The organism is Bradyrhizobium sp. 190 (assembly GCF_023073415.1).
GTDB lineage: Bacteria > Pseudomonadota > Alphaproteobacteria > Rhizobiales > Xanthobacteraceae > Bradyrhizobium.
Genome location: NZ_JADPJL010000023.1, coordinates 1 through 229163, shown reverse-complemented (window position 1 = coordinate 229163; position 229163 = coordinate 1). Strand labels below are relative to the sequence as shown.

Annotated in this window: 207 protein-coding genes, 1 tRNA gene, 5 pseudogenes and 1 riboswitch (1 of these 214 running past the window's edge); of the genes and pseudogenes, 106 read left to right on the top strand and 107 right to left on the bottom strand. The window is 62.3% G+C overall.

Annotation, left to right across the window (positions count from 1 at the left end; translation table 11 throughout):
* The 5 genes from IVB22_RS16015 to IVB22_RS15995 all read right to left on the bottom strand — a co-directional run.
* On the bottom strand, positions 1-445 hold the beginning of the coding sequence (locus IVB22_RS16015; protein ID WP_247518275.1) for a cytochrome P450. The gene continues 722 nt to the left of window position 1, outside the view; 445 of the gene's 1167 nt are visible here — the first part of the coding sequence; the start codon lies at positions 443-445; its stop codon lies off the left edge, out of view.
* Between the two features lie 118 nt (positions 446-563).
* The gene (locus IVB22_RS16010) at positions 564-1355 is read right to left on the bottom strand and encodes a helix-turn-helix transcriptional regulator (protein ID WP_247518274.1); all 792 of its coding nucleotides are present in this window, start codon (positions 1353-1355) and stop codon (positions 564-566) included.
* A gap of 113 nt (positions 1356-1468) precedes the next feature.
* Positions 1469-2683 carry an ABC transporter substrate-binding protein gene (locus tag IVB22_RS16005; protein ID WP_374207542.1) on the bottom strand — a complete coding sequence of 405 codons (1215 nt, stop codon included), beginning with the start codon at positions 2681-2683 and terminating at the stop codon, positions 1469-1471.
* A gap of 84 nt (positions 2684-2767) precedes the next feature.
* Entirely contained in the window at positions 2768-3091 is a 324-nt protein-coding gene (locus IVB22_RS16000; protein ID WP_247518273.1) for a 2Fe-2S iron-sulfur cluster-binding protein, read from the bottom strand.
* Between the two features lie 10 nt (positions 3092-3101).
* Positions 3102-4337, bottom strand: coding sequence for a cytochrome P450 (locus tag IVB22_RS15995; RefSeq protein ID WP_247518272.1), 1236 nt, complete (start codon positions 4335-4337; stop codon positions 3102-3104).
* A gap of 80 nt (positions 4338-4417) precedes the next feature.
* Here IVB22_RS15995 and IVB22_RS15990 point away from each other — a divergent pair, with 80 nt between their 5' ends.
* Positions 4418-4948: a MarR family winged helix-turn-helix transcriptional regulator gene (locus tag IVB22_RS15990; protein ID WP_247518271.1), complete on the top strand. Its 531-nt coding sequence runs from the start codon at positions 4418-4420 to the stop codon at positions 4946-4948.
* Positions 4949-5206: 258 nt separating this feature from the next.
* Here IVB22_RS15990 and IVB22_RS15985 read toward each other — a convergent pair whose 3' ends face one another.
* Positions 5207-6430 (bottom strand): ABC transporter substrate-binding protein, encoded by a 1224-nt coding sequence (locus IVB22_RS15985; RefSeq protein ID WP_374207541.1) that lies wholly within the window; start codon positions 6428-6430, stop codon positions 5207-5209.
* Positions 6431-6542: 112 nt separating this feature from the next.
* Here IVB22_RS15985 and IVB22_RS15980 point away from each other — a divergent pair, with 112 nt between their 5' ends.
* Entirely contained in the window at positions 6543-7058 is a 516-nt protein-coding gene (locus tag IVB22_RS15980) for a MarR family winged helix-turn-helix transcriptional regulator (protein WP_247518270.1), read from the top strand.
* Between the two features lie 11 nt (positions 7059-7069).
* Here IVB22_RS15980 and IVB22_RS15975 read toward each other — a convergent pair whose 3' ends face one another.
* Entirely contained in the window at positions 7070-8932 is a 1863-nt protein-coding gene (locus tag IVB22_RS15975) for a feruloyl-CoA synthase (RefSeq protein ID WP_247518269.1), read from the bottom strand.
* Between the two features lie 153 nt (positions 8933-9085).
* On the opposite strand from IVB22_RS15975, the gene IVB22_RS15970 reads away from it, so the two are divergent.
* Together IVB22_RS15970 and atzF are read left to right on the top strand one after the other, a co-directional pair.
* Positions 9086-9619 (top strand): MarR family winged helix-turn-helix transcriptional regulator, encoded by a 534-nt coding sequence (locus tag IVB22_RS15970; protein WP_374207540.1) that lies wholly within the window; start codon positions 9086-9088, stop codon positions 9617-9619.
* A gap of 211 nt (positions 9620-9830) precedes the next feature.
* Positions 9831-11639, top strand: coding sequence for an allophanate hydrolase (atzF, locus tag IVB22_RS15965; protein WP_247518267.1), 1809 nt, complete (start codon positions 9831-9833; stop codon positions 11637-11639).
* Positions 11640-11767: 128 nt separating this feature from the next.
* Here the strand turns inward: atzF and IVB22_RS15960 are convergent, their stop codons facing one another.
* From IVB22_RS15960 to ugpB, 10 genes are all read right to left on the bottom strand, one after another.
* Positions 11768-12472 carry a GntR family transcriptional regulator gene (locus tag IVB22_RS15960; RefSeq protein WP_247518266.1) on the bottom strand — a complete coding sequence of 235 codons (705 nt, stop codon included), beginning with the start codon at positions 12470-12472 and terminating at the stop codon, positions 11768-11770.
* Complete coding sequence (hpxZ, locus tag IVB22_RS15955; protein ID WP_247518265.1) at positions 12469-12882, bottom strand: oxalurate catabolism protein HpxZ; 414 nt, start codon at positions 12880-12882, stop codon at positions 12469-12471. The genes IVB22_RS15960 and hpxZ overlap by 4 nt, the downstream gene beginning before the upstream one ends.
* Before the next feature lie 2 nt (positions 12883-12884).
* Positions 12885-14282 (bottom strand): AtzE family amidohydrolase, encoded by a 1398-nt coding sequence (locus IVB22_RS15950; protein ID WP_247518264.1) that lies wholly within the window; start codon positions 14280-14282, stop codon positions 12885-12887.
* A gap of 7 nt (positions 14283-14289) precedes the next feature.
* Positions 14290-14472 carry a DUF4089 domain-containing protein gene (locus IVB22_RS15945; RefSeq protein ID WP_247518263.1) on the bottom strand — a complete coding sequence of 61 codons (183 nt, stop codon included), beginning with the start codon at positions 14470-14472 and terminating at the stop codon, positions 14290-14292.
* 11 nt (positions 14473-14483) lie between these two features.
* Positions 14484-16259 (bottom strand): ABC transporter ATP-binding protein, encoded by a 1776-nt coding sequence (locus IVB22_RS15940; protein ID WP_247518262.1) that lies wholly within the window; start codon positions 16257-16259, stop codon positions 14484-14486.
* A gap of 82 nt (positions 16260-16341) precedes the next feature.
* Complete coding sequence (locus IVB22_RS15935; protein WP_247518261.1) at positions 16342-17241, bottom strand: ABC transporter permease; 900 nt, start codon at positions 17239-17241, stop codon at positions 16342-16344.
* A gap of 9 nt (positions 17242-17250) precedes the next feature.
* Positions 17251-18264, bottom strand: coding sequence for an ABC transporter permease (locus IVB22_RS15930; protein WP_247518260.1), 1014 nt, complete (start codon positions 18262-18264; stop codon positions 17251-17253).
* A 12-nt stretch (positions 18265-18276) separates the two neighbouring features.
* Complete coding sequence (locus IVB22_RS15925) at positions 18277-19896, bottom strand: ABC transporter substrate-binding protein (RefSeq protein ID WP_247518259.1); 1620 nt, start codon at positions 19894-19896, stop codon at positions 18277-18279.
* A gap of 229 nt (positions 19897-20125) precedes the next feature.
* Complete coding sequence (locus tag IVB22_RS15920; RefSeq protein ID WP_247518258.1) at positions 20126-21076, bottom strand: phosphotransferase; 951 nt, start codon at positions 21074-21076, stop codon at positions 20126-20128.
* Between the two features lie 102 nt (positions 21077-21178).
* On the bottom strand, positions 21179-22555 hold the full coding sequence (gene ugpB, locus IVB22_RS15915; protein WP_247518257.1) for a sn-glycerol-3-phosphate ABC transporter substrate-binding protein UgpB: 1377 nt from the start codon (positions 22553-22555) through the stop codon (positions 21179-21181).
* Between the two features lie 331 nt (positions 22556-22886).
* On the opposite strand from ugpB, the gene IVB22_RS15910 reads away from it, so the two are divergent.
* From IVB22_RS15910 to IVB22_RS15885, 6 genes are all read left to right on the top strand, one after another.
* Complete coding sequence (locus IVB22_RS15910) at positions 22887-23066, top strand: hypothetical protein (RefSeq protein WP_247518256.1); 180 nt, start codon at positions 22887-22889, stop codon at positions 23064-23066.
* A gap of 95 nt (positions 23067-23161) precedes the next feature.
* The gene (locus IVB22_RS15905; RefSeq protein ID WP_374207546.1) at positions 23162-25156 is read left to right on the top strand and encodes an ATP-binding protein; all 1995 of its coding nucleotides are present in this window, start codon (positions 23162-23164) and stop codon (positions 25154-25156) included.
* Entirely contained in the window at positions 25126-26871 is a 1746-nt protein-coding gene (locus IVB22_RS15900; protein WP_247518255.1) for a DUF3369 domain-containing protein, read from the top strand. The genes IVB22_RS15905 and IVB22_RS15900 overlap by 31 nt, the downstream gene beginning before the upstream one ends.
* Positions 26868-27608, top strand: a complete 741-nt coding sequence (locus IVB22_RS15895) for a response regulator (RefSeq protein ID WP_247518254.1) — start codon at positions 26868-26870, stop codon at positions 27606-27608. Before IVB22_RS15900 ends, IVB22_RS15895 begins: the two co-directional genes overlap by 4 nt.
* 384 nt (positions 27609-27992) lie before the next feature.
* A complete protein-coding gene (locus IVB22_RS15890) occupies positions 27993-28604 on the top strand; it encodes a sigma-70 family RNA polymerase sigma factor (protein ID WP_247518253.1) in 612 nt (203 codons plus the stop codon).
* A 178-nt stretch (positions 28605-28782) separates the two neighbouring features.
* Positions 28783-28983: a hypothetical protein gene (locus tag IVB22_RS15885; protein ID WP_247518252.1), complete on the top strand. Its 201-nt coding sequence runs from the start codon at positions 28783-28785 to the stop codon at positions 28981-28983.
* A 182-nt stretch (positions 28984-29165) separates the two neighbouring features.
* On the opposite strand, the gene IVB22_RS15880 is transcribed toward IVB22_RS15885, so the two are convergent.
* A complete protein-coding gene (locus IVB22_RS15880; RefSeq protein ID WP_247518251.1) occupies positions 29166-29474 on the bottom strand; it encodes a hypothetical protein in 309 nt (102 codons plus the stop codon).
* A gap of 11 nt (positions 29475-29485) precedes the next feature.
* Between IVB22_RS15880 and IVB22_RS15875 the strand changes: the two genes are divergently transcribed.
* From IVB22_RS15875 to IVB22_RS15850, 6 genes are all read left to right on the top strand, one after another.
* Positions 29486-30163 carry a hypothetical protein gene (locus IVB22_RS15875; RefSeq protein WP_247518250.1) on the top strand — a complete coding sequence of 226 codons (678 nt, stop codon included), beginning with the start codon at positions 29486-29488 and terminating at the stop codon, positions 30161-30163.
* 165 nt (positions 30164-30328) lie between these two features.
* A complete protein-coding gene (locus tag IVB22_RS15870; RefSeq protein ID WP_247518249.1) occupies positions 30329-31738 on the top strand; it encodes a cytochrome ubiquinol oxidase subunit I in 1410 nt (469 codons plus the stop codon).
* Complete coding sequence (gene cydB / locus IVB22_RS15865; protein WP_249805220.1) at positions 31735-32742, top strand: cytochrome d ubiquinol oxidase subunit II; 1008 nt, start codon at positions 31735-31737, stop codon at positions 32740-32742. Before IVB22_RS15870 ends, cydB begins: the two co-directional genes overlap by 4 nt.
* Positions 32739-32870, top strand: coding sequence for a DUF2474 domain-containing protein (locus IVB22_RS15860; RefSeq protein ID WP_249805219.1), 132 nt, complete (start codon positions 32739-32741; stop codon positions 32868-32870). The genes cydB and IVB22_RS15860 overlap by 4 nt, the downstream gene beginning before the upstream one ends.
* Before the next feature lie 156 nt (positions 32871-33026).
* Positions 33027-33626 carry a L,D-transpeptidase gene (locus IVB22_RS15855; RefSeq protein ID WP_247518248.1) on the top strand — a complete coding sequence of 200 codons (600 nt, stop codon included), beginning with the start codon at positions 33027-33029 and terminating at the stop codon, positions 33624-33626.
* Positions 33627-33679: 53 nt separating this feature from the next.
* Entirely contained in the window at positions 33680-34720 is a 1041-nt protein-coding gene (locus tag IVB22_RS15850) for an amino acid ABC transporter substrate-binding protein (protein WP_247518247.1), read from the top strand.
* A gap of 261 nt (positions 34721-34981) precedes the next feature.
* Here IVB22_RS15850 and IVB22_RS15845 read toward each other — a convergent pair whose 3' ends face one another.
* Both IVB22_RS15845 and IVB22_RS15840 read right to left on the bottom strand, forming a co-directional pair.
* Positions 34982-36121 carry an acyl-CoA dehydrogenase family protein gene (locus IVB22_RS15845; protein WP_247518246.1) on the bottom strand — a complete coding sequence of 380 codons (1140 nt, stop codon included), beginning with the start codon at positions 36119-36121 and terminating at the stop codon, positions 34982-34984.
* A 169-nt stretch (positions 36122-36290) separates the two neighbouring features.
* Positions 36291-37475: an acyl-CoA dehydrogenase family protein gene (locus IVB22_RS15840; protein WP_247518245.1), complete on the bottom strand. Its 1185-nt coding sequence runs from the start codon at positions 37473-37475 to the stop codon at positions 36291-36293.
* Between the two features lie 160 nt (positions 37476-37635).
* On the opposite strand from IVB22_RS15840, the gene IVB22_RS15835 reads away from it, so the two are divergent.
* Both IVB22_RS15835 and IVB22_RS15830 read left to right on the top strand, forming a co-directional pair.
* Entirely contained in the window at positions 37636-38181 is a 546-nt protein-coding gene (locus tag IVB22_RS15835; RefSeq protein WP_247518244.1) for a carboxymuconolactone decarboxylase family protein, read from the top strand.
* Positions 38182-38373: 192 nt separating this feature from the next.
* Positions 38374-38868, top strand: coding sequence for a VOC family protein (locus tag IVB22_RS15830; RefSeq protein WP_247518243.1), 495 nt, complete (start codon positions 38374-38376; stop codon positions 38866-38868).
* Positions 38869-39103: 235 nt separating this feature from the next.
* Here IVB22_RS15830 and IVB22_RS15825 read toward each other — a convergent pair whose 3' ends face one another.
* The 3 genes from IVB22_RS15825 to IVB22_RS15815 all read right to left on the bottom strand — a co-directional run bounded on the left by IVB22_RS15825 (position 39104) and on the right by IVB22_RS15815 (position 42084).
* Positions 39104-40330 (bottom strand): MFS transporter, encoded by a 1227-nt coding sequence (locus tag IVB22_RS15825; protein WP_247518242.1) that lies wholly within the window; start codon positions 40328-40330, stop codon positions 39104-39106.
* A gap of 119 nt (positions 40331-40449) precedes the next feature.
* The gene (locus tag IVB22_RS15820; protein ID WP_247518241.1) at positions 40450-40812 is read right to left on the bottom strand and encodes a nuclear transport factor 2 family protein; all 363 of its coding nucleotides are present in this window, start codon (positions 40810-40812) and stop codon (positions 40450-40452) included.
* Positions 40813-40839: 27 nt separating this feature from the next.
* Complete coding sequence (locus IVB22_RS15815) at positions 40840-42084, bottom strand: MFS transporter (protein ID WP_247518240.1); 1245 nt, start codon at positions 42082-42084, stop codon at positions 40840-40842.
* Between the two features lie 212 nt (positions 42085-42296).
* On the opposite strand from IVB22_RS15815, the gene IVB22_RS15810 reads away from it, so the two are divergent.
* Positions 42297-44363, top strand: coding sequence for a prolyl oligopeptidase family protein (locus tag IVB22_RS15810; protein ID WP_247518239.1), 2067 nt, complete (start codon positions 42297-42299; stop codon positions 44361-44363).
* Between the two features lie 150 nt (positions 44364-44513).
* Here IVB22_RS15810 and IVB22_RS15805 read toward each other — a convergent pair whose 3' ends face one another.
* Positions 44514-45008, bottom strand: coding sequence for a type II toxin-antitoxin system HicB family antitoxin (locus tag IVB22_RS15805; protein WP_247518238.1), 495 nt, complete (start codon positions 45006-45008; stop codon positions 44514-44516).
* Between the two features lie 93 nt (positions 45009-45101).
* Between IVB22_RS15805 and IVB22_RS15800 the strand changes: the two genes are divergently transcribed.
* Positions 45102-45971 carry a protein-L-isoaspartate O-methyltransferase gene (locus tag IVB22_RS15800; protein WP_247518237.1) on the top strand — a complete coding sequence of 290 codons (870 nt, stop codon included), beginning with the start codon at positions 45102-45104 and terminating at the stop codon, positions 45969-45971.
* 14 nt (positions 45972-45985) lie between these two features.
* Here IVB22_RS15800 and IVB22_RS15795 read toward each other — a convergent pair whose 3' ends face one another.
* Positions 45986-46672 carry a DUF938 domain-containing protein gene (locus IVB22_RS15795; RefSeq protein WP_247518236.1) on the bottom strand — a complete coding sequence of 229 codons (687 nt, stop codon included), beginning with the start codon at positions 46670-46672 and terminating at the stop codon, positions 45986-45988.
* Positions 46673-46718: 46 nt separating this feature from the next.
* Complete coding sequence (locus IVB22_RS15790) at positions 46719-47084, bottom strand: helix-turn-helix transcriptional regulator (RefSeq protein ID WP_247518235.1); 366 nt, start codon at positions 47082-47084, stop codon at positions 46719-46721.
* 130 nt (positions 47085-47214) lie between these two features.
* Here IVB22_RS15790 and soxC point away from each other — a divergent pair, with 130 nt between their 5' ends.
* The 10 genes from soxC (at position 47215) to IVB22_RS15740 (ending at position 55281) form a co-directional block, all read left to right on the top strand.
* Positions 47215-48546 (top strand): sulfite dehydrogenase, encoded by a 1332-nt coding sequence (soxC, locus tag IVB22_RS15785; protein WP_374207539.1) that lies wholly within the window; start codon positions 47215-47217, stop codon positions 48544-48546.
* Complete coding sequence (locus IVB22_RS15780) at positions 48530-49201, top strand: c-type cytochrome (RefSeq protein ID WP_374207538.1); 672 nt, start codon at positions 48530-48532, stop codon at positions 49199-49201. Before soxC ends, IVB22_RS15780 begins: the two co-directional genes overlap by 17 nt.
* A gap of 46 nt (positions 49202-49247) precedes the next feature.
* Positions 49248-49589 carry a sulfur oxidation c-type cytochrome SoxX gene (gene soxX, locus IVB22_RS15775; RefSeq protein ID WP_247518329.1) on the top strand — a complete coding sequence of 114 codons (342 nt, stop codon included), beginning with the start codon at positions 49248-49250 and terminating at the stop codon, positions 49587-49589.
* A 60-nt stretch (positions 49590-49649) separates the two neighbouring features.
* Positions 49650-50138 carry a thiosulfate oxidation carrier protein SoxY gene (soxY, locus tag IVB22_RS15770; protein ID WP_247518234.1) on the top strand — a complete coding sequence of 163 codons (489 nt, stop codon included), beginning with the start codon at positions 49650-49652 and terminating at the stop codon, positions 50136-50138.
* 109 nt (positions 50139-50247) lie between these two features.
* Positions 50248-50559: a thiosulfate oxidation carrier complex protein SoxZ gene (soxZ, locus tag IVB22_RS15765; protein WP_247518233.1), complete on the top strand. Its 312-nt coding sequence runs from the start codon at positions 50248-50250 to the stop codon at positions 50557-50559.
* On the top strand, positions 50556-51422 hold the full coding sequence (gene soxA, locus IVB22_RS15760) for a sulfur oxidation c-type cytochrome SoxA (protein ID WP_247518232.1): 867 nt from the start codon (positions 50556-50558) through the stop codon (positions 51420-51422). Before soxZ ends, soxA begins: the two co-directional genes overlap by 4 nt.
* A gap of 8 nt (positions 51423-51430) precedes the next feature.
* Positions 51431-51736 (top strand): hypothetical protein, encoded by a 306-nt coding sequence (locus IVB22_RS15755; protein WP_247518328.1) that lies wholly within the window; start codon positions 51431-51433, stop codon positions 51734-51736.
* A gap of 84 nt (positions 51737-51820) precedes the next feature.
* Positions 51821-53575, top strand: coding sequence for a thiosulfohydrolase SoxB (gene soxB, locus IVB22_RS15750; protein ID WP_247518231.1), 1755 nt, complete (start codon positions 51821-51823; stop codon positions 53573-53575).
* Positions 53572-54033: a hypothetical protein gene (locus tag IVB22_RS15745; RefSeq protein ID WP_247518230.1), complete on the top strand. Its 462-nt coding sequence runs from the start codon at positions 53572-53574 to the stop codon at positions 54031-54033. The genes soxB and IVB22_RS15745 overlap by 4 nt, the downstream gene beginning before the upstream one ends.
* Positions 54034-54240: 207 nt before the next feature.
* Positions 54241-55281, top strand: coding sequence for an MBL fold metallo-hydrolase (locus tag IVB22_RS15740; protein ID WP_247518229.1), 1041 nt, complete (start codon positions 54241-54243; stop codon positions 55279-55281).
* A gap of 104 nt (positions 55282-55385) precedes the next feature.
* On the opposite strand, the gene IVB22_RS15735 is transcribed toward IVB22_RS15740, so the two are convergent.
* The 3 genes from IVB22_RS15735 to IVB22_RS15725 are packed head-to-tail and all read right to left on the bottom strand — an operon-like array spanning position 55386 to position 58038.
* Positions 55386-56216, bottom strand: a complete 831-nt coding sequence (locus IVB22_RS15735) for an ABC transporter substrate-binding protein (RefSeq protein WP_247518228.1) — start codon at positions 56214-56216, stop codon at positions 55386-55388.
* Entirely contained in the window at positions 56216-56998 is a 783-nt protein-coding gene (locus IVB22_RS15730; RefSeq protein ID WP_247518227.1) for an ABC transporter ATP-binding protein, read from the bottom strand. Before IVB22_RS15730 ends, IVB22_RS15735 begins: the two co-directional genes overlap by 1 nt.
* Positions 56995-58038, bottom strand: coding sequence for an iron ABC transporter permease (locus tag IVB22_RS15725; RefSeq protein WP_247518226.1), 1044 nt, complete (start codon positions 58036-58038; stop codon positions 56995-56997). The genes IVB22_RS15730 and IVB22_RS15725 overlap by 4 nt, the downstream gene beginning before the upstream one ends.
* Before the next feature lie 146 nt (positions 58039-58184).
* Positions 58185-58384: riboswitch (cobalamin riboswitch) on the top strand.
* A 112-nt stretch (positions 58385-58496) separates the two neighbouring features.
* Between IVB22_RS15725 and IVB22_RS15720 the strand changes: the two genes are divergently transcribed.
* The 4 genes from IVB22_RS15720 to IVB22_RS15705 all read left to right on the top strand — a co-directional run bounded on the left by IVB22_RS15720 (position 58497) and on the right by IVB22_RS15705 (position 62555).
* A complete protein-coding gene (locus tag IVB22_RS15720) occupies positions 58497-60773 on the top strand; it encodes a TonB-dependent receptor (RefSeq protein ID WP_247518225.1) in 2277 nt (758 codons plus the stop codon).
* A gap of 126 nt (positions 60774-60899) precedes the next feature.
* Entirely contained in the window at positions 60900-61904 is a 1005-nt protein-coding gene (locus IVB22_RS15715; protein ID WP_247518224.1) for a hypothetical protein, read from the top strand.
* A 114-nt stretch (positions 61905-62018) separates the two neighbouring features.
* Complete coding sequence (locus IVB22_RS15710; RefSeq protein ID WP_247518223.1) at positions 62019-62258, top strand: transcriptional regulator; 240 nt, start codon at positions 62019-62021, stop codon at positions 62256-62258.
* A gap of 6 nt (positions 62259-62264) precedes the next feature.
* Complete coding sequence (locus IVB22_RS15705) at positions 62265-62555, top strand: hypothetical protein (RefSeq protein ID WP_214490349.1); 291 nt, start codon at positions 62265-62267, stop codon at positions 62553-62555.
* 118 nt (positions 62556-62673) lie between these two features.
* On the opposite strand, the gene IVB22_RS15700 is transcribed toward IVB22_RS15705, so the two are convergent.
* Entirely contained in the window at positions 62674-63072 is a 399-nt protein-coding gene (locus tag IVB22_RS15700) for a hypothetical protein (protein WP_247518222.1), read from the bottom strand.
* Between the two features lie 10 nt (positions 63073-63082).
* On the opposite strand from IVB22_RS15700, the gene IVB22_RS15695 reads away from it, so the two are divergent.
* From IVB22_RS15695 to IVB22_RS15685, 3 genes are all read left to right on the top strand, one after another.
* Complete coding sequence (locus tag IVB22_RS15695; RefSeq protein WP_247518221.1) at positions 63083-63247, top strand: hypothetical protein; 165 nt, start codon at positions 63083-63085, stop codon at positions 63245-63247.
* 377 nt (positions 63248-63624) lie between these two features.
* Complete coding sequence (locus IVB22_RS15690; RefSeq protein ID WP_247518220.1) at positions 63625-64839, top strand: MFS transporter; 1215 nt, start codon at positions 63625-63627, stop codon at positions 64837-64839.
* A gap of 97 nt (positions 64840-64936) precedes the next feature.
* Positions 64937-66679 carry an amidohydrolase family protein gene (locus IVB22_RS15685; protein ID WP_247518219.1) on the top strand — a complete coding sequence of 581 codons (1743 nt, stop codon included), beginning with the start codon at positions 64937-64939 and terminating at the stop codon, positions 66677-66679.
* Between the two features lie 204 nt (positions 66680-66883).
* On the opposite strand, the gene IVB22_RS15680 is transcribed toward IVB22_RS15685, so the two are convergent.
* Positions 66884-68158, bottom strand: coding sequence for an MFS transporter (locus tag IVB22_RS15680; RefSeq protein WP_247518218.1), 1275 nt, complete (start codon positions 68156-68158; stop codon positions 66884-66886).
* 261 nt (positions 68159-68419) lie between these two features.
* Here IVB22_RS15680 and IVB22_RS15675 point away from each other — a divergent pair, with 261 nt between their 5' ends.
* The 3 genes from IVB22_RS15675 to IVB22_RS15665 are packed head-to-tail and all read left to right on the top strand — an operon-like array spanning position 68420 to position 72628.
* The gene (locus tag IVB22_RS15675; protein WP_247518327.1) at positions 68420-69094 is read left to right on the top strand and encodes an ABC transporter ATP-binding protein; all 675 of its coding nucleotides are present in this window, start codon (positions 68420-68422) and stop codon (positions 69092-69094) included.
* On the top strand, positions 69091-71553 hold the full coding sequence (locus tag IVB22_RS15670; protein WP_247518217.1) for an ABC transporter permease: 2463 nt from the start codon (positions 69091-69093) through the stop codon (positions 71551-71553). The genes IVB22_RS15675 and IVB22_RS15670 overlap by 4 nt, the downstream gene beginning before the upstream one ends.
* Positions 71543-72628 carry a lipocalin-like domain-containing protein gene (locus IVB22_RS15665; protein ID WP_247518216.1) on the top strand — a complete coding sequence of 362 codons (1086 nt, stop codon included), beginning with the start codon at positions 71543-71545 and terminating at the stop codon, positions 72626-72628. The genes IVB22_RS15670 and IVB22_RS15665 overlap by 11 nt, the downstream gene beginning before the upstream one ends.
* Positions 72629-72838: 210 nt before the next feature.
* Here the strand turns inward: IVB22_RS15665 and IVB22_RS15660 are convergent, their stop codons facing one another.
* The 3 genes from IVB22_RS15660 to IVB22_RS15650 all read right to left on the bottom strand — a co-directional run bounded on the left by IVB22_RS15660 (position 72839) and on the right by IVB22_RS15650 (position 78467).
* Positions 72839-74032, bottom strand: a complete 1194-nt coding sequence (locus IVB22_RS15660) for an ABC transporter substrate-binding protein (RefSeq protein WP_247518215.1) — start codon at positions 74030-74032, stop codon at positions 72839-72841.
* Between the two features lie 155 nt (positions 74033-74187).
* Positions 74188-77340 carry an efflux RND transporter permease subunit gene (locus IVB22_RS15655; protein WP_247518214.1) on the bottom strand — a complete coding sequence of 1051 codons (3153 nt, stop codon included), beginning with the start codon at positions 77338-77340 and terminating at the stop codon, positions 74188-74190.
* A complete protein-coding gene (locus IVB22_RS15650; protein ID WP_374207545.1) occupies positions 77337-78467 on the bottom strand; it encodes an efflux RND transporter periplasmic adaptor subunit in 1131 nt (376 codons plus the stop codon). The genes IVB22_RS15655 and IVB22_RS15650 overlap by 4 nt, the downstream gene beginning before the upstream one ends.
* Positions 78468-78992: 525 nt before the next feature.
* Between IVB22_RS15650 and IVB22_RS15645 the strand changes: the two genes are divergently transcribed.
* From IVB22_RS15645 to IVB22_RS15615, 7 genes are all read left to right on the top strand, one after another.
* Positions 78993-80147 carry an iron-containing alcohol dehydrogenase gene (locus IVB22_RS15645; protein ID WP_247518213.1) on the top strand — a complete coding sequence of 385 codons (1155 nt, stop codon included), beginning with the start codon at positions 78993-78995 and terminating at the stop codon, positions 80145-80147.
* 16 nt (positions 80148-80163) lie between these two features.
* A complete protein-coding gene (locus IVB22_RS15640) occupies positions 80164-81714 on the top strand; it encodes an AMP-binding protein (protein ID WP_247518212.1) in 1551 nt (516 codons plus the stop codon).
* Positions 81715-81949: 235 nt separating this feature from the next.
* The gene (locus tag IVB22_RS15635) at positions 81950-83545 is read left to right on the top strand and encodes an ABC transporter substrate-binding protein (protein ID WP_247518211.1); all 1596 of its coding nucleotides are present in this window, start codon (positions 81950-81952) and stop codon (positions 83543-83545) included.
* A gap of 144 nt (positions 83546-83689) precedes the next feature.
* Positions 83690-84637, top strand: a complete 948-nt coding sequence (locus IVB22_RS15630) for an ABC transporter permease (RefSeq protein WP_247518210.1) — start codon at positions 83690-83692, stop codon at positions 84635-84637.
* 4 nt (positions 84638-84641) lie between these two features.
* Positions 84642-85535 carry an ABC transporter permease gene (locus tag IVB22_RS15625; protein WP_247518209.1) on the top strand — a complete coding sequence of 298 codons (894 nt, stop codon included), beginning with the start codon at positions 84642-84644 and terminating at the stop codon, positions 85533-85535.
* Positions 85535-86548 (top strand): ABC transporter ATP-binding protein, encoded by a 1014-nt coding sequence (locus tag IVB22_RS15620; protein WP_247518208.1) that lies wholly within the window; start codon positions 85535-85537, stop codon positions 86546-86548. Before IVB22_RS15625 ends, IVB22_RS15620 begins: the two co-directional genes overlap by 1 nt.
* On the top strand, positions 86545-87537 hold the full coding sequence (locus tag IVB22_RS15615; RefSeq protein ID WP_247518207.1) for an ABC transporter ATP-binding protein: 993 nt from the start codon (positions 86545-86547) through the stop codon (positions 87535-87537). Before IVB22_RS15620 ends, IVB22_RS15615 begins: the two co-directional genes overlap by 4 nt.
* Positions 87538-87633: 96 nt before the next feature.
* Here the strand turns inward: IVB22_RS15615 and IVB22_RS15610 are convergent, their stop codons facing one another.
* The 7 genes from IVB22_RS15610 to IVB22_RS15580 form a co-directional block, all read right to left on the bottom strand.
* Entirely contained in the window at positions 87634-89613 is a 1980-nt protein-coding gene (locus IVB22_RS15610) for an acetyl-CoA carboxylase biotin carboxylase subunit (RefSeq protein WP_374207537.1), read from the bottom strand.
* Positions 89610-91226, bottom strand: a complete 1617-nt coding sequence (locus IVB22_RS15605) for an acyl-CoA carboxylase subunit beta (RefSeq protein WP_247518206.1) — start codon at positions 91224-91226, stop codon at positions 89610-89612. The genes IVB22_RS15610 and IVB22_RS15605 overlap by 4 nt, the downstream gene beginning before the upstream one ends.
* 52 nt (positions 91227-91278) lie before the next feature.
* Positions 91279-92145, bottom strand: a complete 867-nt coding sequence (locus tag IVB22_RS15600; protein ID WP_247518205.1) for a 3-keto-5-aminohexanoate cleavage protein — start codon at positions 92143-92145, stop codon at positions 91279-91281.
* A gap of 66 nt (positions 92146-92211) precedes the next feature.
* Entirely contained in the window at positions 92212-93033 is an 822-nt protein-coding gene (locus IVB22_RS15595) for a helix-turn-helix domain-containing protein (protein WP_247518204.1), read from the bottom strand.
* 88 nt (positions 93034-93121) lie between these two features.
* Positions 93122-93778, bottom strand: a complete 657-nt coding sequence (locus tag IVB22_RS15590) for a glutathione S-transferase family protein (RefSeq protein WP_247518203.1) — start codon at positions 93776-93778, stop codon at positions 93122-93124.
* A 32-nt stretch (positions 93779-93810) separates the two neighbouring features.
* Complete coding sequence (locus IVB22_RS15585) at positions 93811-94965, bottom strand: acyl-CoA dehydrogenase family protein (RefSeq protein ID WP_247518202.1); 1155 nt, start codon at positions 94963-94965, stop codon at positions 93811-93813.
* A 158-nt stretch (positions 94966-95123) separates the two neighbouring features.
* Complete coding sequence (locus tag IVB22_RS15580) at positions 95124-96278, bottom strand: acyl-CoA dehydrogenase family protein (protein WP_247518201.1); 1155 nt, start codon at positions 96276-96278, stop codon at positions 95124-95126.
* A 213-nt stretch (positions 96279-96491) separates the two neighbouring features.
* Between IVB22_RS15580 and IVB22_RS15575 the strand changes: the two genes are divergently transcribed.
* Together IVB22_RS15575 and IVB22_RS15570 are read left to right on the top strand one after the other, a co-directional pair.
* Positions 96492-97703, top strand: a complete 1212-nt coding sequence (locus IVB22_RS15575; RefSeq protein ID WP_247518200.1) for an ABC transporter substrate-binding protein — start codon at positions 96492-96494, stop codon at positions 97701-97703.
* 81 nt (positions 97704-97784) lie between these two features.
* Positions 97785-99338, top strand: a complete 1554-nt coding sequence (locus tag IVB22_RS15570; RefSeq protein WP_247518199.1) for a long-chain fatty acid--CoA ligase — start codon at positions 97785-97787, stop codon at positions 99336-99338.
* Between the two features lie 115 nt (positions 99339-99453).
* Here IVB22_RS15570 and IVB22_RS15565 read toward each other — a convergent pair whose 3' ends face one another.
* Both IVB22_RS15565 and IVB22_RS15560 read right to left on the bottom strand, forming a co-directional pair.
* Positions 99454-99663, bottom strand: a complete 210-nt coding sequence (locus tag IVB22_RS15565; protein ID WP_057841312.1) for a cold-shock protein — start codon at positions 99661-99663, stop codon at positions 99454-99456.
* Between the two features lie 281 nt (positions 99664-99944).
* A complete protein-coding gene (locus tag IVB22_RS15560) occupies positions 99945-100712 on the bottom strand; it encodes a helix-turn-helix transcriptional regulator (RefSeq protein ID WP_247518198.1) in 768 nt (255 codons plus the stop codon).
* Between the two features lie 188 nt (positions 100713-100900).
* On the opposite strand from IVB22_RS15560, the gene IVB22_RS15555 reads away from it, so the two are divergent.
* The 3 genes from IVB22_RS15555 to IVB22_RS15545 all read left to right on the top strand — a co-directional run bounded on the left by IVB22_RS15555 (position 100901) and on the right by IVB22_RS15545 (position 106387).
* A complete protein-coding gene (locus tag IVB22_RS15555) occupies positions 100901-103186 on the top strand; it encodes a marine proteobacterial sortase target protein (protein WP_247518197.1) in 2286 nt (761 codons plus the stop codon).
* A gap of 228 nt (positions 103187-103414) precedes the next feature.
* Positions 103415-103993, top strand: coding sequence for a class GN sortase (locus IVB22_RS15550; RefSeq protein WP_247518196.1), 579 nt, complete (start codon positions 103415-103417; stop codon positions 103991-103993).
* A gap of 171 nt (positions 103994-104164) precedes the next feature.
* Complete coding sequence (locus IVB22_RS15545) at positions 104165-106387, top strand: acetate--CoA ligase family protein (protein WP_247518195.1); 2223 nt, start codon at positions 104165-104167, stop codon at positions 106385-106387.
* Between the two features lie 144 nt (positions 106388-106531).
* Here IVB22_RS15545 and IVB22_RS15540 read toward each other — a convergent pair whose 3' ends face one another.
* Positions 106532-107305 carry a trypsin-like serine protease gene (locus IVB22_RS15540; RefSeq protein WP_247518194.1) on the bottom strand — a complete coding sequence of 258 codons (774 nt, stop codon included), beginning with the start codon at positions 107303-107305 and terminating at the stop codon, positions 106532-106534.
* A gap of 110 nt (positions 107306-107415) precedes the next feature.
* On the opposite strand from IVB22_RS15540, the gene IVB22_RS15535 reads away from it, so the two are divergent.
* The 4 genes from IVB22_RS15535 (at position 107416) to recQ (ending at position 112343) form a co-directional block, all read left to right on the top strand.
* Entirely contained in the window at positions 107416-108048 is a 633-nt protein-coding gene (locus IVB22_RS15535) for an HAD-IA family hydrolase (protein WP_247518193.1), read from the top strand.
* 107 nt (positions 108049-108155) lie between these two features.
* Positions 108156-109103 carry a MoxR family ATPase gene (locus tag IVB22_RS15530; RefSeq protein ID WP_247518192.1) on the top strand — a complete coding sequence of 316 codons (948 nt, stop codon included), beginning with the start codon at positions 108156-108158 and terminating at the stop codon, positions 109101-109103.
* A gap of 7 nt (positions 109104-109110) precedes the next feature.
* Positions 109111-110487 carry a VWA domain-containing protein gene (locus IVB22_RS15525; RefSeq protein WP_247518191.1) on the top strand — a complete coding sequence of 459 codons (1377 nt, stop codon included), beginning with the start codon at positions 109111-109113 and terminating at the stop codon, positions 110485-110487.
* Entirely contained in the window at positions 110487-112343 is a 1857-nt protein-coding gene (gene recQ / locus IVB22_RS15520; RefSeq protein ID WP_247518190.1) for a DNA helicase RecQ, read from the top strand. Before IVB22_RS15525 ends, recQ begins: the two co-directional genes overlap by 1 nt.
* A gap of 132 nt (positions 112344-112475) precedes the next feature.
* Here the strand turns inward: recQ and IVB22_RS15515 are convergent, their stop codons facing one another.
* Complete coding sequence (locus IVB22_RS15515) at positions 112476-113489, bottom strand: 1-aminocyclopropane-1-carboxylate deaminase (protein ID WP_247518189.1); 1014 nt, start codon at positions 113487-113489, stop codon at positions 112476-112478.
* A gap of 160 nt (positions 113490-113649) precedes the next feature.
* Here IVB22_RS15515 and IVB22_RS15510 point away from each other — a divergent pair, with 160 nt between their 5' ends.
* Both IVB22_RS15510 and IVB22_RS15505 read left to right on the top strand, forming a co-directional pair.
* A complete protein-coding gene (locus IVB22_RS15510; protein ID WP_247518188.1) occupies positions 113650-114114 on the top strand; it encodes an Lrp/AsnC family transcriptional regulator in 465 nt (154 codons plus the stop codon).
* An 83-nt stretch (positions 114115-114197) separates the two neighbouring features.
* Positions 114198-114791 (top strand): hypothetical protein, encoded by a 594-nt coding sequence (locus IVB22_RS15505; protein ID WP_247518187.1) that lies wholly within the window; start codon positions 114198-114200, stop codon positions 114789-114791.
* Between the two features lie 164 nt (positions 114792-114955).
* Here the strand turns inward: IVB22_RS15505 and IVB22_RS15500 are convergent, their stop codons facing one another.
* Together IVB22_RS15500 and IVB22_RS15495 are read right to left on the bottom strand one after the other, a co-directional pair.
* The gene (locus tag IVB22_RS15500; protein ID WP_247518186.1) at positions 114956-115225 is read right to left on the bottom strand and encodes a hypothetical protein; all 270 of its coding nucleotides are present in this window, start codon (positions 115223-115225) and stop codon (positions 114956-114958) included.
* A gap of 18 nt (positions 115226-115243) precedes the next feature.
* Positions 115244-115441, bottom strand: coding sequence for a hypothetical protein (locus IVB22_RS15495; RefSeq protein ID WP_247518185.1), 198 nt, complete (start codon positions 115439-115441; stop codon positions 115244-115246).
* A gap of 257 nt (positions 115442-115698) precedes the next feature.
* Between IVB22_RS15495 and IVB22_RS15490 the strand changes: the two genes are divergently transcribed.
* Positions 115699-116007 carry a hypothetical protein gene (locus tag IVB22_RS15490; RefSeq protein ID WP_247518184.1) on the top strand — a complete coding sequence of 103 codons (309 nt, stop codon included), beginning with the start codon at positions 115699-115701 and terminating at the stop codon, positions 116005-116007.
* A 278-nt stretch (positions 116008-116285) separates the two neighbouring features.
* On the opposite strand, the gene IVB22_RS15485 is transcribed toward IVB22_RS15490, so the two are convergent.
* Positions 116286-117542: a S1C family serine protease gene (locus tag IVB22_RS15485; protein WP_247518183.1), complete on the bottom strand. Its 1257-nt coding sequence runs from the start codon at positions 117540-117542 to the stop codon at positions 116286-116288.
* Positions 117543-117895: 353 nt separating this feature from the next.
* On the opposite strand from IVB22_RS15485, the gene IVB22_RS15480 reads away from it, so the two are divergent.
* Positions 117896-118876 (top strand): tripartite tricarboxylate transporter substrate binding protein, encoded by a 981-nt coding sequence (locus tag IVB22_RS15480; RefSeq protein ID WP_247518182.1) that lies wholly within the window; start codon positions 117896-117898, stop codon positions 118874-118876.
* 61 nt (positions 118877-118937) lie between these two features.
* Here IVB22_RS15480 and IVB22_RS15475 read toward each other — a convergent pair whose 3' ends face one another.
* Both IVB22_RS15475 and IVB22_RS15470 read right to left on the bottom strand, forming a co-directional pair.
* Complete coding sequence (locus IVB22_RS15475) at positions 118938-119807, bottom strand: tetratricopeptide repeat protein (protein ID WP_247518181.1); 870 nt, start codon at positions 119805-119807, stop codon at positions 118938-118940.
* Positions 119808-119903: 96 nt separating this feature from the next.
* Complete coding sequence (locus tag IVB22_RS15470; RefSeq protein WP_247518180.1) at positions 119904-120551, bottom strand: FecR domain-containing protein; 648 nt, start codon at positions 120549-120551, stop codon at positions 119904-119906.
* 282 nt (positions 120552-120833) lie between these two features.
* On the opposite strand from IVB22_RS15470, the gene IVB22_RS15465 reads away from it, so the two are divergent.
* A complete protein-coding gene (locus IVB22_RS15465) occupies positions 120834-123416 on the top strand; it encodes a VCBS domain-containing protein (RefSeq protein WP_247518179.1) in 2583 nt (860 codons plus the stop codon).
* 50 nt (positions 123417-123466) lie between these two features.
* Here the strand turns inward: IVB22_RS15465 and IVB22_RS15460 are convergent, their stop codons facing one another.
* Positions 123467-124429, bottom strand: coding sequence for a tripartite tricarboxylate transporter substrate binding protein (locus IVB22_RS15460; protein ID WP_247518178.1), 963 nt, complete (start codon positions 124427-124429; stop codon positions 123467-123469).
* Between the two features lie 248 nt (positions 124430-124677).
* Between IVB22_RS15460 and IVB22_RS15455 the strand changes: the two genes are divergently transcribed.
* From IVB22_RS15455 to IVB22_RS15430, 6 genes and pseudogenes are all read left to right on the top strand, one after another.
* A complete protein-coding gene (locus IVB22_RS15455) occupies positions 124678-125592 on the top strand; it encodes a 2-dehydro-3-deoxygalactonokinase (RefSeq protein WP_247518177.1) in 915 nt (304 codons plus the stop codon).
* 12 nt (positions 125593-125604) lie between these two features.
* On the top strand, positions 125605-126243 hold the full coding sequence (locus IVB22_RS15450; RefSeq protein WP_247518176.1) for a 2-dehydro-3-deoxy-6-phosphogalactonate aldolase: 639 nt from the start codon (positions 125605-125607) through the stop codon (positions 126241-126243).
* Positions 126244-126574: 331 nt separating this feature from the next.
* On the top strand, positions 126575-127138 hold the full coding sequence (locus IVB22_RS15445; protein ID WP_247518175.1) for a hypothetical protein: 564 nt from the start codon (positions 126575-126577) through the stop codon (positions 127136-127138).
* A 350-nt stretch (positions 127139-127488) separates the two neighbouring features.
* Entirely contained in the window at positions 127489-128166 is a 678-nt protein-coding gene (locus IVB22_RS15440; RefSeq protein ID WP_247518324.1) for a nitroreductase, read from the top strand.
* A 165-nt stretch (positions 128167-128331) separates the two neighbouring features.
* Entirely contained in the window at positions 128332-129414 is a 1083-nt protein-coding gene (locus IVB22_RS15435) for a murein L,D-transpeptidase family protein (protein ID WP_247518174.1), read from the top strand.
* Between the two features lie 236 nt (positions 129415-129650).
* Positions 129651-130016, top strand: a pseudogene (locus IVB22_RS15430) (nitroreductase family protein); the annotation flags it as partial.
* Between the two features lie 505 nt (positions 130017-130521).
* Here IVB22_RS15430 and IVB22_RS15425 read toward each other — a convergent pair.
* Both IVB22_RS15425 and IVB22_RS15420 read right to left on the bottom strand, forming a co-directional pair.
* Complete coding sequence (locus IVB22_RS15425; protein WP_247518173.1) at positions 130522-130707, bottom strand: hypothetical protein; 186 nt, start codon at positions 130705-130707, stop codon at positions 130522-130524.
* The gene (locus tag IVB22_RS15420; RefSeq protein ID WP_247518172.1) at positions 130704-130895 is read right to left on the bottom strand and encodes a hypothetical protein; all 192 of its coding nucleotides are present in this window, start codon (positions 130893-130895) and stop codon (positions 130704-130706) included. Before IVB22_RS15420 ends, IVB22_RS15425 begins: the two co-directional genes overlap by 4 nt.
* Positions 130896-131119: 224 nt before the next feature.
* Here IVB22_RS15420 and IVB22_RS41395 point away from each other — a divergent pair, with 224 nt between their 5' ends.
* From IVB22_RS41395 to IVB22_RS15410, 3 genes and pseudogenes are all read left to right on the top strand, one after another.
* The gene (locus IVB22_RS41395; protein ID WP_256467421.1) at positions 131120-131245 is read left to right on the top strand and encodes a hypothetical protein; all 126 of its coding nucleotides are present in this window, start codon (positions 131120-131122) and stop codon (positions 131243-131245) included.
* 394 nt (positions 131246-131639) lie between these two features.
* Positions 131640-132470 (top strand): hypothetical protein, encoded by an 831-nt coding sequence (locus IVB22_RS15415; protein ID WP_247518171.1) that lies wholly within the window; start codon positions 131640-131642, stop codon positions 132468-132470.
* A 585-nt stretch (positions 132471-133055) separates the two neighbouring features.
* Positions 133056-133403, top strand: a pseudogene (locus IVB22_RS15410) (helix-turn-helix domain-containing protein); the annotation flags it as partial.
* A 68-nt stretch (positions 133404-133471) separates the two neighbouring features.
* Here the strand turns inward: IVB22_RS15410 and IVB22_RS15405 are convergent.
* The 3 genes from IVB22_RS15405 to IVB22_RS15395 all read right to left on the bottom strand — a co-directional run bounded on the left by IVB22_RS15405 (position 133472) and on the right by IVB22_RS15395 (position 135470).
* A complete protein-coding gene (locus tag IVB22_RS15405; RefSeq protein ID WP_057834369.1) occupies positions 133472-133678 on the bottom strand; it encodes a hypothetical protein in 207 nt (68 codons plus the stop codon).
* A gap of 270 nt (positions 133679-133948) precedes the next feature.
* Entirely contained in the window at positions 133949-134431 is a 483-nt protein-coding gene (locus tag IVB22_RS15400; protein WP_247518170.1) for a hypothetical protein, read from the bottom strand.
* 832 nt (positions 134432-135263) lie between these two features.
* Positions 135264-135470, bottom strand: coding sequence for a hypothetical protein (locus IVB22_RS15395; RefSeq protein ID WP_247518169.1), 207 nt, complete (start codon positions 135468-135470; stop codon positions 135264-135266).
* A gap of 406 nt (positions 135471-135876) precedes the next feature.
* Here IVB22_RS15395 and IVB22_RS15390 point away from each other — a divergent pair, with 406 nt between their 5' ends.
* Positions 135877-137937 (top strand): bifunctional diguanylate cyclase/phosphodiesterase, encoded by a 2061-nt coding sequence (locus IVB22_RS15390; protein WP_247518168.1) that lies wholly within the window; start codon positions 135877-135879, stop codon positions 137935-137937.
* Between the two features lie 854 nt (positions 137938-138791).
* Here the strand turns inward: IVB22_RS15390 and IVB22_RS15385 are convergent.
* The 5 genes from IVB22_RS15385 to IVB22_RS15365 form a co-directional block, all read right to left on the bottom strand.
* Entirely contained in the window at positions 138792-138968 is a 177-nt protein-coding gene (locus IVB22_RS15385; RefSeq protein WP_247518167.1) for a hypothetical protein, read from the bottom strand.
* A gap of 397 nt (positions 138969-139365) precedes the next feature.
* Entirely contained in the window at positions 139366-140502 is a 1137-nt protein-coding gene (locus tag IVB22_RS15380; RefSeq protein WP_247518166.1) for a PAS domain-containing sensor histidine kinase, read from the bottom strand.
* Between the two features lie 16 nt (positions 140503-140518).
* On the bottom strand, positions 140519-141307 hold the full coding sequence (locus tag IVB22_RS15375) for an alpha/beta hydrolase (protein WP_308200409.1): 789 nt from the start codon (positions 141305-141307) through the stop codon (positions 140519-140521).
* Positions 141308-141669: 362 nt separating this feature from the next.
* The gene (locus IVB22_RS15370; RefSeq protein ID WP_247518164.1) at positions 141670-142149 is read right to left on the bottom strand and encodes a response regulator; all 480 of its coding nucleotides are present in this window, start codon (positions 142147-142149) and stop codon (positions 141670-141672) included.
* Entirely contained in the window at positions 142146-144863 is a 2718-nt protein-coding gene (locus IVB22_RS15365; protein WP_247518163.1) for a PAS domain S-box protein, read from the bottom strand. The genes IVB22_RS15370 and IVB22_RS15365 overlap by 4 nt, the downstream gene beginning before the upstream one ends.
* A 790-nt stretch (positions 144864-145653) precedes the next feature.
* Between IVB22_RS15365 and IVB22_RS41930 the strand changes: the two are divergent.
* Both IVB22_RS41930 and IVB22_RS15360 read left to right on the top strand, forming a co-directional pair.
* Positions 145654-145878 (top strand): annotated as a pseudogene (locus tag IVB22_RS41930) (hypothetical protein); the annotation flags it as partial.
* Between the two features lie 394 nt (positions 145879-146272).
* Complete coding sequence (locus IVB22_RS15360; RefSeq protein WP_247518162.1) at positions 146273-147550, top strand: sodium:proton antiporter; 1278 nt, start codon at positions 146273-146275, stop codon at positions 147548-147550.
* 28 nt (positions 147551-147578) lie between these two features.
* On the opposite strand, the gene IVB22_RS15355 is transcribed toward IVB22_RS15360, so the two are convergent.
* From IVB22_RS15355 to IVB22_RS15345, 3 genes are all read right to left on the bottom strand, one after another.
* Entirely contained in the window at positions 147579-148892 is a 1314-nt protein-coding gene (locus IVB22_RS15355; protein WP_247518161.1) for a DUF2254 domain-containing protein, read from the bottom strand.
* An 84-nt stretch (positions 148893-148976) separates the two neighbouring features.
* Positions 148977-149516 carry a DUF421 domain-containing protein gene (locus tag IVB22_RS15350; protein WP_247518160.1) on the bottom strand — a complete coding sequence of 180 codons (540 nt, stop codon included), beginning with the start codon at positions 149514-149516 and terminating at the stop codon, positions 148977-148979.
* A 602-nt stretch (positions 149517-150118) separates the two neighbouring features.
* Positions 150119-150568 (bottom strand): DUF2892 domain-containing protein, encoded by a 450-nt coding sequence (locus IVB22_RS15345; protein ID WP_247518159.1) that lies wholly within the window; start codon positions 150566-150568, stop codon positions 150119-150121.
* 87 nt (positions 150569-150655) lie between these two features.
* Between IVB22_RS15345 and IVB22_RS15340 the strand changes: the two genes are divergently transcribed.
* From IVB22_RS15340 to IVB22_RS15295, 10 genes and pseudogenes are all read left to right on the top strand, one after another.
* Positions 150656-151171, top strand: coding sequence for a DUF2243 domain-containing protein (locus IVB22_RS15340; RefSeq protein ID WP_247518158.1), 516 nt, complete (start codon positions 150656-150658; stop codon positions 151169-151171).
* A 235-nt stretch (positions 151172-151406) separates the two neighbouring features.
* A complete protein-coding gene (locus IVB22_RS15335; protein ID WP_374207536.1) occupies positions 151407-152012 on the top strand; it encodes a DUF305 domain-containing protein in 606 nt (201 codons plus the stop codon).
* Positions 152013-152035: 23 nt separating this feature from the next.
* Complete coding sequence (locus IVB22_RS15330) at positions 152036-152476, top strand: hypothetical protein (RefSeq protein ID WP_247518157.1); 441 nt, start codon at positions 152036-152038, stop codon at positions 152474-152476.
* Positions 152477-152509: 33 nt separating this feature from the next.
* Entirely contained in the window at positions 152510-152818 is a 309-nt protein-coding gene (locus IVB22_RS15325; protein WP_247518156.1) for a hypothetical protein, read from the top strand.
* A 496-nt stretch (positions 152819-153314) separates the two neighbouring features.
* Positions 153315-153854 (top strand): YeeE/YedE thiosulfate transporter family protein, encoded by a 540-nt coding sequence (locus IVB22_RS15320; protein WP_247518155.1) that lies wholly within the window; start codon positions 153315-153317, stop codon positions 153852-153854.
* Positions 153847-154392 (top strand): YeeE/YedE thiosulfate transporter family protein, encoded by a 546-nt coding sequence (locus IVB22_RS15315; protein ID WP_247518154.1) that lies wholly within the window; start codon positions 153847-153849, stop codon positions 154390-154392. The genes IVB22_RS15320 and IVB22_RS15315 overlap by 8 nt, the downstream gene beginning before the upstream one ends.
* A gap of 13 nt (positions 154393-154405) precedes the next feature.
* A complete protein-coding gene (locus tag IVB22_RS15310) occupies positions 154406-155806 on the top strand; it encodes an MBL fold metallo-hydrolase (RefSeq protein WP_247518153.1) in 1401 nt (466 codons plus the stop codon).
* A complete protein-coding gene (locus IVB22_RS15305) occupies positions 155803-156408 on the top strand; it encodes a YeeE/YedE thiosulfate transporter family protein (protein ID WP_247518152.1) in 606 nt (201 codons plus the stop codon). The genes IVB22_RS15310 and IVB22_RS15305 overlap by 4 nt, the downstream gene beginning before the upstream one ends.
* Before the next feature lie 3 nt (positions 156409-156411).
* Positions 156412-157005 (top strand): YeeE/YedE thiosulfate transporter family protein, encoded by a 594-nt coding sequence (locus IVB22_RS15300; protein ID WP_247518151.1) that lies wholly within the window; start codon positions 156412-156414, stop codon positions 157003-157005.
* A 199-nt stretch (positions 157006-157204) separates the two neighbouring features.
* A pseudogene (locus IVB22_RS15295) lies at positions 157205-157550 on the top strand (strawberry notch-like NTP hydrolase domain-containing protein); the annotation flags it as partial.
* Positions 157551-157774: 224 nt separating this feature from the next.
* On the opposite strand, the gene IVB22_RS15290 reads toward IVB22_RS15295, so the two are convergent.
* From IVB22_RS15290 to IVB22_RS15260, 7 genes are all read right to left on the bottom strand, one after another.
* Complete coding sequence (locus IVB22_RS15290; protein WP_247518150.1) at positions 157775-158845, bottom strand: transporter; 1071 nt, start codon at positions 158843-158845, stop codon at positions 157775-157777.
* Between the two features lie 52 nt (positions 158846-158897).
* Positions 158898-159365 (bottom strand): cysteine rich repeat-containing protein, encoded by a 468-nt coding sequence (locus IVB22_RS15285; RefSeq protein ID WP_247518149.1) that lies wholly within the window; start codon positions 159363-159365, stop codon positions 158898-158900.
* Between the two features lie 83 nt (positions 159366-159448).
* On the bottom strand, positions 159449-159931 hold the full coding sequence (locus IVB22_RS15280) for a DUF992 domain-containing protein (protein WP_247518148.1): 483 nt from the start codon (positions 159929-159931) through the stop codon (positions 159449-159451).
* A 90-nt stretch (positions 159932-160021) separates the two neighbouring features.
* Positions 160022-161131 (bottom strand): HlyD family secretion protein, encoded by a 1110-nt coding sequence (locus IVB22_RS15275; protein ID WP_247518147.1) that lies wholly within the window; start codon positions 161129-161131, stop codon positions 160022-160024.
* A gap of 57 nt (positions 161132-161188) precedes the next feature.
* Entirely contained in the window at positions 161189-161545 is a 357-nt protein-coding gene (locus IVB22_RS15270) for an HdeA/HdeB family chaperone (RefSeq protein WP_247518146.1), read from the bottom strand.
* Positions 161546-161629: 84 nt separating this feature from the next.
* Positions 161630-161938 carry a hypothetical protein gene (locus IVB22_RS15265; RefSeq protein WP_374207535.1) on the bottom strand — a complete coding sequence of 103 codons (309 nt, stop codon included), beginning with the start codon at positions 161936-161938 and terminating at the stop codon, positions 161630-161632.
* Positions 161935-162654, bottom strand: a complete 720-nt coding sequence (locus tag IVB22_RS15260) for a DUF2092 domain-containing protein (RefSeq protein WP_247518145.1) — start codon at positions 162652-162654, stop codon at positions 161935-161937. The genes IVB22_RS15265 and IVB22_RS15260 overlap by 4 nt, the downstream gene beginning before the upstream one ends.
* Between IVB22_RS15260 and IVB22_RS15255 the strand changes: the two genes are divergently transcribed.
* Entirely contained in the window at positions 162653-162832 is a 180-nt protein-coding gene (locus IVB22_RS15255; RefSeq protein ID WP_247518144.1) for a hypothetical protein, read from the top strand. The two genes, IVB22_RS15260 and IVB22_RS15255, sit on opposite strands and share 2 nt — an antisense overlap.
* A 34-nt stretch (positions 162833-162866) precedes the next feature.
* Here IVB22_RS15255 and IVB22_RS15250 read toward each other — a convergent pair whose 3' ends face one another.
* The 6 genes from IVB22_RS15250 to IVB22_RS15225 form a co-directional block, all read right to left on the bottom strand.
* Positions 162867-164483: a DUF1254 domain-containing protein gene (locus IVB22_RS15250; RefSeq protein ID WP_247518143.1), complete on the bottom strand. Its 1617-nt coding sequence runs from the start codon at positions 164481-164483 to the stop codon at positions 162867-162869.
* Between the two features lie 38 nt (positions 164484-164521).
* A complete protein-coding gene (locus IVB22_RS15245; RefSeq protein ID WP_247518142.1) occupies positions 164522-165217 on the bottom strand; it encodes a hypothetical protein in 696 nt (231 codons plus the stop codon).
* Between the two features lie 175 nt (positions 165218-165392).
* Positions 165393-166475 (bottom strand): helix-turn-helix transcriptional regulator, encoded by a 1083-nt coding sequence (locus tag IVB22_RS15240; RefSeq protein ID WP_247518141.1) that lies wholly within the window; start codon positions 166473-166475, stop codon positions 165393-165395.
* A gap of 559 nt (positions 166476-167034) precedes the next feature.
* Positions 167035-167919, bottom strand: coding sequence for a formylglycine-generating enzyme family protein (locus IVB22_RS15235; RefSeq protein WP_247518140.1), 885 nt, complete (start codon positions 167917-167919; stop codon positions 167035-167037).
* A 290-nt stretch (positions 167920-168209) separates the two neighbouring features.
* Positions 168210-168563, bottom strand: coding sequence for a hypothetical protein (locus tag IVB22_RS15230; RefSeq protein ID WP_247518139.1), 354 nt, complete (start codon positions 168561-168563; stop codon positions 168210-168212).
* Between the two features lie 89 nt (positions 168564-168652).
* Positions 168653-171115 carry an arylsulfatase gene (locus tag IVB22_RS15225; RefSeq protein WP_247518138.1) on the bottom strand — a complete coding sequence of 821 codons (2463 nt, stop codon included), beginning with the start codon at positions 171113-171115 and terminating at the stop codon, positions 168653-168655.
* Positions 171116-171526: 411 nt separating this feature from the next.
* Here IVB22_RS15225 and IVB22_RS41925 point away from each other — a divergent pair, with 411 nt between their 5' ends.
* A complete protein-coding gene (locus tag IVB22_RS41925; protein WP_374207534.1) occupies positions 171527-171922 on the top strand; it encodes a cysteine rich repeat-containing protein in 396 nt (131 codons plus the stop codon).
* A 70-nt stretch (positions 171923-171992) separates the two neighbouring features.
* Here IVB22_RS41925 and IVB22_RS15220 read toward each other — a convergent pair whose 3' ends face one another.
* The 8 genes from IVB22_RS15220 to IVB22_RS15185 all read right to left on the bottom strand — a co-directional run bounded on the left by IVB22_RS15220 (position 171993) and on the right by IVB22_RS15185 (position 180323).
* On the bottom strand, positions 171993-172184 hold the full coding sequence (locus IVB22_RS15220; RefSeq protein ID WP_247518137.1) for a hypothetical protein: 192 nt from the start codon (positions 172182-172184) through the stop codon (positions 171993-171995).
* 17 nt (positions 172185-172201) lie between these two features.
* The gene (locus IVB22_RS15215; protein ID WP_247518136.1) at positions 172202-175339 is read right to left on the bottom strand and encodes an efflux RND transporter permease subunit; all 3138 of its coding nucleotides are present in this window, start codon (positions 175337-175339) and stop codon (positions 172202-172204) included.
* A 397-nt stretch (positions 175340-175736) separates the two neighbouring features.
* Positions 175737-176939, bottom strand: a complete 1203-nt coding sequence (locus IVB22_RS15210; RefSeq protein WP_247518135.1) for a multidrug effflux MFS transporter — start codon at positions 176937-176939, stop codon at positions 175737-175739.
* 156 nt (positions 176940-177095) lie between these two features.
* Entirely contained in the window at positions 177096-177959 is an 864-nt protein-coding gene (locus IVB22_RS15205) for a class I SAM-dependent methyltransferase (protein ID WP_247518134.1), read from the bottom strand.
* A 44-nt stretch (positions 177960-178003) separates the two neighbouring features.
* Positions 178004-178462 (bottom strand): nuclear transport factor 2 family protein, encoded by a 459-nt coding sequence (locus IVB22_RS15200; protein WP_135170401.1) that lies wholly within the window; start codon positions 178460-178462, stop codon positions 178004-178006.
* A 139-nt stretch (positions 178463-178601) separates the two neighbouring features.
* Positions 178602-179075: an isoprenylcysteine carboxylmethyltransferase family protein gene (locus IVB22_RS15195; protein WP_247518133.1), complete on the bottom strand. Its 474-nt coding sequence runs from the start codon at positions 179073-179075 to the stop codon at positions 178602-178604.
* Between the two features lie 21 nt (positions 179076-179096).
* On the bottom strand, positions 179097-179993 hold the full coding sequence (locus IVB22_RS15190; protein ID WP_247518321.1) for an NAD(P)/FAD-dependent oxidoreductase: 897 nt from the start codon (positions 179991-179993) through the stop codon (positions 179097-179099).
* A gap of 132 nt (positions 179994-180125) precedes the next feature.
* Complete coding sequence (locus IVB22_RS15185; protein WP_247307396.1) at positions 180126-180323, bottom strand: hypothetical protein; 198 nt, start codon at positions 180321-180323, stop codon at positions 180126-180128.
* A gap of 47 nt (positions 180324-180370) precedes the next feature.
* Between IVB22_RS15185 and IVB22_RS15180 the strand changes: the two genes are divergently transcribed.
* On the top strand, positions 180371-181036 hold the full coding sequence (locus IVB22_RS15180; protein WP_247307393.1) for a TetR/AcrR family transcriptional regulator: 666 nt from the start codon (positions 180371-180373) through the stop codon (positions 181034-181036).
* On the opposite strand, the gene IVB22_RS15175 is transcribed toward IVB22_RS15180, so the two are convergent.
* From IVB22_RS15175 to IVB22_RS15160, 4 genes and pseudogenes are all read right to left on the bottom strand, one after another.
* The gene (locus IVB22_RS15175; protein WP_247307389.1) at positions 181025-181309 is read right to left on the bottom strand and encodes a hypothetical protein; all 285 of its coding nucleotides are present in this window, start codon (positions 181307-181309) and stop codon (positions 181025-181027) included. The genes IVB22_RS15180 and IVB22_RS15175 overlap by 12 nt on opposite strands.
* Positions 181310-181725: 416 nt before the next feature.
* Positions 181726-181902, bottom strand: a pseudogene (locus IVB22_RS15170) (helix-turn-helix domain-containing protein); the annotation flags it as partial.
* A 15-nt stretch (positions 181903-181917) separates the two neighbouring features.
* Positions 181918-185028: an efflux RND transporter permease subunit gene (locus IVB22_RS15165; RefSeq protein ID WP_247518132.1), complete on the bottom strand. Its 3111-nt coding sequence runs from the start codon at positions 185026-185028 to the stop codon at positions 181918-181920.
* Positions 185028-186137, bottom strand: a complete 1110-nt coding sequence (locus IVB22_RS15160; protein ID WP_247518131.1) for an efflux RND transporter periplasmic adaptor subunit — start codon at positions 186135-186137, stop codon at positions 185028-185030. Before IVB22_RS15160 ends, IVB22_RS15165 begins: the two co-directional genes overlap by 1 nt.
* A 214-nt stretch (positions 186138-186351) precedes the next feature.
* Here IVB22_RS15160 and IVB22_RS15155 point away from each other — a divergent pair, with 214 nt between their 5' ends.
* The 3 genes from IVB22_RS15155 to fabF all read left to right on the top strand — a co-directional run bounded on the left by IVB22_RS15155 (position 186352) and on the right by fabF (position 189164).
* Complete coding sequence (locus tag IVB22_RS15155; protein WP_247307369.1) at positions 186352-186930, top strand: TetR/AcrR family transcriptional regulator; 579 nt, start codon at positions 186352-186354, stop codon at positions 186928-186930.
* Positions 186931-186961: 31 nt separating this feature from the next.
* Entirely contained in the window at positions 186962-187813 is an 852-nt protein-coding gene (locus IVB22_RS15150; protein ID WP_247307367.1) for an alpha/beta fold hydrolase, read from the top strand.
* Between the two features lie 88 nt (positions 187814-187901).
* Entirely contained in the window at positions 187902-189164 is a 1263-nt protein-coding gene (gene fabF, locus IVB22_RS15145; protein ID WP_247307411.1) for a beta-ketoacyl-ACP synthase II, read from the top strand.
* 119 nt (positions 189165-189283) lie between these two features.
* Here the strand turns inward: fabF and IVB22_RS15140 are convergent.
* Positions 189284-189373, bottom strand: a tRNA-Ser gene (locus IVB22_RS15140).
* A gap of 197 nt (positions 189374-189570) precedes the next feature.
* On the opposite strand from IVB22_RS15140, the gene IVB22_RS15135 reads away from it, so the two are divergent.
* Entirely contained in the window at positions 189571-189918 is a 348-nt protein-coding gene (locus IVB22_RS15135; RefSeq protein WP_374207544.1) for a hypothetical protein, read from the top strand.
* 9 nt (positions 189919-189927) lie between these two features.
* Here IVB22_RS15135 and IVB22_RS15130 read toward each other — a convergent pair whose 3' ends face one another.
* The 3 genes from IVB22_RS15130 to IVB22_RS15120 form a co-directional block, all read right to left on the bottom strand.
* Positions 189928-191388: a trehalose-6-phosphate synthase gene (locus IVB22_RS15130; protein ID WP_247518130.1), complete on the bottom strand. Its 1461-nt coding sequence runs from the start codon at positions 191386-191388 to the stop codon at positions 189928-189930.
* A 197-nt stretch (positions 191389-191585) separates the two neighbouring features.
* The gene (otsB, locus tag IVB22_RS15125) at positions 191586-192422 is read right to left on the bottom strand and encodes a trehalose-phosphatase (protein WP_247518129.1); all 837 of its coding nucleotides are present in this window, start codon (positions 192420-192422) and stop codon (positions 191586-191588) included.
* 6 nt (positions 192423-192428) lie between these two features.
* On the bottom strand, positions 192429-193898 hold the full coding sequence (locus IVB22_RS15120) for an MFS transporter (protein WP_247518128.1): 1470 nt from the start codon (positions 193896-193898) through the stop codon (positions 192429-192431).
* A 427-nt stretch (positions 193899-194325) separates the two neighbouring features.
* Here IVB22_RS15120 and IVB22_RS15115 point away from each other — a divergent pair, with 427 nt between their 5' ends.
* Positions 194326-194679, top strand: coding sequence for a DUF3175 domain-containing protein (locus tag IVB22_RS15115; protein WP_247518127.1), 354 nt, complete (start codon positions 194326-194328; stop codon positions 194677-194679).
* A 142-nt stretch (positions 194680-194821) separates the two neighbouring features.
* Here IVB22_RS15115 and IVB22_RS15110 read toward each other — a convergent pair whose 3' ends face one another.
* Positions 194822-196792 carry a methyl-accepting chemotaxis protein gene (locus IVB22_RS15110; protein ID WP_247518319.1) on the bottom strand — a complete coding sequence of 657 codons (1971 nt, stop codon included), beginning with the start codon at positions 196790-196792 and terminating at the stop codon, positions 194822-194824.
* A 503-nt stretch (positions 196793-197295) separates the two neighbouring features.
* Here IVB22_RS15110 and IVB22_RS15105 point away from each other — a divergent pair.
* From IVB22_RS15105 to IVB22_RS15090, 4 genes are all read left to right on the top strand, one after another.
* Entirely contained in the window at positions 197296-197781 is a 486-nt protein-coding gene (locus IVB22_RS15105; RefSeq protein WP_247518126.1) for a (2Fe-2S)-binding protein, read from the top strand.
* An 86-nt stretch (positions 197782-197867) separates the two neighbouring features.
* Positions 197868-200207 carry a xanthine dehydrogenase family protein molybdopterin-binding subunit gene (locus IVB22_RS15100; RefSeq protein WP_247518125.1) on the top strand — a complete coding sequence of 780 codons (2340 nt, stop codon included), beginning with the start codon at positions 197868-197870 and terminating at the stop codon, positions 200205-200207.
* Between the two features lie 16 nt (positions 200208-200223).
* The gene (locus tag IVB22_RS15095; RefSeq protein ID WP_247518124.1) at positions 200224-201024 is read left to right on the top strand and encodes a xanthine dehydrogenase family protein subunit M; all 801 of its coding nucleotides are present in this window, start codon (positions 200224-200226) and stop codon (positions 201022-201024) included.
* Between the two features lie 173 nt (positions 201025-201197).
* Entirely contained in the window at positions 201198-202304 is a 1107-nt protein-coding gene (locus tag IVB22_RS15090; RefSeq protein ID WP_247518123.1) for a CaiB/BaiF CoA-transferase family protein, read from the top strand.
* 108 nt (positions 202305-202412) lie between these two features.
* Here IVB22_RS15090 and hppD read toward each other — a convergent pair whose 3' ends face one another.
* A complete protein-coding gene (gene hppD, locus IVB22_RS15085; RefSeq protein ID WP_247518122.1) occupies positions 202413-203531 on the bottom strand; it encodes a 4-hydroxyphenylpyruvate dioxygenase in 1119 nt (372 codons plus the stop codon).
* 123 nt (positions 203532-203654) lie between these two features.
* Here hppD and IVB22_RS15080 point away from each other — a divergent pair, with 123 nt between their 5' ends.
* Positions 203655-204122: an Lrp/AsnC family transcriptional regulator gene (locus IVB22_RS15080; protein ID WP_247518121.1), complete on the top strand. Its 468-nt coding sequence runs from the start codon at positions 203655-203657 to the stop codon at positions 204120-204122.
* 84 nt (positions 204123-204206) lie between these two features.
* Positions 204207-204518, top strand: coding sequence for a DUF1272 domain-containing protein (locus IVB22_RS15075; RefSeq protein ID WP_247518120.1), 312 nt, complete (start codon positions 204207-204209; stop codon positions 204516-204518).
* A 134-nt stretch (positions 204519-204652) separates the two neighbouring features.
* Here the strand turns inward: IVB22_RS15075 and fahA are convergent, their stop codons facing one another.
* From fahA to IVB22_RS15050, 5 genes are all read right to left on the bottom strand, one after another.
* Positions 204653-205924, bottom strand: coding sequence for a fumarylacetoacetase (gene fahA / locus IVB22_RS15070; protein WP_247518119.1), 1272 nt, complete (start codon positions 205922-205924; stop codon positions 204653-204655).
* A 221-nt stretch (positions 205925-206145) separates the two neighbouring features.
* Positions 206146-207492, bottom strand: a complete 1347-nt coding sequence (gene hmgA, locus IVB22_RS15065; RefSeq protein ID WP_247518118.1) for a homogentisate 1,2-dioxygenase — start codon at positions 207490-207492, stop codon at positions 206146-206148.
* Positions 207493-207494: 2 nt separating this feature from the next.
* Positions 207495-208448: an MBL fold metallo-hydrolase gene (locus IVB22_RS15060; RefSeq protein ID WP_247518117.1), complete on the bottom strand. Its 954-nt coding sequence runs from the start codon at positions 208446-208448 to the stop codon at positions 207495-207497.
* A gap of 33 nt (positions 208449-208481) precedes the next feature.
* Complete coding sequence (locus IVB22_RS15055) at positions 208482-208709, bottom strand: DUF2783 domain-containing protein (protein WP_247518116.1); 228 nt, start codon at positions 208707-208709, stop codon at positions 208482-208484.
* 9 nt (positions 208710-208718) lie between these two features.
* Entirely contained in the window at positions 208719-210332 is a 1614-nt protein-coding gene (locus IVB22_RS15050) for an FAD-dependent oxidoreductase (RefSeq protein WP_247518115.1), read from the bottom strand.
* A gap of 142 nt (positions 210333-210474) precedes the next feature.
* Between IVB22_RS15050 and IVB22_RS15045 the strand changes: the two genes are divergently transcribed.
* Entirely contained in the window at positions 210475-210984 is a 510-nt protein-coding gene (locus IVB22_RS15045) for a MarR family winged helix-turn-helix transcriptional regulator (RefSeq protein WP_374207543.1), read from the top strand.
* Positions 210985-210989: 5 nt separating this feature from the next.
* Here the strand turns inward: IVB22_RS15045 and IVB22_RS15040 are convergent, their stop codons facing one another.
* Genes IVB22_RS15040 through IVB22_RS15030 form a run of 3 tightly spaced genes read right to left on the bottom strand, consistent with a single transcriptional unit; the run spans position 210990 to position 213064 of the window.
* Positions 210990-211334, bottom strand: a complete 345-nt coding sequence (locus tag IVB22_RS15040; RefSeq protein ID WP_247518113.1) for a RidA family protein — start codon at positions 211332-211334, stop codon at positions 210990-210992.
* Between the two features lie 18 nt (positions 211335-211352).
* A complete protein-coding gene (locus IVB22_RS15035) occupies positions 211353-212243 on the bottom strand; it encodes an NAD(P)-dependent oxidoreductase (protein ID WP_247518112.1) in 891 nt (296 codons plus the stop codon).
* A gap of 14 nt (positions 212244-212257) precedes the next feature.
* Positions 212258-213064 (bottom strand): N-acyl homoserine lactonase family protein, encoded by an 807-nt coding sequence (locus IVB22_RS15030; protein WP_247518111.1) that lies wholly within the window; start codon positions 213062-213064, stop codon positions 212258-212260.
* 519 nt (positions 213065-213583) lie between these two features.
* Between IVB22_RS15030 and IVB22_RS15025 the strand changes: the two genes are divergently transcribed.
* From IVB22_RS15025 to IVB22_RS15010, 4 genes are all read left to right on the top strand, one after another.
* Positions 213584-215059, top strand: coding sequence for a caspase family protein (locus tag IVB22_RS15025; RefSeq protein WP_247518110.1), 1476 nt, complete (start codon positions 213584-213586; stop codon positions 215057-215059).
* A 149-nt stretch (positions 215060-215208) separates the two neighbouring features.
* Positions 215209-215886 (top strand): OmpA family protein, encoded by a 678-nt coding sequence (locus IVB22_RS15020; RefSeq protein WP_247518109.1) that lies wholly within the window; start codon positions 215209-215211, stop codon positions 215884-215886.
* Between the two features lie 172 nt (positions 215887-216058).
* The gene (locus tag IVB22_RS15015; RefSeq protein ID WP_247518108.1) at positions 216059-216982 is read left to right on the top strand and encodes an efflux RND transporter periplasmic adaptor subunit; all 924 of its coding nucleotides are present in this window, start codon (positions 216059-216061) and stop codon (positions 216980-216982) included.
* A complete protein-coding gene (locus IVB22_RS15010) occupies positions 216982-220140 on the top strand; it encodes an efflux RND transporter permease subunit (RefSeq protein WP_247518107.1) in 3159 nt (1052 codons plus the stop codon). The genes IVB22_RS15015 and IVB22_RS15010 overlap by 1 nt, the downstream gene beginning before the upstream one ends.
* A gap of 34 nt (positions 220141-220174) precedes the next feature.
* On the opposite strand, the gene IVB22_RS41920 is transcribed toward IVB22_RS15010, so the two are convergent.
* The 3 genes from IVB22_RS41920 to IVB22_RS15000 are packed head-to-tail and all read right to left on the bottom strand — an operon-like array spanning position 220175 to position 221404.
* A complete protein-coding gene (locus tag IVB22_RS41920; RefSeq protein WP_374207533.1) occupies positions 220175-220459 on the bottom strand; it encodes a type II toxin-antitoxin system RelE/ParE family toxin in 285 nt (94 codons plus the stop codon).
* Positions 220456-220683, bottom strand: coding sequence for a hypothetical protein (locus tag IVB22_RS15005; protein ID WP_247518106.1), 228 nt, complete (start codon positions 220681-220683; stop codon positions 220456-220458). Before IVB22_RS15005 ends, IVB22_RS41920 begins: the two co-directional genes overlap by 4 nt.
* 46 nt (positions 220684-220729) lie before the next feature.
* Complete coding sequence (locus IVB22_RS15000) at positions 220730-221404, bottom strand: Crp/Fnr family transcriptional regulator (RefSeq protein WP_247518318.1); 675 nt, start codon at positions 221402-221404, stop codon at positions 220730-220732.
* Between the two features lie 223 nt (positions 221405-221627).
* Between IVB22_RS15000 and IVB22_RS14995 the strand changes: the two genes are divergently transcribed.
* Both IVB22_RS14995 and IVB22_RS14990 read left to right on the top strand, forming a co-directional pair.
* Positions 221628-223721 carry an AsmA family protein gene (locus IVB22_RS14995; RefSeq protein ID WP_247518105.1) on the top strand — a complete coding sequence of 698 codons (2094 nt, stop codon included), beginning with the start codon at positions 221628-221630 and terminating at the stop codon, positions 223719-223721.
* Between the two features lie 263 nt (positions 223722-223984).
* A complete protein-coding gene (locus tag IVB22_RS14990) occupies positions 223985-226444 on the top strand; it encodes an adenylate/guanylate cyclase domain-containing protein (RefSeq protein WP_247518104.1) in 2460 nt (819 codons plus the stop codon).
* A gap of 145 nt (positions 226445-226589) precedes the next feature.
* On the opposite strand, the gene IVB22_RS14985 is transcribed toward IVB22_RS14990, so the two are convergent.
* Complete coding sequence (locus IVB22_RS14985; RefSeq protein WP_247518103.1) at positions 226590-226856, bottom strand: DUF1127 domain-containing protein; 267 nt, start codon at positions 226854-226856, stop codon at positions 226590-226592.
* A gap of 697 nt (positions 226857-227553) precedes the next feature.
* Between IVB22_RS14985 and IVB22_RS14980 the strand changes: the two genes are divergently transcribed.
* Both IVB22_RS14980 and IVB22_RS14975 read left to right on the top strand, forming a co-directional pair.
* Positions 227554-228444, top strand: a complete 891-nt coding sequence (locus tag IVB22_RS14980; RefSeq protein WP_247518102.1) for an efflux RND transporter periplasmic adaptor subunit — start codon at positions 227554-227556, stop codon at positions 228442-228444.
* A 155-nt stretch (positions 228445-228599) separates the two neighbouring features.
* A complete protein-coding gene (locus tag IVB22_RS14975) occupies positions 228600-228881 on the top strand; it encodes a GIY-YIG nuclease family protein (RefSeq protein WP_057848341.1) in 282 nt (93 codons plus the stop codon).
* The last annotated feature ends 282 nt before the right edge of the window (positions 228882-229163 follow it).

The following is a 229163-nucleotide window of genomic DNA, read 5'->3' as shown; positions in this document are numbered from 1 at the left end:
GCATGTTGGTCAGCCCCGTGAGCGACTTGAGGCACTCCGCCGAGAACGGCAAAGCGAAATCCTTTACGAGGTCGGCGGCGCCTCCCGGCTCCAGCGTGTCGATGATGCGATCGGCATGCGCCTGGAACTGCGCGGTCCAGTGCGATTTCACGGTCCTGGGCGAGATCGCGGGAAAGATGGCCTTGCGCTCGACCATGTGCGCATCGCCATCCTTGCGCATCATGTTGTGGCCCATCAGCCTGTTCATCAAGCCCTCGGGCTGGTGCGAGCTGAACACGTCGATCTGCTTCTCCGACACGAAGATATCGTCCCGGCTGCAGAGCAGCGTGCTGCCGAGCTGCGGCACAAACGCGATCGGCGCGTCCCTCCGCAGCGTTGCAAGCCTTGGGTAGGGATCCTGCCAGAATGCAGCAAGTTCGATATCGATGCGGGGCGCTGTGCTCACGATCGGCCTCCGGGTTCGGCAAGGCCGGATGCTAGCTCCGCAAGGAGAAGCCGTCTGTCCCTACAGCTTGGGACAAACTGGTCTGACGCGCCTGCCGCTGATAACGGAGGCTTCTGCCTCAGTTCATGCTGCGTGCCGCGAGCAGACGCAGCGCGATCGCAAACAGTTCGTTCTGAGAGGAAATGCCGAGCTTCTCATAGGCGCGCTTGCGATAGGTCAGGGTCGATTGCAGGCCGATGTCGAGATCGGCGGAGATCGCTTCCGAACTGAGGCCGGAAACGATGCGCAGGCACACCTGCTTCTCGCGGCCGGTCAGGCGCGCGAACGGCTCGCTGGAAGCAAACAGGGTTTCGAGCATGCGGACCGGATCGTCCTGCGACGCCGGCTGGTGCTGGAAATGACGCGCCACCGCGGCGCTGACAGCCGGTGCAACCGCCCGCAAGCGCTCGACCTCGTCGCCGGCGAAACGTCCCTGCGATGTGGTTCGGTAGAAGTTGACATAGAAGCAGATCTGCCCGACCCAGATCGCGACCGCCAATTTGTCGACGATCCCGGAATCCTCAAAGAAGATCTTGCGGTACTTGCCGCCGTACATGCGGCGGGCGAAGGCCGGCAGCACGACCGGCCTGTCGATGGCCTGCTCCCGGAAGATTGCATCCCGGTTCGGATCGGCGAAGTGAAAATGGTCCGAGTAGGCAGCGCCGAGTTCGGCGCCGATCGGAATGTTACCGATGTTTAGCAGGCAGCGCGCAGAGCGTTCGCTCGCGAACGAAAATACCATGCAGTGACCAACATCCGCCACCCGGCGTAGCGTTGCGATCAAGGATTGCGCAAATTCAGGCCGGCCGATCGCCAGCACCGCAGGCGTGATATCGCTCGTCACGGGAGGCGCAAGAGCCGCACCAGTCATGATTTCCTCCTGTGTAACCCTTCCGCTTTCAGGCCACACTACCCCGTGTGGCCTGCTTCGCGGAAGCTGTGCCGGGCTCGTTCCCCTGCCCGGCCCCGGAGGTCGGCCCTGCCTCACTTCACCAGCGAACAGCCGCCATCAGCGAGCGGGCGGAACGCCTGATCGGCCGGGATGGTCGAGACCAGCTTGTAGTAATCGTAAGGATATTTCGACTCTTCCGGCTTCTTCACCTCGAACAGGTACATCGGGTGAATGACGCGGCCGTCCTGGCGGATGGTGACATCGCCGAACAGCTTGTCCTTGCCCTTGAACTTCTTCATCTGCGGCACCGCATCCTTGGCGTGGTCACTGCCGGTCGCCGCCACCGCGTTGAGATAGGCCAGCGTGGAAGCATAGACGCCGGCCTGGTTGCCGCTCGGCATCTTGCCGTTCACGCCCGGCCGCGCCGCGAAGCGTTTGGCAAACGCGCGGGTGTCGTCATCCATGTCCCAATAGAACGCCTCGAACAGTTGCAGGCCCTGGCCGACCTTCAATCCCATGCCGTGGACGTCGTTGATGAACAGCAGGAACGCCACCATGGTCTGGCCGCTTTGCTGAAGACCGAACTCGGCCGCCTGCTTCACCGCGTTGACGGTGTCGCCACCGGCATTGGCGAGCCCGATCACCTTGGCCTTGGAGGCCTGCGCTTGCAGCAACAGCGAAGCAAAATCCGGCGTGTTGAGTGGATGCTTGGCCGAGCCCAGCACCTTGCCGCCGTGCTTCTCGATGTAGTTGGTAGCTTCGGCCTCGATGCCCTGGCCAAGCGCGAAATTCACCGTGATGAAGTACCATTCCTTGCCGCCGCGTGCCATCATCGCCGCCGCCGTGGAGTTGCCGGTCGCCCAGGCATCGTTGACCCACTGGATGGTGTTCGGCGAACAGGCCTTGCCGGTCAGGTCTGAACTGGCGGTCGATGACGCCAGGAACGTCATGCGGCTATCGCGCAGCAGCGAATTGATGGTGAGGCCGACGGCGGAATTCGGCACGTCGACCACGGCATCGACGCCGTCCACATCGAGCCATTTGCGCACGATCGCCGAACCCACGTCGGCCTTGTTCTGGTGATCGGCGTAGACGATTTCGACCTTGATACCCTTGCCGCCGCCGTTGAAATCCTCCGCCGCCATCCGCGCGGCTTCCACCGAGCCCATGCCGTTGGTGTCCTGGAAGATCCCGGAGATATCGTTGAGCACGCCGACGCGGACGACGCTGTCGGAAATATCCGCGCGCGCCGCGCCCGACATCGCGCATGACAAGGCAAGCGCCAAACCTAACCTGTAAACCTTCATTGTTCTCTCCCTTGGAATTTGATTCTTGGTTTCCCGGGCTTCGCCGGGTTTGACTTCACTGTGCGATATCGGGCGATGACGCCGTCACAATTGCCGGTCCGGCAGGTTGAGGACCAAACCATCGAGATCGGCGGCGAACTTGATCTGGCAGGACAGGCGGCTGTTGGGTAGCCGATCAGCCGCAGCGCCATCCAGCAGCGCGTCCTCATCGTCGCTCATGGCCGGCAGGCGGGCGAGCCAGGCCTCATCGACATAGACATGGCAAGTGGCGCACATGGCGTTGCCGCCGCATTCCGCCAAGATTCCGTTGATGTCCTGCCGCGTCGCGGCCTGCATGGCGCTTTCGCCCTCGCTCGCCTCGATGGGCTGCCGGCGTCCGTCGGAATGGATGAAGGTGATGCTTGGCATGCGCGGTCCGTCAGGCCGGAGAAATCGTAATGGGCAGGCTTTCGAGGCCGCGCAGCGTGTTGTTGTAGCGGCGCTTCACCGGGCCGGTGATCTGGATGCTTGCAACCTTGCGTGCTATTGCCGCCAGCATCACCTCGCCTTCGACGCGCGCCAGGAGCTGGCCGACGCACATATGGATGCCCGAGCCGAACCCGACATGGCCGGAGGTGCGGCGGGTCACATCGTAGCTGTCAGGGTTTTCCCAGCGCCGTGGATCGCGGTTGGCGGCGCCGAGGAACATCAGCACCTTCTCGCCTTCACCGATGCGATGGCCGGCGAGTTCGACTTCCCGCGTCGTGGTGCGGAAGAAGGTCTGCACCGGGCTTTCGTAGCGGATCGCCTCCTCGAACGCATTGCGCGCCAGGGTCGGATCACTGCGCAGCCGCGCGAGCTGATCGGGAAAGCGCGCCAGGCAATAGACCGCGGCGCCGATGCCGTTGACTGTTGTGTCGAGCCCGGCCGAAAGCAGCGAGCGCACCAATAGCGGCGCCTCTTCCGGCGTGATGTCGCCCGCATCGGCGCGGGCATGGACACAGGCGCCAAAGCCGCCAGGGGCGAGGTTTTCGCGCTGGCACTGCGCGGCGACATAGGCCTGATGCGGCGCCGAGCGTTCGATCGCCTCCTGACGCAACTGGTTCGGCGGCCCGAAGGAGTTGAAGACGAGACTGGCATAGGGCAGCAGGTTCTCGCGCCCCTCCTGCTTCAGGCCCATCGCATCGGGGAACACCGAGAGCGGATAGGCCTCCGCGAGATCGGCAACCGCGTCGAAACTGCCGCGCGCCAGCAACTCGTCGACCTTGGCGGCGGCCATCGCCGTGAAATGTTCGCGGACCCCTTTCATCGCCGTCGGCGACAGCACCTGGGCGAGCACCGTGCGCGTCCTGGTATGCGCCGGCGGATCTGCCTCAAGAATGATGCTTTGCGGACGCCACGGCTTTTCCTTGGCGAAATCGCTCAGGCCCACGCCGCGGCTCGAACAGAACGTCAGGGGATCGTTGAGGACGGCATGCACCTCCGCATAGCGTGCCACGCCGTAGACGCCCCATTTGTCGAGCCATACCAGCGGCCCGGCCTCGCGGAGGGTGTCGTGGATCGCGTGCGGATCCTCGAAAAACTCGTTCGAGAACGGGTCCACGTCCAGGCTTGGCACACCGGCCGGTGCGCCCCGCTCCGGGGTTACAGAATCTGTGCGGGAGGTCGCGCTCATGTGGGTCTCCTGCATAATGTTCTTGCAGAGTGGTGTGCGCAGTCTCTATGTCTGGAACGCTGGAGCGGCTTCGGAAGAGCATGAGCAGGAACAGACAGGCGCGCGCCCCCCGCGCGGGCACGGCAGGCAGGAGCGGACGCGCCGAACAGGTGCTCGACCTCGACCGCTACGTCCCGGCGCTCATCACCTTCATTGCCAACAAATTGTCGCGCAGCGCGACCGTCGTTTACCAGAAGCGCTTTGGGGTCAACGTCACGGAATGGCGGATCCTGTCGCTGCTCGCAATCGAGCCGGAAATTTCGGCGGCGCGCATCTGCCACGTCATCGGTTTCGACAAGGGACCGGTCAGCCGAACACTGGCCGGCATGGAGGAGCGCGGGCTGGTCAGCATCAGGGCCGACCGGCAGGATGGACGCACCCATTCGATCTCGCTGACCGCGAAGGGCTTTACCACCCACGACCAGGTCATCGCGGTCGCGCTCGAGCGCGAACGCCGCCTCCTCTCGTGCCTGAGCAAGCCGGAACGCGAGACCTTGATCGGGCTGCTGCTGCGGGTTCACGGCAATCTCGATGCCGTAAAAGGCGCGGGCGAAGTCGACACCCGGGACTAAGCGGAACGCGCTGGCCGCGCCGCGCTGAACGATGCTGCCGCCATCGCGCTGCGCACGCCCTACCGCACTGTGTCGTGGCGATCCGACACGCCCAAACATCCGTTTCTCCCTGCGCAGCCCGGCAATCTCTGTGCTCTGCGAGAGGCCGCTTGTTGAAAACAGGCTCTCACAAATTAGTTGCCTTGGCAACATAAACGACAAGCCTCGAAGGTCGATTTTCGGCCGCGGCCGGTTCCTGCCGGCCGCGGCCCGATCAGATCATTTCTTGACCAGCGGGCAATTACCTTCGCTCTCGGGACGAAACGCCTGATCGCCCGGAATTGTAGCCACGACCTTCAACAGGTCCCACTTCGAACTGGACTCCTCGGGCTTCTTTACCTCAAGCAGATAGAACGGGTGAATCTTACGCCCGTCGCTGCGGATGGTTCCCTTGCCGAACAGCGGATCGTCGGTCGGCATCGCCTTCATCGCCGCGACCACGGCCTTGCCGTCGGCGGCGCCGCCGGCCTTGTCGACGGCCTTCAGGTAATGCAGCACGGATGCGTAGACACCGGCCTGCATGTCGTTGGGATAATTGTTCTGCGGATGACGTTGGGCAAAGCGCTTGGCGAAGGCGCGCGTGCCGTCGTTCAAATCCCAATAGAATGGATTCATGATCTGCGCGCCCTGCGCCGCCTTCAGGCCGAGCGCGGGAATGCCGTTCATGCCGAGAATCAGCCCGACCAGCTTCTGCTTCCGGGTCAATCCAAATTCCGCCGCCTGCTTGATCGAGGTGATGGTGTCGTCGCCAGCATTCGCCACGCCGACGATATCGGCGCCCGAGGCCTGCGCCTGCAGCAGGAAGGAGGCGTAGTCGGCGGTGCCGAGCGGATGGCGCACGGCGCCGAGCACTTCGCCGCCGGATGCCTTCACGGCTTCCATGGCCTGCTTTTCGAGATCGTGACCGAACGCATAATCGGCGGTGAGGAAGAACCATTTCTTGCCACCCTGCGCCACCACCGCCTTGCCGAGACCGCGCCCGTAAGCGTAGGTGTCATAGGTCCAGTGCACGGTATTGGGCGTGCATTTTTCGCCGGTCAGCAGCGCCGTTCCGGCGCCGGAACCGATGAATACCTTGTTCTTCTGCTCGGAGATGGCGGCAACCGCGAGCGCGATTGCCGAGTTCGGCAGGTCGAAGATCGCGTCGACGCTTTCGTTTTCATACCAGCGCCGCGCGATGCCAACACCGATATCAGGCTTGTTCTGGTGATCGGCGGAGACGACCTCCACCGGCTTGCCGGCGGCCTTGCCGCCGTAATCCTCGACCGCCATCTGGGCCGCGATCGCCGAACCGACACCCTGGTAGGTCGCAAACACGCCGGACTGGTCGTTCAGCACGCCGATGCGGACGCGATCCTGGGCATAGGCTTGGCTTTGGGCCGCGCCGGCAAACATGCCGCCGAGCGCGGCAACGAGCATTCCTGTGCGAAAAAACTGTCGCATGCATTCCCTCCTGTATGGAAAAGGCGGCCTTCGCGACCACTTCGAAATTGCTTATAACTTATAAGTATTTTGAGGATTGTCAATTCACGTGATGGCGTGCGAGCTATTGCCCATGGGAAGAATCGCCAAAGCTTCGACGCGCAAGGGTAACGGGGCGGCCAAGACGGCCGAGCCGGATGCGGACCGGGAACTCGATCTCACCGCGCTACAGCAGACCCCGGGTTTCATGATCCGGATCCTGCAGTTGCAGAATTTCGAGGCGTTTTATCCGTATTTCGAATCGCTAAAGCTCTCGCCGCTCGAATACGCCATCCTCGTCGCGGTGCGTGACAACAAGACGGTGACGCAGAGCGAGCTGGCCGCCGTGCTGAAAATGCAACTGCCCAACCTGGTAAAAATCCTGTCGCGGATGGAGGAGACCGGAATTCTCAAGCGTAAGCGGTCCACGCGGGACAAGCGGGCGGTCGAGCTCAGCCTGAGCGCGGCAGGCGAGAGGCGCGCCGACGAGGCCAGCCGGCTGGGCCAGAGTTTCAATGCGCAGACGCTTTCCGCGCTCAGCAAGCCCGAGCAAACAGCCTTTCTGCAGATGCTGGTGCGGCTGGTCGAAGCGCACAAGAACGGATTTTGAGGCGCAGGGTCTCAGCCGGCGCAACCGATCCATTCGGCCGACGAATCGTCGTCCAGCGTTGCTACCGCGCCCGCGCGCCGCGTCAGCACCGCGCGCTGGTTGATGTAGCCCTTGTCGGTGATCTCGCCGCCGTCGACGGAGGCGATCTCGGCCAGCAGCAGCGCCCGCGTCGCATGGCCGGACGAATTGCCGCTCTGCGCCTTCAGCTTTGCAACGCCTTGCGCGATCGTGTTGCGAACCTTGTCGTGGCCAATCACGTCTTTCACATCGGCACTGTCTGATAGACCGGCATGCGCCCGGCAGGCCGCGATGTTCGGAAACACCAGGAAGCGGACTTCGTCGCTGCCGTGGCCGGTGACCACGATATCCTGAGCCAGCGGCGCCAGCGCTGCGATACCCGCCACGCGCAAGGAGCCGACATTGACCCAGGTGCCGGAATTGAGCTTGAAATCCTCAGCGACGCGGCCGTCGAAAAACAGCCCGAGTTCGGGACGCGCCGGATCGGCGAAGGTCACGGCGTCGCCGATCAAATAGAAGCCTTCGGCATCGAACGCCTGCGCCGTCAGTTCCGGCGCCTTCCAGTAGCCGGGCGTGACGTTCGGGCCGCGCACGCGCACCTCCATTTTGTCGCCCGACGGCACCAGCTTCAGTTCAGTCCCCGGGATCGGCACGCCGATATTGCCGGAGCGCTTTGCCTGGAAGTGGCAATCGGTGGCGAGCGGCGACGTCTCCGTCGAACCCCAGGCCGACACCATCGGCAGCGCTCGGCCGACCGTCTTGATCGAGAGTTCTTCCAGCGCATCCCAGAGATTCTGCGGTAGCGCAGCGCCGGCGTAGAAGGCGAATTTCACCTCGTTGAAGAATTTCTTGCGCAACTCATCATCGCCGCGCAGCGCTGCGATCAGCATGTCAAAACCGCGCGGCACGTTGAAATAGACCGTCGGCATCACGCTGCGCAGATTGGAAAGCGACGTCGCAAACAGCCCCGGCGCCGGCTTGCCGCCGTCGACATAGAGCGTGCCGCCATTGCGTAGCACCAGATTGAAATTGTGGTTAGCGCCGAAGGTATGGCTCCACGGCAGCCAGTCGAGGATCACAAGATCATCGTCGCTGTCTTCGAGGAACGACCAAGTCTGCGCCTTGGCCTGCTGGCTCGAGGTCAGCATACGCTGGGTGTTGATCACGGCCTTCGGCGTGCCGGTCGAGCCTGACGTGAACAGGAACTTTGCGATCGTGTCGGGCGTGATCGCGGCGAAAGCTCTCCCAACGTCAGGCGTTTCCGGCGTGGCCGCGATGTTGCGAAACGAGATGGCGCCGGCGTCCCCGGCGCTGCCGCTGACGATCGTGGCCGAATGCAGCGGCTGGATCGCCGACAGCGCCGCAGCAAACGGTTTTGTACCGGAAACATAGATCGCGCCGGGCCCGAGCAGTTCGACCATGCTCCTGAGCTTGTCGAAGTCTCTGGACATCAGCGAATAGGCCGGCGAGATCGCGGCCGACGGTACGCCGACGTGCTGGGCCGCGAGCGCGAACAGCGCATGCTCGACGCTGTTGTCGGACAAGATCACCAGCGGCCGCTCGGCGCTCAGCCCTTGCGCGAGGATCCAGGCGGCTGCCGAACGCACCTGTTGCAAGGCGTCCCTGTACGTGACGGTCGACCACGGCGCATCGGTGCTGGCGCGATCGGCGACAAAGATCCGGTCCGGCGCCTGCCGCGCCCAATGCTCCAGCCAGTCGCCGATGCAACGCGCACCCGGCTGAAGCGGCACGGTCGACTTGACCAGAATGCTGCCGTCGGCGCGGCGGTCGGCGACAATCGCAGGGATCGCGAACAGACTGCGTGAATTGTCACCGCTTGCGGCGGCGAAGGTCATGGTTTCCTCCTGTCCCGGCTGTTTCAGGGTTGCCGCGCATCATGCCGGCTTGCAGCCTCAGACGGGCCGCTTGTCCCTAATGTTGAGCACAACAATTGTTGTCGTCAACAACAATCTTTCCCTTCGGCCTGCGAAGCGCTAGAAGGAGAGGCGATGGCGGGAAACAGTCAAATGCCCAGAACGGCCAAATCGCGCGCCAGCGCGCAACTGCGTTCCGGCCGCAAGCAGGCCGGAAACGGCAGATCACAAAGCGACGTCATGGATGACGAGATCGCCCTCGACGCGCTGGCCGGCCATGCCGGCTATGCGGTGCGGCGCTTCCAGATCTGGATTTTTCAGGATTTTATTCGCACGCTCGGCGCCGTCGATATACGCCCGACGCAGTATTCGGTGATGACGGTGATCGGCGCCAATCCCGGCCTGAGCCAGATGGCGGTCGCCAAGCGGCTCGGAATCGAGCGCGCCAGGCTGGTGCACCTGCTGGACAGCCTCGAACAGCGCGGACTGGTCAGCCGCCTCAGATCGGCCACCGACCGGCGCTCCCACGCCTTGCATCTGACCGCGCGCGGCAGGACCGCGCTGGCGCAGTTCCGGCGGCTCGCCGCCGAACATGAGCGCCATGTGGCCGATAAAATCGGCAAGGAAAACCGGGAGCGGCTGCTGCAAATCCTTGCCGCGTTCACCTGATTGAGGCTGTCGCCTCCGCCTTAGGTCTTTCCGCCTATATTTTAGGCAACCGCGCGACCGCGCAGGCTCACAGCGCAAGCATGCTCGTGTCCTAAATAACTGATATTACGTACCTATCGTTTAGGGCCGACTCCATCCAGCGATTGTACACAATGGCACATCGCTTGCTTCGTTCGGACGGTAACCTTTGCTCGCTGGAGTTTTGTCCGCCATGGGGTCTGACGTGCCTGAAACCGTTGCCGCCATCGTCGCCGCGCACCGCGCCGCGACCATGACCCCGGCGCAAACCGTCGCGCGCAGCTATCAGCGCATCCGCGACCACAACGATCCGGCCGTGTTCATCAGCCTGCGCGACGAGAAGGATGCGCTGGCGGAAGCGGAAAGCCTGACGAAAAAAGATGCTGCGCAGCTTCCGCTCTACGGTGTCCCGGTCGCCGTAAAAGACAATATCGACGCGCAGGGCCTGCCGACCACGGCGGCCTGCCCGGCTTTCTCCTATTCGCCCGCGCAGGATTCGACGGCCGTTGCAAGACTGCGCGCGGCCGGCGCCATCATCATCGGCAAGACCAATCTCGACCAGTTCGCGACCGGCCTGGTCGGCGTCCGCTCGCCCTACGGCATTCCGGTCAATCCGGTCCGTAGCGATCTCGTTCCGGGCGGATCGAGTTCCGGATCGGCGGTCGCGGTTTCCGCCGGCCTCGTGCCGCTGGCGCTCGGCACCGACACGGCAGGAAGCGGCCGCGTGCCGGCGATGCTCAACAACATCGTTGGATTGAAGCCGAGCCTCGGGCTGATTTCCAACGCCGGTTTGGTGCCGGCATGCCGGACGCTGGACTGCATTTCGGTGTTCTCGCTCACCGTCGATGATGCGATGACAGCGCTAACGGTCATGGCCGGCGCCGATGGCGCCGATCCGTATTCGCGCGACCGGCCCATGGAAAAAATGCCGACGTTTCCGGGCCAGCTCAAGCTCGGCGTGCCGCGCAACGGCCAATTGATCTTCTTCGGCGACCGCGCCGCGGAGAAAGCCTATGGCGAGGCGCTCGCGCGCTGGGCATCGCTCGGCGCCACGCTGGTCGAATTCGATCTGGAGCCGTTTTATGAGACCGCGCGGCTGCTCTACGAGGGCCCGTGGGTCGCCGAACGATACCTTGTCATCCGCGATCTTCTTGCCTCGTCGCCGGATTCGATTCATCCGGTGACGCGCGAGATCACGGCCGCCGGCGCAGGGCTGACCGCTGCGGACACCTTCGCCTCGCTCTATAGGCTGCAGGCGCTGCGCCGCGTTGCCGAGCGCAGCATCGCCAATTTCGACGCGATGGTGCTGCCAACGGCGCCGACCGCCTATTCGACCGCGCAGGTGCTGGCCAATCCGGTCGAGCTCAACAGCCGGCTCGGCACCTACACCAACTTTGTGAATCTGCTCGACCTCTGCGGGCTTGCCTTGCCGGCCGCGATGCGGCCCGACGGCATTCCGTTCGGCATCACGCTATTGGCGCCCGCCGGCTATGACGCCAAGCTCGCCAGCATCGGGCGGGTGTTTCACGCCGATACCAAACTGAAGATGGGAGCCAAGGGCCTGACGCAGCCCGTGCTCGCTCCGTTACCGGCGGCGGTCGTCGGCGACGAAATCACCATCGCCGTGGTCGGCGCGCATCTCTCCGGCATGGCGCTCAACGGCGAACTGCAGATGCTCGGCGCACGCCTGATCGAGGCGACCACGACGACGCCGGACTACAAGCTCTATGCGCTCGACACCACGCCGCCGAAGCCCGGCATGCTGCGCGTCGACGCGGGCGCGGGACATTCGATCAAGCTGGAGCTATGGGCGCTGTCGGCGGCCGCCTTCGGCAAATTCGTCGCCGCGATTCCACCACCGCTCGGGATCGGCACGATACGGCTTGCCGATGGAAGGGGCGTGAAGGGCTTTATGGTGGAGCCCGTGGCGGTCGGGGGCGCGCGCGATATTTCCGCTTTCGGCGGCTGGCGCGCGTTCATGGCGGAGAAGGCGGGGGTTTAGCCGTCGCTTCGTAGGGTGGGCAAAGCGAAGCGTGCCCACCATCAAGAAGCGCGTTCGCTGATAGGTGGTGGGCACGTCGCTAACGCTCCTTTGCCCACCCTACGGTCCTTGCGCAAGCGGCGAAAGGCCTACACCGACACCGCGTAAAGTTCATACTCCCCGCGCACCAGTTCGATATGTGCACGCATCGCGGCCGCAGCACCCGCCTTGTCGCCGCGCATGATCGCGACCACGACGCGGTCGTGCTCGGCATGCGATTTCGCCAGCCGCCCGAGGTTGCGGAACTGGGCGCGGCGGAACGGCTGCACCCGCACGCGCGTCGCCAGCGTCATCTCGGCGATATAGCCGTTCTGCGAGCCGGCATAGATCGCATTGTGAAAGCGCTCGTTGACTTCGTGAAAACGTTCGGGATTGCCGGCATGGCTCAGCACCCGCAATTCCTCGTGGATCGCTTCCAGCTTCTGGCGATCCGCCGCCGGCATCCGTTCGGCGGCGAGCCCGGCGCACAGCGCTTCCAGCTCGGCCATCGCCTCGAACATCTCCGTCAAGCGGTCGAGCGAGGGCTGCGCCACGACGGCGCCGCGGTGCGCACGCGCCTCGACCAGCCCGCTCGCCACCAATTGACGCAAGGCCTCGCGCACCGGCGTGCGCGACACTGAAAAGCGCCGCGCGATGTCGGTCTCGTCGAGCGCCGATCCCGGCGGCAGCACGCCGCGCACGATCTCGTCGGCGAGCTGCAGCCGCAGTTCCTCCGCACGCGTGACCTTGTCCCGCAACGACGAAGGGCGGTCGACGCGGCGAACCGTGGTTTCCGGCAGATCATCCAGACTCATGCCTTTTGATCCGTTTGCTTGGAAGATTCGGGCTCATCTATAATGCTGACGTGCGCCGCGACGATCTTCCAACCTTCGGGAAACCGCACCCAGGTTTGCATCTGCCGCCCTACCCTGCCCGGTGCGCCGTCGCGATAGAATAGCGTCGAGGCGACCGCGGTATCCCGCCCATAGGTCGTGATCACGGTCTTGTCGGTCCGACGCATCAGCCCGACCGGCGAGCGCGCGGCGCGGAACGCCATGATCGCATCGTAGCCGTAGAGATTCTCGGCGATGCCATAACGCAGCGTACAGGGATCATTGCGGAACAGCTCGTCGAGCACCGCGACGTCGTTCGACACCAACGCCTTTTCGTAGCGCGCGAACTGCGCGGTGACTTCGGCAAGCACGTCCGGAAGATCGATCTCCATCGCTATAGTCCCCTCGGCTGTGGCGCGGCGGCGACGCCCATGCGTTCCAGCGCATGCGCAACGCGTAGCGCGATATCCTCCCGCCAGGGCGCGGCGATGATCTGCACGCCGATCGGCATCGGCTCCAGCGGCACCGGCACCGCGACCACCGGCAGACCAATGAACGAAATCGGCTGGGTGTGGATGCCAATGTTGGCGCGCACCGGCAGTTCGACGCCATCGAGCACGAAGTTTACCTGCCCCAGCTTCGGGGCAATGCAGGGTGTTGCCGGCGCAATGATTACGTCGACCGACTTGAACAGCTCCAGTACCTTTGCGCGGTACCAACGCCGGAATTTCTGCGCGCGATCGACCAGCGGCGCCGGGACCATCGCGCCCGCAATCAGGCGATCGCGCACGGCCGGATCGAAATCGTTCGGGCGTTTGCGCAGGCGATCGAGATGCAGCGAGGCACCTTCGGTCGTCGTGATCACGTAAGCCGCGGCGCGGGCGCGCGCAGCTTCGGGAATTTCGACGATCTTGGTCGCGTTCAGCGCCTTGGTGACGCGCGCCACGGCCTCGACCGCTTCGGGAAAGACGTTCTTCTGGAAATAACCGCCGGCCACCGCGACCCGTAGACCGGAGATATCTTCGGCCAGCAGCGGCGCGACCGGTTCGATCGGCCGTGCCGTGCAGGCAGCGTCGTCAGCGTCAGGCCCCTGCATGGCGTCATAGGCCAGCGCGAGATCGCCGATATTGCGCGCGAACGGGCCGAGATGATCGAGGCTGGCGACAAACGGAAACGACCGCGCCCGCGACAGCCGGCCGTAGGTCGGCTTCAGGCCAAACACGCCGCAGAACGACGACGGCACCCGGATCGAGCCGTTCGTGTCGGATCCCAACGCGATCGGAACGAGCGCACCGCCGACCGCACTGCCCGAGCCACCGGAGGAGCCGCCGGTCATCCGCGTCGGATCGTGCGGATTGCGCGACGGGCCGTCATGCACATTCTCGCCGGTGAAATCGTAGGCGTATTCGCCCATGTTGAGCGCACCGACCAGCACGGCGCCGGCCGCCTCCATGCGCTCGATCAGCGTGGCGTCGCGCGATGAGGCTGCGAGATCGCGGTTGATCTTCGATCCGGCGCGGGTGGAAAGACCTTTTACATCGAACAGGTTCTTCACTGCGAACGGCACGCCGGCGAGCGGACCGACCTTCTGACCGGCGGCGATCCCGGCATCGATCGCTTTGGCCGTGGCGCGGGCGCGATCGGCGGTGATGTCGGTGAAGGAGTTCAGGACGGAATCGTGTTTGGCGATCCGCGCCAAGGCGGCCTCGGTCGCGTCAAGCGCGGACAGCTTGCGGTCCGTTACGGCTTGCGCGATTTGCTGGGCTGACAGCCCGTCGGTGTTTATGGTCATGGCGCTATCAGGCTGTGTAGACACTGGCCGGCTCGGTTTCATCCGGCAGCGGGAATTCATCGACCAGCCGCGCCAGCCTCAGCGACACTTCGAGATTCGCCCGCACCGCGGGCCGCCAGGCGTCCTCGACCGGCAGGGCCAGCGCCTTGGATACGGCGTTGATGTAATCATCCAGGGGTTCCGCGGCCATTTCACTCCCACTCAGCTTTCTTGATGAGCTGGCAACGGCGGATGCGGGATCGCCGTCAGCAATTCCTTTGTATAGGCGTCCTGCGGATCGCCGAGCACGCGTTCGGACGAGCCTTGCTCGACGATTCGCCCCGCACGCATCACGATGACACGATCGCACAGCAAACGCACCACGTTCAGATCATGCGACACAAACAAATAGCTCATGCCCATCGATTGCTTGAGATCCTGCAGCAGATTGAGCACGACCGCCTGCACGGAGACGTCGAGCGCCGCTGTGGGCTCGTCGAGGATCACGAGCTTTGGATGCAGCGCTATCGCCCGCGCGATGCCGACGCGGGCTTTCTGGCCGCCGGATAATTGATGCGGAAAGCGATCGAGCAGGTCGACGGGCAGGCCGACCAGGCCGGCAAGCTTCTCGCAGCGGGCGCGCAGCGCGTCGCGCCCCCTGATATCGCCGAGTTGCAGAAGCGGATCGGCGATGGCGCGCGCGGCGGTGAAGCGCGGGTTGAGGCTGTCGGTCGGATCCTGGAACACCATCTGGATGCTCTTGCGCAGCGGCAGCCGCGCAAAGGCCTGCGGCAGGATGGCGCCGATCTCCTCGCCGTCGAACATGATGCGGCCGGAGGTCTGGTCCAGAAGCCGCATCACCATCATCGACGTCGTGGACTTGCCGCAGCCGGATTCACCGACCAGACCGACGCTCTCGCCGTGACCGACGGTGAAGCTGATGCCGTCAACCGCGCGGAACACTTCCGCCTCGACCGGCGGCTTGCGGGAGAACAGCTTGCCTAGCACAGCGGTCGCGCCCTGCCGGGGATATTCCTTGACGAGTTTTTCGACGAGGAGAAGCGGTTTTGCATTCTCGTCACCCCCGGGCTTGACCCGGGGGTTCATCGCACTTGAGGAAGAGTCTTGCGAGGAAGGATGGATGGCCGGGTCAAGCCCGGCCATGACGGAGGTCTCCTCCTCCGGCAGCAAATCCCGCAACGACACGCCGACCCTCGGCGTCGCGCGCATCAGTTTCTTGGTGTAGGCGTGCTCGGGCCTGGCAAAAATATCCGCCGACTTCGCGGTCTCCACCACCCGACCCTTTTCCATCACCACCACGCGGTCGCAATAGGCCGCGGCAAGGCCGAGATCGTGCGTGATGAGGATCGTCGACATGTGCCGGCGCTTCGTGAGTTCGACGATCAGATCCATCACCGCCTTCTGGGTGGTGACGTCGAGGCCGGTCGTCGGCTCATCCGCGATGAGAAGCTGCGGATTGCAGGCCAGCGCCAAGGCGATCACGACGCGCTGGCACATGCCGCCGGAGAGTTCGAACGGATAGGCGTGATAGCGCTCGCGGGGACGCGCGATCTTGACCTGCTCCAGCGCCTCGATCGCCTTTTCGCCGCGATCGCTGGCCGCGCTCTGCACATGCTGCCGCAGCACGTCCTCGATCTGGTCGCCGACTTTCCGGATCGGATTGAGCGCCGCGCGCGGATTCTGGAAGATCATCGAGATTTCGCGGCCACGGAGATCGCGCATCTGGTTTTCGGTCGCGGCCTTGACGTCAATGCCGGAAAACATCACCGAGCCCTCGGCGATCCTGCCGGCGCGGTCGAGGATGCGCATCACGGCATATGAAGTCACCGACTTGCCGGAGCCGGACTCGCCGACGATGCCGAGCGTCTCGCCCTTGCCGACGGCGATGTTGACGTGCTGCACGGCTTTCACGATGCCGCGCCGCGTCGTGAATTCGACGGTGAGGTCGCTGACGTCGAGTAGAGGCTGGGCCGTCATGATGGTCCCCGCAAAAATCTCGAAAACAACCCCATGCAAAGTAGAACGGTCAGCACTCCTGTCGCATTTCCGAGCCCCGCCATCACGTCCTCCGCTGCGGATCGACGATGTCGCGCAGGCCGTCGCCGAGCAGATTGAAGCAGAACACCGCGATCATCAGCGCAAGGCCCGGGAACAGCGCAATCCACCATTCGCCTGAGACCATGAAGGTAGCACCCTCCGCGACCATGATGCCCCATTCCGCCGTCGGCGGCCGGACGCCGAGCCCGATGAAGGAAAGTCCGGCGGCGTTGAGGATCGCATAGCCCATGGTCAGCGACATCTGCACGATCATGATCGGCATGATGTTGGGCAGGATGTGCACCAGCAGAATCCGCATCTCGCCATTGCCCGACAGCCGCGCCGCCTGCACGAAGCCGGCATTGCGCCGGACATTGGCCTCGGCGCGCGCGACGCGGGCATAAAGCGGAAAGTTCACGATCGCGGTGGCGATGATGATGTTCTGCACGGTGTTGCCCAGCGCTGCGACAATACCCATGGCCAGCACGAACAGCGGAAACGCCATGATGGTGTCGGCGATGCGCCCGACGATACGATCGGTCCAGCCGCCGAAATAGCCAGCGGCGATGCCGGCCAGTCCGCCCATCAGGAACACCAGCGCCACGGAGGCGACCGCGATGAAGGTATCGAGGCGTGTGGCCACGATGACGCGGCTGAAGATATCGCGGCCCAGCTGATCGGTGCCGAACCAGTGCGCCGCCGACGGCGGCTTCAGCGCGGAGGCGGTATCGCTGGCGAGGGGATCATAGGGCACGATGTAGGGGCCGAAGACCGCAGCGAACAGGATGACGACCAAAAGGCCAAAGGCGAACGCCGTGACGCGGTTCTCACCGAGCACATAGCGGGTGTGCTCGAAGATCGCTGATAGTCCCGAGGTACGCGCGGGACTGACGGGTTCAGCGGCAGGCGCAACGCTACTCATGTTCCAACCTCACCCTTCAAGCCGCACGCGGGGATCGATCACGCCGTAGAGAATGTCGATGACCAGATTGAGCAGCACGTACATGACCGCCATGGTCAGCACAAAACCCTGCACCGGCGCGAAGTCCGACGAGATCAGCGCTTCCACCGCGTAGGAGCCGATGCCGGGCCAGGCGAAAACTTTCTCGACCAGCACATTGGCCCCAAGCAGGAACGAGAACACCATGCTGAGCGTGGTAATCACCGGCAGCATGGCGTTGCGAAACGCGTAGGTGACGATCACGGTCGACGGCGACAGCCCGCTGGCGCGCGCGGTGCGGACAAAGTCGGACGCCAGCACCGCCAGCATCGAGGCCCGCGTCATGCGCGCGATCGGCGCCAGCGAGAAGATCGCTAGCGTCGCTGCCGGCAGGATCAACTGGCTCAGCGCGGAACGAAACGTTTCTAAATCGCGCGCGATCAGGGCGTCGATCAGATAGAGGCCGGTCACACTCGGCGGCGCGCTGTAGAACACGTCGAGCCGGCCGAGCGGCGCCGGCGACCAGCCGAGCCTGAAATAGAAGACGTAAACCAGCACCAATCCCGTGAAGAACACCGGCAGCGACACGCCGGCGGTCGTGGTGATGCGACAGAGATGGTCAATCCAGGAGCCCGGGCGGGTCGCCGCCAGCACGCCGAGCGGGATCGCGATCATGACCGAAACGACGAGACCAAGCAGCGTCAGTTCGGCGGACGCCGGCAGGCGGTTGCGGATTTCGGTGGCGACCGGCTGGCCTGTTGTAAGCGAGTTGCCGAAATCGCCATGTGCGAGATCGTTGGTGTAGCGGAAGAACTGCTCGATCAGCGGCTTGTCGAAGCCGAGCTTCTTGCGGATCTGCTCGATGGCTTCCTTGCTCGCCGCGGGCCCGGCGAAATAGGCGGCGGGATCGCCGGGCAGCGCGCGCGTCAGCAGGAACGTGACGATCACGACCCCGATCAGCGACGGGATCGCAAACATCAGCCGCTTGCCGATCATGGTCAGCATGACGCTTGCCTCTTACGCTTTCACCAGCGTGCGGTAATCGAGCCTGCGGTGGAACCAGTACTGATAGCCCGAGACGTTCTTCTGCATCGCGACGTTGACGTAGGGCTGATACAGCGGAATGCGCGGGATGTCCTTGAAGGCGAGGTCGACAAAACCCTTTACGTCGGTATCGTATTTGGCGGTGTTGCCGATCGCGGCGGCGTCGACGGCGCCGTGGATGTATTCGTCCATCGCCTTCGACTGATAGCTCATGGTGTTGAAGATCGAATTCTTGCCGTCGTAGCACCAGATGAAGAAGTACTCGGGATAATCGAGCCAGCCGGAGAATACGTTGGTGTAGAGCGGCAGCACCTTCTTGTTGAGCTCGGTGCGCCAATTGGCGCCGGGAATCTTGTTGATGGTGGTCTTGATGCCGATCTGCGCGAGGCTCTCCTGTACCAGAATGCAAAGCGGCTCGTTGACGCCGGCGAAGCCGAGGTCGAACGACAGCGTGGTCTCGAAGCCGTTGGGATGGCCGGCTTCCGCCAGCAATGCCTTGGCCTTTGCTATGTCCGTGACGTATTTCGTCGGCTGCGGCCACGCCACCTCGGTGGCCTTGTCGGCCGCGGCGCCGAACATCGGCTTGGCCAGGCCGAACAGCACCGCATCCATGATCTTCTGGTAGGGGATCGCACAGGCCACCGCCTCGCGAACCTTGGGATTGTCGAACGGCGGGATCTTGACGTTCATGCCGATGTACTGGACGCCATTGGAATACGGCACTGAGACGATGTTGAGCTTGCCGCTGTCCTTCAACTCGACGAAATCCTTGTTCGGCAGATCGTAGGAGATATCGGCGTCGCCGCGTTCGAGCAGCGCGCGGCGGTTGCCCGCCTGGGGCACCATGCGCCAGATCACACGCTTGACCTTCGGCAAGGGACCACCGGCCCATGCGTCGTTACGCTCCATGATGACTTCGGTGCCGGCGGTCCATTTCGTCACCTTGTAGGCGCCGGAGCCCGCGGTCTGCTGCTTGGTGTATTCGAGACCCCAGGGATCCTTCTCGCTGGCGTTCTTCTTCACCAGTTCGGAATTGACGACGCAGGGCACGATCACCGCGAGATCGGGCAGCGTCAGCCGGTCCTTCTTGGCGAAATCGATCCGCACCGTGCTGTCGTCGACGACGACGAACTGTTCAGTCTTGGTCAGGGAGCCCGCGCCCATCTGGAACGTCGGAAAACCGCCGACGCTCACCGCGCGATCGAGCGACCACTTGACGTCCTTCGCCGTCACCGGCGCGCCGTCGTGGAATTTGGCGTTCTTCTTCAGCTTGAAGGTGACCGACATGTCGCCGACATTCATGTCCTCGGCGAGCTCGGGCTTGAACTTGTCGCGGTCGTAATACGGCACGCCGCCGGGACCGCTTTTCATTTCATGGCTGATCAGGCGGTCATAGCAATTCCACGACACTTCATAGCCGGGCACGTTGGTGCCGACGCCGTGAATGTCGAGATTGTTGGGGCCGCTTTCGGAAACGATCAGCAGCGTCTCCGACCGCGCATCAGCCTTGGCGGCGGACCAGATTGCTGGGGCGGGCACCATCGCGCCCGCGGCAACTCCAGTGACGGATTTGAGGAAATCGCGACGCTTCATGGGTGATGCTCCAAACGCCTGAGGGAAAACGGCTTTGGAACTGAGATCGCAAGGTTTGTGCCAACCGTTAAAGAAAGCTTTCTTTCGCACCAACCGATTGATTTAGCTTGCCAATAGAGACCGGCCGGGGCGTCGGCCGGGTTGCGACATCCTGACGGATTGCATACAAAGAGGCATATTTGCTCAATAAATATGCAGAAATTCTGGGCGCTCTATTGCTGTGCGGCACTCAGATCGGCCAGAGCAAATCCTGCAATTCGAACAGGTCGCCGGCCCGCTCTTGCCAGCCCTCGATGCAGATTTTCCTGACGGGATCGCTGGCACGATGCAGGAGCATCAGCGCCATCAGCCGTCGCTTCAGGTTGGGAGTGATATCTCCATCCGAATAGCCAAATCCATCAAACAGGCTCCGGACCCGCCGCGGCATGCCGGCGGTCATGAAGGCGCTCGGGCCCAGCAGATCGTATTCGCCCCACCCAGTCATCACGTCGCCGAAGTCGATCAGGCCCGCGAGATGCCAACCATCGCCATCGCGCCTCAACAGGAAATTCTCCGGAATATATTCACCGGTCAGGATCACCGGCGGCTTGTCGAGCGGAATGAGCGCCGCCGCATCGCGCAGCAGTTCGTCCAGCCCTCGCAAGAATTTCTGCGGCAATCCGAGGCGCTCGTGCCGGGCGCGGCATCCCGCGATTTGCCCGCGCATGAAGGTGCCCCAGTCCGGTTCGATCCGGGCCAATGCGCCAATCGGCGCGCGCTGCACCTCGGCAATCGTCTCGCCGATTTCCGCGAGGACGCGCTCCTTTTCCTCTTCCGGCAGCGACGGCCACGCTTGCTCGCCCAGAATGCCCGGCAGCCGCGTGATGACGAGATACGACCATCCGTCGCGCTCGCCTTCGACGACGATTTCGGGGATCGCGATCCGAAGCTGTCCGCGAAGTTGGGCGACCGAGCCACGTTCCGAGACGAATTGGGAACGAAGAAAGGGCGGGAAGATCTTCAGGATGAGTTTTTCATCGAGCGCCATGACGATGTTGGTGCCGGTGGCGAAGACGTGCGGGGCCGCGCACGCCAGGCCGTGGCTGCGGGCGATATCGAGCGCGATCGGCAGCCATTGCGCCGGATCGGCGCGCCAGGTGCGGAAGGGCTCGTAATCTGTGAATAGCGGGAAGGACCGCACCATTGCCTCAGTATGTAGCCCGGATGTAGCGAGCGAAATCCGGGATCGGTGCTGCAAGATGAATCCCCGGGTTGCGCTACGCTTCACCCGGGCTACACAAAACTACCGGTCCGGATTCGCCCGCTCGAACTGGCGCAGCAGGCGATTGCCGCGTTCGACGGCGAGGTCGAGGGCTGCCTGTGCGGACTGCTTGCCGCTGAAAACCTGCTCGAGTTCTTCGTCGATCACGCTGCGGATCAGCACAAAGGACCCAAGCCGGATTCCTTTCGAGTTCTCGGTCGGCGGCTTCAAGGTCAACTGCTCTATGCCGATCGCAGCACCAGGATTGCGATCGTAGAAGCCCTGCGCGCGGGTGAGGTCGGAGGCGGCGCGGGTGATCGGCAGATAGCCGGTGTTCTGGTGCCAGGCGGCCTGAACGTTGGGCTTCGAGAGATAGGCGAAGAACCGCGCGACGCCAGTGTATTCGCCGCGCGGTCGGTCGCGCAGCACCCATAGCGTGGCGCCGCCGATGATAGAGTTTTGCGGGGCGCCGGCGATTTCCGGCCGGTGCGGGATCATGCCGTAGCCGACCTCGAATTTCGAATTGGCCTTGATGTCCGCGCGCGTCCCGGACGAGCCGATGAAGATGGCACATTCGCCCTTCTGAAAGCGCGGCTCGGCCGATTGCCCGCGGCCGCTATAGTCGAAAACTTTCGTCGCCTGCCATTCCGCGAGTTGCGCGATGTGCCGCACCACGTCCGGATTGTTGAAGCTCAATTCCGCATCGAGCCCAGCGAAGCCGTTGGCCCGGGTTGCCAGCGGCAGATTGTGGAATGCGGAAAAATTCTCGACATGGACCCAGGAAGGCCAGGATGTGGTGAGCCCGCAAGGCGAGCCGGCCGCGCGCAGGCGCTTTGCGGCTGCGCCGACCTCGGCCCAGGTCTTCGGCGCCACCTCCGGATCGAGGCCCGCGGCGCGGAACAGATCCTTGTTGTAATAGAGGATCGGCGTCGAGACATTGAACGGGAACGACAGCATGTTGCCGGCGACATCGGAATAATAACCGGTCACGGCCGGCAGATACGCCTCCGGCGAGAACGGTTCCGACTGATCGCGCATCAATTCGAACACCGGATAGATCGCGCCCTTCGCCGCCATCATGGTAGCGGTCGCGACCTCGTTGACCTGAACGATGGCGGGCTGGCTTCGCGAGCGGAATGCAAAGATCGCCGCCGTCACCGTCTCGGTGTAATTGCCCTTGTAGGTCGGTACGATCCGGTAGTCCGACTGCGACGCATTGAAATCGGCCGCCAGCTTTTCAAGCTGCTTGCCGAGCTCCCCCGACATCGCGTGCCACCACATGATCTCGGTGGCGGCCTGCGCCGGAGACGCAAGCGCCGTGGCGGCGAGCGCTGCGAATTGCAAGAATCTCAAGGCCAATTTCACTGGTGATTTCCTGCTTTGCCGCGCCGGCGATGTACCTGTTCGCTGCGCCCTCATAAATCCCTCAGGCCGCGGTTTCAATCCGCCCGGCATCGCCGCAGTGCACAACACAACTGAAAATTGCGCAGAATTATCACGATTACCCGTAGCAAGCCACTTGCCAGCCCAGCCTTCAATGGTCAAGCATCGGTAAATTCTGCTAAAAATGCGTTGAACCTTTTCTCCCCGCCCGCAGACTCCATCTCTAAGGGGATTGTTGCCTGTGTATCGCCGCGCCGACCTTTCGCGGACCTTTCGTGCTTGTTGTTGCGCTGTTGGTTACGGCGGTCTCAACGGGCGTTTTTACGCGCGAGTTTCGTATGCCCGATCCCCAGAACGCGAGTTTCGTATGCCCGATCCCCAGAACGAGAGGCATCCGATCGACGCGTTCCATTCCCGCCGGCTCGGCGCGGAAAAGGAACCCCTCGGACATATCAAGACCGGCGCGGCCGATCTCAACCGTACCATCGTTGCATTGATCAGGGCGACGACGCCGGTATTGATCTGGCGCCTTCGTAGAGTGGAGTGAATTTGATCGGTGCATCGCAACAGCAGCGAACAGCGGAACGGCCGGCGAGCTTCGCCGCGCGCGGCCGTTTTCGCGTCGTGCAGTGGCTGCGCGCGGTGCCGATCCGCTGGCGCATCCTGTCGATCGCGGGATTGAACTCCGCCGTCGTCGTGGTACTCGCCGTATTGATCTGGAACGGCGCCAAGGTGCTGGGTTCGGCCTGGGACGACGTCCGGCAGGTGCGCGAGTCCGACAAGATCCTGGCGCTCCTGGAAAGCGAAACCAGCCGGCTGCAGAACCTGATCCATCGTTACATCAACCAGCCGAGCCCCGAACTGTTCGCCGAGATCCTGCTGTTGCGCGAAGCGGTGCTCGGCACTCTCACTACGCGCGCCGCGAACGACAAGATGCTGTCGGGGGCGGTCGAGCGGCTCGAACACGTCACCGACCGTTTCCTCAACGGCTTTGGCGAATTGCGCGCCGTGCAGGCCACCATCACCAAGACCTATGAGCAGCAGGTGCTGGGTCCGGCCCGGGAAATGGCCGGGCTGTATTCGATCATCGAGGGTGCAACCGGGCATCGCGACGCGCAGATCTGGCCGGCGCTCGGAAGGTCCCGCGAGGCGTTTACGGCCATGCTGGTCGCCGCCAACGCCTATTATCTGTCGCCCGCCTCGGCCTCCGCCGAGGACGCCCGCAGGAATACCGAGACGATCGAGAAGACCATCCCCGTTATGGCTGAACTCGCCGACAACGACCTGCAGCGCATGGCGCTGACGCGGCTGAAGGCGCGGACGGTGGCGTTGCGCGATGGGATGACCAAGCTGACCGAGCAGCTCGCGATCCGGACCGAGCTCTTGCGCAACACCATCGATGCCAGCCAGGCCGAGGCCATCAGCGTCATCGACGAGTTGTCGGTCAAGATGCGCCAGCGCGAGCAGAAAGCGCAGGAGACGTTCGACAAGACGCTGTCGGGCATCTCGCGCCGGGTGCTGTCGATCGCCGTGATGTTCCTCGGCATCATCCTGTCCGCCGGCGTCCTGATCGCGCTCTCGATCCGCCTGCCGCTGCAACAGATCCTGGCGGCCATGCATGCGATCACCTCGGGCAATTACGATCGCCGCGTGCAGGGCACCACCGCCAGGGACGAGGTCGGCGCCATGGCGCGCGCGGTGGACGTATTCCGCGAAAACGCCATCGCCAAGCGCAAGACCGAGGACGAACTGCGCGCGTCGAAGGAAAAGGCCGAAAGCGCGCTGCTCGAGCTCAACACCGCGCAGCAGAACCTGATCGACGCCGAACGGCTGGCGGCGCTCGGCGGGCTGGTCGCCGGCGTCGCCCATGAGGTGAACAACCCGATCGGCATCAGCCTGACGGTGGCGTCGAGTTTTGCGCGTCGCGCCGACATGTTCGAGCAGGAACTGCGGACGGGGCCGCTACGCCGCTCCAAGCTCGACGACTTCGTCAAGTCCTCGCGCGACGCAGCAGGGCAACTGGTGGCGAACCTGCATCGCGCCGGCGAACTGATCCAGTCGTTCAAGCAGGTAGCGGTGGATCGCTCGCACGCCGAGCGCCGGCAATTCAACCTCAGCGAGGCCACCGATCAGATCGTCGCCAGCCTGAAGCCGGTGCTGAAGAAGGCCGCGATCACACTGTCGGTGGACGTGCCGGAAGGGCTTTTCATCGACGGCTACCCCGGCTCCTACGGCCAGATATTAACCAATCTTTTCCTCAACGCCGCCAACCATGCCTTTGCCGACGGCAGGTCCGGGGCGATCACGATCTCGGCGCGGGCACGCGGCAGCGACGATGTGGAGATCATTTTTGCCGACAACGGGGCCGGAATGACGCCGGACGTGCAGCGGCAGGCGTTTGACCCCTTCTTTACGACGCGCCGCAACCAAGGCGGCACCGGGCTGGGCTTGCATATCGTCTATAATCTTGTCACTCAACAGCTCGGCGGCCGGATGATGCTGGAGTCAAGGCTGGGACAAGGCACTACATTCCGCATTATCATGCCTAAAGTCGCCCGGGGCGAACCCACGATTACAGACCAGACAGCAGCCGACGGAACTCCTCAATGGCCGAACAGGACGATGTCCTCCACCTGATCGACGATACCGGGACCGTTCCGGAGGACTCGTCCGCGCGCAAATGGAAGATCGCCGTCATCGACGACGATGCCGCGGTGCACGAAGGCACCCGCTTTGCGCTGAGCGACTACAATCTCCATGGCGCGACGCTGGAAATCCTGTCGGCCTATTCCGCGGCCGAAGGCCGCACCTTGATGCGCAACAATCCCGACGTCGCGGCCGTGCTGCTCGACGTCATCATGGAAACCGACGTCGCAGGCCTTGACCTCGTCGAATACATCCGCAACGAGCTCAAGAACGAAACCGTCCGCATCATCCTGCGTACCGGCCAGCCGGGACAAGCGCCCGAGCGCCGCGTCATCGTCCAGTACGACATCAACGACTACAAGGCCAAGACGGAGCTCACGGCCGACAAGCTGTTCACCTCGCTGACGGCAGCGCTGCGCAGCTATCAGCAGCTCGAGCGCATGGTGCAGACCAGGCGCGGACTTGAAATCATCATCGACGCCGCCTCGACGCTGTACGACTTCAAGTCGATGCAGCGCCTCGCGGAAGGCGTGCTGACGCAGCTCGCCTCGTTGCTCAATGTCGACTGCGCCGGCATCCTGGTGTTGCGCGACGACGGCACCGCAGGGAGCGAATTCTCGGTGCTGGCGGGGTCGGGCTGCTACAGCCGCTTCATCGGGACGACAAGCTCCAAGGCGCTCGATCCGGATTTGCGGCAGATGGTGGAAGCCGCCTTCCAGCGCCGCAAGAACGAGTTCGCCGACCACCGCAGCGTGCTCTACCTGCGCACCGGCTCTGGCCGCGAGGTGGTAGTGCTGCTGCAGGCCGAGCGCCAGCTTTCCGACACCGACCGCGCGCTGGTCGAGATTTTCTCGAGCCGGCTGTCGATCGCGTTCGACAACGTCATCCTCTACCGGCAACTGCACGAGGCCAATACCCAGCTCGAGGACCGCGTCGCCCAGCGCACCCGTGCGCTGATGCAGGCCAACCGACGGCTGTCGGCGCAGTGGCTGCGGCTGCAGCGCGCCAACGGCTTCAAGAACGAGATTCTCGGCACCGTCGCGCACGATTTGAAGAATCCGCTCGGCGTGATCCTGGGCCGCACCGAAATGCTGACGGAATTGATCGGCGCCGGCTCACCCAAGGAGAACGTCACCGCCCAGGTCGAGCATATCAGGGACGCCACCAAGCGCCTGACCTCGATGGTCGATCACCTGATTTCGGATGCGATGGCGGACGCCTTCGACATCACCATCCGCCGCGAACCGGTCGACGTCGCAGCGCTCGTTTCCGAGGTCGCCGATTCCAACCTGCCCTCGGCGGTCAACAAGCAGCAGGCCATCTCGGTTTCCGCCCCGCCGAATGTCGTCACCATGTGCGATGCCGACCGGATCCGCGAGGCGATCGACAACCTCTTCAGCAACGCCATCAAATACTCGCCGATCGGCGGCAAGATCACGGTCGCCGTCACCCATGAGGGCGGCGACACGGTGATCCGCATCGCCGACCAGGGCGCCGGCCTTTCGCCGGAAGATCTCGGCCGGCTGTTCGGCCGGTTCCAGCGGCTCTCGGCCAAGCCGACGGCCGGGGAAAGCTCGACCGGCCTCGGCCTGTCGATCGTCAAGCGTATCATCGACATGCATGGCGGCCATGTGACCGCGGAAAGCGCCGGCCCCGGACAGGGATCGACATTTACCGTTACACTGCCAGCGACAGAGACGACATGACCCAGAGCCCGCACATCTTCATTGTCGACGACGAGCCGCCGGCCCGCGAGATGGTCGGTGATTACCTCAAGATGCACGGTTTCAACGTCACGCTGTGCGACGGCGGAAAAAGCCTGCGCCGCGAGATCGAGACCAACGTGCCCGACCTCGTCGTGCTCGACCTCAACATGCCCGAGGAAGACGGGCTTTCGATCATTCGCGACCTCAAGAGCCGCATCAACGTTCCCGTCATCATGCTGACGGCGACGGCGAGCCCGATCGACCGCGTCGTCGGCCTCGAACTCGGCGCCGACGACTACATCGCAAAGCCCTGCGAGCTGCGCGAACTGATGGCGCGCATCCGCTCGGTGCTTCGCCGCAGCACGCCGGCCAAGGCGGCTGCCGCGCCGGAGGCTGCGGCCGCAAAGACCGAGAAGGAGCAGCTGGTGCGGTTCGGCACCAAATGGCTCGACCTCGAAGCCCAGGCGCTGCGCGACGACGAAGGCAACGAGCATCCGCTGACGGCGTCCGAATTCGGCCTGTTGAAGGTGTTCGCCGCGAACCCGAAGCGCGTGTTGTCGCGCGAGCGGCTGCTGGAGCTTGCCAATGCGCGCGACGCTGAAGCGTTCGACCGCGCGGTTGATCTGCGCATCATGCGCATCCGGCGCAAGATCGAGATCGACCCGACCAAGCCCGCCGTGATCCGCACGATCAGAGGCGGCGGGTATTTGTTCTCGCCGACAGGCGAGAAGGGTTAGATTCAGCACACCGTCGTCGTCCCCGCGAACGCGCCGACCCATACTCCGCGGCACGCGTATTGACACGCTGCGGTAGACGTCCTTTCCAGACAACAACGCCCTGTGGTTATGGGTCCCTGCGCCCCGTGCGCAATTGCGCACTAGGCAGGGACGACGATGGGTTTGCGCCTGTGCGGAACCAATCCGGGTCCGAAATCTTCCAATTTTCCGCATATTGAAATTACTGGCATTTTAGCTCCGAATGTTTCGTCGCAGGCCCCGCGACGAAACAATTCTCTCCTGCACGAAACCATTTTCCCCCTTTGGAGCAGACATCCCGAAACCGAGCCTAATTAACAATTCTCCCAACGAAACGCCTGTTGGCGTCGGAATTGGGAGCCTGTCATGTCGAACGTCATCGCCATCAACGCCGCAGCCAAGAAGTCGATTGCCGCCGCCCGCGCGACATCAGACGAGATGCTGCTGCAGAGTATTGCCAAGGGCGACCGCACGGCGATGCATGTGCTTTATTCCCGCCATAACGTCCGGGTTTACCGCTTCGTGCTGCGCATGGTGCGCGATACCACGATGGCGGAAGACCTCGTCAGCCAGGTGTTCCTCGACGTGTGGCGGACCGCCAGCCAGTTCGAGGGCCGCTCGCAGGTTTCGACCTGGCTGCTGTCGATTGCCCGCTTCAAGGCGCTGACCGCGCTTCGCCAGCGCAAGCATGAAGACATCGAGCAGGAAGACGTGCTGGAGATCGCCGATGAGGCCGACACGCCGGAAGCCTCGCTCGACCGCAGCAACACCAGCGCGATCCTGCGCGCCTGCGTCGCCAAGCTGTCGCCGGCCCATCGCGAGATCATCAATCTGGTCTACTACCACGAGAAGTCGGTGGAAGAGGCCGGCGCGATCATCGGTATTCCCCAGAGCACGGTGAAGACCCGGATGTTCTATGCCCGCAAACAATTGGCCGAGTTGCTTAAGGGCGCCGGCGTGGGCAGCCTCGCTGCATAAAACGTAGCTGTTTCAGTTGGTTAGATTGGTATCGGGGACGGAAAAACGGGTCGATTTCGACGGGCAAAGATTACCTCCGACGAAACAAATGAAACAATCGTCGACATCACCCGGAAAAACTCAGCCCCTATACCGATCATCACCAACTTAAACGCCAACGCCGAACAGGAGAGCGAACATGCTGAAGCCGTCCTTCCGCCTTTTCATCGTCCCGCTCGGCGCCGTCGCGACACTGGCCACCCTGTCGGCCCAGAACGTACAGCCCCGCGTCCACCGCGACACCGGTTCGACGTTCGTGCGTGAACAGGTGGTGGATTGCGGCACCAAGAGTCCCAAGGAGATCTGCGTGATCTCCTACGACAGCGAGACCCCCCGCTGAATTTCTAGCCTTCCAAGCTCTAGACCTCCCAAGTAACCTCCAACGACCCGGCCGGGATGCCCCCCAGCCGGGTCGCTCTGTTTTTGGGGGATGCGCAGTGACACCTTGAGGACGGTTGCTGAACGCCGCGACCTGAGTAACTCCGGTGCGTTACCGCCCGCGCCCTTTGCCGCTTGACGTGACTACGCCGATCGTGATGTTTGCCGCCGAAAATGGATGCTGCGGCAAACGAGAATGAAGTCAGGCTGCGCAAGGGCACGTCGCTCAATGAGCGGCTCGTTCTCGCGGGCATTGCCGTCATTTTGTGCTTGATCGCCCTGCCCGGCCTCGCTCACCTTGCAAGCGACCAATGGCTCGGCATCGCCGCCCTCTTTGCGTTGCTGTTCGGGTGTCTTCTGCTGGGCGCGGCCCTCTTTGATCGCAACGTCGTCTGGATCATTACGCCAGGCGAAATCCTGATCGGCGAACAGCGTCCATTCGGGAAGTTGCACCGAAGATTGTCATGGATAACGAAATATCCAGGATACGTCTGCGAAAGAGCATCGGCAAATCAGTGGAGTTCACCCTCGTAGTCGAAATCGAATCGGGGGATACGCTCGCCTCACCTCCGCTGCCTGATATCACCCAGGTGCAAAAAACCACTTTGCAGATTGCCTGGCTGCTTCAGTTGCCAGCGCCCGAATTAGCCGAGAACCCGTTCGACGCCGCCAATCCCGGGATACGACTAGGTAAGCCGATCAGTTCCAAACGCGTCCGGGCATACAGGGCTCTTCTCGTGCTGCTCGTCTGCTCGCTGAGCCTTCCGTTCATCTATGCGCTCTGGAGCGGCAAATTGTCCGCCCTTGGAATCGCCGTCTGGTCTCTCAGCGCGATCATGGCCTTCGTGCTGATCAGATATCTCTATCGGACCAGTGCATTCTGGATTGTCCACGATGGCGTCATCAGGTTTGAACGGCTGTCGTTAATGGGTACGACAGAGGCGGACACGGTCGGCGGTGACGATGTCGAGCGCATCGATGTCGAAAGCGGCGGCCGGAAGGGCAGCCACTACGTAATCGCGATCCGGCTCCGCACCGGGCGAAAGATTCGCAGTCCAGTGCTGGTCGGCAAGGACCAAGCCCGTGCGGTGCAGGCCGAGATCGTCCGCAGACTGGGACTGAATCCATCTGGTGCCGGATAGGCCTGCACACCTGTTCCGCGCGGTACGCATGCATACACGCAGGTATAGTGTAATCGTCGCATCGGGCGTGGTAAGATAAACACCTGGTTCGGACGCAATTTTCGAAAACTGTAGTTCCGTTTTTCGAAGAAGATCGCGCCGACGAAACTGCGACAGGTGGTGCCGATGTTCGAAGGCTGGGATGCGGTCGTATTGGCCCGGGCGCAGTTTGCTTTCACGATGTCGTTCCACATCATATTCCCCGCTTTCTCGATCGGGCTCGCCAGCTATCTCGCCGTGCTCGAAGCGCTGTGGCTGTGGACCGGGCGCGAGGTCTACATCAACCTGTTCAACTACTGGCTAAAAATCTTTGCCGTCGCCTTCGGCATGGGCGTGGTGTCGGGTATCGTGATGTCCTACCAGTTCGGCACCAACTGGTCGGCATTTTCAGACAAGGTCGGACCGGTGATCGGCCCGCTGATGGCCTATGAGGTTTTGACCGCCTTCTTCCTCGAGGCAGGTTTCCTCGGCGTGATGCTGTTTGGCCTGAAGCGTGTCGGTCCAAAACTGCATTTTCTGGCGACGCTGATGGTCGCGATCGGCACGCTGATTTCGGCGTTCTGGATTCTGTCAGCCAATTCCTGGATGCAGACGCCGGCCGGCCATGCCGTCAATGCGGACGGGCAGTTCATCGCCGCCGACTGGCTGAAAGTGATCTTCAACCCGTCATTCCCCTACCGCCTCGTGCACATGGTGCTGGCGGCGTACCTGACCACCGCGCTGGTGGTCGGCGCGGTCGGCGCATATCACCTGCTCCGCGACCGCCACCTCGCCGGCCCGCGCGTGATGTTCTCGATGGCGATGTGGATGGCCACTTTGGTGGCACCGCTCCAGATCATCGCGGGCGATCAGCACGGGCTCAACACGCTGGAGCATCAGCCCGTGAAGATCATGGCGATGGAGGGTCACTTCCATAGCCACAAGGACGGCGCGCCCCTGATCCTGTTCGGCCTGCCCAACCAGGCCGCCGGCAGGGTCGACTATGCGATCGAAGTGCCGAAGCTGGGTTCGCTGATCCTCAAACACTCACCCGACGCACCGATGGCCGGCCTCGACACGGTGCCGCGCGAAAACTGGCCGCCGGTGGCGATCACATTCTGGTCGTTCCGGATCATGGTCGGGATGGGATTACTCATGCTGGCGCTCGGCCTGTTCAGCCTGTTGATGCGCGTGCGTGGCGCGCTGTACGATTCGCGACTGCTGCACATGTTTGCGGTCGCGATGGGGCCTGCGGGATTCGTTGCCGTGCTCGCGGGCTGGATTACCACCGAGGTGGGACGCCAGCCATTCACGGTTTACGGACTATTGCGGACGGTTGACTCGGCCTCGCCGCTGGCGGCACCCGCGGTCGCCTCCTCGCTGATCGCCTTCGTCATCGTCTATTTCATCGTGTTCACAGCCGGCATGGTCTACCTGTTCCGCCTGATGGCGGCGCCGCCGCATCCGGGCGAACAGGGGCCGTCGTCCGAGGCCCCGACCCGCACCGCCGGCATTACTCCCGCCGCGGGCGCCGTTGCCGAGGGAGCCGCCCGATGATCCCGATCGACCTTCCGACCATCTGGGCCTTCATCATCGCCTTTGCCGTGTTCGTCTATGTCGTGATGGACGGCTTCGATCTCGGCCTCGGCATCCTGTTTCCGCTCTTCCCCGAGAAACGGGATCGCGACGTCATCATGAACAGCGTCGCCCCGGTCTGGGACGGCAACGAAACCTGGCTCGTGCTCGGCGGCGGCGGCCTGATGGCCGCGTTCCCGCTAGCCTATGCGGTGTTGATGCCGGCGCTCTACACGCCGATGATCGTGATGCTGCTTGGCCTGGTGTTTCGCGGCGTCGCCTTCGAATTCCGCTGGCGCACGACAAAGGAACGGAACAGGTGGGACGTCGCCTTTTTCGGCGGCTCGCTGCTGGCGACGCTTGCGCAAGGCATTGCGCTCGGCGCCATCCTGCAAGGCGTGCATGTCGAGGGACGTCAGTATGCCGGCGGCTGGTGGGACTGGCTGACGCCGTTCAGCATCCTGACCGGCGTGTCGCTGGTGATCGGCTATTCGCTGCTGGGAGCGACATGGCTGGTCATGAAGACGGAAGGCGAATTGCGCGACCGCGCCTATCATCTGAGCTGGGTCCTGCTGCTGTCGATGCTCGGCGCGATCGGCGCGGTCAGCATCGCAACGCCCTTCCTTCATGTGCAGTACACGCAGCGCTGGTTCGCCTGGCCGAACATCCTGCTGACGGCGCCGGTGCCGGTCGCGGTGGCCGCGATCACAGTTTTTTTGCTGCGCAGCCTCGCCAACAAATACGACTACCAGCCGTTCTTTCTGACGCTGGCGCTGTTCGCACTGTCCTATGCCGGGCTCGGCATCAGCATGTATCCCTACATCGTGCCGCAGAGCATCACGATCTGGCAGGCGGCGGCGCCGGAGAACAGCCAGATCTTCATGCTGTTCGGCGTCGCCGTGCTGATCCCGCTGATCCTCGGCTATACCGCCTGGGCCTATTGGGTGTTTCGCGGCAAGGTCAAACCTGAGAGCGGCTATCATTGACCCAAATCAAGCCAGACCAGCGCCCGCTGACACAGCGTCTGCTGTGGTTCGTCGCGCTTTGGCTCGGCGGCGTCGGCACCGTGACGCTGATTTCGTTTTGCCTGAGGCTGTGGATCGCGCCGAAATAGGCCTGGCCGCAATATCCCATGAATTGGGCAATTGACGGAAACAGAAGACATTTCAGTCACCTATCTGCCTCATTCGCCCTAAACTTGCCATCAAGCTGGCCCTGAGATTTGATGGTTCCGCTGATTTGGCCAGCGCGCCCCGAGGAGAGCTCTGCGATGACAAAATTTCGGCACCTGATCTGGGCGATGATCGCTGCAAGCGGTCTGGTTCTTTCGGCCCCGCAGAGCCAGGCGCAGACGCGGCAGCCCGACGTCGGCGACCAGCCGGGGCTGCTTCCCGATGCGTCCGTCGAGCTCGATCCTCAATTCAGGAAGACGGCGGTGCTCTATCGCACCAACGAGGCGCCGGGCACCATCATCGTCGTCACCGCCGAGCGTCATCTCTACCTAATCCAGGGCAACGGCCGCGCGCTGCGCTATGGCATCGGCGTCGGCCGTGAAGGATTTCAATGGCAGGGCCTGGTCAACATCACGCGCAAGGCGGAGTGGCCGGACTGGACGCCGCCGCCGGAGATGATCGCGCGCCAGCCCTATCTGCCGCGCTTCATGGCCGGCGGCCCCGGCAACCCGCTCGGCGCCCGCGCGATGTATCTCGGCACCACCATCTACCGCATCCACGGCACCAATCGGCCCGACACCATCGGCACCGCCGTCTCTTCCGGCTGCTTCCGCCTGGTCAACGCCGACGTCGCCGATCTCTACGAGCGTGTGCCCGTGGGCACCAAGGTAATCATCCGGCAAAAGCCGGAACTGTAATTACAACGCGGTTCCTCCAGCCGATCCATTTCCCTGAAATTGTGAGTTAGAAAATGCTACGGACATTTCGAGGCGGCCTCGTGATCGGGCTGGCGGCCGCAATCGCGGTCGCGGCTATCGCAATCACCTATGAGCGTTACGACACCAAGACGCTGAAGCGGACCATCCGCCGCGGCGACGTGCTGTGCGGCGTCAACAAGGGCCTGCCCGGGTTCTCGATCCCCGACGACAAGGGTGACTGGACCGGCTTCGACGTGGATTTCTGCCGCGCAGTGGCCTCGGCGATCTTCGACGACCCCAAGAAGGCGAAATTCGTGGCCCTCGACGCCAACGAACGCTTCAAAGAGCTGCAGAGCCGCAAGGTCGACATTCTCTCCCGCAACACGACCTGGAGCATGTCGCGCGAGAGCAACTTCGCGCTCTATTTCCCGGCGGTGGCCTATTATGACGGCCAGGGATTCATGCTGCCGCGCTCGCGCAACATCGATTCTGCACTCGACCTCAACAACAGCAAGGTCTGCGTGCAGGAGGGGACGACGACGGTGCTCAACGTCGCCGACCATTTCCGCGCCAACAACATGAAATATACCGAGGTCAAGTTTTCCAAGCTGGAAGACGTACTCAAGGCCTATGAATCCGGCAAGTGCGACACCTTCACAGCGGACGTCTCCCAGCTCTACGCACTCCGGTTGAACCTTATCCAGCCGAGCGACCATGTCATCCTGCCCGACGTCATCTCCAAGGAGCCGCTCGCGCCCGTGGTGCGCCAGCGCGACGACGACTGGATGATGATCGTGAAGTGGACGCTGTATGCCATGATCAACGCCGAGGAACTCGGCATCACCTCGAAGAACATCGACGAGGCGATGAAGTCGAAGAAACCCGATGTGATGCGGCTGGTCGGCACCGAGGGCGCCTACGGCGAAGACCTCGGCCTGAGCAAGGACTGGGCCGCCCGCATCATCCGCCATGTCGGCAATTACGGCGAGGTCTACGAGCGCAATGTCGGCGAAGGATCGAAGCTGAAGATCCCGCGCGGCCTGAATTCGCTCTGGAGCAATGGCGGCATCCAGTACGCGCCGCCGATCAGGTGACGACCGAAAAGGTCGTCATTCCGGGATGGTCCGAAGGACCAGACCTCAGATGCGCAATTGCGCATCGGGCCGCGGCGTACTGGATCACCCGCCCCTTGAGGGGGCGGGTCGGCTCGCATGGAGCAAAGCGCAATGCGAGACGGGGTGGGGTGAAAGTCTCTCCACTCAGGCACTGTCAGATGTGGAGAGACCTTCACCCCACCTCGGTTCGCATTTCATGCGAACCGATCCTCCCCCTCCAGGGGAGGATAGAAACCAAGATCAATAACTCTTCATCCGCGCCAACTGATCGGCGTGATAATTGCTGTCCCCAAACAACTCCTGGCAGACCCGCGCGCGCTTCATGAAGAAGCCGATGTCGAACTGGTCGGTCATGCCCATGCCGCCGTGCATCTGGACGCCCTCCTGCACCGCCAGCGTGGCGGTGGTCCCCGCGCGTGCCTTTGCGACTGCGACCGCCGCGCTCGCGTGCTCGAAATCGCCGTCCAGCGTCTGCAGCGCCTTCAACACTGCAGCCCGGGTGATCTCGATATCGATGTAGAGCTGGGCTGCGCGGTGCTGCAGCGCCTGGAATTCGCCGATCAGCTTGCCGAACTGCTTGCGCTCCTTCAGATAGGTGACGGTGCGGCCGAATACCTCTTCGCTCAAGCCCACCATTTCGGAGGCCACCGCGCCGCGGCCGATATTGAGCAAGCCTTCCAGCAGCGCCCCGCCCTGGTCGACCTCGCCGAGCACATGATCCGCGTCGACCTCGACATTGGCGAATTCGATTCTGGCGGCGTTATGCGCATCGACCATCACGGTGCGTTCGACCGCGATGCCCTTGACCTTGGGATCGACCAGGAACAGCGTCAGTCCGTTGCGCTCGCCGGCCGCGCCGCCGGTGCGGCCAGCGACGATCAGGAGATCGGCGGTGTGACCATCGACTACGAGGGCCTTGGCGCCGCTCAGCTTGAACCCGTTGCCAGAGCGCACCGCCTGCAAATTGGTCTGCAGCGGGCGATGCTTGGTGCCTTCATCGACCGCGAGCGCGGCCAGCAGCGAGCCGTCCGCAATCTTCGGCAGATGCGCCGATTTCTGTACTTCGCTGCCACCGCGCGATAACGCGGAGGCCGCCAGCACCGCAGTCGACAAGAACGTCGACGGCATCAACGTGCGGCCGATTTCCTCCATGACCACGCCGGCCTCGACGCAGCCGAGTCCAGAGCCGCCGAAGTTCTCCGGCACCAGCAGCCCGGAAAAGCCCATCTCGGCAAACGCTTTCCAGAGGTCGCGGGAAAATCCCGTGGCATCCTTGCTGTCGCGCAAGCTGCGCAGGTGCGCCACCGGCGCCTTGTCGCTGATAAGGCCGCGCGCGCTGTCGCGCAGCATGGATTGTTCTTCGGTGAGGACGAGTGCCATTGGACAGATATCCGCTTCAGAGGTGAATTAGGTTACTTCGTCGTCCCTGCGAACGCAGGGACCCATACGCCGCGGCCTATCGAGTATGAATGGTGCTAGCGTCACAATACTCAGACAGCGGTGGTTATGGGTCCCTGCTTTCGCAGGGACGACGAGAGAGGTTGGGCGCTCACGCCCCCGGCAGATCGAGGATGCGCTTGGCGACAATGCCGAGCATCACCTCGCTGGTACCGCCTTCGATCGAATTGGCCTTGGTGCGCAGCCAGGCGCGCGGGCGGGCGCCGCCCCTTGAGCGTTCGCTTTCCCATTCCAGCGCTTCGATGCCGCCGGCCGACATCAGGATTTCGTGGCGGCGCTTGTTGAGCTCGGTGCCGTAGTATTTCATCGCCGAGGAAAACGCCGGATGCGACTGCCCGGCTTTGGCGAGATCCACCGCGCGTTCGGCCGCCGCGCCAAGTGCCGCCTCGTCGATTTCGAAGGTCGAGATCTGGCTGCGCAGCATCGCATCTTCCAGCCGGCCCTGCTCGTCGGCGCCGATGGAATCGGCTGCGACCTGGCCGAGCGGCCGGCCGACGCCGCGCTCGCCCATCCCCGAGATCATCGCGCGCTCATGCTGCAGCAGATATTTCGCAACATCCCAGCCGCGGTTGACGGTGCCCACCACATGCGATTTTGGCACGCGCACATTGTCAAAGAAGGTTTCGCAGAACGGCGAATAGCCAGAGATCAAAAGGATCGGCTTGGTCGACACGCCCTTCGAAGCCATGTCGAACAGGATAAAACTGATGCCGTCGTGCTTCTTCGCCGTCGGATCGGTCCGCACCAGGCAGAAGATCCAGTCCGCGTAGTTCGCGTATGACGTCCAGATCTTCTGGCCGTTGATGACGTAATCGTCGCCGTCGCTCTCGGCGCGGGTTTGCAGCGAGGCGAGGTCCGATCCGGCATTCGGCTCGGAATAGCCCTGGCACCAGCGGATCAGGCCCGCGGCGATTTTTGGCAGATGCTCCTTCTTCTGCGCCTCGTTGCCGTACTTCAACAGCGCCGGCCCGAGCATCCAGATGCCGAAGCTGGACAACGGCGAGCGAGCCCCCATCGCCGCCATCTCCTCGCGCAGCACCTTGTGCTCTGCGGGCGCGAGTCCTCCGCCGCCATATTCCTTCGGCCAATCCGGCACGGTCCAGCCCTTGTCGCGCATCCGCTCGAACCAGACGCGCTGCGGCTCGGACGAGAATTTTGCGTTACGGCCGCCCCAATAGGTGTCGTTCTCCGAGGTCATCGGACGCCGCATCTCCGGCGGGCAATTGGCCTCCAGCCAGGCGCGGGTTTCATGGCGGAATGTTTCCAGATCGGACATATCGGCGTTTCCATGTGGGATGTTGGAGATGACCTTAGCCCTCGCGTTGCGGAATTCAATATATGTCTGACGTCAGCCCATGCCGCGCCGGCGGTGGTCATGACGCCCGATCGGGTGTATGCGCAAAGCCGTAACGATTGAAAAACAAGAGGAAACGGGCATGCGCCTGAAATTGCTTTCGCCTGGCGAAATGAGCGCCGAACAAAAAGAAACCTACGACGAAGCGATATCCGGCAAGCGCGGCGCCCCGCCGGCGCCGATGATGGCCTGGCTCAACAGCCCGGACATGGCGCGGCACGCCACGCGGCTTGGTGAGCAACTTCGGTTTAACACGATTTTTCCGGCAAAGCTTTCGGAGATCGCGATCCTCGTCACTGCGCGGCACTGGACCTCGCATTACGAGTGGTTCGCGCATAAGCGTCTGGCGCTGAAGGGCGGCATGGACCCGAAGATCATCGAGGACATCCGCGACCGTCGCACGCCTGTGTTCGACGACCCAAAGGGCCAGATGATCTACGACCTCGCCAAGTCGCTGCATGAGGGCAAGGGCGTGTCGCAGGCGCTGTATGATGAGGCCGTGAAGGTGCTCACCGAACGCGGGATTGTGGAAGTGATCGGGTTGTGCGGCTACTACACGATGGTGTCGATGACGCTGAACACGTTTGAGTTCGGACTGCCGGATGGAGAGGTGTCCGATCTTGCGTGATCGCAGGCGGTGACTACGTGTCCCGGACGCGGTGCAGCGCTCTCCCGGCGATGCGAAGCATCGTCCGGTGCGCTGCTCCGCAGAGCCGGGACCCATGCCGGCCGCACCCAATATGGGCCCCGGCCTAGCAGCGCATCGCTAGCGCGCTGCGCAGCATCCGGGGCACGGATACTTTACAACGCGGAGATAGACATGCCCCAGAACCCACCCATCATCGCCGGCACCCGGATCGGGCATGTCCATCTCAAGGTCGCCGATCTCGAGCGCGCGCTGGGGTTCTACTGCGGCGTGCTCGGCTTCGAGGTGATGCAGTGCATGGGCTCCGGGGCCGCGTTCATTTCGGCCGGCGGCTATCACCATCACATCGGCCTCAACACCTGGGAAAGCAAAGGCGGCCATCCGCCGCCGCCGGGCACCACCGGGCTGTTTCACACCGCCATCCTCTATCCCACGCGCCCGGCGCTGGCGGATGCGCTGTATCGCGTGATCGAGGCCGGCATCGAGCTTGATGGCGCCAGCGATCACGGCGTCAGCGAGGCGCTCTATTTGCGCGATCCCGACCAGAACGGCGTCGAGCTCTACCGCGACCGGCCGAAGGAGGAGTGGCCCCGCGCGTCGGACGGCTCGCTGGCGATGTTTACGAAACGGCTGGATCTGGAGGATTTGCTGCGGGCTCGGGAGAGTTGATCCTCACGGTCCTTATCCTCCCCTGGAGGGGGAGGATCGACGCGCGCGAAGCGGGCGGCGAGGTGGGGTGATCTCTCAACACGGGCACTGTCGGATGTGGAGCGACCGTCACCCCACCTCGGTTCGCATTCCATGCGAACCGATCCTCCCCCTCCAGGGGAGGATAAGATCGTCGCCAGCCCCGATACTGCTGCGAGTCTCCATACCGGTCCCGTGTCGCTTCGCTCCATCCGGGCTACGCTTTCTTTGCACGCCCGCGAATCATGACCAGCACGGCCGCCGTCAGCTCCACCGCGATACAGCCATAGAACGGCAGCGTATAGCTCCCCGACAGATCGTGCAGCAGGCCGACCACGCCGGGCCCAAACGCGTAGGTGATCTGGTTGATCGCCGTAATCAGGCTGACCAGCACGCCGAATGAACGCGGGTCGAATTCGCGTTGCACGATCAGCGCCGGCAGCGTGATCAGATTTCCGACCGAGAAACCAAACAGCGCACAGGCGGCGATCAGCGCGTAATCATGATGGACGTTGATGACGATGAGTAGCGCGACCGCTTGGCTGACAAAGGAGAGCGAGGACGCCAGCCGCTGGTTCATCCGGTCGATCACGAAGGAAAACAGCACGCGGCCGACCACCGCCATCGCCGTCAATAGCGCCATCGCAATTGCCGCCTGCTGCCGCCCGATCACCGAATCCAGAAACGCGATCAGATGCACGATGAATCCGACCTGCGCGAACAGCACCAGCGCGAACGCCGCTGATACCGAGAGGAAGCCGATATCGCGAAAGGCGCGCGCGCGAATTTGCGTCGGCGACGGCGCATCCGCGGCCTCGACATCGCCTGCGTCCGAATGAACCGGCGGCCGCCCGACGGACAGCAGGATCACCGGAACCATCACCGCGACCATCGCCACGGCGGATGCAGTCATCGCGCCAGCAAAGCCGAAATAACCAATGGCCATGATCAGCAGTGGCACGCCGACGATGCCGCCGAAACTTGCGCCGTTCAGCGCCAGGCTGATCGCCATGCCGCGCTTGCTGTCGAACCAGAGGCCCAGCACGTTGGTGATGATGCCGAGGCTGGTGCCGGCCCAACCGAAGGCGAGCACGGCGTTGGCCAGGTAAAGCTGCCAGGGTTCCTGCACCTGACCGATCGAGATCGCGGCCGCCGCCATCGCCAACGTTCCCGCGATCAGGCAATTGCGCGGACCGAACGCCTTGATGGCTTCGCTGACGAACGCGACCAGTGCGGCGCCGAACAGATAGAAGAACGTGGTGCCGGACGAGATCAGCGAAGCCGGCCAGCCGTGCAGCCGCTGCAGTTCGGCGACATAGACGCTCTGGCCATAGAAGCCCAGCCCCCAGCCGAACGTCGCCAGCAGGAAACAAACGACAACGATGCGCCAGCCATCGTAGCGGATCGAGGTTTCGTCCAGAGGGGTGTAGTTGCGAGCGTCCAAAAGATGCCTCTTCGTTTCTGCCGCGTCATTGCCGCGCTTGCCCGGCACATGTCGGCAACAGTTCACAAAGCTACAAGGACCATCAATTCGACGCGCACCGAACTGTCAGCAGGTGGCAGCTAGGCCGCCGGCTTCGACGGATCGTAGAAGAACCGTTCGCGAAACACCCGGTCGCCGCGCCATTCCTGCAGCGCGACCTCGTCGAACCGGCCGGTCTTGCCGGAATGGTAGACGAATTCGAACACCCAGTTGATTGCGACGCGATCACCCTCGACGACCGAGGCGACGCAAGTCGACGTCACGCTCTTGACCCGTTCCAGCACCGCGCGCTCATGCGCCACGAGGAGATCGCGGCCGACCCGCGGCGGAGCGGCATTCTCCTGCATGCTGGCGTCCTCGGTGTAATAGCGCTCGATCGCCCCGGCATGATCGCCGGAGACGACGGCTGCAATGAACTCATCAAGACGGGCGCGCGTCGGCATGAAGCCTCCTGCAATTAAAATTGAAGATCAGATACCCGGACCGGGAATCTCGTTGACCGTCTGCAATTTCGCGCGGCGCTTTGCGAATGACGCCAACGACAGAACCACTAGGCCCAGCAGCACCGGCGGGAACACCACCATGTTTACCATCGACCAGCCGTAATGCGCCAGCAACTGACCGGACGAGAACGATCCCAGCGCCATCATCCCGAACACCAGGAAATCGTTGAAGGCCTGCACCTTGTTGCGTTCCTGCGGCCGATGCGTTTCCAGCACCAGCGCGGAAGCGCCGATGAAGGCAAAGTTCCAACCGACGCCGAGCACGATCAGCGTCGCCCAGAAATGCATCGCGGTAATGCCGGCAAGGCCGATGCCTGCCGCTGCCGCCTCCAGCAGCAAGCCGAGCGCAACGATTTTCGGCGCGCCGAAGCGCGCGATCAGCGAGCCCGTGAAGAAGCTCGGCCCGTACATCGCGACGATGTGCCACTGAATGCCGAAATTTGAATCGCTGACGGTCAGCCCGCACATCTTCATGGCAAGCGGTGCCGAGGTCATCACCAGATTCATCATGGGGTACGCAATCACTCCGCACAGCGCCGCCGCAATGAAGCGCGGCTGCCGCGCGATCTCGAACAGCGGCCGGCCGCCATGCATATCTGACGGCGCGGGTCTTGGCGCATCGACGCCCCACAGCACCGCCATCGCCACCAGCGCGACAAACGCCTGCACCACGAAGCTGAAGGCAAACAGGTAAGGCGGCCAGATGTCCATCGTCCATTGCACGAGCTGCGGACCGAGCACGCCGGCGAACACGCCGCCCGCCATCACCCATGACACAGCCTTCGGCCGAAACGCGGTGCTGGCGCCGTCGGCGGCGGCAAAACGATAGGACTGCGCGACCGCGCCGTAGAGACCGCCGAGAAACGTCGCGCCGCAGAACAGCCAGAACGAAGCATACAGGACGGCGATTGCGGCGAGCGCGCCGGTCAGCACGCCGCAGAAGGTGCCGATGATGAAGGCGATGCGGCGGCCATAAGCCCGCGAGATCGCGCCGGTCGGCAGCGTGCCGGCGGCGAGCCCCAGCACATACATCGAGAGCGGCACGGTGGCGAGCGAGATGGTCGGCGCCAGCGTCGCGCCGACGATGGAGCCGGTGGCGAAAATCACCGCTGAATTGGCCCCGGTCAACGCCTGCGCCGCCGCCAGGCGCAGCACATTGGCGCGCGCCCGGGCGTCGTTGGCGACCTCTTCGGTGGCTGTCGTATCCAGCATCGGCATTCCCGCCCGGCAGGCCCCGGGCAGGGAGCCTCATCAATTCATTGCGAGGCACTATGAAGATGTGAGGGGACGCGATCAACCGGCGCAAACGGGCGCACGCCATGCGAGGAGCGCACATTGGACAGCGCGCGGACAACAGCCTACATCGAGGTCGCCCCGATCATGCCTATTGCGGTACAAGCGACCGGTGTTTCTGGAGTTCAAGCATGGCAATCGACGACAGGCCGACCATCGCCGCGCCCGACGATGATCCCTATCTCTGGCTCGAGGAAATCGAAGGCGAACGCGCGCTGGACTTCGTCGGCCGGCAAAGCCGGCTGACGCTGGAAAGCTTTGGCGGCCGCCAATTCGAGACGGATCGCGATACGCTTGCGGCGATCTATGACCGAAGCGACAACATTCCCTATGTCGCGCGCCACGGCGGGCTGGTCTACAATCTCTGGAAGGATGCCAAAAATCCGCGCGGCCTCTGGCGGCGCACGACGCTTGCAGACTTTCGCAACGCGGAGCCGGACTGGGAGACGCTGCTGGACGTCGACCGCCTCGCCACCGAAGAGGACAGGGATTGGCTGCTCCACTGGACGCAGCCGCTGCCGGGAAACTCGCGCGTGATCGTAGGCCTTTCGAAAGGCGGCAGCGATGCGGTGACGCTGCGCGAATTCGATCTGGACACCAAAACTTTCGTTGCCGACGGTTTCACTTTGCCGGAAGCCAAGAGCGGGATCGAATGGGTCGACGCCGACACGCTCCTGCTGTCGAGCGCCCTTGGCGAGGGCATGGCGACAACATCCGGCTATGCGAGAACCGTCCGGCTGTGGCGTCGCGGCGAACCCGTGGAACGAGCGCCGGTGCTATTCGAAGTGCCGGCCGACCGGATGGCCGCGTACTGCAGCGTCGATGACACCGGCCCAACACCGCGGATGTGGTTCATCGATCGGATCGACTTCTTCCATCAAAATATCTGGCTCGGCACCGAGGCCGGTCCACACACGAAACTCGGCTTGCCGACCGACATCTGGCTGGAAGCACATCAGGACTGGCTGGTCGTGAAACTGCGTGGAGCCTGGACGGTCGCTGGCAACACCTATGCGCCGGACAGCGTGCTCGGCATCTCGCTCTCGGCCTTCCTGGCCGGCGACCGCAACTTCACCATCGTGTTCGAACCGGCGCTACGGCGGGCGTTACAGGGCTTTTTCTGGACGGCCGGCAAACTTGTATTGTCGATCCTTGACGAGTTGCGCCCGGTGTTCGAAATCTGCACGCCGTCAGCAAGCGGCTGGACGCGCGCGAGACTGCAGGGCCTTCCCGAAATCGGCGTGGTCGATGTCTGGCGCCTCGACCGTCACGAAGCCGAGAGCAACGGCGACCTGCTCGCCAACGTGCAGGACCCGTTGACGCCGCCCTCGCTGCTGCTGATCGAGGGAGTCGCCAGCCCCGCTTTATTGAAGCAGGCGCCGAAGACCTTTTTCGCCGACGGACTCGTCGTCACCAGCCGTGAGGCGATTTCGGTAGACGGCGAGCGCATTCCCTATGTGCAGACCGGTCCCGCCACCGAGACCGGCGATGCACCGGTCTATATGAGCGCCTATGGCGGCTTCGGCCTTGCCGTGAAGCCATATTACGATTCCGCACTCGGCAAGCTCTGGCTGGAGCGCGGGGGCACCACGGTGCAGGCCAATATCCGCGGCGGCGGCGAGTTCGGCACGCGCTGGCATGATGCCGGCCGTTACGCCGGAAAACGGCTGGCGCATGATGATTTCGCGGCGGTTGCCGCGGACCTCGTGAAGCGCGGCGTGACCCGCGCCGACAGGATTGCCGCCGAAGGCGGATCGAACGGCGGCATCCTGATCACCAACATGCTGGTGCGCTACCCCGAAAGATTCGGCGCGCTGTTCTGCACGATTCCGCTGATCGACATGCGCCGCTACACAAAGCTGCTCGCGGGCGCGAGCTGGATCGCGGAATATGGCGATCCCGACAAGCCCGCGGAGTGGGAGTGGCTGAAAACTTATTCCGCCTATCACACCGCAACGCCGGGCCAGAACTACCCGCCGATCCTGATCGCCACCACGCGCCGCGACGACCGCGTGCATCCCGGCCACGCCCGCAAGATGGCGGCCAAGCTGCAGGCGATGGGATATGAGGCCTGGTTCTACGAGCCGGCAGCCGGTGGTCACGGCTATGGCAAGGACAATCGCGAGCGCGCCGGGTTCATCGCGCTGGGATACGCGTTTCTCAGAGAGAAAATCGGCTGGACAGATGGCACCGTGTAGCTGACTTGCGCCGGTGTGAGGGTGGGCAAAGGCGCTTGCGCCGTGCCCGCCATCACACTCTGCTCGGAATGGTGGGCACGCTTCGCTTTGCCCACCCTACAACGATGCTACGCGTATTACGCTCCGATTCCGCCGCACGAAAACGTCCTTTCACGGCCGCTTCTTGCCTGGTCTCTTTTCGGCTCGCACCGCACCGGTCTTGTGAACCTTTGAGCGAGGATCAACGACGCCGGTGTGCGGGAAGCCCGGACTCCAATCAAGCGCAATCGTGGCGGCGAAGCCGAAGAAGCTGGAGCGGCTCATGCCGAGTTCCGTCGCGCGCTTGTCGATCCGCGCAATCAGGCTCTTCGGCAAATAGACGTTCACCCGCTCGGACGGATCCGGCGGATCGACCCCGACAATGAAATAGGCGACGACGTCGGCGCCCTTGGGCAACACGATCTGCTCGATCGGCGTCGCCGCCGGCAGCGGCCTGCCCTGCTCGGCCATTCCGTCCACCGCTCGCGCCAGCGCACCCTCCGCTTTCTCGATCGCCTCTTCCTGCGACCGCCCGCCGGCAACGCAGCCCGGGAAATCGGGAAACCACGCGCCGAGCGCACCGCGCGGACCGCGCTCCAGCACTGCCGGATAAAGCCGCTTCTTCAATCTGGCCTCCCCACGACTGTTATGCTATTTAACACACACGATTGTGTGTCAAATCACACATGAATGATTAGCATAGGCCATGATGGAGGCAAAATGGACACGCAGGCCGAACTCCGCATCGTCCGCGCCGCATACGCCAAGCAGGTACTTGCCGCCGCAGTGGTCGACGATACACGCCTCGCTCAGGCCTTTGCCGCCATCCCCCGCGAGGACTTTCTCGGCCCAGGTCCGTGGCTGGTGCGACGGTGGTTACGCAACTATGCGTCGACACCCGACGCCGACCCTGTCTATCTCTATATCGACGACGTGGTCGCGCTCGTGCCCGAGCGTGGCGTCAATAACGGGCAACCGTCGCTGCACGCCCTTCTCATCCATCAGGCCTTGCCCGCGGTCGGCGAGCATGTGGTGCATGTTGGAACTGGCGCGGGCTATTACACCGCTATCCTCGCTCATCTCGTCGGGCCATCAGGGCGGGTAACGGGGATCGAATATGATGCGAGCCTCGCCGCGCTTGCCAGAGCCAACCTGGCGTCCTATGCGAATGTCGAAGTGATTGAAGGCGACGGCACGCAGGTGCCATTCGAGGCCGCCGATGTCATCTATGTCAATGCCGGCTGCACGCGGCCAGCGACACGCTGGCTCGATGGTCTTGCCGATGGTGGCCGCCTGATCATGCCGATGACGTCGGATCAGGGATTTGGCGGCGTCGCGCCGGAGCGCATGGCGAGTGCCGGCGCGGTATTCCGAATTGAGCGAAGAGCCGCGAACTACCTTGCACAATGGATATCGCCAGTTGCGATCTTCCCCTGCGCCGGCAGCCGCGACGAGGCGTCCGAACGAGCGCTTGCCGAAGCCTTTACCGGTGGTGGCTGGCAGAAGATCACACGGTTGTATCGAGACGAGGACGTTCCCGACGAGCGCTGCTGGCTTCGCGGACCAGGATGGTGCCTCGCCTATCATTGAGGTGCGGAAAGGCGCTACGCCGACGCGTCCGATCGCGCGAAGACCAAAATCATGTTGTTGGCGGGCATCTCCGCGGCTTCGATCAGTGCGAGACCCACGCCCGCGGCGAGCTTTTCGAGATCGGCGATGTCGCGCACGCCCCATTCGACATCCTGCTCGCGCAGGCTGGTGTCGAACACGGCGTTGCTCATCGCGGTGTGCTTGCCCTCGCGCTTGAACGGGCCGTAGAGAAACAAGCGCCCGTCTGCGCGCAGATATCGCCCCGCGCCAGCGAACAGGCCCTCGGCGACGCGCCATGGCGCGATGTGGATCACGTTGGCGCAAAACACCGCCAGCAATTCCGCCGGACCGCCGCCGTCATGCATCGCCGGACACCATGCGGGATCGGTGAGATCGATCCGCAGCGGCGGACGAATGTTCGGCAAGACGGCATGCGCGCGCCACGCTTCGATGCTCTTCAGGTGCCGCTCGTTGAGATCGCTCGGCCACCAGGTGACGTCGGGGGTGTGTTTTGCAAAATGAACGACATGCTGGCCGGTGCCGCTGCCGGCCTCTACGACGTCTCCCGCTTTGCCAACGAGGAATTTTTGCAGCATCGCCCAGATCGGCGCATGGTTGCGATGAAACGCCGCCGCATCGAGCCGGCCGTCCGGTTCGACCGGCCGGCCATCCTTGCCGAACTCCACTACATACTCGGCCACTACCGCCTCGCCTGAAAATCGTTGTGGGTCTGAAACGCCGAAGGCGTCACTTCAGTTCGCCGCAATAAATCTCTTTCAGCACCTGCAGCAGGCGCAATGCACGCTCATCGGCCACGCGATAATGCAGCGTCTGCGACGTCCGCCGGAATTCGACCAGGCCATCGGCGCGCAATTTCGCCAGATGCTGCGACAAAGCGGACTGGCTCAGCTTGACGATGCCGACGAGTTCCCCGACCGTCATCTCGCCGCGCACGGCCAGAAAGCAGAGGATCAGCAAACGCTTTTCGTTGGCGAGCATTTTGAGCAGTTGCGCGGCTTCGCCCGCCTGCTTCGCCAGCTTCTTCAGCGCTGCCGCATCGTTGGCATCGGGCGCGGATTGTGTCTCTTTGGCTGCCGCCGCGGCTGCTCTCATAGGTCAAATCCGGAGTGGTTTTCCGTGCCTGCGAAGCACAGATATCATACTACCGCCCAAGCCTTTCTTTAGCATTGACTAAATTAGCAAATGCCGATACCGGTTCAAAAAAGCAAGAAATAATGCGGCGATGTGGCCGCGAGGGGAAGAAAACGTGCGGCATAACCCGTTACGCAGCAAAGCTATTCCCTCCGAGCTTGCTAGCTCGGACGCGCCTTTGGGGCGACGCGGCTTTCTCACCCTCGGCGCGGCGCTGACCGGCAGTCTTGCCCTAGGCGCCAAACCCGCCATGGCCGACCCCGTGCAGGAATCTCCTCCTGCGGACGCCCCCTGGTCGCAATCGATCGGCGCGGGCGTCGTCGACCGGCCTTATGGCCGGCCCGCGGATACCGAAGCCTCCGTCATCCGGCGCAACGTCCCCTGGCTCACCGCCAGCGCGGAATCGTCCGTGAGCTTTTCGCCGCTGCAGGACCTGCACGGCATCATCACGCCGAACGGACTGTTCTTCGAGCGCCACCATGCGGGACGGCCCGACATCGATCCGGCGCAGCACAAGCTGATGATCCACGGGCTGGTCGAGCGCCCGCTGCTGCTCACCATGAAGGACATCCTGCGCTTTCCATCGATATCGCGCATCCATTTCATCGAATGCCCGGCCAATGGCGGCATGAACTGGCGCGCCGCGCAGATGAACTCGCTGCAGTTCAGCCACGGCATGGTCAGTTGCGCCGAATGGACCGGCGTCCGGCTGTCGACGCTGCTGGAAGAAGTCGGCATCAAAAAAGAAGCGAAGTGGGTGATGGTCGAAGGCGCCGACGGCGCGCATATGAACCGCAGCCTGCCGCTCGACAAATGTCTCGACGATTGCCTTGTGGTCTATGCGCAGAACGGCGAGGCGCTGCGCCCCGAACAGGGCTATCCGCTGCGGCTGGTGGTGCCGGGCTGGGAAGGCAACGTCAACATCAAATGGCTGCGCCGGATCAAGCTCGGCGACAAGCCATGGCACTCGCGCGAGGAAACCTCGAAATACACCGACCTGATGCCTGATGGCACCTCGCGCGGCTTCACCTGGCTGATCGATGCCAAATCGGTCATCACCTTTCCCTGCCCGGAAAAGCCGCTCGATGGGCCGGGCCTCTATGAAATCAGGGGGCTGGCGTGGACCGGCAACGGCAAGGTCAGGCGCGTCGATGTCTCGATGGACGGCGGCGTCAACTGGCAGACCGCGCGGCTGCACGAGCCGGTGCTGTCGAAAGCGCTGACGAAATTCACACTACCCTGGCGCTGGGACGGCCGCCCGGCGCTGGTCGCATCCCGCGTCATCGACGAAACCGGTTACGTGCAACCGACAATTGCGGAGCTGCGAAAGCAGCGCGGCTCGAACTCGGTCTACCACAACAATTCTATCCAGACCTGGCAGGTCAAATCAGACGGAAGCGTCTTCAATGTACAGCTCGCGTAAGATTTGCCTGCCGATCATGGCCATCGTGCTTGCGGCCGGAAGCCTCGCAGGCGCGGCGGAGCCCGGCTCGTTCGGTTACGGCAGCGCGGCGACGCCGGCGCAGATCGCCGGATGGGACATCGACGTGCGCGGCCAGGACGGAGCGGGCCTGCCGCCGGGCAAGGGCACGGTCGACAGGGGCGCCGACGTCTATGCCGAGCAATGCGCCGCCTGTCACGGAACCTTCGGCGAAGGCGAAGGCCGCTTTCCCAAGCTGGTGGGCGGCGTCGGATCGCTCCGGGACGAGCGCCCGGAGCCAACGGTCGGCAGCTACTGGCCGTTTGCCCCGACCCTGTGGGACTATATTAACCGCGCCATGCCGATGGCCGCGCCGCACACATTGTCAGCGGATGACGTTTATGCTTTGACCGCCTATATTCTGAGCCTGAACGACCTCGTTCCCCATGAATTCGTTGCCGATCGCAACAGCTTGCCGAAAGTCAAAATGCGCAATCGCGACAATTTCATCTGGACCGACCCGCGACCCGATACGATGGCCAAGCCCTGCACGAACGCTTGCGTCAACGCCGCCGATGTCAGGATATCGTCGACGGCCGAAGGCAGGAATCTCACGCCACGCACGACCGGACCGCTTGATACCATGCAACCGAAATAGAAATACGGAAACGCCTGTGACCGACCATTCACTGACGAAACCCGCAATGCTCCCGGCGTTCGCGCTGGCGCTTGTGATCGGCGCTTTCCTGTCGACAGGCACGGCGCATGCGCAGTCCGCCGCGGCCGAAGGCCAGAAGCTCGCCTTCGATCGCAGCAAGGGCAATTGCCTGACCTGCCATGTCATCAAGGGCGGCAACCTTCCAGGCTCCATCGGACCGGAACTGATCGACATCAAGAGCAAGTATCCCAATCGCGCGGATCTCGTTGCGATCGTTCACGATGAAACCGAGCGCAATCCCCTGACCGTGATGCCGCCATTCGGACGAAACCGGATTCTGACTCCAAAGGAAATCGAAGCGGTCGTTGATTTCCTGCAAACGCTGTGAAGCAAGACCAAGAGATTTAAGGCTGTGACGTGCGCGCGCACGCTTTAGGAGACGATGGACATGACTGACGTCGGATTTTCGGCCACGCGGCGGCTGATCCTGCAGGGTGCAGGCGCGGTCGCGCTCATAGGCCTCGGCAATCCACTGTTTGGCCTGACGCCGGCGCTCGCCGCGGCCAACGACAAATACCCGGAAGAGGCGTTCAAGGCGAAGAGCGAAGCCGATGCGATCAAGGCGCTCTACGGCAAGACGGCGGAGCCTTCGGACAAGGTCAAGATGGACGCGCCCGAAATCGCGGAGAACGGCGCCGTGGTTCCGATTTCGGTGACGACGACGCTGGCGGACGTGACCTCGATCTCGTTCCTGGTCAGTGAGAATCCGGTCGCACTGGTGGCGTCCTACAGGATTCCGGCAGGCACGCTTCCAAACGTCGCCAACCGCATCAAGATGGCGCGGACCAGCAACGTGATCGTGGTCGTGGAAGCCGGCGGCAAGCTTTACAGCGCCAACAAGGAAGTGAAAGTCACCGTCGGCGGTTGCGGCGGCTAACGGGCAGCGCGCATGATCCGGGAATGTAGACACCGGTTTTTCCTCGCGACAAACGCGGAACGCGTTTGCGCGGAGATCATGTGCCAAGGAACAGGCTAGGAGAATTCAGATGGCATCGACCATTCGCGTGCGCGCCACTTCGAGCGGCGAGACCACCGAGGTGCAGGCACTGATCCAGCACCCGATGGATTCCGGCTTCATCAAGGACGCCAAGGGCGAGATCATTCCGCCACACTTCATCCAGCAACTGACGTTCGAGTATGGCGGCAAGAATGTGTTCACGGCCGATTGGGGCGGCGGCGTCTCCAAGGATCCCTACGTCAAGTTCGCCTTCAAGGGCGGCAAGAAGGGCGACGAGCTGAAGATCAGCTGGGTCGACAACAAGGGCGCGACCGACACCACCACGGCGAAGATCCAATGAAGCTGCGATCCGCGATTTATCTGGCTTCCGCCGCGCTTGCATTCGCGGCGCTGACGCTTGCGAGCAGCTTGCCCTCAGGCGCATCTGACAAGGTCGATCCCGTCGCCGACGCCAAGGCGTTCCAGAAATTCTTCACCGACAAATTTCCGAAGGTGAAGTTCGAAGATTTCGTCAACGGCCCCTATTCTATGAACGAGGACCTGCACCGGCAGTGGCAGGAGAAGGAGCAATTCCCGCCTTACGAGTTCTCGCTCGAAATGGGCAAGGAGATGTTTTCCAAGCCGTTCAAGAACGGCAAGAGCTATGAGGATTGCTTCCCCAACAAGGGCATCGGCATCCGCCAGAACTACCCTTACTTCGACGAGAAGGAAGGCAAGGTCATCACGCTCGAATTGGCTTTGAACCGCTGCCGCGAGGCCAATGGCGAACCGCCGTATTCCTATGTGAAGGACGAAATGGCGGCGCTGACCGCCTATATGGCCTTCACCTCGCGCGGCAAGCCGATGGACATCAAGATCCCGGATGATCCGCGCGCGCTCGCGGCCTACGAGAACGGCAAGGAGTATTTCTACACGCGGCGCGGCCAGCTCAATTTCTCCTGCGCCACCTGCCACGTGCAAAGCCCGGGCGAGCGCATCCGCGCCGAAGTCCTGGCGCCCGCGCTCGGCATCGTCAACGCGATGCCGATCTACCGCTCGGAGTGGAGCGGTATGGGAACCACCAGCCGGCGCTTCACCACCTGCAACAGCCAGATCCGTGGCGTGCCGCTCAGCCCGCAGGACGATGAATATCGCAACGTCGAATATTATTTGTCTTATGTCAGCAACGGGCTACCGATTTCGGGTCCGGGAGCGCGGCCATGAGGAACATGATGCAGAAATTCGCATTGATTCTGGCGCTGCTGGCCGCGGGCGCTGCGTCCGCGCTCGCCGCGGGTTCCGAGGACGAGTTCAAGGCGGCTTACGCCGCCGCTGAAGCCGCCAACAAGGAAGCCGGCAAGCTTCGCAACCAATGGACCACCACGGCGTCGACGCTGGCGGCGGCGAAGAAGTCGGCCGATGCCGGCGATTTCGACAAGGCCACCTCGTCCGCCAAGGAAGCCGAGGCGCTGGCCAAGGCTTCGATCTTCCAGGCCACCAGCGAGAAGACCCGCTGGAAGGAAATGGAGATTCGCTAGAGCATGATCCGGAAAAGTGGAAGCCGGTTTTCCGCCAAGATTATGCTCAACAATTAAGAGCCATTACGACGCGCGGAGACCCGCATGACCATCCGCCGCCGCGATTTCCTGACGCTAGCGGGCGCCGCCACCCTGACGGGTGGCCTGCCGCGGCTCCGCGCGCAGGCCGCCGATAATAACGCGGGCGTTTACGATCTCGAGCGCTTCGGCAATGCGCGCATCCTGCACATCACCGATACCCATGCGCAGCTTCGGCCGGTGTTTTTCCGGGAGCCGAGCGTCAATCTCGGCGTCGGGCCGATGCGCGGCAACCCGCCGCACCTTGTTGGGCGGGCCTTCCTCGACCGCTTCGGCATCCGGCCCGACAGTGCCGATGCCTATGCTTTCACCTGCATCGAGTTCGAGAAAGCTGCCGGCCGCTTCGGCAAGCTCGGCGGCTTCGCGCATCTGAAGACATTGGTCGACCGGATGCGCAGCGAGGCCGGCGCAGGGCGCGCGTTGCTGCTCGACGGCGGCGACCTCTGGCAGGGCACCGGCCTTTCCAACACGCTGCAGGGCGCCGACATGGTCGACGCCGCCAACCTGCTCGGCATTGAGGCGATGACCGGCCATTGGGAATTCACCTACGGCGAGAAGGCGCTGCGCGCCAACCTCGAACGCTTCAAGGGCGAATTTCTGGCGCAGAACGTCTTCCTCACGGAAGAAGCCGCCTTCAACGACGCCAAGGCGTTCGATCCGGCTTCGGGACGCGTCTTCAAGCCGTCCATCATCAAGGAAATCAGCGGGTATCGCATCGCCGTGATCGGGCAGGCGTTCCCCTATGTGCCGATCGCGCACCCGAAGCGTTTCACGCCGGACTGGAAGTTCGGCATCCGCGACGAGGAGCTGCAAAAGCTCGTCGATACGCATCGCAACACCGACAAGGTCGATGCCGTCATCCTGCTCTCGCATAACGGCATGGATGTCGACCTCAAGCTCGCCAGCCGCGTCACCGGCATCGACGTCATTCTCGGCGGCCATACCCACGACGCCGTGCCGCAGCCGATCGCCGTAACCAACGCAAGCGGCGTCACGCTCGTCACCAATGCCGGTTCGAACGGCAAGTTTCTGGCGGTGCTCGATCTCGACGTCGGCAAGGGCAAGGTCAGCAATGTACGCTACCGGCTGCTCCCGGTGTTTTCGGAGTTGCTGAAGCCCGATACCGCCATGCAGGCGCTGATCGACAAGATACGCGCGCCGCATGCGGCGGCGCTGGACGAAAAGATTGCCGCCGCCGACCGCCTGCTCTATCGCCGCGGCAATTTCAGCGGCACGATGGATCAACTGATCTGCGACGCGCTGCGCGGCGAATTGAATGCCGAGATCGCGCTGTCGCCGGGTTTTCGCTGGGGCACCACCGCGCTGGCGGGCCAGCCACTGACGATGGAGGACGTGATGGCGCAGACCGCCGTCACCTATCCGGAGACCTACGTCCAGACCATGACCGGCGGCCAGATCAAGGACGTGCTGGAAGACATCTGCGACAATCTCTTCAACGCCGATCCCTATTACCAGCAGGGCGGCGACATGGTCCGCGTCGGCGGCCTCGCCTACACCTGCAGTCCGAACGAGAGCGTGGGCAAGCGGATTTCCGAACTGAAGCTCGACAACGGTCATGCGCTGCAAGCCGGCAAGAGCTACAAGGTGGCGGGGTGGGCCTCGGTCAACGAGCAGAGCGGCGCGCCGGTCTGGGACGTGGTCGCCAGGCATCTCCGCTCCGGCAAGCCGCCCAACCGGTCGCTGCCTGGCGTCACGCTGAAAGGCGTCGAGGACAATCCGGGCATTGCGGGACAGGGATGAGCGGTTTTTCGACATTCATTCGCACCGTGGCCGCGGCGCTTCTGATCGCAGCCGCCGCGCCCGAAGCCCGCGCCCAGCAGGCGCCGCTGCAGGACAAGCCGTTTGCCGAGCACAAGGTCGTGCTGCAGCTCTCCGACAACGACCCGCGCAAGCAGGGCCTCGTGCTCAGCGTCGCCAGCAATTTGATGAAGCACTACGATCCCGACAAGGTCGCGATCGAGGTCGTCGCGTTCGGTCCCGGCATCGAGCTGCTGCGCCCGGAAAATCCCAACCGCAAGATGGTCGAGAGCCTGGTGGTGCAGGGCGCGCGTTTCGACATCTGCCTCAACACCGTCGATACGCTCGAACGCGAGGCCGGCAAGCGGCCGGAATTCATATCAGCGGCAACGCCGGTGCAGGTCGGTGTCGCTCAAATACTATTTTTGACCGAGAACGGCTACACATTGGTGAGGCCATGACCGCTCACACCGTCATTGCGAGCGAGCAGGCCGCGAATGCGGCCCCCTCCCGTCATTGCGAGCGAAGCGAAGCAATCCATCTATCCCTGCGCGAAAGCTGGATTGCTTCGTCGCTAACGCTCCTCGCAATGACGTGAAGAGCAGGGCTGGAGCTACGTCCGGCCATAATGTGATAGACTTGAGAAGCAACATCCGGCAGCAGCGGTCATGATCTTCCGTCAGCTCTTCGACAGCGTTTCGGGCACCTACAGTTACCTGCTGGCGAGCCGCGCCGGCGGCGAGGCGTTGATCCTCGACCCCGTGCTGGAGAAGGCCGACCGTTATTGCCAGCTCCTGCGCGAGCTCGATTTGCGGCTGGTGAAGGCGGTCGACACCCATCTGCACGCCGACCACGTCACGGGCCTCGGCGAACTGCGCGACCGCACCCAGTGCATCACCATCATGGGCGAGCAGAGCAAGGCTGACGTGGTGTCGATGCGGGTTTCCGACGGCGACAAGGTGATGATCGAGGGCCTGAGCCTCGACGTCATGTACACGCCCGGCCACACCGACGATTCCTATTCTTACTTGATGGGCGACCGCGTCTTCACCGGCGATACGCTTCTGATCCGCGGCACCGGCCGCACTGACTTTCAGAACGGCTCTTCGCGCGCACAATATGAATCGATCTTCAACCGGCTGCTGAAACTGCCTGACGAAACCATGGTGTTCCCCGCCCACGACTACAAGGGCGACACGGTTTCCACCATCGGCGAGGAGCGGCGTTACAATCCGCGTCTTCAAGTACGCTCGGTCGACGAATATATCGAGCTGATGGCCAACCTGAAGCTGCCGAACCCGAAGATGATGGACGTTGCCGTGCCCGCCAACATGCATGTCGGCCTGCATCAGGAGGAGCTTGCCAAGCAGGGGCTAGCGCTAAGCGCCCGCGACGCGATCAACCGTCTCGGCCGGCCCGACATCCTGCTGGTCGATTTGCGCGAAACCAGCGAGCGCGCCAAACACGGCACGATCTCGGGCGCGCTGCATGCGCCCTACCCCGGCATCGCGGAGAGCCTGAAGCCCGGCGGCATGCTGCGCGAAGTAGCCGCCGCCACCGGCCGCCGCGTCGTGTTCTTCTGCGCCTTCGGTGAACGCTCCGCTATGGCGGTGACCGCCGCGAAGAACGCGGGGCTGGCAAATACGGCGCATATCGAGGGCGGGATTGATGCCTGGAAGAAGATCGGCGGCCCGGTGGTTCAGGGGTGAAGACCGTAGGGTGGGCAAAGGCGCTCTTGCGCCGTGCCCACCATCTATCAACGGATTGCCGCTAGATGGTGGGCACGCTTCGCTTTGCCCACCCTACGAAAGCATCACCGCCCCACGCGCTTCACCTCTGCCGTCAGCGCGTCGAGCGCATCCGCCAGCATCACGCCGCCGCACTCGGTCATGCGTTCCGGAATCACGATGCGCTTTTCCGGTGGGTAGAAGCGCTCCAGTGCCGGATGCAGCAGAAATGCCTGGCCGTCGTCCCTCGCATAATCGCCGGCCTGCGAAACCACGATGAAGTCCGGCCGCAGATTCACGATCGCCTCCAGCGAGGCAAATCCGCCGAAGCTGAAACCGAGATCGCCGGCCGCACTGCGCAAGCCGGTTTCGGCCAGCAGCGAACCGACAAAACTGTCGCTGCCCGCCACCCAGCCGCGCCGCGACAACGGCAGCACGCGATAGTGCCGCTCCGAGACCGCGCGGCGGGCGCGCGCCAGCGCCGCATCCAGCCGCGCGATTTCAGCAGCAGCACGATCGGGGTGTCCGGTGATGTCGCCGGCCTCGCGGATCTGCTGCCGCGCTTCGTCGAGGGTTCGCGGCACGGCGAGTTCGGCAAGACGAAGCCCCTTGGCCTTCAACAGCTCCCGCGTCGAGCGCTTGTCGAACGCGCTGGCGACGACGATGTCGGGCTTGATGAGCAGCACGTCCTCGGCTCCTCCTGATAACACCGGATAGCGGCTGATGTCGCCCGCCTGGGATTGCCAGCCGTCCCGCGAAAATCGGCTCAATCCCAGAATCTGTTCGGGGTCGGCAAGCGTCAGCAGCAATTGATCGGTGCAGACGTTCATCGACACAAGGCGCGGCAGGGTGGCCGCCGACGCACCGACGCACGAAAGCGCGAGCATCACGAACAGAAGTGCCAGCCGCCGTCGCATCAGATATCCGCCCACGGCACAATCACCGCCTCGTGCTGGAATTCCGCGCGATAGGCCGAGATCCGGAACACATCCGCCATCACCTGCTCGGACAGCGCCTCTGCCGGCGCGCCCTGCGACACCAGGCGGCCTTCACGCAGCACCAGCACATGGTCGGCAAACCGCGCCGCCAGGCCCAGATCATGCGTCACGACAATAACGAGCACACCCTTGTCGGCGGTCGCGCGCAAATTCTTCATGACGTCGATCTGGTGCCGCGGGTCGAGCGAGGCGGTCGGCTCGTCGGCGAGGATGACCGGCGCCTCCACCGCCAGCGCGCGGGCCAGCGCGACGCGGCTACGCTCGCCGCCGGACAGTTCCGTGACGCGGCGATCGCTGAACTCCATCACATCGACCGCATGCATCGCGCGCAGCACCGCCTCGGCATCCCTGGGCGACAGGCGCGCCGGATCGGTGGCGCCATGCGGATAGCGACCGAGCGCCACGATATCGCGCGCCGGCAGCGGCCAATGCACGACATGTCCCTGCGGCAAATAGCCAAAGCGTTTTGCCCTTTCGCGCAGCGGCAACGAAGCCAGCGTATGGCCGCCGATCTCGATCTCGCCCTCGGACGGGATCAATCCCGCCAGCGCCCGCAACAGCGTGGTCTTGCCGGCGCCGTTCGGCCCGACCAGCGCCACCAGATGCCCCGCTGACAGCGCCAGCGAAACGTCTTTCAGCACGACGCGGCCGGCCAGCGTTACGCCAAGTCCCCTTGCCGTCAGCAGAGCTTGCTCGCTCATGCGACACCTCCGCCCAGCGCGCGGCGTTCGCGCATGATCAAATAGAGGAAGAACGGCACGCCGATGATCGAGGTCAGCACACCGACCTTGATGTCTGACGTCGAGGGGATGATGCGCACCGCGATATCGGCCGCCAGCAAAAGCGCTGAGCCGGCGAGCGCGCTCGGCACCAAAAGCCGCCCCGGATCATGCCCAATCAGCGGTCGCATCAGATGCGGCGCGACCAGGCCGATGAAACCGATGGTGCCGGTCACGGCGACTGCGCCGCCGATGCCGAGCGCTACGCCCGAAATGACGAACAGCCGCAGCCGGCCGACATCGACACCGAGACTCTGCGCGGTTTCTTCGCCCAAGCTCAGCGCGCGAAACGCATGGCGCTGGCTGAACAGCATGATCGCGCCGGCAATGATGAAGGGAAACGCCAGCATGACATGCTGAAAGCTGCGGTCCTCCAGCGAGCCGAGCAGCCAGAACGTGATCTCCAGCACCACGAAGGGGTTGCTGGAGAGGTTCATCACCAGCGCGGTGGCAGCTCCCGCAAAGCTCGAAATCGCAAGCCCCGACAGGATGAGGATCAGCAGACCGGCATTGCGGCCGGCGATGGTCAGCAGCACGAATACGGAAGCGAACGCCGCAATGATCGCCGCGACCGGCAGCGCATAAGAGTGTACGTCAGCCAGCCCCAGCGCGATCACCAGTACCGCGCCGAACGCGGCCGATTGCGGGGCGCCGAACAGCTCGGGCGAGGCCAGCGGATTGCGCAAAAGGCCCTGCAGCGACGCGCCAGACAGACCGAGAATGGCGCCGATCGCCAGTGCCAGCAGCGTTCGCGGCAGGCGGATTTCCCGCACGATCACCTGCGCCACGTCCCTGCCGCTGCCGAACAGCGCTTCCGCCACCGAAAGCGGCGACAGCCGCACGGGACCAATGCCGAGCGAGATCAGCACCAGCAGCCCAACGAGAACGGCAAGCGCCGCGGTCGCGCCGATCCGCCGGCGCGCGGCATCCTCGTTGGTCACGGTTACGGCCTCAACACTCATCGATCGTCCTAAAGCAGTTTTACCCGCCCCGGTACAGGAGCTCAGGCAATGAGCAGGCAGCAGAGCTCATGCGGCAAAAATAGCGCACTCGTCCAGTGAGGATCGCGAGCGCGCCCAAGGCGGATTGACTCGGACTTTGACAAACTTCTACCATAGTTCCCGACGGTTCCCGTTTTGGGGATCAAAAGGGAATGCGGTGCGGGGAAACTCCCCAATTCCGCGGCTGCCCCCGCAACTGTAAGCGGCGAATCCTTCGTCATAGGCCACTGGGAATCTCGGTCCTGGGAAGGCGACGAAGGGTGACGACCCGCGAGCCAGGAGACCTGCCGTCAGCCGTGGTCACACGCGAAGATGTCGGTCGGGGAGTACAGGCATTAGCTTCACCTAAGCTGCTCAAAGCACATGGTGAGACTTGGTTCGCTGTGACGTGCCACTGACGTCATACCGAGGTCTCGACCATGTCTTCCACCACCGCCACGCGGCAGCGCCGCTTCTGGCTCACCAGCAGTTTCCTGGTACCCATCGTATCGCTCGGCATTTCCGGCGCAGAGGCGCAGCAGGCCCAATCCGAGCAATTGCCGCCGATCGAGGTAATCTCGCCCACCGACCCGAACCGAACCCGCGCAAAACCGACTTACGATGAAGGATCGACCTCGCGCCGTGTCGTGCCGGCAGCTGCGCCGTCGACCGGCACGCGGCCCGCGGCCGGGCCCGGCTCGAACGTCGCATCGGAAAGCGCCTCGCAAAGCGCCGGCGGAAGCGGCGGCCGGCAGTTCTCCGGCATTGTCGGTGCGTCGGCGACCGTTATTACCGCCGAAGAGATTGCACATTCGCCGGCCCAAACCGTGCAGGAGATCATCGCGCAGGTGCCGGGCGTGCAGTTGCAGTCTCTCTTTGGCGGCGTGAACGGCGCCAAGACGTCGGTCGACCTGCGCGGGTTTGGCGCTTTCGCGACCTCAAACACCCTGGTGCTCATCAACGGCCGAAGGCTCAACGACATCGACATGGCCGGCGTCGATCTCTCGACCATTCCGCGCGATTCGATCGAGCGCATCGAAATCACGCGCGGCAACAGCGGCGCGGTGCTCTACGGTGACAATGCGGTCGGCGGCGTTATCAATATTGTCCTGAAGAACGGCGTCGGCGGCCCACCCGTTGCGATGCGCGCAGAGGCCGGTGTCGGCTCCTTCAATCAGCGCATGGCCTCGGTTTCGACTGCGCTGAATTCGGGACCATGGTCGACGTCGTTCTATGGCAACGCCATCAAGTCCGACGGCTATCGCGAAAATAATGCGCTCGACCAGCGCAACGGGGTCGGCAATATCAATTACACCACTCCCGACCTCAAGGCCTTCCTGACGGTGACCGGCGACGACCAGAAGCTCGGTTTTCCGGGCGGTCGCATCGTCGATCCCTCGATAGGCGTCAACGAACTGGTCACGAACCGCCGGGGCGCCGCCACGCCGTTCGATTACGGCAATCAGCAGGGCGCCAGCGCCACCGCCGGCTTCACCAAAACGCTGTGGAACGGCGCCGAGCTCATCGTCGACGGCGGCGTGCGGAAAAAGGATACGCAAAGCGGGTTCTTCGGCACGGTACCGTTTGCGTCGCCGCTTCCGAGCTTTTCCTCCACCTATAACGACGCATCATTGTTGACCTGGTCGATCACGCCGAGATTGAGCGTCAAGAACTCGATCTTCGGGATTCCCTCACAGATCCTGACCGGCATCGATTATTACGACGCGACGTTCCAGCAGGATCGCGGCGCGTTCAAGGGCCTTGCGCCGACCCACATCTACGATCTGTCGCAACAGACGGTGGCCGGCTACTGGCAGCACACCGTAGGCCTGTTGCCGACGACTGATTTCTCCTATGGTGCCAGGATTCAAAACACCAGCCTGAGCGCCCGGGATCGGTTCGACGCCAACGCGCCCGGTTGCGCCATGTTCTTTAATTGCAGCGCTCAGGCCTCCCCGCTCGACAGCAACGAGACGCAATACGCCTTGCACGTCGGGCTCGAGCACCGGCTCAACAACACATTCTCGGTGTTTGGCCGCGCCGCGCGCGCGTTCCGTACTCCGACCGTCGATGAACGCGTCTCCAGCGGCCCTTTCTTCGTTCCGGGGACCTTTCAGTTGAAAACCCAGACCTCACACGACGTCGAAGGTGGCTTTCGCGTCAAGGCCGGCGCATTCCAGATGCAATCGAGCATCTACAACATGGACCTCGAGAACGAGATCCATTTCATCCCGGCGCTGTTTTTCAACGTGAACCTCGATCCAACCCGCCGCTACGGCTCGGAGACCAGCGCTTCGCTGCGCGTCAGCGACACCGTGACGCTCCGCGGCGGCATGGCCTATACGCGCGCTGTCTTTCGCGAAGGGCCGTTCGCAGGCGACGACGTCCCGCTGGTATCCCGCTATACAGCCATGGGCGGCGTGACTTGGAATATCTGGCAGAACTACCTGGTGTTCGACGCCACCGTACGTGCCTGGAGCGAGCGCTTCATGGACAACGACCAAGCCAACACCCAGCGACCCATTCCGGCCAGTGCTACCGCCGATCTGAAACTTAGCGGACAGTACGAGCGCTTCTTCTGGTCGCTGAGCGTGAACAACCTGTTCGATGCGCTGTACTACGACTACGCCATCGCCAGTTCGTTCACACCCGGCCGCTTCTCGGCCTATCCGCTGCCAGGAAGGACCTACATGGTGAAGGTCGGCGCGACGTTCTGACCGGAGCGGCCGGTTTGGCTTCCCGCCGGACCGGCTTGTCCTGACCTGACCAGACGGTATTCTCCTTTGGCATTGCCAGGGAGAATGTCCTTTCATGCCTGAACCACTTCCATTCCGCAGGCGGCGATGAGCGCCGCAGCCATCGATCTCCTGCAGCGGGAAATATCCAATCCCGATACGCAATGGAGCCTCGGCACCTTCGGCGCCATCGCCGAATTTTCGCGCGACCGCGACGAGACAGTACGCCTCGTCCAGTCGGCTGAAGTCGTTTCGGCCGTGACACCGCGTGGCGGTATCGCCCTCAAACCGCATGCTGCCATCCGCGCCTTCGCGTCGGAGGGCATCACCAAAACCGGGTGGAATCAAAGGGTCGCACTTTGCCTACCAACGCATGATTGCGCCATGAACCAGCGCGTTGCGCTGACCGAGATCGGCCCCGATCATCATGCACCGCGGGAGGAAGATCGGGATTCCGTTCTGTTCGATCTCGGCCTTGGCGGGCTGCAGGCGGATTTCTGCGTCCGCATCAGCGATCACGTCCTCGCCGCGCGATTGCGTGAGCACACCGGCCGCGCCGTATTCGAACCCGGCAATCCCGCCATGGCCATGATCCTCGTGGCCAATCCGCACCGTGTCTTCATCAGCCGGCTCGGCCGCATCGAGGTCTATCAGCCGATCCCGCCGCCGTCGGGCAAGAGCCCGGAGGGCCCCCACACCCATGTGCTGCCGAGGCTTTTGAAAAGTGGCCGCACCCATCCTGCCACCGAGCCGGTCCCTGAAGGTCTCGTTCCCTGCGCCCATCTCTATCCGCCGCATCCGGCGCGGGACGGCCTGGGTGAGGCCCGGCCGTTCGACGCCACGCACCATCATGCCTTTCAGGCGATGATGGCCACGTGCGGCGATCCCGTGGCACTTGCGGCCAAGCGGCGGGTGGTCGATGCGGTGTTGGCCGGCGAGCCGCCCATGGCGGTGGCCGGTGACCGCCATGGCCGGATCAGCGTCCGCATTGCGTTGCGGCAGATGAAGTCGCAGGGACATGCGTCAGCGGCGCTGACCGCCTGGCTTGCGAGCTTCGATTCTGCGGCCCCAGACGAGGCCGACGACGAAGCGGCCCTTCATCAGGAGGGCTGATTTGACAAGAAAGTGCGCCTTTTTCGACCGAAAATAACATCCTCTGCGCCCGGATCCGTGGTAAACCGCCCCAAAACCGCTCGACGATATCTGTCGTGATTTCAGAGGTATGACATGGACGATGAGCCGAAGAGCGCCGCGGAACTGAAAGAAATCAGGCTGAATCGCAAGCGCACCCAGGAAGTCGAAGGCATCAAGGCGATGGCCGAGATCGCGGCCGCCGACATCGCGATCCGAAAGCGGACCGAGAAGTTGCGCGCGCTCCGTCTGGCAAAGGAAGCGGCCGACCGTGAAAACCCGCCGGAACCTGTGGTCAAAAGCAAGGCCAAGACCAAGGCTGCGAAAAGAGGCTGACCCGAAATGACGAAAGAAGATCGTGATCGCGCCCAGGCCCGCGCCGACAAGGTGGCAAGGGCCGCCCAGGACGCGAGATCCGGCAAGGCCGAACGCGACGCCAGCGCCAAGGCTGTGCTCGACAATATGGCGAAGCTGAAGGCGTTGCGCCTCGCGCGCGAGGCAGCCGAGCCGCAACGTGCTCCCGCCGCGAAGGCCGCAAAGAAGGCGCCCGCCGGTGCCAAGCGGTCGAACGAGAAGCCGGTGGCCCTGTCCGACTGGCTGGCGAGCCAGCAGAACGGCGGACGGCGAACCTGAGGCAGGACTCTTAGGTAGGACTCTTGCGGGTGTCTCGTCATACCCAGGCTAAAGCGCGAAGACGCGCTTCGCGCTTTTGCCCGGCCGTGACGAAAAGTAACGTCGGATATCCGCAGCGTTACGCCGGCCCCGGCCAATCGATCATCGAACGCGTCTTGTTCTCGGCATCGTAGACCTGAACCTGAAGCATCTGAAATCGGTTCTTCAAGGCCATGCCCGCCTCTTCGGCGGCCTCAACCGTGTCGTGATGCGATTTGAAATGACCATCCACCACCAGCGAGTAACCGGTGGTCGGCGCCTTGTCGGCGCGGATGGTTTTGCGCGGCTGCGGTTCGTCCGCCGCAGGGCGGGGCTTCTTCATGCTGGCTCCGTGTGAAGGCCCTTTTGGACTGAACGCCGCAAAAAGGGCAGGAAAGTTCTTGTGGTCAGCGCTAACATGCCGGCCAAACCCAATCAGATTGAGATCATGCCGATACTCCGAATCGGCATGCAGCGCAAACGCCGATTGATCCGGCAAAAGGCATCACATGGGCGGAACCGGCAGGAAGAACGAGCCTCCCGCGCCTCCGAAGCAAGGCGACGACAAGCCGAAAAAACCGGAGCGTGCGCCGATCGAGGATGACGACTACGAGGACGGCGACTTCACCACGCCGAAGCGCGACCGCCACGGCAATGATGATGAGCCGTTGTAGCGGCTGGTACTTCGTAGGATGGGCAAAGCGTAAGCGTGCCCACCATTCAGGATCGCGGTCTAGGATAGATGGTGGGCACGGCGCAAGAGCGCCTTTGCCCACCCTACGACTCACGCGCCAAACCTCTCCGCTTCGATCACACGAATGCTCTTCAAATCGAGCAGATGCGCACCGAAACCGCTACGCGCGAGTTTGATCGCTGAAAACCAGCATATCGGATCATTGCCGCGCCGGACCGCTTTTGTCTTCCGATTCAATGCGTGTCCCTGCGCTCCGCCGGGGCAGCTATGCAACGGCATTCATGGACAAATAACGGCTGGACGATATTTTCGCCCGTGCCCAGCCGGGCCGTAAGAGACACGGGATTTTGAGCTGACATGGTCGACATTCTGGCCGCACCGCGACAAGCTAAAGCGGATACTTCGCTGCGCACGCTCGCTGCGATTTCGGTCGCCCATTGGGTCAGCCATTTCCATCTCTTCGTGCTGCCGATGCTGTTTCCGTTCCTTAAAGAACAACTCGGCGTCGGCTATATCGAGCTCGGTTTCGCGCTGACCGTATTCGGCGTCGTCTCCGGCCTGACGCAGGCGCCGATCGGCTATCTCGCCGACCATATCGGCGCGCGAAAAGTCCTGCTGATCGGCCTCACCATCGGCGGCCTCGCGCTGATCATGCTCGGCCTGCACCTGAGCTACGTTTCGCTGATCGTCTGCGCCGCACTGCTCGGCCTTGCCAACAGCGTCTATCACCCGTGCAACTATGCGATCCTGTCGACGCATATGGACGAAGCGCGGATGGGCCGGGCGTTTTCGATCCACACCTTTGCAGGCTTCCTGGGTGGCGCGGTGGCGCCAGCGATCATGGCCGCGCTGGTGGCAACCGTCGGCGGGCTCGGCGCGCTGATCGTGGCCGGCGCTGTCGGCCCCGTTGTGGCGCTGCTATTGATCGCGGTCAGAATTCCCGATGCGAGTTCAGCCGATCGCAACACCGATGGCACGCTGGCACCGCAGCAGAGCATCGTCACACCGGCCATCATCGTGCTGACGATCTTCTTCATGCTGCTCGGCCTGTCCAATGCCGGCATCAGCAATTTTGGCGTCGTCGCGCTGATGAGCGGCTATGGCGTGACATTCTCCGCCGCCAATATCGCGCTCACCGCCTTTCTCGGCGCCAGCGCGGCCGGCGTGCTGGCCGGCGGCTATCTCGCGGACCGTACCCAGCGGCACGGCAATGTCGCCGCAGCGTGCTTTGCGATCAACGCCGTCATCATATCAGTCATTGCGACGATCAACCTGCCGCCGGCCGTGCTGACCGTCGCGATGGGGCTGGCCGGATTCCTCGGCGGCGTCATCGCGCCCTCGCGCGACATGCTGGTCCGCAACGCCGCACCGGCAGGCGCAGCGGGCCGCGCGTTCGGCATCGTCTCCACCGGCTTCAATTTCAGCGGCATCCTCAGCCCGCTATTGTTCGGCTGGATCATGGATCAGAGCCTGCCGCACTGGGTGTTCGGCGCGTCCGTCGCTTTCATGGTCCTGACCGTGCTGCTGGCGCTGGTCACCGACCGCAAGCCGGCGGAACCCATCAAGGCGTAGACGCCGGTGACGCATTCCTGAGCCTCATCGGCGGCGGTTGACAGCATCTGACAGCGTCGGATGATGCGCCAACAAAACCAGAACCGGGATGGAAGCCATGACCTCGACCCCCGACTTCGTGATCCGCGGCGGCACCGTTGCCGATGGCAAGGGTGGCGAATTGTTCGAAGCCGATGTGGCAATATCCGGCGGTCGCATCACCGAAGTCGGCAAGGTTGCAGCGAAGGGCAAGGAAGAGATCGACGCCAAGGGCAGACTGGTCACGCCGGGCTTTGTCGACGTCCACACCCACTATGACGGCCAGGTCACCTGGAGCCAGGACATCACGCCCTCCTCGCAGAACGGCGTCACTACCGCGATCATGGGCAATTGCGGCGTCGGTTTCGCACCGTGCCGCCCAGCCGACCATGTCAGGCTGATCCAGTTGATGGAAGGCGTGGAAGATATCCCCGAGCCGGTGCTGAGCGCCGGCATTCCCTGGGCCTGGGAAAGCTTTCCGGATTACATGGAGTGGCTGTCGAAGCGAAGCTTCGACATGGATATCGGCGCGCAACTGCCACACGCCGCGCTGCGCGTCTACGTGATGGGCGAACGCGGCGCGCGGCGCGATCCGTCCACGCCCGAAGACAACAAGGCGATGGCAGCTTTGGCTGCCGATGCCGTGCGATCAGGCGCGCTCGGCTTTTCGACGTCGCGCACGCTCAACCACCGCACCTCGACCGGCGATTTTACACCCACTCTAAAGGCCGGCGAGGATGAGCTGACCGCGATTGCGGCGGCGATGCATGCGCAAGGCCGCAGCGTCTTTCAGTTCGTGCTCGATCTCTCCGGTATCGACGAAGACCTGCCGATGATGCTGCGGGTGGCGGAGAACACCAAGATCCCGGTCTCGTTCTCGATCACGCAGAACGACAAGGCGCCGCAGCGCTGGCGCCAGACGTTCGACACGATCAGAGACGCTTCCGCGCGCGGCCTGTCGATCACCGCGCAGATCGCCGCCCGCCCGGTCGGGCTGATGCTCGGGCTGGAGTTGTCGCGCAACCCGTTCCAGACCCATCCGAGCTACCAGGCGATCGCGCATCTGCCCCTCACCGAGCGGCTCGCGCGCCTGCGCCAGCCGGACGTACGGAAAGCCATCCTGAGCGAGCACGCCACCGCGACCGACGATCCGCTGTTCTTCCGGCCGAACTACGACAAGATGTACCTGCTCGGCAATCCGCCGGATTACGAACAGCCGCCAGAAAATACGCTGGGCGCGCAAGCGAAGCGCCAGGGCCGGCAGCCGGAAGAACTCGCCTATGACGCGATGCTGACGGACGAAGGCCGCGGCATGCTTTATGTGCCGTTCCTCAACTATGCCGACGGCAATCTCGATGCGACGCGAGAGATGCTGCGCGATCCCAATGCCGTGCCGGGGCTCTCCGACGGCGGCGCGCATTGCGGCATCATCTGCGACGCCAGCTTCCCGACCTATCTCCTTACACACTGGACGCGCGACCGCACCCGCGGCGAAAAACTCTCGATCCCCTTCGTGATCGCGGCGCAATCGCGCAAGACCGCACTCTCGGTCGGCCTCTACGATCGCGGCGTGATCGCCCCCGGCTTCAAGGCCGACGTCAACGTGATCGACTACGACCGGCTGCATCTGCATCCGCCGAAGGTGCATTACGATCTCCCCGTAGGCGGCCGCCGCCTGATGCAACAGGTCGACGGCTATGAGGCCACCATCGTCTCCGGCGTGGTGACGCAGCGCGGCGGCAAGGCCACCGGCGCCCGCCCGGGCAAACTGGTGCGCGGCGCGCAGGGGAGCAAGCCGCAGTTCGATGCGGCGGCGAGTTGAGCTTCATCCTCCCCTGGAGGGGGAGGATCGGTTCGCATGAAATGCGAACCGAGGTGGGGTGACGGTCTCTCAACGTCCAACAGTCTCCGAGTTGAGAGACCGTCACCCCGCCCCGTCTCACATTGCGCTGCGCTCCATGTGAGCCGACCGCCCCCTCAAGGGGCGGGTGAAGCGTCGCTTCGCTCCTACGCGTAACTCGCGGATTCACGCGAATTTCGGTTGCACCGCCGCTTGCGCCATCAGCCTTGCGCGCTCCGTATTCGGCCACAGCAGCAGCAGCCCGAGCAGGCCCGACGCGACCATCACCACCGCATTGATGGTGAAACCGGTCATGTAACCGTCGAGCGGCACCGCCGCATTCTGGATCACGGCGCCCATCACGAACGGCGCGATCATGCCTGCCAGCGTGTAGATCGCGCCGTAGATCGCGATCACGGCGCCGCGCTGCCGCACCGGCGTGAATTCGCCGAGCATCGGCGGGCAGACCACGTAGATCGAGCCGCAGAGTCCGGAGCCGACCACGAGGAACGCGATCTGCCATCCCGCGCCGTTGACATACGGCAGCACGGCGAGGATCAACCCGCCAACGATCAGCGGCACCGAGCCGAGCACGCCACGAGCGCCCCGCGTCGTGTATCCGCGCGTCAGCATCACCTGCGAAATCCATCCGGTCAGCAGCACGATGGTTGCCCCGAACACCCAGGGCAGCACCGATATCCAACCCGCATCTTTTTGCGAGAAGCCGAGCCCCTTGACGATGAAGGGCGTAAACCATGTCAACCCGAGCGATAGCGCCCAATAGGCGCCGAAGGTGGCGGCAACGCAGCCGATGAATGTTCGCGAGGTCAGGAGCTGGAAATAGGGAACGCGCGGATCGGCTGCGGCCATCGCGACCGTCTGCACCAACGGCCCCTCCTTGCCCATCACCAGCCACGCCACGACCCACATCAGGCCGACCACGCCGAGCGCGCCGAAGGCGTAGTGCCAGCTATGATTGACGATGATCCAGTTCAGCGCCGGCACCGCCAGGATCACGCCGAAAGCCGAGCCCTGCGAGAGAATGGCGGTCGGCAGCGTTCGCTTCTCGTCGGGAAACCACTTGTAGAGCGCGTGCGCCGCCACCGCAAATGCCGGTCCCTCGCCGGCGCCGAGGATGATGCGGCAGATCAGCAGCGTGGTGAAACTGACGGTGCCAACCATCGGAAACTGCGCCACCGACCAGATCACCGCCATCGCGAGCAGCACCCAGCGGGTGTCGATGCGGTTGACAATGAAGCCGACGACGATGGCCGAGATCGAAAACAGGAAGAAGAACGAGGAGCCGAGCAGGCCGAACTGTTCCGGCGAGAGTTTCAGTTCGTCCATGATCGGCGCGCCGGCAAGGCCGACCACGATCTTATCGGCAAAGTTCACCAGCATGAACAGGAACAGCAGGAAGGTAATCTTCCAGGCGCCCTTCGGCGTCGGTTGCGCGGTCATGGCTGGTTTCCCCGTTTACCTTTGCTGGCTCTGTAGGATCGGCCGGTTCCAATGCTACAAGGGGGGTCGCGGACAAGGCAACCGTGATTTTCCGCGAGCGCCCGCTTGCGCAACTGCTGGCTGCTGCGGCAGGCGCGCGTTACAACCGGATCACGATCACGTCGCGGCGCGATTGAAGCCGTGATCCGGGGCGCCCGCCCTGATATGTTGCATGCCATCACGTCAGGGGATTTTCATGGTCAGATCGGTCCATCGTCGCGCATGACCAACGGCAATTCCAACGTGCTTCATGTGGCCGGCCTGACGAAGAGCTACCGCACGGCCGGCGAAGAGGTCGCGGTGCTGCGCGGGGTGAACCTGACGGTCGCCGCGGGCGAGAGCGTCGCGCTGACGGGTGAATCCGGCAGTGGCAAGAGCACACTCTTGCATCTGATCGCAGGCCTCGATGCCGCCGATGGCGGCGAGATCAAGCTGGCCGATGCACAGGTCTGCGAACTCAGCGATGCCGGGCGCGCGGAATTGCGCCGCGACCGGCTCGGCCTGGTGTTTCAGCAATTCAACCTGATTCCGAGTCTCACGGTGGAAGACAACCTCGTTTTCCAATCGCGCATCGCCGGCCGTCACGACGCGGCCTGGCACCGCGAACTGGTGGAGCGGCTCGGGCTCGGCAATTTCCTCAAACGCTATCCCGAACAATTGTCCGGCGGCCAGCAGCAACGCGTCGCAATCGGGCGGGCACTGGCCGTAAAGCCGCTGCTGCTGCTTGCAGACGAGCCGACCGGCAATCTCGACGAGGACACCGCGGACGAGGTGCTGGCGCTGGCGCGCGATCTGGTGACGCGCAGCGGCTGCGGTTTTCTGATGGTGACCCACAGCGAAAGGCTCGCCGCCACGCTCGACCGGCGGGTGAACCTCCATGCCGGGGTGATCGCGTGAAACGCGCACTGTGGACGCTGGCTGTATTGCTGAGCCATTGGCGGCGGCATCCGATGCAGCTTGCGACCTTGCTGATCGGACTGATCTCGGCGACCGCGCTGTGGAGCGGCGTGCAGGCGCTCAATCAGCAGGCGCGCACATCCTACGATCGCGCCGCCGCCACGTTCGGCGGGACGCGCACCGCCATGCTGGCCGCCAACAACGGCGGAAGCGTTCCGCAAAAACTCTTCGTCGACTTGCGCCGCGCCGGCTGGCCGGTCTCGCCGATGGTCGAAGGCCGGGTGCAGATCGAGGGACGGTCGTTCCGGCTATTGGGTATCGAACCGGTGACGCTGCCCGCGGAAGTCGGCAACGCGCCTGCGGTCGGCAAGGCCGATCTGCAAGCCTTCATGACGCCGCCGGGCGCGATGCTGGTCGCGCCCGAAACGCTTTCCGATCTCAAACTCGCGGAGGGCGCCCGCCCAGAGGCCAATGGCGGCGCGTTGCTGCCGCCGCTTCGCGTGCAGCCGAACCTGGTGCCCGGCGTTCTGGTCGTCGATATCGGCATCGCGCAGAGCCTGCTGAAAATGCCGGATCAGCTCTCGCGCCTTCTGATCGGCAAGACGACGGGCAGGCACGCACCACTTGAAAGCATTGCCGGCGACAGGCTTCGCCTGATCGAACCGGATGCGGAGACCGACCTTGAACGCCTTACCGACAGTTTTCACCTGAACCTGACCGCGTTCGGTTTTCTGTCGTTCTTTGTCGGGCTCTTTATCGTCAATTCGGCAATCGGGCTAGCCTTCGAACAACGGCTGCCGGTGCTGCGCACCTTGCGCGCCTGCGGCGTCTCGGCGCGGATGCTCAACGGCGTGCTGGTGCTTGAGCTGGTGTCGCTGGCGCTGATCGCAGGGCTGATGGGTCTCGTGTGCGGTTACTTCATCGCCGGCGCGTTGCTGCCCGATGTCGCCGCCTCCCTGCGCGGGCTCTATGGCGCGCAGATTCCGGGACACCTGACGCTCAAGCCGCAATGGTGGATCGCGGGTGTCGCCATCAGCATAACAGGTGCGCTCGCTGCCGCCGCCGCCAGCCTGACCAAGGCGCTGCGGCTGCCGCTGCTCGCCACCGCGCAGCCTTTCGCCTGGCAACAGGCGCAGCGGCGCTGGCTGACCTACCAGAGCGCGCTGGCGCTCGCAGCGTTCGCCGCCGCGGCATGCTTTCTCTGGTTCGGCGATTCCCTCATTTCAGGCTTTGCCGTGCTCGCGGCGCTGATGCTCGGCGCGGCGCTGATCCTGCCGATGTTTCTGGAATTCATGCTGTCGCTTGGTCAGCGCTATGCGCGAGCCCCGGTCAGCGTCTGGTTCTGGGCGGACAGCCGTCAGCAACTATCCGGGCTGTCGCTCGCCCTGATGGCGCTGTTGCTCGCGCTATCAGTCAATGTCGGCGTCTCCACCATGGTCGAGAGTTTCAGCCGCACGTTTCTGGTCTGGCTCGACGGGCGGCTGGCGGCCGATGTCTATGTCAGCGCCGCCAACGACGCGCAGGCGGACGAGATCAAGGCGTGGCTGCGCGAGCGCCCCGAGGTCGAAGCGATCCTGCCCGGCGGCCGCGCCGATACGCAATTGGCGGGCGCTCCGATCGAGGTGCTGGGCCTGCCCGATCACGCCATTTATCGCGACAACTGGCCGCTGCTGCAGTCGGCTGAAAATGCGTGGATCAAGCTTCGTCCCGGCAATGCGGCCCTTGTCAGCGAACAACTGGCGCGGCGTCTGAATCTTTCCGTCGGTGACCGCATCGAGGTGCCCGCGTCGGGCGGAAACTGGGCACTCGACGTGGTCGGCATCTATGCCGATTACGGTAACCCCAAGGGCCAGATCGCGGTGAACTTCGCCGCGCTGGCGCGGCGCTTTCCGGAAATTCCGCTGACGCGCATGGGATTGCGGGTCGCCCCGCCAAAGATACCGGCGTTGATCTCGGCACTGCAGGAAAAGTTCGCGCTTGGCGACCGCAATGTCGCCGATCAGGCGACGATGAAGGCGGAATCGACACGGATCTTCAACCGCACCTTTGCGGTGACCGCGGCGCTGAACGCCTTCACGCTCGGCGTTGCCGGCGTCGCGCTGTTGACGAGCCTGCTCACGCTTGCCAATTCCCGGCTGCCGCAACTGGCGCCGCTATGGGCGATCGGCATCACGCGGCGGCGGCTCGCGGTCATCGAACTTCTCAAGACGATGTCGGTGGCGCTGATCACCACCATCTTCGCGCTTCCGCTCGGTCTGTTGGTCGCGTGGTGTCTGCTCGCGGTCGTCAACGTCAAGGCGTTCGGCTGGCGGCTGCCGTTTCACGTCTTCCCGACGCAATTGCTGTGGCTCACAGGCGTCGCGATGGCGGCCGCCCTCGCCGCGGCCGCGCTCCCCGTCATCCGGCTGGCGCGCATGCAGCCGGCGAGCCTGATCAGGATTTTTGCCAATGAACGGTAGCGGCCCGATCACCCGCCGCGGCTTCGTCGGCGGCGCGCTTCTCGCGGGGCTCAGTGGCAAGGCGCTCGCGCAGGGTTTTGCGGGGCTTGGTGAAAGCGCGGATGGATTTGCGGCGGTCGTACCCGGCAGGACATTCGCATTTCCCGCCGACCACGGGCCACATCCGGAATTTCGCATCGAGTGGTGGTATGTGACGGCCAATCTCGCCGATGCCAATGGCGTTGCCTACGGCGCCCAATGGACGCTGTTTCGCCAGGCGATCGCGCCGGGCGGGCCGCAGGAAGGCTGGGCGAACCAGCAGATATGGATGGGCCATGCCGCCGTCACGCGCGCCGATACCCATCGCGTCGGCCAGACATTTGCGCGCGGCGGCGTTGGCCAGGCTGGCGTGGAGGCCGAGCCGTTTCATGCCTGGATCGACGCGTGGGAGATGCGCGGACTAGTACCAGTGAATGGCGAAAATGTTGCACCGCTTGAGCTGAAGGCATCGGGCGCCGATTTCAGCTACGCGCTACGCCTCGACGCAGTTCGTCCGCTCGTGCTGCAGGGGGACGGCGGCTACAGCCGCAAATCGCTGCGCGAGCAGGCCTCCTATTATTACAGCCAGCCGCATTATACGGCGAAGGGCATCGTCACCATCGACGACAGGCCTGTCGACGTCACCGGGATGGCCTGGCTCGATCGCGAGTGGAGCAGCCAGCCACTGGCCTCCGATCAAAGCGGATGGGACTGGCTCTCGCTGCATTTCAATTCCGGCGACAAGTTGATGCTGTACCGCATGCGCCAGACCGACGGCCAGCATTACGGCTCCGGCAAATGGATCGCGCCCGACGGCACGGCCGAGACGTTCGGCTCCGAGGAGATCGCCATGACGCCCCTGACTGTCACTGTTATCGAGGGACGAAAGATCCCGACGGCATGGCGCATCGCGATTGCGAAAATGGCGCTCGCGATCGAATGCAGGGCGCTCAATCCGAGAAGCTGGATGGGCACCAGCCTTCCCTATTGGGAAGGCCCGATCCGCTTTGCAGGCAGCCATACGGGAGTGGGCTATCTGGAAATGACGGGCTATTAGCGGCCCAGACACAAAATATCGAAAACAACCCCATGCAAAGTAGAATGGGCCCCGGTTCGTCGTCCCTGCGAAAGCAGGGACCCATACGCCGCGGCTGATCGACGAAGACTCGTAGGGTGGGCAAAGGAGCGAAGCGACGTGCCCCACCATCCATCAGCGAACGAGCTGCGAGATGGTGGGCACGCTTCGCTTTGCCCACCCTACGGCTTTTTACTTCACCAGCGGGCAGCCGGAATCCTTGGCCGCCGGGAACGCCTTGTCGCCGGGCACGACAGCAAGCTGCTTGTAGTAATCCCACGGCTTCTTCGATTCAGACGGCTTCTTGACCTCGAACAGATAGAGGTCGTGCACCATGCGGCCGTTTTCCAGCACCTTGCCGCCTTGCGCGAAGTCGTCGTCCACCGGAAGCTCTTTCAGCTTCTTGGCGACCGCCTCGGTGTCCTTCGTGCCTGCCGCCTTGACCGCCTTCAGATATTGTAGCGTCGCCGAATAGGTGCCGGCCTGGATCATGTTCGGCATGCGGCCGGTACGCTTGAAAAAGCGTTCGGCGAGATTGCGGCTCCTGGGGTCGCGGTCCCAGTAGTAGCCTTCCGTCAGCACCAGGCCTTGCGCGGCCTCGAGCCCGAGGCCGTGGACTTCGGCGAGCGTCAGCAGCAGGCCGGCAAGTTTCTGGCCGCTTTTGACGATGCCGAATTCAGCCGCCTGCTTGATCGAGTTTGTGGTGTCGAGGCCGGCATTGGCGAGGCCGATGATCTTGGCTTTCGAGCTCTGCGCCTGCAGCAGGAACGACGAAAAATCCGCCGTGTTCAGGGGAATGCGGACCGCGCCGAGCACCTTGCCGCCCTTGGCCTTGACGTAGTCGCCTGTGTCCTTTTCCAGCGCATGGCCGAACGCGTAGTCCGCGGTCATGAAGAACCAGCTATCGCCACCGGATTCCACCAGCGCGCCGCCGGTGCCGAACGCCAACGCGTGGGTATCGTAGGCCCAGTGAAATCCATAGGGTTGGCAGGCGTCGCCGCTGAGGCGCGAGGTTGCCGCGCCTACGACGATGTCGATTTTCTTCATCTGCTTCGACAGATCGTGAATCGCGAGCGCGACCGACGAGGTCGTCAGTTCGGTGATCATGTCGACGCCTTCGACCTCATACCAGCGCCGTGCAATGGCGGAGGCGAGGTCCGGCTTGTTCTGGTGATCGGCGGAGACGATTTCGATCTTGTGGCCCAGCACTTCGCCGCCGAAATCCTCGATCGCCATCTTGGCGGCCTCGAAGGACCATTTGCCGCCGTAATCGGCGTAGACCCCGGATTGATCGTTCAGAATACCGATCTTGACGCCCTGCGCCGATGCCGGCGCGGCGAGCAAAAGACCACCCACCGCAACGGCGGCCAACAATCCCGACTTCATTTTTTTCTCCCGGAATTTTTTGTCAGAGGAACCTGGCAACACTAGTCAATAACCCCGCACCTGCCCATCCATTTCGGATCAGCCAAAAGTATGGGGAACTTCTGAGGCGGGCGTGTGCCAACGCCTCATCTGTCATTCCGGCGATTGATGACAGTTCACGCCGCGGCCGGCTTCTTGCCCTTCCCGTCCGCTAGGTTGCGGACGATGACGTAGAAGATCGGCGTGAAGATCAGGCCGAACAGCGTGACGCCGATCATACCGAAGAACACCGCGACGCCGACCGCTTGACGCATCTCCGACCCCGAACCCGAGGAAATCACCAGCGGCAGCACGCCGAGGATGAAGGCAAACGACGTCATCAGGATCGGCCGCAACCGCAGCCGGCAGGCTTCGATGACAGCGTCCAGCCGCGCCTTACCTTCGAGTTCGATGTCGCGCGCGAACTCGACGATCAGAATAGCGTTCTTTGCCGCCAGCCCCACCAACACCACGAATCCGATCTGGGTCAGGATGTTGACGTCCTGTCCCATGATCCGCACGCCAATGGTGGCGGCAAACAGGCACATCGGCACGATCAGGATGACCGCGAACGGCAGGCTCCAGCTGCCATATTGCGCCGCCAGCACCAGATAGACGAACAGCACGCAGATTGGGAACACGAGGAGGCCGGCTTGGCCGCCGGTCACCTGCTGATAGGACAAATCCGTCCACTCAAAGCCGAAGCCGGTCGGCAGCGTCTCCTCGGCGAGCTTCTTCATGGTGTCGATGGCAGTCGCCGAACTGGTGCCCGGCAGCGTGTCGCCCTGCAGCTCGGAAGCTGGATAGAGATTGTAGCGTGCGACGCGGTCGGGGCCGGAGGTATCCTTGAAGTCCACGACGCTGCCGAGCATCACCATGTCGCCGGCCGCGTTGCGGGTGCGCAGGCGCGAGAGATCGGTGCTCTCTTTCCGGAACGGCAGATCGGCCTGTGCCGTGACGCGGTAGGTGCGCCCGAACAGGTTGAAGTCGTTGACATAAGTCGATCCGAAATAGGTCTGGATCGCCTCATTGATGTTCGCGATCGGCACGCCGAGCTTCTGCGCCTTCACGCGGTCGATATCGACGAACAATTGCGGCGTGTTGGCGGTAAACGGCGAGAACACCTGGGTCAACCCGGGCGCCTTGCGCGCAGCGCCGACCAGTTCGTCGGTCGCAGCCGCCAGCAGTTCAGGGCCGCGGCTCTGACGATCCTGGATACGCATGGTGAAGCCGCCGCCGGTACCGATGCCGGGCACCGCCGGCGGCGGAATGACGATGATGAACGCGCCCTGGATGCTCGCAAGCCGCTTGCGCAGCTCACCGGCAATTGCGTCGGCCGACAGTCCCTTCTTGTGGCGAACCTCCGGATCTTCGAACACGGGGAATAACGCCGCGGCGTTGCTCGCTTGCGTGCGGGTTGCGCCCGAGAAGCCCGCAAACGCCGCGACCCGGACGATGCCGGGCGTATCGAGCGCTCTTTTCTCGACCTCCCTGACTATTTCGGTCGTCCGCGCCAAAGAGGCCGCGCCCGGCAGCTGCACGGAGACGATGACATAGCCGCGATCCTGCGCCGGAATGAAGCCCTGCGGTGTGGTGACGAGCAGCCATCCGGCGCCGCCGATCAGCGCCACGTAGACCAATAACATCACCACCGAATGCCAAATCACGAAATCGGCGGCGCGGGCGTAGCCATGCGCGAGCCGGTCGAAGCCGCGATTGAACACGCCGGTAAAGGCATCCCAGCCGCGTGCGATGAAGTTCCAGCGCGCCGGAGGCCGCTTGTCCGCATGCGGCTGCAGGATCATCGAGGCCAGCGCCGGTGAAAGCGTCAGCGAGCAGAAGCAGGAAATCGCGGTCGCAACCGCAATGGTGACGGCAAACTGCTGAAAGAACTGACCGGAGATGCCGCCGAGGAATGCCGTCGGCACGAACACCGCGCACAACACCAGCGCAATCGAAACCAGCGCGCTGCCGACCTCTTCCATGGTACGGAGCGCCGCATCGCGGCGGCTCATGCCGTGCTCGAGATGGCGCTCGACGTTTTCGACCACCACGATCGCGTCATCGACGACGATGCCGACCGCGAGCACCAGGCCGAACAAGGTCAAATTGTTGATCGAGAAGCCAAGTGCGGCCATCACCGCAAAGGTGCCGACCAGCGACACCGGAATCGCGATGATAGGAATGATGGCCGGGCGCCAGCCCTGCAGGAACACCAGCACCACGATCACGACCAGCGCCATCGCTTCGTAGATCGACTTGATCAGCTCGCTGACGGACTGCGCAATGAATTCGGTCGGGTTGTAACCGATATTGTAGTCAAGCCCCTGCGGAAAGCTCGCTTTCAGCCTCTCCATCGTGTCCGAAATGCCCTTGGCGGTCGCCAGCGCGTTCGAGCCCGGCCGCTGGGTCACCACCATGCCGACGGCAGATTTCCGTAGCAGGAAGCTGTTGGTCGAGTAGGCCAGCGCGCCGAGCTCGATCCGCGCGACGTCGCGCAGCCGCACGATACGCCCGTCGGTACCGGCCTTGACCACGATCTCCTCGAACTGTTTGGGATCCTTCAATCGGCCGGTGAAGGTAAGATTCGGCGAAAAGGCGCGGTCGGCAATCGGCGGTTCGGCGATCTGGCCACCCGCGATCTGCACGTTCTGCGACCGGATCGCCGCAACCACCTCGCCCGCCGTCAGGCCCAGCGTGGAGATCTTGTCGGGATCGAGCCACAGCCGCATCGAATAGTCGCGTGCGCCGAAGATCTGGATGTCGCCGACGCCGTCGAGCCGCTCCAGCTGGTCGCGGACCCGCAGCAGCGCGTAGTTACTGATGTAGAGCTGGTCGAACGTGTCGTCCGGCGACAGCATGAACACGACCATCAGGATGTCGGGGCTGTTCTTGCGGGTGACGACGCCGCCGCGCTGCACTTCTTCGGGCAGCCGCGGCTGCGCAATCGCGACGCGGTTCTGGACCAGCACCTGCGCCTGGTCGAGATCGGTCCCGAGCTTGAACGTAACGGTGATCGTCAACTGTCCATTCGAGGTCGCCTGGCTGTAGAGATACAGCATGTCCTCGACGCCGTTGATCTCCTGCTCGATCGGGGCGGCGACGGTGTCAGACACGGTTTGCGCAGAGGCGCCGGGATATTGCGTGGTGACCGTCACCGTCGGCGGAACCACTTGCGGATATTCCGCGACCGGCAGCGTGGTGTAGGCGATCGCGCCAACGATCATCAGCACGATCGACAGCACCATCGCCAGGATGGGCTGGTTGACGGAGAGGCGGCCCAGATTCATGTCTTGCCACCGGCCGGCTTGACCTCGGCGGTCTGCGGGGTGACTTTCGCACCCACGCGCGCTCGCTGCAGACCGTCGATGATGACGCGGTCCTCAGGCTTCAACCCCTCGCGGATCACGCGCAGGCCTTCGTCGAGCGGCCCAAGCGTCACCGGCTTCGCCTCGACCGTATTGTCGTCCTTGACCACAAAGACGATCTTGCGCGACTGGTCGGTCGCGACAGCCGTGTCCGGCAGCAGCAGGGCCTCATAGGGCGCACTGCCGATGATGCGGACGCGGCCGAACTGGCCGGGGAGGATCGAGAGATCCTTGTTCTGGATGACAGCGCGGCTGCGCAGTGTCCCGGTCGAGACGTCGAGGCGGTTGTCGAGGAAATCCATTTTGCCCTCATGCGAGGGCTTGGTTCCGCCGGTCAGCGTCACCTCGACCGGGTTCGGCGTGTCGCGCGAGCTCGGCCGCTTGCCTTCGGACCAGAGCCGGCTGTTTCGCAGGTAGGTCGCCTCGTCGACGTCGAAATAGATATAGATCGGATCGAGCGAGACGATCGAAGTGAGCAGCGTGGAGCCGCCATCGCTGCCCTGCACGAGATTGCCCGGCGTGACCAGATGGCGGCTGACGCGGCCCGTAATCGGCGCCATCACATGGCTGAATTCGATATTGAGCTTGGCGGCCTTGAGCGCGCCTTCGGCCTGCATCTCCGCGGCGCGCGCCGCCTGCAAGGTCTGGCGGCGCTGGTCGACGATGGAATCGGATACGGCCTGGGTCTGATTCAATGTCAGCGCACGGTCGAGTTCGCGCCTGGCAAGCTCCCCCCTCGCACGCGCGTCGGATAGCTGGCCGTCCGCCTGCTCGGCGACCGCCTCGAACGGACGGGCGTCGATCACATAAAGCAGGTCGCCCGCCCGCACGATGCTACCGTCGCGGAATTCGACTGATTTCACGAAGCCGCCGACGCGGGCGCGAACCTGGACTTCCTGGATCGCCTCGAAACGTCCGGTGAACTCATCCCAGTCGGTGACAGTACGCTTCACCGGCTGCGCGACCGTGACGGGCGGCGCCGCGGGAGCCGCTTGCTGCGGCGGCTTGTTGTCGCAAGCGGATAGCGCCAGTGCGAGCAGCGGGGTCAACCATTTGAGGCCACGGAGAGAGCGAATGTCGACCTCCGCCGGCAAAGCCGGACGTTTCAATTGCTCAGTTGCAGTCAAACCCCATCTCCCCTCTCGACATCCCTGATGGATGAAAGCCGCCGTGGAACTTGGCGGAGGCCACAGATGTGATCGGTTCCCAGTCTCGTCAAGAAGTCGCTGATATCAAGCACAATCGTTATGCAGCCGCGTAGCCAACGCGCTGCACCACGCAGATCTCCCGTTTTCCGCAGTGCGACGAGAACGGGACGGTCGCAACGAACCTCAGCTAATCGCCGGCTGATGACGAAAACGTGACGCGAAGGCGTCCTGCAGCGCCGTCGTAGGATGGGTGGAGCGAAGCGATACCCATCGCCCACAAACGCCGGAGTTGATGGGTATCGCTTCGCTCCACCCATCCTACAAGATCGTCCGAACGCACCTTCGGACATGACGTCGGGAATTTCCTCCGCTAACCTTGGCGCCAAGGCTCGCCACAAGGGCCAAAAATGTCCGGGGAGGACAGCCGTGCATAAAGGTCGTGTCGTATTCGGCGCGATGGATGAGGTCGTGTTCGGACGGCCGGCATCCGAGGCGATTGTCGAGCAGTTGGACCGGCTGGGCGCGCAACGCGCCTTCCTCATGGTCAGCGGCACGCTGAACCGCAAAACCGATGAAATCGAGAACATTCGCCGTGTGCTGGGGCCGCGCTGCGCCGGCACCTTCGACGCGATGCCGCCGCATACGCCGCGCGCGGCCGTCATTACCGCCAGCGAACAGGCCCGCGCCGCGAACGCCGACCTCATCGTTACCATCGGCGGCGGTTCGATCACCGACGGCGCCAAGGCGGTGCAGCTTTGCCTCGCCAACGATATCCGTACCCCCGATGACATCGACAGGATCAGAACCGGTCGCGGCGCTTCGCCACAGCTCACCCCGCCGACCGTGCGCCAGATCAGCGTGCCGACGACGATTGCCGGCGGCGAGTTCTCTTCCACGGCGGGCGTTACCAACGAGAGGACCAAAGTCAAGGAAGCGCTGCGCCATCCGCTGTTGATGCCGCGCGCTGTGATCCTCGATCCCTGGCTAAGCCAGCACACTCCGGAATGGCTGTGGCTGTCGACCGGCATCCGTGCCGTCGACCATTGTGTCGAGGGCATCTGCTCGCGCGAGGCACACCCTTACGGCGACGCCCAGGCGCTGAAGGGTCTGTCGATGCTGGCGCAGGCGCTGCCGCGGGTGAAGGCCGACGCCAAAGACCTCGACGCGCGGATGGAATGCCAGATCGGGACATGGCTTTCGACCGGGCCGCTGGCTTCCGGCGTGCCCATGGGCGCCAGCCACGGCATTGGCTACGTGCTCGGCGCAGAGTTCGGTGTGCCGCACGGCTACACCTCCTGCGTGATGCTGCCGTCGGTGATGCGCTGGAACAAATCCGCCAATGCCGAACGCCAGGCGCTGGTCGCAGCCGCGATGGGGCACCCGCACGAGGATGCAGGCGGCGTGCTCGACCGGTTCATTCGCGGCCTCGGCATGCCGCGCAGCCTGCGCGAGGTCAAAGTGGCCCCTGAACATTTCGACCGCATCGCGCAAGCTGCGATGGCAACGCCCTGGGTGCCGCGCAATCCGCGCAAGATCGAGGGACCGGCGCAGGTGCGCGAGATTCTGGATATGGCCGCGTAAGGAGACCAAAGCCAACATGTACACCGGCAAGCATGCTCATCTTCGTCCGCTTCAGCCTGCCTTCATCATGGCGTCATCAGGCGAGGCCGTGACCTATCGCGAACTGGACGCGCGCTGCAACCGGCTGGCGCATCTCCTTCGCAACCGCGGCCTGAAGCGGCTCGATCACTATTCGATCTTCATGGAGAACAACAGCCGCTATCTGGAATCCTGCGGTGCCGGCGAACGCTCGGGCCTCTATTACACCTGCGTGAATTCTTACCTGACCGCGAGCGAGCTCGCCTATATCCTGACCAACAGCCAGTCGCGCATCCTCATCACATCAAGGGAAAAACTTGATGTCGCGCGCGAGGCGTTGAAGGAATGCCCGCACGTGGAGCTTTGCATCGTTGCCGATGGTGGCGGCGAAAGCGACCGCATCGTTGGCCTGCAGGAAGTAACTGCTGATATGCCGCACACACCGATATCAGACGAGTGCGTCGGCACCGCGATGCTCTATTCCTCCGGCACCACCGGCCGGCCGAAGGGGATTCTGCGCCCGTTGCCGGAACTGCCGGCCGATCAGCAATTGCCGCTGTTCGATTTCCTGGTGAAGATCTGGCAGTACCGCGAGGGCATGATCTATTTGTCGCCGGCCCCGCTCTACCACTCGGCGCCGCAGGCCGCCGTCAACCTCACGATCAAGATGGGCGGCACCGCCATCATCATGGAACGGTTCGATCCCGAACAGTATCTCACACTGATTCCGAAATGGGGCGTCACCCACACCCAGCTTGTGCCCACGATGTTCTCGCGCATGCTGAAACTGCCGGAAGAGGTGCGAACGCGTTACGACTTGTCATCCCTTGAAATCGCGATCCACGCCGCCGCGCCCTGCCCTGCGGCTGTAAAGGACGACATCATCAAATGGTGGGGACCGATCATCCATGAATACTACGGCGCCACCGAAGGCCTCGGCTTCACCTCCTGCAACAGCACAGAATGGCTCGCCCATCGCGGCACCGTCGGCCGCGTGCTGCTCGGCGATCTGCATATACTCGACGAGAACATGCAGGCCTGCCCGGTCGGCACGTCGGGCACGGTGTGGTTTAAAACCGCAACCCCGTTCGAATACTTCAACGATCCTGCCAAGACCCGGGAGGCTCGCTCGGCCGACGGCAGCATGAGCACGGTCGGCGACGTCGGCTATGTCGACGATGACGGATTTCTTTACCTCACCGACCGCGCCACGTTCATGATCATCTCAGGCGGCGTCAACATTTATCCGCAGGAATGCGAGAACCTCTTGATCACCCATCCCAAGATTGCGGATGCGGCGGTGTTCGGCGTGCCCAATCCGGATCTCGGCGAGGAAGTGAAGGCGGTGGTGCAGCCGATGCCGGGAATTTCGCCGGGGCAGGAACTGGCCGATGAACTGATCGCTTTCTGCAGCCTGTCGCTGTCACGCCAGAAGGTGCCGCGCTCGATCGATTTCGAGGCTGAATTGCCGCGGCTTCCGACCGGCAAGCTTTACAAGCGCCTGTTGCGCGACCGCTATTGGGGCAACAAGACCTCACGGATCGTCTAGCAACATGGGTCATCTTCAGGTGAAGCCATGTGGCGAGTTGCGATGCAACGACCGCGCTGCAACGAAGCGGCGGGATTCCGGGATAGCCGGCAAATCATCGCAAGTTCCGCCACGCGGATTTTCGCTTAGTCCGAATTGCCAAGCCTCCCATTGGCTTGGCAGGTTGCCCCAACGCTGCGCCATGGTATCCTCGATACCAATCGGCCAATTGAGACCGAAAAATGTGGAGGGGATCATGCGGAGCGTGCAAGCGCTTGCCGTCGCAGCACTGTTGTTGCTTCCGGCTTTTGACGTTGCATCGGCGGGCGAGCCGAAACAGGGCGGCATCCTCAGGCTCTATCACCGCGACAGCCCGGGCAGTGCCTCGATCCACGAAGGCGCGACCTATTCGATCAACGTGCCCTTCATGCCGGTGTTCAACAACCTCGTCATGTTCAAGCAGGACGTGCCGCAGAACAGCGTCGAGTCGATCGTCCCCGATCTCGCCGAGAGTTGGGCTTGGAGCGGCGACAACAAGAAACTGACCTTCAAGCTGCGACAGGGCGTCAAATGGCATGACGGCAAGCCGTTTACGTCGGCCGACGTCAAATGCACCTTCGACATGCTGATGGGCAAGTCGCAGCAGAAATTCCGCCAGAACCCGCGCAAGTCCTGGTACGATCAGGTCAACGACGTGACCGTCAACGGCGATTTCGAAGCGTCATTCGAATTGAAGCGGCCGCAGCCGGCTTTGCTGTCGCTGCTCGCTTCGGGCTACACGCCGGTTTACCCCTGCCACGTCTCTCCGGCCGAAATGCGCACCAAGCCGATCGGCACCGGGCCGTTCAAGTTCGTCGAATTCAAGGCCAACGAATCGATCAAGCTGACCAAGAATGCCGATTACTGGAAGAAGGGCCTGCCGCATCTCGACGGCATCGAATTCACCATCATCACCAACCGCTCGACGGCGATTCTCGGACTTGTCTCCGGCAAATTCGACATGAGCTTCCCGACCGAGGTGTCGATCCCGCTGCTCAAGGAGGTCAAGTCGCAGGCGCCGAACGCGGTCTGCGTGGTCGAGCCGATCAATGTTTCGACCAACATCATCGTCAACTCGTCCTCTCCGCCGTTCGATAATCTCGATATCAGACGCGCCCTGGCGCTGGTGCTGGATCGCAAGGCGTTCGTCCAGATCATGTTCGAGGGACAGGCCGATATCGGCGGCACGATGCTGCCGGCACCGGGCGGCTTGTGGGCGATGCCGAAGGAAATGCTGGAATCGATCCCCGGCTACGGCCCCGACATCAACGCCAACCGGGAAGAGGCGCGCAAGCTGATGCAGAAGGCGGGCTACGGCCCTGACAAGCGCCTCGCCGTCAAGGTCGCCACGCGCAACATTCCGATTTATCGCGATCCCGCCGTGATCCTGATCGACCAGATGAAGAGCATCTATATCGACGGCGAACTCGACGTCGTCGATACCGCGCAATGGTTCCCGAAAGTCGCGCGCAAGGATTACACGCTCGGCCTCAACCTCACCGGCAACGCGGTCGATGATCCCGACCAGTCGTTCTACGAGAACTATTCCTGCGGGTCGGAGCGCAACTACACCAACTACTGCAACAGGGAGATCGAAAAGTTATTCGATCAGCAGTCGGCCGAGACCGACAAGGAGAAGCGAAAGAAGCTGGTGTGGGAAATCGACAAGAAGCTGCAGGAGGACGTGGCGCGCCCGATCATCTTCCACGGCCGTACCGGGACGTGCTGGCATCCTTATGTCAAGGGCGTCACCGTCATGGTGAACAGCTCCTATAACGGCTATCGTTACGAAGACCTCTGGATGGACAAGTAACCGTTCAGCCGCAAGCATCGCGTTTTCGAGCGAAGCGGGATGCGGTTCGCGTGAAGAAAACGCGTCAAAACAAAAAGAACTGGAGTTCGGTTCTGATTTAGTCAGAATCGAACGCTAGCCAGCCTGCCAGGGAGAAACCGCCAGGTGTTTGCTTATATCGTGCGACGCCTCGCATTGATGCTCGTGACCCTGGTCGGGATCTCGATCATCATCTTCGTGCTGCTGCGCGTCGTCCCCGGCAACATTGTCGACATCCTGTTCGACGCCGCCGGCTTCGTCGATCCCACCGACAAGGCCAACCTGGAAAAGGAACTTGGCCTCGACCAGCCGATTTACGTGCAGTATCTGAGCTGGATCGGCGGGCTGCTGCAGGGCGATCTCGGCTATTCCTACGTGTCGGAAAAGCCGGCGCTGCAGGAGATACTGCCGCGGATTCCGATCACCGCGCGGCTGGCAGCGCTTGCGTTGCTGTTCTCTGCTTCCATCGGCATTCCCTTGGGCGTGCTGAGCGCGGTCCATCAGGGCTCGCGGCTCGACTATACCTTGCGCGTCGTCAGCCTGAGCGGCCTGTCGCTGCCGTCCTTCTGGCTCGGCCTGTTGATCCTGATGGCGTCGGTCTCGCTGTTCGGCCACATGCCGATCTATAATCCGAACCCGGCAACCTGGACCGAAGCTTTCGCGATCTATGCCGTCCCGGCGATGGCGGTCGGTTTTCGCAGCGCCGCGCTGACCATGCGCATCACGCGCTCCTCGATGCTGGAAATCCTGCGGCAGGACTACATCCGCACCGCGCGCGCCAAGGGCGCGTCCGAGGCATCGGTCAATTATCGCCACGCGCTGAAGAACGCCATTCTCCCGGTCATTACCGTGATCGGCATCGAGGCGGCCTTCCTGATCGGCGGGCTGATCGTCACCGAAACCGTTTTCAATATTCCCGGCGTCGCCCGCTTCCTGGTCGAGGCGCTGCGCTGGCGCGATTACCCGATCGTCCAGAACCTCGTGATGCTGATCGCCGTGGTCGTGGTGGTCGCGAACTTCACCGTCGACATGCTGTACGCCGCGATCGACCCGCGCATCCGCTATGGGGACTAGCCGCTTGACCACGATTAATTTCGACAGCGAGTTAAGACGAGCCGGCGCCCATTCGACGCATGGCTGGCGCCGTCTGCTGTTTCTGGCTCAGCGCTATCTGCTCGGCACGATCGGCCTTGTCATCATGGTGATGTTCGTCTGGATGGCGATCTCGGCCGACCTGATCTGCCGCTACGATCCGCTCAGCGTCGATTCCGCGCAACGGCTGGCCTCACCCAGCGCGGCGCACTGGATGGGAACCGATTCATTCGGCCGCGATGTCTGGAGCCGGATCGTGCATGGCGCGCGGATCTCACTTGCGGTCGGCATCGGCGCCACCTTGCTGGGATCCTCGATCGGCGTCATCGTCGGCCTCGCATCGGGCTATCTCTCGGGCTGGGTCGACCTCCTGTTCCAGCGCATCACCGATATTCTGCAGGCCCTGCCCTTGCTGGTGCTGGCGCTGGTGATGACGGCAGCGCTCGGCCCGTCGCTGCCGAACGTGATCATCGCCATTGCGATCCCGCTGATCCCGACGGTCGCCCGTGTCATCCGCGCCAATACGCTGGCGCTGCGTGAGCTGCCCTTCGTCGAAGCTGCAAAATCGATCGGCATGAGCGAGACCCGCATTGCACTGCGCCACGTGCTGCCCAACACGCTGGCGCCGCTGATCGTGCTTGCGACCGCGCAACTCGGCTCCACCATCCTCACCGAAGCCTCGCTGTCGTTCCTCGGCCTCGGCATCCCCGAGCCCTATCCGTCCTGGGGACGCATGCTCTCGGAATCGGCGGCGGAATATGTCCGCACCGCGCCGTGGCTGGTGATCTTCCCCGGCGTCGCCATCAGCCTTGCAGTGTTCGGCACCAATCTGTTCGGCGACGCGTTGCGCGACATCCTCGACCCGAGGCAGCGCGGCTGATGACTGAGGCGCAGAAGGATGACACGGTTCTCGATGTGAAGAACCTGCAGACGGTGTTCTTCACCAACTCGGGACTGTTCCGCGCGGTCGACGACGTTTCGTTCAGCGTCCGCCGCGGCGAGACGCTGGCGATCGTCGGCGAATCCGGCTGCGGCAAGAGCGTGACCGCGCTGTCGGTGATGCGGCTGGTGCCGGACCCGCCGGGCCGGGTGGTCGGCGGCTCGGTGACGCTGGAAGGGGCCGATCTCCTTGGCCTCGACGAGGCCGAAATGCGCAAGATCCGTGGCAACCGGATCTCGATGATTTTTCAGGAGCCGATGACCTCGCTCAATCCCGTTATGCGGATCGGCGACCAGATCACCGAGGTGCTCCGCCTGCACCGGGAAATGACGTCCAAGGAAACGTGGGCAAAGGCGGTCGAGATGCTGCGGCTCGTACGTATCCCCGAGCCGGAACGCCGCGCGCTGGAATATCCGCATCAGCTTTCCGGCGGCATGCGGCAGCGCGCGATGATCGCGATGGCCTTGGCGTGCCGGCCGGCCTTGTTGATCGCGGACGAGCCGACCACCGCGCTCGACGTGACGATCCAGGCACAGATTCTCGCGCTGATCGTCGATCTGCAGAAGACGCTCGGCACCGGCCTGATCCTGATTACGCACGATCTCGGCGTCGTGGCGCAGACGGCGCAGCGCGTCATCGTCATGTATGCCGGCAAGAAGGTCGAGGAAGCGACCGTGGAAGACTTGTTCGCAAATCCGAAGCACCCCTATACGCGCGGGCTGATGGCCTCGATGCCTGCGGTGATTTCGTTCGGAGCAAAGACCGATGCGCGGCTGACCGAGATTCCCGGCATGGTGCCGTCTCTGACCAACTTGCCGCCGGGCTGCGCTTTTGCGCCGCGCTGCAGCCTCGCCATCGATCGCTGCCGCGCAGAATATCCGCCGCTGCAGGAAGTCGACGGCGATCATTTCGCGGCGTGCTGGCGGGCGGCTGAATTGGTGGGCGCGCCATGACCGATCAACGTCCCCTGCTCGAAGTCACCGACCTCGTCAAGCATTATGCGGTGCGCGGCGGCGTCCTGCGGCGGCGCGTCGGCACCGTGCATGCGGTGGACGGCGTCAGCTTTTCGGTCGGCAAGGGCGAGACGCTCGGGCTGGTCGGCGAGTCCGGCTGCGGCAAATCGACGGTCGCGCGCAGCGTGCTGCGGCTGGTGGAGCCGTCCAGCGGCGCCATCAAGCTCAACGGCACCGACATCACCGGCCTGAGCAAGGCCGAGATGCGGCCGCATCGGCGTTCGATGCAGATCGTGTTCCAGGATCCATTCGCCTCGCTCAATCCGCGCATGACGGCAGGTGATATCGTCGGCGAGCCGCTCAGCGTGCACGGTCTTGCAACCGGTCGGGCGCAACAGGAACGCGTCGCCGAACTGTTCGCGCAGGTGGGTCTGCGCTCCGACCAGATGAAGAACTATCCGCATCAGTTCTCCGGCGGACAGCGGCAGCGCATCTGCATTGCGCGCGCGCTGTCGCTCGGACCGAGTCTCATTGTGTGCGACGAGCCGGTATCGGCGCTCGACGTCTCGATCCAGGCGCAGGTGATCAACCTGCTGATCGATCTGCAACGCAAGAACGATTTTTCGTACCTGTTCATCGCCCATGATCTCGCCGTCGTCGCCCACATCAGCCACCGCGTCGCTGTGATGTATCTCGGGCGCATCGTCGAGATCGCCGATAAAAGCGAGTTGTTCGCCAACCCGCGCCATCCCTACACGCAGGCGCTGCTGGCCTCGGTCCCGATCGCCGATCCCAAGGCAAAACGTCTTGCGCCCATGGTCGACGGCGACGTCCCAAGCCCGATCAACCCGCCCTCGGGGTGCGCCTTCCACACCCGCTGTCGATATGTCATGGACCGCTGCAAGGTGGAGCGGCCGGCGCTGGTGGAGGCCGGCGAAGGACATCAGGTAGCGTGCTGGCTGAATGACGGAACGGGGCGGCCGGAGTAGAATCCGTAGGGTGGGCAAAGCGCAGCGTGCCCACCATCACGAGCGGAATGCCAAATGGTGGGCACGTCGCTACGCTCCTTTACCCACCCTACGAAGCTAGGCGACCGCCGCGATCTCCACGACGATCCTGCCCGTCGTCACCTGCTCGCCTTCTGCTACGTCGATAGCCGAAACCGTTCCGGCGACACCCGCCGTGTGCACATGCTCCATCTTCATCGCTTCCAGCGTCATCACAGGCTGGCCCGCCGCAACCTGCTCACCGGGTTTGACCAGCACGGCGACCACGCGACCGTTCATCGCCGCGCGCACCTTGCCGTCGCCGCCGGCGGCAGAGGCGGATTCCGGTGCTGCAAGCGTCAGGTCGCGGACCGCAATCGTGGCGCCGCGGTGCAGGATATACAGCCGGTCGCCATCGCGCAGGAATCTTGCCGATTCCATGATGCCATCCGTGCGGAAGCGGATCGCGTCGGGGCAGAGTTCGTCAATCTCGAAATGCTGTTCGCCGCCGTCAAGGCCCGCGACATAGCTCCCATCGCGCTCCCGCACGATATCCACCTCGCGCACGCCATGGCCAAGATCGATCCGCGTCGTCAGCGGAAACGTCGCAGCCAGGCTGCGGCCACCGCGCCACGCCGGCGCATGCGGATTGGTGACATAAAGCAACAGCGCCGCCAGCGCGGCGTCCGCATTGTCGTTCGCGCGAAATGCCAGCAATTCATCGCGGTGATTGCCGATGAAAGCCGTAGTCGCTTCGCCCCTGGCAAAGCCGGGATGGCGCAGACAGGAAATCAGAAATCCCTGATTGGTGGTGACGCCGAACGCGGCCGTCTGCTCCAGCCCACAGATCAGCCGGCCCCGCGCCTCGTTGCGATCGGCGCCATGGCCGATGATCTTGGCAATCATGGAATCGTAGAACGGCGGAATCTCGGAGCCGGATTGCAGCGCGTGCTCGACGCGAACACCATCCGGCATCTGCCACAGCGCCATCCGTCCCGACTGCGGCATGAAATCATGGCCGGCATCCTCGGAACACAGCCGCACCTCGATCGCATGGCCGGAGAATTTGATATCGTCCTGCCTGAGCCAGAGCGGCTCGCCCGCCGCGATGCGCAACTGCAGTTCGACCAAGTCCAGTCCGGTAATCGCCTCTGTGACGGGATGTTCGACCTGCAGGCGCGTGTTCATTTCCATGAAATAGAACTCGCCGCCCTCGTCGAGCAGGAATTCCAGCGTGCCCGCGCCCTCATAGCCGATCGATTTCACCGCAGCTACCGCAACCGCGCCCATGCGCGCTCGCAAATCCGGCGTCACCTTCGGCGACGGCGCTTCCTCGATCACTTTCTGATGCCGGCGCTGCACCGAACAATCACGCTCGCCGAGATGAATGGCGTTGCCATAGCGGTCGCCGAACACCTGGATTTCGATATGGCGCGGATTGACGATGGCCCGCTCCAGGATGACGGTGGGATCACCGAACGCGCCCTGCGCCTCCGACCTTGCGCTGCGCAGCGCGTCCGGGAACGCTGCAGCATCTGCGACCAACCGCATGCCGCGCCCGCCGCCACCCGCGACCGCCTTGATCATGACGGGAAAGCCGATCTTTTTTGCCTCCGCCAGCATCACGGCGTCGCTCTGGTCCGCGCCCTGATAGCCGGGCACGCAAGGCACGCCGGCCTTCTGCATGATGTCCTTGGCGCCGGCCTTGTTGCCCATCGCCCGGATCGACTCCGGCGACGGCCCGATGAACACCAGTCCGGCATCGCGGCAGGCCTGCGCGAAATCCTCGTTCTCGGCGAGAAAGCCATAGCCCGGATGAATCGCGCTGGCGCCGCTGGCCTTGGCGGCCGCGATGATCGCATCGATCCGCAAATAGGACTGCGCCGGCAGCGCCTCGCCGATCCGGACCGCCTGATCGGCTTCGCGGACATGCAGCGCGTCCCGGTCAGCATCGGAATAGACGGCGACCACGCCATAACCGAGCTGGCGCGCCGTGCGCATGATCCGCAGCGCGATCTCGCCGCGGTTGGCGACAAGGATCTTGAAGAACGGCGTCCGCTTCATTTCAATTCCGCTCATGGCCGCGCGACCGAGAATTGCATGCGCTGCGGCGTGCGGGCCTCGGCCTCACGGCAGATCGCCAGCACCTCGGAAAGCACGCTGCGGGTATCGCGCGGATCGATCACGCCGTCGTCGAGCACGCGCGCGCTGGTCGAGAACACGTCCATCTGGCCATCGAACACGCCCGTGATCTGCGCCTTCATGGCGTCGAGCTTCTCCTTTTCGATCGGCTTGCCGCGCCGCGCCGCTGCAGCCTCGGTCACGATCGCCATGGTTTCCGCCGCCTGCTCGCCGCCCATCACGGCGGTCTTGGCATTCGGCCAGGAGAAGCAGAAGCGCGGATGAAAGCCGCGCCCGCACATGCCGTAATTGCCGGCGCCAAAGGACGCGCCGCAATAGATCGTGATCTGCGGCACGGTGGCCGACGTCACCGCCTGGATCATCTTGGAGCCGTGCTTGATCATGCCGGCTTCCTCGTAGGCTTTGCCGACCATGTAGCCGGTGGTGTTGTTCATGTAGAGGATCGGCGTGCGCGACTGGCAGCAGGCCTGGATGAAATGCGTCGCCTTGTTGGCGCCGGGCACATCTAGCGGGCCGTTATTGGTGATGATCCCGATCGCCTGCCCCTCGATGCGGGCGTGGCCGCACACGGTTGCGGGACCGTAGTTGGCGCCGAACTCGGTGAAATCGGAATCGTCAATGAAGCGCGCGATGGCCTGACGCATGTCGACGGGACGCTTGTGATCCATCGGCATGATGCCGAGCAACTCCTCCGCATCGTAGCGCGGCGGCTTGAACGAAGCTTCCGCTGGCTTCGGCCGGTCCCATTCCAGGTTGGCCATGATGTCGCGCGCGATGCGGAGCGCGTCGCGATCGTCTTCGGCAAGATAATCGCCGAGGCCGGAAATCGAGGTGTGCATCTCAGCGCCGCCGAGTTCTTCCTCGGTCGCGATCTCTCCTGTCGCGGCCTTCAACAGCGGCGGCCCCGCGAGGAACGCGCGGGTTCGGCCGCGGACCATCACGATGTAGTCCGAAAGCCCCGTTTGATAGGCACCGCCGGCGGTAGAAGAGCCATGCGTCACGGTGACGACTGGCAACCCCGCCGCCGACAGCCGCGCCAAATTTCGAAAGATGTTGCCGCCGCGGATGAAATCCTCGACCCGGTAGCGCAGCAGGTTGGCGCCGGCGCTTTCGACCAGTTGCACGTAAGGCAGCTTGTTTTCCAGCGCCAGTTCCTGCACCCGCAGCGTCTTGTCGAGACCGTACGGCTGCAGTGCGCCGGCATCGATACCGGAATCGTTTGCACTGACCATGCAGCGGATGCCGGAGACGAAACCAATGCCGGCGATCGCCCCGCCACCGGGAATACTCTTGTCGGCGTCGGGCACATCGAACATGTAGCCGGCCAGCGTCGACAGTTCGAGGAATGGTGAACCGGGATCGAGCACCAGCGCCACGCGCTCGCGCGGCAGCAACTGCCCGCGCCTGTGGAACCGTTCCTTGGCCGCCGCGGACGCCGTCCGCGTGCGATCTTCAAGCGCGCGCATCCGCGCGATCAACGCCAGCATGCCGTCGCGATTGGCTTTGAAGGCAGGACTAGAGGGAACGATCGTCGACTCGAGAATGGCCATAATTTAACTCACTCCGCCATTCCGGCTCGCTTCGCGCCCCGGAATGACGACCTCAATGCCTTGTCCCAAAAATCTGCCGCGCTTCGGCGGGGCTCGCGATCTCGCGGCCCGCGCGCCGCGCGCAAGCGGCAATGGCCTCTATCAACTGCCCGTTCGAAGTCACCTTGGTACCGTCGCCGAGATAGAAAGTGTCCTCGAGTCCGGTGCGCAAATGTCCGCCGAGATCGGCGCAGCGCTGGTGCAGCGGCCAGATTTCGGCGCGGCCGATCGCGGTGACCTGCCAATGCGCTTCCGGCAGTTTCAGCTTCAACAGGATCGGCAGCAGGTCGGGATCGGCCGGCATGCCGGAGGCGACGCCCATCACGAAGTTATATTCGAGCGGGCCGGAATACATTCCGGTCTGCCGGTACATGCCGACGCAGCGCACGATGCCGACGTCGAAACATTCGAACTCCGGAATCGTGCCCGCTTCCTTCATGACGTCGAGATAGTCCTGCACCTTCTCGACGGCGTTATCGAACATCATCGGCGGCCAGGCCCAGGTGTTGTCGGACTTCACCTTCAGATAGTTCAGCGACCCGGCGTTGCAGGCCGCAATCTCGGGCATCGTCTCGCGCACGCAATCGAGCGCGCCCTGATACTTGGGCCCCGACGTGCCCGTGGTGTGGTTGATGATGACGCCGGGGCAGGCCTCGCGAATGGCCTGCTGAATTTCCTTGCTGACGCTGACGTCCCAGGACGGCAGATGCCCCTTGTTCGGCTCCTGCTGTCGCAGATGGACGTGCATGATGCTGGCGCCGGCGTCGAACGCGGCCTTGGCCTCGCGCGCCATCTGCTCCGGTGTAACAGGCACATTGTGCTGCTTCGGATCGGTCAGCACGCCGTTCAGCGCGCAGGTAATGACGGCCTTGTCGCCCATGGATCAACCTTCGAAAGCGGGACGCGAGGGATCGCGAAAACATCCAGCGCGATCATGCGTCCGGCATCAGCCGGCTTCTTGCGTCAACCCGCTATTGCGGGCGGCGGCATGGCGGTGGCTGTAGATCGCCAGATCGCGCGAACCCGAAAAGATCGCGCGCGGCTTCAAGCCATAGAAGCGGCGAATCGAGTGGCTGAAATGCGTGGAGTCGGGATAGCCGATATCCTGCGCGAGATGCGCAAGGTTGATGTCCTGGTTGGCGAAATGAAGCAGATGCCGCGCCCGCTTCCAGGCGCGGAACGAACGGAAGGAAATGCCGGTCTCTTCCTTGAACAAATGCAGGAAGCGCGACGGAGATAGGCCCGCCTCCGCGGCGCAGCTAGCCGCCGTCACCGGCTCGCCGGAGAATTTTCCGATCTGCAGAATCGCACGCGCCACGCGGGGATCGAGCACGCGCTGCGGCAATGCCTCGCCAAGGCAGAGAGAATCGAATTCGGCGCTGGAGAACGCGTCGCCGGCGTGATGCTCGCGCAGTTCGCGATAGGCGGCGCGGATGCGGCTGGTGAAAGATTCGCCTTCAGGGCCCGCGAGTCGTTTGGCGAGGTCTTCGAGCGCGCCGGGACGAACGCTCTCCGGTTCGATCACAACGCTGAGCACCGAACGATAGTCGCTGGCGATGGTGTGCCTGACGTTCGGCAACAGAGCGACCATCTCACCATGGGTTTCCCGGCCATCGGCGGTCGTGAGCCACAGCCCGCCCTCGATCGAGACATAGATGTTGAACGCGCCCGAGCAGCGTTGGCGCGGGCGGCCGAGCAGACCCGCGTAAAAAACGCGCTCCGGGGTGATCAGCATCAGATGGCCGGATTTTTGGCCGATGTCGTCCATGGTGCGTCCTCCTCGCGCGGCTCTTTGGCCGCTGCGACGGGGTCAACCATAGCGGAAATTCGGTGTCTGTCACCGACAGAAGGAGCCCTCAGGCGCGTACGCGCGGCGCCACATTCTGTTCAACACCGGCCTTGCGTTCCGCCGCCACCGCCCGCTTGTACCCGTCGCGTTCCTGCAACCGACCCCAATAGGCGGCGACGTTGGGGCCGAAATCCTTGGCGAGCCCGATATTGCCGGCGAGCCGCAACGCATAGCCGTTCACGATATCGGCTGCGGTGAATCGGCCGGCGCACAAGGTTTCGGCATTCGCGGTGGCTGCCTCAACGGCGCGCAGCCGGCCGAGGAACCATTTGGCATAATCGCCAGCCACTTGGGGGTTCCGCCGTTCTTCCGGTTCGAGCTGGCTGTACCTCAGCACCAGCGTTTGCGGAAAGGTCAGCGTGGCGTCGCTGAAATACATCCAGTTCAGGAAGGCGCCGTAGGCCGGATCGTCCTGCCCGACCACCAGCGGTGTCGGGCCGTATTTGGTGCCGAGGTAATAACAGATACCGGAGGACTCCGTCATTTTGGTCTCGCCGTCGATCATGAACGGAATGGTGCCGAGCGGATTGATCGCGAGATATTCCTTGGCGAACACACGCGGCGGGAACGGCAGCATTTTCAGCTCATAGGGCAAGCCCATCTCTTCGAGCATCCAGAGCGGACGGAACGAGCGTGCGCCGTCGCAGTGATAGAGCGTGATCATCAGGCGTTCCCTTCGTGACTTCCGATCGCTTCTTATTGGTTTTTGGGCAGCGTGCCCATCATCTTGCACAGCACCGTCAGCATCACCTCGTCGGCGCCGCCGCCGATCGAGGTCAGGCGGCTGTCGCGATAGGCCCGGCTCACCGGCGTCTCGTTCATGAATCCCATGCCGCCCCAGAACTGCAGGCAGGCATCGGTCAACTCGCGGCCCAGACGCCCCGCCTTGAGTTTGGCCATGGTGGCGAGCCGCGTCACGTCCTCGCCTGCAACCAGCGCCTCGGCGGCGCGGTAGATCAGCGCGCGCAGCAGTTCGACCTCGGTCTGCATCTCCGCGAGCTTGAAGTGGACGGTCTGGTTGTCGAGGATCGACTTTCCGAACGCTTTTCGGTTGCGGGTGTACTCGATCGTCTCGGCGATGATGAATTCATGCGCCTTGAGGCAGGCGGCTGCGCCCCACAGCCGCTCCTCCTGGAACTGCACCATCTGGTAGGTAAAGCCCTTGCCCTCCTCGCCGATGCGGTTGCGCTTCGGCACCCGGACATTGTCGAAGAAGATCTGCGCGGTATCGGACGAGCGCATGCCCATCTTGTCGAGCTTGCGCGCGACCTGCACGCCCTTGCTCTTCATGGGCACGCAGATCAGCGACTTGTTGCGATGGACCTGGTCGTCGCTGGTGTTGGCGAGCAGGCAGATCCAGTCGGCCTGCACGCCGTTGGTGATCCACATCTTGCCGCCATTGATGACGTAATCGTCGCCATCGGAGCGCGCATTGGTCTTGATCGAGGCGACGTCGGAGCCCGCGCCCGGCTCGGAGACACCGATGCAGGCCACAGCGTCGCCGGCAATGGCGGGCGCCAGAAACTCGTGCCGCACCTCGTCTGAACCGAACCGCGCCAGCGCGGGCGTTGCCATGTCGGTCTGCACCCCGATCGCCATCGGCACGCCGCCGCATGTGATGGCGCCGAGCTCCTCGGCCATCATCAGCGCGTAGGAGTAATCGAGCCCCTGGCCGCCGAATTCGACGGGCTTGTTGAGACCGAGGAAGCCGAGATCGCCGAGCTTCTTGAACAGTTCATGCGCCGGGAAGATATCGGCCTTCTCCCACTCATCAACGAACGGATTGATTTCGGCGGCGATGAACTTTTGCAGGATGCGGCGAGGTTCGTCGTGATCGGCGGTGAAGAGCATTTCTTGGCCAGGCTCCAATCGGTATTTCCACTTGCGTCATGGCCGGGCTTGTCCCGGCCATCCACGTCCTTCTTCCGGTGCCGCAAGGCGTGGATGCCCGGTCATCTAGCGCGAAGACGCGCTTCGCGCTTCTGCCCGGGCATGACAGAGAGAGAACGTCACAACCCCATCTGCCTCGAGGCGAGATCCTTCATGATCTCCTCGGTGCCGCCGCCGATGGCATTAACCTTCACCTCGCGGTAGATGCGCTCGACCTTGATGCCGCGCATGAAGCCGGCGCCGCCAAAAATCTGTACGGCCTCGGAGGCGCAGAACGCCATGGTCTGGGTCGCCTGGTTCTTCATCATGCAGATTTCAGCAACCGGGCTCTCGCCCTGCCCGAGCCGCCACGCCAGCATTTCCAGCATCGCCTGCGACGACGCGACCTTCTGCGCCATGTCGACCAGCTTGTGGCGGATCACCTGATGCTGCGCGATCGGCTTGCCAAAGGTCTTGCGCTCCTTGGCGTAGGCAATCGCCTCCTCGACGCAGACGCGAGCGTAAGCCGTGCAGCTCGCCGCCATGCCCATGCGCTCGCTGTTGAAATTGTGCATGATGATCTTGAAACCCTGACCCTCCTCGCCGATCAGGTTTGCCACCGGCACGCGGCACTCGTCGAAATGCAGGGTGGCGGTGTCCGACGCCCACCAGCCCATCTTCTTCAGTTTTGTGCGCGACAGGCCCGGCGTGTCGCCCTCGATCAGCAACAAACTGACGCCGCCCGGCCCCTCGCCGCCGGTCCGTACCGCAACCGTAAGATAATCGGCCCGCATGCCCGAGGTGATGAACGTCTTTTCGCCGCTGACGATATAATGGTCGCCGTCACGCCGCGCCTTGGTTCTGAGATTGGCGACGTCGGAGCCGCCGCTGGGCTCGGTGATCGCGAGCGCCGAAATCTTCTCGCCCGACAGCACCTGCGGCAGCACCCGCGCCTTGACTTCCGGCCTCGCGGCGCGCGCGATCGGCGGCGATCCGATGGTGTGGCTCATCAGGCTCGAACTGACGCCGCCCGCACCGGCGCGTGCCAGTTCCTGCGACGCCACGATTTTCATGAACTGGTCGGCAGCCACACCACCATATTCTTCCGGGAAACCGAGCCCGAGCAGCCCGATCTCGGAAGCTTTCCGATAAAGCTCGCGCGGAAACTCGCCGGCCTCGTCCCATTCATGAGCGTAAGGTTCGATCTCGCGCGCCACGAAGCGGCGCATCACATCGCGGAACGCTTCATGTTCCGCCGTATAGAACGGGCTTTGCACCTTTGTGCGCTCCAGCATGCTTTCCTCCCGAGGGATCACGATGCCCCGATTTGCCTCTCGCAAACTTGCGTTGAGCGGCTGGCATCATCTTGCAGGCGCGACATGCCGCGCCGACGAACCGACGCCTGCTGTGTCCAGCAACTGAACGCAAGACCGGTTGCCTGAGCATGCCCTAGCCTTGGTTCAAAACCAATAACAACATTGTCGGCCATTCGCCGGGGAGGATGAAGCATGATCCGATCGAGCAAGTTCGTCCCGGCCTTCTTTTCTGCGCTGCTCGCTCTGGGTGCAGCGACAACAGCCGCGGCCCAGCAACCCGGCATCACCGACACCGAGATCAAGTTCGGCAACATCATGCCGTATAGCGGCCCGGCGTCGGCGCTCAGCGTTACCGGCAAGACTTTCGCGGCCTATTTCGACCTGATCAACGAGAAAGGCGGCGTCAACGGCCGCAAGCTCAACATGATCTCGCTCGACGACGGTTTTTCGCCGCCGAAGACGGTCGAGGCGACGCGCCGATTGGTCGAGAATGACGGCGTCGCCTTCATGTTCGGAACCATGGGCACCGCCCCGAGTTCGGCGACCGCAAAATATCTCAACGGCGCCAAGGTGCCGCATCTGTTTCTGATCAGCTCCGCATCGAAATGGAACGATCCGGTCAACCAGCCCTGGCTGATGGCGCTGCCCTGGGCGCCCAATTATGTCGAGGAAGCCGGCATCGAAGTGCGCTTCGCCCGCGCCAAGAATCCCAATGCGCGCTTTGCGATCCTTTATCAGAACGACGACGCCGGAAAGGACTATCTGCGCGGCGTCAAGGAGGCGCTTGGGGCTGATGCCGACAAGGCGATCGCCATGGCTGCGAGTTTCGAAGTCGCCGATCCCACGGTGGATTCGCAGATCCTCACGCTCGCCAACACCAAGGCCGACGTCTTCCTGATCTACAGCGTAACGCCGCGTGCCTGCGCGCAAGCGATCCGAAAGGCGTACGAAACCGGCTGGCGTCCGATGCGTTTTATCTCGAGCGGCTGCGCCAACAAGGAAACGGTGATGGTGCCGGCAGGGCTCGAAGCCGCGACCGGTATCATGTCCGTCGGGGCGCTAAAGCCCTATTCGGCTGATACCACCGACGCGGACCTGGTCACCTACCGGGACTTCATGAAGGCGCGGCTGCCCAATATCGATCCGGCCAACCTGGCGGCGGGCTATGGCTATATGGTCGCGCAGGCGCTGGTCGTGGTGCTCACCCAGTGCAAGAACGACCTCAGCCGTCAAAACATCATGGCGCAGGCGGCCAACCTCAAGGGCGTAACGCTGCCGATGCTGATGCCCGGCGTGAAGCTCAACACCTCGCCGACGGACTACCGTCCGATCAAGGACGGCTATATGGTCGAGTTTCGCGACAACCAGTTCAACGTGATCAGTGAGCTGCTGCGCGGGTCGTGAGCGTTGACGCGACAAAACCAACAATGAGCCCGACGTAACCGGGATGCCCGGCAGGTGATCGGGCGGTTTTCGGGAGGAAGCATGTCGTCCATTCGCCATTACGACTGGATCGCGCATTTCGGCCGCCGCACGCCGGACAAGATCGCTGCCATCGACCTCGCCAGCGAACGCCGGCTTTCCTACGCACAGTTCGACACACGCATCTCGCGGCTTGCCACGCACCTGCGGGACACGCTCAAGGTCACGCGTGGCGACCGCGTCGCGGTGCTGGCGCTTAACACGACCGATACGCTCGAGGTGCAGTTCGCCTGCGGCCGGATCGGCGCGGTGTTCCTGCCATTGAACACGCGGCTTACCGTTCCCGAATTGCAGTTCATCGTCGGCGATTCCTCGCCGAAGGTGATGATCCACGACACGGATCTCGCCGAAGTCGCGCTGACGGTCGCAAAGCTCTGCAATGTCTCATCCGCGCTGTTGCTCGGCCCAGGCGGTTCTTATGAAGCAGCGATTGCAAGCTCAAAGCCTATCGACCGCTTTGAGAACGTCACGCATGACGACATCTCGACCATCATGTACACCTCGGGCACGACGGGTCAGCCCAAAGGCGCGATCATCACCCATGGCATGACGTTCTGGAATTGCGTCAACCTCGGCGGTCCCGCCTATGTCTCGCCGTCGACGGTGTTGCTCACCGTGCTGCCGCTGTTTCACACCGGCGGGCTCAATTGCTACACCAACCCGGTGCTGCATGCCGGCGGCACTGTTCTGATCATGCGCACGTTCGATCCCGGCCTGGCGCTGCAACTGATCAGCGACCCATCCTACGGCATTACCCAATTCTTCGGCGTGCCCGCGATCTACCAGTTCATGGCGCAGCATCCTTCATTCGCGACGTCCGATTTCAGCCGCCTCGTGATCGGCGGCGTCGGCGGCGCGCCGATGCCGGTACCGCTCCTGAAAGTGTGGGAAGAGTGCGGCGTCGCCCTGCAGCAGGGCTATGGCATGACCGAGACGTCTCCGGCCGTGCTGGCACTCGACCGCGAGGATGCCGCGCGCAAGGCCGGCTCGTCCGGCAAACCGGTGCTGCATACGGAAGTGCGGATCGTCCGTCCTGACGGAACCGATGCCGATGTCGGTGAACTCGGCGAGCTCTGGGTCAAGGGGCCGAACGTCACGCCGGGCTACTGGAACAGGCCGGACGCCAACCAATCGTCATTCACCGACGGCTGGCTGCACACCGGCGATGCCACCCGTGTCGACGAAGAAGGTTTCTACTACATCGTCGACCGCTGGAAGGACATGTACATTTCCGGCGGCGAGAACGTCTATCCGGCCGAGGTCGAGAGCGTGCTGCATCAGCTCACGGCAATCGCCGAAGCTGCCGTGATCGGTATCCCGAACGAGCAATGGGGTGAAGTCGGCATGGCGATCGTGGCGGTCAAGCCCGGCCAGACGTTGACGCCTGCGGAAATTCACGCGCACTGCGCGGCCAACCTGGCGCGGTTCAAATGTCCGCGGCTGATCGAGTTCGTCGACGCCCTGCCGCGCAACGCCACGGGGAAAATCCACAAGCCGACATTGCGAAAGAATTTCAGCGCGCCGAAGCCGACCGACAAAGCGGCCATTGCTTCATGATCCGCGCCGGCATGCGACAAACGAAAAGCCCGCCGGTTCATCGCCGGCGGGCTTTTGTATCAGAAGCCAATCAGAGGATCCCAGTACATCCGTGGTGATCCCGAATCGGCAACCTTTAATCGACGCGAAGGTTCTCGGCGCTGGTCTTGCCGCGCATCGGGTCCTTCTTCGCTTCGAACGAGATCTTCTGACCTTCGTTGAGCGAGCTCAGACCTGCGCGTTCAACGGCGCTGATGTGGACGAAAACGTCGGTGCTGCCATCATCGGGCTGAATGAAGCCAAAACCCTTGGTCGCGTTGAACCACTTAACTGTTCCGGTAGCCATGTAACTATCTCCAAGATGCGCGAAAGCGCTTTTGCCTGCACGACCTCCGTGCAGGCTTGATCCGATTTCAACGATGTCTTGGGGAGTGGGGCCGGTTTCGGCGCGGTCAACAAGGCAGAGCGGTAATTCGAATAAGAGCCATATAGTCTGTTTCGCCGGGAATGCAAGGCTGGAGCCTTTTCCGTTCCGATTGAATCGGAACGGGGCTCCAGATTCTTGATTTGACGCGTTTTCTTGACGCGAACCGGCCCCCACTTCGCTGGAAAACGCTCTGGAGGGCCTTATCGCGGCAGGAACAGCGCAAACGGCTCATCCGTCGTCCGGCGCAAATGCTGGCGATACTGCGCGTAGTTGGGGTCATCGGCCGAGACCCGGCCAAAGGTCGGGTTGGCGACCATCTTGATCGGCAGATAGGCGATTGGCGCCGCGATCGGCGTCAGCAGCGAGCCGCGGCCCGCCAGCAGCGTGGTGATGATGCCGTACATCTCGCCCGAAATCGCCAGCCGCGCCACCGTGATCAGGCGGTGCTGGCCGTGCCGGTTGGTGACGAGATAGATGTGGCCGGATTGATTGGGCACCGCCACTTCGCCGAACTGGGTGAAGGCCGCGTCCTGCCGCTCGCTCTCGTGAAACACCAGCGACGAGGCCATCGCGTCCCAGACGATCTCGGTGCGGTACGCGAAGATCGCGTCCTTGTCGCCGAACGAAGGACGCACCGTGACGTAGGTTCCCTCGATCCACGCTACGGCGCGGCGCGAATAGGCACCGAGACCATCGGGCGCAACATCGCCGTTCCCATTGAAAGCGGCAGGTACCGGCGCCTCCGGCGTCTTGCGCAGGGAAACACCGAGCGCCTGCTCGAGCCGCACCGTAGTGGCGAGCGTAAACGGGCGACGGCCGCCGAGCACCTTCTCCAATGTCGAAAGGCTGAGCTTGGCCTGCTCGGCCAGCGCTTGCCGCGAAATACGGCGGCGCGCTATTTCCTCACGGATCTGATCTGCCACCTGCCGGCTCTGCTCGGCGGAAAGCTGCTTGTCCGGCGCTGGCATCGTTACCCCTGGTTTCGCGGGGCCAGTCTAGCAGACGCACAATCCATCACAAACCTGCACAAAACCGTCCCGGCCGCGGCGGAGCGCGGTGGCGGGCGACCGAACAAGGCCGATCATTCCGCTCGCGCCAAATCGGTGAATTCCGCACCCTCTCACCACGGCGAAATCGCCGTTCGGGAGTGAGCGACATGACGACATGCGACGAAATTGAGGCCGACAAACGCAACGAACAGCCCAGCCTGACAAGGCTGGTGCTGTTCCTTGTGATGCAGGGCGTTGCCGTAATCCTGGTCGGATTTGCGGCATTATTCTTGAGCTTTGAGCCGGTGTGGTCGGCCGAACGTCTGTCGGCCAATTATCTCAAGCCGGGCGACGCGCGCTCAGGTTCGTTGCTCATCAAGAACGAGGAAGGTTACGCCGATGCGACGCGGCTCGGCGTCGATGTCGATCTCACCGTATCGGGGCCGACGGTCCGCGCCCGCGTCACACAGATCTTCCGCAACCCGACGAAAGACTGGGTCGAAGCAGTCTACGTCTATCCGCTGCCATCGGGCGGCGCGGTCGATACGCTGAAGATGGTGATCGGCGATCGCGTCGTGGTCGGCGACATCAAGGAGCGGCAGCAGGCAAAGATCATCTACGAACAGGCCAAGCAGAACGGGCAGAAGGCGGCGCTGACCGAACAGGAGCGGCCGAACATCTTCACCAACTCGGTCGCCAATATCGGTCCCGGCGAAACCGTGCTGGTGCAGATCGAGTATCAGGAGCCCGTCGCACAATCCGGCAACGAGTTCTCGCTGCGGGTGCCGATGGTGGTCGCGCCGCGCTACAATCCCGCACCCGTCGTGCAGAGCGTCGACTTCCGGCCCGACGGCGGCGGCTGGGGTTCGGCCAAATCCGATCCGGTGCCGGATCGCGACCGCATCTCGCCCGAAGTGCTCGACCCCACGACGAACGCGCCGGTCAATCCAACCCGCATCACCGTGCGGCTGCAGGCGGGCTTCCCGCTCGGCGAGGTCAAGAGCCATCATCATGCGATCAAGACCGAAAAGGCCGATGCCAGCACGAGCATCATTCGCCTTGCCGAAGGGCCGGTGCCGGCGGACCGCGATTTCGAGCTGACCTGGAAGCCGGTGGCCGAGAAGGCGCCGTCGGTCGGATTGTTCCGCGAACGCGTCGGCGATTCCGATTATCTGCTGGCCTTCGTGACGCCACCCTCGGTCGAACAGGCCCAGCAAAAGCCATTGCCGCGCGAGGTGATCTTCGTGATCGATAATTCCGGCTCGATGGGCGGCGTCTCGATCATCCAGGCCAAGGCGAGCCTCATCTACGCGCTCGGCCGCCTGCAGCCGAACGACCGTTTCAACGTGATCCGGTTCGATCACACCATGGATGTGCTGTTCCCGGCGGCCGTGCCGGCCGATCGGGAGCATATCGGCCGGGCCACCTCCTTCGTCGACGCACTGCATGCCAATGGCGGCACCGAAATGGTGCCGGCGATGCGCGCGGCGCTGTCCGACAATGCCGGCGATGCGAACTACGTCCGGCAGGTCGTATTCCTGACCGACGGCGCCATCGGCAACGAGCAGCAATTGTTCGAAACCATCAACGCGCTGCGTGGCCGCTCCCGCATCTTCATGGTCGGCATCGGCTCGGCCCCGAATACCCACTTGATGACGCGCGCCGCCGAACTCGGCCGCGGCACCTTCACCCACATCGGATCGGTCGAGCAGGTCGAGGAGCGCATGCGCGGCCTGTTCGCCAAGCTGGAGAATCCTGCGGTGACGAACCTGACGGCCAAATTCTCCGACGTCACCGCCGATATCACGCCCGTCGCGATCCCCGACGTCTATCGCGACGAGCCGCTGGTTCTGGCGGCAAAACTCGACAAGCTCGCGGGCTCGGTCGAGATCAAGGGCCGCATCGGCGACCGTCCCTGGGTCGTCACCCTTCCGCTGGCGGATGCGGCTGAAGGCAAGGGCCTGTCCAAACTATGGGCCCGCCGCAAGATCGCGGATGCGGAAGTCGCGCGCACCACGCGGCAGGCGAGCCCGGAAGATGCCGACAAGACCATTCTGGCGCTGGCGCTCGAGCATCAGCTCGTCACGCGGCTGACCAGCCTGGTCGCGGTCGACAAGACTCCGAGCCGTCCGGAAGGCGAGCCGCTCAAGGTCTCGGAACTGCCGATCAACCTGCCGGCCGGTTGGGACTTTGAAAAAGTGTTCGGCGAGCGCCCACGCGCCCCGGTGATGCCGACGGAACGGCGCGCGGAGACCGACGCGCGGGTTCAGGTCGCCGCGCTGAAGCGGGCACAGCCTGTCGTCACCCAGGCACCCAACACGGTCACGCTGCCGAGGACGGCGACTGACGCCGAACTGAAGATGATTGCTGGTGTGATCCTGCTCACGCTCAGCCTGATCCTGTTGGTGTTCAATCGACGTCAGTTCAATCGACGTCAGATGTCACTGCGTTGACGTCGACTGAAAGGAGGAGGTCTCCCCAACCTCCTCCTTTCCAGAGCGCGCGCGGCTCCGCCCGTCCCCCCAAGGCCGCGCGCGCCGCTTCTTCTCCAAAGCCGTCATTGCGAGCGCAGCGACTTGTCCGCCGTAGCCCGGAGAGCGAAGGCGGAAGCAATGCATCCCACCGCGAAAAGAAAGAATGGATTGCTTCGCTCCGCTCGCAATGACGGGAGAGCCAAAACAATGCCCCGCGTCGTCCTTCCCCTCCTTCTCGCCCTCGCGGGCCTGATCCTGTTCGGCCAGGGCGCCTACATCTATGCCAAGGCGCTGGTTGCACAGGTGCTGCTGGAACGAGCCTTTGAAAAAGCCATCGCCACCGGGCGCGAGACAAAGCCGTGGTCGTGGGCCGACACGTGGCCGGTTGCTCGTATTGAAGTGAAGCGGATCCACGCCCGCGCCATCGTGCTCGCAGGCAGCAGCGGCCAGGCGCTCGCCTTTGGCCCGGGTCATGTCGAACTCACGCCCGACGCCGGCGAACGCGGCGTCGCCGTCTATTCGGCGCATCGCGATACGCACTTCGCCTTCCTGAAGAACGTCGTCGTCGGTGACGAGATCAATGTGATGCGAAGCGACGGCAAACAATTCCATTACCGGGTGGATGCCACCTCGGTCGTGCGCTTCGATGCCTCCGGCATCGATCCGCTCGCCGGCGGGCATGAACTGGTGCTGTCGACCTGCTGGCCGTTCGACGCGCTGACGCAGGGGCCCGAGCGCTATCTTGTGCACGCCACGATGATCAGGGACGCGCCGGGTTCACGCTGAATTCTCCGCGAGCCGGGATATCGTGCGCGACGCGAATGGCGCTGCGCGCGCGGCGCGTGTTGCCACACTCGCCAAGTCCCAATAAAAAGGTCTCAATCATAAGAAGATCATGGCGCGGCGTTCGTGCTCGATCGCCACGGCCAAAGAAGACAACAGAGTCAAGGGATATCCATGGACGCTCAGGCAAGCACCGCATCGCATCAAGCCGAAAAATGGTCGCCTTCGCCTGACGCCAGCGACATCGTCAAAAGCATTCATGCGATGTTGCACCCGCGCAATATCGTACTGGTCGGCGCCACCGACAAGCCCGGCAACTATGCCGAGCGCATCTGGAACAATCTGATCAAGTACAAGTACGAAGGCGGGTTGTTCCCGGTCAACGCCAAGCGCGAAACGATCTGGGGCGTGCCCTGCTACAAGGATTTTGCCAGCCTCCCCGAAAAGCCCGATCACGTGCTGGTGCTGGTGCCGGCGCGTTTCGCGGTGCAGGTGATCCGCGACGCGGCGGCGGCCGGCGCGCGCTCCGCCACCATCGTCACCTCGGGCTTCAGCGAGTTGCAGGACGAGGACAGCCAGCGGCTGGCGCTCGAATTGAAGGAGGCGGTGCGCGAGACCGGCCTCGCCGTCACCGGCCCGAACTGTCTCGGCAATCTGAGCGCCGGCGAAAAGCTGTTCACCAACATCGACGACCGCATCGTCACCATGGAAGCAGGTCCTGTGGCGATCGCCGGCCAATCTGGCGCGATCGTCATGGCGATCCGCCAGACGCTGGAGGATCGCGGCGTCGGTGTCGGCTACATGGTCACGACCGGTAACGAGACCGGCCTCGAGACGCCGGACCTGATGGCCTATTTCGCCGCCGATCCCTCGATCCGCGTCATCGTGGTTTATCTCGAAGGCGTGCGAAATACGAAAGTGTTTCGCGAAGCCTGCAAGGCCGCCCGCGCCGCCGGCAAGCCGGTGATCGCACTCAAGCTCGGCGCCTCCGAGGGAGGCCGCGCCGCCGCGATGGCGCATACCGGCGCGCTTGCCGGCTCGATCGAAACCTTCGATGCGATCTCGACGCGCGAAGGCGTCATCCGCGTCCGCGGGCTCGACGAACTGATCGAGACCACCGAATGTTTCGTGCATGCCGAGCCGCCGAAGAGCAACCGGCTCGCCGCGGTATCGCTATCCGGCGGCAAGCGTGGCCTCCTGATCGACGCGTTCTATTCGGCCGGCCTGAATTTTGCGCCGCTCAGCCCGAATGCGACCGAACAACTGGCAAAGATGCTCGGTCCCGGCAGCATCGTCGGCAATCCCCTCGATGCCGGCTTTGCCGCGGTCGTGGACCCCTCGGTCTACATGAACTCGATCAAGATCATGATCGACGATCCCGACACCGACATCGTCATCATCGACGCCGAACTGCCGAAGGCGCCGCATGAATTGCGCGAACGCAATTTGCGCATCGTCAACGAAATGGCCGGCGCCGCCAGCAAGCCCGTGGTCTACATCAGCGCGATGTCGATCGGGTTTACCGAATTCACCAAGGCCTTGCGCAAATCGCTGCCGAATATCGCGGTCATGCAGGGCCTCGACCGGGCGGTCGGCGCGATCAAATCGCTGATCGAATATTCTTCCCTGCGCAAGGAAGTGCCCGACATCATATCGAGCTCGAAGGCTTCCGCGCGGGCGGTGCTGGAGAAGGCGCTCAAGAACGCCAATGGTGCCGCCGCGCTCGACGAGGTCGCATCGAAGAAGCTGCTCAAGGCCTACGGCATTCCCGTCTCAAAGGAAGAGATTGCACAGACCGCGGCGGAAGCGGTGAAAATCGCCAAGAAGATCGGCTTTCCTGTCGTGGCCAAAGTGGTCAGCGCCGACATCCTGCACAAATCCGACATCGGCGGCGTGGTGTTGAACCTCAACAGCGCCTCCGAAGTGAAAAAGGCGTTCAACGATATCACCACGCGGGTGAAGAAGCTGAAGGGCAAGCCGAAGCTCGAAGGCATTCTGATCGCGCAGCAGGTCAAGGCCGACCTTGAGCTCGTGGTCGGCGCCTCGCTCGACGCCGAGATGGGGCCGGTGGTGCTGTTCGGAACCGGCGGCGTCGATATCGAACTGATGAAGGACGTCGCGCTCGCCGGCGCCCCGCTGGACGAGGCCGAGGCGAAGCAGCTGATCGCCAAGACCAAGGCCGGCGTGAAGATGAAGGGCTATCGCGGCAAGCCGGCGCTGCACGAGCCTTCCGCCGTGAAGGCGCTCGTGGGCCTCTCCAATCTGATGGCGGATGCCGGCAACCGGATTGCGTCGATCGACGTGAATCCGTTTTTGATCAACAGCAAGGTCGGCGTCGCCGTCGACGGCCTGATCGTGCTGAACAACGCCGCTGCGAACAACGCGGCGAAGCATTAAGTGGCTGGCTCAGTGGTCATTGTCGTCCCTGCGAACGCAGGGACCCATAACCACCGTCATTAATTGTTACGAAGACAATTAGCTTCCGTCATCTTGCCGACGGGCCGCGGCGTATGGGTCCCTGCGTTCGCAGGGACGACGTAGTTACAACCCCGCGCCCCACTTCTGCGCCGTCTGCAGTATCCAGTCCCGATACAGCGTCAACGGCGTGACCCCGGTCATGCCGCCACAACCCGCCGAGCCGTTCGGCCCGGTCGACCAGCTCACCACGCCGACAATAACGGGGCCGCCTTGCTTGTCCTCGAAAACAGGCGCGCCGGAATCTCCGGTGCAGGCGCCGAGCCCCTCACGCGTGCCCTGCCCCACGGGATCGACCAGCCTGATCTGCAATGTCCCCGGCTTGCCGGTCGCGACCAGGCCGGCGACGCGGATGGTGCCGCCGCTCTTGCCGTCGCCGCGCACGGTCACGCCGATGCCGGCGATGGTGAAGCGGCCACCGACATTGATCGGGATGTTGGGCAATCCGAGCGTGGCCGGTGTCTTTCCTTTGGGTACCGCGGCCAATTGCAGCAACGCGACATCCGCCGTCGCGCGATGTCCCGACATCGCCTGCATGTTGAAACCGGGATGGATGGCGACCGCCCTGACGTCCTGCAGCGACGCCTGCCGGTCCGCGCCATATTCGACGATCTTGTAGTCCGCGCCTGATGGCACGCAATGCGCCGCGGTCAACACCAGCTTCGGCGCGATCAGCGCGCCGGTGCAAAAATTGCCGCGCGAGCCGACGATGGTAACGACCGAGCGGGCCACGCCTTCCGTCGACGGCGCACCGCCGCCGACGACGGCATGCGCGGGAACGGATAGCAGCAGGGCAAGGCCGGCAATATAGCTGGCGATCAGGCGAGGCAGGATGTTCATCGGCGCAGCAATAACCCGCGCTGCGCATGTCGCCAAGCGCCGGATCGCACTGGTTCCAGCTGATAATTCGTGTTAGCCGCTCGCCACACATCTATTTCAGGCAGGGCAAGATGATCGAGGCAGTGATCTGGGATTTCGGCGGCGTGCTGACCACCTCGCCGTTCGAGGCGTTTACGCGGTATGAGACCGAACGCGGGCTGCCCGCCGACATCATCCGGCGCACCAACGCGGCCAATCATCTGGAGAACGCCTGGGCGAAGTTCGAGCGCGCCGAGGTGGACATCGAAGCCTTCGACGAATTGTTCGCGGCCGAATCTCTGGCATTGGGCGCGGCGGTTCGCGGCAAGGACGTGCTGCCGCTGCTGTCGGGGGACCTGCGGCCCGAGATGGTCGAGGCGCTCAAGCGCGTGAAGGCAAAGTTCAAGACCGGCTGCATCACCAACAACCTTCCCGCCAACGCGATCGGCAGCCACAGCGGCCGCAAGCTCTATGTCGCCGAAGTGATGGCGCTGTTCGACCATGTCATCGAATCCGCGAAGATCGGCCTGCGCAAACCCGATCCACGCATCTACCGGATGATGGTCGAGACGCTGCAGGTCGAGCCCAAAAACTGCGTCTATCTCGACGACCTCGGCGTCAACCTCAAGCCGGCGCGCGAGATGGGCATGACCACGATCAAGGTGGTCAATGCGGCGCAGGCGATCACGGAACTGGAAGCCGCGACCGGACTTGCATTGCGCTAGGCGGAAATAGCGGATTTTACCGCCGCCTTATGACGAAACGGCGCTTGTTCTTTGCCGGGAACGCAGGCAGAACGTTCTGAAATCTATCGAATTCGGAGTTGAAACCCGTGGCTGATATCAGGCCGTCGGCCTCGATCGAGGCAGTGGAAAGCGGCCTTGCGGCGCAAGGCTATATTGCGAGCCGCCAGATCGCGACCGCGGTCTATCTGGCGCAGCAGATCGAAAAACCCATTCTGGTCGAAGGCCCCGCCGGCGTCGGCAAGACCGAGCTTGCGAAAGCGATCGCCGCCTGGCGCGGCATGAAGATGATCCGCCTGCAATGCTATGAAGGCCTCGACGAGGCCAAGGCGCTCTACGAGTGGAAATACGCCAAGCAGCTTCTGTACACGCAGATCCTGAAGGACAAGCTCGGCGAAGTGCTCGGCGGCGCGCCGACGCTGGAAGCGGCGCTCAATCAGCTTCACGATTTCGGCGACGTGTTCTTCTCCAAGGAGTTCGTTGAGCCGCGGCCGTTGCTGCAGGCGCTGGAGCAGCCCGCCGGCTGCGTATTGCTGATCGACGAAATCGACAAATCGGACGCGGAGTTCGAATCGCTGCTGCTCGAAATTCTCAGCGACTTCCAGGTGACCATCCCCGAACTCGGCACCGTTGTCGCCGTCGCAGCGCCGACCGTGATCCTGACTTCGAACAGCGAGCGCGATCTCGGCGACGCGCTGAAGCGGCGTTGCCTGCATCTGCATATCGGCTTCCCCGAACAGAGGCTGGAAGAGCGCATTGTCGAAAGCCGGGTGCCCGGCATTTCGCAGACGCTGCGCAAGCAGATGGTCGGCTTCATCCACGAAGTCCGCACGCTTGATCTCAAGAAGCTGCCGTCGGTCAGCGAAACCATCGACTGGGCGCGCGTGCTGGTGCTGCTGCAGGCGCCGGAGCTTGGCCACGAGGTGGTCAAGGATACGCTGAACGTTCTCCTGAAATATGAGGCGGACATCGAGGCCACCATGCCTCAGGTCTCCACCTTCATCGCCAAGGCCTCGCGTCAAAACGTCTTCGGGTGACGGGCGAATGAGAGAGAACCTGCATCGCTTCTTTCGTGCGGCGCGGGGCGCAGGCGTGAGGCTCTCGCCGGCCGAAAGCATCGACGCGATGCGGGCCGTCTCCAAGGTCGGCTTTACCGATCGCACGATCCTGCGCGACACTTTTCTGCTGACGCTTGCCAAGACGCAGGACGAGAAGAAGGCGCTCGGCGATTGCTTCGACCTGTTCTTCGATCAGCCCGAGCCACAATCTCCGCCCGAGGACGGCAAGGCCGAGGAGCAGGATCAGTCGGGGTCCAATTCAGCGTCCGATTCGCCTGGCGATTCAAGCGGCGGCGACGAGCAGGCCGACGGGCTCGGCCAACTCGCCCAGATGCTGCTGGCGCAGGACCGCAACCAGATTTCGGCGGCCATCGCCAACGCGGCGAGCGCAGCCTCGCTGTCCGACATCCGCTATTTCACGCAGCGCGGCATCTTCTCCGGCCGCATCCTCGATCAGATGGGCCTCGAGCGCCTGCGCGACGATCTCGATAATCTCACCGCCACCAACCCGGCGATGGCGGAGCGGCTGACAAATGCGCTGGATGGACTGCGGGGCACAGTTCGCGAAACGGTTTCCCAGGCGCTGATGCTCTACGGGCGCGAGGAGGCTGAAAACCTGCGCAACGACATCCTGCGCAACGCGCCGCTGTCGCGGATCGAGCCGCGGCAGGTCGAGCAGATGCGGCATCTCATTCGCCAGATCGCGCGCCGCCTGCGCGAGCGCTACTCCAAGCCGCGCAAGCGACAGCGCCGCGGCCATCTCGACGTGCGCCGCACCATCCGTCGCAACGCCGCCTGGGGCGGCGTGCCGTTCCTCACCGCCTGGAAACGGCGGCATCGCGACAAGCCGAAGATCATTGCAATCTGCGACGTCTCCGGCTCGGTGGCGCGGGTGTCCGATTTCTTCCTGCTGCTGATCCACAGCCTGCACGAGGTGGTGGACGACGTCCGTTCGTTTGCGTTCTCCGGGCACCTGATCGAAGTCAGCGACATCCTGGAATCCAAATCGCCCGAAGAGGCGATGGCCGAGATCATGTCCAAGGCAGGCTTCGGCTCGTCCGACTACGGCAACTCCTTTTCCGATTTCGAACACGGGTGGATGAGCGCGATTACGCCGCAAACCACCGTGATTGTGCTCGGCGACGCCCGCAGCAACAATCTCGATCCCCGCGCCGACATCCTTCGCCGCATCGCCGAGCGGTCGAAGCGGGTGGTCTGGCTCAATCCGGAGGGCCGCATGGCCTGGGGCTGGGGCGATTCCGAAATGCCGCGCTATTCGACCTTCTGCACCGTGGTCCGCCAATGCGCGACCGCGAAGCAGCTCGAACGCGCGGTATCGGATATCGTGGCGAGCTATCAGTAATGTCTTCTCCCGTAGCCCTTCATCGCGACGATGTTCCCGATGCGTTGTCCGTGCTGAACTCGGTGTTCGGCCTGCCGGCCTTTCGCGGCGCGCAGGAGGAAATCGTCAGGCACGTGACGGACGGCGGCAACTGCCTGGTGCTGATGCCGACCGGCGGCGGCAAGTCGCTGTGCTATCAACTGCCGTCCTTGTTGCGCGAAGGCTGCGGCATCGTGGTGTCGCCGCTGATCGCGCTGATGCGCGACCAGGTCGCGGGACTGCTGGAGGCCGGCGTCAACGCGGCGGTGTTGAACTCGACACTGTCGTTTGACGAAGCCTCGGAAGTCGAGCGGCGGCTGCTCGCCGGCGACCTCGACCTGCTCTACGTCGCGCCTGAACGGCTTCTGACGCCACGTTGCCTTGCCTTGCTCGGCCAAGCCAAAATCGCGCTGTTTGCGATCGACGAGGCGCATTGCGTGTCGCAATGGGGGCACGACTTTCGCCCCGAGTATATCGGACTGTCGGTGATCGCCGAACGCTTTCCCGACGTGCCGCGCATCGCGCTGACCGCGACCGCCGACGAGATGACGCGCAAGGAGATCATCGCCCGGCTCGGGCTTGCCGGTGCACCAAGCTTCGTCGCGAGTTTCGACCGCCCGAATATTCGTTATGAGATCATCGAAAAACAGAACGCCCCGGCCCAGCTCAAGGCTTTCATCAGTGAACGCCACGCGGGCGACGCCGGCATCGTCTATTGCCTGTCGCGCGCCAAGGTCGAGGACACCGCGGCAGCCCTGACCAGCGCCGGCATCCCGGCCCTGCCCTATCACGCCGGGCTTGACGCCGGCATTCGGGCCCGCAACCAGGATCGCTTTATCAACGAGGACGGCGTCGTCATCGTCGCCACCATCGCGTTCGGCATGGGGATCGACAAGCCGGATGTACGGTTCGTGGCGCATCTCGACCTGCCGAAAAGCATCGAGGCCTATTACCAGGAGACCGGACGCGCCGGGCGCGACGGAAAACCCTCCAGCGCCTGGATGGCCTATGGCCTGTCCGACATCGTGCAACAGCGCCGCATGATCGACGAATCCACCGGCTCCGACGCGTTCAAGCGCGTGTCGATCGGCAAGCTCGACGCGCTGGTTGCGCTGGCGGAAACCGCGGGCTGCCGGCGCGGCCGCCTGCTCGGTTATTTCGGCGAGGCCGTGCACGCAGGCAGTTGCGGCAATTGCGACAACTGCCTGTCGCCGCCGCAGCTTCGCGACGGCAAGGTCGCTGCGCAAAAACTGCTGTCCTGCGCCTACCGCACCGGGCAACGTTTCGGCGCCATGCACCTGATCGACGTGCTGGTCGGCCGCATGACCGAGCGCGTCACGCAATTCGGCCACGACAAGCTGTCCGTGTTCGGCATCGGCACTGATCTCAACGAGAAGCAATGGCGCGCCGTGATCCGCCAATTGGTCGCCATGGGCCATCTGCGGGCCGACAGCGAAGCCTTTGGCGCGCTGAAGCTGACGGAAAGCGCTCGCGGCGTCCTGAAAGGCGAGACCGAGGTGATGCTGCGCGAGGCGGCGCCCGGAACACGCATCCGCGCCAGCCGCGCCAAATCAAGGCGAGGCGACCTGGCACCGCGCGCCGATACCAAGCCTGCTGACGCCGGCCTGCAGGCAGCGCTGCGGGCATGGCGCTCCGACATCGCGCGCCAGCGCAGCGTGCCCGCCTATGTCGTGCTGCATGATTCCACCATCGACGGCATCGCCGCCGCACGACCTTCGACGCTCAACGAGCTCCGCAACATCCCTGGGATCGGCGACAAGAAGCTCGAACATTACGGCGACGAACTGCTCGCGCTGGTGCGGGCGGCGGACATCTAGAGCTTCGGGCCTGATTGAATCAGAATCGAAGCTCTAGATTCTTGTTTTGACGCGTTTTTCTTCACGCGAACCGACATCCACCCCCGGATCAAGTCCGAGGGCATGCTTCGCTCGAAAACGCTATGGCAGCCGTCATCCGTTGCGGAACGTGTAGGCGTATCCGTTGATCGCGGGCGCGCCGCCAAGATGGGCGTAGAGCACCTTCGATCCCTTCGGGAAATAGCCCTTGTTTACGAGGTCGATCATGCCCTGCATGGATTTTCCCTCGTAGACCGGATCGGTGATCATGCCTTCGAGGCGCGCGCAGAGCCGGATCGCCTCCTTGGTCTCCTCCGAGGGAACGCCATAGGCCGGATAGGCGTAGTCCTCGATCAGGACGACATCGTCCCCGACGAGTTCCTGGCCCAATTCAACGAGATCAGCGGTGTTGCGGGCGATGTCGAGCACCTGAGCCTTGGTCTGGGCGGGCGTAAAGGAAGCGTCGATGCCGATCACCTTGCGCGCGCGGCCGTCCTTGGCAAATCCCACCAGCATGCCGGCATGGGTCGAGCCGGTGACCGTGCAGACCACGATGTAATCGAAGGCGAAGCCGAGCTCCTTCTCCTGCGCCCTGACTTCTTCGGCGAAACCGACATAGCCGAGCCCGCCATACTTATGCACGGAGGCGCCCGCCGGGATCGCATAGGGCTTGCCGCCCTTGGCCTTCACATCCGCGATTGCCTCTTCCCAGCTTTGGCGGATACCGATGTCGAAACCTTCATCGACCAACCGCACATCGGCGCCCATCACCCGGCTGAGCAGGATATTGCCGACGCGGTCGTAGACCGCGTCCTCGTGCGGCACCCAGCTTTCCTGCACCAGGCGGCACTTCATGCCGATCTTGGCCGCGACGGCTGCGACCATGCGGGTGTGGTTGGACTGCACGCCGCCGATCGAGACCAGCGTGTCCGCATTGGAAGCGATCGCGTCCGGGATGATATATTCGAGCTTGCGCAACTTATTGCCGCCGAAGGCAAGCCCCGAATTGCAATCCTCCCGCTTGGCGTAGAGCTCGACCTTGCCGCCGAGATGCTGCGACAGCCGCTCCAGCTTTTCGATATGGGTGGGCCCGAAGGTGAGCGGATAGCGTTCGAATTTCTCCAGCATCGTCGTCCCCGTTGATGATCTGATGTCCGGGAAACGCCCTATCATCGAGCCTTGGAAAGGTGCTCTCGAATCCATCAAGCTACTTGCGCTAATATTGCGCCAGAATCGTATTGGATTATCTATTCGTCCGATAATATGCTTATCTCTGGAAGATTCTTTCATGGCCGGCAGACTCGACCGCATCGATCTTAAGATATTGCGTTTGCTGCAGAATAACGGCCGGCTGACCAATGCCGAGCTGGCCGAAACGGCCGGCGTCAGCGCCGCAACCTGTCACCGCCGCACCCAGCGCCTGTTCGACGAGGGCTATGTCGCCCAGGTCAGGGCGATGGTGGCGCCGCGCAAGGTCGGCAAGGGGGCGCTGGTCATGGTGGGCGTCGTGCTCGACCGCTCCACGCCGGAAAGCTTTGCCACCTTCGAGCGGGCAATCGCGCAACTGAAATTCGTGCTGGATTGCCATCTGGTGGCCGGCGATTTCGACTATTTCCTCAAGATCCGCGTCGGCGACATGGAGGATTTCAACCGCATCCATGGCGACCAATTGATCGCGCTGCCGGGCGTCCGCCAGACCCGAACGTTCTTCGTCATGAAGGAGGTGGTCGACAACGCGCCGCTCGATTTCTGACGGCGTTCGGCATCGCAACACCGGGCTACCTTGCCATTATGCTATTGCCGGAACCCTGCGAGACTCTGGTCACACAGCGCGCCATGTCCTATCAACCGGGCATGACCATGAAATTTTGCCGGCAGGCTTTCGCCCTTGCCATCATATTCATTGCAATGCCGGCCGGCGCCTCGGACGAACTTCAGCGGCAAGAGCCCGATACCGTCATCTTCGCGATGATGTCCGGCAAGTGCCGCACGCTCAAGGTCGCAGGACGGGATTTTGCCTGCCGGGCTGTTGCGTTCTACCAGACCGAGGAAGGCAGGGCGAATTTTACCGTGGCGCTCGACGATCCCGACGATGGCAGCCACATCATCACGTTCTCCGGCGACAACGGGCGAAGGCCGGAGGCCAATCTGTACGAATTGCCGATCGACCGGATGCTGCTGAAATCCAAGGACAGGCCGAAGGCCGATGGCCTGCCGGTGCCGTCAGTCGAATCGACCGCCGGCCTCTGCAAGCAGGTCGGCAACTTCGTGACGCTCGAACTTTCCAGCATCACCTGCACCGCTGTCGACAAGAACGGCAAGAAGTACGAACTGCAGTACCAGTCCGACGGCGCGCCGATGGCGGTGCGCCGCATCAAGCGGATGCGCGTCGGCAGCCCCGCGGTGTCGCCGTTCGACGATGTAAAATGAAAGCGTGGGGCGTGAAATGAAAGACCGCCGGCGGAAAACCGACGGCGGCCAGTGTCGATCCACGCAAGGCTCGCGACTGCGCGGACAAGTTCAGGCTAGCGTGAAAGTCCTCCTGGGGAGTGGAGGCCATCCGTCAAAGTCGAGCGATTGCCTTCACTCGGGATTTACCGTGAGCCGCTTCGCTCCCGCCCACTCCTCGTTGGCAGGATGGAGTTCGCAATATCAAACGCGACGGCCCATCGCGGCCGTTCTTCCTCCGCGCCGGGCACGTTGATCTGAACGCCGACGCCGTCGCTGATAGAATAGGATGCGGCCAGTGCGGCGGCCTCGAGGGCGGCGCCTCGCGAATCGTAGACGCCGCCAATCTTGACGTTGTCGGCAAATACCGACCAACCCAGCGGCGCCTTCACGATTTCGAACACTGATCGTTCCATTAGCTCACCTGTCTCGTTTTACCGGTATCGCTTCCGCCCCTCGCCTACGTGACGAATCCTGGCCATGGGAGCGCGGCGTTGGGACGTCGGCTTGTCGTCGGCGGCCTTCAGTCGCCAGTCGGAAGCCCGCAGCCCCGTCAACGAATTCAACGCCGGTGCAAGCGCGATTTCCTTCCGCACGGCATCGACAATTCGATCGAACTCAACTTCGCTCATCGCACGCTCCATTGCGCCGGGCCGGCATTCTGCCGCCAGGACGATAAGAGAGGGACCGCGCTGAGCACAGCTCGCCATGCAAGTTTGTTGTTTGAAGGCTCGACCGCGGTCGCTTCGATGGCAAAAAAAGGGTCGAAATCGGGAACGTCCAAACCGCGCCGCTCGAAACCGGTGGTCCCGATGACCCAGCGGCCGCCTCCCCTTGGCCCAACTTGCCCGATGCGTGCTAGATTCGGCCACGAATCAGGAGGGTTTGCATGCCGGTAGACAGTGACAGCGCCATTGCGTGGCACCGCGCCCAGCTCAAGAAGCTTCGCGAGACCTTGAAGAACATCGAGACCGCGAGGTTCACGGTGGGCGTGTCCACTCAGGCGAGCAGGACCGGCAAGACGCAGAAAGCGATTGCCGAGCTCGAGCAGAAAATCCGGCAGTCGCAGCACATCATCGCCGCCTATGAGCGACAGACCCGGCGGCCGCTTGCGACGGACCGGCGCAGCCTCGCCAGCGTGAGCTGGAGTAGCTGGAATGCCCAGGCCGCGCATAGCCGCGGCAGCAATTCGCGGTAAACGTTGGATGGACCAGGTGACCTGTCGCCCCTGCAAACACGGACGCAGGGGCCCATACGCCGCGGCCGATGTGAAGGGCACGCGGAAAGACGGCTTCGTCTCAGTAGCCTACAGTTCCGGTTGATTGGCGCAAAGCGTCAGCCGCCGTGCCTCATCGTGGGATCACGCGGTATGAGTCCCTGCAAACGTTCGCAGGGACGACTCGTGGGAGAAGACGAAAACCTATCACTTTCAGGCGGGGCCCGCGTCTAAACTAGCAGGCAGCACGGCCTCTGCCCCTAATTCCTTGCGGTCTCTTTTTCTTTCGCCTTGGCCTTGCAGGAAATCAGGAACGTGAACGCCCGCGCATTGCGCGCGATGTCGGCGGTCTTCAACTCGTCCTTGGCGTCGGAGATCTGATACGGCACCACGCTGTTATCGAGAAAGTCCCGCAGCGCCCCGGTCTTGATGGCGAAATTGATGTTCTCGGGAATGTTGCCCGTGGCCCTCACGAACTTGATGGCATTCAGTTTGGCCGCGACCACGCCGACCACGTCGCCGCTCGCGGCCAATAGCGGCCCGCCGCTGTTGCCGGGCTGAATGGCCGCGCTGATCTGCAGAAAGCGCGTGTCGTTCAGGATGCCGCTGAGCGAGCTCACGATCCCGGTCGTCACCGTGAAATCGGATGTCAGCAGCCCATGGAAGGGATAGCCGATCGCCACCACGCTGTCGCCGGACTGGATCGCCTTGTCCCTGATTTTGGCGACGTCCTTGAACGAGCCGGTGACCTGCAAAAGGGCAAGATCGTTGGTCTCGTCGCTGGACACCAGGCGCAGTTTGGCGGGCGCCTCGCCGGACGGATTGCCCTGGATGTCGCCGACGCAGCCCTGCACCACGTGCGCATTGGTCACGAGATGTCCATTCGCACTCACCAGGAAGCCGGTGCCCTTCTGGTCAAACAGTCTGTCGGGCTTGGCCGGCGCAGAGTCCGGCGCCGCCGCAGCGACCGCCTTGGCGGCGGGAAGTACCGAGAAATCGCCGGCACTGGCCACGCCCGATTGCCTGACCTTGGCCACGCAATGCGCTAAAATGGGCAGTAGCTGTCCGGTCTGATCGAGGCTGAACTGGAAGAGCTGCCCTTGCGTATAGGCCGTCATGCCCTTCGCCCTTCGGAACTGGGCGATGAGCGCGGAGTTGCTCGGCATGGGAACGCGAACCAGCTTGTCGCCAATCGGAACACCATGAACGTTGAACGGTTGCTGACCGTCGAATGTCAGGGTCAGCGGAAAGGCCTGCCCGGACGTCAGCGTCCAATTATCATGAGTGAATCCCAGGCCCCACCCACCGTTGCCATCGATCGTCACCATAAAATAGACGCCGCTGGCGTATCGGGCGCCTGCGGCACAGTGCGAAAAGGATCCGGTCTGGTCGTTGGTGTATGCGCCGCCCTTCCAGTTTCCGACGTTGATCGAACCGTAGGGCCCGCGCGCTTCCGCGTTCGAACCGGCAAACATCGCACCCAACAGAACAGCGACCGCAACAGCACGGTATTTCATACCTGGCCCCCACACACCCAAGGGTGAGCATATTAATCCTTGCAACCGGTGTCTAAGGGTTCTTTGATTGGGGGGTCGGAAGCTTCAGGGGCGGACCACCTTCATCCACCATTTGGCCACTTTGGGCAGGTTTGGATGACCGCGCGGATGCGCACGGAAGCGACCATACTTCCCGGTTGCCCTAGACTTATTGGGAAGGTCATTTTGGTGGATCATACGTGGCATCTTGCATACACTGAAGGCGCTCGCCGCCCCGTCCATTCCGAGCCATCACCCGGAAATCATGTGGCGATTAAGATGAAGGCTCCGCCAGCGCGCGGACCCAAACCCAGCAAAATCCCGGAGGAAACGCCGTGAAGTCAAGAGTTGTTCGGTACGCCCTGCTTACACTTATGGCGGGCATTTCCGTCATAACCAGCCAGGCCCAGGCCCAATCATGGCCGGACAAGCCGATCACCTTCATCGTGCCGTTCGCGGCCGGCGGCGGGACCGATGCCTTTGCCCGCCCGCTGGCGGCCCAGCTCGACACGCAGCTGGGTAAGCGCGTGCTGATCGAAAACCGCGCCGGCGCAGGCGGCACCGTTGGCGCATCGCTCGCGTCAAAGGCCGCGCCGGACGGCTACACCTTCTTCATGGGCGCGGCGCATCACGCCATCGCCCCCTCGCTCTATCCCAACCTCGACTACAATTTCGAGAAGGACTTTATTGCGGTGGCGCTGGTCGCGCGGCCGCCGCAGGTGGTGGTCGTCAATCCGGACAAGGTCGCCGCCAAGACCCTCGCCGAGTTCATCGCCTACGCCAAAGCCAATCCGGGCAAATTGAACTACGGCTCCGCCGGCGCCGGCACCACGCATCATCTTGCGGGCGAACTGTTCAAGATCCTGACCAAGACCAACATTCAGCACGTCCCCTATCGCGGGGCCGGTCCCGCGATGCAGGATCTCATCGCCGGCCACGTGCCTGTTGTCTTCGACGGGCTCGGCTCGTCGGCAGGGCCCGTCAGGGCCGGACAGTTGCGCGCGCTAGCCGTCGCCGCGCCGAAGCGCGTGCCGGCATTCCCCGATCTTCCGACCGCCGCGGAAGCGGGCCTGGCGGGATATGAGGTGTCGACCTGGTACGGCCTGTTCGCACCCAAGAACACGCCGCCGGCGATTGTCGAGCAGATGGTCAAGGAATTGCGGAAGGCCATGCAGACGCCTGCCATCAAGGAGGCCTGGGAGCGTAACGGCTCCGATGTCCCCGACGTCACAGGCCCCGCGTTCGCGAAAATGGTGTCCTCGGAAGTCGAGCGCTGGCGCAAGGTGGTCACCGAGGCGAATGTGAAGCTGGACTAGCCTGGCAGCTCAGGCGCGGCGGCATCGTTTCATGACGGGTTCGCCGCGCCAAGCTCGCTGACTAGTTGCTGCCGCGCACGCCGTAGCGCATGAAGTCGTCATCGATTCCGGCCTTGATGGTCTTTGCCGCGGAAATATCGGCATCGCCGCCAGCCTTGTCGCCGTTCTTGAGCCTGGCGAGTCCGCGCCCATAGAGCGCACTCGCCAGCTTCGGATCGACACGCAGCGCGGAACTGAAATCATCGATCGCCGCGTCAGCCCGTCCCATCTTCAGGTGGATCAGTCCACGCGAGTCATGCGTGGCGGCGTCGTTGGGCCACGACTGAAGCACCTTGCTGCAGTCTTCAAGCGCCGCCTGCAGCGAGCCGAGGATGGCCCGGGTCCAGCAGCGGCCGCTCAATGCAGCTTCCAGATTGGGCTCAAGGCGAATGGCCTCGTCATAGTCCCGCGCGGCGCGATCGTACTCGTTCTTTTTCAGGTAGACTCCGGCCCGGTTGACGAAAGCTCTGCCGTAGTTCGGGTTGAGCTTGATCGCTTCGTCCAGAGCTTTGAGGGCGAGGTCGTATTCGCCTTTCCTCAAGTAGGCCGCGCCGCGGTTGTTGAAGGCCTTTGCGAAAGTCGGATCGAGCTTGATCGATTGATCGAAATCCAGGAGAGCGCGATCAATGTCTCCCTTTGCCGTATTGGCATTGCCGCGATTGTTATAGGCAATCGCGCGCGCCCTCGGCGTACCCTGACCGGAATCGATGAACGCTGTGCAACCATTGATTCGGACTGCAAACGACGTGCGATCCGAACCGTTGCACAACGTGATGTTCTCGAGATAGTCGCTCTTCTTGGGACTCTGCGCGGCAGCCAGCGACCCCAACAGCACCAAGGCAAAAGCAGGCGCGAGCCGCTGAATGACGCGCCGGCTCGCACTGCATTTCATGTCAGGCTCTCCGTTCCCGACGCTGGCGAAGGGGCGACCGCCGATTTGAAATCCCGGACATGGTTGGCTGACGAGCCTCCCGCACCGCGAACGGAGCTAGCATCCGCGACAGATGTTCAGATTTGATTTTGGATAGGGCTTTTGCTCGGGTTGCTGTATCGCTGGTGCTCCGGGCTTTCGCGGGCCCCTGCTCTTACCTTCTTCAATGAGCGTCGAAAATCTGACTGTCCCGTCATCTGAAATTTCGACGCGTGGTGTCGTGCCTCGAATGCCCATGGTCGCAACTGGGGTATCGACCTTCATACCCCCGGTCTTCGCGACTTGGCCCGCGACAAAAGTGAAAGTGCCCTTGCTCAGACTGAACAAGGTCGAGTTGGACGCACTCTTTGGATCGTACACGAACTCGTCCAAAGCCATGCGCGCGTTGTTCGACAGATTGAAGGAGCTGCCATCGGTGAAGTTAATGCCGACCCGGCCGTCGGCGCCGGTTGCAACGATATCGCCCTGATAGACGAGATCGCCTACGTTCGCCTGACCAGCTTGACCTGAGGTGCTCGCCTGAACGACCACCGCATTCGCACGCTCAATCGTGACCGAGCCCGTGGCGACAACGACTTTTCCAATTGGTTTTGACACGACATCCTGAACGGCGGGCCTGACTTGCGCGTGGGCCGGCGCGACGAAAAAACCGGCTGTCGTCAGAACGACGCCTGTCATCAATGCGGCAATGGCATGCGTGCACATGATCCCCCCTTCCTGAGAAGATCTTGTCCGGGAGAGCGCTGAGGGGCTCTTTGAGCGCGACATTAGACCCGATGTCCGGGGAAGGCATCATCTGGCGTTCGCCTCGAAAGGATTACTCCTTTTGAGCCTAAAGCCTAACGCCCGTGGATTGGCTAACTTGAGGCAGGAACTCTCGGCTGCTGGCCGCCTGGGCTGGCAGCATCGCGATTCTTTGACCTCATGGGCTTGGCAGGGCCAACCCATGAAAAATCGCACGAGGTACGTGGCAGACGGGGTAGCGCCATGCTCGTCGGGTCCCATGCCGAGACTGGGGACGAACGTAAGGCCGCTGTGGCCCCGTCTCCCCGCATCGGCAACGTTCAGACCGCGGCCGGGTTCGGGCGCGCGACCTGCGCTGCCGCTCAAGACGCGACCGGTGGCTCTCGAAGCCGGCCTTATGCCGGCAGGTTCGGCATGCTGTGGCTCACGGCACTCGCCTTCGCGCTTGGGAAGCAGGCCCAGGCCGCCGATCCTGATGTCGCGATCCTGGACGACGGCAACATCGCATACAAGGACCTCGAACACGGAACATTCGAGCTGATCACCAAGGAGTTGGTCCCTCGACACTTCCTCGTTGAGGATCCTGGGCAGACCATCATCCTGCGGTCGCAGGGGTCCTCGGTCAGCGTCAGTCAGAGCACAAACTCCGCGGCGCGAATGGCCGAATTGCAGGCGGCCCAGCAGGAAACACTCGCCATCTTCGAAAAAGGATTGGGGTCGACGGGATCGAGCACGCCTCCTGCCCTCGATCAGCTACCGGTGCAACCGATCAATTTCATCCAGAGCGATGATTCTGCCCCCGAGCAGGATTTGCCTGCCTTGCCCGCGGTAATCCTCGCATCAGTCGAGGAGATGGTTGTCGGGAAAATACCGCCTCCACCGCCAACGCCGCCGACGCTGAATGCGATAGTTGGGCCGACTGAAATCGACACCACGGTCTTCGACCTCTTCACTGCGACAAGCGGCACTTTCCTTGCCAGCAGTCCCAACAGTAGCGCTGCACTGACCTTCGGCGTCAGCGGAGGAATCGTCGGCAGCACTGTCATCGAGGGCGTAACCTACGATGTGTCAAAGGCTGGTCCCTACGGCACGCTTTACGTCGATAGCAGGACCGGCGACTATACGTTCGTTCCGGACAATGACGCGATCAATGCGCTTGTTGAGCCGACCATCACCGATTTCATGATCACCGTATCCGATGGGACGCTTTCGGCCAGACAACCCTTTACGATCGCCATCAACGGCACCAACGACGCGGCCATCATCTCCGGCGCCACCAATGGCACGGCGATCGAAGCCAGCAGCGTCGCCAATACCGCGCTGGGCACACTGGGCACGCTGAGCGCCACCGGGAAGCTCACCAGCACCGACGTCGATGACGCGCCCAACACCTTCGCGGCGGTTGGCACACCGGCCGCGAGCGCGGGCGGCTTCGGCACCTTCACGATGACGGCGGCCGGCGTATGGACCTACGCGGTCAACGATGCCAACAGCGGGGTGCAGGCACTCAATGTCGGCGACAAGCTGACCGACTCCTTCACGGTGACCACGATCGACGGCACCTCCCAGGTGGTGACAGTCACCATCAACGGCGCCAACGACGCAGCGATCATTTCCGGCGCCATAACCGGTTCCGTGACCGAGGACGGCGGCACCAAGTACGACTCGCCGACCGCGGCCGGCACGCTCACCGCTACCGACGTCGACAACGCGCCCGGTTTTACGGCAGTCGATTGCCCGACGACCAGCGATGCCGGCATTGGCACCTTCACGATGACGGCGGACGGCGCGTGGATCTACAAGCTCGACGACAGCAATTGCACGGTGCAGGCGCTCAATGTCGGCGACACGCTGACCGACACTTTCAAGGTGACCTCCCTGGACGGCACCGCGCAGCTGGTGACGGTTACCATCAATGGCACCAACGACGCTGCCATCATTTGCGGAACCAAGGACGGCTCGGTCATCGAGGCTGGCGGCGCGGCCAATTCCGCATCTTGTAAGCCAACCGCGACCGGCGCGCTCACCGATACTGACGTTGACAACACTCCCAACACCTTTACGGCGGTCGACTCGCCGAAGCCGAGCACGGGCGGCTATGGCACCTTCACCATGACGACGGATGGCGTCTGGACCTACACGCTCGATGACACCAACTCCAAAGTGCAGGCTCTCAATGCCTGCGACAAGCTGACCGATTGCTTTACGGTGACCACCATCGACGGCACTCCGCAGGAGGTGAAGATCACCATCAACGGCACCAACGATGCCGCCGTTATTAGCGGCGCCACGACCGGCTCGGTAACCGAAGCTGGCGCTTGCACATACGGTACGCCGATCGCGACCGGCACGCTCACCGATACCGACGTCGACAACACGCCCAATACGTTCACGGCGGTCAACTGCCCGACAGCCAGCGACGGCGGCTATGGCAGCTTCACCATGACGAAAGATGGCGTCTGGACCTACAAGCTCGACAACGCCAATTGCGAAGTGCAGGCGCTCAACGACTGCGACACGCTGACCGACTGCTTTGAGGTGACCACCATCGACGGCACCGCACAGGTGGTGACAATCACCATCAACGGCGCCGACGACACGTTCCACTTCAAGGACAAGATGTCCGACCTCAAGACTTCGGACCTTGCAGAGGACATCCCGGCGTCGATCAATTCCGCCGAGAACGCTGCAGCAACCAGTGCACCGCCAGCGATTTCAGAGGCAGCCCAAACGATCGAGCTGTCTGCACAATGGCCCGAGACTTTCGTTTGGGACCAGCCGGGCAACGATGTCACTAACCGCGCGCCGCATGATCTGATCGTGTGACGGAGCTACGCCGGTTCCAGCGCAGCCGTTCCATTGCCGCACGAGACGCCCTACTTCGCTTCGCTCGCCTTGATCCCCGAGCTTTCAATGAGTTTCGCCACGCGAGGCAGGTCGGCGGCGAACAGGCGCGCGTGTGCCTCAGCCGTCAACTCGTTGTCAGGGAATGGCAAGGTTCCGAGCTGCTTCAGCTTCTCCAGAAGCTCTGGCTCAGCCAGCGCCGCGCGGAGCGCCGAGTTCAACGCATTGACGGTCTCCTTGGGCGTACCCTTCGCCACGTAGAGCCCATGCCACATCGAGTAGCTGACCTCGGGCATGCCGAGCTCGGCGGTGGTCGGCACGCCCTTCAACTGATCGAGACGTTGTGGCGACGTAATGGCGATGCCGTGAAGCGCTCCGGCCTGAATCTGCGGCAGCGCGTTGGTCACCTGATCCCACAGCAGGTCGATCTGCCCCGCCAGCAGATCGCCGATTGCGGGAGCTGATCCGCGATAAGCCACGACCGTCGGTTTGAAGCCGAGCACATTGCCCATCATCACGGCGCACAAATGACTGTTTGTCCCGAGACCACCATGCGCGAAGTTCGCCTTGTCACCCTGCGCCTTGATCCAGGCGACATGGTCCTTCGAACCCTCGCCGGGGATCGACTTGCGGCCGATCAGGACCATCGGCGCGTTGTTGACGAGGCCGACCGGCTCGAACGCCGTTTTCGTATCATACCGCAGGTTGGTGAACAGGCTGGGCGCGGCGAGCAGCGCGACATGGTTGATCAGGATTGTCGAACCGTCAGGCGCCGATCGGGCAACACGATCATTGGCCAGCGTACTGCCGCCTCCGACCACGTTCTCGACGATGACGGTCTGGCCGAGCGTTCGCGACATCCGCTCGCCAATGAGGCGAGCGACAGTATCCGTGCCACCGCCGGCCGCAAAAGGCACCACCAGCGTCACGGTCTTGGGGGACGATTGCGCATGGGCCTGCGGCGAAAGCGCCGCAATCAGGAGACCAAAGCCCATGAGGGCGCTTCTAAAAGGGAGATTGATCACGATGGCGTCCTCCAAAGTCTTTGTTTTTTGTTGTTATGCCGCATTTGTTGCGGACGTGCGCTCGTTGGCGAAGCCCGCAGCAGACAGCGTGGCACCGCATGACTTCGGATCATGCTGATTGCGCTTGCGCAAATCAATTACAAAGCGAGCGTAGCTCGCAGGCAGACCGGCGTGATACCATGTCCTTAGGGCGCGGATAGCATCGGGACGGAGTTGAAATGAGCCAGGCTGCATACGTCGCGGTCGATTGGGGCACGAGCAGTTTTCGGCTTTGGCTCGTCGACCGGGCCGGCAACGTTCTCGGGGAACGGCGCAGCCAAGAGGGCATGATGGCGGCAGCCAAGCTTGGCTTTCCGACCGTGCTGCAAGCTCACTTGGAAGCCGTCGGCGCCGCGCCTGGGCTGCCCGTTGTCGTCTGCGGTATGGCCGGTGCCCGGCAGGGGTGGGTTGAAGCCGGATACGTCGACACGCCGGCGCCGCTCGCATCGATCCTGAAGCATGCCGTCCCGGTGCCGGGACAGAACCGTGACATCCGCATCCTCCCGGGCATCGCACAACGCGACCCCAAGGCGCCGGATGTCATGCGCGGCGAGGAGACGCAGTTGCTCGGCGCATTGGGCGCGGACGCGGCCGACGATGCGATCGTCTGCATGCCGGGTACCCATTCGAAGTGGGTCAGGGCGAATGGAGGGATCGTCGAGCGCTTCGCCACGTTCATGACGGGAGAGCTGTTCGACGTCGTGTCGCGAGAGACGATCCTGTCCCACGCGGTGACCGGCGCCGATGAAGCGGAAGATACCGACGCATTCAAGTCGGCGGTCATTGCCGCGTTCGAGACGCCTGCCTTCGCTGCCAATCTGCTGTTCCAGGTGCGATCGGGCCAGCTCCTCTATGGCGGCACGCCATCCTCGGCACGCGAAAAAATATCCGGCACCCTGATTGGTCTCGAACTGGCGGCGGGGCTCGCCGGAGAAGTACCCAGCACCGGCATCACGCTGGTAGCGTCAGGGAGGCTCCAGGTGCTTTACCAGTTGGCGTTTGACACGGTGTCCGTTCCTGTCAGATCAATCGGTGCCGAGGATGCGGTCCGTCGTGGCCTTGCGATGGCCGCTAAGTCGATCTGGAACGCATAGAGGATCAGACGAATGAGCGTTGTCCCATTTCCCCCAATGAAGCGTCCGCTGGTCGCGATCCTGCGCGGGGTGAGGCCTGACGAAGCGGAGGATATCGTCAGCGTGCTGATCGACAGCGGCATGACGGCGATAGAGATCCCGCTCAACTCGCCGGATCCTTTCCGCTCCATCGAGATCGCCGTCAAGAAGGCCCCCGCCGGAATCCTGGTTGGTGCCGGCACCGTCCTGACGCTGGAGGCCGTCGAGCGGCTCCATGACGTTGGCGGCCGGCTCCTGGTAACACCCAACGTCGATCCCGAAATCATTGTCCGGGCCCGGGCGCGTGGCATGGTCACGATGCCCGGCGTCTTTACACCGACGGAAGCGCTGCTTGCCGCCAAGGCGGGAGCATCGAGCCTCAAGTTCTTTCCGGCGAGCGTGCTCGGCGCAGCCGGAATTACCGCGATCCGTGCCGTACTTCCCGCAGACCTGATGATCGCTGCCGTCGGTGGCGTCTCCGACAAGAATTTTGCGGACTACACGCGGGCCGGCGTTCTCGCGTTCGGCCTCGGCAGCAGCCTCTACAAACCCGGCATGACGGCCGCCGAAGTCGCTGCTCGCGCCAAGGCGACGATCGACGCGTACGACATGGCGATTCAACAGACGGGATAGGCCGCCGCCTCGGGCGCGCCGCGCCGAAGCGAATGAACGGCCCGAGACATAGGTGACATTTCGTACCGGACACATGGGTTACACTTTTCGCTTATTTGCAAGCGGGAGGTGTGGATGCCGTGGAAAGCGAGGTCGGCAGGGGCCGTTGCCCATCTCTCACCCTACCCGGTCGATGGCCCTACTCGTGGGAGCCATGATCCAGATCAACGCCGTGGCTCGGCCGCCGCCCAAGGAATTCGCGCTATAAGTTGCTCAATCCGTTTTCTGCGCTGGACGCTTCTCGGCCGGGTCGCCGCCGCTTCCTGTTCGGTGATTGGAGGGTATGTCACCAATGAAACACTGTCTCGCTGCTTTCGCAATCGTGGTCGCAGCAGCTGCGCACGCCAACGACGCCCTGGAAGCCAAGGTGCGGGCCTACGTTCCGGTCGTCTCTCTCGCCAAAGTATGTGATCTCAGGATCAATGACGCCACCTCGGGCGACCATCGCGCCATGCTCGAAGCGGTGAAATCCGACCCGAACGCCAACAAACTCGCCTACCGCGTGCATTACGAAACGCAGACGGCCTACATCAAGGCCCGCGACGGAGGTCAACGGGTCGCCTTCTGCAAGGATTTCATCGCAGCCAACAGCCAATACGCCAAGGCGCGCTTCACCGCCGTGGTCGAGGACCACATGAGCGACGTCAGCACTAGTGTGCAGAAAGCGATTGCCCACAACGTCTGCGGTGCGCCCCCCGTCAAGCTGTCCAAGGCCGACTGGAAACCGTACGCGCAAATCAAAAAGATGCTTCAGATCGAGCATAAGTTGGCCAAGGAAAACGCCGAGACGCACGGCTGGAACGTCACCGAGGAAACGACGGCGGTCACGGAACAGTTCTGCGCCGCGGTGCGGTGAGCCATGACAAACAGCAGAATGACGGGCCGTCGGTTCGACGCTCAGCGCCTTCCCGACGGTGCCGTCGCGCCCGGTCGCCACGGCTCCACCAAAATATCGAAAACAACCCCATGCAAAGTAGCCGGCGGCCGCCGCAACCGACGGTTTGGACCGAAAACTTGACACGTCGGGCAAATCAGCGGCACAATTTCATCATCCCGGAATTTGCTAAACCACTGCGTGCGCAATATTGCTGCGATCATGTTCCGCGTGGCTGGACCGTTGAGGACACGCCGCCGCCGCTTGCGCGAGGGTGCAGAAACCGCGAAAATCCGGGCTGTTTCAGAACTTATCGGGGGAATTCGGCACAGATGCAGTTTGATGACGTTATTCTCGGTCGCCGGAGTATCCGCGGTTACAAACCTGATCCAGTACCCAAAGCGCTGATTGCGGAAATCATTGGTTTGGCAATGCGCGCCCCGTCGTCGATGAACACCCAGCCCTGGAATTTCTACGTCATTTCAGGCGAACCGCTGGATCGGATTCGCGCCGGCAACACCGAGCGGATGGTGGCGGGCATTCCGCAGTCGCGCGAGTTCCGCACGGGTCAGGCCTTTGCAGGCAAGCACCGCGACCGGCAGGTCGGTGTCGCCAAGCAATTATTCTCCGCGATGGGAATCGAGCGCGACAACAAGGACAAGCGTCAGGACTGGGTGTTGCGCGGCTTCCGCCAATTCGACGCGCCCGTCTGTGTAATCATCACCTATGATCGCGTGCTCGACGGCAGCGACGACACGCCGTTCGATTGCGGCGCCGTGGCGACCGCACTCGTCAATGCCGCCTGGTCTCGCGGGCTCGGCGCGGTGATCAACAGCCAGGGCATCATGCAGTCCCCCGTGGTGCGCGAGCACGCAGGGATCGCCGACGATCAGGTCATCATGAAAAGCATCGCGCTGGGCTGGCCGGACGAGACGTTTCCGGCGAATGCGGTGGTGTCGGAGCGGAAGTCGGTCGAGGAAGCGACGGTGTTCATCGGGTTCGAGAAGTAGCGGCGCGCGGGCGGAAGGGCTGGAGGTACAACAGTGATCCGCGCCATGGTCCGACGTGCACTAGAGCGTTTTCCAGCGAAGTGGGTACCGGTTCGCGTCAAGAAAACGCGTCAAAACAGGAATCGAGAGCCCCGTTCCGATTCAATCGGAACGGGGAAGGCTCTCGTGCTGGCGGCGGCTTTTGCCGCTACCTTGATGCCGGTCACGTGCTTTGGCCAGAGCAGCAAGCCGTTGCCGGCCAAGGCAACACAGGAACTGCCCCCCGAGCTGCTCGCGCTGCTCGAACAGAAGAAGATGCCAAAATATTCGCCGATCGTTGTGCGTCTTTTCAAGGAAGAGGCGGAGCTCGAAGTCTGGAAACAGGACACGACCGGCCGTTTCCAGATCCTCAAGACCTATCCGATCTGTCGGTGGTCGGGCGATCTCGGGCCAAAATTGTACGAGGGCGACCGACAGGCTCCGGAAGGGTTTTATACAATTACACCTGAGTTGATGAACCCCAACTCCAACTTCTATCTTTCGATCAACCTCGGCTACCCCAACACGTTCGACAAGGCGAACAAGCGCAACGGCAGCTTCCTGATGATCCACGGCGACTGCTGGTCGAGCGGTTGCTATGCCATGACCGACGAACAGATCAGCGAGATCTATTCGCTGGCGCGCGACTCGCTCAGCGGCCGGCCGTCGTTCCAGGTCCAGGCCTATCCGTTCCGCCTGACGCCGGCGAATCTGGCGCGGCATCGAAATAGTCCCAACCTGCCCTTCTGGAAAATGCTCAAGATCGGCAACGATCATTTCGAGACGACGCAACGCGAACCGAGGGTGGATGTGTGCAACCGCCGCTATGTATTCGATGCGCAACCTCCCCCGAACTCGCCGCACCCTCTCGTGTTCAACGCGATCGAAAAATGTCCTCCCTTCGTCGTCAATCCGGAAATCGCGCGGCGGGCGCTGGAGAAGAGGCGCGCCGACGAGCGCGCGTACGCGCGATTGCTTGAAGACAACGTGCCAGCTGCCCCGATCTACAGCGGACTTGACGGCGGAATGAACAAGGCGTTCCTTGCACAATTTCCGGGCAGAGTGACGCTTGCGAAAGTAATGCCGTATGCATCCTACCTGCCGCAATTGCCCCCAATCCCTTGGATCGACAATGACGGCTCGTTGACCAGCAAATGGTTTGGTGTCTCGTTCTCCAAACCGATCGAGTGCAATCCGGCCCGTGCCGGCTTTCCGTGGAGCCGGTGCTAAGCTCTTGTCCGACGTCAGCGATGGGTCTTGGCTGTGCAAAAACGCGAAGACGCTCAATCGAGATAGAAGAAGTTATTCGTCCAAGACCGCCTTAGTCTCCCAACGCGCAAGCGGATTAAACTTAGAGGTCGCACTGGAAAATATCATTCTTCGCCGCGATTCGATTTTTGAGTTTTTACACAGCCAGGGTCATCAGCAGACCACGCTTGGCATCGACATTTCGTCGGCTCATCAGGATCAAGCGCGACAACAAGGACAAGCGCCAGGACTAGGCGCTGCGCGGCTTCCGCCAATTCGACGCGCCTGTATGCGTGATCGTGACCTATGACCGCGTGCTTGATGGCAGCGACGATACGCCCTTCGATTGCGGCGCTGTGGCGACCGCCCTGGTCAATGCCGCCTGGTCTCGCGGGCTGGGCGCCGTGATCAACAGCCAGGGCATCATGCAATCCCCCGTGGTGCGCGACCATGCGGGCATAGCCGACGATCAGTTCATCATGAAGAGCATCGCGCTGGGCTGGCCGGATGAAACGCTTCCGGCGAATGCGGTGGTGTCGGAGCGAAAGTCAGTCGAGGAAGCTACGGTGTTTGTCGGGTTCGAGAAGCAGGTGTGCGCCCGCGCGAGAGGCGCTATCCGGTATCGCGTCAGGCGAAACTTCTTCACCTATGATCGGAAGCTACATCGTGACAGCTTCAATGCATTGACGCGATCATGTTCCGCGCGGACGACAGCTCGTCGTCGGGGGCGTTACTCACAATGGTTTTGTGCAGTCCAGCACTGTCACCGTAACCCAATACACGATCCGTCTCCCTTGTACATTCCATCCGGAAATGGTGGCACCCGCTTGCCAATCAGTTCGTCAGCGCGCGCCGCGCACGGCCGTACTTGGCGTTACGCCGGATCGTGTGGCCGTTGATGCTGACGAACCTCGTCACGCAGGAAATGCCTCTTGACCCGTCGGGCAAATCAGGGGCATTTTACCAAAATCAGAAAAACCTGTGTAAGCCCGCGGCGAGAAATTGCCAGCGGGCTTTCTCATGTCCGCACCGCGTAGATCGCGAAGCCAGTGGCCACCAGCATCATGGCACCGAAGATGATGCCCTCGATCATGACGGCCTCACGCGCATAATCTCGCCGGCGCCGATCTGGACCCTGGTCGATCCGCGCGGGCTTGTGATTTCCACCATCAGGTCTTCGCCGAGGCGCTCGATGATCCGACGGCGGACCAAGGCCTCGTCGCCGGGCTCGAGCAGCGTGACCTGGACCTTGAGCACATCGCTGGCTGGCTTCACGCGGCGGCCACCTTCTGGCGATGCTCATCCATCAGCAGCGCGAGCGCAACGCGCGAACCCGCTTTGCCGCGTGCGAACGCGGCTGCGGGGCCCGGGCTCATCACCGGGGCCCCAACCATTTCAACAGTGACGTGCAGTTCAATGCTGAAGCCAGAACAGCCGGCGCGGCCGACGCGCTCGCAGGCCAAATCTCAGCGGCGCGTCATTGCGGCCACCCAAAGGGCATTCGCACCTGGTCGCAAGGAGCGGATGGCCGTGGCGAAGCGCGATCGCAAGGCGGCAAAGCCTGCACGCGATGCCCGGCCATAGGACTTGGGGAAGTGCAGGCCGCGCTGGATAAGCACGTGCCGGGCTGGCGCGAGCAACTGTCGCGTGGAGAATCCGTCGTCATCACAGTTGCGGCAGCCGCATCGTGATCTCGTACCTGGTTCTGGCGCGCGCCGCCATCATCGGTTGGGTCATTCTTTCGGTCGCGCCGTTCGAGATGCTGCACGACGCGATCGAGGCCGAGCTCGAGCGGCGGGGAGTCGAGCTGTGACCGACCCCGCTCCACAGATACAGGTCAGCTTCTGCATGTGCGGCGCCAAGCTGGGCGCAGCTGCAATGCACTGCGCTCTGCGAGTTGGTCACCGAGCCGGCGCCGGAGTATCGCGGCCCCAAGGTCGTCGGCAAGACCCATCTCGGCAGCATCGTCCGGCGCGATACGCCGGGCCGGATCGGGTGACGCCATGCTTGATCGCGTCATCGGACTCCGGCCGCTGATCATCACAAGAACTTGCAGCAGCTGCTCGACGTGAAGCAGCTGAACAGCGATCTCGAAGCTTCGGCAGGGATCGCGGCACAGCTGGCAGACACTGGCGTGCTCAAGAAGCCGAAGACATTGGACTGCCCCGGGCTCTGTTGGAGAATCCGGATTTCAAACAGGAGCTAGCATGACGACTTTGACGATTTCAGACGCAAGCGCTGTCGCCCTCGCGGACGGCAACGCCATTGAAGTGCAGGATGCAGGTGGCAACTCGTTGCTGGACATCACGTCGGACAGCAACAACGTCTATCTCCTCCTCAAGCCGCCGGTTGTGACGCCGCCGGCCACGCCTGCGATCTCGCTCACCTCGCAGGCCACTGGTTCGGCGTGGTTAGGAGCGGGTACGGTCCACGTTACGCTGCCTTCGGCGAACCAAGGGGATCTGCTCGTGGCCTTCGCATCGGCTGACGCCGTTTCGGGACAGGGCAATACACCCGCATCCGTCGATATTTTCCAGTCGACGCCCCGCCTTACGTGGACAAAGATCGGGAAAGTGAGCGCAGCGGTGTACCCGTCCCAAACTCTGGAAGCGTGGATCGCGAGAGCTCCCAGTGCGCTCACGAACTTCGCGGTCAGCGTCGACTTTAGCGGCAATGACGCCGCGGTTGTTTGGCTCGGTGCCTTCTCGCATGTCGATCAGACGACCCCATTGGAGAACGGCGCGTCGCCGTTCTTCTCGACGCAAGGTAGGCAAAGCAATGCAACGCCTGTCTTCCCCGTCCTGACGAGCATCCCGTGCTCGGCAACGGGGCTGATCTTGGCGGGCGATGCTAGCTCATACACCATCGCGTCGCCGTATGCTCCGTTCTCCTCGCTCGCCTCCGATCATGGGCAAGGGAGCAACGGCAGCTACCTCAACGTCGCGGACTACGCACCCGGTGCCGCGGCGACCTTCACTTCGATCTTCACCCCGACGACGGACTATGCGTCCGCTGCGATCGTTCTGAAGAACGGCTGATCCCCCCGGGGGCGCCGCGCTGACATGGCGCGCCACACATAGGGTTCACCCGAGGCCGATTGACCAACGGCCATTGCAGCGCCCCGGCGCGCAGAACGCGCGACCGGGGCTATTTCATGAGGATTCAGTGCAGTGCAGACATCACCGCTCACCGAAGGGATGGCTCACAAAGGCGTCGGCCCAGGCGCAACAACGCATCGTTGCGGTCGTCGTCCAGGTCTCGTCAAGGAAAATCAGCTGGCCGCCGAGGCGTCTGCGACGTTTCCCAACGCTCAGCGATGTCGGGACGACCCTGTTCGCCGGCACGCCTCAGCGGCAGTTGATCGCCAAACCATACACCAGCAGCTTTTTTGGGCCGCCCCGGCTCTCAAAGAGGCTCACAAGATCCGATCAGGTTTCGCGGTCTGCTTCTCGAAAGACGATTTCATCCATATCCGCAATTCCCAATGGCGACCGCGCACCAGATCGGTAGCCAGAAGCTGCAGGATAGCGCGTCGCACTCCGGTGAGCGGCCCGAGACATAGGTGACAAAACGTACCGGACACATGGGTTACACTTTCCGCTTTTGTTCTGCGGGAGGTGTGGATGCCGTGGAAAGCGAGTTCGGTGATGGAAGAACGCCTTCGCTTTGTCGCCCGCCTGCTGGACGGGGAGGCCATGACGGACGTCTGCCGGGAGTTCGGGGTATCCCGTAAGACCGGCTACAAGATTTTCGATCGCTACAGGGAGCAAGGATTGGCTGCCTTGAGCGATCGTTCCAGGCGACCGGTGCGCTATGCCAATCAGCTGCCGGAACAAATCGAGGGCCTGATTGTCCGCCTGAAGGCCGAGAAGCCGTACTGGGGCGCGCGCAAGATCCGCGAACTGCTGGTCCGGCGGCTCGATGGCGATGTCAGGATTCCCGCCAAAAGCACCATCCATGCGGTGCTCGATATGGTCACCCTGCGGATCAACTACCGCTTCGCCTGGGGCGCAGCCCGGTTGAACCTAGCACTGCGAAACTAGTCGATTGGCACGAGCCGTTCGTCCCACTGCGCCGCAAGGTTCTTGATCTGCTCGAAATTCAGGATCGCCGGTTCACCCTCGCGGACGATTGTTGTCCGCTTGCGTTCCTTGGGCAGCAACGTCATCGCGCGCAATACGGCCGCGCGCAGTTTCATCGAGCCGTGATCTGTCAGGGTAACGAACTCTTCGGGGTCAAGGGCCATGGGTCCACGCCTACACTACCGGCTGGCCCGCAAGCCAGCACACGCGCCCCGAATGCCCAACTCCCCAGATAATCCAACTTGGTTAATAGTCAGTTATCGTTCGGCTCTGTCATTCTGAATTGGCGCGCGCGGTACACCTTGAAACCTCGACCCATGCGCCGCCCGATCTCAAATGGTTGGCCTAAAGGAGGCGGCTGCCGTCAAGCTCACAGCAGAGGTGTTCGCTCGTGCCGCACCTGCCACAGTAGCAACCATGGCAGTCGCAATGGATCAGGCTACTGCCGCCAACCTGCCATCAGCATCCGGGTTTGCGCAAAGCAGACGCCTGCGAATGGCCTCTTCAACGAGCGCGAGCGCCTCCTTGGCTTGTCGTGCTTCGGCTTCAGCAACTTCGGCACGAAACTCTGCGGCCGTCAACTTATCCTTCTGAGCTTCAATACAGGACCGAGCTTGTTCCAGCGCTCGGCACGCATGTTGCAACTTACGTTCGGCGGTGACGATGAGTTCACGTTGTGCCCGTTCGGCGGCCTCCGCTCGCATTTCGGCAAGCCGCAATCCTTCTAAGGCGTTCGTGCAAAGTGACTGGGCACGGACTTCCGTCTCGCGGGCATGCTTCTCCATACCGCGGAAAACATCGGCCGCTTGATTTACCAGATCAAGGGCTGTTGCTCCCTTGTCTGGTGCCAGCGGGGAGGGAAAGCTCAGGGCGTCCTCATCCCCTACAACTGACGCTCTGGAATTACGCTGCGCCATGTAGTTCAAGCTCGTCGCGAACACACACGAGCAGCATCATGAATAGCTATGGTTAACGGATGGTTAAACAGTTGCATGCTGGAGGCGTCGCGACGGCGCCCGGCGGGGCAGTGGCACGCGAAGTCTATCAGCAACGTCGTTGAACGCGCTTTACGGACAGCCCCTCTGGAGGGGGAAAAAACTTCGACGTGAAGCATGCTTCTTGCGCTGCTCATCCGAGAAGGAATGGCGTCAACTCGCGAAGCCCAATCTGGAGGAATAGGGCCGAGGCCCTCGAGATGAAGTGCCCTGCCGAGCTCTATGCTCCGTTACCGATGTGTCCGGGCCGGACAGCTTGAGGCTGGCGGAGAGAGTGTCAGTCAATCCCCATTGAAAGATAAGGTATTTTGGGCCTTCTTAGGCTAAAAACCACCATTTGAGCTACGGCCGAAAACTGGCGTTTCGCCTCTAATCTTGTCATGAAATCATCGAGGCGCGTTCAAGTACCGGCCCAACCCTTCAATTCCCCGTCGGGAAAGAACAGCAGGGCTGGTTGGCGTTTGCCCTCCGAAGGCAAAGGTCACACGTTCGAATCGTGTCGGGTGCGCCATTTTTCCTTTATCTTACAGCGCGATATGCGCTACGAACCGAAATTCCGATTTTGTTTCATTCGAACAAGTACGCGATCGCTGAAAAATCGTTGTCGATTGCAGATACACTGCGTTCGGGACGCGAGGATCTCCCCCAGGGACCATCTTTGCAGATCGTGACTTGAAGTGAATGTCGGTATCGGTGGTTGCGTGCCCTCACAACCACGCTCCTTTCGAAGCCATACCCCTGTCCACGATGCCGTTTATTCAGCCGTGCTCGAAGCGCGATCGGTGCGAACGCACGCGCGTTCTTCTGCACGAATTCCCGAACGCTTATCCGGACCTATGCCGGTCAGCCTTTCGGCATTGCTGAACCGATCGTACCGGTTGTCCTGATGCAGGCCCGCCGTGGTCGCCACGTGCTCAACGACATACGGCGGCATTCCCAAGGCGGCGAGTTGCCCTTTCATGACAAAGATCTACGAGATCGTGCGACCAAGCGCGGCCGACAACTCGCGTGCAACCGGATTCATCGAGCAACGAGAGGTCCGGACGCTATCCGATCGCGACCACCAGCTGAGTGATACTGCGCCCACAGAAGGCGGACGAGCCGCAATCCGGGCCGGCCACGACTTGCGAAATGGCGGCGATGGGTGAGCCGGCTTCGACCTGGCTGGGTCCGACGAGGGAAGCGAAGTAACCGAGCTACGCCCCGAGCGGGGACGGTCCGACTCGCTTGCAGCGCAGCATTTCATCGATATTTGGCATTAACCTATGCGCAACTTTATAACCCGAATTTCGACTGCCATCATTCGGCGTTGAGAAGTTCCTCTTATAACCGTCTTGGTTGTTATTATTTCAGGACATGCGTCGAAAATGGCTCTCGCGGCGGCATTGATTTATTGGCTCATCATATCGCTTTGGCTGGCGGTACTGGCGACGGTAGGTGTGGCTTACGTTCGTAACCCCCGCACGTTCGGGGCGGTTCGGCTGCTGTTGGCGGTGCTGGTTATCGATACGATCCGTAACATCGCGGAGAATCTCTATTTCGGATTGTATTTCGGCGGGCAATATGGGCTTTTTTCGGTATCGATCGTTGAAGTGCTGGGCGACCCGCGCCTGCTGATCATTCCGAAGATCGTCAATGTGACCGCCGCATGCGCTGTCCTTGTTCTGATTGCCTTTCGATGGCTCCCGTTGGCATCCAGGGAGCGGCAGGAAGCAGAGGCAGAACTCAAGCAAGCGACCGACGCCTTGAGCAAGGAATCGGAAGAACGGCGGCGATTGTTTGAAACCTCTCTAGACCTGATCCTTGTCACCGACCGCCGAGGCGTCTTTACGCAGGTCAGTCCGAGTTCGCTTGCCACGATCGGCTACAGGCCTGAGGACATGATCGGCCGCACCGGGCGAAATTTCATTTTTGCTGATGATCTCGACAGCACCCGTCTTGAGATGAAGCTGGCGCGACAGGGCCGACAGACTCGCAATTTTCAATGCCGATATACTCACAAGAACGGAAGAGTCGTCCCTCTGGCTTGGTCGGGCGTCTGGTCCGAACCCGAACAGAGACACTTCTTCGTCGGCCGTGACATGACTGAACAGAAAGCCGCAGAGGAGACGCTGTGGCGGCTTGCGCACTTCGATCAGCTTACTGGACTCCCGAATCGGACCAGCCTGACAGCTGATTTGAATGCAATGCTTGATGAAAGCGCAGCGATTGGGTCAAAGCACGCGATCGCCATCATCGGTCTGGATGGATTTAAGGACATCAATGACACGCTCGGTCACTCGATCGGCGGCAGGTTGTTGCGGGAAGCTGCCGAGCGGATCGTCGCAGCCGATGATTCATGTCGGTCTTACCGATTGGGAGGCGATCAATTCGTCCTGCTCATGCGCAACTGCGGCAATCCGATTACTGGGAACGCGATAGCAGAAGAGAAGCTCAACAAGCTCGCGAGCCGATTTGAGATAGACGGGCATGAACTATTCGCCGCCGCAAGCGTTGGGCTCGCCATCGCTCCTGCCGACGGCTCCGACGCCGACACTCTGCTCGCGAATGCCGATCTGGCCCTGCACAGTGCAAAAGGTGCCGGTGGTCGGCGTATCAGGAATTTCGTTCCAACGCTTCGGGCCAAAGCCGAATCTCGTCGTGTCCTCGACAACGAGCTCCGTCGCGCATGGATCAACAAGGAATTTGTCCTTTATTTTCAGCCGCAGGTCCGCTCCGATGACGCCGCAATCGTTGGCGCGGAGGCCTTGCTCCGGTGGCAACATCCGACTCGTGGGGTGATAGCACCGGCGATCTTCATCGAGGCTCTTGCCGAGAGTGCGATATCGCTCGAGGTCGGACGGTGGATTTTGGCGTCGGCTTGTCGCAGCGCTGTCTCATGGCGTGAGAAGACACTTGGCAACTTGAGAGTCGCAGTAAACCTCTTTGCCGTCCACTTTCGGCAGGGAACGCTGCTTCAGGACGTCAAGGATGCTCTGCAAGACAGCGGATTGCCGCCGCAGGCTTTAGAACTCGAAATCACTGAAAACATTGCACTCTTCCAGGATGAAGCCCTGCTTTCACCTTTGAGAGAGCTCAGGACGATGGGGGTGAGCATTGCGTTCGATGATTTCGGGACGGGTTATGCTTCGTTGAGTTGCCTCACAAGTTATCCTTTGACGCGCATCAAAATCGATCGCAGTTTCGTGCAAAACGCATGTGCCAACTCTGCGCCGAAAGATTCTGCAATCGTTCGATCGATCATGGCGCTGGCACGAAATCTGAACCTCGACGTGACCGCCGAGGGCGTCGAAACGATCGCTCAAGCGACGTTTCTTCGATTGGAGAACTGTCAAGAATTACAGGGTTACTTGTTCTCGAAGCCACTGCCTGCCGAGGCATTCGAGGAATTGTTATCTCATCGTGAAGGGTATGCGCGAATTGCATGAGTCCTGTCTTTCTCAAGAGGCCCCAGCACCGAAGACGGCCTGATTCGGCCCGACTGGACTAGCACCGAACATACAGCTGCGGCGCTCGGTCGAGCTTGTCGAAAAACGCTTGAAAAGGCCGTATCGCGGAGCGGTGAGCCAGGAACTTATCTGATGCTGGCTGACGCGTCGGGTCAGTTATTCAAAGCAGGCAAGTACATCGCGACAGGAATACTGGGTACAGCACCGCAACATCGTTGATGCGGTAGAGCGGCGGGCACGACAATTCTTTCCACCCTCGAATATCTCCCAAGTTACAAGGACGAGTAGGCAGCGCGCCGGGAGCCATGAAACTCCTGAGTAATCGGCACGCCGGCCCGATAAGGTTATACATCCTGCCAAGCCACTCACACGTCCGCCGCTCTACACTACGTATCGCGTTACAAGCCTTCGTCTGTGCACCTAGGCCAAGAAGAGCTTCTACTTGATCAGGATCGCTAGGAATTCCGGCAGGAGAGCGAAAAAATGGCCTTCAGCTACGGCAGTCCGCTGGCTTGCCGGGACACCTGCACCGCGACCTTGTTGAGCGAGTATGTTTTTCGAGGGACCAGAGCCGCACCGAACACCCGCTGATGTTAATCATCGTTTCAATTTGGCCCCACCGCTCTCCAGTTCCGGCCGAAAGAATGCCCATGACGAAAGTTCGCGTATCCGCTTCAACATGCCCTGCTTGAGGCCGACCACGCGCATTTTGCGGGTTAAGTATTCCAAGTCGATCCTGCGCGAGCGTATTGCTGCTGGAGCGAAAGATTGTGCTCTCTTTCAACTTTGCAGAAGGCCACACTAGGTCTGAGGCACGTAGGACCGTAAAGAATTTATGCAGCTCGCTCCTGAGGTGCGACCTCGCCGTCAAGCCACTGCTGCTCCTCGGCGAGGGCGCGCCAAGCCTCCTCCATCCTCTTGTAGCGGTTCTTGGCGGGCTTGTTTACGGCCTGCTCTGCAAGTGTCGCGCAGTTCTCGGCGCGCTCAAGATAGTGCTGGGACTGCTTCATTCATTCCGACCTTCTAATGGATGTTTGACTCCTGCCATATCTCTTCAAACGCAATTGGGCTGGTCGGGGGAAGCAAGTGCATCTCCAGCTTGCCGTTCCAAGGCTCGTCCGGTCTGCCCAGGAGTGGGCCAGTTGGCCTGCTAGCGGGATCATCCAGCGGCTTTCGCGGGGCGTTTCTGGTCCATGCCCGGTAACTGCTCGGCGGGCCACTAAGTTCCTTTTCCCCGAATGGCATCATCCCGCCAGCTGCGCTTAAGCTTTTTGCATCGCACAAGCACCAGCATCTTCAGAGGAAAAGAGGACAAGGACAAGGAAGGGATCCTTTGGGGTCCGGCAAAAGCTCACCGTCACCCGGACTCGTTTACATCGATGCTGGAGACGTGCGCCCGTCCGTTATTTAGCCTGGCCTCAGCGACCCGTCGCCTTCGAGAGGCATCCGGAACGTGAACCGCGTCTCTCGCTCCGAAGAGGCGACATCAATCGTCCCGCCGTGGGCCTTCGCGATCTCCGCGGCTATGTAGAGACCAAGGCCGAGTCCTTCCGAGGGGCCGTGTGCGGCTCCGCGATAAAACGGCTGAAATAGCCGCTTCCGAGCTTCTGCGGGTATCGACGCTCCGCTATTGGCCACAAAAAGCTCGAAGACCCCGCTTTTGGTCATGGCACCGATACGCACCGGCCGGTCCCGCGCGCCGTGGCTGATCGCGTTGCCGAGCAGATTGGAAAATAGCTGTGCGATGCGGGCCGGATCGCAGAAGACAGGGGTCTCGAGCTCGAATTGCGTTTCGATACCACGGTCCGGATGGGCGGTGGCGAGTTCCGCGACTACGTGATCGAGCACCGGCTCGATTCCGGTGATCGACTTCGAAACCGAGATGCCTCCGCCCAAGCGGCCCCGCGCCAGATCCATTACGCTGTCGATCATCTTCGCCATGCGGCCGACGCTGCTTTGCATCATGGCTTCGAGCCTAAGGCCGTCCTCAGGCGTCTTGGCCTTCAGCATCAGCCGCGCCCCGGCCGCTATGGACGCGAGCGGATTGCGCAGATCGTGGCCCAGCACCGCGATGAACTGCTCGCGCAACTCCGCATTCTCCCGCTCCTGGCGCAGGCGTTCCTCGAGCGCGACCTTCAGTTCGTCGCTTTGCTTGCGGGCATCGATCAGATCGCGCTCATAGCGGCGTCGGTCGGCGGCGCGCAGCACGGTCAGCCTCGTGAACAGCAGGGCACCGGCGTCGTCCCTGCGTTCGCGCGCGTTAGCGATGGCGGGCAGCCGCTTCCCATCTTTGGTGAGGAGATCCAGCGCGAATTCGTCAAAGAAGCCCTGCATACGCAGGAGGGGCGACACATGGGTCTCAAAGAAGATCCGCCCGGCCATGTTGAGCAGCTCGCTGAGCCGCAAGCCGGGGAGATCGTCGGCGGCATACCCGGTCCACCCCGCGAGCGTCTTGTTGGCACGGTCTATGCGCCCGTCGGGTCGCAGCGACAGGTATCCGCAAGGCGCGTTTTCGTACAGGTCTTCGAAGTCGCTGTCGCCCATGAGGGAATTTATCACGTCAGACGAACTCGCGGATGGCGGTCACTACTTCCGCCGGAGCGCTCAGATTGGGACAGTGGCCGGTCGCCTTTAGCACGGTCATCTGGCTGCCGGGGATGTTGCGCTGGACGTAGGCGCCGACTTGCATCCCGGCGATGATGTCTTCGCTGCACTGGAGGATAAGGGTGCGCGCCTTAATCTTAGCCAGGTCCGCGCGGTTGTCGGAAAGGAATGTGACCCGGGCGAACTCTTTGGCGATCGCGGGATCGGTCTGGCAGAAACTGTTGGTCAGTTCCTCGCCGAGTTCGGGCCGGTCTGGATTACCCATGATGGCGGGCGCCATCTGGGCGGACCATCCCATGTGGTTCTCCTCCAAAAACGAGAGAAGTTCCTCGATTTGCTGGGCGCTGAAGCCGCCGACATAGTCGCCGTCATCTATGTAACGCGCAGACGGTCCCACCAGGACCAGGCTTTCGAACAGTTCAGGGTCTTTGATTGCAGCAAGCACGCCGATCATCGCGCTGACGGAATGCCCTACGAATACGGCGCCCTTCAGGCCGAGTGCGCGGCCGATCTCAACGACATCGTCGGCATAGCCGGCCAGCGTAGAATATTTCTGGCGGTCATATGCGCTGAGATCGGAGCGTCCCGCCCCGACATGGTCGAAGAGGACTGTGGTGAAATCTGCCTCAAAGGCAGGTGCCACGAAGCGCCACATGTTCTGGTCGCACCCGAAGCCATGAGCGAACATCATTGCCTGCTCGCCACTGCCACGGACCTGCACATTGTTTCTAAATTTGACTGCCACTCTGACGGACTCCCGCGCGTACATCGCGCATTCTCGATTTCAGAAAACATTATACCAAACGGGCGACGCATTGTTGCTTGCCGTTGCCGAAATTCAACCATGCCGTTGCTATGCCGCTTCCAAGCCGGCAGGGCACACTTCATCGATATGAACGCTCATTCCTACTAGCCTCGTTCCCACCACATTTTGCGCCGTCGTAAACTGCCATCGCACCCGCCTTATTGCAGTTGATTCGCACTAATGGTTATCGACGAGAGCGCGTTTACTATCCGGCTCCGCTGCCTGGGAAGTCCTAAACGCACCCCACTCGGCAATCTTCCGGGTCTCACGCAAATGCGCTTGTTGTGGTCGATCAGCTCGTATCAATTCGGTTTCGAGATGATTGTCCGAACCAGGCTTATAAGTGATACCATGGTGTAAGGCTTAGTCAGCCACCCTATGGGTCGGAACGGCTCGGCTCTTGCGCGCGTCTGATGATCGTCATTCGCCGTGGCGAAGACACACCGCAAGCCAAGATCGCGGAACAGGTCACCAGCGGCATCAATTCCGTCACGACGGCCGGCGAGACGAACGTCCATGATGACGAGGACTGGCCTGCGCTGATTTGCCATTTCAAGCGCTTCCTCAGCCGTAGCGGCGACCCCGGTGACGCTGAATCCGGCATCCGTCAAGGCACTTTCGGCCTCCATCGCGATCAGATAATCGTCTTCCACAATCAGGATGCCGCTGGCCTTACCGAGCTGCTCCGTCGGGTTCAGTCGTTCCGCTTCATTGCCTCCATTGCCCGAACGATCGAATGGTGCGGCAAAGGATGTATAGGCGAAATCCGGGTGAAGCATCATGCGCCTCTTCCTGCGGAGAAACGCAGGGTCGCGCGTGACGGCATTCTAGTTACCTCGAAATCGGCATGAAGCTGGCGGGCGAGACCAAGTACAAGTCGCAGGCCGGACGATGTGTTGCGGACGGCTGATAAATCATACCCATTGCCATCATCTTCGACATGAAGCTCGAATCGTCCGTCGCGCTCGGTCAATCCCACTCGAACGCTGCCGGTGTCCCCGTCCTTGGCACCATGCTTGGCTGCGTTAGTCAGGAGTTCGTTCAAAATCAAGGCGAGCGGCATGGCGATCTCGTTGAACAATATGCCGCTTGCCTGAGTTCGAACTATCTTCACGTCTGATGGCAAAGTTTGCTGCACCGTCTCGACGACGGCCCCTAGGAATTGGTCCGCGGAGAACTTGGCCGCGTCGGTCGTGCCGTAGAGCACGCGCTGCGCGGCCGCCATCGCTGCGATCCTTCCACTTGCCTCTTGCAGAACACGCCGCGCCTCCTCGCTCTTGGCGCTCCTCGCAGCGCCGAACAGCAGCGATTGCAGGACCTGCATGTTGTTCTTGGTACGATGATTGAGCTCATTGAGCAGGAGACGCTGTTGCGTTTCGGCCTGCTTCCGCTCGCTCAGATCCACCAGCATGTTAATGGCGCCGGTGATCTTTCCGGAAGCGTCGCGCAAAGGAGTTGGAAATGGTATGAACGGCACCCGCGTGCCGTCCGGTCGTTCCGCAACGGCTTCCGCACCGCGCACCGGCCGACCTTCCCTCAATGCGATCGCCATCGGGCATTGGTCGTGAGGCAGGAAGGTGCCGTCGGGATTATAGAGCTTCCAGGTCACGCACCATTCATCACTGCCGAGTGTCGGCGTTCGTCCAGCGAACTCGACGGCCGTCTGGTTGAAATAGGTGATCCTGCCTTCGGCGTCCGTGGTATATATTGCCGCCGGAATTGCTGCGAGCAATTCTTGCAGCCGCCGCTCGCTTTCCTGAAGGCTTGCCTCGGCAATCTTCCGCTTCGTGATATCACGCGCGATTTTCGAGACCCCGACGATGCGTCCCGCGCGATCGCGTATGGGAGATAAGGTAAGGGAGATGTCGATCAGGCTTCCGTCCTTGCGCCGACGAATAGTTTCAAAGTGATGGATACGTTCTCCGTTCCGGATCAGCGCCAGGATTCTCGGCTCCTCGTCTTGACGATCAGGCGGTATGAGCAGCGTAATCGGTTGGCCTATTACTTCATCCTGGTGATAGCCGAACAGTCGCACCGCGCCGTTGTTCCAGGTCTGTATGATTCCTTCCAGATCTTTGCTTATGATCGCATCGTCCGAAGATTGTACGATTGCGGCCAGTTGTCGGGTGTCGCGCTCGGCTGTCCGGCGCGCATCTTCCGCCGCTAGTCGTGACAGGCTGAAACCAAGAAGGCGCGCCAACGCAAGCGATACGTCGATTTCCGCCTCACTGAAACTGTGCGGGATCGAGTGATATGCCATGAACTTTCCGGTGAGGCGGCCATCCCGCAGAAGCGGTATGAAAGCAGCGGACCGGATACCTTCACGGATAATGGCTTGCTTCATTTCCTCGGGTAGCTCCGCGGCGGCGATATCTTCAACGCAGACGGAACGGGGGTCGGCTTCGTCCGGAGCCCACGGCGAGTGCCCTTCGACAGCGGACCGATAATCTTCAGAGAGGCTTCGCCACGCGGCAAACTTCATCACGCGGCTCTCGTCGAACAGCAGGATGGAGGCCCGCTCGCATCCCAGGGCCCGCGTGATGGCGGCGAGGGCAGCGTCATAAATCTCTTCAGCTGACCTGCAGTGCTGCAGCCTTTCCGAAAAAGCAAAAAGTGCAGCCTGTTCCTCCCTGCGCCGGGCGAGTTCTTCTTCGGTGCGCTTGCGGTCAGTAATGTCGTGCTGCACGCGAACAGCGTAAAGGAACCTGCCGGCGGCGTCTCGGACGCTGGACGAGGTCACGGACGCCCAAATGTAACCCCCGTCTTTGCAGTAGATGCGCTTTTCAATGGTATATCGATCCAACTCCCCTGCGAGCTGCCGGCGGAATTGCTCGCGATCGTCAGACACGTCCTCGGGAAGTGTCTCCTGAAATATGGTCCTTCCGACAAGTTCCGAAGCCGCATAGCCTGTTAACCGACACAATTGTTGGTTGATCCGGAGCATTCGCCCGTCCTGGTCGGCCTCCACGATACCCGCACCTACGTGCTCATAGGCGTCGGCAAGCCGCTCATCTCTCGCGCGCAGCCAGTCACCTCGGTGCGCATCTGGATCTTCCAGACGTCCTCCGCCGACGCGCTCGTGAAAGCAGTTGATCGCGCCCTCCACGTCACCATTCTGGTCAAGTATCGGTGCAATGTTCACAACGGCCCAAATGTGAGAGCCATCGGGTCTCTCCACCCGACCTTCCAGGCCACGGATAGGAATTCCGGTCCTCAGGACCTCGGCCATCGGCGTCAGTTCGCGGGAAATCGGTTTCCCGTCGAAAAAACGCTTGTACGATCCGCAAAAAAGTTCGGAATCACCGCCGAGACGTGGTGAGCGGCCCCACAATTCTGCCGCTCTTGAATTAAACCAGAGGATCCGGCCACGCGCGTCGCAAGCATAGATGGCAACGGGAAGCTGCTCAAGAAAAGCTGCCGATGGATCTTGCCAAATGAAGGGCGCGAGCGATTCGATGCGGTCCAGTTGAGACCCTGTGCCATTTTGGACGTTCATACGCCCATCTCCCTAAAGCCGATTGAGTGGTAAGATATTACCCCAAACGCGGCCGCAAGCCGCCACAAACGACTAAAGGTCCGCCGCCATGGAAAGTTCCATCATTAGCCAAGGAATTGTCCAGCGCCCTGCGCTTCAGCGATTTACTCTTTACGCTGCTTAGATTGCGATCTTTGATCGCATAGACTAGTTCTTAAATCTGAAATGGCGACGACTTACTTCGACGAATTGAGATCATTGCGAGTGAACTGAGAGCGCGCGAGTAGGTCGGAAGAGGCATAGCGCCGAGCTAGCTAGAGAAATTCGGAAGGGCTTTCGGACTGTGTAAGGTGCGAAACATGCATGGGTTGCAGTCGCCGCTTTCTCGATACAATACGGAAGAACAACGTTGGCAGCGATCGCATTTCTCTTCGCGGATGTCGTACCTACCTGTGGCAGCCTGGACCGCCGGGAGCTTGCGGCGCGCTCGACAGCACGACCGGATACACGCGAAATGCCATTATTCACAGCAGCCGTCTTGAGCCAGGCACCCAACTGATCAGCAAGCCACTTACTTTTGCCGGGCCGCTCGCGTTCGCGCAATTCTCGACGACATATAATCGCTTGTGCTGCGGCAGGAGATAATAGACCATGATCCAAGACCGTCGCATCGGATAATGAATCTTCCATGTCGTGACCGAAGCGCATCACCGATCTCAATCAAGCCATGCTCGACAGGACCATGACCAGGCAAGCTGCTGACACACGGATCGTGTGGCAATGGGCGATACGCTAACATTGCCCCTTCGAAGACCAACGATTCGATGTGGTATGCTGCCAGTTCGGCGTCACGTTCTTTCTGGACCGTATTGCTGGATACTGCGAGACCCTACGCATTCTACGTCCCGGCGACCGTTCCGCAACGTCTGGAACAGCATTTACCAAAACGACTTCGTCCGCGGTAACGGAGCAGCGGGCAACCTGTTCCGACAGGATCCACCTCCTATTTCTCGCGCACGCCACACGGCTATCATGACGTTGCCGCGATCGAAGCGGATTTGCGCGCCTTCCGGCTTCTTAGATGCAAATCGAAAATCTGGCGCGAAGGAGCGACGCGCCGAGCCCCCGTCACCCCGCCGTCGCTTATTGCCAAGGTACCCCGCTGCGGAACAAAATGGAAGGCGCGCGGTACGACCGCGCTGGAAGGCGTTTACCACATCTGCCACTGAAGCAATCGCGAACGACGACGGCGTCGGCGCTGTCTCCGGAAAGGTCCAGGCGCATGTCGTGCTGCAAGCCTCGATCGACAAGTTGAGTTGATTTGAAGAACCTCAGCCAGAGGGGTTTCGACCGCGTTACTCGCGCTCATGTTTGCGCAACAATAGTGCCGATAGAATCGATCGAGCACATCACGCAGCGAGGCCCGGCAGGTGCTGTCCTTTTTCGAACTATCCGCCGTTCTGTTGACGCTTTCGGCGGTGCTGGGTTGGGTCAATCACAAGTACCTGCCATTCCCTCATACGATTGGCCTCCTCATCATGAGCGTCGTCGTGTCGCTCATTCTCGTGGGAATCGATGCTGCGGTACCGGATAAGCACTTGTTCGACGCGCTCACGAGCGCACTGCTGCAGATCGATTTCAGCGCAGTGGTTATGCAGGGAATGCTGGCCTTCCTTCTCTTCGCCGGAGCGCTTCATGTCGATCTCGGACGGCTTCGGAGCCGGGCAGTTCCGGTCATCGTTCTCGCCACATTCGGCACGGCCGTTTCAACACTGATCGTAGGCATTGCCGTCTGGCAGGCGGCAGCGTTGCTTGGCCAGCCGCTGACCCTGGCTTGGGCGATGGTCTTCGGCGCGCTCATCAGCCCGACCGACCCGGTAGCTGTTCTCAGTACCCTCAAGAACATCAATGTCCCGCCCGGTCTTGAGGTTGAGATGCAGGGTGAATCGCTATTCAACGATGGCATCGGTATCGTCCTGTTCACGATCCTTCTCTTGTTCGCAACGGGCGAGGCCGGCGAGCGCACGACGATCGTCGCCATTGGTGAATTGCTTCTGGTCGAGGCCGGTGGCGGCCTGGTGCTCGGCATAGTCACCGGCTATCTCGCGTACCGGGCCATGCGCCTTATCGACGACTACGCCATCGAAGTGCTGATCTCATTGGCTCTGGTGACGGCCACATACGCCGTCGCCCAGCGGCTGCATGTCAGCGGGCCGCTTGCGGTTGTCGCCGCGGGCCTTCTTATCGGCCATCGCGGGCCTCAAGATGCGATGAGCGACCAGACACAGAGCTATGTCTTCGGACTGTGGACGTTGATCGACGAGATCCTCAACTCGGTCCTGTTTCTCCTGATCGGCCTCGAAGTATTGATCCTGAGTTTCACGCCGAACGCTTTGGTCATCGCAGCTGCAGCAATTCCGATCGTCGTTGCCGCACGGTTCATTTCCGTCGGTCTTCCCGCGCTCGTTTCGTGGTCAAGCCAGATTATGGCAATTCGCAACGTGCCCTTTCTTGCGTGGGCCGGTATCCGAGGCGGCATTTCCGTGGCGCTCGCTCTTTCCGTGCCCGACAGCCCTGCGAGGCCGGCAATTCTGGCCGCAACTTACGCGGTCGTCCTTTTCAGCATCATCATCCAGGGATCGACGCTCGGCTACGTCGCCAAGCGGACTGTGTTGCTAGGGGACGAGGACGAAGTCAAAAGATTCTAACCGCCGATCACTTTGGGTTCTGCGATGACTACGTCGCTGCCAGATGAGCGAGAGGACCACGATCTTTCATTGCTACAAAACCTCGATGCCGGTCCCGTATGTCGTGCAAATCAGCGGGCGATGTGATTTGCCGGCTGGCGTCGTCGAGCACGAGGTCGGCATGACGCTGGAGCGTTGCAACCCGCGAGGAATCTCGCTCGAAAGTGACCACGGCCGCGAGCACGTCCAGAATCCGTATCAAAACCGCGGTGCTGTTCGATCCGTTCTGTCGGATCATGTGAAACATCGCATCCAGAAGTCCATCATAGTCGACGCTCGGAACGACGAGCACCGGATGGCCCCGCTCGATCACCACGCCCGTGGGCAAATGCAACGGAACAAGGTCGCAGAGTGCCGCGCCAAGACGATCAATGACGCTGATCGCCGTCAAAGGGTCGTTAATGCCCGGCGACAACGCACGGACCGCCACTTCAACGAGCTGCCTCACGGCAAACTCAATGTCTGCCGAGCTACCGCGTTGAGGGCCGAGAGCGGTGGCGCTGCGGATTGCGTCTTCCGCACCTTCCACCTTGGGCTTCACGAATGCTATCGGCGCGCCCGGGAACACGTAACCGCCGGGCCTCACCAGCAACAACACGCTGGTACTATTTTCGACGGCCCACTTTGCCAAACCCGGTGCATCGAGCTGTTGAAGATACCCGCGCCGGCCATCGGCAGCAGGTTCTGCCGCGTCCCAGAAGCTTAACGCGGGCGGGTTGGGCTGCCGCTCTTTGACAGTGAGCCGCTGCATCGCCTTTCGAACATCATCGCTGACCAAGTCCACGACAGTATCGACGTTGATGCGGCCCGCCATATGGCCAACGAAGTATACGAGCGTGCCGACACACACAAAGGCCAGGATGATGCCGAATGTGAGAGAAAGATGGGGAACGAAAGCTCCCTCATCTTCAGACCGGACCGTCCGCAGCACCATGAGTGAATAGGAGAATGTTCCAAGGAACGCTCCCAGCGTGATTTGATTGCCGCGGTCCTTCGTGAAATTTCGAAGCAGCCGCGGCCCCATCTGACCGGCCGCTAAAGACAAGGCTGCAATGGTGATGGAAAAGACCGTTCCGGCAACGCCGATCGTCGAGGAGGCAACGGCACCGAGCAGGGTCCGCGCCCCCGTACTGCCGCCATTGTAGAGCCAAGCACTCGCAAGCAACCAAGCCGGAAGTATATTGCTGTCATCAATGTGGACGAAAGCAAGCGCGAGAATAATTCCGACGAAAGTCATCAATCCCGGAAGAACCCAGAAGGTCTCGCTCAATACCTCAACAGCTCTTCTGAGGCGCGCTTTCACGATACCGATACCTTCCTTCCAGGTTTAGGCTTTGAAATCGTCGGCCACTAATCCATCTTGGCCAAAATCTCTGCCTAATAGCACTCAGGTTAATGGCATGTCCGGTGCATCCTTGACTTTCTCCCTCAGCATACTCGATTGACGATCGAGTAGCGACACGTTCAGAGTCCCATCGCTCTCGAGGATTGGGGTCTCCACCTCCTCAATATGGTGACCTCCGCTGGCCCTGATGGCGCCGAGCGCTTCGCTCTCGGTGATACGCTCGCGCTTCATCGCCTCTCGGCACGCTTTGCCGTTTCGGACCAGAAGTGTTGGCTCGGCCCGCATGGCTCCAGCGAAGCTTGGCCAGCGCACGGAAGTGTACGTCACGAAGAACTGCATGAGGATAAGAAGAGCCAGCGCGACAGCACACTCTGCCAAAGCCACTGACTCTTGGAGTAGGATCGCAGACAATGTGGATCCCAGTGCGACGGTGACCACCAAATCGAACGCGTTCAGTTTTGCCAGGGTACGCTTTCCGGAAATCCGGAGGAAGACGATCAGCGTCGTGTAAGCGAGTATGCCTACGACGATCGTACGGACGATACCCTCCCAGTCTTGGAAGAAGATGCTCTGCCAATCCAAATCGCGTCTCCTCGAACGGTACGGTTCGCTGTGCGTCTGGTCCGTCAGTGGCGTCATGTTCCTGCACGAATCATCAACCGCGCACACGGAGAAAACGAACCTCACAGCCTCGATCTGAGATCAGTCATCAACGTCATCAACGTGTCGTATCCGCTCTGGAAGCAACACCCAATACCGGCCGCCGCGGGAACCACCGGGGCTCGCTTCCGAGCTTCCGCCAGAGCTCCCGAGGCCTCGTACGTGGGCTGCCTCGCGAGATGGCGTTCAGCAGGTTGGTTGTGGGTGGCTCTCAAGCATTTTTTGCCATCCATCGACGACCATCGGAGTTCGCCGACAGCGGACGCAATCTCGTCTAGTTCCGTTACTCATAAGTCCAGGCTCAACCACGCGGTTGCCTCACGGGACCGTCCACGACGGCCTGTTCCAAATCGCATGATCTGCGTCAAAGGGAACAACTGGAGGCCCTCCAATTTCTATCGTTATCGCAACAGCTACTACCGGCAAAGGCCGCCCGACCCCGGTCGCGGAAACTTCGTGCCGATCGGCAACGACGTACTTGGTGCTAAAGATGCGACTGTTGGAGAATGCCCGGACCAGCGCGGTCATGCTTCAGCTGCTCTTATTGCAGCCGAGGCCTTATCGGTTGCCCGCGCCACACTCTCGTAATCGCCTCGCAGCGCCTTGAGGGCGTGCCTTTCCTGCTCAATTTCGTACACGGTCCTGAATCTCATCCGCCGCAGGATCGGAACCGGCGGACACCAACCCTGAATGGCGTGCTGAAACAGAAAGGCCGTGACAAGGGCGGGTAGCGCTAGCCAGTACGGATGAGCGAAATATCCCAGCGCCACACCAGCGAAGACCAACACCGACGCATTCGCCTCGATCGCGCGTTCGATATCCCATTCCGCGTCAAGTCCTTTCAGACGGGTGGCAATGGAAGCAGGGTCGGAGGCAAGCTTTTGAACCCTAAGCTCGGTTTCACGCTTGATCCGTTCGTTGACACGCTCGACCGTATGGGTCGGGACGCGGTTCTTGGTGGACACAAGAGCCATGGAACTCTCCTTTACAATCAAACGTTCAGAGCCCACGGCCGGTTCCCAGGCATGGGCCCGTCCTCAACCGCTCTAACGGGCACCGCGATGTCGGATATTCCACCTGCAATGCAAGAACGCCGCTTTCCCGCCTCGGCCGGCATCCTGTTTGGTCTTGGCTTAGGTGGGTTTTTCGACGGGATCATCCTGCACCAACTCCTGCAATGGCATCACATGCTGAGCAGCTGGTATCCGGCAAACACCATCGAGAATCTCGAACTCAATACGCGGTGGGACGGCATCTTCCATAGCTCGACGTACTTGTTCGTCATCGCCGGATTGTTCATCCTCTGGCGCACTGCACACCGCCGCCACCTGTTCTGGTCGACCAAGCTGCTTGTTGGCACGATGCTTATTGGGTTCGGCGCGTTCAATGTGATTGAGGGCATCGTTGACCATCATCTTCTCGGCGTTCATCACGTGAATGAAACGGTGGAAGGACGCTATCGCATTTATTGGGATATCGGCTTCATCGTCTGGGGCGCCGCCATGTTGATTATTGGCTGGTATCTGCTCAGGCAGGGGCGGCGCGAGAGTGCGCCGGCAATGCGTGCCGGGAGATAAGGGATTTCTTAACGCATGTATTTGGGCTGCCTTCTCGGGCGCCCTCGTCTTGGCAACCGCGCCTATGTGGCGTCTGTCGGTATTCGGTTTCAATCCGACCCTTGATCAACTGCTACAACTCAGCATTTGCGGCGGTCCCATTCGCTAACTCGGCTTGGGCGTCCTTACTTTAGTCGGTCAAGAACACGTCGCACCATGCGTTAAGCAACGACAGTGCACGAAACAGGAGATCAAAATGAAGCACGGACAGAATGGGGACAATGGGCACAAGGGCCATGGCGGCATGAGCTATGGCCGGTTCGCCGCGATGATCGCGACGTCCACCGTCGTGATGTTTGGGTTGATGTATCTGAACACTTATGCCCTCAACCACGTCGAATACAGCCAGACTCGCACATGGATGGCGGTGGTGATGGGCGCCGCCATGGCAATCATCATGATCGGCTTCATGTGGGGCATGTATTCGAGCCGCCGCGTAAACATGGGCATTGTCGCCGGATCGATCGCGGTGTTCGCGGGCGCGCTGTGGCTGGTGCGCAGCCAGGAGACGGTCGATGACGTCAGCTATATGAAGGCGATGATTCCGCACCACTCGATTGCGATCATGACCAGCGAGCGCGCGCACATCAAGGATCCCGAGGTGCGCAAGCTCGGCGATCGCATCATCGAGGCGCAGGTGCGCGAGATCGCCGAGATGAAGCGCCACATCGCCCGGCTGAAGGCAAATCCAACACCCAGGGACGCGCCGGATTTGCCGACCTACCGCGATTCGGGCGCCCCTCCCCCTGCACCCGAATCCGATGCACAAGCTGGCGCAGACAAGCCTAAGCCGACCCGGTGATCGCTCGTTCAGTATCTTACGCCATGACGGCGCATTGGGAGTTTGCTTGGGGTCCGCAGCACTTTCAGGAACTTGCTCAACGCCTCAAGCACCCTGTGCTGGCCATCAACTGCTATAACAAGCAGTCGGGGAAGCGGCCTTTTCAAGGGTCGATCGTCCTTCAGCGTCGTGGTCTTCGCGTCGGCGTCATCGGCGTTGCGGCGACCATCATCGACAAAAGCATACCGCCGCGGTTCAGTGAGGGACTGCGTTTCACTTCGGGCATCGATGAACTTCCCGCTGAGATCGCAAAGCTCCGATCCTCCGAAGGCGTGCATCTCATTGTGGTCCTGTCACATTTGGGATTTCCGCAGGACGTCAGGCTGGCCAAAATCGTTGACGGCATCGACGTAGTCGTGAGCGGCCATGCGCATAACCGGCTTGATCATCCACCGCGTATTGGCGAGACGCTGATCATCCAGTAGGGTCGTCACGGGTCGTTTGTGGGGAAGCTGGACTTGGATATCGAAAGCGCCAGGGTCGCTGGAGCTCGACACCAACTGATTTCAATCGATGAGACCATCGCGGCCGATACCGAGATGGAAGCCCTGGTCGAGTGCGCGATGGCACCTCACCGCGCGATCCTGAGCGAGGTGGTCGGCCGCACCTCTGTGGGGCTTCACCGCAATACCACCCTTTTTTCATCAATGCATGACGCATTGCTCGCGGCCATCGCGCAGGCGGCGAGCACCGAGATCGCGTTTTCGAACGGCTGGCGTTACGGGGCGCCGGTCCCGCCGGGCCCTGTTACCGTGAACGATCTCTGAAACATCATTCCCACAAATCCGCCTGTCTCCAGCGTTGATATGACTGGAGCAGAAATCAGGAGATGATGGAGGAGAACCTCGAACGTACTTTTTCGGCGGACCCGTTCCGTCAGATGGGGGCTATCTGAAGCGTTTCAGGGGACTGACCATCTACGGCAAGATTGAAAACCCAAGTGGCCATCGGATCGAGCACATCTTTACACAGAACGAGGCCCTGGCGGCTGACCGCAACTACCATGTCGCCTTCGTGACCGAGCAAGGGGTGCCGAAGAAATTCGAACGCAATCGCCGGGATCTTCCGATCGACGCCATTGCTGCTTTGCGAGACTATTGTAAGTCCATTCTACCGAACTCAGATCCCACGCTGGGTCGGTTCATCGCCTCCTGATCAAGCGGCCTTTGGCCTCGTTCAGGCACCCTACGATTTTGGCTGCACTCCGGAACTGGGCCCCGGGATCAGCGTTTAATGACGGCTATCGCCTTCGAGTAGGTCGTCATGCGCTTCTTCAGGCGAAAATCCTGGTCTCCCTATATCGTCGGCATCGGAATCGGCGTGCTTAGCTGGTTTGCCTTCGCAACGGCGAACAAGCCGATCGGAATCACGTCCGCGTTTGAATACACCGCGGCGCTCACGGAAAAAGCCGCCACGCCCGAACTTGCCGAACCCTACCTGCAGGCCAAGAAGAAGGACGGCAAGACGCCCAAAATCGATTGGGAGTGGATGCTGGTGGTCGGTGTCTTTGCAGGAGCCTGGCTCAGCGCCCGGGCGAGCAACGATCGGACTGAACGAACCGTTCCGCCGCTCTGGGAATGGCGCTTTGGCCCCAGCGCGCCCAAGCGGCTCGCTGCTGCGTTCTTCGGCGGCGCATTGATGATGTTCGGAGCCCGGCTGGCACAGGGCTGCACCAGCGGTCACGGCATATCGGGAGCCTTACAACTCGCCTTGTCCAGCTGGATCTTTGTGATCCTTCTGTTCGCCGCAGGCACTGTCGTGACGTTTCTTCTCTACGGACGAGAGGCGCGCGACCATGTTTGATTCACCCTACAAGCTCATGCTCGGATTTATCACCGGGATCGCATTTGGCTTTCTCCTTCAGAAAGGCCGTGTCGCCAAGTTTCGGGTGATCGTCGGCCAGTTTCTTCTGAAAGATTGGACGGTGTTCAAGGTCATGCTGACTGCCGTCGCCGTCGGAGCGGTCGGTGTCTGGATCATGGTTGCAATGGGGTGGGCGTCGCTCAGCATCAAGCCGGCGGCGTTCGGCGGGGTAATCGTCGGTGCGATCCTGTTCGGGACCGGCATGGCAATCTTTGGCTATTGCCCGGGCACCAGCGTTGCCGCGTGCGGCGAAGGCCGGCGCGATGCCATGGTCGGGGTTGTCGGCATGCTGGCGGGCGCTCTGATCTATGTCGCTGTATTCCCCGCGCTTCAGGGCCTGGTGAACGGAATTGGAAATCTCGGCGAAGTGACCTTGCCTGCTGTGACGGGTCTCTCGCCCTGGGTATTCGCCGGCGCTCTCGCCTTCGCTGCGCTTCTATTAGCTGCGCTCGTCCAGAGACGCGCGGAACAGCACTAAAAAGGACTATGCCATGCCACTGGTTTTCGAACGCATCCTGACTGAAGGTATTGCAGAGCTCTCATACCTGTTGGGCGATGACAGCCAAGGCGTGGCCGCGGTGATCGATCCAACGCCCGACGTTGACAAATACATCGAGCTCGCCCGCTCCAAGAGCTTGTCAATCACTCACATCTTCGAAACGCACATCCACGCCGATCTGGTTAGCGGTGCGCGCGAGCTGTGCGATCGCGTTGGATCGGCGAAGGTCTATGCCAGCTACGAGGGCGGCGCGCGCTACGGCTTCGAACCCGAACAGCTCAAAGACGGCGATCAGTTTACGTTTGGCGAAACAGTCCTAACGATCAAACACACCCCGGGCCACACGCCAGAGCACGTCTCCTACCTGATCGCCGAGAAGAAATACGCCGACACTCCTTGGGGAGTGCTGACCGGCGATTCCCTATTCGTCGATTCGGCGGGGCGTCCCGACCTTCTCGGTTCAAACGAGACCAAGAAGCTCGCCGAACAGCAATTCCACACCCTTCGCGACTTTTACCTGAAGCTCCCCGATAGCGTTATAATCTACCCAGCTCACGGTCACGGGTCTCCGTGCGGCGCCGACATTGGCGATCGTCTGGAAAGCACCATCGGATACGAACGGCGTTACAATCCGTTTATGCAATTTCAGGATGTGAAGTCGTTCACAGACTACGCGCTCAGCACAGCTCCGCCAGTCCCCAAATATTATCCGCTGATGAAGAAGATCAATGCAAAGGGCCCGGAAGTGCTCGGCCACCTTCCGCGTGTGCCGGGTCTGCCACCCAAGACGTTCAAACAGGCCATCAAGGAGGACGCTGGGGTCCTGGTCGATACGCGGACCATGCTCGGCTTTGGTGGCGGCCACATTGCCGGCGCCCTCAACATCGGCGGAACGCCCATGCTGTCGATCTGGGCTGGCTGGCTGCTCGATCCTGAGAAGCCGCTCCTTCTCGTGTTGGATAGCGACGCCGATCTTGAGAAGGTGGTGAAGTTGTTTATCCGAACCGGCTATGCGAAATTTGCGGGCTATCTCGCGGGCGGCATGAAGAGCTGGGACAATGCCGGTTTCGAACTGGCAGACATCGATCAAAAGACCGTTCATGAGGTGCACAAGGCTAATGGCGCGCTGCAGATCATCGATGTTCGCGCGCCGAGCGAGTGGAAATCAGGGCACGTGCCGGGCGCACGGCACATCTTTCTCCCTGAACTACGAGAAAAGGTGGATGAGTTCGATCGGGAAAGCCCCATTGCCGCCTATTGCGACAGCGGATACCGGGCCAGCATCGCCACCAGCATCCTGAAGCAGGAGGGATTCGCCGACGTCAGCAATGTGCCGGGAAGCTGGCAGGCCTGGAAGAAAGCCGGTCTGCCGATCGACGGGCAGATCGGATGAGCAGGCGCATTCTCGGGCTGTTCGCCTTAGCAATCGTAGCCGTCGCCGCCTCCTCCGAAGCAGCAATGGCGATCGAGCCGGCTCTCGACGCCCGCAATTATCCCGATCCCGCTTGGTCTCCCTATCTGGTGGGAGCCGGAATTGGCGTCTTGTCTTGGCTCACATTCTACTTTTCCGACAAGCCGATCGGCGCCTCTTCGTTCTATGCGACCGTCGCTGGAATGCTGGGTAAGGCGGTGGCGCCAAAGCACACCGAGGAGCTCGATTACTACAAGAGCAATCCCCCGAAGTTGAATTGGGAGTTTGCCTTCGTCCTCGCCGCAATTGCTGGCGCCGCTGCTGCGGCCCTGACGGGAGGTGGCTTCGTCAACGAATGGGTACCGGAGATGTGGCGCGCCCGCTTCGGTGACAGTCTGGCGTTGAGAGCGGCATTTGCATTTGGTGGCGGAGTGCTGATGGCATTCGGCGCCCGGCTCGCCGGAGGCTGTACTAGCGGGCATGGTATCAGCGGCACGCTGCAGCTGAACGTCGCCTCCTGGATCGCCGTGATTTGCTTCTTTATCGGCGGCGCCGTCGTCGCCAACCTGATGTTTCGGATCTAGGCGATGCTTGATCCTGGCAAATCCGTCAAGAAATCAAAGCTCACCAAACCGACACCGACGGCGCCCGTCGCGCTGATCGCAGGCGGCATCGCATTCGGATTCGTGTTCGGATTCCTGCTGCAAAAGGGCGGCGTCGGCACCTACCACATTCTCATCGGTCAGCTCTTGTTTCAGGACTGGACCGTTGTGAAGATCATGCTGACGGCTATCGTCGTGGGCATGATCGGCATTTTTACTCTGCATCACTTCGCGAAGGTCAACCTTCATACCAAGCCAACGAAACTTGCTCCGAACATCATCGGAGGCCTACTCTTTGGGTTTGGATTCGCGCTTATCGGCTATTGTCCCGGCACGGCCGCCGCTGCCGTTGGCCAGGGAAGCTGGGACGCTCTTTTTGGCATGGCCGGACTCGTGGCTGGATCGTGGCTCTATGCCGAGATCTCCGGGACCCTGAAACAGACAGTCGAAAAATGGGGTAACCTCGGGAAGTTGACCTTGTATAACGTGCTGCCTGTCTCCAGGGGTGTGGTAGTCGTATCAGCCGCAGGTGTATTGGCCGGCTTTCTGGTTGTTCTTGAGACCTTGAGCGCGCGCTGAAGCAACTGGCGGAACGAACGGCCGGACCAAGACAATGTCGGACAGTGCTAACTAACATCTTTAATTTGATCTTGTAGACGGCGGACATCTTGCTCCTCGTTTGCCACGCTCCTACCGCTTTGGCGCAGAACATGATGGTGGGTCAGAGTTCTGGACTTTCCGCGTTCCAGATGGCGGTGTTGGCAATGGGCATCGCCACGCCCAGGGCGACTGGTCGGCGCTCGGCATTGAACGGCTGCTGGTCACGCCGTTGTCACGCTTCCGCCAGGGCACGCCGGTCCGTCTGGAGCAGGGCGTCCTTTTCACCACCTACGCCACGTTGCGATCCGACGCGCGACGAGAAGGTTTCGCGGGTCAAACAGGTCGTGGAATGGTTGGGCGCCGACTTCGACGGTGTCATTATCTTCGACGAGTCTCACGCGATGCAGAATGCCGCAGGCGGCAAGGGTGAACGCGGCGACCAGGCCGCGTCTCAGCAGGGCCGCGCGGGACTTCGCCTTCAGCATGCGCTGCCGAACGCGCGCATTGTCTACGTCTCGGCTACCCGCTATGCCCCCCGATAGCTGACCAATTTCCGCTTCGCAGCAATCGGACGCAAAGTACCAGAAGCAGGATCGTCTGATCAGTTCGCTGGCGCGGCCCTGTATAAGCCCTCGATCTCCAACCGGAGCAAGGTGAAGTCGATGGGCTTGGCCAGCCAAAGTCTTTCGAGGCGGCGCTTAGGACAGGCTGAAAGGTCTCGCTTTCCTCACGGCCGATTCGACCGCGGTTACTTCGTTATCCGTCGTGTTGGCGTCACAGTGCTGGTTGGCGCCATCGGAGAGATCGAGAACGTCAGCCACGTATTCCAGCCAGCCGGACGGTTCTCCGCGGCGAATTCACCGTATCCTTTCAGGTTCAGATAGCCTTGCATGTCGCCCACCGGAAACAGAAGGCCGACCTGAGGACCGACGCCGAGTACGCGGGATCGAAAACCGCCTAGCACAGGGTGCTGGCCGAAATCATCGGTGACCTGTTGATAGGCGTAGCCCACTAGGCCAATGAGAACCTGCTTGGACAGAAACTGGGAGGCGCCCCAATCGACGTGGAAGTCGATGCCGTTTTGGTACTGCGTATCCTGATTCTTGAAATTGTAGGTGAAGCCCGCAACAGCCGAAAACTCATGGCCGGCTTGCGGATTGAAGTAGGTGTATCCGCCGCCGGCATCGATCGCGGCGTGACCAATGCCGAGATTGGCGAGGCGGGTCGGGCTGTAAGCGCCGACCGGAATATCGCCCGTCACGTAAGTCATGAAATTGTGTACGCCGGCGTTCCACTTGAGCGTGGCCTGTGGGTAGAGGTCGCCGACCGAGGTGATCGAATCGCCGAAACTGCCCGTACGCGTCACTGCCAAAGGGCCAATGGCCGCGGTCAGCGTTCCGGCAAGATCCGCGCTCGACCTCCCGAACAATCCGGTTATGCCGATGGCGAACTGCCCGCCCAGCACCGGCGTGGCGAACGTGTAGGTGGGATTGAGCAGCACGAGATCCGCCTGCGCATTCAGACGGAGGTTCAGGTCGACGTTCACCGTGGCCGGGATTCTGCCGACGTGGATCTCCCTGGCAGCTGCGGTGCTGCCGAAGGCACTCACACTGGTGTGATAGTAAACCTCCGCCATCGACCAGCCGGGGACCTGAGGGGTCGCCGCAAGGCTGCTGAAGCGGCCGGGAAGCCAGTATGAAACGCCGCCTTCGTCGGCATAGACTGGCCCGGACATCGCACCGATCAGCGCAATGGCCGCGCTGAGACTTGAGCCAACGAGCCGGCGGCGGAACTCCTGTCTGGATGTATTTCGCGTCATTATTGCCCCCAATGGCTAGAGAGTTGGTGGCCCACCTGAGCTCGTTTCACGATCATGGGTCCGCCGCGATGGCTTCGATTCTTTGAATGGCGGCCACACAGCCGCTCGATGCTGCCGATTTATTCGTCAGCAAACATGCGGCGATCCGGCCCTCGCCCGGCACCGTCTTTCCACACACGCCGGTTATCTCGGACTTGCAGGCAATAACCGCATCCTTCAGGCTGTCCGCCGCAGCCTGCACGCTCGAAGCAGCGTCGCCCAGCTCGAACGCGCATTTGGGATCGATCTTGTCCTCATGCGCGTGCATGCAATAGATCATCCGTCCCTCTCCGGGCGTCACAGTACTGCAGTATGTTTTGATATCCTGGGCGCAGGCGCTCTCGAGCTTTGCTATTCTGGCGGTCAGTTTTTCCAGAACCTTTTTGCCGATATCCGTTTGCGCGGATGCGGGCCCGGCCAGGAGAACGGCCAACAATGACAACAATCCTGCTCTGTACAGCAAACGCAGTGTGGTTTTCATCGCACGTCCTCTAATGACTGACTTCGGACCAGCGGCTTCGTCAAAGTCGAAGGGTGGCTGATGGGTGCTGATCGCCGACATGCTCATTGTGCCAAAGCGAGCGTGAGATTTGAGACGCCGAGGGACAGATTGATTCCAACCGAGCCTTCGACCGAGAGCGGCTGCAGGGCGATCGAACGCCCCGTTCCGCCAAACAGGAGGTTGGCGCCGACGCCGACACCGACGCCGATCGCGCCGCTCACCCCGGTATATGCGCCGGCAAGGCCTCCTTGCATCGGCCCGGTCGTGGGCGCAAATACGCCCCACGCCATAACGCCGCCCGCCGTGATGCCGACATCAAGACCTATGGTGCCGAGAACGCCGACATAGGCCTCAGGCGGATACGGACCGCTGGGAGCGAAACGGCAGGCCATCCGTTGCCGGGATCCAAAGATCAAGCCGATCGAGGGCGCCATCTTGCAGGTAAGCGTACCCACGCTCGTTCCGGGCGGCTGCTGGGCGATTGCCGGGACGGCCAACACCGCGGCGATCGCCATGACCGCCAGCGCAATGAGATATCTCAACATGAGCTGATTCCCGCTTTCTGGAATATGCCGGCGCAGCAAATCTCATCGGCCGGCCCGGATCGCCGCTGCTGCGCGGTAGCTGTGAGGCCGTCAAAGGTATGCTGCATATGAACTCACCCAAACCAGGATCGACATGATCAGGCCGATGACGCCGGCGTTCTCCGAGAACACGGTTGCCGTGCCGGGCATACCGAGTCTCAGCCCGCTGCGGTCGATGTCCTGCGGGATGGAAATGACCGCCGGATAGGTCTTTGCGCCGCGGATCGAGCTTGCGCGCGCCAGCGTTCCGGAAACCGCGATCTGCCCCTCTCCCGTGCCCTGCGGGATTCCCGCGATCGTCGCATGGTAGATGCGGCCGGGATCATCGTCGAACACGAGCTTGACCTTCGCGCCGGGCTTGATGGTCCGGAACCCGTTGGGTGAGAACATCCCGAGGATCGTGATTTCATTGGTGAAGATGAATGACATCACGGCCTTCGCCTGTGTTGCCCGATCACCGGCGGACAGGGCCATGGCCGTGACATAGCCGTCGCCGGGCGCGCGAACGGTCGTCTGTTCGAGCTCCCATTTGCCATTGCCGAGCTGGGCCTGGATCTGGGCCACGGTGGTGTTGACGCCGCCGATTTCGGCATCCATGGCGAGCTTGGCGCTTTGCTGCGCCGCCTTGGCTGCGATCAACTGCGCGCTGACGGTCTCAACCTGGACCTGTGTATCCTGCTCGCGGAACAGGGTTTGAGCTCCTTCACCGGTCAGCCTTTGAATGTCGGCGAGCCGCTTTGTGTTGAAGTCGAGCTGCTTGCTCAGCCCTTCGGCATTGGCGCTCGCCTGCTCGTAACTGGCCCTGAGCTGCAGGACCTGCTGTTTGGCCCCAGCTAGCGAAGCCTCGAGTTGATCAACCTTGTACTGGAACGGTGTCGGGTCGATGCGGAACAATGTCGTCCCCGCCTTCACCGGGACGTTGGGACGAACCGGAATCACGGTCACCTGGCCGGAGATGTTGGGCGCGACCTCGGCCACTCGCGAGCCCACGACAAAACTGCCCGACGGCGTCAGGTAATTGAACATCGCCAGGAACACCGAGAGGATGAAGGCGCCGATCAACACCGCAACGGTGCCGGAAGCCCAACCCCATCTCAGGAGTTTGAGCCTGGAGAAGATGAGCCATACCAGCATCAAGTAGAGCGTCAAAATAATCAGCAAGAATGAACTCCTGGATCGAAATTGCCTGCATCAGACCTCACTAACGGCGAAATTCGATCACTGCTTCATTCTAATGCCCTTCTCAGCTCTGTACTCCTTGAAGACCACGTCAATGGCTTCGATAATCTTCTTGCCGGGATTTTCCTTGCAGTGGACGATGACCTCGTGCTCCAGCGATTTAGCGCGATTCACCTCCATCAAGTGCTTTTGGGCGAGACCGTTGTACCATCCGCTGTACCAGGTAGTAAGATAATCAGCGTCCTCCTGAAAGGTGTTTGCCAGTTGAGCGCAGGTCAGCTTCTGGACGTCGAGATAGCCGTTGCGATCCGCATAGGTTTTGAGCTCCACCTGGGCAAACGCCGGAGCCGCTAGAATAATAGCTATTGCGTTCACGATCAGTTTCTCTGGGCGCATCATCTTTCCCTTGCGTAGCGGCCAATTCAAAAGCCCGGTCGGTTACTGACAGGGAGCGCGACGACGCCGCGCTCCCGCGAAGCTTCAGCGGCAAACCGTAGCGATTCGCCCATAGACGTCCACTACCTGCCTGCAGGCGGGCGCGACCACCACCGGCGCCGCCACGACCGCTGCACCAGCCGCAACCGCCCCTACCGCCACGGCCCGGCGCGTAGTCCGCCTGGCGACCCCGGCATAACTCATCGGCGTCAGCGGGCGCCCGATCCGGGCTTCGGCGGACGAAAGCAGCGATGATTGCGGATCCAGCGGCAATTGCCCGTTCCACAACAAGGCTGCTCCGCAAAGAATGGTCGCTATCGACAAATGGAAGAACGTTTTCGGCATCTCGGTCATTTCTTTGCTCCTGTCTTCGCAATGCCCTGCGGCACTTCATCGATGTCACCGAGATCGCCGAGCGAGATCTTCTTGGCGGATGTATCCGGCTTGAACGCAAAGGCATCCGCCGGCAGGCCTGTCTTCCAATCCTTGATGCGCAGCGTGTATTGCGGCGCCTCGCCGATGCCCTTGCTGGTAATCACGTATTTGCGCGGGATCGGCTTGGCGCCGGACTCGATCCATATCTGCCAGTCGGTTTCCGTGTTACGGAACGCCAAATGATCGCATTCGACGCCATCGATGACGCCCTTGCCGATCACAGCGCCTTCGATAACGTCGGCCATCATGACGTCATAGACGTTGGGAAGCAGCAGATCGGCACCCGGAGCGACGACGCCGTGCTTGTCACGCAATATGTCGATCAGTTGATCGGCCGTCCCGGGGGCATCGATCTGGGCATAATCCTTGCTGTCCTTGTTGTTCACGGTGAGGATCTTGCCGTCGAACACGATCTCGATGTCACGGTATCCGCCCGTGCGGCTGGCGCGAAGCTTGTCAGGACGGCTCAGCTGCACCTGGCCCGAACTCGTGAACTGGATTTTCTGCAGGCTGGATGTAATCACCTCGATATCGGAGTCGAACGTGACCGACACCGTGTTCTGGCTCGCAACGTAGTCCGACATCGCCTTAAGAATCTTTTCGGCGTCGCCGCCTTGCGCCCGAGCCTCGGGCATGAGCGAAATGCCCATAGTCAAGATCGTGCTGACCAAAATCGGCCATCGGGCCACTCGGCCGATCGAGTTGTCTGCTGCGTCCTGCTTCTTCATCGCCTTTCCCTTTGTTTGTTCAGCGGCCAAATCGCTTTCAGATCGCGTATCGGCCGAATTTTCTTGCCCGATACGCTCCATGTGACCGCTCGAAAGCGTGACTATGGATCGATATGGCCTCAGCGTACCAGTTCGAGCTCGCTCAGCCGCCAGGTTTTTTCGAAGAACGGCGGCAGCGGGCTGTAGAGGCGCAAGACGGTAAACCAGCCTTTCTTCGGATCGGTCTGAATCCAGTTGCCGCGCTTCACTCCGGCAGGCTGGGTTGGCCCGAAGTAGATTGTCGTTGAGCCGTCGGCGTTTGGTTCGGCGGCCGGCGATGGATAGCTCTGGCTGCCGGCTCGCGGGTAACGCTGCGGCGTGTCGAGCATCGAGCGCGTCATGTTGTCGTAAACGGTGAACGACCAGAAGTTCTCTTCCGGAATGCCCTTGGGCAGGGTGACCTTGTAGGTCTTGGCGCCATCGAGGTACTGCTTGTCCGCGTCCAGCGTGGTCCAGAGATAGGTCGAGCCAATGCCGGGGAGGCGCATGGCCATCGCAGGCGTGATGCCGGTAACGGCGTAGAAGAAGTTGCTGCGCGCGTCCATCGTCCGGTAGCCCGTTTCCGGGAAGGGCTTGACGCCCTCACGTGTGATCATCGGGATTGGCGTCTCAAACTCGTACCCGGTCTCGAACAGGTAGTTCACCCAGCTCGAGCCCGGGTAGTAGAACCAGCTCGGGTCGCGCGTGAACATGACCAGGCTCCGCGACGTGGCGTTGGCGACCGCGAGCGCTTCGGTCATGATCTTCTTCATTCGCGCATCGGGTGCGAACGGCTTGCCCTTGACGATGCCGATGGCGGCGATCGGTCCCATCAGCTCGGGATCGAGCGAAGTGGCTGGCTCGCTTTGCACTACTTCGTTCAGCATCTCGAAATAGGTCCAATCGGTGGGCGGAATGGTGTTCATCACCTTGCCGCTGCCTTCGTGGAACACGGTCGGTGGCGGCGGCGTGACCCGCCCGAGCTTGGCTTTGCCCGCCAGGAATTCGGCAATCGGCGTGCCGACGCCGCCGGGCTCGTATGGGTAGACCTTGGTGAACTTTCGGATTGTCTCGACCGCGGGTTTCGGATCGCTCTTGTTCTCGAGGAACGACCGGCCGAACCACACGATGGAGTTGGTGCGGGCGCGCGCGACAAAGAACCCGCCTTCCGGCAACGTACCCTCGTAATCCGGCGGAACGATCAGATACTTGCCGCCCTCGCCGCGGTCGGGACCGGGGGCGCCAATATCTGTGACCCAGCGGAACCAGGCATCCTGCACGGCGCCAAGAAACTTGGGCGGGGTCTCCAGCACCACCGGCCCCTTGGTAAGATCGAGAAAGCCCATGACGTAGATCGTGTCGGCGTTGGCCGTCAGAAATAGCGATTTGGCATCCATTAGCTCCGAGAAGACGAGGACTTCATTGGCCTTGACCCCGATATCCATCATGCCCTTACGCAGGGCATGGATGCTGACGCCTCGCATGTTGTCCATGAAGGCGCGAAATGCGTATGTGTAGTCGAGATTATCGAAGACTTTCTCGCGGGTCGCTTTGCTTGGGGCGCCGTCCTTGAATTCGAGCGGTCCAAGGCGAGACTCGACCCGGTCCGGCGTGGTGAGCGAGGGGGGGATTGGTGTCTGAGCCGCCGCGATGCCGGGGCATGCCAGCGTCGCCAAAGTCAGGGCCGGTACGAGATAGCTAGCGAAAAAATTTCTCATCGTCGCCTCACTGAATAATTGTGCTGGAATAATCTTTCTCAGTAGCAAGGTGGATAGGGATACGCCCCGCAGGGCGGGCGATAATAGGCGGGCGGCGGATAGCCGTAAGCGCCGTAGGCCGCGGCTCCGATGGCCGCCGCTCCCGCAGCGACTGCGGCGCCGCGGTAGAACGCCCCTCGCCAGGCCGTCCGTCGTGCAACACCTGCGAACGACAGTGGCGTGAACGGCCGCCCGATGATGTCGATGAAAACCGATGCAGGCCCGTCGGCTCCCGCAAGGTCGCCTTCCAGGACGGTGACGTCGAAAGTCAGCTTGTCAGCCTCCAGTTTAGGAGACTTCAATACGACCACAGCATCGAGAACGGCTGAACCGTCTTTCTTGAAGCCCGAGATCGTGGCGTTGGGCGGATCCTGGGCAAAATTGTCGCTTCCACTGCCCCAATCCTCCACGATGCGAGTTGTTAGATCATGACCCGCAGCCCGGACGGGACGATCCGCAAATACGATGGCGTTGGGAGAAACGCCGGTCAGCACAAGCTTGCCGTCCTTCAGGCTTGCGCCCCTCGAATTGAGAACGAATAGCGATGGAACGACTTCCGGCTTTGCCTGCCCGATAGATTTTTCCAATGGAACGTGGGGTTTGGTCTCGGCCGTCGATTGCGCAAGAAGGCGTTCGGGAGCGCCGAGCAAGCCGGCTGCCGAAATGGCGAGGAGAGCGGTTCGAAGAATCGTCATTTTTTCCCCTATCGATGTGTCGGAGATCGTATGGCGGCAAAACCTTGCCGACGTCGGAGCTCGCAATGCTGCCGTCTCGCTGCACTCAATTCACGTCAGTTCCCCGTCGTGAAATGTTGGCAGAGAATCACCACTGAGGCGAAAACGACCTCACAGTCCTCAGCTGATTCGAGGTTCATACGCGGCCCCCTCTAACCCGTCTTGTCATTTCGCGACAGGAGCAAGTCAGATCGCGTGGGAGCCGAATCCGTTCTCCTTCCTTGCGTAGCTGCCGGAATTGCGAGGGTGTAACGCCCGTCCAACCGCGGAAGGCCCGAGTAAAATTCGACGGATCCGCGTAACCAAGTTCATAGGCAATATCGATCAGCCGCCGGCCGGGGTCGTTCATAAGCCGGAACGCCGTTTCAAGGCGGAGACTCGCGAGGACTTCTGAATACTCCTCATGAGCCTGCGAAAGACGCCGCTGCAGCGTCCGGGGTTTTATCCCGATCGCATTCGCGACCTGAGAAAGTTCGCATTTTCCTTGTTTCATCAGGGCCGCAATCACTTGTCGGATCGAGCCGACGAAATCGGTCGCAGGTGCCGACGCCTCGAAATTCTTCGGATCAAACTCGCAGCAGCGGGCGGCGTCATCCTGGAAACGATAGGAGAGTGTCATGAACTCCTGCGGAAAGGCGAAACCACAGAATTTCGAGTGTCTTACCTCTGCGCCGTCGAACACCTCCGTCATCGGAGCGGCGTCAAGGAGCGGATTTATAGAGAGGACTTCTTTGGGCTGCCAGTTCGGCCCGGCTGCGAGTCTTACGAGGTCTCGCAACAGCAGGAGCGCGCATTGTTGTCCATGGCGGCTGCCGGCACCCGTCTTTCGGACGTAGGCGTGGCAGATGTAAATTTTGCCATCGGACCGATACCACCAGATTCGTTCAGCCGAACTGTAAAGAGCAAAGCTGGAGCGAAGCTTGCCGAGCGCATCATGCAAGGTCAGCGACCTGAGCAAGCTGCGACCGAATGCGCCAAGAGCCGCTACGCGCGCGTGCTCGCCGACAACAAAACCAAAATCAGAAAGCCCGGCCAATTGAGCTCCCTTGTCCAGAAAGGCATGCGCCAAATGGACAGGGATCAAAGTCTCGTGATCCTCGCGCGCGATAGCAGTGACCAACTCCTTGTCAAGGAAGCGCTCGAATGATGCGCCGATGTTCTCCAGGAAGTGTATAAAGGGAAAATAAGCACTGGCGCGGGCCTGAGGTGTGGCGATCACGACCGATGGCTCCATTCCAGTCTTAAAAATGCTGCTACGTGCCCCAGCCGACAGCTTTAGTTTACACAACCTTTGGAAGTTGTGCACTCGCTAAAATAGTGCACGATGAAATTTGCCTGTCGCAAAACTGGCATACAATGTACCTCGGCGCATGATTTGAAAAATCGGCCTGAATGGGCCGACGTGCCCCCCGGCTTAGGGGTCAATATTGCAGGCCGAATGACACCCTAGAGCACGCGAGCAGATGTTCGGCGCAACGCACTTACTTTCTCTAGTCATCCGCTATATCGCCGCAACTTGCCGTCGCGCGTAGAGGCCGAGCCAGAACGACAAATATGAGGTCCGCTCATCCGGTATCGCAAAGGCGGACATCGTCGCGCAAGGTGGCGTGTCCCCGTGCTTTGGAGCACCGACGCGATATCAGTCGCCGCTTGCGTGCGGTCTTCGGCGCGCGGGCATCATCTTCATAGCTCAGCGCCGCAGCGGCCATGAATAATGGTCTGCGCCGCAACGCCGCACCGACCTCGCGTATCGACCGAGCCCGGTAAAAAATGAGCCGTTAGGGATTCGACTTGCTGTGCACTGTTCGAAAGCCGACATGCGTGGCCGCCAGATCGTTTTCCTGCGGCTGTCTTGCGGCAGGGCGAAAGCGAGAACAATAGTTCATGGAACATAAATGTGAGCCGCCCTTGATGACACGGCTCGGCGTTTGCCCTGGCGCAATGCGAAGGCTGACGAACTCCGGCCCCTTCGGATTGGTTGCCGCCGCTTTCGCATGACCTGACACGTACCAGTCGCTGGTCCATTCCCAGACGTTGCCGATCATGTCGTAGAGGCCATAGCCATTTGGAGCAAAACACCCCACGGGAGCCGTTTCGAGGTAGCCGTCATCCTTCGTATTCAGCACCGGGAAGATACCCTGCCAGGTATTGGCAATGGGCTTGCCTTCGGAATCGAAGGCGCTGCTCCAGTCATCTTCGCCTTCGCGATCGCCCCGCGCCGCGAACTCCCACTGCCCTTCCGTCGGCAAGCTGCGGCCGAGCCATTTCGCATAAGCAAGGGCGTCGTCGTAGGCGACGTTGACCACTGGATGATTTTCCTTTCCCGCAATCGAACTCCCAGGACCGCGCGGCTGACGCCAGTTTGCACCTGCGATGTATTGCCACCATCGGCCGTCTTCGCCCCTCGCGCCCTTCGGAGGCACAAACGCGACAGAGCCGGGAACGAGCATTTCCTTGGGCCAATCGGGGTGGGTCTTGGGATCGATCGGACGCTCGGCCACCGTCACATAGTCCGTGGCCTCGACGAATTTCTTGAATTGCGCGTTCGTTACCTCATGGCGGTCGATCCAAAAGCCTTCCATTCGAACAACATGTGTGAACCGTTCCTCGGGTTGATGACGTTCCGAGCCCATCGCAAAAGTGCCGGCAGGAATGAATTTCATTCCTGCGGTCTCGCCATCTTCGGAAGGGACTCCGGAATAAGCGGCGCAGCTTCCGACTTCGAGTCTTGACTCGTTCTTGTTTGCGAGGCCGGTCGCCGATACGCCAATAAGCGCACTGGCAAACACTGCACCTGCCCCCACTGAAGCGCTCACGAATCGGCGGAAAGGGGCCATAAGCAGTTCTCCTGTGTAGCGACCGGATGCGCGCAGTGTCCCATGCAGGTGTTCGCGACCGAGATTCCGCTCATGCCGATCAGTTCCGCGCTCTATGCAAATCGGGCACCGTTAGATCACAGGATATACATCCGTTTGGCTTCGTTAAGAGCCGCGGTACAGCCTGTTCGGTCACCTTTGGCGTCAAGCCGTTTAGCGCGGGCCATAGTCGCGGCGAATTTCGATTTCAGACGCCCCTCTTCCCGTTTTGTGGAAGCTTCCGTTGGCTGACGGTCCAGTTGCGCCGCTATCGACTGTTGCGCCGTTAATCCTGCCATCGGATTTCCTGCAGATTCGCGAATAGCTTTTTCGAATTGTGCAATAGCAGCGGTACAAGGGCCTGCATGCGCACCGGTTGAGTTCAAGCCAAGAAAAGCACCAACAATCAAAGCAGATGCTACTCGAAGTTTCGACACATGAAAATTGGTCATTTAATACGGTGCCTGATTGGACTCAGTGCGATTAGACGCGCGGACCGTAGGCAAACTACGGTCCGCGCAGTTTCACGTTCGGGGCTGGATCAGTCTCTCTTCGCCTTTTCATTCATCGCCGCCTCGAGCCTTTTGATGTCTGCGGGCGACAGTTGCGGGCGGTCCACCTTGATCGTCAGCTTGTGGAGCTTGGCGGTCAGCGGGAACGGTGGCTTGTAGTCTGCGTCGTTGACGCCGGTCAGCGTGTCAGAGCCAACATCAAAGCTCTCGTCCCACTGCAGAATCATCGGCAGCGTCTTCGGCATCCGCTTCGTGACGACCTCCTTACCGTCCACCTTCAGCGTGCCGGTGCCAGGCTGGGCGAGGCCGCTGAAGTTGTTGTACTGAAGCGTACCGACGCCGATGCCCTCGTACTTGAAGTCAAATTCGACCGTCTGGCGGCCCGGCGGCAGCGCCTCCGCGCCTTCCCACCTGATCCGTTCAAGGTCAATCATGTTCCATAGGAACACCGGCTTGCCCTGCAGCAAATAGAAGCCATAGCCGGCAAAGCGCCCACCCGAAGTCAGGATAACGCCCTCGGCGCCGCCGGCTGGCACCTCGATATCCGCGGTGATCGTGTAGGAGGTATTCAGCAGCAGCGGCGAGTCGCCCTGCGGCAATCCGGTCATTGGCCGCGTGTAGACGAACTCCGAACGCCCGGCGGTGATGTTCGGGCGCGGCGCGATCACTCGTGCTGCTACCGATGCATCCATCGGAAAGACCTGGTACTTCTTGGCCTCGGCGATGAACATCTGCTTCATCTCCTTGACCTTCTGGGGGTTCTTGGCCGCAAGATCCTCGGTTTGGCTGAAATCCTCCTTCAGGTTGAAGAGCTGAAGTGTCTGGTTGTTCAGCGGATCGGGGTTGGCCGGTCCAAAGGCCTCCCAAGGTGCGCGATCGACCTTCGTGCTGAGGAACCAGCCGTCGTTATACAACGCCCACTGGCCCATCATCTCGAAGTACTGTGTCTTGTGCCGGGTCGGCGTCTTCGCATTGCTTGCCTCGAAAGTGTAGGCAAAGCTGGTGCCCTCGATCGGCGCCTGCTTGATACCGTCCACCATCTCTGGCGCACGAATGCCCGAGGCTTCGAGGACCGTGGGCAACACATCGATCACATGGACGAACTGCTCGCGCAGGCCGCCCTTGTCCTTGATCCGCGCCGGCCAGGACACCACCATGTTCTGGTTAATGCCGCCAAGCTGCGAGGCGTTCTGCTTGAACCAGGAGAACGGCGCGTCGAAAGCCCACGACCAGCCGGCCGACATGTGGTTGTATGTTTGCTCGGTACCCCACACGTCGTAGAACTTCGCAAGTTGGACATCGACTGGGACAGACACGCCGTTGAAGAAGGCCACTTCATTCGGCGTGCCGAGCGGGCCGCCTTCAGCGCTGGTGCCGTTGTCGCCGTTGATATAGATGATCAGTGTGTTGTCGAGCTTGCCTAGGTCCTCGAGGGCCTGAATCACGCGCCCGATCTCGTGGTCGCTGTAGGCTGCATAGGCCGCGAAGACCTCGACCTGGCGGATGTAGAGCTTCTTCTCGTCCGCGGTCAGTTGGTCCCATTCCTTCAAAACGTCCTTTGGCCATGGCGACAGCTTGGTGTCCTTCGGGATCACGCCGAGCCGCTTCTGGTTTTCGAAGATCCGCTCCCGCACCTTATTCCAGCCCTCGTCGAACAACTTCATCTTGCTGATCTTGTCTACCCACTCCTTCGTCGGGTGATGCGGCGCGTGCGTGGCGCCAGGCGCGTATTTGATGAAGATCGGCTTGCTCGGATCGGTCTGATGCATCCGCGTCGTCCAGTCGATGGCGTCGTCCGCCATCGCGGTGACCAGATTCCACGTCCCCGACTGCTTGCCCAGGAAGGGATAAATTTGCGTCGTGTTGCGGAAAAGGTTCGGCTCCCACTGGTTGGCGTCGCCGCCGACAAAGCCGTAGAAGTACTCGAAGCCCATGCCGGTCGGCCACTGATCAAAGGGCCCGACCTGGCTGGCTGCGAAGGCCGGCGTGTTGTGGTCCTTGCCGAACCATGACGTTGCGTAGCCGTTGTCGAGCAGTATGCGTCCAATCGTTGCCTTATCCTTGGCGATAATGCTGTTATAGCCGGGGAAGCCGGTCGACTGCTCCGAAATCACACCGAAGCCCGCCGAATGGTGGTTGCGCCCGGTAATCAGCGCCGCGCGCGTCGGTGAACATAGCGCGGTAGAGAAGACGCGGTTATAGCGCAGGCCCTCCTTCGCGATGCGATCCATTGCTGGTGTCGGGATGACGCCGCCGAAGGTGCTGGGCACGGCAAAACCCGCATCATCCGTGATGATCAGCAGCACGTTTGGCGCGCCTTTGGGCGGCACGATACGCGGCGGCCACCAAGGCCTCGACTGCAGGGCGCTGTCCTTTATCACGCCGCCGAACTTCGGATCGGGAGCCGGGAGTTGCTTTCCGCTAATGGTCGAGGTGGCGCTGGGTAAGCCCGGCGCACTTGCATTTTGCTGTTCTGCCAAGGCAGCGGACATCGTGACCGCGGACATTGCCGCGCAGCTAACAAGGAAGCAAAGTGAGACAGTAGCCAAACCCTTCGACATCTCAACCCCCGCTAAAAATGTTACAATTTAATAAATTGTCGCCACTTCCCTGCGCGTCGGATTGCCGGAAAGCAGATCCTCGCCGTTTGCGCGATGGACACTAGAGGAATTTTTTGTTCCCGGCTATTCCCAGAGCGGCGCATAAGAAAATACTTCGATGCGATTTGCACTCGAATTGCCGAAAGCGAATAATCAAGATTCAATTCAATCAGGTTACTGCTCGAATAGGTTACAAATTCTGACGTCTACTGAACTGCGCACGTCCATACCTGATAGAATGCTCGCGCCGCCAGCGAAGAAATTTCAGAAAGCGAAAAATCCAGTCAATGGTAAGACATCTCATTGCGCCGGTGTTGGCCGTTCCGGCCGTTGACGGCAAAGGTTACCAAACTTGAGAGCGCCTGTGCCGAGGACGTGAAGAAATATTGCGGAACGGTAACGTCCGGCGAAGGTCGTATCATTTACTGCATGCATGCTCACGAAGACAAGATTGACGCCAAGTGCGCGTTTGAGCTTGGGGAAACCGCAACAAGTGTTCAAACCGCGGCTGATGCTCTGAAAGATGCAGTGATTGCTTGCAACTCGTTAACCGCATGGCTCTCGACGTTGACTTTCAACTTCATGTTGAGCTCGAAATTGATTCCGCACCTCAAATTTTGGAGCGAGTGGGCCGGGGGCTCGGCTTTACAATTGCCCCACAATCAATCTTCAGGTCGGATTGGAAGAACTCAATCATGAGCATGCGGCGAATACCTCACAACCGGCTTGCTGGAGCAAGCCAACTGCTCGTTTACATAGCGCAACAATCTCAGGAGATGGGTTCGCATAGGCGCAGTTTCGCGGCGTAGCGCGACCGGCTCGGGATCGGACTGTCGACGACGATGTGGACCAAGCAGAAGTCCAGTGTCCTGCCCATGCCGATGACGTTCTGCGTCGCACCGCCGACGGACAAGGAACGATCCCGGGTATCGCCTTCGATATGTTCCGCAATCAGTGTCATCTGTCAGGACTCGTCAATCAGCGTTGCTTCTCAGCAAGCGGAATTGCGTGGGGGTCATCGCTCCCATGCTGCTGCGCGGCAGGCTGCTCGGGAGTGCCGGCCTCATCCAGGCTCTTCCGGAACCAGAGGGCGTAGAGGCCGGGCAGGTACAAGAGCGTCAGGAAGGTCGCGACGAACAAGCCGCCCATGATGGTGATCGCCATCGGGCCCCAGAAGGCCGAGCGGGACAGCGGGATCATGGCGAGGATGGCGGCGAGCGCAGTCAGCACCACCGGACGGGCGCGGCGGACGGTTGCCTCAACGATCGCCGCGCGCCTGGTGAGGCCGTGCGAAACATCGGTCTCGATCTGATCGACCAGGATGACCGTGTTGCGCATGATCATGCCGGCGAGCGCGATCAGGCCGAGCAGTGCCACGAAACCGAACGGGGCGTTGGCGACGTTGAGGCCGAGGGAAGCACCCACGATGCCGAGCGGTGCGGTGAGGAACACCAGGATCAGCCGCGAGAAGCTTTGCAGCTGGATCATCAGCAGGGTCAGCATCACCAGCACCATCAGCGGAAACAGCACGAAGATGGAGGCATTGCCCTTGGCGGATTCCTCGAACGCGCCGCCCGCCTCGATCCGGTAGGCCGCCGGCAGGCTGTCGCGGATCTCCTGCAGTTTTGGCGAGATCTGGCTGGTGACATCAGGCGCCTGCACGCCGTCGACGACGTCGCCGCGCACCGTGATCGCCATGTCGCGGTTGCGCCGCCAGATGATCGGCTCCTCATGGGAGTATTCGATCTTCGCGATCTGCGTCAACGGCACCGCGACGCCGTTGCGCGAGGTCACCGTGAGATCGCCGACCCGGCCGAGATCGAGCCGTTCGGACGGCACCGCGCGGGCTACCACGCCGACCTTCTCGATACCGTCGCGGATCGTCGTCACCTGCGCGCCCGAAATCAGCATCGCCAGCGCCTGCGACACGTCCTGCGGGGTCAGGCCAAGCGCGCGGGCGCGATCCTGGTCGACCGCCAGCTTGAGGTAGGGCGACTGCTCGTTCCAGTCGAGCTGCGGATCTATGACGTTGGGATTCTCCCTGACGACGTCGCGCACTCTGTAGGCGATGTCGCGCACCTCGTTGGGATCGGGCCCGATGACGCGGAACTGAACGGGAAAGCCGACCGGCGGACCGAAGTTGAAACGGTCGATGCGCACGCGCGCTTCCGACAACACACCCTCGCCCACCGCCTTCTCCAGGCGGGCCTTGATCCGCTCGCGCGCGTCGACGTCCTTGGAGACGATGACGATTTCGGCGAAGGCCTCGTTGGGCAGCTGCGGGTTGAGCCCGAGCCAGAACCGCGGCGAGCCCTGACCGACATAGGACGTGTAGGTCGCAATGTCCTTGTCGTCCTTCAGCAGCCCTTCGGCGGTTTTCACGGATTTTTCGGTGACGTTGAACGCGGTGCCCTCGGGCAGCCGCAGCTGCAGGAACAGTTCCGGCCGCTCCGACAGCGGGAAGAACTGCTGCTGCACCTGACCGAAACCAACGATGGAGAGCGCGAACACGGCCACCGTCGCCAGCACCACCTTGACCCGATGGTCGACGCACCACTGGATCATGCTGCGCAGGATCCGATAGAGACGGGTTTCGTACACCGCATGCGGATCGTGGTTGTGATGCACGGTGATGTTAGGCAGCAGCTTGACGCCGATATAGGGCGTGAAGATCACCGCGACGAACCATGACGCCACCAGCGCGATCGCCACGATCCAGAAAATGCCGCCGGCGTATTCGCCGACTGCCGAATTGGCAAAGCCGATGGGGAGGAAGCCAACGGCCGTGACCAGCGTTCCCGTGAGCATCGGAAACGCGGTTGATTCCCAGGCAAAGGCCGCCGCGCGCATGCGGTCCCAGCCCTGTTCCATTTTCACCACCATCATTTCCACCGCGATGATGGCGTCGTCGACCAACAGCCCGAGCGCGATGATCAGGGCGCCGAGCGTAATCCGATGCAGGTCGATCGACATCGCATTCATCACGATGAACACGATCGCCAGCACCAACGGCACCGACAGCGCCACCACGATGCCGGTGCGCCAACCCAGTGCGACGAAGCTGACAAACAGCACGATCGCCAGCGCCTCGATGAAGGAGTGTACGAACTCGCCAACGGCGCGCTCGACCACCTTGGGCTGATCGGCGATCTGCTCGACCTGGATGCCCTGCGGCACCGCCTTCATGAATTCATTGGTGGCGTTCTCGACCTCCTTGCCGAGCTCCAGGATGTTGGCGCCCTTGGCGGTGACCACGCCGATACCGAGCGCGGGCTTGCCTTCCTGCCGCGCCACGAAGGTCGGCGGATCGACGAAACCGCGGGTGACAGTGGCGATATCGCCCAAGCGAAATACCCGGCCGTTGCTTTCGACCGGCGTCTCGGCGACGGCCTTGACGCCGTCGAGCGCGCCGGTGACGCGCAGCGGCACGCGCTGCGAGGAGGTCTCCACCGTGCCGGCCGGCACCACGTTGTTCTGCTTGGCGAGCGAATCGAACAGCGCCTGCGGCGTAATGCCAAGTGTTGCCAGCTTCGCGTGGGAAAATTCGACGAAGATGCGCTCGTCCTGGGTGCCGTAAAGATTGACCTTGGTGACGCCGGTGACCTTCAGCAGGCGCTGGCGAAAACCCTCCGAGACCTTCTTGAGCTGGGCGTAGTCGGCGCCGTCGCCGGTCATCATGTAGAGGATGGAGTCGACGTCGGAGAACTCGTCATTGACGACTGGCCCGAGGATGCCCGACGGCAGCTGGCCCTGTACGTCGATCACCTTCTTGCGCAGCAGATAGAAGAGATGGGGCACGTCCTTCGGCGGCGTATCGTCGCGGAAGGTCACCTGGAGCGCGGCGAAGCCGGGCTTGGAATAGGTCTGCACCTTCTCGAAATAGGGCAGCTCCTGGATCTTCTTCTCGATGGGATCCGCGACCTGGGCCTGCATCTCCTGCGCGGTCGCGCCCGGCCACAGCACGGAGACGTTGACCACCTTCACCGTGAAGAATGGATCCTCGGCCCGGCCGAGCTTCTCATAGGAGAAGAAGCCGGCGACGCCGAGCATCAGCATCAGGAACAGGACCAGCGTCGGATGGCTGACGGCCCAGGCCGAAAGGTTGAAGCGCTTCATCGCTCTCTCCGAAAGACGATCCAGTTACAAAAAACGACAGCCGCTCTGTTCAAACCGTCGTCGCGAGGCAGCGAAGCAACCCAGGGGGCTGGGCAGATTCTGGATCGCTTCGCCGCTTCAGCCTTTGCTTAGGGACAAAGGCCGAAACTCTCCTCACACGACGTAACTCGTAAGAAACCTAGAAGGACAGGACAGATATTACGGTGACAGTGCACTTAACTGTCGTTGTGACTATTGTTCGATCCGTGAAGAGGGTGGCGGATCGATTGAGTGCACTGTCACGTAATCCAATTGTCAGACTGGCGAATCCTTGCCGCGTTTGCCCGACGGCGTAAGCCGGACTTCGCAAAGCTGACGAGCGACTGAACAGAAACGCGCGCGGAGTGTCATGCGCCAATCAAGATCCTGGGCCCCGCGCGTACAGGCCAAGAGCCAGCAGGGAAAACGCGCTCATCACGACGCCGAGCGCCAACATTGCTTCATGTGACACTGTGGCAGCAAGCCATACGCCGATCGCGGCGATCATCATCTGCAAGAAACCCAGCAGCGCCGAGGCGGCGCCGGCCTTCTCCCCGAATGGAGAAAGCGCCCGCGCAGTGGCCAGTGGAATGACAACACCCATGCCGAGAAGAAAAACGCACATCGCGCCCAGAAACGGCAGGAAAGTCGGGCTGATCATCGAGATGAGCAGGATCGCAAGGCTGCTGGCGGCCGTCGCGCACAAACCTGCCCGGATCGGGCCATCGAGCCCGTAGCGTGGTGCCAATCTTGTTGCAAGCATACTCGCGGCGGATACGATGAAGACGGTTCCGGCGAAGAAGAGGCCGAGCTGGATCGGCGTGAAGTGCAGCGCTTCGATGAATAGGCGCGGTGCAGCGGAAAACATTGAGAACATGCCCCCTATGATGAGGCTCGAGGTGGTCGCGGGGATAGCGAAGCGACGGTCGCCAATCAAGCCGGCATAGGTCCTGCCGATGGCAACTGGGTTGAGCGGCGTGCGGATCGAATTGTGGGTTTCGCCGAGAACGATGCCGTAGGCAACGGCGCTGACGGCAGCAAAGGCCGCGACCAGCGCGAATTCGGCGCGCCAGCCCAGGCTGTGGTCGAGGGCGCCGCCAAGCAGCGGCGAGAACCCGGCAGCAGCGGTCATCACGATCATGATGAGCGCCATCGCGCGTGCCAGCGCTGCGCCGCTGAACATGTCGCGGGCGATGGCGCGAGACAGCACTGCCGTCGCGCAAGCACCTGTTGCCTGCACGACGCGGCCGACAAGGAGATTAGGCAGGTCGGTTGCCAGACCGCACCAGACGCTGCCCGCGAAGAACACGGCAAATCCGATCAGGACCGGCCAACGTCTTCCGTAGCGATCCGAAAGCGGTCCGACCAGGAGCTGGCCCAATCCGAACACCGCAAGAAAGACGGTGATGGCGGACGTGACCGCCGCACTCGTGACATTCAATGAGATCGCAATGTGCGGCAGAGACGGCAGCAAGATGTTGGTCGCCAGCGTTCCCATCGCGAGCAGAACGGAAAGGACCGCGATCGGCAGGGTGTTGGAGGTGGGAATGTCCCGCGGCGCGGGATTGATCAGGTCAGCCATGGGATCCTTCGCGTGTTAGGTTGATAGGTAGATTAAGGCGACGATGATTACGGTGACAGTGCACTTAACTGTCGTTGTGACTATCGTTCGACCCGTGAAGAGGGTGGCGTAGCGATTGAGTGCACTGTCACCGTAATCACGTAATCGTCGCAATCGTCAGCTTGCCGGATTGCGCGCCGTGATGATCCACGTCGCTCTGTCGATCATCACCGATCGCTCGCCGGGGAGGTCCGCGAAGGCGGCACGAACCGCGGCCGATGCGCGGGCCCGGATGTCGTCGGGGTGATCAGCGAGCGCGCGCGACAGCGGGCCGACCTCGAACGTCATCTTCACCGCGTCGTCGATCGCCGCGTCCCGCGTCGCGCCCTCGCCAAACGGGATGGAAGCATCGAAAGGCGCGAGAGCGATATCGGTGAAGCCGGCCGCCGTCAGGATCCGATCCACCCGCCCCGGGTCGCCGAACGAGAATGGGCCGGGCGCTTCGGGATCGGGCGGCGCCGTCGGCGGGACGATGCCTTTGATCACGTCCATCGGCAGGCGCACCCAATCGTTCTCGGCCATGCCGCGCCAGCAGACGAAAGCGACCCGGCCGCCCGGCTTGAGCGCGCGGCGCATATGCGCGAACGCCCCTGTCGGATCGTTGAAGAACATCACTCCGAAACGCGAGAACAGGATGTCGAACGCGCCCCCGGGCAGCTCGGCGCTGCTGGCGTCGGCCACCCGGAACTGGACCGGCGTATCCTGTGGCGCAAGCGCGCGCGCTCGGCCGATCAGCGGTTCAGATATGTCCACGCCCAGCACATGGCCCCCCGCGCCGACGCGGGCGGCCAGAGCCAGACTCGACGCGCCCGCGCCGCAGCCGACGTCCAGCACGCGCTCGCCCGTCGCGGGTGCGGCGGCTTCGATCGCGGCCTGACCGAACACCGCCACCCTGGCATCGAGCCGGGCCTGGTGGGCGACCCAGCGCTCCCCGCTTTGGCCCTTCCAGTCGGCGACCTGATGGGCATCGCGCTGTGCCATGACATATCCTTTTTCTGATGGCGGCATCACACGGATGATCCGCGTTAGCTCACGATTGGTCCAGCCGCAGCTTCATCCAAACCGGCACGAGCTTGGATTGCGAGGCTTCGTTCTGCAGCCTGCGAGTCGAAGTATTCCTCAATCGAATAAACCTTGCCCCATCGCAACTTGAAGACGTGGACGCCCCTGTTCACATACGAGCTTTGGCCGTCAAGTAGCCTCGCGTTGGCCCGCCACTTGACGAACACTGTGGTATTCCATGGCCAACCCGTCACCTCGACCTGCTCAATATCTATGTGAAGCTTCGGGAAAACACGGCCCATGCGCTCGAACCATTGCTTCACCGATTGCTTTCCATGTCGCTCACCCCCCAACGCATGATCTCCGGCAACCCAGTGATACGCGTTTGGTGTTAGGCCCTTTGCAGCATCATCCCAACGCTGGTTGTTGACATGATCGAAGCTCCTGCGGATCTCTTTTTTGACAATTAGACTGTAGACCATTGATGCCCCCTGTTGTTGGATAGCCGACGGCTCTGCAAGACGGATGGATACTTTCCAGATACTGAAAGCTGCTCCGGATAACGACGGCGATCTGTTGGGAAAGCTGGCTGACGGAACGCAGACGGCAGCGGCGCAATAGTCAGAGCCATCGGCGAACCTCGGCCTTGTAGCGGCGGTAGTCGTCGCCGAACTTCGCTTCGAGATAGCGCTCCTCGCGGGCGATCACCTGCGTCTGGATCACGATCAGCACCAACGGGAGCAAGGCGAAGGCGATCGGCCCGTCGAAGCCGATCGCAAGGCCGGCATAGATAAGCGCCATGCCAAGATACATGGGATTGCGGGTCCACCGATAAGGACCGGTCGTTGCGATGAGGGTCGTTGGCTGCGACGGCGGAATGTTGGTGCCGAGCCGCCGGAACAGCCCCGCCGCCGCAAGCATCATCGCCGCGCCGGCAACGAAGAGCAGCGCGCCCGTCGCAACCAGCAACCACCAGTGGATGCCGAACGAGCGCAGAATGACGAACTGCTCCGCCGCCAGCCCCAACAGCAGCGCTCCCAGATAGACGAAGGGCGGAGGGAAGCGCACACCCGCGCTGTTCGGTTCGACGGCCATGCTCATCCTGCATCTGTGCTCTCAAACCACCATCGACTGCTGGGCGAAGATACCCGCCATCGCGCCGTGCGATGATGCCAGGGTGACCGATGGCGGCGTGATGGGGTTGGCGAGGTCGCCGGCGGCGTAGATGCCGGGCATGCTGGTTTCGCGGCGCTCGTCGACCTTGAGGATGATGCCGAGGGGTGTTTTAACCGTGGCGAGGCTCAGTGATTCATGCAGGCTTGCGGACGGCTTGTTGCGCGGATGCGCGAACAGGATGTCGACCGCGACATCGGGGCCGGTATCGAGCTTGACGGTGGCGTTATGGGCCCCGCGTTGGGCGATCCCGGTGATCCGGCCGTCGACGACGGGTACGTTGCGGCGCGCCAGATCGGCCCGGATATCGGGCGGAATATCGTGACCATCGGCGAAGAGCGTCAACGTGTCGGTCCAATCGCGGAACAGCCTGACCTGATTGTGCGACTGCGGGCCGGACCAGACGAGGCCCCAATGCTGGCCGGCGACTTCAAAGCCGTCGCAATAGGGGCAAGGCACGATGGACGTGCCCCAGCCTTCGGCAAAACCCGGAACGTCAGGCATCTGGTCAACGATGCCATAGCTCAGGATCAGACGGCGCGCCCCAAAGCTTTCGCCATCGGAAGTGAGGACGGAGAAATTGTCGATAGCGCCGGAGATGCTGTCGGCCCGGGCATTGACCAGCCTGACCGTGGGATAACGCGCCAGCTGCTGCCGCGCCTCGGCCAGGATGTCCAGCGGTGGCTTGTGATCGTGGCCGAGCAGGCCATGCGAGTGGCCGGCGAAGCGGTTGCGCGGCAGGCCGGTATCGAGAACGGTGACCTTGCGGCGGGCACGGCCGAGCTGCAGGGCGCCGGCGAGACCGGCAAAGCTGCCGCCGATGATGATGACGTCATTCATGGTGGTGGGCTCCGTGTTGTGGATGGAGGGGGTTGGGTCGGACTTGGCGGTGGCCTGGGCGCGCGGGATGCCGAGGGTGGAAAGCGCGGCCAGTTTCAGCAGGGTCCGTCGTTGCATGGAATCCCTCGTGCTTTAGGTCGGCGCAATATCGTCAGACGATACGCGCTTGAGACGGGCAGCGAGCAGGGCTTCGGCATCGACGAGAAAGTCGCCCATCACTATTTTGGCCGCCCGGACAGTGCCGCATTCGATATTGCCGGGCGGCCCAGTGAAACTTGATTTGGAGGACAGGTTGTCTACCCATTGACTTGCACATTTCAGATACTTCATGGTATCGTAATGCAAGAATTAGGATACTGTCAAGGACTGGAATTGTCGTGACCGAAAATAGCCAGCGCCGGCGCGGCCGGCCCGCCAACGAGGCGCTTGGCCAAACGATAATCGATGCCGCGAGCGAACTCTTTGTGGAATTGGGTTTTCAAGCGACGACATTGGACAAGGTCGCCCAGCGGGCGAAGATATCCAAGCTCAGCATCTATCGGCACTTCGAGAACAAGGAGGCGCTGTTCAGCGCGGCCATCGCGGCCGGCTGCCATCAGTTTGCACAGGCCCTTTTTGAAGGCGTCGACGGTTCAGCTGAAGATCAGCTCATGGCGGTGGGATCATCCCTGCTTCGCACGCTGTTGAGGCCGGACGTCCGAAATGTCGAAGCCATGATCATGGCCGACAACACGAATCAAAAGTCGTTAAGCAAGCTCCATTACGAAGCCCGCCCCGCCCATGTCATCGCCCAAATCGAGGCCCTGTTGCGTCAGTTGCACGCGAAGGCGCTTCTGAACGTGCCCGATCCTCTCCGGTCCGCCCGCTTGTTTGCCGCGCTTTTCAAAGGATCCGATCTCCTGATGATCGCACGCTTCGATCAGGCGAGAGCAGAGGACGAAATCGAATCCTATTGCCGGTCGGCCGTCGCCATGTTCATCGCCGCGCACGGTAGCAACGACCACGCGGGAGGACATTTGCCTGCCCCAAGGTCAAAAAATTGAATCGTGCGTGACCGATGTTGTCAAAATAACCGAGGCCGGTTTGAAGGCAGACTGGATTTGGGGAATGCGCTGCCGAGGGTTCGCCGCTTCCGCTTGAGCGGCAAGAAGCCGGCGAAAGAGCCGGCCGTGAAGAAGCGGTCCGACGCGACGTGCGGCGCGCATTTCGGAAAGGTGAACATCGCGGTGATGGAGAGAACCTGACGTTGCCAATCCCGCTACTACGATGCGCTCGAAGTCCAGCGCAAGGCGCACCGTTTGAGCGAGGACGGCCATGTATTCCCTCTCGCGAAATCTGTCCTCCGAACCTACGGTCAAACCCACGGCTTGCGCAAAGACCACGAGCAAAAATGTGGATGTGGCCACATCCGCTTTGTCGCGCGACCTATTGTTTTTGCTGTCGCTTCGGACGACCGGATCCTGAGGGACACTGCCATGGCGGAGGAAGCCTCCCCCTAACCCACGGGGAAAAAACTACAGCTTTCGCGGAGAATTAGCGCAACATCGCAGGGTTCTTCGGTGATTTCGCGGTGGATTCGAACGATCGGATACTGGAAAGAACTGTAGCGTAGAAATGGCGGAGAGAGAGTCAGTCAATCCCCATTGATCTCCAAGCTGTTTTTCATCTCGGCAGGTGGGCGCCTACGGTCCTCGCTACCATTAATTGGCTCGTCCGTGCGCCCGTTGCGCCTCGCATCCCTGGAGGGAAAGAAACGGTAGATGTTGGCCGGACTCATGCCGAGTTGAGCGGCGATGTCGGCCACCGAGGTCCTATGGTAACCCACGCGGCGAAACTGCTTCTCCGCTGCTTCCAGTATCCTCGCGCGGGCCTCGTCGGAATCCTCTCCCGTTCGGACCGGACGGTTCATCGATTGGACGGAGCCTTATTCGGCAGCCAATGCTGGTCGTAATTCCCGTTCCTCCGTCGAGTTCTGATGGACCTGATCTGCAGTGGGCTTGATCCGAAACCACGCAGCATAAAGTGCGGGAAGGAACAGCAGAATCAGGACCGTCCCGACCGCCGTGCCGCCGATCAACGTGTAGGCCATCGATCCCCAGAACACGGAATGCGTGAGGGGGATGAAGGCCAGCACAGCTGCGAGCGCGGTCAGAATCACCGGCCGCGTGCGTTGCACCGTGGCCTCGATGACGGCGTGATAGTCATCGAGGCCGGCAGCACGGTTCTCCTTGATTTGTTCGGTCAGGATCAGCGTATTCCGCATCAGGATGCCCGCCAGTCCTATCAGGCCCAAAATGGCATTGAATCCGAAGGGCTGGTTGAAGGCGAGCAGCACCGGCACGACGCCGACGAGGCCCAGCGGTCCCGTCAGCACGACCATGGCCATCGTCGAGAACGATCGCACCTGCAGCATGATGACGATCAGCATGGCGGCGATCATGGCGGGAAAGATCGTCGCCAATGCGTCATTGGCCTTGGTTGCCTCCTCGATCGATCCACCCAGTTCGATACGATAGCCGGCCGGAAGCGAAGCGATCAGCGGCTGAAGGGCGGTCTTGATCTCCTTGGAGACCTCCGGAGGTTGGGTCGCCTCATTGATGTCAGAGCGAATCGTGACGAGGGGTGTGCGATCGCGGCGCTTCATGATCGGCTCTTCAAATCGGATTTCCGAATGGCCGACCTGGTCGAGCGGGATCTGGCGACCGTCCCTGCTCATCAGTGAGAAGTCCGCCAGACGCGTCGGATCCAGCCGCTCGCCGCCGGCGCTGCGTGCCACGATGGGGACATTGCGAATGTCCTCGCGGACCTGCGTGACCGTGACGCCAGTGAGCAGGAACTGGAGTTGCCGGCCCACCTCGGCTGGCGAAAGGCCGATGAGGTTCAGTCGATCTTGATCCGGGATGAAGCGGAGCACGGGCGTGCGATTGCCCCAATCGCGGTTCGCTTGCCGCACATCGGGTACGCCGCGCATGACAGCGAGGGCCTTTTGAGAGATGGCGTACAATTGCGCGGGATCAGGCCCCATCACCCGAAACTCCACCGGGAACGGCGTATAGGGTCCGAACACGAGCTGGGTGACGCGCACATTGGCCTCAAGTGCAAGGCCCTGTGACACCGCCTCTCGGAGCCGTTGCTTCAAGGCCTCGCGCGCCTCCGCATCCGGTGTAAGTACGACGACCTTGGCGAAGGCCGGGTCAGGCAGCTCCGGCGCCATCGCGAAGAAGAATCGGGGAGCGCCCTGACCGACATAGCTCGTGACGATCTTGGCCTCCGACTGGTCGTGCAGCCAGCGTTCGAGCTTCTCGACTGTAGCGGTCGTCGTCTCGATGCTGGTGCCTTCCGGCAGGCGAACCTCCACCAGCACTTCGGGGCGGTCGGACGTCGGGAAGAACTGCTGCTCGACGGCGCCCATGCCCACGACGGAAACCGCGAAAGCGATGGCGACGATGCCGCTGGTTACGAACTTGTGGCGCACGGCGAAGGTGATGAGCCCTCTCAGGCGCCGATAGTTCGGTGTGCCGTAAATCGCGTGGTGACCGCCTTCGATCGGCTTGATAGCGGGCAGCATCTTGACGCCGAGATAGGGCGTGAAGATCACCGCGACGATCCAGGAGACGATGAGGGCGAATCCCACGACCCAGAAGATGTTGCCGGCGTATTCGCCGGCCGTCGAGCGGGCAAAGCCCACCGGCAGGAACCCGGCGACCGTCACGAGTGTCCCGGACAGCATGGGTGCCGCAGTGTGGCTCCACGCATAAGCCGCCGCCGATAGGCGATCCATGCCCTCTTCCATTTTCACCACCATCACCTCGATGGCGATGATGGCATCGTCGACGAGAAGACCAAGCGCCAGGATGAGGGCGCCGAGCGTGATACGATCGAAGAACCGGCCGGTCTCCAGCATGATGAGGAACACGACGGCGAGCGTCAGAGGGACGGCGGCCGCGACAACGATGCCGACGCGCCAGCCGAGGCTGAGCAGGCTCACCAGCAGCACGACGCCGAGCGCCATCGCGAACTTCATCATGAATTCGTCAACCGCCGAGGTGATGTTGACGGCCTGGTCGCTGACCTTGGCCAGCGTCATCCCGAGCGGCAGCGTGCGAGAGATAGCTGCGGACCTCGCTTCCAGCGCCTTGCCGAGCGCGAGGCCATCCCAGCCCTCTTGCATAACCGCAGCCAGCATGACGGCGGGCTCGCCCTGGTGTCGGATGAGGTAGGTAGGAGGATCCTCGTAACCGCGGCGGACTTCGGCGATGTCGGAGAGTTTCAGCGTCCGACCGGCAGCGACGATCGGCGTGTCGGCGATCGCCTGAACGCTGTCATAAGCGCCATCGACCCGGATGAAGACCTGCGGTCCCTTGGTGTCGATCGAGCCCGCCGGTGTGACCGTGTTCTGCCGCTGCAGGGCGGCAACAATATCCGGTGCCGATACGCCGAGGGTTGTCAGTTTGGCATAGGAAAACTCGATGAATATCTGTTCGGGACGTTCACCGAGGATGTTGATCTTCTTGACGCCGGGCACGTGCAGGAGATCCTGCCGAATGGTCTCGGCTTGCCTGGCGAGTTCGCGCATCGGCATGGCCTTCGCCTTGAGGGCATAAAGGGCGAAGCTCACGTCGGAATATTCGTCGTTGACGAAGGGGCCGAGCACGCCAGAGGGCAGCTTGCGCGCTTCATCTCCCAGCTTCTTGCGGGCCTGGTAGAACTCCTCCTGCACGCTCGATGGCGGCGTGCTGTCCTTGAGCGTAACCGTCATGTACGCATAACCGGGCCGCGTGGTCGTCTCCACCCGGTCGTACCAGGTCAGTTCCTGAAGCCGCTTCTCCAGGGGCTCGGCGACCTGGTCCTGCATCTCGCGTGCCGTCGCGCCCGGCCAAACGGTGGTGACCGTCAGGGTCTTGATGGTAAAGGAGGGGTCCTCCGCCCGCCCAAGCATGAGGAAGGCATAGGCGCCCGCGGCGGCCAGCAGGATGATGAAGAACAGGGTGACGGCTCGTTCGCGAACGGCGATCGCGGAAAGATTGAAGCTCATCAGTTGCTCCTGTTTTCGTACGCAGTCCTGACGCGAGCGCCCTCCTGCAGGAGATGAGCGCCGAGAGAAACAACCCGATCATCAGAGCTCAATCCGGAGATCACGGCGGATTCGCTGGTCAGGCGTGTGAGCTTGACGGGCCGGAAGTGTACGGTCGAGGCAGCGCTGTCGAAGACCCAAACGCCGGTCGTTCGTCCGTCGTCGAGCACAGCCCCTAGCGGCACCTGGACTTCCGGCTGCGTCTCCTTGCTCGCAAGCCGAATGGTGACGGTCGCTCCAAGCGGGGCCGCGGCGGCCTCACCGTCGAGCACATAGCGGGCCTCATAGGTGCGGGTCTGGGCATCGGCGGAATCCGACAACTGCCGGAGATGTGCCGTGTAGCGGCGGCCATCGCTCCCATACATGCTGGCTTCGGCCACCGAGCCGATCGCCGGACGGATGGTTTCGGGAAGCGCGACCACCGCTTCGCGGGGGCCGGCCTGGGCAAGCCGAACGACGGTCTGGCCGGCGGAGACTACTTGTCCCGGCTCACCAAGCGTTTGGGTGACCGTTCCGTCGGCGTCCGCCATCAGGACGGAATAGGTCGCCTGATTCTCGGCGACCCGAGCTTCGGCTTCAGCCGCGGCGAGTTGCGCATTGGCTGTATCCGACGCGGCCTTCGCCTGCTCGTAGCGCTGCTTGGAAGTCCATCCGTCGTTCACGAGGTTTGCGTATCGCCGCTCATCGGCGTCGGTCTGAACGACAGACGCACGCGCGACGGCGACGGCGTTGCGCTTCGCCGTAAGCGCAAGGCGGAGGTCGGTTTCGTCGATCCGCATCAGCGGCTGACCGGCTTTTACCTGCTCGCCGACGTTCACAAGCCGCTCAACGATCTTGCCGGCGACGCGAAAACCCAGATTGCTTTCCACCCTCGCGCCTATGGTCCCGGTGAAACCGCGTTCGGATCCGCTCACCCGCGCGGCCGTTACCAGGCTGACCATCGGCGGTTCCTGCCTCGGGTCGCGCGCCGCGGAAGCTTCGTGGGCGGGAATGACAAGAGTAGCGATGACGGCTGCTCCGGACGCGGCGATCGCGATACCTGCCAAGACCAAAAGTCTGCTCTTTTTCATTGCCATCTCCCAGCCGCTTAGAGTTCGATCGAACTCTAATAGGCCATTTAGAGCTCGATCGCAATCTAAATTGGGGCGCTGACGGGAATGTGATCTGGGAAAGCCGGTCTTTTCTACCCGGAAACGTCGGATTCAGCGCCGCGCCGCTTGTTAGATTGCGTTCGCACTCTATCTGAGTTATAGAGTTCGACCGAAATCCAAATGGAGGTCCAAGATGCGGGTGAGTCGCATTCAAGCCGCGGAGAACCGCCAAGCCGTGATCAATGTGGCGAGCCGCCTCTTCAGGGAGCGCGGTTTTGATGGCATCGGCCTCAAGGATCTGATGGAGGGGGCCGGGCTAACCCAAGGCGCCTTCTACAAGCAGTTCAGCTCAAAAGAGGATTTGGCGGTAGAGGCGTCCAGGCGGGCATTGGAGAGCGCGTCCGGCCGATGGTCGGACGCGGCCGCGGCAAATCCTGATGATCCACTTGGCGCGGTGATCGCGTTTTACCTCAGCGGCGACCATCGCGGAGAAAAGATGGACGGCTGCCCCATCGTGGCGCTCGGTTCAGATGCCGCCCGACAGGGCCCCGACGTGAAGGCGGAATTCGAAGCGGGAATCAAGGCGCACCTCGACGTGCTCGGCCGCTTCCTCGCAGGAACCGGCGACGAGGCCTCCCGCGGCAAGGCCATGGCCATTCTCGCGACGATGGTCGGCGCGGTGACGCTATCGCGCGTCGTCAACGACCCCGATCTGGCTCAAGCGCTTTTGGATGCCGCGGCCGAACAGGTTCGCGACGCCGCTTCCGCTTGAAAGCGCGCCCTTCAAAGCACGGAGAGATCGAATGCTCAGCATGACTGAAGCCAAGCCAAGTTTGCTGAAGATATCGGATACGCTAAGCGTACGCTTTCAAAAGACCGGCAGCGGGCCTCCGCTGCTCCTCATACATACGATCCGGACGCAGCTCGAATATTTCCGCAGTCTTGCGCCCCTACTCGCCAGATCGCACACGGTGTACGCCATTGACCTCCCGGGCCACGGCCACTCACCAATAGATCCGAGCGCGAGCTTCGACGAACCCGACTTCAGGCAGGCCGTCATTCGCTTCATCGAGGAACTAGACCTCTCGGCACTCACGGTCGTCGGCGAGTCGATCGGCGGCGCATTGGCCCTCACGGTGGCGGCGTCGCTTCCGCAGCGGATGAAGCGTGTCTTTGCGATCAACCCATACGACTACGAGACCCGCTATGGTGACGGTATTCGACGGGGCAACTGGTTCGCAAATTTCATCATCGGAAGTTTGCAGATCCCGGTGCTTGGCGCGATCAATGCTTCGCTCGAAAACAGGATGATCCTCGGCAAGATCATGGGCGGCGGATATCACGACCCCCGCAAACTACCGGCCGATCTGCTCGCTGAGTTCGATGAAGTAGCCCACCGCCCGGGATACAAGCGGATCGCACGCAAGGTGCTGGCAGGCTGGCGATCCTGGAGCAAAGCACGGGATTACTATCGGCAGATCTCGGCGCCAGTGACGCTCATTTATGGCGATAGCGACTGGTCTCGAACAGATGAGCGCGAACGCACGCGGTCGCTGATCCCTGCCGCGCAGATGGTGACGCTGGAAAATACCGGCCACTTCTCAGCTGTCGAGAATCCGTCGGAGCTGGCTCGCGTGATACTGGCGACGGAATGACCTCAATGATCAAACACAGGAGTGCGCGGCTATTTCAGGCACTTTTGGCAGAGCTGGCGGAGCCTAGCCCCTCGAAGGTCATATGATCATGCGTCGCATCGTCGTTACGGGAGTGGGATTGGTATCACCGCTGGGCTGTGGCAGTGAGCTAGCATGGTCGCGGTTGCTCTCGGCTCGCTCGGGACTCGCCACGCTCCCTGAATGGGCGGCCGTCCTTCCCGCACGAGTCGCTGGAATCGTTCCGACGAAGACCGACGACCCAGATGGAGGCTTCGATCCGGACATGGTCGTTCCTCCCAAGGATCAGCGGAGGATGGATCGCTTCATCCTGTTCGCCCTCGCCGCCGCGTCCGAGGCCATTGCACAGGCAGCCTGGATTCCTTCAGACGCGCATTCCATGGAGCGCACCGCAACCGTGATCGCATCGGGCATCGGAGGCTTCCCGGCAATCGTCGAGGCGGTTCGCACCACCGATCAGCGCGGCGTGAGGCGCCTCTCGCCCTTCACCGTTCCGTCCTTCCTCGCAAATCTCGCGGCCGGTCATATCTCGATCCGCTATGGCTTCAAGGGGCCGGTCGGTACACCAGTCACAGCCTGCGCCGCAAGCGTGCAAGCGATCGGCGATGCCGCACGCCTCATCCGGGCCGGAGAAGCCGACGTTTCGGTTTGCGGCGGCTCGGAAGCCTGCATCGATCTCGTGAGCCTCGGCGGCTTCGCCGCTGCCCGCGCCCTTTCGACAAGCTTCAACGAAACGCCAGCGCGTGCTTCCCGCCCGTTCGATCGCGACCGCGATGGCTTCGTCATGGGCGAAGGTGCCGGTATCCTCGTCATTGAAGAATTGGAGCATGCGATCCGCCGCGGCGCCAAACCGCTCGCCGAAATCGTCGGCTATGGCACGACGGCCGATGCCTACCACATCACGTCAGGACCCGAAGACGGCGACGGCGCGCGCCGTGCCATGGAAGGGGCGTTGCGGCAGGCTAGCCTCAGGCCCGGTGATATCCAGCACCTCAACGCCCATTCCACCTCGACGCCGGTTGGCGACGTTTCCGAACTGGAAGCGATCAAAGCCGTGTTCGGCCGCGACGGAAAAATTGCCGTGAGCGCCACCAAATCGGCAACGGGTCATCTGCTCGGCGCAGCCGGCGGAGCCGAAGCAATCTTCACGATCCTCGCGCTGCGGGACCAAGTGGCGCCGCCCACTCTCAATCTCGACAATGCGGACACGGCGGCCGAGGGCGTCGACATCGTGGCCCGCGAGGCAAGGCGCATGCCGATGGAGCATGCGATTTCCAACGGATTCGGCTTCGGGGGTGTCAACGCGAGCGTCATCTTTCGACGTTGGCAATGAGGGGGTCACTCAACTCGCGTGGGAACGATCCAGGAGATGGCCGACACGGCCTCATAGGCGCTCGACGGCGCCGGTTAGGATCGTAGAAGATCGTAGGTTGGCGCACAAAATCGTGCAAATGGCGGAGAGAGTGGGATTCGAACCCACGGTACGGTTTCCCGCACACACGCTTTCCAAGCGTGCGCCTTAAGCCACTCGGCCATCTCTCCGGAGGCCCTCTCTTGAAGGGGCAGCACTGATTTTGCAAGGGACGCCGGGCGCGGCCGCCAAAATTTCCCCAATTCGTTGAATTTATTTGGCAATTTTGATCGCCCGGCCCCAGATAATTGGCGCTTTGTCGGCCCTTGAACCGGAATACCGCCACGATCGGCGACGATAAGCGGCAACCTCATCGGTGGAGGACGGAATAATGATCGCGCGGACGCTCTTGCTCTCGATTCTGATTTCGGCGTTTGCGGGGGCCGCCGCCAGCCCGGCAATGGCGCAGGCCTGCACCAAGCAGGGCGTGGATGTGAGCTGTGACGACGGCCGGCGCGGAATCTTTGCAGGTGACTCCATCGTCTGGGCCGATGGCTCGCGATCGAGGCTGGCCTCGCCGCACCCGAGCGTCATCATCGGCAACAAGTCATCGGTCGTGATCGGCCCCGGCGTGTTCGCCGGTAACGGCAAGGGCGGTTACGTGCCGATGGAAAATCCGAGCGCGCCGAACAAGGCGCGTTGCCCGGTGCTGGATGGCGTGTCGTACTGCTATTAGCGGATATTGCTAATGATACCGCGCGCCGCCATTGGTGGCGGAGCGAACCGGCCATAGCGCGGGCTCGGTCACCACAGGCGCCAGTTCTTCCCTGTCGAGCTGGCATTCGCGCAGCGCATCGGTGAAATCAGCGAACCATTGCTGGATCGTGTGGCCGCGCAGCTTGGCCATCATCGCTTCCCAGCGCATCCGCCGCTCGGTCAGCGGCATCGACAGCGCGATCGCGATCGTGCGCGCCATGCTGTCGATATCGTGCGGATTGACCAGCAGCGCGGTGTCGAGTTCGTTGGCGGCGCCGGCGAATTTCGACAGCACGAGCACGCCGGGGTCGACCGGGTTTTGCGCGGCGACATATTCCTTGGCGACGAGATTCATGCCGTCCTGGAGCGGCGTCACCACGCCGACCTGCGCGGTGCGATAGAGTCCCGCAAGCACGGCCTGGCCGTAGCCCTTGTTGAGATAGCGGATCGGCGTCCAGTCGACCTCGCCATGCGTACCGTTGACGTCGCTGACTAACCTCGCGACCTCGCTCTGCAGATTGCCGTAGGCCTCGATCGCGCCGCGCGAGGGCGTCGCGATCTGCAGCAGCGACGCCGTGCGCGCCAGCGACGGATGCAGGGTCCACATCCGGTCGAAAGCCTTGATGCGGTTGATCAGACCCTTGGAATAATCCAGCCGGTCGACGCCGATCGCGAGCTTCTCGCCGTTCAAGCTGCGACGCAGCCGCGAGACATCAGGATGGGTCGACGCCTTCGCCGCCAACTGGGCGAACTGCCCGGGATCGATGCCGATCGGAAATACCGCGGCGCGCGTCCGGCCGTAGCGCGAAACGACGACGCCGCCATGCACGACGAGGCCGAGGTCGGACTGCGCGTAAGACAGGAAGTTCTCGCAATCCTCGTCGGTCTGGAAACCAATGAGATCATAGGCCAGCATCGCCTCGATCAGCTCGCGATGATGCGGCACGCCGCCGATCACCGAACGCGACGGCCACGGCGTGTGCAGGAAGAAGCCGATCGGCTCGGTGACGCCGAGATCGCGCAGTTCGGCGCCGAGCGCGAGGAAATGGTAGTCCTGAATCCAGAACGCGGAATCCGTCTTTCGGAATCGCAACAGCGCGCGCGCCATGAAGGCGTTCACTTCGCGATAGCTGAGGTAGTCCTCCTGCGTGGCGCGGATCAGATCGGCGCGCGAATGCAACGCCGGCCACAAAGCGGAATTCGCAAAGCCTTCGTAATAGCCGCCGTAATGCGCGGCCGGCAGGTCCAGCATCGCCAGCGCGCCGGCGCCAAGAGCCTCGACTTCTGCAAACGGTTCCTTCTGGTTCCCGTCGCGGACCCGTCCGCTGGAACCGACCCAGATCGCGCCCGACTTCTCGACGATCGGCAATAGCGCCGCCGCGAGTCCCCCCGTCATGGGTTCGTTGGGTTTTCCGCGCGAAACGCGGTTTGAGACGACGACGAGGTTCACCAAGTCCCCTCCTGTTGGTTCGCTCGCGTTAACAACCGTTCATCAATATGGTTCCTGATCACCCTTTCAACGAATTGAAACCAAATTCGGGCTAGCGCGTGCAGGAACTCACCGGAACTCACGAAAAATAAAATTTACCGCGAACCTCGGCATCAAGCGCGAGAATCTATGTTCGAAAGCCGACGAGACGAAAAACATTATGGCAGCGATGCGTCCCTTTCGTCATCAAGCAGGTGTGTAAGGAATTCCCTGACATCGCTGGGAGCATCGAAGTGTCCGGCGACGCCCTTGGCGCGGCGGCCGACGGAGAAGGCGAGACCATCGAGATCAGGCATGATTGCAAAGACGGTCTCGTCGGTGACGTCGTCGCCGATGAAGAACGGCCGGCGGCCCTTGAAAGGTTCGCGCGTCATCAGTTCGTGCACACCGGTCGCCTTGGTGAATCCGGAATGCTTGATCTCGCAGACGCATTTGCCCGGCAGCACCTCGATCGGCGCGTTGGGAAGATCGGCCCTGATCAGCGACACCGCGGCATAGATCGCCTTCTCGGCGTGCGGCGCGAGGCGATAATGCAGCGCCAGCGAATAGCCCTTGTCTTCCAGCAATATTCCCGGGCTGAGCTTTGCGATCGCGGCCAGTCGGCGCTTCAATTCCTTGTCCATCGGCGGCGCATGGGCATCCACTGACTCGCTATCCGGCTCGATCCGCATCTCGGCGCCATGACCGCCGACGGCCGGGAATTGATCAGGCGCGAAGATCAGGTCGATGTCGTTGAGCGAGCGTCCGCTGACCAGCGCCAGCGCGCCGTTGGTTCGCACCAGCAGGCGATTCAAGGTCTTCACCAGGCCCGGCGGCACCCAGACTTCGCGCGGCGTCGGCATCAGATCGAGCAGCGTGCCGTCTACGTCGAGCAGGATCGCGGTTTCGCTCAAATGCGGCACCAGCGAACTCGGCACCGGAACGGTTTCCGGCGCAGCGTCGTCTTCACGGACGATATCTTCTTCCAATGGCATTTCCAAGAGATCCTCGTTCATCTCATCCTACTCCACAAATGCGAGCGGCCGTGCGACAGATTCGAGCGACTTGCGCTCGGCCGCAACGGCATACCGCCACGCGACGGCAGCGGCCACGATCATCAATGCCGCCCCGAACAGGTAACCTACGAAAACGCTGTTGCGCGATCCGGTATCGATCAGGGCGCCGAACAGGGCCGGTCCCGCCACGCCGCCAATGCCCGTTCCGATCGCGTAAAACAGAGCAATTGCAAGGGCGCGCACCTCCAGCGGAAACGTCTCGCTGACGGTGAGATAGGCCGCACTTGCCGCCGGCGAGGCAAAGAAGAAGATCACCATCCAGGCGATGGTCTGGGTCTGCGCCGTCAGAACGCCGATCGAGAACAGATAGCCCGACAGCGCGAGCAAAATGCCCGAGACGCCATAGGTCACCGTGATCATCATGCGCCGGCCCAGCGTGTCGAACAGGCGGCCGAGCAACAGCGGTCCCAGGAAATTACCTGCCGCGAAGGGCAGGATGTACCAGCCGACATCATTTGCCGGGATGCCGAAGAAATCGGTCAGTATCAGCGCGAAGGTAAAGAAGATGGCGTTGTAGAAAAACGCCTGCGAGACCATCAGCACCAGCCCGACCAGCGAACGCTGCCGGTAAGTCGTGAACAGCGTTCGCGCCACTTCTCCAAGCGGGGTGTGGGTGCGCATCTTCAACCTGACCTTCGGGAACACCTCATCGGCCGGATGATCCGAATGTCTCGTAGCTGCCCTCTCGATATCGTCGACGATCGCGTGCGCCTCTTCGGGCCGGCCATGGATCATCAGCCAGCGCGGGCTTTCCGGAATCCACATCCGCATCACGAAGACGATCAGGCCGAGCGCGGCGCCGATCAAATAGGCCATCCGCCAGCCGAGATCCGGAGCGAGCACCTTGGGATCGAGCAGCACGATGGCGGCGACCGCGCCAATCGCAGCCCCGATCCAGAAGCTGCCGTTGATCACGAGGTCGGTCCAGCCGCGATAGCGCGCCGGCACCAGTTCCTGGATCGTCGAATTGATCGCGGTGTATTCGCCACCGATCCCCGCCCCGGTCAGGAAGCGAAACAGCGCATAGCTCGCCAAATTCCACGACAGCGCGGTGGCTGCGGTCGCGGTGAGATAGAGCGCGAGCGTAATGAAAAACAGTTTCTTGCGTCCGATCCGGTCCGTCAGCCAGCCGAAACCGAGAGCGCCCAGCACGGCGCCCGCGAGGTAGGCGCTGTTGGCGAGGCCAACATCGAAGTTCGAAAATTGCAGCGTCGGGCTTTCCTTCAGCGCGCCCGACAGCGCGCCCGCAAGCGTGACTTCCAGCCCGTCCAGTATCCAGGTGACGCCGAGCGCAGTCACCACGCGGGTATGAAAGCCGCCCCAGCGCAGGCTATCGAGCCGCGCAGGGATGCTGGTCTCGATGACGCCGTCGTTATCGTGCTTGGCCGTTGCGGAAATGGTGGCACTCTCACCCATTGCCGCACCGTGCCGTATTGCTTTCGGAACCATCCGATTGGACCAATGAAAAAACACCCCGGAACGCCCCAGCCCCAGGGTTTTCACGTCAAATTGCGGCAAACATGATGCCCGACACGAAAATAACGCTCTGGGATGATCGGGGTTCCGCGGGCATTTGCATAGCTAAATTGCATAGCTCGCCGCGGCACCGACGTCGTTGCACAACCCACTCGAAGTAGCGGAGCGATGGATTGCTCGTCGCTTTCGCTTCTCGCATGACGAGGAGAGTTCCGAGTTTATGTTTCGAGTAGTTCGTAGGATGGGTTTCGCTTCGCTCTACCCATCCTACGAAGGCGTCTGCCAGACTGTTACCGCAGTTCGAAAAACGACAAGGGAACAGAACGATCGGGCGACTGTTTTCGGCAAAACAGCAATGGAGTCGACCATGGCCGAACGCCGGAAGACCACACGCCCACGGAAGACCGCGGCCCGCAAAAGCAGCCGTACGACAACCGCGAAGAAATCTTCGCCAAAGCGATGGTCGCAACGCGTGACACGGGAAAGCGACGCGCTCGATCTGAAGCGCGGCGTCTTCAAGCCAACCAGCGCGAGGAAAATCGCGGCATCGCTGAAGCGCTCCGCGGAACACAGTTCGCGCCGCAAGTCGGGCGCCTATCGTTCGGCGCTGTCGATGCTGACGTTCTACATCAATCGCGCCGGAAAGACTTTGCCGAAGACCCAGCGCGCTCGACTGGAGCGCGCGAAGGTCGAGCTGAAGCATCAGTTCGGGAGGGAGTAGTCCGTAGGGTGGGCAAAGCGAAGCGTGCCCACCATTTGGGTGAGCGTTCGGTGCTCGATGGTGGGCACGTCGCTGACGCTCCTTTGCCCACCCTACGAGATCAACACACTGCGAACGCAGGGGCGACAGCGATGGATGCGCTCTACGCCGCCCTGATATTCGCCATGAAGCGGTCGAGCTCTTCGCGGAGGCGCGTGCTTTCGCTCGACAGCGTGCGTGCCGAATTCAGCACTTCCTCGGAAGCCGCGCCGGTTTCGGTCGCGCCGCGATTGACGTGCATGACGTTGGTTGCGGCCTCCTGCGTGCCTTGCGCGACGTTCTGGACGCTGCGCGCGATTTCCTGCGTCGCCGAGCTTTGCTGCTCGACGGCGCTCGCGATCGTCGAGGCGATGTCGGAGATCTTTCCGATGGTGCCGCCGATCTCCTTGATCGCGGCGACCGATTCCTGCGTCGCGCCCTGCATGCCCGAGATGTGATTGGAGATCTCGTCGGTCGCTTTCGCAGTCTGGCTGGCGAGCGACTTGACTTCAGAGGCGACCACGGCAAAGCCGCGGCCGGCATCGCCGGCGCGGGCGGCCTCGATGGTGGCGTTCAGCGCCAGCAAATTGGTCTGCTCCGCAATCGCCGTGATCAGCTTGACGACGTCGCCGATGTCCTGCGCGGCGCGCGACAGCTTGCCGATCCGTCCGTCGGTCTGTTCGGCCTGACGGACGGCCGCCTCCGCGATCTGGCTGGATTCCTTGACGCGCCGCCTGATCTCGTCGACGGAGGCCGACAGCTCCTCGGTCGCTGACGCTACCGACTGCATGTTGGTGGAGGCTTCTTCCGAGGCGCCGGCAACCTGGCTCGACAGGCTCTGGGTGGTCTCCGCGGTCCGCGTGAGTGTGCCCGCCGCCGACTCGAGCTGTACGGCTGACGAGGACACGTTGGCAACGATCGCGCCAACCGCCGCCTCGAATTCGTCGGCGAAACGAATGAGTTCGGCGCGGCGTGCGGCACTCGCCGCCTTGTTCTGCGCTTCCTGGGTGGCGGCGTCGCGCTCGGCGCGCGCAATAGCCTGAATCTTGAACTCCTCGACCGCACTCGCCATCTCGCCGAGTTCGTCCTTGCGGCCAAGACCAGGCAGCACGACTTCGAAATTGCCGCTGGCGAGTTTGCGCATCGCGTTGCACATCGCCGTCATCGGCCTGGAAATGCCCTTGCCGAGGAAGAAGGCCCAGGCGCAGCCGAGCAGGAAGCCGCCGGCGGCGAGGATTGCGATCAGCCGTTCGGTCTCGCCGATGGTCTCATCCGATTCGGCTTCGAGCCGTTTCTGATCGGCCAGCAAGTCCGACTTCATCGCGCCCGAGCCCTTGTTGATGGCGGCGGCCGATTCCGTCATTTCCAGCGTCAGCTCATCGATCTCCTTGGCATTATCGATCAGCTTGGCGAGCGACGCCCGGTATTCCTCCAGCATTCCCCCGACTTCCTTGATCCCCTCAAGGATCTTTTCGTTTTTCGACGAAATCGCCTTCAGCGAGTTCTCGACAAATTTCAGGCGCGCCAATGCACTGGCTGCGACCGTCTTATCCGAATTGACTAAGAAAGTATTGGCGAGCGCGGTCACCGCCTGAAACTGCTCGGTCACCTTCTTCGTCCCGAGCGTGATCACCGGCATTTCGTCATCCTCGGCATTACTCGGGAGATCGTCGAGCTTGTAACGCAGCGAGTTGCCGGTGCGCGTGAGCTGGTTTTGCGCGATGCGCGCGCTCTCGTCCTTGACCTTGAGGATGTCGGCGAAAATCTTGGTGAAGGTGCGGAATTCCCGCTCCAGCTTTACGATCTGCTCAAGCCGTGTCGAGTTGGTGGTTGCCTTCATCGAGGCCGTGATCGCGTCCTTCAGGCTGGCTTCCGCGGTCAGCGCCACCTTGCCGTCCTCTTCCTTTCCGGTCGCCACGAAATAGCGGGCGAGCGAGCGATAGGAGATCAGTTCGCGGTCGATATCGCGCGACAGATCCGCCTCCAGCACGCTGCGCCGGTAGGAATCCACGCCGGCGGAAACACGTTCGAATCCGAGATAGGCGAACCCCAAGCTGGCGGCCGAAATCGCCAGCACGACGGCAAAGCCGAGCATGATCTTGGCACGGAACCGCAGGGTTGGGAGCTTGAAAGACGAGCCGCTACGCTTAAAGAATCGCACGTCACACCCCGTTTTCGTTCTGAAAAACAGGCATCGGAGGCCCAGCCCCCGATCCGGTGCGCAAACTTAAGGCAGAATGGATAAGGGTGGGTAAACTCGGGAAAGGTTGGCAAGGGGGTGCTTACACCCTCCCCTGGAGGGGTCCGAGACGAGCGAAGCTCGCTCGTGGGTCGACGCGAAGCGGCGGGGTGGGGTGACGGTCTCTCCACATCCAACAGTGCCCGAGTGGAGAGATCACCCCACCCCGTTTCGCATTTCGCTTCGCTCCATGCGAACCGACCCTCCCCCTCCAGGGGAGGGTAAGAAAATTCGCACCGCGAGTCGCTGCGCGCCAGCGAATGTCATCACAATGACAGCCCCACCCAAAATCCTAGTTGCAAGTTCCCTCTCCCGTGTTTCTAATTGGAATAATTATAAAACATCGGGAGGTACCACGCGTGTCTACAGTCAAGCTGACCGTGAACGGCAAGGCCGTCTCGGCCGAAGTCGAAGACCGGACCCTGCTCGTCCATCTCCTGCGCGACCATTTGAACCTGACTGGCACCCATGTCGGCTGTGACACCAGCCAGTGCGGCGCCTGCGTGGTCCATATCGACGGCCGGGCGGTAAAATCCTGCACCGTGCTGGCCGGCCAGGCGGCGGGCTCGAACGTCACCACCATCGAAGGCATCGCCAAAGGCGACGAACTGCACCCCATGCAGGCGGCGTTCCGCGATAATCACGGCCTGCAGTGCGGCTACTGCACCCCGGGCATGATCATGTCGGCGATCGATATTGTGCACCGCCACAGCGGCGCGCTCGACGAGGAAACCGTCCGGCAGGAGCTGGAAGGCAACATCTGCCGCTGCACCGGTTACCACAACATCGTCAAGGCGGTGCTCGATGCGGCCGGGCGCATGAAGGTCGCTCAGGCGGCGGAATAGAAGCCGCCGGCCAGCAATTTTTCGAATTCGGCACCGCGTTTCGATGGAAATGGCGGAAACAATAACTCCGGTTGGGAGGACAGGACATGGGCGTTGAAGGCATTGGCGCAAGCGTCGTGCGCAAGGAAGACCGCCGTTTCATTACCGGCAAGGGCCGTTACGTCGACGATATCAAGCTGGTGGGCATGACCCACGCGCACTTCATCCGCAGCCCGCATGCGCATGCCAAGATCAAGAGCATCGACACGTCGGCGGCGATGAACATGCCGGGCGTGGTCGGCGTGCTGACCGGCCAGCAACTCGTGGACGACAAGATCGGCAATCTGATCTGCGGCTGGGCCATTACCTCCAAGGATGGTACCGGCATGAAGATGGGCGCATGGCCGGCGATGGCGCCGGAGACCGTGCGTTTCGTCGGCCAGGCGGTCGCGGTCGTGGTCGCCGAGACCAAGAACCAGGCCAAGGACGCGGCCGAGGCCGTGGTCGTCAATTACGAGGAATTGCCCGCCGTTCCGGACATTCGCGCCGCGATCGCGCCGGGCGCGCCGCAATTGCACCCGGAAGCCCCGGGCAACGTGATCTATGACTGGGTCATCGGCGACGAGGGCGCGACCGATGCCGCCTTCAAGTCCGCGGCCAATGTGGTCTCGCTCGACATCACCAACAACCGGCTGGTGCCGAATGCGATGGAGCCGCGCGCGGCGATCGCGGAATATAACGAGCCGGAAGAGCATTTCACGCTCTACACGACCTCGCAGAATCCGCATGTCGCTCGCCTCGTGCTGTCGGCGTTCTACAACATCGCGCAGGAGCACAAACTACGCGTGGTGGCGCCCGACGTCGGCGGCGGCTTCGGCTCGAAGATTTTCATCTATCCTGAGGAGATGGTGGCGCTTTGGGCTTCCAAGAAGGTCGGCCGTCCCGTGAAGTGGACCGGCGACCGCACCGAGGCCTTTTTGACCGACGCCCATGGCCGCGACCACCTCACCAAGGCGGAGATGGCGCTCGACAAGGACAACAAGGTCACGGGCTTGCGGGTCAAGACCTACGCCAATCTCGGCGGCTACATGTCGCTGTTCTCCTCCTCCGTGCCGACCTATCTCTATGCGACGCTGCTGTCGGGCCAGTACAACATCCCCAACATCTTCGCCGAAGTGATCAGCGTCTACACCAACACCGTGCCGGTCGACGCCTATCGCGGCGCGGGCCGGCCCGAAGCAAGTTTCGTGGTGGAACGATTGATGGAAACCGCGGCGCGGCAGTTGAAGGTCGATCCGGCAGAGTTGCGCCGCAAGAACTTCATCACGCAGTTCCCGCATCAGACGCCCGTGATCATGGCCTATGATATCGGCGACTTTAATGCCTCGCTCGATGCGGCGATGAAGGCGATCGATTATGCGGGCTTCGCAGGCCGCAAGGCGAAAGCCAAGTCCGAGGGCAAACTCCGCGGCATCGGCGTCTCCTGCTACATCGAAGCGTGCGGCATTGCGCCGTCAAAGGCCGTCGGCAGTCTCGGCGCCGGCGTGGGTCTATGGGAATCCGCCGAAGTCCGCGTCAATCCGGTCGGTACCATCGAAGTCCTGACGGGATCGCACAGCCACGGCCAGGGTCATGAGACGACCTTCTGCCAGCTCATCGCCGAACGCCTGGGCATTCCGATCAGCCAGGTGCAGATCGTCCATGGCGACACCGATAAAGTGCAGTTCGGCATGGGCACCTATGGCTCGCGCTCGGCCGCCGTCGGTCTCACGGCGATCCTGAAGGCGATGGAAAAGGTCGAAGCCAAGGCCAAGAAGATCGCGGCACATCAGCTCGAGGCGTCCGAAAACGACATCGTCATCGAGAACGGCGAGTTCAAGGTCACCGGCACCGACAAGTCGATCGCGCTGCCGATGGTCGCGCTCGCCGCCTATACCGCGCACAACCTGCCCGACGGCATGGAGCCGGGCCTGAAGGAAGGCGCGTTCTACGACCCGACCAACTTCACCTTCCCGGCCGGCGCCTATATCTGCGAAATGGAAGTCGATTCCGCGACCGGAAAGACCTCCTTCGTCAACTTCGTGGCGGCGGATGATTTCGGGCGGCTGATCAATCCGATGATCGTCGAAGGCCAGGTCCATGGCGGTCTCGCCCAGGGCATCGGCCAGGCGCTGCTGGAAAACGCGGTGTACGACTCATCGGGTCAACTCCTGACGGCGTCGTTCATGGATTATGCCATGCCACGCGCCGACGACCTGCCGTCGTTCAAGCTGTCGCACACCACGACGCTGTGTCCGGGCAATCCGCTCGGCGTCAAGGGTTGCGGCGAAGCCGGGGCGATCGGTGCTTCCGCTGCCGTGATCAACGCCATCACGGACGCGATCGGCAACAACAAACTCGAAATGCCTGCGACGCCGGATCGCGTCTGGCATGCGATCCACGGCTAACGAGGGAGGACACACCATGTACCAGACCACTTACCACCGCCCTTCCTCGGTCGACGAAGCCGCTGCGACATTCGCCAAGGGTTCGGACTCGAAATATCTGGCCGGCGGCCACACGCTGATCCCCGTGATGAAACAGCGGCTGGCTTCGCCTTCCGATGTGATTGATCTCGGCAAGATCAAGGAGCTGGTCGGCATCGAAGCGTCGGGTGACACGCTGACGATCAAGGCGGCCACGACCTATTTCGACATCATGCAAAGCGCAGATGTGAAAAAGTCGATCCCCGCGATCGCCTACCTCACCTCGATTCTCGGCGATCCCGCCGTGCGCCATCGCGGCACGATTGGTGGCTCGATCGCCAATAACGACCCGGCGGCGGATTTCCCCGCAGCCCTGGTTTCGCTTGGTGCGACGGTCAAGACCAACAAGCGTTCGATATCGGCGGATGATTTCTTCAAGGGCCTGTTCACGACGGCGCTTGAGGACGGCGAGATCATCACCGCCGTGTCGTTCCCGATCCCGGCAAAGGCGGGCTATGCCAAGATGCGGCAGCCAGCCTCGCGTTTCGCGCTGACCGCCGTGTTCGTGACCAAGACCAAGGCGGGTGACGTCAGGGTCGCGGCGACTGGCGCGTCGCAAGATGGCGTCATGCGGGTGTCGGCGATCGAAGCGGCGCTGAAGGCGAACTGGTCGGCGGGCGCGATCGACGGCGTCAAGGTTTCCGCCGACGATTTGATGAGCGATATCCATGGAACTTCGGATTACCGTGCCAATCTTGTGAGGGTAATGGCACAGCGGGCGGTAACCGCGGCGGGCTGATCAGCGCCTGAACGCAACTTTGATGCGAGCGGCGCGCAGCAATGCGCGCCGCTTTCGCATTTGGTCCGATTCTCGGGAAAAGAAGCTTGCAACGGTCTCGCTTCGGCGGGACAAATTAGCTAATCAACTAATTAAGACGCTTCCTGCGACGCCGCCCTTGGGAGAGAAAAAACGTGCTCGACAAACCAGCCCCCCAATCCGATACCCGCACCTCCGGCCCGCTCGCCGGTTTCCGCATCGTCGAATTCGCCGGCATAGGTCCCGGTCCCTTCGCCTGCATGCTGCTGGCGGATATGGGCGCCGAGGTCGTTACGCTTGACCGCGTCGGCGCGGCTAAGAACCTGAAGGCGGTCGCGGTGCGCGGTCGCAAGGTGATCGAGCTCGATCTGAAGGATAAAGCTGCCATCGCGCAGGTCCTCGACCTGCTTGCCGGTGCGGATGCGCTGATCGAAGGTTTCCGGCCCGGCGTGATGGAACGTCTCGGCCTCGGCCCGGACGTCGTGCTCGCGCGCAATCCAAAGCTGGTCTATGGCCGCATGACCGGTTGGGGCCAGGAAGGCCCGCTTGCTAACGCCGCCGGTCACGACATCAACTATATCTCGATCACCGGCGCGCTTGCCGCCATCGGGACGAAGGAAAAGCCGGTGCCACCGCTCAACCTCGTCGGCGATTTCGGCGGTGGTGCGCTCTATCTCGTGGTCGGCGTGCTTGCCGCCATGCTTGAAGCCTCGAAGTCCGGCAAGGGCCAGGTGGTCGACGCCGCGATGTGCGACGGCGCGGCATCGCTGATGTCGATGTTCTTCGACATGCGCGCGATGGGGCGCTGGACCGAGGGCCGCGACCAGAACTTTCTCGATGGCGGCGCGCATTTCTACGGCGTCTATGAGTGCTCCTGCGGCAACTTCATTTCGATCGGCTCGATCGAGCCGCAATTCTACGCGCTGCTGCGCAAGCATGCCGACCTGACCGACGCCGACTTCGATGCGCAGATGGACCGCAAGGCGTGGCCGGCGCTGAAGGAAAAGCTGACGAAGGTATTCAGGAGCAAGTCGCGCGAGGATTGGTGCAAGATCATGGAAGGCACCGACATCTGCTTCGCGCCGATCCTGACCATGGCGGAAGCGCCTGATCATCCGCACATGGCGGCGCGCAAGGTGTTTGTCGAGCGCCACGGCGTAACTCAGCCCGCGCCCGCGCCGCGTTTCTCACGCACGCCGTCGGCGATCCGCGAGCCGGTGACGGCGAATATCGGTGAACTCACGAGCGCGTGGAAGAGATAAGATAGATTCGTAGGGTGGGCAAAGGCGCACTTGCGCCGTGCCCACCATTCCATCGTTCCGATAGAGCTAGATGGTGGGCACGCTTCGCTTTGCCCACCCTACAAACCTCTACGCTGCGTTCCCCACCTTCAATACACCCCGGCGAATCTGATCCTCCTCGATCGATTCGAACAGCGCCTTGAAATTGCCCTCGCCGAATCCGTCGTCGCCTTTGCGCTGGATGAACTCGAAGAAGATCGGCCCGATCGCGTTCGCCGAAAAGATCTGCAGCAGCACCTTGGTGTGGCCGCCTTCGACGACGCCCTCGCCGTCGATCAGAATGCCGTCGCGCTGCAGGCGGGCGACGTCCTCGCCATGCTGCGGCAGGCGCGCGTCGATCTTCTCGAAATAGGTATCCGGCGGTGCCGGCATGAACGGCAAACCATCTGCGCGCAATGTCTCGACGGTAGCGTAGATATCCCGCGCGCCGCAGGCGATGTGCTGAATGCCCTCGCCGCGATAGATGTTGAGATACTCCTCGATCTGTCCGGAATCGCCGGCATCCTCGTTGATCGGAATCCGGATCTTGCCGTCGGGGCTGGTCAGCGCGCGGGACAACAGGCCGGAAGCGCGGCCCTCGATGTCGAAGAAGCGGATCTGGCGGAAATTGAACAGTTTTTCGTAGAAGCCGGTCCAGACGTCCATGCGGCCGCGATGGACGTTGTGGGTGACGTGATCGATGTAATACAGCCCCGCGCCGGCGGGACGTGGGTCCTTGGCATCCAGCCATTCGAACTCGATGTCATAGGCCGATCCCTTGGCGCCGTAGCGATCGACGAAATAGAGCACGCTGCCGCCGATGCCCTTGATGGCGGGAACGTCGAGCGTCCTCTGCGCGGAAGAAATATCGGCGGGCTCCGCACCAAGCGAAAGTGCCCGCTCATAAGCCTGCTGCGCATCGACCACGCGAAACGCCATCGACGGCGCGCAAGGCCCATGCGCCGCGACGAAGCCATGACCGTGGGTGCCGGGTTCTTCGTTGACAAGATAGTTGATGTCGCCCTGGCGATAGACCGTGATCTTTTTGGTCTTGTGGCGGGCGACCGGCGCATATCCCATCAGCTTGAACAGCGCGTGCAGCTCTTCAGGCTTCGGGTGGGCATACTCGACGAATTCGAAGCCGTCGGTGCCCATCGGATTGTCGGCGCTGATGGTGGCGGCCGGCGCGTCATGCGGAAACGGACCCATGGCGGAATCTCCCGAAAATTGATCTGGATCAATATCCGTCGAAACGGCTGCAAAGTGTATGCAAACGGGCCTGTGTTCAGCTATTATGTTGCACGATCCGTGCATGAAAGCGGTGGTTTCCGCATGATATCCGTAGACGCGTTCGACCTCAAAATGCTCGCCGCCCTGCAGGACGACGGCCGGCTGACCAACCAGCAGCTCGCCGACCTCGTCGGCCTGTCGGCCTCGCAGTGTTCGCGGCGGCGGATGCGGTTGGAAGAGGAAAAGGTGATCGCGGGCTATCACGCCGACCTCGCCGGCGAAGCCCTCGGCTTCAACCTGATCGCCTTCATCCACATCACGCTGGCGACGCATTCGCCCGACAACGCCAAAAAATTCCGTGAGCTGGTCAACCGGGTCGACGATATCCAGGAGGCCTACTCGCTGACCGGCGACGCCGATTATGTCTTGAAGGTGGTGCTGCGCGACCTCAAGGATCTCTCCGGCCTCGTCAACGACGTGCTGATGCCGCACCAGAGCGTGGCGCATGTGCGCTCGTCGATCGTGCTGGACCGGCTGAAGGAGAGCGCGAGGTTGCCGCTCAAATCCTGACATGGCCCAATTCGAGGGAAATTTGGCATTCGCGTTTTCCCTCCGATTTGCGATGATCTCGCGGAATCAGACCACGAGGCGACGATGGCGCTGCAACTCCGGCCGAACTGCGAATATTGCGACAAGGACCTGCCGCCGAACGCGACGGACGCGCGGATCTGCTCCTACGAATGTACGTTCTGCGCGGACTGCGTCGATACCAAGCTGCACAATGTCTGCCCGAACTGCGGTGGCGGCTTTGAGCGGCGGCCGATCCGGCCCGCGACCGAGCGGCGGCCCGGCGTGTGCGTTACCAAACAGTTGCCGTCAGACAAGCGGGTGCATTTGAAGTACAGCGTGGAGGATACTGCCGCGCATTCGGCGAGGCTCAGGGATATTCCGCCGCAGGATAGATGAGCAAAATGCCGTAGGGTGGGCAAAGCGAAGCGTGCCCACCATCTTACGGCTCGATCGGTGATGGATGGTGGGCACGTCGCTTCGCTCCTTTGCCCACCCTACGGCAACTACGAATCTCGCAATGACGGAGACAGTCACTCCGCCGCCAGAATCGTCCCCTCGACTTCGCCGAAGCCGACACGATAGCCATCGCCCTGACACCAGCCGCGCATCACCAGCGAATCGTCGTCCTCCAGGAACGTCCGTTTCACGCCCGTGGCCAGCTCCACCGGTTCGGTGCCGTTCCAGCTAATCTCCAGAAGACTGCCGCGCTGATCCTTTTCCGGGCCCGAGATGGTGCCGGACCCCAAGAGATCGCCGACATTCATGGCGCAGCCGCTTGAAGCATGGTGCACGAGCTGCTGCACCGACGACCAGTACATGTACTTGAAATTGGTGCGGCTGATGTTTTGGGCCGCATTCATCTGCGCCGCCCGCAAGCCGACCTCAAGCTGCATGTCGTAATTGTTCGGCTGCATTTGCTGCAGATAGGGCAGCGGCTGCGGGTCCTGCGCGGGACCGTGCAATCGAAATGGCTCCAGCGCCTCGCGCGTCACCACCCATGGGCTGATCGAGGTCGCGAATACCTTGGCCTGGAACGGCCCAAGCGGCACATATTCCCACTGCTGGATGTCACGCGCGCTCCAGTCGTTCAGGATCACGAAACCGAAGATCATTTCTTCGGCCTGCTTCTCGGTGAGCATTTCGCCCATCACCGAGGGCTGGCCGACGACCACGCCCATTTCGAGTTCGAAATCGAGCCGCTTGCACGGCCCAAAACTCGGCACGTCGGCGGTGGGCGGCTTCAATTGCCCGCGCGGACGGCGCACTGGTGTTCCGCTAACCACGACGGTGGAAGCGCGGCCGTTGTAGCCGATCGGCATGTGCAGCCAGTTCGGCTGCAGCGCGTTGTCCTTGCCGCGGAACATCACGCCGACATTGGTGGCGTGCTCCTTCGACGAATAAAAATCCGTGTAGCCGGAGACGGCGAATGGCATGTGCAGTTTTGCATCGGCCATCGGCACCAGCGCACGCTTGCGAAGTTTCTCGTTGTCACGCAGTTCCGGATGATCGTGCCGCAAAAGCTCGCTGATCCGCGCCCGCGTGCTCGACCAGACCTTTGGCCCCAGCGCCATGAACGGGTTGAGCTGGGGGGCGGCAAACACCGCCGGCTCGACGACATCGAAGCGGCAATCCTGTGCGAGCTGCCAGAGATCCAGCACGTAATCGCCGATCGCGACTCCGACGCGCGGGGCGAGCCCGTCCTTGGCGGAGAATACGCCGTAGGGGAGGTTCTGGATCGGGAAATCGGACGTCGGCGCGACGTCGATGAAAGAACGGAGTTTGGGATCGTTGGGATGGGGCATGGTTTTCCCGATGTAGCTTGGCGGTTTTCTTTCACCCTCCCCTGGAGGGGGAGGGTCGGCTCGCATGAGCGCAGCGAAATGCGAGGCGGGGTGGGGTGATCTCTCAACTCGGGCACTGTTGGAGGTGGAGAGACCGTCACCCCACCCCGCCGCTCATTTCATGAGCGTCGACCCAAGAGCGAGCTTCGCTCGTCTCGACCCCTCCACGGGAGGGTAAGAGATCACGGCTTGTTCGGATCGAACCGTTTCTCAAGACCCTTCCAACAATCCGCGTAATCATCCTGCAAGGTCGCCGACTTCGCCGCATGCGCAGTGACGCGCTGCGGGTATCGCGTCTCGAACATGAACGCCATCGTGCCGGTCAGTTTCACCGGCTTCAACTCGCCATTGCTGGCGTGATCGAACGCCTGACGGTCCGGGCCGTGCGGCAGCATCATGTTATGCAGCGAGATGCCGCCCGGCGTAAAACCCTGCGGCTTGGCGTCGTAGACGCCGTAGATCAGCCCCATGAACTCCGACATGATGTTCATGTGATACCAGGGCGGACGGAAGGTGTTTTCGGCGACCGCCCAGCGCTCCGGAAAAATGACGAAGTCGATGTTCGCGGTGCCGGCGGTTTCCGACGGTGAGGTCAGCACCGTGAAGATCGAGGGATCGGGATGGTCGAAGCCGATGGCGCCGACCGGCGAGAAGGTGCGCAAATCGTATTTATAGGGCGCGTAATTGCCGTGCCACGCCACCACATCGATCGGCGAATGCGGCAGCGTGGTCTTGAACAGCGAGCCGCCCCATTTGACGTAGAGCTCGGTCGGTGTGTCCTTGTCTTCATAGGCAGCCACAGGCGTGAGGAAGTCGCGCGAATTGGCGAGGCAGTTGGCGCCGATCGGTCCCCGTTCGGGCAGCGTGAAGGCGCCGCCGTAGTTTTCGCAGAGATAGCCGCGCGCCGGGCCGCCCGGAATCTCGACCCGGAATTTCACACCGCGCGGAATGACGGCGATCTCGCCCGGCTCGATATCGATGCGGCCGAATTCGGTGACGAGGCGCAGATTGCCTTGCTGGGCCACGAACATCATCTCGCCGTCGGCATTGTAGAAATGCTGATCGACCATCGGCTTGGTGATGAGATAGACATGCGCTGCCATGCCAGCCTGGGTATTGGCGTCGCCTGCGGTGGTCATGGTCTGCACGCCCTGCAGGAAGGTCATGTCCTCCCCAGGGATCGGCGCCGGATCCCAGCGGAGCTGCGCGATCGGCAGTTCATATTCATGGCAAGGCGCGGTGCGCCACAGCCCCGCATCGGCTTTGGCAAAGCGCCCCGAATGTTTCACCGACGGGCGGATGCGATAAAGCCATGAGCGCTCGTTGCTGCCGCGCGGCGCGGTAAACGGCGAGCCTGACAATTGCTCGGCATAGAGCCCGTAGGCGCAGCGCTGCGGCGAATTGCGTCCCATCGGCAGCGCGCCGGGCAAGGCCTCGGTCTCAAAGCTGTTGCCGAAGCCGGACATGTAGCCCGGGGTCAACTGCGCGGTGCTTCGAACGATCGCATCAGGCGAGGTGTTGATATTCATGGTCATCCTCCTTGCAGGGCGGCCCACATTTCCTGGTCGCGCTTGTCGGTCCAGATTACGGGATCGTCGATCCCCGACGCTTCGTCGAACGCGCGCGAGACGTTGAACGGCAGGCAGTGCTCGTAGATGGCAAAACTCGAAAACTTCGGATCCATCACCTCGCGCGTCGCGGCCATGGTTTCTTTCAGCGTGCGGCCCTTGGCGACCGAGCTTTCTGCCGCACCATAAAGCGAGGTGACGAAGTCGCGCGTCATCGCGATCGCGTCGCGCCCGGTCGAGAGACCCTTCAACGCATCGCCGCGGCCCGGCGCGATCGCTTTCGGGTTAAAGGCGCGGATTTCATTCAACGTGGCAGGCCATTCGCGCAAATGCGCGTCGCCGCAATAGCAGGCCGAGTGATATTCGATCAGATCTCCGGAGAACATCACTTCGGCATCCGGCACCCAAGCCACGATGTCGCCCGACGTGTGCCCTGCGCCGAGTTGCATCAGCCGCACCTCGCGTTTTCCGAGATAGATCGACATCTCGCCTTCGAAGGTCAGGGTCGGCCAGGTCAGGCCGGGAATGCTCTGCGCATCCTGGAACAGACGCGGAAAGCGGCCATATTCGGAATCCCAATCCTGTTGCCCGCGCTCCTCGATCAGCCGGTGGGTTTCCGCAGACGCCACGATGCCTTGCGCCTTATAGGCGGAAGCGCCCAGCACGCGCACGGCGTGATAATGCGACAGCACGACATATTTGATCGGCTTGTCGGTAACGGTGCGAACGCGCTCGATCACTTTATTCGCCATCGCCGGTGTCGACTGCGCGTCGAACACCAGGCAGCCGTCGTCACCGACGATGATCGCGGAGTTCGGATCGCCCTCGGCGGTGAACGCGTAGAGATCAGTGCCGATTTCGGAGAAGGTGATCTTCTTCTCGGCGAGATCTGTGGTGGACGCGAAACCTTTGGCCATCAATTCGATTCCTGACTTCGTTCGAGACGTGAATTATTGCTGCTGTTGTTGCTGTTGCTGGCTCGCATCGAGCATCCGCCGCTTGGCGAGCGCGATGGCCTCGTTCAGCACATCGAGATCGCCGATGTGGTTGGCCAGCACCAAAACCAGCGCCGCGTCGAGATCGGCGCTTTGCGCCTCGCTCAGTCTGCGATGCGCCTCGACGACGGCGCGAAATGCGTCGTCAGGCTTGGCAAAGTTCGAACTGGTCGACAGCGCCATGACAAAACCTCAGTTCAGGCCGGACGCGCGCGACAGCGCCGCATCGACGGCCGATCGTGATGGCTTGCGGAAACGCGCCGCGACATAGCCATCAGGCCGCAGCAAATAGGCAGAGCCCGGTTCGGCATCGTAACGCGCCGCGGCAATGCCCGCGGCATCGGTCAAGCCGCCATCGCCGCCAATGCGGATGGCACCCACTCCTTCAGGCACTTCCGCAGCCGCACCATTGCTAAACTCCAGCAGCGTGAACCGCGTTCCACTCTTGATGAAGGCATCCGTCAGGAACATCGGCTCACCGTTTGCGGCGACGACCGGCGCATCCAGCATCGACGCGCCGGGCCGCGGGCCACCGCGCCACGCGTCGCTATCGGCGGTCGACAGCAGCGTGTCGTAGACCGACGGCACCGACAGCCGTCCCCCATTGACCATGCGCTTGCCGAATTCGGTTTCCTTGGCGAGCGACAGCACCGCCTTGCGCAACCGCGCCTCCTGCGCCGTCACCGGCGCCATGAAGTCCGTCGAGCGGGTGGATTCGCGGATGTTCTCGTCGGCGGCAGCGCTGCGTTCGATGTGGTAGCTCTCGAGCAATGCCTCGGGCGATGTTCCCCGCAGCACGCGATCGAGCTTCCACGCAATATTTTCGGCGTCTTCGAGGCCCGAATTGGCGCCGCGGGCGCCGAACGGCGAGACCTGGTGCGCGGCATCGCCGGCAAAGATCACCCGGTCATGGACGAACCTGTCCATCCGCCGGCACTGGAATTTGTAGAGTGAGATCCACTCAAAATCGAACTTGTCATGCCCGAGCATGCGCGCAATGCGCGGCCGCACGTTTTCCGGCAGCTTTTCGATTGCGGGATCGGCATCCGGACTGAGCTGCAAGTCGATCCGCCAGATTTCGTCGGGCTGCTTGTGCAACAGCGCGGAGCGTCCGGCATGGAATGGCGGATCGAACCAGAACCAGCGCTCGGTCGGAAACGCGGCCGTCATCTTGACGTCGGCGATCAGGAACTGATCCTCGAACACTTGCCCTGCGAATTCCGCACCCACCATTTGTCGCAGCGACGAGCGCGCGCCGTCGCAGGCGATAACGAAGCGCGCGCTCAATTGGTAGGGGCCGTCAGGTGTTTCGATCGTCAACAGGACCTGATCGTTGCGCGGCTCCAGCCCTGTCACCTTGTTGCGCCAGCGCAGATCGATCGACGGAAGTTCCCCAACGCGATCGACCAGGTAGGCTTCGGCATAGAATTGCTGCAGATTGATGAAGGCGGGCCGCTTGTGACCCTGCTCCGGCAGCAGATTGAACTGGTAGAGTTGCTGCTCGCCGTGAAAGATCTTGCCGACGCTCCACACCACGCCCTTGTCGACCATGCGCTGGCCGATGCCGAGCCGGTCCCAGAATTCGAGCGAGCGTTTTGAGAAGCAGATCGCCCGCGAGCCCTCGCCGATGCGGTCGGCGTCGTCGAGCAGCACGACGGATTGGCCGCGCTGCGCCAGATCGATCGCCAGCGACAGCCCCACGGGACCAGCGCCCACCACGACGATCGCGTGTTCAGCCAGGTTCGCACCCGTCCGATCCTGATCGGGGTGGCGGCGATAGCCGAACTGGGTTTTAGTCTGCGCCATGCGGGCTCACCCCGTGACTAGCCAAGGGCGTGCGACCCTGCTAAATTAGTCGCATCTGCAACTATCTTAAACCCCGGGCCGGGTCCGGCGTCAACTCAAATCGAGGCGATCCTTGCCAAAAGCGTCTTCAAGCGAAGTAGCCATCGATTCGCGCGATGAAAGCGCGTCCAAGAAAGGCACCCGACTGGATCTCTTTGGATTCGTCCCGTTCCGCCTCAATCGGCTCGCGGCGGAAGTCAGTTCCGCGCTCTCCGTCGAATATGCGGCTCGCTATGGGCTCGACATTCCGGAATGGCGCGTGCTGGCGACGCTCGGCTTCCGCCACGACGCCTGCAGCGCGCAATACATCGCCCACTGCACCCGCACCCATAAGTCCACCATCAGCCGCGCGGTCACGTCGCTGATGAAGCGGCAGATCATCGAGCGCGTCGAGAATGAGGACGACCGCCGCGAATTCCGCCTGCGCCTGACGCGCAAGGGAGTAACGCTTTACGAAGAACTGATCCCGCGCCTGTTGCGCAAGGAGCAGGAAATCCTGTCAGGCCTCTCCACGCAGGAGCGGCGCGATTTCGCACGGCTGCTCGGCAAGATCGAGCAGAGCCTCGATCTGGTGCAGACCAGCGAAGAGGCGGATGCGAAGGAAGCCTACTGAGTAGCTCACTTCACTGCCGTCACCACGATCTCCACAATGTGCGGCGGTTCGAGATCGACGCCGATGCAGGCGCGCATCGGCGGATTTTTGGCATCGACCCATTCGTCCCAGGCGCGGTTCATCTCGCCTTTTCGCTTGATGTCGGTGATATAGACGATGGCCGAGAGGATCTTGCTCTTGTCCGTGCCACACAGCGCGAGGCTTTCGTCGATGCGGGCGAGCGCCTTTGCGCTCTGCTCGTACATCGAGGAACTGACCGGATCGGGCGCGACCGCCACCGTGAAAACCAGATCGTCGTGAGCGACGGCGCGGCTGCGGGTGGGCGTGAGCCCGGCAAAGCGATGGATCATGATTGTCTCCGTTTGGATCTAAGCTCCATTGCGATCGCCAATATGCTTCGCGATGACAGGGAAATAATTATCCCCTGAGCCGGCATCGATGGCTTCCTGCAACACCGTGCCGATCAACTCCGCGCCGCGAATTCTTAATCCGGCGTCGGTTGCCAGTTCCAGCGCATAGGACAGATCCTTCAGCGCATATTCGGTCGAAAACGCGCGCTCCGGGAAATTGCCCGGCACGATCGCCTTCATGCCGTGATTGCGTAGCGCAAAACTGTCAGCCGAGCCCTTTGAAAGCGTATCGAGCAGCAGCTTGGGATCGACGCCATTATGTTTGGCGACCGCGACCGCCTCGGCGAGTGCGTTGACGGTTTCGAACAACACCATGTTGTTGAGAATTTTGGTGACCTGCCCCGCGCCGACCTCGCCGCAATGGGTGACGTCGGTCGCAAAGCAGCGGATCAATGGCTCGATATCGGCGTAAAGCGCCGGCGTTGCGCCAACCATCACGCTGAGCGTGCCGTCCTGCGCCGCCTGACGCGTACGCGCGATCGGCGCATCGGCCCAGGCCGCGCCTTTTGCCCGCAACTGCCCGGCAAAATCGCGGGTCTGGCTGACCGACGACGTCCCGAGATCGACGACGACCTGCCCACTCTGGATGTTCCTGAGAATGCCGTCGCCTTCGAAAACCGCGCGCACATGTTTGGCGCTCGGCAGGCACAGGAACAGCAGCTCGCTTTGCTTGATGACGTCGGCAACGGAGGCCGCGACGTCGGCACCGTCGGCCCGCAGCCGCGCCAATGGCTCCGGCGACAGATCAAAGGCAAGGACGCGCCTGCCGCTCTTCTTCACGAGATTCCGGCAGATCGGCTCGCCCATCACGCCGAGGCCGATGAAGCCGACAGTCCTGTATTCCGACATTGTTTTTCTTGAGCCTATTTCACGAACGAGCGTGACGGCGCGAGGTGCAGTGCGAACGCATCGACCTTGTCGCTGGCACGCGGATAGATCTCGCTGACGATCGGATCGTGGCCGGGGATGAAACGGTCGGGATGGCCGGCCAGCCGCTCGACGATTTCCCAGCCCTGCGCCATGTCGCCGACATTGTAGACGATCGGAAACGGGCTGCGCTTTTGCAGATTGGCATAGTAATGCGCCGCGTCCGACGCCAGCACCACCGGCCCGCGCGCCGTTTCCACGCGCACCACCTGCAACCCGTCGGAATGGCCGCCGACGCGATGCACCGTCACGCCGGGCGCGATCTCGCCATCGCCGGAATGGAAGGTGACGCGCTCGCCATAGACATGACGCACCATCGTCGTGACGTGCTCGACCGAAAACGGATGCCGCAGCATGCCGTTGCACATGCATCGCCCGGTCGCGTAGCTCATCTCGCGGTCCTGCAGATGAAACCGCGCATTCGGGAAGCGATCGAGATTGCCGGCGTGGTCATAGTGCAAATGGGTGACGATCACGTCGCGAATGGTGTCGGCGGCAACGCCGAAATTCGCCAGCGCGTCGACCGGATTGAGCGTGAGCTTGCGCGCGCGCGCCTTCGCCTCTTCGGCATTGAAGCCGGTATCGACCAGTATGTCGCGGCCGCCTCCCCGGATCAGCCAGACAAAATAATCCAGGTCCTGCGCCGTGGTCTCGTGCGGATCGGGGATCAAAAAATTCAAATGGGGGGTGCGCGGCGACATCGTCGCATAGCGCAGCGCGTAGATTTCGTAGGCATTTCCCATCGGTGTCACTTTTTTCTTGGATGTTTGAATTGGCCGATCCCGGCAACAAGCCATTGTCATCCGCAAAGGTCAAACCCCGATGGCGAATGACAGCCGCGCGACGGCGCGGAGCGCTATGTGAGACGGATCACATTGCCGACCGGCGTCGTCGCCAGCAATAGTGGCCGTGCACCGATAGAGCCGACGGCACCAGCGTGCTGATATCCCCCTTTCGCAGAGTATGACGGTCATGTCGGACGCAAAGCCCGGCATATGCGCGAAAGGGTTGTCGGCCTGATCGGGAACCGTTTGCACCGGCCAAACCGCGCGCTGTGGTTCTGTCGCAACGGACGCTTTTATTCCGTTCGTCCGCCGCGCCCCTGTCGCGGTCAATTGTCGCAATTAGTGACGACATCGCAAGCGGTTGACGGGCAGTGGGCGTGGTTTGATAATGCCGATAGCGTAGAGTAAGGTCGCCGCGGCGCGAGCTGGCATCGGCGCTATTTTGGCTGGACTGCCGTGATCTGGACTGCCGTCATTATGAAAATCCGCCTCGCATTGCTCCTCACATTGTTTTTTTCAGTTGCGTCGGTAGCCCCGTCGTTCGCTGCCGGTGAGCGCTATGCGCTGGTCATCGGCAACGCGAAATATCCGGATGCCGAGGCGCCGCTGAAGGAGCCGATCAACGATGCGCGCGACATCGCCGAAGAGCTCAAGCGCGACGGCTTCAATGTCGATATCGGCGAGAACCTGACCGGCGAGCAGATGCGCCGCGCCTTCGAGCGCCTGTATGGCAAGATCAAGCCGGGCTCGGTCGCGCTGATATTCTTCTCCGGCTTTGGCGTGCAGTCGAGCCGCCAGAGCTACATGATCCCCGTCGATGCCCAGATCTGGACCGAGCCGGACGTCCGCCGTGACGGTTTCAGCCTCGAAACCGTGCTGGGGGAGATCAACAGCCGCGGCGCCGGCGTCAAGATCGCGCTGATCGATGCCTCCAGGCGCAATCCGTTCGAACGCCGGTTCCGCAGCTTTTCCGCCGGCCTTGCGCCGGTGATTGCGCCGAACGGCACGCTGGTGATGTATTCGGCCGCGCTCTCGTCCGTCGTTTCCGACAATGGCAGCGACCGCAGCCTGTTCGTGAAAGAGCTGCTGAAGGAAATCCGCACGCCCGATTTGATGGCGGAAGAAACGCTGAATCGCACCCGCGTCGGCGTGACCCGCGCCTCGCGCCAGGAACAGGTGCCGTGGATTTCGTCGTCGCTCGCCGAGGATTTCTCCTTCATCCCCAGCGGCTCAGGCCCGCGGCCGGCGAGCCCGCCGTCGACTCCGGTGGCCACGGCGCCCGCAGCGCCACCTGCTCCCGCGCCTGCGCCTGCGCCTCCTGCACTCCCACCGGTGGCTGCACCGGCACCGCCGCCTCCGCCACCCGCATCGCCAAAACCGGTTGAAGCCGCGATTCCTCCGCCCCCGCCACCGGCCAAGCCGGTCGAGAGCCCGAGTCCGGCCGTGGTCGCACTTGCCGACGATCCGACCATCAAGAACCTGACCACCAAGCTGAACGACAATCCGGACGATGCGGCCGCGCTGTACCGGCGCGGGCAGGTCTATGCGAGCAAAGGCGCCTACGAACTCGCCATCAAGGACTTCAACAATTCGCTGCGGCTGAACCCGAAGGATGTGGAAGCCTTCAACAACCGATGCTGGGCGCGCACGGTGATTGGCGACCTGCAGGCGGCCCTGAAGGATTGCAACGAGGCACTGCGGCTGCGACCGAATTTCGTCGACGCACTCGACAGCCGCGGCCTCGTCAACCTGAAGAGTGGCCAGAACAAGAATGCAATTGCTGATTTCGATGCCGCTCTCAAGATCAACCCAAGATTGACGTCGTCGCTGTACGGTCGCGGCCTTGCCAAGAAACGCAACGGCTCGATTTCGGAAGGCGACCTGGATATTAACAACGCGAAGGCGATGGACCCCAATATCGTCAAGGAATTCGCCGATTACGGGGTGCAGTGACAATTTTTTTCGATGAAGGCTGACGGCCCCTCGAACCCTGTGGCGGGGCGTCCAGACTAAAGTAAAGCAGCCGGCCGCGATCCAAGGGTCCGGCGGCCCAATTTGGATGACGTTGGAACCGCGTGGGAAGCCCGCAGGAGGGGACTGGAATGGCAAACATCTCGGCAGCGAAAACCTTTACGGCAATCGTCTCGGTTGCGACGCTCGGCGCTGCAATTTCCTTCAGTGCGGGAACTGCTCTGGCCCAGGACAGGAACGTCACCGAGGATCAGATCATCCGCGCGCTGGCGCCGGAAAAGAAGCCGCTGACCCGCGGCCTTTCTACCGGTCCGCAGACCACCGTCGACCCCGCAGTAGCCGCCGCCGAGGGCAAGTTCGTCCAGAAGTTCCGCGGTCGCTCCACGCGTTCGCTTTCGACCGCCGAACGCGAGGAGATCGCCGCCATCGTCAAGGACAAGCCGAAGATCGATCTGGAGATCAACTTCGACTACAACTCGGCCGATATCAGCACGAAGTCGCTGTCGTCGGTTCAGGCGCTCGGCCGCGCGCTCACCAACAACGACCTCAAAGGCTCGGTCTTCGTGGTCGCAGGCCACACCGATGCGGCCGGCGGCGAGGCCTATAACCAGGATCTCTCCGAGCGCCGCGCCGACGCGATCAAGCGCTATCTCGTCGACAAATATGGCATCAACGGCACCGATCTCGTCACCGTCGGATATGGCAAGAGCAAGCTCAAGGATCCGGGCCAGCCGATGGCGGAAGTGAACCGCCGCGTTCAGGTCGTGAACATGGAAAACAAGACCACGGCGTCGAACGCTTCCAAGTAAGGACCTGCAAATAAGGCCTTGCAAGCAAGGGCGTGGCGCCGACCAATAGTTTCCGGCTACAATACGTCCCGCAGCACCCGTGCGGGACGTATTCGTTTTGGGCTCCATTGCAGGTCATCGGCCGGCCTGATGCGCCCTGTTTGATTTGACTTCCAGTCTGGATTGATCGGCGATGAAATTCTCCGAATACCTCAAACCTGCGCTCGGAACGGCTTTCGTTGCCGTTGTTGCCGTCGGCTACTACTGGTTCGAGCACCGTCCGCGCGCGGAAGTAAAAGACACGCCGGGCCAGGCCACGGTGATCGTAACCAAGTCCACCAATGCCTGCTTCTCCGACATGGTGCGGGTCACCGGCTTCATCGTGCCGCGCCGCGAAGCGCAGGTCGGCGTCGATCAGGAGGGCTCCCGCGTCACCGACCTGTTCGTCAAGGAAGGTGACACGGTCACCGAGAATCAGGAACTGGCGCGCCTTACCGCGCCGCCGCAGATACCGGGCGCTCCCGCCGGCCGAACGGGGCCGATCTCGCTGCGCGCCCCCGCCGCCGGTCTCGTCACCGAGGTCAGGACCGCGGTCGGCGCTCCCGCTTCGCCGCAGGCAGGCCCGATGTTCCGTATTTCAGTGAACAATGAAATCGAGCTCGAGGCCGAAGTGCCGAGCGTTCATCTGCTCAAGCTCAATCCGGGTGCCACGGTGCGCATCAGCCGTGACGACGCGCCCGATGTCGTCGGCAAGGTCCGGCAGATCGCGCCGCAGATCGACCGCAACACCCAGCTCGGCAAGGTCCGGATTTCGCTGAACAACAATCCGTCGCTCAAGGTCGGCATGTTTGCCCGCGCCAATATCGACGCCAAGCGCTCCTGCGGCGTCGCCGTTCCGCGCACCGCCATCGACCGCCTGACGCTGCAGGTCGTAAAAGGCAACACCATCGAGACGCGAAAAGTGCGCGTCGGCCTGACCTCCGAAACCTCCACCGAAATTCTTGAAGGCCTCGACGTCGGCGAAACCGTCGTGGCCGATGCTGGCACCTCTTTGCATGACGGCGACCAGGTCAAGACCATGTTCGCCGATGAACTCGAGCGCACGCGGGCACGCTAATGGCTTTGAATATCTCGGCATGGTCGATCCGGAACCCACTGCCTTCGATTGTCTTCTCGATCATCCTGCTGGTGCTGGGCTGGGTCAGCTTCACCAAGCTCGCGGTGACGCGGCTGCCGAGCGCCGACATTCCGGTGATCTCGGTCGCGGTAGCGCAATTCGGCGCGGCCCCCGCCGAGTTGGAGAGCCAGGTCACCAAGACCATCGAGGACGGCGTATCGGGCGTCGAGGGCGTGCGGCATATTTCGTCGTCGATCACCGACGGCCTATCGGTGACCACGATCCAGTTCGCGCTGGAGACCAATACCGACCGCGCGCTCAATGACGTCAAGGACGCAGTCACCCGCGTACGTGCCAACCTGCCGCAGAACGTCAACGAGCCGCTGATCCAGCGCGTCGACGTGATCGGCCTGCCGATCGTCACCTATGCGGCGATCTCGCCTGGCAAGACGCCGGAGCAGCTTTCCTATTTCGTCGACGACGTCGTCAAACGCGCGCTGCAGGGCGTGCGCGGCGTTGCGCAAGTCGAGCGTATCGGCGGTGTCGAGCGCGAGATATTGGTGTCGCTCGATCCCGACCGGCTGCAGGCCGCGGGCCTTACCGCCGTCAATGTCAGCCAGATTCTGCGCGGCACCAATGTCGACCTTGCCGGCGGCCGCGCCGAAATCGGCAAGAACGACCAGGCCATTCGCACGCTGGCCGGCGCCAAGACGCTCAACGAGCTCGCCGGCACCATGATTCCGCTGTTCGGCGGCGGTGAGGTGCGGCTCGACGACCTCGGCACCGTCACCGACACCATTGCCGATCGCCGGACCTTCGCCCGCTTCAACGGCGAGCCGGTGGTGGCGCTCGGCATCAAGCGCTCCAAGGGCGCCAGCGACGTCGTGGTTGCCGCCGCCGTGCAGAAGCGAATCGATGCGCTGAAGGTCGCCTATCCCGATGTCGATCTGAAGCTGATCGATACCTCGGTCGACTTCACCAAGGGCAATTACGATGCGGCGATCTCGACCTTGTTCGAGGGCGCAATCCTTGCGGTGATCGTCGTGCTGCTGTTCCTGCGCGATATCAGAGCCACCATCATCGCCGCGATTTCGCTGCCGCTGTCGATCTTCCCGGCGTTCTGGGCGATGGACCTGCTCGGCTTCTCGCTGAACCTGGTCTCCTTCCTCGCCATCACGCTGTCGACGGGTATTCTGGTCGACGACGCCATCGTCGAGATCGAGAACATCGTGCGCCACATGCGCATGGGCAAGTCGCCCTATCGCGCGGCACTCGAAGCCGCCGACGAAATCGGCCTTGCCGTGATCGCGATCTCGCTGACGATCATCGCGATCTTTGCTCCGGCCAGCTTCATGTCCGGCATTGCCGGGCAGTTCTTCAAGCAGTTCGGCATCACCGTATCAGTCCAGGTGTTCTTTTCCTTGCTCGCCGCGCGGTTCGTCACACCGGTGCTCGCGGCCTACTTCCTGAAGGATCACCCGCACGAGGACCCGCCGCCCGGGCGCATTCTGCAGACCTACACCAAGCTCGTCACCTGGTCGGTGAAGCACTATTTCATCACCGTCCTGATCGGCTTCGGCGTGTTCGCCGCCTCGATCTGGAGCATCACGCTGCTGCCGCAAGGCTTCCTGCCGGCGCAGGACACCGCGCGCTCGCTGCTGGCGATGGAGCTGCCGCCGGGTACGCAGCTCGCCTATACAGAGAAGGTAACGGAAGAAATCGTCGCGCGCCTGCGCAAGCGCCCCGAAGTGAAGAGCATCTTCGTCGACGGCGGCCGGGTGCCGCCGGGCACGCTGGAAGTGCGCCGCGCCGCGCTGATCATCAACTACACGCCGAAGGGCGATCGCAAGATCACCCAGCGGCAGCTCGAGCTCGAAATCGGCCAGGAGCTCGAAAACGTTCCTGACATTCGCTTCTGGTTCCTCGACGAAAACGGCCTTCGCGCGATTTCACTGGTTGTGACCGGCGTCGACAGCAATATCGTCAACAACGTTGCCAGCGAGCTGGCGACGCAGATGAAGCGGATTCCGATCATCGCCAACGTGATCTCGGAAACCTCGCTCGATCGGCCTGAGCTTCGCATCCGGCCACGCGCCGAACTGGCGGCGCGGCTTGGCGTTTCCACCGAGAGCCTGTCGCAGACGATCCGCGTCGCCACCATCGGCGACGTCGGGCCGGCATTGGCAAAATTCGACGCCGGCGACCGTCAGGTGCCGATCCGGGTGCAGCTCGAGGACGGTGCGCGCAGCGACCTGCAGATGCTGCAGCAATTGCGGGTGCCACTCGGCCAGCGCGGCGAACGCGGCGGCGTGCCGCTATCCGTCGTCGCCGACATTCAGCTCGATCAGGGCCCAACCAGCATCAACCGCTACGACCGCGAACGGCAGGCGACCGTCGCCGCGGATCTCGTCGGCAACGCAGCGCTCGGCGACGCCACCAAGATGATCTACGACCTTCCGGTCATGAAAAGCCTGCCCAAGGGCGTGAAGGTAAGTCCGTCGGGCGACGCCGAAAGCCTGAACGAATTGTCGGAAGGCTTTGCCACCGCCATCACCGCCGGCCTGATGATGGTCTATGCGGTGCTGGTGCTGTTGTTCGGCACCTTCCTGCAGCCGATCACCATCCTGTTCTCGTTGCCGCTCTCGATCGGCGGCGCGATCGCAGCCTTGCTGCTCACCGGCAAGCAACTGACCACGCCGGTGTGGATCGGCATCCTGATGCTGATGGGCATCGTCACCAAGAACGCCATCATGCTGGTCGAATTCGCGGTCGAAGCAATCCGCGAGGGCAAGAAACGCGAAGACGCCATGATCGACGCCGGCATGAAGCGCGCGCGTCCGATCGTGATGACGACGATCGCGATGGCCGCGGGCATGATGCCTTCAGCGCTGGCGTTTGGCGCCGGCGGCGAATTCCGCTCGCCGATGGCGCTCGCCGTGATCGGCGGCCTGATCTTCTCCACCATCCTGTCGCTGGTGTTCGTGCCGGCAATGTTCATGGTGATGGACGATCTCGGCGCGCTGTGCTGGCGCTGGGGGCAGAAGCTGCTGGTCTCAAGCGGCGAGCCGGAAGAAACTGGTCACGGATCGGATCATCACGAGCCGCCCGCAAAAGGGCCGCCCTCCGTACCGCCAGCGATGTCGCCCGCGGCGAAGTGAGGGAGGGGGCGGCACGCACTTGGGGTAAAGCCGGCTACCGATCGTTCTTCCATGATCTTCGAGACGAGTGCCGGATGTGCAGAATTTCTATCGCGTCTCGTACCCGATAGAAGATCTTGTAGGGATAACGGACGACAAATATTACCCGCACGTCGGGATCATCCGTCCGATAACCGCTGTGTGGATGGTCTTTGAGCTGGGCTACTGCCTCGCGAATGCTTGCCGCTACGTTCCTCGCACCGCCAGCAGATCGTTCTCTCAAGTATTCAATTATTCGCTCTCTGTCGGAGAAGGCAGCGGGCGTATAGCGTATCTTCATCCGTCGTGGCGCTTGTCGGTTTCGGCGATGATTTCGTCCGACACGAATTCTCCGCGATCGGCCTCAGCCAACCCTCTCCGGACCGCCGCTCGCTCATCGTCTGACATCGTATAGACGCCGGTCCGACGCGCTTCGATTTCGCGGGCGTACTCGGCGAGTTCCTCCTGGTCCTCCTGGGGCCAGGTCTGGGCATGCTCGATCACTTCCTTGAGTATCCTGTTCATGCGGTCACCATACCACAGCAGGTCATGGTTGACGACGGAGAGAACCTCACTCGTTCCTTGCCACCGCCGTCAGCTTGGTCATGTTCTGCAGTAGGATTCTTCCGCGCTGCAGATCGAGAATACCGTCCTTGCGCCAGAGCTGCAGTTGACGGTTGACGCTTTCGCGCGCGGCGCCGACGAAGACGCCGAGTTGCTCCTGCGAGATGTGCACTTCGGAACCGAAGTCAGAGGCCAGCGCACAGAGCCTTCGCGCCAGGCGGACCGGCAGCGGCTGCAGCACGGATTCTTCCATCCGCTCGCTCTGCCAGCGGATGCGCTGGCAGAGCAGCATCATGATCTTGATCGCGACCTTGGGCTCGCGTTCCAGGAAGGCGAGGAAATCCTCGCGCCGCAGCACGAACAGTTCCGACGGCTCGCCGGCGGTGGCGTCCGCGGTGCGGCTCTGGCCGTCCAGGACGGCGACCTCGCCGAACAGATCGCCGGGGCCCATGAAATTCAGCGTCAGGCGGCTGCCGTCGGAGGCGCCGGTCTCGATCCGGATCTGGCCGCGGCGGACCCCGTACAGGGCATCGCCCGCATCGCCCTTCTGGAACAGCATCTGGCCGAGGCCGAGCTGCTCGGTGTGGCAAAGACCGGAGATGCGCTGCAACTCGTCGGCGCCCAGATCCGCAAACATCGGGTTCATTTTCAAAATGACCGCAAATTCGGCCTGTTTGCTCATTGTACTATTACCTTCCAAATCGGCCCGGACCTGCCCCACTTGGGCCGTTAGCAGGATTCCAGCGCCGCCGAGTGTGTCATAAGTCACATAACTTTGCAGTACCCCCGGAATATTTTTGGCTTCTTTGGGCCCCACCCCTTTCCGGGATAAGCTCGCCTGACCGGTTGCGCCCGCGTCTCGCGCCACCGAAATAAGTGCCGTTCGCGCGGTCTGGAATGTCGATATGAAAGCACTGAAACTTGCCGGCGCCGCCATTGCCGCCGTGATCGTCGTCATCGCGCTGCTGCTGGTGATCGGCATCCCGTCCGGCTTCCTGACGGCGCAGATCCAGGAACGGGTCGAGCGCGAGACCGGCTACAAGCTCGCCATCAATGGCGGCGCCAAGATCGGCCTGTGGCCATCGCTCAACATCACGCTGAACGATGTCACGCTGCAGGATCCGAAGGACCGCGACATCAACCACCGCTTCACGGCCTCAAGCATAGAGGCGGACGTGACGCTCGCGAGCCTGTGGGCAGGCAAGCCGTACATCACCGAGCTCGTCATCGTCCGCCCGGTCGTGAACTTGCCGCTGCGGCGCGAGCGCGTCAGGGAGGCCAGTCCTCCCTCGAAGCCTGCTGCCGGCAAGGCGGCTGACGCCTTTTCGATCGAGCACATCAGCGTCACCGGCGGCACCATCGTGTTCTCCAACCTGCGCGACCGCGTCGAGAACAGGATCGAGACCGTCAACGCCGACGTCACCATCGATTCCGACCGCAAGGTCGTGGTGTCCGGCAGCGCCCGCCGCAACGGCTATCCGCTGAAATTCGAGATCAAGGCGGCGGCGCCGGCGCCGCCGATCGAGCGGCAAAATATCCCGGCCGAGATCAAGATCGACGCGCCAGACCTGTTGCGCGCCCCGCTCACGGCCAAGGCCGAAGCCCGCCTCAACGGCTCGGTCGTGATGATCAACGGCGTCACCGGCGCGCTCGGCGATGCCGCATTCAACGGCTGGGCCTCGGTCGATCTGTCGAGCAAGCCGCTGGTGAAGCTCGACCTCGATTTCCAGAAGCTCGCGATCGCGACGACGCGCAGCACCGGCAGTTCGTCGGCGCAGCCCTGGAGCAGTGCGCCGATCGACATCAACGGCCTCAACTATATCGACCTGCAGGTGCGCATTTCCGCGGCCGAGCTCAACGTCGGCGACGCGCGCTTCACCCCCGCCGCGATCGACGCCACGCTCGCAAGCGGCGTCCTGAAGGCGCAGGTTTCGAACCTCGGTGCCTATGAGGGCAACGCCAACGGCGATCTGACCGTCGACGTTTCCACCGCCAATCCCACCTACGCGATGCGGGCCGACCTTGCCGGCGTACGCGCGCTTCCGCTGCTGCAGGGCCTGGCGGATTTCGACAGGATCGACGGCAAGATGCAGGCGAAGCTCAGCGTGCGCTCCTCCGGCACCAGCCAGCGCGCGATCATGTCGAACATGGCCGGCACCGCCTTCGTCGTATTTCAGGACGGCGCCATCAAGGGGCTCAACGTCGCGCAGATGATCCGGTCGCTGACGGCGAGCACCTTGTCGGGCTGGCAGGAGAGCGAGGAGAAGGCGACGGATCTCTCGCAATTGTCGGCGTCGTTCAAGATCGACAAGGGCCAGGCGCAGACCACCGATCTCAATCTGGTCGGCCCGCTGGTCAAGATGACCGGCGCAGGCACCATCGACCTCGGCACCAAGCAGATCGGATTCCGCGTCGAGCCGAAGCTCGTGATGACCACCGAAGGCCAGGGCCGTGTCACCGATCCGGTCGGGCTCGGCATTCCCGTGATGATCTCGGGCCCGTGGGGCGCGCCGCGGATTTATCCGGAGATGCAGGGCATCCTCGACAATCCCGACGCCGCCTATGCCAAGCTGAAGGAAATGGGCAAGGGCCTGTTCGGCCAGAACGGCGCCGGGCTTGGGGCCGCGATCGGCAGCCTGCTTGGCGGACAGCCGGGCACGGCCGGCGGACAACAAGGCGGTGCCGGTGGACAGGGCGCGGCTGGTGGCCAGCAGCCGACTGGTCCGCTCGGCGGCCAGCTCGGCGAGACCATCGGCAATCTCTTGCAGCAGGGCCTGAGCGGATTGAATCAAGGCGGCGCCGGTCAGAGCCAAGGGCAAGGTCAAGGCGGTGCGCGGCCGGGCGGTCAACGGAGCATCCCGAGCCGCACCTCGCCCGCCGAGGCGCCGACCCAAGCCGCTCCCGACGAGCCCGCCCCTCCGGCGCCGCCGAGCGATACGACCGCCGAGCAGGACAGTCAGCCAATGAACGAGGTCTTGCGGCAGCTTTTCAATCGGTGAGGCTCCCTCTCCGTCATGGCCGGGCTTGTCCCGGCCATCCACATCTTTGCTGAGGCGATCGAAGGGCGTGGATGCGCGGGACAAGCCCAGGCATGGCGATGAATCCTGCGATTCCTGCCCTAAATCAGGGCTAACCATGTTGGCGGGCTCACAGCCCCTCCCCCCAATTCGTGCTAAACAGGCCCCTATGCCGGGGCTGCCGAGACAGACCGGCGCCAGTGACAAACCGATGCGCGCGCAGGCCGTGGCGCACGAGGGTCCGGATGAACGAGGTCAAGGACAGAGCAGGGTTCCTGCGCGAAGGCCTGTTCGCCAAATACGTCGTAGCCCTGGTCGGCCTCGTCGTGTTCGTGCTGGCGGTCAACGGCGCGATGGAAATCTGGATCACCTATCGCGGCATCAAGAGCTCGGTTAGCGACGGCATGAGCGAGAAGGCGGAGGCGACCGCCAAGCGAATCCAGCAATCGCTGTCCGACCTCGAGCGGCAGATTTCCTGGGTGACGCGCGCCAGCGCTACCAAGATCACCGAAGCCGCAACGCTGGAGCAGCACCGCGAAGACTATGCGCAACTGCTGCGGCAGGTGCCGCAGGTCAGCCAGCTCTCGTTCCTCAACGGCCAGGGCCGTGAGCAACTCCGCCACACGCGCCAGACCGTCACGCTCGGCAGCGGCGCCGATTTTTCCCGCAGATTCACCGAGACCATCTCGCGCGGCACCAGTTTTGCACCGGCCTACTTCCGCGGTGAGCGGCCGTTGATGTCGATCGCGCTGTCGCATGCCGATGGCAGCACCACCGTCGCCGAGATCGACCTTGATTTCCTGTCGGAGTTTTTGATCGATGCCCAGGTCGGCAAGGTGGCATTTGCCTATATCACCGATTCCAAGGGTGACGTGCTGGCCACCTCCTCGAGCGGGCCCGAGGTCGGCAAGAATCTGTCGAAGCTGCCGCAGGTCTTGGCCGTCAGCAAGCCCGGCGGCGTGGCGCCGGCATCGGGCAAGGATGACAGGGGCAACGCCGTTCTGACCACGTCGAGCCTGGTGCCAAAGCTCGGCTGGCATGTGTTCTTCGAACAGGAGACCGCGCAGGCGTTGACGCCGATCCGCGATCAACTGATACGGATAGCGCTTTTGATCGGATTAGGCCTCGTGGTCGCGATCATCGCCGGCACCATCATGGCGCGGCGCATGCTGGTGCCGATCACGGCGCTGCAGGCCGGCGCCAGGCGTCTCGGCGCCGGGGATTTCGGCCACCGCATCGAGGTGAAGACGTCGGACGAGCTGGAGGAGCTGGCCAACCAGTTCAACGGCATGGCCGGCCAGCTCGCAGAGACCTATTCGAACCTTGAATCCAAGGTGAAGGAGCGCACGCGGGATCTGGCGCAATCGATCAACGAGCTCAAGGTGCTCGAGGAGGTCGGCCGCGCGGTGGCCTCCTCGCTCGATCTCAACGCCGTGCTGCCGACGGTCGCCGCGCGCGCGCTGGAAATCACCCATGCCGACGCCGTGCTGATCTACGGCTATGACGCCGGCAATCACCAGTTCAGCCTCGCCGAATCCATCGGCATCGACCAATCGGCCGAAGGCCACCACCGCGCCATCAACGCCGACAACTCCCCGCTCGGCGTGGCCGCCACCACGGGCGAGCCGATCGCCATTCCCCAGCTCGGCGCGACGCCCGAACATCCCTTGCGCGACGTCGCGCTCGAAGCCGGCTTCAACTCCGTGCTGGTGGTGCCGCTGGTCGACCAGACCGGCATTCTGGGCTCGCTGGTGGTGCTGCGGCAGAACGCCGGCGATTTCTCCGACAACCTGATCGGGCTGATGAAGACGTTTGCGCACCAGGCGGTGCTGGCGATGCGCAATGCGCGGCTGTTCACCGAGGTGGACCACAAGAGCCGCGAGCTGTTGGCTGCCAACGACATCGTGCGCGAGCAGGCCGACAAGCTGCAGGAGCAGACCGACCAGCTCAGGGACTGGAATCGCTCGCTGGAGGAGCGCGTCGAGACGCAGCTCGGCGAGATCGAGCGCATCCGGCGTCTGGAGCGCTTCCTGGCGCCGCAGGTGGCACAACTGATTGCCTCCTCCGACGGCCATGAGGGCCTGCTCGACAGCCATCGCCGCGAGGTGACGGTGGTGTTCTGCGATCTGCGCGGTTTTACGGCGTTCACCGAGACGACCGAGCCCGAGGAGGCGATGAACGTGCTGCGTGAATATCACGCCGCGCTCGGCGAACTCATCTTCAAGTATGAAGGCACGCTCGATCGCTATGCCGGCGACGGCGTGATGATCCTGTTCAACGCGCCGATCCAGTTCGACGACCACACCGCGCGCGCCGTTCGCATGGCGGTCGAGATGCGCGACACCATCGGTCAACTCACCGAGAAGTGGCGCAACCGCGGCCACAATCTCGGCTTCGGCATCGGCATTGCGCTGGGCTATGCCACGCTTGGCCAGATCGGTTTCGAGCAGCGGCTGGAATACGCCGCGATCGGCAGCGTCACCAATCTGGCATCGCGGCTGTGCGATGAAGCCAAGGCCAACCAGATCGTGGTGAGCAGGCGCGTCTACGGGATGGTCGAGCCATGGGTGGAAGGGCGGCCGATCGATGATTTGAATTTGAAGGGATTCAATCATCCGATTCTTGCGGCGGAGATCATGAGCTGGCGCGAGGCGGTCGACAATGTCGTCGATGCGGCGGCGGCGCGAAGGAAGAAGATGCAGTAGTCGATCTTGTAGGGTGGGCAAAGCGAAGCATGCCCACCATGCAACGTCGCGCTGGAGAGAGATGGTGGGCACGCTTCGCTTTGCCCACCCTACGGCTCTACGGCTCTGCCCTTATGTCAAACAACCCGGCACGTTCTCTCCACCGTCAGTGCCAACTGGGCTGCTGCATTCGCGCGCGGGTCTGCGCCAATTCTTCGAGCCTGCTCTCGATCTCGGAGCGGCTCATCGCGATATCCTGGAGCTGGCGGTCGTCGAGCCTGTGCAGGGCTACGCGCGCGGCGTGGCGCTCGTGGCGCGCGATCACCGCCGCAAGGAAGCGGTTGACGAGACGGCGCAGGCGCGCCAGCCAAACTGCAGTTCGCCAGGCAAATGGCCTGGTGGCGGAGGTCGGAATGGTGGTCAGCATCGTCATGGCGATATTCTTTCAAGAGTAGCCGGAACCCGGTGAGCTTGACGCCTACCTTTCTATCGAAGGCCTGCTGCCAGCATGGTGTCAGCAGCGTTCGGCGCGGCGACGAGCACCGGACACGGCTGCGTGACAGATCAAAATGAGGAAGCGATGCGCACCGATCGCCGGCAGGACCAGCCCGCTGGCGATGCAAGGCCGACAGCGCGTCAGGCCACCTTTCCGCCGGCCGCGAGATCCTTGACGGCTTCCGTGGTCGACGACTGACCGCCGATGCCCCAATCGCCGCTCGGGACCGCAGGATCCGCTGCCGGCCAGCGCGCGCCTTCGCATGGTCGAGCGCGCCCGCAAGCTCGCTTTCGATTTAACGGCGGCCTTCGTCGAAGAGAACGTCGCGGTCGCAGCGGCCTCGCTTCGCGTTCCTGTTTTCTGGCGGGCTGTCGCCCTATCTCACCCAACGCATGGTGCAGCGGCTCGGTGCGATCATGGATGGCGCCGAGGTCCGGCATTTGCCGGCCGCCGGCCATATGCTCCCGCTCACTCATGCGTCATCTGTCAATCCTGTGATCGCGCGGCACATCGCCCGTGGGGATGACCGGGCCGGCGGAGCCCGTCAGCCTGGCGGAGGGGTGACATTCTTGGCGCTTGGCTGCGAGGCGCGCTTTCTGATATCCAAGACCCTGAATTTGAGAGGGAATTGCCGATGCCCGCCTTTGCCGCGCGCGACCTTGCGCCGAAGCTCACTGCCCTGATTACCGCGGGCTTGCTCTGCCTTTCTCCTGCCCTCGCCGCCGAAGAAGAAACTCCCCCGAAGGGCGCCGCGGTCACCGTCCTCAAAGCCGCCAAATCCTGTTTCGCCAACATCGTCGAAGTCTCCGGCACCATCATTGCGCGCGAGGAGACACAGGTGCGCCCCGAACGGATGGGGCTGAAGGTCGCCGAGGTGATGGTGGATGCGGGGGACAGCGTTACCGCGGGGCAGGTGCTGGCGCGGCTGACCCCCCCCGAGGGCGGGCAGATCACGGTGCAGGCGCCGGTGGGCGGGGTGATCTCGGCCACGACGGCTTCCGTCGGTGCGATGGCGTCGGCCAAGGGCGAGGCGCTGTTCTCGATCATCGCGCGCGGCGAGTTCGACCTGGTCGGCATGGTGCCGACGCGTGATATCGCAAAGCTTCAGGTCAACCAGACCGCGCGGATCAAGGTGATCGGCGCCGGTGAGGTCGATGGCAAGGTGCGGCGGCTGTCGACCACGGTGGAGCCGAACAGCCAGCTCGCGCAGGTGTTCCTCGGCGTCACCACCAACCGCCGCCTGCTGGTCAATTCCTCAGGCCGCGCGCAGATCAAGACCGGGCAGAGCTGCGGCGTCTCGGTGCCGCTCACCGCCATCCTCTATGGCTCCGCCGGCACCGTGGTGCAGGTGGTGCGGCGCGCGCGCGTCGAAACGCGGCGGGTGGAGACGGGGCTGATGTCGGCCGGACAGGTCGAGATCACCTCGGGGCTGACTGAGGGCGACATCGTGGTGGCGCGCGCCGGCGCGCTGCTGCGCGAGGGCGACCCGGTGCGGGCGGTGACGGCGAGCGCGGACGGGAAGTAGGTGCGGGCGGCTGCAACTCTGCCGTCGACCCTGCGAAGGCAGGGGCCCATAGCCACCGGCGCTGGTTGTGTGATAAGTTATAGCTACCGCGTCTCATCGATAGATCACGCGGTATGGGTCCCTGCGTTCGCAGGGACGACATCAGTGTTTCGCGCATGTACTACGTTTACATCCTCGCGAGCCGGCGTCACGGCACCCTCTACATCGGCGTGACCAATTCTCTCGCGAAACGGATGGAGCAGCATCGCAATGGCGAAGGCTCCTCGTTCGTCAAAACCTACGGCGTTTATCGCCTGGTTTATGTCGAGGCATTCGAGCGGCCGGATGAAGCGATTGCGCGTGAAAAGCAGCTCAAGCGCTGGAAGCGGGACTGGAAGATCGAGCTGATCGAGCGCGAGAATCTGGAGTGGCGCGATCTAAGCGATCTGATTGTTTGAGGATACAAAGCCCACTCCCTCGTCGTCCCTGCGAACGCAGGGACCCATACCGCGTGATCTCTCGATAGGAGCGCGGTGGCTGACGCTCTGCGTTGGTCGATTACGGTCGTGAGTTGTTGAAGCGAAGCCGTCTTCGGTCGTGCCCATTACATGGGCCGCGGCGTATGGGTCCCTGCGTTCGCACTAGCTGATTCACACATCTTTGAGGGTTTCCCACGCGGAGGCGACGCCCAAGAAGTATTGGAGGCCATGCCTGATGGTGATGGGGCCGGGTTTGGTGCG

What these genes read in the sequence shown, in the direction of transcription:
- IVB22_RS16010 (WP_247518274.1), bottom strand. Translation starts at nt 1,355, where the DNA reads ATGACTGGTGCGGCTCTTGCGCCTCCCGTGACGAGCGATATCACGCCT.
- IVB22_RS16005 (WP_374207542.1), bottom strand. Translation starts at nt 2,683, where the DNA reads ATGAAGGTTTACAGGTTAGGTTTGGCGCTTGCCTTGTCATGCGCGATG.
- IVB22_RS16000 (WP_247518273.1), bottom strand. Translation starts at nt 3,091, where the DNA reads ATGCCAAGCATCACCTTCATCCATTCCGACGGACGCCGGCAGCCCATC.
- IVB22_RS15995 (WP_247518272.1), bottom strand. Translation starts at nt 4,337, where the DNA reads ATGAGCGCGACCTCCCGCACAGATTCTGTAACCCCGGAGCGGGGCGCA.
- IVB22_RS15990 (WP_247518271.1), top strand. Translation starts at nt 4,418, where the DNA reads ATGAGCAGGAACAGACAGGCGCGCGCCCCCCGCGCGGGCACGGCAGGC.
- IVB22_RS15985 (WP_374207541.1), bottom strand. Translation starts at nt 6,430, where the DNA reads ATGCGACAGTTTTTTCGCACAGGAATGCTCGTTGCCGCGCTCGGCGGC.
- IVB22_RS15980 (WP_247518270.1), top strand. Translation starts at nt 6,543, where the DNA reads ATGGGAAGAATCGCCAAAGCTTCGACGCGCAAGGGTAACGGGGCGGCC.
- IVB22_RS15975 (WP_247518269.1), bottom strand. Translation starts at nt 8,932, where the DNA reads ATGACCTTCGCCGCCGCAAGCGGTGACAATTCACGCAGTCTGTTCGCG.
- IVB22_RS15970 (WP_374207540.1), top strand. Translation starts at nt 9,086, where the DNA reads ATGGCGGGAAACAGTCAAATGCCCAGAACGGCCAAATCGCGCGCCAGC.
- atzF (WP_247518267.1), top strand. Translation starts at nt 9,831, where the DNA reads ATGGGGTCTGACGTGCCTGAAACCGTTGCCGCCATCGTCGCCGCGCAC.
- IVB22_RS15960 (WP_247518266.1), bottom strand. Translation starts at nt 12,472, where the DNA reads ATGAGTCTGGATGATCTGCCGGAAACCACGGTTCGCCGCGTCGACCGC.
- hpxZ (WP_247518265.1), bottom strand. Translation starts at nt 12,882, where the DNA reads ATGGAGATCGATCTTCCGGACGTGCTTGCCGAAGTCACCGCGCAGTTC.
- IVB22_RS15950 (WP_247518264.1), bottom strand. Translation starts at nt 14,282, where the DNA reads ATGACCATAAACACCGACGGGCTGTCAGCCCAGCAAATCGCGCAAGCC.
- IVB22_RS15945 (WP_247518263.1), bottom strand. Translation starts at nt 14,472, where the DNA reads ATGGCCGCGGAACCCCTGGATGATTACATCAACGCCGTATCCAAGGCG.
- IVB22_RS15940 (WP_247518262.1), bottom strand. Translation starts at nt 16,259, where the DNA reads ATGACGGCCCAGCCTCTACTCGACGTCAGCGACCTCACCGTCGAATTC.
- IVB22_RS15935 (WP_247518261.1), bottom strand. Translation starts at nt 17,241, where the DNA reads ATGAGTAGCGTTGCGCCTGCCGCTGAACCCGTCAGTCCCGCGCGTACC.
- IVB22_RS15930 (WP_247518260.1), bottom strand. Translation starts at nt 18,264, where the DNA reads ATGCTGACCATGATCGGCAAGCGGCTGATGTTTGCGATCCCGTCGCTG.
- IVB22_RS15925 (WP_247518259.1), bottom strand. Translation starts at nt 19,896, where the DNA reads ATGAAGCGTCGCGATTTCCTCAAATCCGTCACTGGAGTTGCCGCGGGC.
- ugpB (WP_247518257.1), bottom strand. Translation starts at nt 22,555, where the DNA reads ATGAGGGCGCAGCGAACAGGTACATCGCCGGCGCGGCAAAGCAGGAAA.
- IVB22_RS15910 (WP_247518256.1), top strand. Translation starts at nt 22,887, where the DNA reads ATGCCCGATCCCCAGAACGAGAGGCATCCGATCGACGCGTTCCATTCC.
- IVB22_RS15900 (WP_247518255.1), top strand. Translation starts at nt 25,126, where the DNA reads ATGGCCGAACAGGACGATGTCCTCCACCTGATCGACGATACCGGGACC.
- IVB22_RS15895 (WP_247518254.1), top strand. Translation starts at nt 26,868, where the DNA reads ATGACCCAGAGCCCGCACATCTTCATTGTCGACGACGAGCCGCCGGCC.
- IVB22_RS15890 (WP_247518253.1), top strand. Translation starts at nt 27,993, where the DNA reads ATGTCGAACGTCATCGCCATCAACGCCGCAGCCAAGAAGTCGATTGCC.
- IVB22_RS15885 (WP_247518252.1), top strand. Translation starts at nt 28,783, where the DNA reads ATGCTGAAGCCGTCCTTCCGCCTTTTCATCGTCCCGCTCGGCGCCGTC.
- IVB22_RS15875 (WP_247518250.1), top strand. Translation starts at nt 29,486, where the DNA reads ATGGATAACGAAATATCCAGGATACGTCTGCGAAAGAGCATCGGCAAA.
- IVB22_RS15870 (WP_247518249.1), top strand. Translation starts at nt 30,329, where the DNA reads ATGTTCGAAGGCTGGGATGCGGTCGTATTGGCCCGGGCGCAGTTTGCT.
- cydB (WP_249805220.1), top strand. Translation starts at nt 31,735, where the DNA reads ATGATCCCGATCGACCTTCCGACCATCTGGGCCTTCATCATCGCCTTT.
- IVB22_RS15855 (WP_247518248.1), top strand. Translation starts at nt 33,027, where the DNA reads ATGACAAAATTTCGGCACCTGATCTGGGCGATGATCGCTGCAAGCGGT.
- IVB22_RS15850 (WP_247518247.1), top strand. Translation starts at nt 33,680, where the DNA reads ATGCTACGGACATTTCGAGGCGGCCTCGTGATCGGGCTGGCGGCCGCA.
- IVB22_RS15845 (WP_247518246.1), bottom strand. Translation starts at nt 36,121, where the DNA reads ATGGCACTCGTCCTCACCGAAGAACAATCCATGCTGCGCGACAGCGCG.
- IVB22_RS15840 (WP_247518245.1), bottom strand. Translation starts at nt 37,475, where the DNA reads ATGTCCGATCTGGAAACATTCCGCCATGAAACCCGCGCCTGGCTGGAG.
- IVB22_RS15835 (WP_247518244.1), top strand. Translation starts at nt 37,636, where the DNA reads ATGCGCCTGAAATTGCTTTCGCCTGGCGAAATGAGCGCCGAACAAAAA.
- IVB22_RS15830 (WP_247518243.1), top strand. Translation starts at nt 38,374, where the DNA reads ATGCCCCAGAACCCACCCATCATCGCCGGCACCCGGATCGGGCATGTC.
- IVB22_RS15820 (WP_247518241.1), bottom strand. Translation starts at nt 40,812, where the DNA reads ATGCCGACGCGCGCCCGTCTTGATGAGTTCATTGCAGCCGTCGTCTCC.
- IVB22_RS15815 (WP_247518240.1), bottom strand. Translation starts at nt 42,084, where the DNA reads ATGCTGGATACGACAGCCACCGAAGAGGTCGCCAACGACGCCCGGGCG.
- IVB22_RS15810 (WP_247518239.1), top strand. Translation starts at nt 42,297, where the DNA reads ATGGCAATCGACGACAGGCCGACCATCGCCGCGCCCGACGATGATCCC.
- IVB22_RS15800 (WP_247518237.1), top strand. Translation starts at nt 45,102, where the DNA reads ATGGACACGCAGGCCGAACTCCGCATCGTCCGCGCCGCATACGCCAAG.
- IVB22_RS15790 (WP_247518235.1), bottom strand. Translation starts at nt 47,084, where the DNA reads ATGAGAGCAGCCGCGGCGGCAGCCAAAGAGACACAATCCGCGCCCGAT.
- soxC (WP_374207539.1), top strand. Translation starts at nt 47,215, where the DNA reads ATGTGGCCGCGAGGGGAAGAAAACGTGCGGCATAACCCGTTACGCAGC.
- IVB22_RS15780 (WP_374207538.1), top strand. Translation starts at nt 48,530, where the DNA reads ATGTACAGCTCGCGTAAGATTTGCCTGCCGATCATGGCCATCGTGCTT.
- soxX (WP_247518329.1), top strand. Translation starts at nt 49,248, where the DNA reads ATGCTCCCGGCGTTCGCGCTGGCGCTTGTGATCGGCGCTTTCCTGTCG.
- soxY (WP_247518234.1), top strand. Translation starts at nt 49,650, where the DNA reads ATGACTGACGTCGGATTTTCGGCCACGCGGCGGCTGATCCTGCAGGGT.
- soxZ (WP_247518233.1), top strand. Translation starts at nt 50,248, where the DNA reads ATGGCATCGACCATTCGCGTGCGCGCCACTTCGAGCGGCGAGACCACC.
- soxA (WP_247518232.1), top strand. Translation starts at nt 50,556, where the DNA reads ATGAAGCTGCGATCCGCGATTTATCTGGCTTCCGCCGCGCTTGCATTC.
- IVB22_RS15755 (WP_247518328.1), top strand. Translation starts at nt 51,431, where the DNA reads ATGCAGAAATTCGCATTGATTCTGGCGCTGCTGGCCGCGGGCGCTGCG.
- soxB (WP_247518231.1), top strand. Translation starts at nt 51,821, where the DNA reads ATGACCATCCGCCGCCGCGATTTCCTGACGCTAGCGGGCGCCGCCACC.
- IVB22_RS15745 (WP_247518230.1), top strand. Translation starts at nt 53,572, where the DNA reads ATGAGCGGTTTTTCGACATTCATTCGCACCGTGGCCGCGGCGCTTCTG.
- IVB22_RS15740 (WP_247518229.1), top strand. Translation starts at nt 54,241, where the DNA reads ATGATCTTCCGTCAGCTCTTCGACAGCGTTTCGGGCACCTACAGTTAC.
- IVB22_RS15735 (WP_247518228.1), bottom strand. Translation starts at nt 56,216, where the DNA reads ATGCGACGGCGGCTGGCACTTCTGTTCGTGATGCTCGCGCTTTCGTGC.
- IVB22_RS15730 (WP_247518227.1), bottom strand. Translation starts at nt 56,998, where the DNA reads ATGAGCGAGCAAGCTCTGCTGACGGCAAGGGGACTTGGCGTAACGCTG.
- IVB22_RS15725 (WP_247518226.1), bottom strand. Translation starts at nt 58,038, where the DNA reads ATGAGTGTTGAGGCCGTAACCGTGACCAACGAGGATGCCGCGCGCCGG.
- IVB22_RS15720 (WP_247518225.1), top strand. Translation starts at nt 58,497, where the DNA reads ATGTCTTCCACCACCGCCACGCGGCAGCGCCGCTTCTGGCTCACCAGC.
- IVB22_RS15715 (WP_247518224.1), top strand. Translation starts at nt 60,900, where the DNA reads ATGAGCGCCGCAGCCATCGATCTCCTGCAGCGGGAAATATCCAATCCC.
- IVB22_RS15710 (WP_247518223.1), top strand. Translation starts at nt 62,019, where the DNA reads ATGGACGATGAGCCGAAGAGCGCCGCGGAACTGAAAGAAATCAGGCTG.
- IVB22_RS15705 (WP_214490349.1), top strand. Translation starts at nt 62,265, where the DNA reads ATGACGAAAGAAGATCGTGATCGCGCCCAGGCCCGCGCCGACAAGGTG.
- IVB22_RS15695 (WP_247518221.1), top strand. Translation starts at nt 63,083, where the DNA reads ATGGGCGGAACCGGCAGGAAGAACGAGCCTCCCGCGCCTCCGAAGCAA.
- IVB22_RS15690 (WP_247518220.1), top strand. Translation starts at nt 63,625, where the DNA reads ATGGTCGACATTCTGGCCGCACCGCGACAAGCTAAAGCGGATACTTCG.
- IVB22_RS15685 (WP_247518219.1), top strand. Translation starts at nt 64,937, where the DNA reads ATGACCTCGACCCCCGACTTCGTGATCCGCGGCGGCACCGTTGCCGAT.
- IVB22_RS15680 (WP_247518218.1), bottom strand. Translation starts at nt 68,158, where the DNA reads ATGACCGCGCAACCGACGCCGAAGGGCGCCTGGAAGATTACCTTCCTG.
- IVB22_RS15675 (WP_247518327.1), top strand. Translation starts at nt 68,420, where the DNA reads ATGACCAACGGCAATTCCAACGTGCTTCATGTGGCCGGCCTGACGAAG.
- IVB22_RS15665 (WP_247518216.1), top strand. Translation starts at nt 71,543, where the DNA reads ATGAACGGTAGCGGCCCGATCACCCGCCGCGGCTTCGTCGGCGGCGCG.
- IVB22_RS15660 (WP_247518215.1), bottom strand. Translation starts at nt 74,032, where the DNA reads ATGAAGTCGGGATTGTTGGCCGCCGTTGCGGTGGGTGGTCTTTTGCTC.
- IVB22_RS15655 (WP_247518214.1), bottom strand. Translation starts at nt 77,340, where the DNA reads ATGAATCTGGGCCGCCTCTCCGTCAACCAGCCCATCCTGGCGATGGTG.
- IVB22_RS15640 (WP_247518212.1), top strand. Translation starts at nt 80,164, where the DNA reads ATGTACACCGGCAAGCATGCTCATCTTCGTCCGCTTCAGCCTGCCTTC.
- IVB22_RS15635 (WP_247518211.1), top strand. Translation starts at nt 81,950, where the DNA reads ATGCGGAGCGTGCAAGCGCTTGCCGTCGCAGCACTGTTGTTGCTTCCG.
- IVB22_RS15620 (WP_247518208.1), top strand. Translation starts at nt 85,535, where the DNA reads ATGACTGAGGCGCAGAAGGATGACACGGTTCTCGATGTGAAGAACCTG.
- IVB22_RS15615 (WP_247518207.1), top strand. Translation starts at nt 86,545, where the DNA reads ATGACCGATCAACGTCCCCTGCTCGAAGTCACCGACCTCGTCAAGCAT.
- IVB22_RS15610 (WP_374207537.1), bottom strand. Translation starts at nt 89,613, where the DNA reads ATGAGCGGAATTGAAATGAAGCGGACGCCGTTCTTCAAGATCCTTGTC.
- IVB22_RS15605 (WP_247518206.1), bottom strand. Translation starts at nt 91,226, where the DNA reads ATGGCCATTCTCGAGTCGACGATCGTTCCCTCTAGTCCTGCCTTCAAA.
- IVB22_RS15600 (WP_247518205.1), bottom strand. Translation starts at nt 92,145, where the DNA reads ATGGGCGACAAGGCCGTCATTACCTGCGCGCTGAACGGCGTGCTGACC.
- IVB22_RS15595 (WP_247518204.1), bottom strand. Translation starts at nt 93,033, where the DNA reads ATGGACGACATCGGCCAAAAATCCGGCCATCTGATGCTGATCACCCCG.
- IVB22_RS15590 (WP_247518203.1), bottom strand. Translation starts at nt 93,778, where the DNA reads ATGATCACGCTCTATCACTGCGACGGCGCACGCTCGTTCCGTCCGCTC.
- IVB22_RS15585 (WP_247518202.1), bottom strand. Translation starts at nt 94,965, where the DNA reads ATGCTCTTCACCGCCGATCACGACGAACCTCGCCGCATCCTGCAAAAG.
- IVB22_RS15580 (WP_247518201.1), bottom strand. Translation starts at nt 96,278, where the DNA reads ATGCTGGAGCGCACAAAGGTGCAAAGCCCGTTCTATACGGCGGAACAT.
- IVB22_RS15575 (WP_247518200.1), top strand. Translation starts at nt 96,492, where the DNA reads ATGATCCGATCGAGCAAGTTCGTCCCGGCCTTCTTTTCTGCGCTGCTC.
- IVB22_RS15570 (WP_247518199.1), top strand. Translation starts at nt 97,785, where the DNA reads ATGTCGTCCATTCGCCATTACGACTGGATCGCGCATTTCGGCCGCCGC.
- IVB22_RS15565 (WP_057841312.1), bottom strand. Translation starts at nt 99,663, where the DNA reads ATGGCTACCGGAACAGTTAAGTGGTTCAACGCGACCAAGGGTTTTGGC.
- IVB22_RS15560 (WP_247518198.1), bottom strand. Translation starts at nt 100,712, where the DNA reads ATGCCAGCGCCGGACAAGCAGCTTTCCGCCGAGCAGAGCCGGCAGGTG.
- IVB22_RS15555 (WP_247518197.1), top strand. Translation starts at nt 100,901, where the DNA reads ATGACGACATGCGACGAAATTGAGGCCGACAAACGCAACGAACAGCCC.
- IVB22_RS15550 (WP_247518196.1), top strand. Translation starts at nt 103,415, where the DNA reads ATGCCCCGCGTCGTCCTTCCCCTCCTTCTCGCCCTCGCGGGCCTGATC.
- IVB22_RS15545 (WP_247518195.1), top strand. Translation starts at nt 104,165, where the DNA reads ATGGACGCTCAGGCAAGCACCGCATCGCATCAAGCCGAAAAATGGTCG.
- IVB22_RS15540 (WP_247518194.1), bottom strand. Translation starts at nt 107,305, where the DNA reads ATGAACATCCTGCCTCGCCTGATCGCCAGCTATATTGCCGGCCTTGCC.
- IVB22_RS15535 (WP_247518193.1), top strand. Translation starts at nt 107,416, where the DNA reads ATGATCGAGGCAGTGATCTGGGATTTCGGCGGCGTGCTGACCACCTCG.
- IVB22_RS15525 (WP_247518191.1), top strand. Translation starts at nt 109,111, where the DNA reads ATGAGAGAGAACCTGCATCGCTTCTTTCGTGCGGCGCGGGGCGCAGGC.
- recQ (WP_247518190.1), top strand. Translation starts at nt 110,487, where the DNA reads ATGTCTTCTCCCGTAGCCCTTCATCGCGACGATGTTCCCGATGCGTTG.
- IVB22_RS15515 (WP_247518189.1), bottom strand. Translation starts at nt 113,489, where the DNA reads ATGCTGGAGAAATTCGAACGCTATCCGCTCACCTTCGGGCCCACCCAT.
- IVB22_RS15510 (WP_247518188.1), top strand. Translation starts at nt 113,650, where the DNA reads ATGGCCGGCAGACTCGACCGCATCGATCTTAAGATATTGCGTTTGCTG.
- IVB22_RS15505 (WP_247518187.1), top strand. Translation starts at nt 114,198, where the DNA reads ATGTCCTATCAACCGGGCATGACCATGAAATTTTGCCGGCAGGCTTTC.
- IVB22_RS15500 (WP_247518186.1), bottom strand. Translation starts at nt 115,225, where the DNA reads ATGGAACGATCAGTGTTCGAAATCGTGAAGGCGCCGCTGGGTTGGTCG.
- IVB22_RS15495 (WP_247518185.1), bottom strand. Translation starts at nt 115,441, where the DNA reads ATGAGCGAAGTTGAGTTCGATCGAATTGTCGATGCCGTGCGGAAGGAA.
- IVB22_RS15490 (WP_247518184.1), top strand. Translation starts at nt 115,699, where the DNA reads ATGCCGGTAGACAGTGACAGCGCCATTGCGTGGCACCGCGCCCAGCTC.
- IVB22_RS15485 (WP_247518183.1), bottom strand. Translation starts at nt 117,542, where the DNA reads ATGAAATACCGTGCTGTTGCGGTCGCTGTTCTGTTGGGTGCGATGTTT.
- IVB22_RS15475 (WP_247518181.1), bottom strand. Translation starts at nt 119,807, where the DNA reads ATGAAATGCAGTGCGAGCCGGCGCGTCATTCAGCGGCTCGCGCCTGCT.
- IVB22_RS15470 (WP_247518180.1), bottom strand. Translation starts at nt 120,551, where the DNA reads ATGTGCACGCATGCCATTGCCGCATTGATGACAGGCGTCGTTCTGACG.
- IVB22_RS15465 (WP_247518179.1), top strand. Translation starts at nt 120,834, where the DNA reads ATGCTCGTCGGGTCCCATGCCGAGACTGGGGACGAACGTAAGGCCGCT.
- IVB22_RS15460 (WP_247518178.1), bottom strand. Translation starts at nt 124,429, where the DNA reads ATGGGCTTTGGTCTCCTGATTGCGGCGCTTTCGCCGCAGGCCCATGCG.
- IVB22_RS15455 (WP_247518177.1), top strand. Translation starts at nt 124,678, where the DNA reads ATGAGCCAGGCTGCATACGTCGCGGTCGATTGGGGCACGAGCAGTTTT.
- IVB22_RS15450 (WP_247518176.1), top strand. Translation starts at nt 125,605, where the DNA reads ATGAGCGTTGTCCCATTTCCCCCAATGAAGCGTCCGCTGGTCGCGATC.
- IVB22_RS15445 (WP_247518175.1), top strand. Translation starts at nt 126,575, where the DNA reads ATGAAACACTGTCTCGCTGCTTTCGCAATCGTGGTCGCAGCAGCTGCG.
- IVB22_RS15440 (WP_247518324.1), top strand. Translation starts at nt 127,489, where the DNA reads ATGCAGTTTGATGACGTTATTCTCGGTCGCCGGAGTATCCGCGGTTAC.
- IVB22_RS15415 (WP_247518171.1), top strand. Translation starts at nt 131,640, where the DNA reads ATGACGACTTTGACGATTTCAGACGCAAGCGCTGTCGCCCTCGCGGAC.
- IVB22_RS15405 (WP_057834369.1), bottom strand. Translation starts at nt 133,678, where the DNA reads ATGGCCCTTGACCCCGAAGAGTTCGTTACCCTGACAGATCACGGCTCG.
- IVB22_RS15400 (WP_247518170.1), bottom strand. Translation starts at nt 134,431, where the DNA reads ATGGCGCAGCGTAATTCCAGAGCGTCAGTTGTAGGGGATGAGGACGCC.
- IVB22_RS15395 (WP_247518169.1), bottom strand. Translation starts at nt 135,470, where the DNA reads ATGAAAGGGCAACTCGCCGCCTTGGGAATGCCGCCGTATGTCGTTGAG.
- IVB22_RS15390 (WP_247518168.1), top strand. Translation starts at nt 135,877, where the DNA reads ATGGCTCTCGCGGCGGCATTGATTTATTGGCTCATCATATCGCTTTGG.
- IVB22_RS15385 (WP_247518167.1), bottom strand. Translation starts at nt 138,968, where the DNA reads ATGAAGCAGTCCCAGCACTATCTTGAGCGCGCCGAGAACTGCGCGACA.
- IVB22_RS15380 (WP_247518166.1), bottom strand. Translation starts at nt 140,502, where the DNA reads ATGGGCGACAGCGACTTCGAAGACCTGTACGAAAACGCGCCTTGCGGA.
- IVB22_RS15370 (WP_247518164.1), bottom strand. Translation starts at nt 142,149, where the DNA reads ATGATGCTTCACCCGGATTTCGCCTATACATCCTTTGCCGCACCATTC.
- IVB22_RS15365 (WP_247518163.1), bottom strand. Translation starts at nt 144,863, where the DNA reads ATGAACGTCCAAAATGGCACAGGGTCTCAACTGGACCGCATCGAATCG.
- IVB22_RS15345 (WP_247518159.1), bottom strand. Translation starts at nt 150,568, where the DNA reads ATGGCTCTTGTGTCCACCAAGAACCGCGTCCCGACCCATACGGTCGAG.
- IVB22_RS15340 (WP_247518158.1), top strand. Translation starts at nt 150,656, where the DNA reads ATGTCGGATATTCCACCTGCAATGCAAGAACGCCGCTTTCCCGCCTCG.
- IVB22_RS15335 (WP_374207536.1), top strand. Translation starts at nt 151,407, where the DNA reads ATGAAGCACGGACAGAATGGGGACAATGGGCACAAGGGCCATGGCGGC.
- IVB22_RS15330 (WP_247518157.1), top strand. Translation starts at nt 152,036, where the DNA reads ATGACGGCGCATTGGGAGTTTGCTTGGGGTCCGCAGCACTTTCAGGAA.
- IVB22_RS15320 (WP_247518155.1), top strand. Translation starts at nt 153,315, where the DNA reads ATGCGCTTCTTCAGGCGAAAATCCTGGTCTCCCTATATCGTCGGCATC.
- IVB22_RS15315 (WP_247518154.1), top strand. Translation starts at nt 153,847, where the DNA reads ATGTTTGATTCACCCTACAAGCTCATGCTCGGATTTATCACCGGGATC.
- IVB22_RS15310 (WP_247518153.1), top strand. Translation starts at nt 154,406, where the DNA reads ATGCCACTGGTTTTCGAACGCATCCTGACTGAAGGTATTGCAGAGCTC.
- IVB22_RS15305 (WP_247518152.1), top strand. Translation starts at nt 155,803, where the DNA reads ATGAGCAGGCGCATTCTCGGGCTGTTCGCCTTAGCAATCGTAGCCGTC.
- IVB22_RS15300 (WP_247518151.1), top strand. Translation starts at nt 156,412, where the DNA reads ATGCTTGATCCTGGCAAATCCGTCAAGAAATCAAAGCTCACCAAACCG.
- IVB22_RS15290 (WP_247518150.1), bottom strand. Translation starts at nt 158,845, where the DNA reads ATGACGCGAAATACATCCAGACAGGAGTTCCGCCGCCGGCTCGTTGGC.
- IVB22_RS15285 (WP_247518149.1), bottom strand. Translation starts at nt 159,365, where the DNA reads ATGAAAACCACACTGCGTTTGCTGTACAGAGCAGGATTGTTGTCATTG.
- IVB22_RS15280 (WP_247518148.1), bottom strand. Translation starts at nt 159,931, where the DNA reads ATGTTGAGATATCTCATTGCGCTGGCGGTCATGGCGATCGCCGCGGTG.
- IVB22_RS15270 (WP_247518146.1), bottom strand. Translation starts at nt 161,545, where the DNA reads ATGCGCCCAGAGAAACTGATCGTGAACGCAATAGCTATTATTCTAGCG.
- IVB22_RS15265 (WP_374207535.1), bottom strand. Translation starts at nt 161,938, where the DNA reads ATGACCGAGATGCCGAAAACGTTCTTCCATTTGTCGATAGCGACCATT.
- IVB22_RS15255 (WP_247518144.1), top strand. Translation starts at nt 162,653, where the DNA reads ATGAGCGAAATGCCCATAGTCAAGATCGTGCTGACCAAAATCGGCCAT.
- IVB22_RS15260 (WP_247518145.1), bottom strand. Translation starts at nt 162,654, where the DNA reads ATGCCCGAGGCTCGGGCGCAAGGCGGCGACGCCGAAAAGATTCTTAAG.
- IVB22_RS15250 (WP_247518143.1), bottom strand. Translation starts at nt 164,483, where the DNA reads ATGAGAAATTTTTTCGCTAGCTATCTCGTACCGGCCCTGACTTTGGCG.
- IVB22_RS15245 (WP_247518142.1), bottom strand. Translation starts at nt 165,217, where the DNA reads ATGACGATTCTTCGAACCGCTCTCCTCGCCATTTCGGCAGCCGGCTTG.
- IVB22_RS15235 (WP_247518140.1), bottom strand. Translation starts at nt 167,919, where the DNA reads ATGAAATTCATTCCTGCCGGCACTTTTGCGATGGGCTCGGAACGTCAT.
- IVB22_RS15230 (WP_247518139.1), bottom strand. Translation starts at nt 168,563, where the DNA reads ATGACCAATTTTCATGTGTCGAAACTTCGAGTAGCATCTGCTTTGATT.
- IVB22_RS15225 (WP_247518138.1), bottom strand. Translation starts at nt 171,115, where the DNA reads ATGTCCGCTGCCTTGGCAGAACAGCAAAATGCAAGTGCGCCGGGCTTA.
- IVB22_RS15220 (WP_247518137.1), bottom strand. Translation starts at nt 172,184, where the DNA reads ATGACACTGATTGCGGAACATATCGAAGGCGATACCCGGGATCGTTCC.
- IVB22_RS15215 (WP_247518136.1), bottom strand. Translation starts at nt 175,339, where the DNA reads ATGAAGCGCTTCAACCTTTCGGCCTGGGCCGTCAGCCATCCGACGCTG.
- IVB22_RS15210 (WP_247518135.1), bottom strand. Translation starts at nt 176,939, where the DNA reads ATGGCTGACCTGATCAATCCCGCGCCGCGGGACATTCCCACCTCCAAC.
- IVB22_RS15205 (WP_247518134.1), bottom strand. Translation starts at nt 177,959, where the DNA reads ATGGCACAGCGCGATGCCCATCAGGTCGCCGACTGGAAGGGCCAAAGC.
- IVB22_RS15200 (WP_135170401.1), bottom strand. Translation starts at nt 178,462, where the DNA reads ATGGTCTACAGTCTAATTGTCAAAAAAGAGATCCGCAGGAGCTTCGAT.
- IVB22_RS15195 (WP_247518133.1), bottom strand. Translation starts at nt 179,075, where the DNA reads ATGGCCGTCGAACCGAACAGCGCGGGTGTGCGCTTCCCTCCGCCCTTC.
- IVB22_RS15190 (WP_247518321.1), bottom strand. Translation starts at nt 179,993, where the DNA reads ATGAATGACGTCATCATCATCGGCGGCAGCTTTGCCGGTCTCGCCGGC.
- IVB22_RS15185 (WP_247307396.1), bottom strand. Translation starts at nt 180,323, where the DNA reads ATGAAGTATCTGAAATGTGCAAGTCAATGGGTAGACAACCTGTCCTCC.
- IVB22_RS15175 (WP_247307389.1), bottom strand. Translation starts at nt 181,309, where the DNA reads ATGGCCGTCCTCGCTCAAACGGTGCGCCTTGCGCTGGACTTCGAGCGC.
- IVB22_RS15165 (WP_247518132.1), bottom strand. Translation starts at nt 185,028, where the DNA reads ATGAGCTTCAATCTTTCCGCGATCGCCGTTCGCGAACGAGCCGTCACC.
- IVB22_RS15160 (WP_247518131.1), bottom strand. Translation starts at nt 186,137, where the DNA reads ATGAAAAAGAGCAGACTTTTGGTCTTGGCAGGTATCGCGATCGCCGCG.
- IVB22_RS15155 (WP_247307369.1), top strand. Translation starts at nt 186,352, where the DNA reads ATGCGGGTGAGTCGCATTCAAGCCGCGGAGAACCGCCAAGCCGTGATC.
- IVB22_RS15150 (WP_247307367.1), top strand. Translation starts at nt 186,962, where the DNA reads ATGCTCAGCATGACTGAAGCCAAGCCAAGTTTGCTGAAGATATCGGAT.
- fabF (WP_247307411.1), top strand. Translation starts at nt 187,902, where the DNA reads ATGCGTCGCATCGTCGTTACGGGAGTGGGATTGGTATCACCGCTGGGC.
- otsB (WP_247518129.1), bottom strand. Translation starts at nt 192,422, where the DNA reads ATGAACGAGGATCTCTTGGAAATGCCATTGGAAGAAGATATCGTCCGT.
- IVB22_RS15120 (WP_247518128.1), bottom strand. Translation starts at nt 193,898, where the DNA reads ATGGGTGAGAGTGCCACCATTTCCGCAACGGCCAAGCACGATAACGAC.
- IVB22_RS15115 (WP_247518127.1), top strand. Translation starts at nt 194,326, where the DNA reads ATGGCCGAACGCCGGAAGACCACACGCCCACGGAAGACCGCGGCCCGC.
- IVB22_RS15110 (WP_247518319.1), bottom strand. Translation starts at nt 196,792, where the DNA reads ATGCTCGGCTTTGCCGTCGTGCTGGCGATTTCGGCCGCCAGCTTGGGG.
- IVB22_RS15100 (WP_247518125.1), top strand. Translation starts at nt 197,868, where the DNA reads ATGGGCGTTGAAGGCATTGGCGCAAGCGTCGTGCGCAAGGAAGACCGC.
- IVB22_RS15095 (WP_247518124.1), top strand. Translation starts at nt 200,224, where the DNA reads ATGTACCAGACCACTTACCACCGCCCTTCCTCGGTCGACGAAGCCGCT.
- hppD (WP_247518122.1), bottom strand. Translation starts at nt 203,531, where the DNA reads ATGGGTCCGTTTCCGCATGACGCGCCGGCCGCCACCATCAGCGCCGAC.
- IVB22_RS15080 (WP_247518121.1), top strand. Translation starts at nt 203,655, where the DNA reads ATGATATCCGTAGACGCGTTCGACCTCAAAATGCTCGCCGCCCTGCAG.
- IVB22_RS15075 (WP_247518120.1), top strand. Translation starts at nt 204,207, where the DNA reads ATGGCGCTGCAACTCCGGCCGAACTGCGAATATTGCGACAAGGACCTG.
- fahA (WP_247518119.1), bottom strand. Translation starts at nt 205,924, where the DNA reads ATGCCCCATCCCAACGATCCCAAACTCCGTTCTTTCATCGACGTCGCG.
- hmgA (WP_247518118.1), bottom strand. Translation starts at nt 207,492, where the DNA reads ATGAATATCAACACCTCGCCTGATGCGATCGTTCGAAGCACCGCGCAG.
- IVB22_RS15060 (WP_247518117.1), bottom strand. Translation starts at nt 208,448, where the DNA reads ATGGCCAAAGGTTTCGCGTCCACCACAGATCTCGCCGAGAAGAAGATC.
- IVB22_RS15055 (WP_247518116.1), bottom strand. Translation starts at nt 208,709, where the DNA reads ATGGCGCTGTCGACCAGTTCGAACTTTGCCAAGCCTGACGACGCATTT.
- IVB22_RS15050 (WP_247518115.1), bottom strand. Translation starts at nt 210,332, where the DNA reads ATGGCGCAGACTAAAACCCAGTTCGGCTATCGCCGCCACCCCGATCAG.
- IVB22_RS15040 (WP_247518113.1), bottom strand. Translation starts at nt 211,334, where the DNA reads ATGATCCATCGCTTTGCCGGGCTCACGCCCACCCGCAGCCGCGCCGTC.
- IVB22_RS15035 (WP_247518112.1), bottom strand. Translation starts at nt 212,243, where the DNA reads ATGTCGGAATACAGGACTGTCGGCTTCATCGGCCTCGGCGTGATGGGC.
- IVB22_RS15030 (WP_247518111.1), bottom strand. Translation starts at nt 213,064, where the DNA reads ATGGGAAATGCCTACGAAATCTACGCGCTGCGCTATGCGACGATGTCG.
- IVB22_RS15025 (WP_247518110.1), top strand. Translation starts at nt 213,584, where the DNA reads ATGAAAATCCGCCTCGCATTGCTCCTCACATTGTTTTTTTCAGTTGCG.
- IVB22_RS15020 (WP_247518109.1), top strand. Translation starts at nt 215,209, where the DNA reads ATGGCAAACATCTCGGCAGCGAAAACCTTTACGGCAATCGTCTCGGTT.
- IVB22_RS15015 (WP_247518108.1), top strand. Translation starts at nt 216,059, where the DNA reads ATGAAATTCTCCGAATACCTCAAACCTGCGCTCGGAACGGCTTTCGTT.
- IVB22_RS15010 (WP_247518107.1), top strand. Translation starts at nt 216,982, where the DNA reads ATGGCTTTGAATATCTCGGCATGGTCGATCCGGAACCCACTGCCTTCG.
- IVB22_RS41920 (WP_374207533.1), bottom strand. Translation starts at nt 220,459, where the DNA reads ATGAAGATACGCTATACGCCCGCTGCCTTCTCCGACAGAGAGCGAATA.
- IVB22_RS15005 (WP_247518106.1), bottom strand. Translation starts at nt 220,683, where the DNA reads ATGAACAGGATACTCAAGGAAGTGATCGAGCATGCCCAGACCTGGCCC.
- IVB22_RS15000 (WP_247518318.1), bottom strand. Translation starts at nt 221,404, where the DNA reads ATGAGCAAACAGGCCGAATTTGCGGTCATTTTGAAAATGAACCCGATG.
- IVB22_RS14995 (WP_247518105.1), top strand. Translation starts at nt 221,628, where the DNA reads ATGAAAGCACTGAAACTTGCCGGCGCCGCCATTGCCGCCGTGATCGTC.
- IVB22_RS14990 (WP_247518104.1), top strand. Translation starts at nt 223,985, where the DNA reads ATGAACGAGGTCAAGGACAGAGCAGGGTTCCTGCGCGAAGGCCTGTTC.
- IVB22_RS14985 (WP_247518103.1), bottom strand. Translation starts at nt 226,856, where the DNA reads ATGACGATGCTGACCACCATTCCGACCTCCGCCACCAGGCCATTTGCC.
- IVB22_RS14980 (WP_247518102.1), top strand. Translation starts at nt 227,554, where the DNA reads ATGCCCGCCTTTGCCGCGCGCGACCTTGCGCCGAAGCTCACTGCCCTG.
- IVB22_RS14975 (WP_057848341.1), top strand. Translation starts at nt 228,600, where the DNA reads ATGTACTACGTTTACATCCTCGCGAGCCGGCGTCACGGCACCCTCTAC.